Here is a 218,407-nt window from a genome sequence, read left to right as displayed (position 1 = left end):
TCCAGGCGGCGAGCAGCGCGGCGGGCTGGACGACCATCGCCTCCGCCATGTCCAGCCCGGCCGGCGCGGCCTCACCAAGGTGCGCGGACATCTCGTCTCCGGAGAGGCGGGCCATCGTTCCCGAGGCGAAGAGGTCGGCTCCCGCGATGACGTCGAACCGTCCGGCGTCACGCGCCGAGGCTTCAAGCTGGACGGCGCCGCGCCGGACGATCGCGTCCGGCAGGGCGGCGTAGAGGTCGGTCGCGCGGGCGAAGGCCTGGGCGTAGAGGCGGGCCACCGGGCCCAGTCCGGCGTCGAGACGGGGCGAGACGAGAGCGGCGGGATTGCCCGAAGCGCCCGCTCCGGAGCCCCCGACGTCCAGGACCGTCACGGACGCGCCGAGCGCCCGAAAGGCCCGCGCCAGGGAGGCCCCGGCGATGCCCGCACCGAGAATGGCGACCGTCGCCGGTTCCGCGGAATCGACGGGCGAGCCCGGAGCGCGGGCTTCGAGCCGCTCGCGTTTGCGGCCGTGACCGGGCCGCTTTTCGACCTCGAAGCCGGCCGCCTGTAAGCCCCGTCGAACGCCGCCGGCGACGGTAAATGTCGCGACGCGGGCTCCGGGCGCGCTGCGCGAGGCGACGCGGTCCAGCACCTCCTGACGCCACATGTCCGGATTGGTCGACGGCGCGAACCCGTCAAGGAACCAGGCGTCCGCGCGACCGCTCCATTGCTCCAGCGCTGTCTCGACTTCCATGACCGCGAGATCGAGGGTGGCGTTCAGGTCCGGAAAGTCGATGCGGTGAAGGCCGGGCGTGCGCCGGGGCCAGGCGGCCAGCAGGGGAGCGGTCACCTCGGCGAGTTCAGGCCAGCGCCCGAGCGCCCGGGCGGCGTCCTCGCGGGACACGGGGAAGGCCTCGATCGAGAAGACCTGCAGGCGGCCGTCGGCGGGCCGATGCCGGCGCCAGAGGTCGTGCAGGGCAGCGATGTTGAGCCCCGTGCCGAAGCCGAGCTCGCCGACCACGAACTGGCGCCGGCCCATCCAGGCTTCCGGCAGGCCGCAGCCAGCGAGGAACACCGCACGGGTCTCCGCCAGGCCGTCATCACTCGAGAAATAGACGTCGCCGAACCGCCCCGACCGCGGCAGGCCGTCGTCTCCCCAGACCAGGGCTGGATCGCTTGGGCGGCGGACGTCTGATGTCATGGGGCCTGACAAGGAAAAAGGGCCGCCCCGAGGGACGGCCCTTCCTTCAACGTGTGAAACGTCGAGACGTGACTTAGTGCGCGGGCGCGGGGGCCGGAGCAGCAGCAGCGTCGGCGGCCGGAGCGGCGGCGGCGGCGGCGGCGTCAGCAGCGGCCGGAGCAGCGGCGGCGTCAGCGGCGGCCTTCGAAGCGTCGGCGGCGGCGGCGTCAGCGGTCGCGGCGGCGTCGGTCGCCGTGGTGGCGGCGGCGTCGGCGGTCGCGGCGGCGTCTTCGGCCTTTTCAGCAGGCTTGCCGCAGGCGGCGACGGAGAGAGCGGCGACGGCGGCGCCGGCGACGAGCAGCTTACGGAGCATATCGGAGGTCATGTCCTGGAGTCCCCTGTGAGGCATTTTCAACGCGCTCCGTCGGGGGAGCGCATCGGGGACTATGACCCGCTGAGCGAGGAGCGCAAGAGTCTCATTCACGCCCCCGTGATCACTTTTTTCCGCGTCTAATGGCCTCAGGCCTCGTTCGGTATCGCGGAAAGGGCTTCTTCGAGTTCGAGGAAGCTGGGCTGCGCCGCCGAGGGGACGCTGCCACGGCCGATCTCGACCGAAATCTGGGCCGCGTTGCCGTGCAGGTGCGCGACGAGAACCGACTGGATGATTCGATAAAAGGCGCCTTCCTCGTCCACCACAGCCTTGAGGCGGGCGGCCAGAGGGCCGACGAGGCCATAGGCCAGGAACACGCCGAGGAAGGTGCCCACGAGCGCGCCGCCGATCATGCCGCCGAGCACGGCGGGCGGTTCGGTGATCGAGCCCATGGTCTTGATCACGCCGAGCACGGCCGCGACGATGCCGAGGGCGGGCAGGGCGTCCGCGAGATTCTGCAGGGCATGGGCCGGTTCGGCGTGCTCGTGATGGTGCTTCTCGAGCTGCTTCTCCATCGCGTCTTCTACCTGGTGGGGATCCTCCAGGTTCATGGTCATCATCCGCAGCGTGTCGCAGATGAAATCGACGGCGAAGTGGTCCTTCATGATCCGCGGGAAGCGCGAAAAGATGGTGCTGTCGGACGGCTTTTCGATGTGGCTTTCCAGGGCGATGACGCCCTTGGACTTCATGGTCTTGGTCAGCAGGAACAGCAGCGACAGCAGGTCGCGATAGTCGCTGGCCTTCCATTTGGGGCCCGCGAAGGCCTTGGCCAGGCCGCCGCCCGCGCCCTTCACAACGCCCATGGAGTTGGAGATCAGGAACGAGGCGACGCCCGCGCCGCCGATCGCCATCATTTCGTGGGGGGCGGCCTCGATGATCACCGCCATGTTCCCGCCGGACATGATGTAGCTGCCGAACACGAGGCCGAAGAGCAGCACGATGCCGATGATCTGGAACATGTTGGGAAACGCCGCCCTGCAAGGTTAACGGCAGGAGAATCCCCCGGAATGCTTAATGGGCGGTGAGCGCGGCGACCGTTGCACGCCAGTTTCGACACACTCTAGACTGGTGTGATGACCGCACAGGCGCTGACAGGCCCGAAACTCGCCCCGCGCTCGTTCGGCATCCTGTTCGCCGTCTCGATCGTGGTGGCCATCGGCAACACAGGGCTGATGTCCATCCTGCCGGCCATTGGTCGTCAGATCGGCATCCCGGACGCCTTCATGGCGGCGATCTTCTCGCTGTCGGCGCTGCTGTGGGCGGTCATGTCGCCGTTCTGGGCGCGGGAATCCGACAAGCGCGGCCGCAAGCCCCTGATCATGCTTGGTCTGAGCGGGTTCGCCATCTCGATGCTCTGTTGCGGACTGGTGGTCACCGCCGGCCTGCATCACCTCGCCCCCTGGTGGGCGATCTTCATGATCTTCCTGCTGGCGCGGGCGCTGTTCGGGCTGATCGGTTCGGCCTCGAACCCCGCGACCCAGGCCTATGTCGCCGAGCGGACGCCGCGCGCCGAGCGCACCCAGATGATGGCCAGCCTGGCCGGCGCCTTCGGCCTCGGGACCGTGGTTGGCCCCTTCCTCGCGCCGATGTTCATTCTGCCCGTGGTCTCCCTGGCCGGACCGCTGTTCACCTTCTCGCTGATCGCCCTGTGCATGCTGATCGTCGTCTGGCGGCTGTTGCCCGAGGAAATGGTCCAGCGCGAGACCCGCCGCCTCGCGGGCGCGGCGCTCTGGAAGGACAAGCGGCTCGCCCCCTTCCTGATCTACGGCTTCCTCGTCGCCACGTGCCAGACGGCCCAGGGCTACACGCTGGGCTTCATGATCATCGACAAGCTCAAGGTCTCGCCGGTCGAAGCCCTGGGTTTCATCGCCGTCTCGATGGCGGCCGGCGCCATGGCCGGTCTGCTGGCCCAATGGGGTCTGATCCGCATCTTCAACATGGGACCCAAGACCCTTCTGCGCTGGGGCGTGGCGCTGGCCTGTGTCGGCAACCTGATCACCGCGTTCGCGCCGGACTACTGGACGGTCGTGGCCGGCTACGCGATCGCCTGCCTCGGCTACGGCTTCGCCCGGCCGGGCTTTACCGCCGGCGCCTCGCTATCCGTGCACATGCATGAGCAGGCCCAGGCGGCGGCGGCCATCGCGGCGGTCAATGGTCTGAATGTGATCATCGCGCCGCTGTTCGTGACCCTCTACGAGTGGTTCCACCCGGGCCCGTTCATGCTCAACGCCGTCATTCTCGCCGGGCTGCTGGCTTTCGCGCTGAAGAACACCATCCTGCGCGCCGCCGGCGAGACCGGCGATGCTGATGAGGAAGCCACGCTGGCGATCCTCGAGCGCAGCGATGAGGGCGGGGTCTAGGACCTCAATCCTGAATCCGTCATGGCCCGACTTGCTCGGGCCATCCAGGAACATCGCCGCCTCGGATGGCGCACTGAGCGACCAGCGCCCTGGTGGGACTGTTCAGTGTGCTTGGGTGGCCCGAACCAGTCGGGCCATGACGATGGGGTTTACGGAAGCCCCGCCTCGTCCTTCAGCTTCTTCACCAGGCCGATCGACAGATAGCCGTCGGCGGGCAGGCCACGGGCCTTCTGCCAGGCGCGCAAGGCCGTGCGAGTGCCCGAGCCGATCACGCCGTCGGGCGCGCCGGGATCGAACCCGACCTTCGCCAGCGCGGTCTGGGCCGCCATGCGGTCGGCCAGCGACAGCGGGACTTCATAGGGCCAAGGCGTGATCAACGGACCTTCGCCGCCGAAACGGTCGGCCAGCAGTCCCACGCCCAGGGCGTAGGCGGTGGAGTTATTGTAGCGACGGATGGCCATGTGGTTGGGGAAGACGAGGAAGGCCGGCCCCGCGGCGCCGGACGGCAGGATCAGTCCGGCCTGCGCTGCCTGGTCGGCCGTGCTCCAGGGCAGGCCGTCGGCCCGTTTCATGCCTTTCGAGGCCCAGCCTGAGGGCGTGTCCTTCGGTCCCTCGACCACCGAATAATCGAAGCCCGGCGGCAGGATGACCTCGCGGTGCCAGCTTTCGCCTCGCTTCCAGCCGGCCTTGGCCATATAGGCGCCGGTCGAATAGAGGGCGTCCGCGGTCGAACCCCAGATGTCTCGTATGCCGTCGCGGTCGCCGTCCACCGCTGTGGCGAGGAACACGGACGGCAGGAACTGGGTCTGACCCATGGCGCCGGCCCAGCTGCCTTTGAGACGCGAGCGCGGCGCTTCGCCGGAGCCGACGATCTTCAGCGCCGCGATCAGTTCGCCCTCGGCCCAGCCTCGGCGGCGGCCGTCGGCGGCCAGGCTGGCCAGCGAGCGGATCACGTCCATGTCGCCCTGGATCTTGCCGAAGGCCGATTCCATGGCCCAGATCGCCAGCACGATCTCGCGCGGGGCGCCGTAGCGCTGCTCGATCTCGGCCAGATAGGGCAGGCTGTCGCGGAACTGGCGGCCCTGGACGACGCGGGCGTCGCTGACCACGCCCTTCACATAGTCACCGACAGGCTTGGAGAATTCCGGCTGACGCGAGTCCTGGGCCGCAACCTTGGGATCGGGCGTCAGGCCTGCCAGTTCGCGGTCCAGCACCGCGGCCGGCACCCCGGCGTCCCTCGCCCGGATATAGAAGCCCGAGAGCCAGACATCGAAATTGGGATCCCCGGACGGCGTCAGACTGGCCGACGGCGGCGGTACGGCCGGCACGGCGGGGGTTCCGGGCGCGGGTTGCGACGCAGGTGACGATACGCCGAGCGACGGTTCCAGCGAGGGGTCCGCGCAGCCGGCGAGAATCAGGGCGAGAAATGAACGACGATCCATCGAACCAAGCTACAGGCGTGCGGGGCCGCACCTCAATCACAAGGCTGCGAATACCGTGCCGAGATTGACCCGGGGCGCAGGCTCGCAGGATAGTCGTCTCCAAATCGCGGGGAGTCACATGAATCGTTTGTTGCTTGGAGCCTTGGCGGCATCGTCGGTTCTGGCCACCACGGGGGTCGCCCTGGCGGCGGAATCCACCTGCGCCGATCCGGCCGGCGGACCGGCCTACGCCAACACGCGCTGGACCGGAACCACGGAGTGGGAAGGCCTTCCCCCCAATCCGATGACCCTGTTCCTGCGCGAGGATTGCGTCGTCGAGTACGTCTCCAAGGGCGTCACCTACACCAACGGGACGTGGGTTCAGCGCGGCAACCTGATCGAATGGCAGTCCAATGACCGTTTCGCCGTCTATGTCGGCCAGGCGGGCCTGGGGCAGATCGGCGGCGTGATGTACAATCGGCGGGGTCAGAATGGCGCCTGGCGATTCAAGCGCGCCGATTGACTCAAAAGCCTTCGCCGCCTATAGCCGCCCGCTCTGGAACAACCGGGTTCCCGCTGGCGTCGTTTTTCGCGTCCGGGTCGCTCGCAAACGGTAGACGGGTCATGAAGGTCAGAAGCTCGCTCAAGTCGCTCAAGGGTCGCCACCGCGACTGCAAGCTCGTGCGTCGCAAGGGCGTGATGTACGTGATCAACAAGACCGACCCGCGCTTCAAGGCCAAACAAGGCTGAGAATGCGTGCGCCCCGGGGAGTTCTCTGGGACGTCGGCAATGTGATCGTGGGCTGGAGCCCGCGGCGTCTCTATGAAACGATTTTCGAGGAACCGGCCGCTTGCGACCGGTTCCTTTCGTCTGTCTGCACGCTCGAATGGCACATCGAACATGATCGTGGCGTGTCATTTCGGGACAACGCCGCGCCGCTGATCGCCCGCCATCCCGAGCTTGAGGCCGAGATCCGGCTCTGGGGCGACCGGTTCATCGATATGGTCGGGCCGGTCTTCGCCGAGACGGAAATCGCCATTCATGCCCTGGCCGCGCGTGGCGTGCCGCAGTTCGGCCTGACCAACATGCCCAGTGAGGGCTGGCCCGCCGTTCAGGCCCTGTCCCCGGCGTTCAGTCATTTCCGTGACACGGTGGTGTCCGGTGACGAGGGGCTGATCAAACCCGATCCGGCCATCTTCCGCCTCGCCGCCGAACGCGCCGGCATGGCCCCCGACGAGCTGTTATTCATCGACGACTCGGCCGCCAACATCGCCTCGGCGGCGGCCCTGGGCTTTCATGTCCACAGGTTCGAGGACCCCGCCCACCTGAATCCGCTGCTGGTGAGCCACGGACTGCTTGAGGCCTGACGCCCGGAGGGCTAGAGGGTCGGCCTTCCCGATCCCTCCGTCCTGTGAGAGCCTTCCCCATGGCCGACGACGCCTCCACCATCGACGTGCTCAACAGCACCGCCCAGACGCAGCTCAAGACCATTCTCGAGCGCATCGAGCGGCTGGAAGAGGACAAGGCGGCGGTCATGGCCGACCTCAAGGAGGTCTACGCGGAGGCCAAGGGCAACGGCTTCGACGTCAAGATCATCCGCAAGGTGGTCCGGATCCGCAAGATGGACCGGGCCAAGCGCCAGGAAGAGGACGCGTTGATCGACCTCTACCTCTCGGCAATCGGGGAAGTTTGAAGCGCGGCGCGCCAGATCTGAAAGCGCAGGCCAAACGGGCCGCGCTGAACGCCCTGAAGCGCGCCCGCCGCACGGCCGACAAGGCCGGCATTGAACTGTCAGACTGGGAAGGCGAGTTCCTCGGCAGCGTCGAGGATCGCCTGAAAACCTACGGCCGGGCGTTCGGCGACCCTGAAAAGGGCGGCGCCGGCCAGGCCCTTTCGGTGCTGCAGACGGTGAAGCTCAAGGAGATCACCGCCAAGGCAAAGGGCGAGAAGAAGCCGATGAAGCGCAAGGCGTTCGGTCGTCGCCCGACGCCGACTGACGCGGGTAAGGACGAGTCATGACCGCCACACGCCGAGCCCTGCCTGGTCTGGCTCTCGCCGCCCTGCTGACCGCCGGATTCGCGCCGTCGGCCGCGCCGCCGCCCCGTGTCTGTCATCTGCCGGCGACAGTGGTTCCCGCACCGGTGCTGACGCCGCCCGCGAACGAGATCGTGCAGGGCGTGCCGACGGCCTACTACATGCTGGCCATGACCTGGGCGCCCGAAGCCTGCCGCGGCAAGGCCGATGACCCCGACCTCGCCATCCAGTGCCGCGCCAACCGCTTCGGCTTCGTACTGCACGGCCTGTGGCCGAATGGCAGCGACGGCCGCCACCCCCGCTATTGCGGACCCGCCGGGAGGATCAGCCCGGCGACGGTGCGCAAACATCTCTGCATGACCCCGTCGCCGGCGTCGCTGCAGCATGAGTGGGCCTCGCACGGGACCTGCGGCTGGAGCTCGCCCGAGGCCTATTTCGCTGATGCCGACCGGCTCTGGCGCGGGCTGCGATTGCCGCCGATGCCGGCGACCCTGACCGCCGGCGAGATCCGCGCCGCGTTCGTGAAGGCCAACCCCGGCGTGCGTCGGGACGGGATCTACATCAAGACCGTCGACGGCGGCCGCCTGATGGACGTGCGGCTCTGCTACGACCTGCGCTACCAGTCTGACGCCTGCAAGGGCGGGCTCGGGGCGCCCGACGGCGAAACCGTCCGGATCACGCCGCGCCGGCCCCGCTAGGGCGAGGCGGCAGGCTCGTCGAGCCGGCCCGGAATGTCTTCAGTCGTGGGGCGCCGGATGATCTTCCAGCCAGAGCGTCCCGGCGATCCGGCCGAGTCCGTAGCTGACCAGCCTTGCCCGGGGACAGGTGACGCGATTGGCGCCCCGATCCGCGAAGGCGTAGCTCAGGCCGCCGGCCTGACCCGGCACATGATGAGACATCTCGTGGACCAGCGTGTTCACCAGGCTGGCTCTGGCTTGCCGGTCGCCGCGATACCATCCATCGAACCGCGACGGATCGACCTTTGTCCAGCCGCGCGGCAGATCGCTGAGCGCCACGCCGCCGACGTCCTCGGCCCGCAGTTCAAACCTGGCCATCCGGCTCGGAAAGGCTTCGAGAATCGTATCGCCCGATATCGCGACGGCCGGTCCACGCCCGCGGGGACCACAGCTGGCCAGCCAGTCTGTCCGCGCCAGCACCCGTGTGCGGAAGGCCTTCGAACGGACGATTTTGCAGGCGTCCGCGAGCGCTTCCGTCGCGGCCTGACGGCGCGCAGGGGAAAGGTCCGACGACAGGCGAATCGTCGGGCAGGTCGCTGACGCGGCGGGTTTCAGGCCGGCTGGCCGGGCGAGCGCGGGCGGAGTGCCGAACGCCAGCATCACGACCACGAATGCCGGAAGCCGCCTCATGCCCACCCGGTCGGGACTTCAGGCCGTGGCGGGCGCGGGCAGGGCGACGGCGCGCGCGGCCGCCAGCTTCATGCGGTGCATCAGGGTCTTCAGCCTCGCGTCGCGAGACTGTGGCGCGCGTATCGTCATGCGGCGGGCCATCAGCCGACCTCCTCGAGATTGCCGTCGACGTCCAGGCCCTGTTCGCGGACCTTGCGGTAGAGGGTCGAGCGGCCGATGCCGAGGCGACGGGCGACCTCGCTCATGTGGCCGGCGTAGATTTCGATCGCCAGCTGGATCAGGTCGCGCTCGACCTCTTCCAGCGGGCGGACGTGGCCGCGACCGTCAAGGATGCGCACCGGAGCGTCCTTGCTGATCTCGGCGATCAGCTCCTGCGGCGTGGGCATGGCGGCGGCGGCCGCGGTCAGGGCCTCCGGCGCGATCTTCACCCCGGAGATGGCCGGGAAATCGTGCGGCTGCAGATAGGGCGCGTCGGACAGGACGATGGCGCGATAGACCGCGTTCTCCAGCTGACGCACGTTGCCGGGCCAGTCGAAGGCGGTCAGCAGGGCCATCGTCTCGGGCGAGGCGCCCATGACGCGCTTGCCTTCCTCGATGTTGAAGCGGCGCACGAAGGCCTCGACCAGCGACGGCACGTCCTCGCGGCGCTCGCGCAGGGACGGCGCCTCGATCGGATAGACGTTCAGGCGATAGAACAGGTCCTCGCGGAAGCGGCCTTCGGCGACGTGGTTGGTCAGGTCGCGGTTGGTCGCCGAGACGATGCGCACGTCCACGCGCACCGAGCGCTTGGCGCCGATCGGGTCGATTTCGCTCTCCTGCAACGCCCGCAGCAGCTTGACCTGCATGTCGAGCGGCAGTTCGCCGACCTCGTCGAGGAACAGGGTGCCCCCGTCGGCCTCGCGGAACTTGCCCAGGTGCTTTTCCGAAGCGCCGGTGAAGCTGCCCTTCTCGTGGCCGAACAGGATCGACTCGACCAGGTTCTCCGGAATGGCGCCACAGTTGACGGCGACGAACGGCTTGCCGGCCCGGTCGGACGTTCCGTGCACGGCGCGCGCGATGACTTCCTTGCCGACGCCGCTTTCGCCCGTGATCAGGATCGGGATCGAGCTCTTGGCGGCGCGTTCGCCGAGGCGCTTGACCATCTGCATGGGCGCGCTGTCGCCGATCAGGTCAGCGAAGGTGGTGCGGCCGGTGACCTGCTTCTTCAGCCGGTCGACCTCACTGCGCATGTCGCCCATCGACAGGATGTTGCGGATCGAGACGATGATGCGTTCCGGACTGGCCGGCTTGACCATGAAGTCGCCGGCGCCGGCCTGCATGGCCTTGACCACCGTCTCCACCCCGCCGCCCGCCGTCAGCACGATGACCGGCTGGCCATAGCCCTTGGCGCGCATCTCCTTCAGCGTGTCCTGGCCGTTGAGGCCGGGCATCTGCAGGTCGAGCAGGACAACGTCGGCCGGCTGGCCGGACATCAGGTGCTTGAGCGCGTCATCGCCGTTCTCGGCCTGCGCGACAGCGAAGCCCTCGCGTTCGAGGACAGCCTGGATCAGACGCCTTTGCGTCGGGTCGTCGTCGACGACCAGGACCGTTTTGGTCATATGAAAACACCCACCGAAACCGGCGTGCGCCCGACATGGAGCGCCGCTCTTGTTGACCCGGATTGAAACACGGGTGGGTAAAGACCGGGTTTCGGAGACCTGAGTCGGGGGTTAACGACGGCGGGCGTAGACTCCCAGTTCGCCGGCCAGAAAATCGAACATCGTCCGCACACGGCCGACGGCGCGAAGGTCCTCGTGCATGGCCAGCCACATCTCCAGTTCGAAGCGGACGTCATCGGCCAGCACCGGGATCAGGTCAGGGTCATCGGCGGCGATGCCGAGCTGGCAGCCGCCGAGGCCGTAGCCGGCCCGCAGCGCCGCCAGTTGCGCCAGGTCACTGTCACAGCGAAAGGCGAAATGGTCGCGGCGCAGAAAGTCGGCGGCGTCCTCCAGCGACCGCAGAGACGTCTCGTCCCTGTCGAAGCCAATGAGGGGATGGTCGGCGATCGCCGCGATACTCGTCGGCAGCCCATGCGTCTCCGCGTAGCGGCGATGGGCGAACAGGCCGATGGCCACCGCGCCGATCCTCTTGGCTACGAGCGCTGACTGGACAGGTCGGACCATGCGCACGGCGATATCGGCGTCCCGTCTCAGAAGGTCCTGGTTGCGATTGCTCAGGACCAGCTCGACGACGATGCCCGGATGGGCCTCCCGAAAGGCGGCGAGGATCGGCGGCAGCACCACGCCGCCGATGATCTCGCTGGCGGTCACCCGCACCACGCCGGTCTCGGCGGACGGTCCGCCGCTGATCGCCCGCCGCGCCGCTTCGGCGGCGGCATGCATCTCCTCGACCCGGGGCAGAAGATCGACAGCGGCGGTCGTCGGGGTCAGGCCCTGTGGCGACCGGGTGAAAAGTGTCGCGTCGAGCGAGGTCTCCAGCGCCGCGATATGGCGACCCAGGGTTGGCTGGGTCAGACCCAGAGCGCGCGCCGCCGCCGACAGGCTGCCCTGCCGCATCACTTCGCGGAACGAGGCGTAGAGATTCCAGTCGGTCCGGCTATCCATGCATAAATGCATATCAAACCTGCTTCGATGGGCAATTGTTGAATGAATGCCTCGGCGCGACAAATCGCGGGTCAACGCAAGGAGAGACCCCGATGTTCGTCGGACACTACGCCGCCGCCCTGGCCGCCCGCTCGGCCGAGCCGAAGGCGCCGCTCTGGAGCTATGTCATCGCCTGCCAGTTCCTGGATGTCGGCTGGGGCGGGCTGATCATGACCGGTGCGGAGAAGTTCAGCGTCAATCCTGACCTCCCCGGCAGCCCGCTGGAACTCTACCACATGCCGTACACCCACAGCCTGCCGGGCGCCCTGGCCTGGTCGGTCGGCGGGGCGCTGCTGGCGCGCGGGCTCCTGAAGACGCCGTGGCGGGCGACGGTCTTCGTCGGGCTGGCCGTCTTCTCCCACTGGATCCTCGATTTCCTGGTCCACCGGCCGGACCTCGAACTGTGGTTCGGCGGGGACAAGGTCGGGCTGGGCTGGTGGAACTGGCCGGTCCCGGAGGCCACGCTCGAGATGGGACTGGTCGCCGCGACGGGCGCCGTCTGGGCCTGGCGGCGCACGAAGGCCGGCCAGTCGGCCTGGCCTGCCGCGACCTTCCTGCTGGTGCTGACCGGCGTACAGGTCGTCTCCCAGATGATGCCGATGAATCCGGACCCGGTGCAGACCGGCGCCATGACGCTGGCCGTCTATCTGCTCGTGGCCGCCGTCGCCTGGCTTGTGGAGCGTCGGTCGGGGACGGTAGCCTGACACCGGTTTCCAACGGAGTGGCCCCGTGGTGGCGGACTGGACGAGACGCACCCTGCTGACGGCCTCGGGCCTGGCCGTCGCCGCGCCGGCGTTGGCGAGCCCGCCCCGGGTCATTCCGGTCTGGCCGAACGGCCCGCCGGGCGGAGAGGGCGTCGCGGTCACGGAATCCGTGGTCGAGCGCAATCCGCCGCCCAACCCGCTGCGGGACCGCTATGTGAAGCACGTTCGCATCCCGACCCTGACCCTGTTCCAGCCGGCGAAGCCGAACGGCGCCTCGCTGCTGATGACGCCCGGCGGCGGCTACAAATGGGTGGTCATGGACAAGGAGGGCTACGAATGCGCCGCGCGCTTCGCCGCCGCCGGGGTCATCGTCTATGTCGCCAGCTACCGTCTGCCCGCCGACGGATGGGCCGCAGGGCCAGCAGCGCCGCTGCAGGACGCCCAACGGGCCTTGCGCCTGGTGCGGTCGTTGGCGCGTGATCCTGGGCGTATCGGGGTGATGGGTTTCTCGGCCGGCGGCCATGTCGCGGGCTGTCTGAGCCAGATGTGGGATGTTCCGACCTATGCGCCGATTGACGGGATCGACGCCCTGTCAGCCCGGCCCGACCTGTCGATGCTGATGTATCCGGTAGCGACGATGCATCCCGCCTTCGCTCATGCCGGGTCGCGCGAGCAGCTGCTGGGTCCGACGCCGGCCCCGGACCAGGAGCGCCGGTGGTCGCTCGAGGACAATGTCCGCCCTGACGCTCCATCGACCTTCCTGCTGCACGCCGGCGACGACGCCTCGGTGCCCGTGGACAACAGCCTGCGCCTTTACGACGCCCTTCGGGCGGCGAAGATCCCGACGGAAATGCACCTGTTCGAGGAGGGCGGCCACGGCTTCGGACTGCGTTTCACCACCGGCAAGCCGGTGGCGGTCTGGCCGGAGCTGGTCGAGTCCTGGTGGAGGCGCAAGGGGTTCGTCTGACCGTTGCGCCCGTCCTGACCACGGTCCATATCCCGCGCCATGAACGCGCCCGCCAAAACCCCCGCCAAGACCGACCAGCCGCCCGAGTGGAGCCTCAGGGACCTCTACGAAAGCCGCAAGGATCCGCGCATTGAACTCGACCTCGCCTCGGCCAAGGCGGCCAATGACGCGCTCGTCGCCCTGAAGGGCCGGTTCGTCGCCAGCCGGGCGGATGCGCCCGCGCTGGGCGTGCTGATCGATCAGGGTATCCGCCTCTACGAGGACGCCACCAACGGTCTCTGGACCGTGGGCGCCTACGCCTCGCTGGCGGCCTCCGTCGCCCGCGACGATCCGGAATGGGCCCGCTTCGAGGGCGACCTGCGGACGCGGTCCTCGCAGATCGCCGCCGAGAGCCTGTTCTTCACCCTGGAGCTCAATGAGCTCGAGGACGCGGAGCTGGAGGCGGCGATGGACGCGCATCCTGGCGCGGCGCGGTGGCGGCCGTGGATCCGGCGCCTGCGCCTGAGCCGGCCGCACGAGCTGTCGGCCGATCTGGAGCGGCTGCTGATCGATCGCGCGCCGGCGGTAGCCAACTGGTCGCGCCTGTATGACGAGACGCTGGCCAAGCTGACCGCCAAGGTCGGTCGCGAATACCTGACGCTGCCCGAGGCGTTGAACCGTCTGTCCGACCCCGTGGCTGCGCGGCGCAAGGCGGCGGCGAGCGGTCTGGCGGAGGCGCTGCATGACCGCACGCCGACGATGGCGCTGGTGATGAACACCCTGGCCTTCGAGAAACAGGTTGAGGATCGCTGGCGCAAATACGACTACCCGGCCCAGTCGCGGCACATCGGCAACGAGGTCGACGCCGAGGCGGTGAACGCCATGGCCGAGGCGGTCACCGAGGCCTACGCCGCCACCAGCCACCGCTACTACGCGGCCAAGGCGAAGGTGATGGGGCGCAAGACGCTCGACTACTGGGATCGCAATGCCCCGCTCGATGCCGCAACGCCACGCCAGTACAGCTGGAGCGAGGCGCAGGGCATGGTGCTGGAGAGCTTTTCGGCCCTGGCGCCGAAGTTCGCCGACAGGGCGCGGACCTTCTTCGCCAGCCCATGGATCGATGCCCGGCCGCGGCCCGGCAAACAGTCGGGGGCCTACAGCCACCCGGTGACTGCCACCCGCCACCCGTTCGTGTTCATGAACTTCATGGGAGAGCGGCGGGACGTACTGACCCTGGCCCATGAGCTCGGTCACGCCGTGCACCAGACCCTGTGCTCGCCGCTCGGGACCTTGCTGGCCGATACGCCCCTGACGCTGGCCGAGACCGCTTCCATCTTCGGCGAGGGCCTGGTCTTTGAACGGCTGCTGGCCGAGGCGACCCCCGACGACCGCCGCGCCCTGCTGGCCGGCAAGATCGAGGACGGCCTCAACACGGTGGTGCGCCAGATTGCCTTCCACCAGTTCGAGACCCGTTTCCACGACGCCCGCAAGGACGGCGAGCTGTCGGCCGACGAGATCGGCGCGCTTTGGCTGGAGGTTATGGGCGAGAGCCTCGGCCCGGCGATCAAGCTGAACGACGGCTACGAGCACTACTGGGCCTATGTCAGCCACTTCGTGCACGCGCCGTTCTACGTCTACGCCTACGCCTTCGGCGATCTGCTGGTGCGGGCCCTGATGGAGAAGCGCCGCGAGGACCCGGCCGGCTTCGCGCCGCTCTATGAAGAGCTGTTGGCCGCCGGCGGAACGAAGACCTATGTCGAAGCGCTCGCGCCGTTTGGCCTAGACCCTCGCAAGAAGGAGTTCTGGGCCGCCGGCTGCCGCGACATCGCCCGGCTGGTCGAGGAGTTCGAGGCGCTGGTCTAGATGCTCCCCTTCGGGGGAGCTGTCAGTCCGCAGGACTGACTGAGGGGGTCACCCGAAATCTGAGCGGACCCCCTCCGTCTCGCCTGCGGCGAGCCACCTCCCCCGATGGGGAGGATCTTGCCGCCGCTTCCCCCACAATCAAACGCTTGTTAGAGTCGGGCCATGTCCGACGATCTCACCGATGCCCAGACGGGCGAAATTCCGCCCGGGTATAGCCTGCTGAACTGGTCGCGAGGTTTCGGCCGGCAGATCGGGCCCCTGTATGAGCGCTATGACGCCCAGGGCGTCTGCACGCTGGCGTTCCGGGTCGAGGAGCATCACACCAACGGCATGGCCAACTGCCACGGCGGCATGCTGATGAGCTTCGCCGACATGGCCTGGGGCCGGGTGATCTCCGTGCGCAAGTCTCACTTCTGGGTCACGGTCCGGCTGACCTGCGACTTCCTGTCGGCCGCGAAGCTCGGCGACTGGGTCGAGGGCGAGGCCGAGCTGATCGCCGAGGAAGACGACGTCTACACCGTGCGTGGCCGCATCTGGGCCGGCGATCGGCTGCTGATGACCGGCACCGGCGTGTTCAAGGTCATCGGTCCTCGGCCCGAGCCGCTGAAGATTCCCGAGCGTACGCATGCCTGACGATCAGAAGCCCTGGCCCGAGTTCCCGGCCCCGCTCGCCGACTTCAAGGGTGAAAAGCCTCCGGCCCCGGCCTGGTTCGACGCGGCCCTTTCCGATGAGCCCGAGCGCTCGACCTTCCAGTTTGAGGGGGCGAACATCGAGCTGCTGACCTGGGGCGAGGTCGGAAAGCCGGGACTGCTGTTACTGCACGGCAACGGCGCCAGCGCGGATTGGTGGACCTTCATCGCGCCCTGGTTCGCGAAGGACTACCGGGTCGCGGCGTTCAGCTGGAGCGGCATGGGACGGTCGGACTGGCGCGAAAAATACACCGCCGAACAATTCGCCCAGGAGTCCTTCGCCGCCGCCGAGGCCGCCGGTCTCTACGCCGCCGGCAAGCCGGTGTTCGTGGCGCACTCCTTCGGCGGCTTTCCGACCATGCTGGCGGCCAGCAAGTACGGCGACCGGCTCGGCGCCGTGGTGCTGGTCGATTCCATGGTCCGCCCGCCGGAGCTGGAATGGCGCGGGCCGCCCAAGCGGGTCAGCCCCAATCGCGTCTACCCGAGCCTGGTCGAGGCGCTGGGCCGGTTCAGACTGGCGCCGCCGCAGGGCTGCGAAAACCCCTACATCGCTGACTGGATCGCCCGGAACGCGCTGAAAGAGGTCGAGGGCGGCTGGACCTGGCGATTCGACCCCTTCATGTGGTCGTCCTTCATGATGGAGGATCGCGGCCCGCTGCTGGCCAGGATCACCTGTCCGGTGGCGATGATGTGGGGCGACCGCTCCCGCCTCGCCGAGCCGCACATCCTCGACTACATGCGCGGCCTGCTGCCGCCCGGCTCGCCGCAGATCGCCATTCCGGACGCTGATCACCACGTGATGATCGACCAGCCGCTGGCGTTTGTGGGCGCGCTGCGGGGGTTGTTGGCGGGGTGGCCAGGGAAAGGGCGCAGGGAGTAGGGCGTAGTTCGGCCGGTTCGCGCCGCCATCTCCGCGCCTACCCCTTGGTTACTCCCTACTCCCTATGCCCTACGCCCCAACCCGCCCCTTGAGCCTTCGCCCCTCCCATAGTAATCCCGGCCCATCAGAGCGCAGGAAACACCGATGGCTTCCGAATATCATCGCGGCGAGATGGACATCTCCGAGCAGACCTCGACCTATCATGCCGTGATGGGCCTGACGAAGTGGGGCTCGCTGGCCATCGCGACAGCCATTCTCATGCTGACGCTGTGGTTCTGCACGCCGGCCGGCTTCTTCGGCGGTCTGATCCCGGGCGTGGTGCTCGCGGTGCTCGGCATCGCCTTGCTCCGTGAAAAGAAGGCCGGCGGGCACTAAACCCTGCCAGGAATGGTGCGGCGCAGCATAGTTTTTCGCACCGCACCATCGACAGGCTCGACAAGGGGCAAGATCATCCCCTAAACAAGCTCTCCAGGGGCGCGACTCGAAACGCGCCCGGATGGGGAGTTCCATGCCAGTCATCGCCGTCACCCGCGAACGTCGAGCCGGTGAGACGCGGGTCGCCGCGACCCCAGAAACCGTCAAGAAGCTGATCGCCGCCGGCTGGTCCCTGACCGTCGAGGCCGGCGCCGGAACGACGGCCACCTTCCCCGACGCGGACTATGCCGCCGCCGGCGCCACGATCGCCAGATCGCTGAAGGACGCCGTCGGCAAGGCCGATGTGCTGTTCAAGGTGCGCGGGCCCGAGGCCGACGAGATCGCGGCCCTGAAGCCGGGCGCCATGGTCGTGGCCACCCTCAACCCCTACCAGGACCGCGCCACGCTCGAGGCGCTGGCCAAGGCGAAGGCCTCGGCCTTCGCCATGGAGTTCGTGCCCCGGATCACCCGGGCCCAGGTGATGGACGTGCTGTCCTCCCAGGCCAACCTCGCCGGCTACCGCGCCGTGATCGAAGGCGCCGAGGCCTATGGCCGCGCCATGCCGATGATGATGACCGCCGCCGGCACCGTCGCCGCGGCCAAGGTGTTCGTCATGGGCGTCGGTGTCGCCGGCCTGCAGGCCATCGCCACCGCCCGCCGTCTCGGCGCCGTGGTGACCGCCACGGACGTGCGTCCCGCCACGAAGGAACAGGTCGAGTCGCTCGGCGCCAAGTTCCTCGCCGTCGAGGACGAGGAGTTCAGGAACGCCCAGACCGCCGGCGGCTACGCCAAGGAGATGTCCAAGGAGTACCAGGCCAAACAGGCTGAGCTGGTCTCTTCGCACATCGCCAAACAGGACATCGTCATCACCACGGCCCTGATCCCCGGCCGGCCGGCGCCGCGCCTCGTCACCGCCGCCCAGGTGGCCTCGATGAAGCCCGGCTCGATCCTCGTCGACCTCGCCGTCGAACAGGGCGGCAACGTCGAGGGCGTCAAGCTCGGCCAGGTGTTCGAGACCGCCAACGGCGTGAAGATCCTCGGCATCCCCAACTTGCCCGGCCGCATCGCCGCCGACGCCTCGGCCCTCTATTCCCGCAACCTGATGGCCTTCGCCGTCCTGCTGCTGGACAAGGAAGGCAAGCTGGCCCCGGACCTGGAGGACGAGATCCTCAAGGCCGCGCTGGTCACGAAGGACGGCGCGATCGTCCATGAGCAACTGAAGGCGGCCCCCAAGGCCGCCGCCCCGGCGAAGTCCGCGCCCGCCAAGGCTGCTCCGGCGAAAGCCGCTGCCAAGCCGGCCACGAAAGCTCCGGCCGCAAAACCCGCTCCAAAGCCGGTTGCGAAGGTACCGGCCAAACCTGTCGCCACGAAAGCAGCGCCCAAGGTCGCCGCCAAGGCGCCCGCCAAGCCCAAGACTGCCGCCAAACCTGCTGCGAAGCCGGCCGCCAAGCCGGCTGCCAAGTCCGCCCCGAAGAAGAAATAGAGAGCGCGAGATGGAAACCGTCGTCGACCCCACCGTCTTCCGCCTGGCCATCTTCGTGCTGGCCATCTTCGTCGGCTATTACGTGGTCTGGAGCGTCACGCCCGCCCTGCACACCCCGCTGATGGCCGTGACCAACGCCATCTCCTCGGTGATCATCGTCGGGGCCCTGCTGGCCGCCGCCGCCCACGGCGGAAGCGCCGACCTCGCCGGCGGCGCCGGAACCCCGACCAACGTCTGGGTCTCCAAGGGCGCCGGCGCCCTGGCCGCCGCCTTCGCCGCGGTGAACATCTTCGGCGGCTTCCTGGTCACCCAGCGGATGCTGGCGATGTACAAGAAGAAAGAGCCCGCCAAGGGCAAGAGCGGCCATTGAGCGCGCGTTCGGGGGATCTGACATCATGAACGCCAACTTCGCCGCCATCGCCTACATCGTCTCGGGCGTGCTGTTCATTCTGGCGCTGCGGGGGCTGTCGAGCCCCGAGACCAGCCAGGCGGGCAACCGCAACGGCATGATCGGCATGGCCATCGCCGTCGGCGTGACCCTGCTGACGCTGTTCAGCCAGGGCGTGCTCGACGCCATCACCCTGGGCCTGATCGGCGCCGGTGTGGCGGTCGGCGGCGTGGTCGGGGCGATCATCGCCCGCCGCGTGGCCATGACCTCGATGCCGCAGCTGGTCGCCGCCTTCCACAGCCTGGTCGGCATGGCCGCCTGCCTCGTGGCCGTCGCCGCCATCTACACCCCCGCCGCCTACGGCATCGCCGAGCCGGACGGGACCATCCATATGCAGTCGCTGATCGAGCTGTCGCTCGGTCTGGCGATCGGCGCGATCACCTTCACCGGCTCGGTCATCGCCTTCGCCAAGCTGAACGGCAACATGAGCGGCGCGCCGATCCTGCTGCCGGCCCGCCACCTGCTGAACCTCGCCATCGCCGTGGCCATCGTCGGCCTGATCGTCGTTCTGGTGATGAGCGGCGGCGCGGCCATCTGGGCCTTCTGGGCGATCTTCGGCCTGGCCCTGCTGGTCGGCGTGACCCTGATCATCCCCATCGGCGGCGCCGACATGCCGGTCGTGGTCTCGATGCTCAACAGCTACTCCGGCTGGGCCGCCGCGGCGCTGGGCTTCACTCTGCAGAACGTGACGCTGATCATCACCGGCGCCCTGGTGGGCAGCTCGGGCGCGATCCTCAGCTACATCATGTGCAAGGCGATGAACCGCAGCTTCATCTCCGTGATCCTCGGCGGCTTCGGCGCCGATGACGCGGCGGCCGGCGCCGGCGGGGTGGTCGAGACCCGCCCCGTGAAGCAGGGCAGCGCCGAGGACGCGGCCTTCATCATGAAGAACGCGTCGAAGGTGATCATCGTCCCCGGCTACGGCATGGCCGTCAGCCAGGCCCAGCACGCGCTGCGCGAGATGGCCGACAAGCTGAAGGAAGAGGGCGTGGAGGTGAAGTACGCCATCCACCCCGTCGCCGGCCGCATGCCGGGCCACATGAACGTGCTCCTCGCGGAAGCGAACGTCCCCTACGACGAGGTCTTCGAGCTGGAGGACATCAACGCCGAGTTCCCCACCGCCGACGTGGCCTTCGTCATCGGGGCCAACGACGTGACCAACCCGGCCGCCAAGACCGACCCGACCAGCGCCATCTACGGCATGCCGATCCTCGACGTGGAAAAGGCCCGCACCGTGCTGTTCGTGAAGCGCGGCATGTCCAGCGGCTATGCCGGCGTCGAGAACGAACTGTTCTTCCGCGACAACACCATGATGCTGTTCGCCGACGCCAAGAAGATGGTCGAAGGGATCGTGAAGAACCTCTAGCGATCGAGGCGCATTATCGCGTCTGCTATGTCCTCAAATCGACCAAAGGCGTTCGCTTGCGCAGATCTGATTTCTGTTCGGCGGGCAAGCGCCTTTTGCCTCACGTCGAAGTCGGCGCTGTTCTTGTCCAACGATAGATCTTGGTATTCGTCGCCGAGGCTAGCGATTGTCCCGATGATGTCTCCGACTTGGCGCGGAAACAGCAAACGGGCCTTGCGAGATTTTTCCGCGAATTCTTTTTCAAGCGCTTGAGACGGCCCATCTCTAAGACGGGTCGCACGCATGTAGCGGCTCAATAGGGTGTAGAATTCGAAACGTCGGTCAAAGAGCTCCAACCGCAGGCGGAGCTTTTCGTTTTCAAGCTGGCGCTCTGTAATGGCTTGCTGCCTTATCCCAACGAACACTGCGGCACCAACGGCTAGAATCCCTGTTGTCAAGGTGGCGAACGCCTCCCAGCTGAAATCGCACCACGCAATTGGGCAGGTCATGTCGCTACTCTTCCCTGCCTGCCATCTGGTATTGAGTTCCCCATCGAGCGCTTGATGGAATGCTCCTTCGGGGGTCGGTTGAAGTCAAGGACAGCCCTGCGGGCTGCCGCGTCGCGGCGGGCGAAGCCCGTCCTTGAGTGCAACCGGCCCCCGAAATCATGCTCCGCCAAGCGATCAATGGCGGGCTCCCGCTCCGACCTAAGCAGCCGCCGTCACCGGCCGGAGCGTCCCCGCGGCTTCCATCTTCATCCGCGCATTGATCGGATCGATGTCGCAGCCATTCGGCCAGGTCGGGACGCCCATCTCGACGAAGACCCGCGCGAAGAAAGCCGGGTCACGCAGCGGCTCGGTCACCTCGCCCAGCCGCACGAACTCGCTCAGGTCGATGACGCCCATGGTGTCATCATCAAAGACGATCTCGAGTCGGAAGCCGTCGAGCGCCCTAACACGGCGCGCATCCACCATCTTGAACTCACTCATCGGCAAGCCCCTCGATCTTGAACGTCGGCAGTCCACTGGACGCCAAATCCCAATTGAGCATCAGGTCGGTCCGATTCTTCACAATCCATTCTAGCACAAACCGCGCCTGCCTGCGCGGCAGGGTCCCGGCGATGACCCGGCCGGTGGTCAGATCAAACAGAGCCTTTCGCCCTCCGTACGCGGCATGCAGATGCGGTGGCGCGTGATCGAAGAAGTTAATTCGGATCACGATTCCGAAGAAGACGGAGATGATTGGCATGGACATGGGCGTATTCTGTTGTGGTACACTTTAATCACGAATCTGGTGTAAACACCACTAATACGATACGCCCTTGATGCCGATTCCCACGGCCTTCCGCCTGCCCGCGCACAGCAACGCCGCACCCGCCAGAGTCTATCCTGGCCCTCCGGGGTTGCCTCGCGGGCCCGCAGAGAATAAACCCCGCGCCTCCCGGACATAATCTCGCCGGGTTGGGCCAGCATATCGCCGGCCTCAGTTCCATTGATCGTCGAAGCTGGTGCGTCAGACCTCGTCGCACCGTGCGTAAAGCTCGACATGAACCACGAGGCCGTTCCTTGTTGCGTGATTTGCTTGCCCGCGAGAGCCGCTTTCCGCCCCTGTTGGGCACCGGCCTCGCCGCTGTTCTGATGGGCGCCGTCGCCGTGGCGTCGGCTCATGCCAGCCTGCCGTCCCGCGAGGAAGCCGCCGCCCGTCTGGCGCCCGCCGAGGCGCCGGCTGCCGTGGCCAATCACCCCTCAATCGAGCAGGCCAAGTTCGCCTTTCTCGCCCCGCTCAACGGCTTCGCCGTCAACTCGCCGTTCGGCCTGCGCAAGATGCCCTGGGAAGAGGGCGGTCGCCTTCACGAGGGCGTCGACATCGCCGCGCCGGTCGGCACACCGGTTCGCGTCACCCTCGCCGGCACAGTGCTCCGCACCGGCGTCGACGGCGGCTACGGCCGCTTCGTCGAGGTCGCGCACGGCGACGGGCTGACGTCCCTGTACGCTCACCTCGGCCGCACGGCGCCCGGCCTCAAGGCGGGCATGGTCCTGCCGACCGGCTTTATCGTCGCCTATGTCGGGGATAGCGGTCGTTCGACCGGCTCGCACCTGCATTTCGAAATCCGCGACGGCGGACGGCCGCTCAATCCCGTCGTCTTCATGGGTCGAACCTTCGCCACCGCGGCCGACCTGCCGCTTCGCGACGCCGCGCGGGTTTCGCGTCTGGTGCGCGTCGCCCAGGTTTCCGACTGGCCCAAGGGCGTGGTCGCCCGACCGCGCGCCGAGGACCGGGTGGTGATGCTGAAGACGACCGCCGACGGCCGTATCCGCGCGACCATCCTGCCGTCGAACGACCCGGCCAAGATGCAGGCGCGGAACAGGGCGACCGCGCCGACGGCCGCCGAGGCCGCGGTCGCCGGCCCCCGTCCCGGCGACCTCCCCATCGGAACGGCCGCGACGACGGGCTAACGCGCGTCCGGGATCGCGAAACTCGGGCTGTAGCCGTAGGCCTTGTCGCAGCGGATCGACAGTTCGAGGATCGCCGACGTGTCGGCCGCCGTGCTGTTGATGCGATCGGCCGCCATCCGCATCTTGTAGGCCGTGAGATAGATGCCCGCCGCGCCCGTGTAGATGCCCGTGCCCTGATCCTTGGCCTTGAGCAGCGCCGCCTGCCGCGCCGCCCAGTCGATCTTCGTCAGATTGCTTCGCCCCAGCGCGGGCGACCAGGCCGACAATGCCGGAGCCTGATCGGCCAGCGCGCCGTAGGCCCCGGCGCATTGCGGAATGTCAGCCGGAATGGCGTCGTCGGCCATGGCGGCCCCGCCGAGCGTCGACAGGGCGGCGGCGAGACCCAGGATTGCGAGTCGCATGGGATGGAGTCCTTCTGTCCAGACGTCCCATCCGACCCTCTGCCCGCCCGGCGAGCATCCCCGAAAGGGGGGTAAACGCCTTTCTCTTGTGCGCGCTCTTCCTGTTTGGCCAGGCCTCCCTAGATTGGCTTGATGCTCAAGTTCGCCGGTCGCGGCGCGGCGGGTCTGATGCTCGCCCTGCTCGTGTTCATCGCCCTCGGAGGCCTCATGTCCGCCGCCAGTTCGACACCCCTGCGCGGCCGGATGATCGATATTGGCGGCCGGTCGCTGCACATGGTCTGCGCGGGGCCCGTTGACGGTCGCCCGGTCGTGGTCATGGAGGCCGGGGCCTTCGGTCTGTCGGCGGACTGGGGCGCGGTCCAGGCGCGGCTGGCGACGCACGGCGTGCGATCCTGCGCCTATGACCGGGCGGGGCTCGGGCAGTCCAATCCCGGTCCGCGGCCCCGCGACGGACTGGCCATCGCCGGCGACTTCGAAAAGATGCTGGCCGCCTCCGACGAGCCCGGCCCCTACATCTACGTCGGCCACTCGATGGCCGGCCTCTATGCGCGCCTGTTCGCCGGTCGCAACCCCGACAAGGTCGCGGGTCTCGTGCTGGTCGACGCCGCGACACCCGAGGCGGCCGATCTCCCGCGGGCTCGCCAGTTCATCGGCAGCTTCGGCGCCGCATCGCGCCTCGCCGGTTGGGGCGCCTCGGCCGGGCTGTTCAAGCCGGTCGCGCCGTGGATGGGCGACCGCATCGGCCTGCCGGCCGAAGCCGCCGTCGCCAAGCGCCGCGCCTTCGCCTCAGGACCGCACAACCGCTGGGCCGCCGAGGAGGTCACGCAATGGATGGCGGCCTCCGACCAGGCCGCCGCCCTGCCGCCCTACAATCCCGACTGGCCGGTAGCGGTCGTCACCGCCGGCCCCGTCGCCGGGCGCGAGGCGTGGAAGTCGTTCCAGACCGCGCCCGCCCGCGCCTCGTCACGGTCTTATGTCGCCAACATCGACGCCGCCGGCCACGCGACGTTGCTGGGCGAGGCCTTCGCCGACGAGATCGTGAAGGCCGTGCTGTTCGTTCGCGACGCGGCTCAGGTTACGCAGTAGGCGACGGTTTTCGATTTGCGGGGGTCCATGGACGCGGCGCTTGAACTTACCGGTGTGACCAAGCGCTACGGCGACTTCACCGCCGTGAACGACCTGTCCTTTAGCGCCCGACGCGGAAAGATCCTCGGCTTTCTCGGCCCGAACGGCGCGGGCAAGACCTCGACCCTGCGCATGGTGCTGGGGCTCGTGGCGCCGACGACCGGGACGATCAATGTGCTGGGCGCGAGCGACGCCCGGGCGGTGCGCGAGCGGATCGGCTTCCTGCCCGAAGAGCGCGGCCTCTATCGCCGGATGACGCCGATCGACGCCATCGCCTTTCTGGGCGGGCTCAAGGGTCTGGCCACCGGCGAGGCCAAGCGGCGCGCGGCCGTGCTGTTGGAGGCGCAGGGGCTCGGCCATGCCGCGAAGCGCCAGATCCGGCACCTGTCCAAGGGCATGGCCCAGAAGGTCCAGCTGATCAGCGCCATCGTTCACGAGCCGGAGCTGGTTATCCTCGACGAGCCGTTCAGCGGCCTCGACCCGGTCAACCAGCAGGCGCTGGAGGCGGTGATCCGCGGCCTGGCCGACCGGGGCGCGACGGTGATCTTCTCGACCCACGTCATGCAGCATGCCGAGCGGCTTTGCGATCACGTGGTTCTGCTGGCGCGAGGGTCGAAGGTGTTCGACGGGTCAATCGCGGAGGCGCGGGGTCATGCGGCCCGCTCGCTCGTGCTGGAAGGCGCCCTCGACGCGGCGGTGGTCGCCGCGCTGCCGGGCGTGGTCTCCGTCGTCCCCGAAACGCTCGACGACGGCGGAACCCGCTACACCGCCGCCCTCGGCAAGGGCGCGTCGGGCCAGGACGCCCTGCGCGCCGCCCTGTCAGGAGGCCACGACATCACCCGCTTCGACATGCGCGAGCCCAGCCTGCATGACGCCTTCATTGCCTTGACCGGCGGGGAGGCCAGCCAATGATGCGCCTTCTCCGCATCGCCGCGCGCGAATACGGCGCCTATGTCCGGACCGTCGGCTTCTGGCTGTCGATGCTGATGATGCCGGCCGTGGGGGCGATTTCCTTCGGCGCACCCGCCTGGTTCGAGAAGTCCGCGCCGCCGCCGGTCGTGGTTGTGATTGACCACAGCACGGCGGCCTATGCGGCTCCGGTTAGCCGAAGCCTCGAGGCTGTCGTCAAGGAGCAGCCCAGGGTCACCGTGCTTCCTCCGCCGGCCGTATCCGGCGAGGCCGAGGATGTCGCCATCCGGCGCTGGATGACCGAGGGCGTCGCGGGTCCGGCCAGTCGAAAGCCGACAGCCGTGGCCGTGATCCAGGGGACGGGCGATGATGTTCGTCTCGACTTCTGGAGCAGCAATCTCACAGACCGTTCGCTGGAACGTCGGACTTCCGCCGCTCTGGCGAGCGAGATGCAGGCGCGCCGGCTGGCGACGCTCGGTGTGGACGAAACCGCGCTCCGGAAGGCTCAGGCCCTGACGCCAACGGTCGTCTCGTTCTCGCCCAAGGCCGGCGCTGACGGGAAGGTCGGCCTTCGCGACCGCCTGCCCGGCATCGTCGGATTCGGCGCGGCGATGCTGCTGTGGATGATGATCTTCACCGGCGCCGGCATCCTGCTGAACAGCGTGATCGAGGAGAAGTCGAGCCGGGTGCTGGAGGTGCTGCTGGCCTCGGCCTCCGTCCCGGAAATCATGTTCGGCAAGATCCTCGGCGTCGCCGGGGTGACGCTGACGGTGTTGGCGGTCTGGGCCAGCGTCGGCGGCACGATCCTCGTGACGCTCAACCCCGGGGTCGCGGCGGACGTCTTCGCTGTCCTGACCTCCAACGGGCTAATCTTTTACTTCCTGTTCTATCTGGTCGGCGGCTACCTGATGTATGCGGCCATCTTCACCGCCATCGGCTCGTTCTGCGAGACCACGCGCGAAGCCCAGACCCTGCTCGGCCCGATCATGGCCCTGCTGACGATCCCCGTGCTGTTCCTGCCCCAGGCGATCAAGCGGCCGGACGCGCCTTTGCTGGAGACCCTGTCGTGGTTCCCGCCGTTCACGCCGTTCCTGATGACCGCCCGTGCGGCCAGTTCGCCGCCGCTGTGGCAGGTGCTGGGCACCGGCGCGCTGATGGCCGCGACGGTGGCGCTGGTGGTGTGGATCGCCGGCCGGGCCTTCAGGGCCGGCGCGTTGTCGACCGGCAAGATCGACCTGAAGGGGTTGGTGCTGCGGATCAGGGGCGGGGCGTAGTTCGATGCTCCCTTCTGGGGGAGCTGTCAGGCCGCAGGCCTGACTGAGGGGGTCCCCCGAGACCGGAGCGGACCCCCTCCGTCGCTGCTGCGCAGCGCCACCTCCCCCGATGGGGAGGATCAAACCAAAAGGGCCGCCCGATCGCTCGGACGGCCCTTTCGATAACTGGATCGGCCTGAAGCCTACCCGCGCGGGGCGGGCTTCTTCGGGGCGGCGATCAGGCCTTCACGCTGCAGGCGCTTGCGGGCCAGCTTGCGGGCGCGGCGAACCGCTTCGGCCTTTTGACGCGCGCGCTTTTCCGAAGGCTTTTCGTAAGCCACGTGCCGCTTCATTTCGCGGAACGAGCCTTCGCGTTGCATCTTCTTCTTCAGGGCTTTCAGCGCCTGGTCGACATTGTTGTCGCGGACGAAAATCTGAACCAGGGGAGACTCTCCTTCGTACGGCCCGCCGCTAGCCGTGCGGCATGGCGGACGAAATGATTGTATTGCCCCGGGAGAAGCCTCCCGTGGCGAGGCGCGCGAGATAGCAGAGGCGGGAAGGCTTGTCTATCGGCGACGGCGCGCTCCGGGCGGTGTAATGTAAGGCCATGATCGCATCCGACGACTGGGCCGTCCGCACCGAGCAGCAGGTTCTGGACGAAGCCCTAAAGCTGGCGCCCACGCGAGGCTGGGGGCAGGCGACGCTGCTGTCGGCCGCGAAGGCCCGCGGGCTGTCGGCCGGCGACGCCGAACTGTTGTTCCCCAACGGGCCGAAGGATCTGGCCGCGCTGCTCTCGCGCCGGCACGACGCCGTGGCGCTTGCCGCCCTGCCGGACCCGGCCACGCTGAAGATCCGCGAGCGCATCCGCGCCGCCGTCGTCGCCCGCCTCGACGCCGTCCAGGCCGACCGCGAGGCCGTGCGCCGCTGGGCCGGATTCCTGGCCCTGCCGACAAACCTGCCACTGGCCCTGCGCCTGCTTTGGGACAGCGCCGACGGCCTGTGGCGTTGGGCCGGCGACACGGCCACCGACGAGAACCACTACACCAAGCGCGCGATCCTCTCGGGCATCCTGATCCAGGTGACGGCGCTCGACCTGCAGCTGGGCCGGGTCGAGGCGCTGGCCGCGCTGGACGCCCGCATCCAGAACGTCATGGACTTCGAAAAGTGGAAGGCCGGTTTCAAGCCGTCCGACCTGGCGAAGGATTTCGTCGGGGCTCTGGCGAAAGTGCGGTTCGGGTAGAAGGTTAGGGAGTAGGGAGTAGGGAGTAGCAGAGGGATTGCACGCGCGATCTCCGCGCCTCAACTCGACTAATCCCTACTCCCTACTCCCTACTCCCTGCTTTCCAGCCGCTTCACCCGGTTCACATGCCCCATCTTCCGGCCGGGCCTCGGCTCGCCCTTGCCGTAGAGGTGCAGGCGCGCCTCGGGGTCCGCGGCCAACGTCGCCCAGTCCAGCACCTCGTCCCCCAGCAGGTTGGTCATCTCCACCGAGACCGCCGGTGTAGTGTCGCCCAGCGGCCAACCGGCGACCGCGCGAATATGCTGTTCGAACTGGTCGACCTCGCAGCCGTCCTGGGTCCAGTGGCCGGTGTTGTGTACCCGGGGCGCGATCTCGTTGACCAGCAGGGTTCCGTCGCCGAGGTCGAACAGCTCGATGCCCATGACGCCGACGTAGTCGAGCCGGCCCAGCACCTCGCCGGCGATCCGCTCGGCCTCGGCTTGCAGCGCCGGCGTGACCTTCGCCGGCGCGTAGGTGGTGCGCAGCACGCCACCCTCATGCACATTCTCGGACAGGGGGTAGAAGGCGGTCTCGCCGTCCCGGCCGCGCGCGGCGATGATGGACAGCTCCCGAACAAAGGCCGCCCGCGCCTCGAGAATCGAGGGCGCGCCGCCGACCGCCGCGAAGGCGGCTTCCGTCTCGTCCGCCGCCCGGATCCACGCCTGACCCTTGCCGTCATAGCCTTCACGGCGGGTCTTCAGCAGGGCGGGCAGGCCGATGCGGGGGAAGGCGGCCACGATGTCGGACGGCTGATCCACGGCCGCGAAGGGTACTGTCGGCGCACCGGCCTCGTTGAGGAACGTCTTTTCGGCTACCCGATCCTGGGCCACGGCGAGGGCCAGCGGGCCGGGCGCGGTCGGCGCGCCTAGCGCGTTCAGGGTCTCGACGGTCGCAGCCGGGACATTCTCGAACTCATAGGTGACCACATCAGCCAGCCCAGCCAACCGGGTCAGGGCGGCTGTGTCGTCGTAGGCCGCGACGATGGTCTCGCGGCTGACGCGGGAGGCGGGCGAGCCCTCGTCCGGCGTCAGGATGACCACATCCAGCCCCAGTCGGGCGGCCGACAGCGCCAGCATGCGGCCCAGCTGGCCGCCGCCGAGAATGCCGATGGTCGACCCTGGAGGCAGAGGAAAAGACATCAGTCCTCGACGGTCTCGGCCACGGCGTCGGTCTGGCTGGCGGCATAGGCCGCGACGCGCTCCGCCAGCAACGGGTCGGACAGCGCCAGAATGCGCGCGGCCAGCAGGCCGGCGTTCTTGGCCCCCGCCGCGCCGACGGCCAGCGTGCCCACCGGAATGCCGCCGGGCATCTGGACGATGGAGAGAAGGGAATCGAGGCCGTTCTGCAGCTTGCTCTCCACCGGGACGCCCAGCACCGGAAGATCGGTCATGGACGCGGTCATGCCCGGCAGGTGCGCAGCGCCGCCCGCACCCGCGATGATCACCCGAAACCCGGCGGCCTTGGCCCCGCGAGCGAAGGCGAACATCCGGTCGGGCGTGCGGTGGGCGGAGACGACCTTGGCCTCGTAGGCCACGCCGAGCGCGTCGAGCGCATCGGCCGCGTGCTTCATCGTTGGCCAGTCTGAGCGGCTGCCCATGATGATGGCGACCGGCGGGCTTGCGCTCATTTCGATGTCATCCCCTGTCCAGCGCGCTGGAAATCCCTTGCCCGGAGCCATCCCGCTTAGCGGGATCGGCTCCTCTTTCCTAGAAATAGTGAGCGCGATGGTCGCCGAAACCGGCGTCCACTTTCGGCTATCGCGCTCACGGAAGGCCGCGGAGTATAGGCGCCGCTTGTGACGCCGCAACCGATGCGTCAGATTCCCATACGGGCGGGTAACACGGTATGATTCTCACATGAAGATCGGTGGCGCACGAGCTGAGTCGTTTTCCGCGATCCGCAAGCGCGCGCTCGCGCAGGCGGGCGCGCAGGCGACGTCGTCGGCCGCCCCGGCCGACAAGACCGCCTTCCTCGGTCTCACCGAAGCGGACCTGACCCCGGCCGTCCAGGGCGCGATCAAGACGCTGCTGACCGAGGTGGACGATCTGCGTGGCGAGGTCTCGCGCCTGAAGGGCCGCCTCAGTGAAGTTGAAGCCCTGGCCGACCGCGACGTGCTGACCCCGCTGCTCAATCGCCGGGCCTTCGTGCGCGAGTTGCACCGTGTCGGCGCCTTTTCGGCGCGCTATGGCTCGCCGGCCAGCCTGGTCTATTTCGACCTCGACGGGTTCAAGGCGGTCAACGACCGATTCGGCCATGCCGCCGGCGACGCCGCCTTGCGCGAGGTCGCCGACCGTTTGCTGGCCAATACCCGCGAAACCGACGTGGTCGGTCGCCTCGGCGGTGACGAGTTCGCCGTCATCCTCGTTCAGACCGACATGGAAACCGCCGGCGCCAAGGCCGAGACCCTGCGCAAGGTCATTGAGGATACGCCGATGAACCTCGGCGACTGGTCCGCCCCGATCCGGGTCAGCTATGGCATTCGCCCCGTCGAGCCCGGCGCGGATCCCGAGACCGCCCTGGCCGAGGCCGACGCGGCGATGTTCGTGCGCAAGCGCTCCAAGGCCTAGCGGCCGCACTGGCGTCGGCGCCCCCGCCGCGCTACCCACTTTCCATGGCGCGCAACAAGCAACCGGAATTCGAGATCTCCGTCGGCGGGGAGGCCTATGTCTGGCGGCTTCAACGCCGCCCGCAGTGGTCCAGCGACACCAACGCCTTCCAGGGCATGGCCATCGCCGTGCGGCATTCGGAGGGGCAGCGCGAGGCGGTGCTGGAGTTTCCGGCCGGGCCGCAGCCCCGCTACGGCGCGCCGATGCTCAAGCCCGAGATGATCAATCCCGACCTGGTGGCGACGGGAATCGCCTCTGCCATCGAGGCGGGCTGGGAGCCTCACTCGCGCGGCAAGACGGTGGCCATTGTCGTGGATGCGACGGGCGGCTGATCCGGCGGCCTGACGTCAGGGCCGCAGGATTTTCGACATCGCCTTGCCCCTGGCCAGCTCGTCGATGAGTTTGTCGAGATAGCGGATCTCGCGCATCAGCGGGTCGGCGACCTCTTCGACGCGCACGCCGCAGACAACGCCGGTGATCTTCGTCCGGTCAGGATTCAACGGGACTTCCGCGAAGAATGTCTGGAAATCCGTTTCGGCCGCGAGATGACCTTCGAGCCCTTCCTGGCTGAGGCCGGTCATCCAGCGGATGATCTCGTCGACCTCCTCCCGGGTTCGCCCCTTCCGCTCCGCCTTGGCGATGTAGGCCGTATGCACCCTGGCGAACGGCATGGCGAAGATGCGGTGTCCGGTCATGGGCGTCTCCATCGTCCAGGCCGTCTCACGGCGGACCGCGTCTGATGTCTCGATGAGCATCTTTGCTCCGACGGGACCTTCGTCAAGGACGGGCCCGCAGGGCCTGCCCACGCTTCTCATGACTCACATCAACGCGCCCGGCGCCGCAACCGCGCTCTTTGCCAGCCGTTAGCAGGCTCCATACAAGAGAGAGAACGCGCGATGATCCTTCCCACAGGCGCCACGGTGGCCGTCGTCGACGGCGGCAAGCTCGTGATGTTCCACAACACCGGCCACGAGGCGGTGAAGCTTGAAGCCCTGCCGACGCCGGCCGTCGCGAAGGGCGCGGTTTCAACCGGTCATCACGCCAGTTCCGCCAACCCGGATCACGATGCGCATGGCGAGGACGGCTTCGCGGCCGGCGTCGCGGCGATGCTTAACGCCCAGGCCCTGTCGGGCAAGCTCGGCGAGCTGGTGGTGATCGCCGCGCCGAAGACGCTCGGCGAGCTGCGCAAGCACTGGCACAAGGCGTTGCAGGCCAAACTGATCGGCGAGATCGCCAAGGACCTCACCGGCCAGTCACCAGACCACATCGCCGCGGCGATCCTGCACGCGTGATTGCGCTCAGCCTCTCCCGGAGGGAGAGGTGGCCCGGCGGTGCCGGGTCGGAGAGGGAGGAACTGCTGTCGGCGGGCCTTCCGGCTCCTTCGGCGCATCCCTCTCCACCACCCTCCGGGTGGTCCCCCTCCCCCACAGGGGGAGGGACGTAGCCTAGAACACCAGCGCGCGGGCTTCCTTGACGTGCGGCAGGGCCTGGATGCGGGCCAGCAAGGCGGCGTCCGGAGCCTGATCGACGCCGACCAGGGCGATGGCGTCGGCGTCGGCGCTGACCCGGCCGAGGTTGAAGGTGGCGATGTTGACGCCCGCCTCGCCCAGAAGCATGCCGAGCGCGCCGATGAAGCCCGGCTTGTCGAGGTTGTTGACGTAGAGCATGGCCGGCGAGAAGGCCGCGTCCAGGTCCATGCCCTTGACCTCGACGATGCGCGGCGCGCCGCCGATCACCGTGCCGGCGAAGGAGCGCTTGCCCTTCTCGGTGGTGATGGTGATGCGCATCAGGCTCTCATAGACCGGGCTCTGCTCCTGGCGGCTCTCGGAGACGACGATGCCGCGCTCCTTGGCCACGGCCGGAGCCGAGACCATGTTGATCTCCGCCAGCATCGGCCGCAGGACGCCGGCGAGGGCGGCGCTGGTCATCGGCTTGACGTTCAGGGCCGCAACCTCGCCCTCGTAGGCGATGTCGATGGTGGTGATGCCGAAATCGACCATCTGGCCGGCGAAGGCGCCGATCTTCTCGGCCAGGGCCACGAAGGGCTTCAGGCGCGGGGCTTCCTCGGCCGTGATCGACGGGCTGTTCAGGGCGTTGGTCACGGCGCCGGTCAGCAGATAGTCGCTCATCTGCTCGGCGACCTGAAGGGCGACGTTCTCCTGCGCCTCGTTGGTGCTGGCTCCCAGGTGCGGGGTGGCCACGACCTTGTCGCTGCCGAACAAGGGGTTTTCCTTGGCCGGCTCGGTGACGAACACGTCGAAGCCGGCGCCGCCGATGTGGCCGCTGTCGAGCAGTTCGCGCAGGGCGACTTCATCGACAAGACCGCCGCGCGCGCAGTTGACGATCAGCACGCCCTTCTTGGTCTTCGCCAGGGCCTCGGCCGACAGGATGTTGCGGGTCTTGTCAGTCAGGGGCGTGTGCAGGGTGATGATATCGGCCCGGGCCAGCAGGTCTTCCAGCTCCACCTTCTCGACGCCGATCTCGATGGCCCGTTCCGGCGACAGGAAGGGGTCGAAGGCGATGACCTTCATCTTCAGGCCCTGGGCCCGGTCGGCGACGATCGAGCCGATGTTGCCGGCCCCGATCAGGCCCAGCGTCTTGGCGTAGAGCTCCACGCCCATGAAGCGGTTCTTCTCCCACTTGCCGGCCTGGGTGGAGGCGTCGGCGGCGGGCATCTGGCGGGCCAGGGCGAACATCATGGCGATGGCGTGCTCGGCGGTGGTGATCGAGTTGCCGAAAGGGGTGTTCATCACAACGATGCCCTTGGCGGTGGCGGCGGGGATGTCGACGTTGTCGACCCCGATGCCGGCCCGGGCGATGACCTGCAGCCTGTTGGCGGCGGCGATCACGTCCTTGTCGAGCTTGGCGCCCGAGCGGATGGCGATGCCGTCGTAGTCGCCGATGACGGCGATCAGTTCGTCCTTGGTCAGGCCGGTCTTGATGTCGAAGTCGACGCCGCGGGTCTTGAAGATATCGACGGCGGCGGGGCTGAGCTTGTCAGCGATGAGAACGCGGGGAGCCATGGTGTGGGATCTTTCTTCTCCCTTCCCCCTCGATGGGGGAAGGGTCGGGGATGGGGGTGTGTCTGTTCTGGCTGGAGGTATTGAGGACGGGCTCGACGCCATCAGCGTTCGTCGCCCGACGCCCTGCAAGCACCCCCACCCAGCCCTCCCCCATCGAGGGGGAGGGCTTTTAGGGTCAGGCGGCTGTGAGTTCGGAACTCACGGTCGCGAAGGCCCAGTCGAGCCAGGGCGTCAGCGCCGTCACGTCGGCCGTATCGACCGTCGCGCCGCACCAGATCCGCAGGCCCGGAGGCGCCTTGGCGTAGCCGCCGATGTCGTAGGCGGCCTTTTCCTTCTCCAGCAGGGACGCCAGTTTCTTGGCGAAGTCGGCCTGGGCGTCATCGCTGAGTGCGGTGATCGCCGGATCGACGACCTTGAGGCAGACGGAGGTATTGGACCGGCTGGCCTTGTCCTCGGCGAGGAAGGCGACCCAGGGCGTGACCGCGACCCAGTCCTCGAGCGCCTTCAGATTGGCTTCCGAGCGAGCCTTCATGCCGGCGAAACCGCCGACAGTGTCGGCCCAGGCCAGGGCGTCCAGGGCGTCCTCGACGCAGAGCAGCGAGGGGGTGTTGATCGTGGCCCCGTCGAAGATGCCGGCGTTGAGCTTTCCCTTCTCGGTCATGCGGAACAATTTCGGCATCGGCCAGGCGGGCGTGTAGCTCTCCAGCCGGGCGACGGCGCGCGGCGACAGGATCAGCACGCCGTGAGCGGCTTCCCCACCGAGCGCCTTCTGCCAGGAGAAGGTCACGGCATCGAGCTTGGCCCAGTCGAGGTCCTGGGCAAAGGCGGCGCTGGTGGCGTCGCAGATGACGATGCCTTCGCGATCGGCGCTGATGAAGTCGGCGTTCGGCACGCGCACGCCGCTGGTGGTGCCGTTCCAGGTGAACACCAGGTCCGCGTCCGGGCGGACCTTCGTCAGGTCGGGCAGGGCGCCATAGGGGGCCTCGAGCACCTCGACATCCGGCAGTTTCAACTGCTTGGTCACGTCGGTGACCCAGTCCTTGCCGAAGGATTCAAAGGCCAGCAGTTGAACCGGCTTCGGGCCCAGCATGGACCACATGGCCATCTCGACGGCGCCGGTGTCGGAGCCGGGGACGATGCCAATGATGAAGTCCGCGGGAACGCCCAGCACCTCGCGGGTGCGGTCGATCGCCAGCTTCAGCTTCGCCTTGCCGGGCTTGCCGCGATGCGAGCGTCCGAGGACGGCGTCACTGAGGTTTTCGGGGGTCCAGCCGGGTCTCTTGGCGCAGGGGCCTGAAGAGAATTCGGGGCGCGCCGGGCGCAAGTCCGGCTTTTGCGGAGTCGTATTCACTGCGATGTCTCCCATCCTTGCAGATGGACTGCGCTCCGTTGGGAGAGCGTGGCCCGCAGTTGAAGAACCCGATTTCGCTGCGCCGCACAAGCGGAGTTTTTCTTGGGTCGCTGACAGGAAGCGCTGGCGCGTCGCCGGCAGGGGCCTTACCTCCGGCGGCTGGCAGGGGGACGCGGGTGCAATCTCGGGCGCGCATAGACTGGGTGGTGCTGGGGATCCTGGTGCTGATCTGGGGCTCGGCCTTCGCCGGCCTGAAGATCGCCGTGGGCGGCATTCATCCCTTCTGGGTTTCGGCCATCCGCCTGTGGGTGGCGACCTTTACCCTTTGGCTTGTCGCGGCGGCGCGGGGTGAGCAACTGCCGCCGCTGGCGTTTGATCGTCAGGGAGTCTGGTTCGCCTACGCCATGCTCGGACTGGTCGGGTTCGCCGTCCCCTTCTTCATGTTCTCTACGGCGGCGAAGAGTCTGCCCAGCGCGGTCAACGCCATCTGCAACGGCGCGTCGCCGGTGTTCACCGTGGTGATGGCCCACCTGTTCCTGCACGACGAGAAGCTCACGCCCCGCCGTCTGCTCGGGGTGGTGCTAGGCTTTGGCGGGCTGCTGGTGCTGGTCGGTCCGCGCCTGACGTCGGGCGCGGCGCTAGAGGCCGGGGCGCTCGGCCTGGCGATCGGCGCGGCCGTGCTCTACGCGGCCTCAAACATCATGATGCGCAAGACGCCGCAGGTCCCCTCGACCATCGGCGGCCTGATGATGTGCCTGACCGGCGCGATCTTCGCCACGATCGGCGCTCTGGTGCTTCATGGTCCGCCGTCCGCGCCGCCGCCGGGGGCGCTGGCAGTGACGGCGGTGCTGGGAATCTTCTCGAGCGGACTCGGCACCGTCGGCTGGGTCTGGCTGATTCAGCGTCGCGGCGCGGTGTTCACCTGCATGACCGTCTATCTGCTGCCGCTATGGGCGCTGGTTCTGGGTGTTGGTCTGATGCACGAGCGACCCGGCTGGAGCGCCCTGGTCGCGCTGGCGCTGATTCTGGGCGGGGTTGGCCTGACGACGGCGCCGGCCCGAAAAGTCGCTCAGGCGGTCTGACCAGCCTGCTCTCGCCGACGCCAGGAGATCAGGGTGCCCACCAGGATGCAGCCGATGACGGCGAACGTGTCGAGATTGTTGATCACCGAGTACATCCGGTCGTGCGGCCGTTCGATGACGAGGTACCAGGCATGGAGGCTGAACTGGACGCCCTGGAGCAGCATGGCCGCGCCAATCCAGAGGCTGGCGTACCGGATCGCCAGCACAAGGAAGCCCAGCGCAAGCAGGCCGTCGGCTGTCAGTAGGGCGACCGAAATGGCGTTGGCATGGAAGAGAACATGGACGGCGAGAGCCATCGCCGAGGTCCCGACCTTCAAGGTCGCGCCCCATCTTTCCGCCGCCCCCCCCTTGAACCAGGCAAGCAAAAACACGCCCAGAAGGACTGTCCAGCCGACCAGAGGGAGAACCGAGTGGTACATCAATTGCGCCTCTAACACGGTGTTAGAGGCGCAAGAGAGTTAAACTATCGCAACCTCGAAGGTCAGCTGACCTGACGGAGATCCTGGCCAGCCTTGAGCGTCGCCAGTTCCGGGGGCTTGTCTTCGAAGCCGGTCATCTTGGTCCGCACGCCAATGCGCAGCTTCACATCGTTGAGTTCGTTGTGAACGGCCACCACGGCCGACCGGGCTTGCGCCAGGGCGGCCATCGCATCGACCAGTTTCGCCGGGGCGGCGTCACCGACCACCGCGGAGAGGTTGAGATCCTTACGGGCCTTGAGCAGGTCCGCCATCAGTTCCGCGGCTTCGGTCATCGCAGCGTCGAGCGCATGCTCGGTCGCGAACAATTTCCTGGCCACACGTTGAGCGACAAAAGCTTTTTCCACCTAGACTCTCCTTCAACCGGTAGGCGAGCCGAAGGTAAACGAAACCTTAATTTTTGACTAGGTAAATAGAAGGTTAAATTGTCGCGGAAGCGAAGCGTTAGGGAGATTGGGCGATAGAAGCGAAGCGTTAGGGAGATTGGGCGATAAGAGTCCGATGACGGGCGGTTTTTCGGGCAGATGAGCCAGCAAACGGACACAACCCAGGCTTCCAGCCATGCGCCGTTCCAGGCGCGCGTGGCCAGTGTGGCGCTGGTCACCACCGTCGCGGTGCTGCTCGCGGCCTGCGGCGCCTTCATGATCCAGCAGTGGGCCGTCTCCCGACAGGAATCCAAGGCCAGCAGCGCGGCCATGAACGCCGTGGTCGCTGAAATCGCCGCCCCGGCCCTGGCGCGGGGCGATGAGTCCGAAGCCCGCCGGGCCGTGATGTCGATGGTCGCCGCTCCCGGCGTTCGCTCCGCCAGCCTGGTCGACGCCAAGGGTCGAATTCTCGCGGTCCAGCGGGCGGCGGCGCCGTCCGACGCATCGGAAACGACCATTCGTACGCCCGTGACCCTTTCGGGGCGCGAGGTCGGATCGCTGGTCACGACGGTCGAGTCGCCACGCCTGTCGGCGCTGTTTCCGCGCTTTCTCGCGCTGACCTTCGCCCTGTTCTTCGGCACGGCCGGCATCGCCATGTTTGTAGCCAATGCCCTTGCCCGCCGGGTGATCCAGCCCGTCAGCCGTCTGTCCAGGGCCATGGGCGAAGTGGCGGAGAGCGGTCGTTTCGCGCCGGTGGCCGAAGAGGCGGACGATGATCTCTTCCGCAGTCTGGCCCAGAGCTTCAACCGGCTGCTGGCCAAGCTCGACGCCAATGATCGCGATCTCCGCCGCGCCATGGGCGAGCTGGTCGAGGCGCGCGATCAGGCCAATGCCGCCAACATCCTCAAGTCGCAGTTCCTGGCCAACATGAGCCACGAGATCCGCACGCCGCTCAACGGCGTGCTGGCCATGGCCGACATCATGTCGCGCGATGATCTCGACAATCGGCAGCGTGAACGGCTGGCCGTCATCCGTGAGTCGGGTGAGCTGCTGCTCAGCGTCATCAATGACGTGCTCGATCTGTCGAAGATCGAGGCCGGCCGCCTTGAGCTGGCCGAACGCGACTTCTCGCTGGACGACGTCGCCGAAACCGCCGCCAGCGCCTTCTCGGTCATGGCCGGCCAGAAGAACCTGCGCTTCGGCATGACGGTCGATCCGGACGTCGCCGGCTGGTGGCGCGGCGATTCCGACCGGCTCCGACAGATCCTGGGCAACCTGCTGTCCAACGCTGTGAAGTTCACGGTCGAGGGCGCCGTGGCGGCCCGCTTCTCCGCGGGCCCCAACGGCGGACTGCGGCTGATCGTGTCCGACACCGGCATCGGCATCGCAAACGACAAGTTGCCGACATTGTTCGAGAAATTCATCCAGGCCGACAATTCGAATACCCGTCGGTTCGGCGGCACGGGGCTCGGCCTGGCCATCAGCCGCGAACTCGCCCAGCTGATGGGCGGGGCGATCGTCGCCCGGAGCATCGAGGGTGAGGGCTCGACCTTCACGGTTGATCTGCCTCTGGCCCGCGCGGCGGCTTCTGCTCCGGCGCCCGCGGTGGCTCAGGAGTCGGCGCAGGACGCTCTGGAAGACCGGACGCTGCGCATTCTCGCGGCCGAAGACAACGCCACCAACCAGAAGGTCCTGCGGGCGGTCATGGAGCCGCTCGGGGTGGATCTTCACATCGTTGCCGACGGCCGACAGGCGGTCGAGGCCTGGCGCCAGGGCGGCTTCGACCTGATCCTCATGGATATCCAGATGCCGGTGATGGATGGCGTGGAGGCCGCTCGCGAGATTCGCGCCGCCGAGACCGCCGGCGGCGGCGCCAGGACGCCGATCCTCGCGCTGACGGCCAATGCCCTCGTGCATCAGGTCGAATCCTACCTGGCGGTAGGCATGGACGGTCATGTCTCCAAGCCGATCGAACTGAAGCGCCTCTATGATGCGATCGAAACGGCGCTCACCAATGCGGCCGCGGCGCGGTCCGTGGCCGCCTGACCCGTTCAGGGACGTGAACGCAGGACAACGAGCGCCTCAGAACCGTTTCAGGTTCCGCGTGTTTACCTCTGTGCAAGGTCGTCACCCCCGAGGCGACTCCGCACAAGAGGATACGCGTTATGAAGAAATTCCTGATCCCGCTTCTGGCGGCCTCCGCTCTGGCCGGCGCCGCCATGCCGGCCGCTGCGGCTCCCTGGACCAACATCAACCAGCGCCAGGCCCAGCTCGACCAGCGCATCGATCAAGGCGTCCGCAATGGCTCCCTGACCCGCCGCGAGGCCGCCAACCTGCGCGCCGAATTCCAGACCATCGCGCGTCTGGAATACCGCTATCGCCGGACCGGCGGCCTGCAGGGCTGGGAGCGCGCCGATCTTGATCGCCGCTTCAACGTCCTGAGCGCCAAAGTCCGCTACGAGCGTCACGACCGTGACGATCGCGGTGACCACCGTCCTGGCCCCGGCCCCGGCCCGCGCCCTGGTCCCGTCTATGACACCGACCGCGACGGTCATCCCGACCGCAACGACCGGTTCCCGCACGACCCGCGTCGCTGGTAAGTCCTGACCCGGACTGATGCGAAGGAACGCCCCCGTCTCTCCCCGGACGGGGGCGTTTTCCGTTGTCAGAGCCGCAGTACACTCTCGATCACGGTGACGGCCTTGCCGCGCAGCAACACGCGATCGCCGCGATGCTCGCAGTCGAGCTCACCGCCACGCCCGGGATAGGCCTGCAGGAAGCGCAGGTCCGCGCGGGCCAGCTTGCTGGCGAACAACGGCGCAAGGATACAGTGGGCCGAGCCGGTCGCCGGGTCTTCCGGAATCCCCGACCCGGGCGCGAAGAAACGACTGACCACGTCAAAGGGCGACCCCGGGTCCGCCAGCGCCGCCGCCGAAAGATTGCCCCGTCCGCCGGTCGCCTCGCCCGCGATCTTGCCCAGCGCGGCCAGATCAGGCTCAAGCGCCCTGACCGCCGCTTCGCTGTCGAACACCGCGACCAGGTAGCTCCCCGCCCACACCTCGGTCGGTGTGGCCCCCAGCGCCTCGATCAGACCGTCCGGCACGGAGGTCCGCTTCGGGATGCTGGCCGGAAAATCCATTTCGTAGCGGTCGCCGAGCCTCTTGACGGTCAACGGTCCGGACTGGGTGTCAAAGGTGATCTGGTCGGCCTTCACGCCCAGCTCAGCGAAGAGCACATGGGCCGCCGCAAGGGTGGCGTGGCCGCACAGCGGCACCTCCAGCGTCGGGGTGAACCAGCGCAGACCGAAGCGGGCTGGAACGTCCGTTGTCAGGAGACAGGCGGTTTCCGCCTGGTTGTTTTCCGCCGCCAGCGCCTGCATCCAGGCAGCGTCCCGCCAGGCGTCCATCGGCTCGACCACGCAGGCCGGATTGCCCTTGAACGGGCCTGAGGCAAAAGCGTCGACGGTCCACTGGCGCACGAAAATCACTCCCCGGAGAACGCTGAAACGCGATAGGTGGACGTGATGACCTTTGAACTCAATGGCGGCAAGCTTCTGGGGATGTTCGCGCCGATATGGGCGCTGCTGGGTTTGTCGTGGCTGGTCAATCGGGCCGCCTTCCTCGCCGACCCGGTGAACGTGGCGATCACCGCCGGCATCCCTTTCGCGGCGTCCGGCGCGCTTTGGCTGTTCGGCCGGCGCAAGTGGCGGCTGGAGCTGACGCCGACAGCCTTGATCCATCACACGCTGGGACGAACCGAGGTGTTTGACTGGTCTCTGATGGGACCGATCGGCGTCAGCAGGGTCTTCGGCCTTGATCTGGTGTCGCCGTCGACCCTTCATTTCGCCTACGCGGGGCCCGGTCTGCTCGGCCCGGCGGGTCAGGTCCTGGGCCGCCGGCTGCTGTGCGTGTTCGGTGATGGCGGGACCGACCGCCTGCTGCGCCAGATCGAGGATTACCGCCGCCTGCACGGCGTCTGAGGAGGGAGCCATGCCCACCGAACTGCGCACCGATAGCGGCTACGTCGTGAGCGACGACCCGGCCCTGTTCGACCTGCCGCGCGCCTTTCGATGGATCAGCGAGGAGTCCTACTGGGCGAAAGGCATCCCCTACCTCACCTTCGCCACGGCCATTCGAAACAGTCTGACCTTTGGCGTCTATGCGCCCGACGGCGATATGGCGGCCATGGCCAGGGTAGTCACCGACCGGGCGACGTTCGGCTGGTTGTGCGACGTGTTCGTCGATGAGGCTCATCGCAGGCGGGGTCTGGGCAAGGCGCTCATGGCGTATTTCGGAGCCCACCCGGACCTGCAGGGCTTCCGCCGCATGCATCTGGCGACCGCCGACGCCCATGAGCTTTATCGCCAGTACGGGTTCACCGACCTGACCGGAGCGGACCGCTGGATGGAGATCCGGGATCCGGATGTTTATGCGCGGGGGCGGTGAGGGGGTGCGTCCTTCGAGACGCGATCCTGAGGGATCGCTCCTCAGGATGACGGGAAGAGGTGGAACGCACTCCCGTTCGTCATGGTGAGGAGCGAGGCCTCAGCCGACCCCGGACCTGATCCGGGGCTCGAACCACGCAGCCTCAGCCCGGCTCCACCACCGTAACTTCCGGCCAGCGCGTCCGCGCCGAGGTCGTCGTCTTGACCCAGCCCTTCGCCAGTCCCCGAAGCGGGTTCGGCCGCAGGGTCATGGCGAACACATCCTCCAGCCCGAACGGCGCCTTGATGGTCAGGCTGTCGTCCGCCTCCAGCCGCACCCCGACCCCGAAGGCGGGGGCGACGAACCGGGTCAGGGCCTCGGCGCTGTTCGACAGGGGCTCGTAGGGTTCGCCGAAATGATCCTCGAACCACAGATGCACCCGCGCCTGGTTGCGCACCTCGACGAGGTCATTGAGCGGGGACGGGAACAGGGCCGCGGCGCGTTTTATGAACACGTCTTCGGCGTCCCAGCTGGTGTCCGGGTCGAAGTAGATCACGTCGTAGTCGCGCACGCCGTAGTCGGGCTCGCGGCCGGTCACGTGGTTCCAGATTCTCTGGTAGACCGCGCCGGAGACGATCAGCCAGTCCGGCAGGTCCAGCTCCCGCGCCCCGGTCAACACGGTCATCATCGAGGGCGAGGCGCGGAGGATATCCTCCAGCTGCTGCTCAAGCGGTCGGCTCATTGGTCTCTCATCGGCCAGGCGTGATCGAGCGGCCCATGTCCCGCGCCGAAGCCCGGCGCACGCAGCATGGCCTCGTGAACGTAGTTCCAGGCCCGGGCCACGGCGGCGGTCAGCGGCAGGCCCTGGGCGAGGCCGACGGCGCAGGCGCTGGCCAGGGTGCAGCCGGTGCCGTGGGTATGGCGGGTGTCGATCCGCTCGCCCTCGAACGTTGTCTCGCCCTCGGGCGTCATGAGGATGTCGACCACCCGGTCGCCGGCGACATGGCCGCCCTTCATCAGAACGGCCTTCGCACCCATGGCCAGCAGCGCTTCGCCGGCGCGGCGCTGGTCGTCTGGCGTGGCCACGGTGAGTCCGGTCAGAGCCTCGGCCTCGGGCGCATTGGGGGTGAGCAGGGCAGCGCGGGGGACCAGCAGGGATATCATCGCCGCCACGGCCCGCGCCTCCAGCAGGGAGGCTCCGCCCTTGGCGATCATCACCGGGTCGATGACGGCGGGCACGCCGGCGGCGCTGTCGAGCACCCGCGCGACGAGCGCCACCGTCGCAACATCGCCGAGCATGCCGGTCTTGATCGCGTCGGCGCCGATGTCGTCGAGCACCGCGCGGGCCTGGGCCTCGATGATGTCCAACGGCACGGGATGCACGCCGGTGACGCCGAGCGTGTTCTGCACGGTGATCGCGGTGATCGCCGTGGCCGCATAGCCTCCCAGCGCCGTCACCGTCTTTATGTCCGCCTGGACGCCCGCCCCGCCGCCGCTGTCGGATCCGGCGATGATCAGAACGCGGCCGCGATGGGAATCAGGGGAGGGCATGGGACGGTTGTAGCGAGCGAGCGCGGCGCGGGGGAGTCGGCCCAATATATATCTTGTCAGATATATAACTATTGGATTATTTAAGTGCCATGGATCACGTCTTTGAAACCCTCGCCGAACCCAACCGCCGGCGTATCCTCGACCTCCTGCGTGAGGGCGAACGGCCGGCGGGCGACTTGGTGTCGGCGCTGGAAATCAGCCAGCCCGGCGTCTCGCGGCATCTGCGGATCCTGCGGGAGGCCGAGCTGGTCCGCGTGCGCCAGGACGGCCAGCGCCGGCTCTACAGCCTGAACGCCGCGCGGCTGGCGCGGATCGACGCCTGGCTGGCGCCCTATCGGCGCTTCTGGTCCGACAAGCTCGACGCCCTTGAAGATCATCTCGACCGGGAGACTCCCCAATGACCGCCACCCTGCCCGCCGACGCCGGAACCTGGCGCGAAACCGCTGCCGGCCTTGAACTGCGGTTCGAGCGCCGCCTGCGTCATTCGCCGGAGAAGGTCTGGAAGGCCGTCGCCACGCCGGAGGGCATCGCCTGCTGGTTCGCCATCCCCGTCGGCATGGAGATGAAGGCCGGCGGTCAGTACAATTTGCGTTTCAACCACCCGGTGACCGACACCTGGACCGCCGAGAACGCCGCCCGCGTCGCGCCCAACACGGTCCTCGCCTGGGACCCTCCGCGCCTGTTCGAATACACCTTCGGCGAGGGGCATACGGTGCGTTGGGAACTCCACCCGGACGGCGACGGCACCTGGCTGGTGATGACCCACACGGTCCCGGCGAAGGACGTCGGCGAAGCGACCGGCTATCTCAGCGGCTGGCACCAGCACCTGAAGGGTCTTGAGGCCGCGACAGCTGGTCAGGCCACGCTGTGGAACTGGGACGGCTGGCGTGAGCTGAAGGGCGCCTACGACGAGGCGTTCGGGGCGGGTTGAAACCACCCCGGCTCGTCTAGCCGTCGATCGCGGCGTTGACCGCCAGAGCCTGCACGGTCTCGCGGACATCGTGTACCCGCACCGCCGCGACGCTCGCCTGCGCGCCGGCCAGCGCCGCCGCCAGCGAGCCACCCAGGCGATGGTCGGCGTCGGCTGTGCGGTAAATCGCGGCGATGAAGCGCTTGCGGCTGGCGCCCAGCAGGACCGGGAAGCCCAGCGCCACAAACCGGGGCAGGGCGCGGAGCAGGGCGAGGTTGTGCGCCAGCGTCTTGCCGAAGCCGATGCCGGGATCGAGCCAGAGCTTTTCACGCGCCACGCCGGCGGCCAGGGCGACCTCGACGCGGGCCAGCAGGAAGGCTTCGACCTCGGCGACGACGTCGTCATAGCGGGGGTCGTCCTGCATCGTGCCGGGCTCGCCGAGCATGTGCATCAGCACCACCGTACAGCCGAGGTCGGCCGCCACGGCCGGGGCGGCCGGCCCGCGCAGTGCGCTGACGTCGTTCCAGATCGTCGCCCCGGCGGTCACGGCGGTGCGGGCCACTGCGGGCTTGAGGGTGTCGACGGAGATGGGGATCGCGCTTTCGGCGCGGATCGCGGTGATCAGCGGGATCACGCGGTCCAGTTCCTCGGTCTCGGACACCGGCGCGGCGCCGGGCCGGGTGGACTCGCCGCCAATGTCGAGGATGTCCGCGCCCTCCGCGATCAGCCGCCGGGCATGGCCCAGCGCAGCGTCGGGGCCGGGATAAAGCCCGCCGTCGGAGAAGCTGTCGGGCGTGACGTTGACGATGCCCATGACGAGGGGGGGCTTCATCTGGATGCTCCCCTTCGGGGGAGCTGTCCGCGAAGCGGACTGAGGGGGTCACCCGAGATCTGAGCGGACCCCCTCCGTCCCGGCTTCGCCGGGCCACCTCCCCCGAAGGGGAGGATCACTACTCCGCGTCCCGCGCCACCACGCCGGTCGGACGCGGCGACAGGGGGACCGAGGCGTTGGGGCCGGCAGGGCGCTTCTGGTCGGGTTCCTCGCGGTTGGGCATGACGCCCTTGATCGCGTTGGTGATCTCGTCGCCGCTGAGGGTCTCGAACTCGAGCAGGGCCTTGGCCACCTTGTGAAGGTCTTCCAGGCGCTCGGTCAGGATCCGGCGGGCCTCGTCGAGGCCTTCCTGGACCAGCCGCTTGACCTCGTTGTCGATCAGCCGGGCCGTTTCTTCCGAGACGTTCTGGGTGCGCGCGACCGAGTGGCCGAGGAAGACCTCTTCCTGGTTGTCGCCATAGGCCACGGTGCCGAGCTTGTCGGAGTAGCCCCACTGGGTGACCATCGCCCGGGCGAGGCCCGTGGCGGCCTTGATGTCGCTGCTGGCGCCGGAGGTGATGTTCTCCTTGCCGAAGATCAGCTCCTCGGCGACGCGGCCCGCCATCATGATCGCCAGACGGCTTGTCATCTGGGCGTACTTCATCGAGTAGCGGTCGCCCTCGGGCAGCTGCATGACCATGCCCAGGGCGCGGCCGCGCGGCACGATGGTCGCCTTGTGCACCGGGTCGGCGCAGGGGACGCTCATCGCCACCAGTGCGTGGCCGCCCTCGTGGTAGGCCGTCAGGGTCTTCTCTTCCTCGTTCATGGCCATCGACCGGCGCTCGGCGCCCATCATGACCTTGTCCTTGGCCATCTCGAAGTCGTCGTGGGTGACCATGCGGCGGTTCTTGCGCGCGGCCAGCAGGGCGCCTTCGTTGACCAGGTTGGCCAGATCGGCGCCGGAGAAGCCGGGCGTGCCACGGGCCAGGGTGCGCACGTCGACGTCGGCCGCCAGCGGCACGTTGCGCATGTGCACGCGAAGGATCTTCTCGCGGCCCGTCACGTCGGGGTTGGGCACCACGACCTGGCGGTCGAAGCGGCCCGGACGCAGCAGGGCAGGGTCCAGCACGTCGGGACGGTTGGTGGCGGCGATCAGGATGATGCCTTCGTTGGCTTCGAAGCCGTCCATCTCGACCAGCAGCTGGTTGAGCGTCTGTTCGCGCTCGTCGTTGCCACCGCCGAGGCCCGCGCCGCGATGGCGGCCGACGGCGTCGATTTCATCGATGAAGATGATGCAGGGCGCGTTCTTCTTGGCCTGTTCGAACATGTCGCGCACGCGGCTGGCGCCGACGCCGACGAACATTTCCACGAAGTCCGAGCCGGAAATGGTGAAGAAGGGCACGCCCGCCTCGCCGGCGATGGCGCGGGCGAGCAGCGTCTTGCCGGTGCCCGGAGGGCCGACCAGCAGCGCGCCCTTGGGGATCTTGCCGCCCAGACGCTGGAACTTGGCCGGGTCCTTCAGGAAGTCGACAATCTCGGTCAGGTCGTCCTTGGCCTCCTCGACGCCGGCGACGTCTTCGAAGGTGACCTTGTTCTTGTTCTCCGTCAGCAGGCGCGCCTTGGACTTGCCAAAGCCCATGGCCCCGCGGGCCCCGCCCTGCATCTGGCGCATGAAGAAGATCCACACCGCGATCAGCAGCAGGATCGGGAAGGCCTGTATCAGGATGTTGAGCAGCAGCGAGCGCTCGCCGGTCTTGAAGTTGATGTTGACCCCGCGGGCCTCCATCCGCTTGACCAGATCGGCGGAGTCGGCCGGCACGACGACCGTGTAGGCCTTCTTGTCCTGGGTCACGAGGTCGACCGAAGCGCCGTGGAAGGTGGCGCTGGTGATCTGACCACGGTCCACCTGACCCAGCAGATCGGAATAGGAATGGGCCTCGGGGGCCGCTGTCGTCCCGGGCGCGGCGCCGCCGCGCGCCACCATGCTCCAGACGCCGGCGGCGATAATGACGACGACCGCCCAGATGGCCAGGTTCCGCAGGTTCATTCGCTCAAACTTCCTGTGCTTACCGACTACAAGATAGGACGGCCGGGTCGATTTCGCCACGCGCGCGATTCGTCACGGAGCCGGTTCGCTGTCTACGCCCCCCGTCGCCGCCTCGAAACGGGCCAATGCGAGGGCATGAACACGAACCGATGGCCGCTCTGCAAGGATCGGGCAAGTCACGACCCCTTCGGCGTCGAAGATCACGGGCAGGGTCGGGCGAGCGGCGGCCGGGATGGCAGTCACTCGTCTGCGCTCGCTTTCCGGCAGTTTCGCGGCGCGGCTGGCGAGCGGAGCGACGGTCAGGCCGGGCCGGTCGGCGAGGATCGCGAAGCGGCCGTCCCAGACCACCTCCCGGCCCAGGGGCAGGGCCAGCGGGGGGAGACCGCCGCGCGTGGTCTCACCGGCGTCGCGCATGACCGTGATCTCTGTCCAGCCGACCTCGATCCGCGCGCCCGCGAGCGTGACCGTGAACGGATCACCCCGCCGCAACCCGTCGATGATCCGCGAAAGACTGGCATTGCGTGGCGGCCGGGCTGTCCCGGCCGCGCACAGGGCGGCGGCGGCGAGGGTGGAGGGCGGGGTGGATTTGGCCAACACCAATCCTCCCCACGCAGTGGGGAGGGGGACCGCTCGGAGAGCGGTGGAGGGGGTAGCGCCAGCGGCAGCGGCCAAAGCCTGAATTCCTGTCCTTCCGGACAGGGCGGCGCTGCCCCCTCCACCCTGCTCCGCAGGGTCCCCCTCCCCACTTCGTGGGGAGGATTGAAGGCGCCGCGCCCTCGCTCTCGCGAACCGCATGTCCTCATTCGCGGGATCGTCGATCCAGCCCTCGCCGGCGTCTCGCAGATAGTCCCGCAGCGCTGCCCGGCTGACGCCCAGCAGAGGGCGAAGCAGGAACACCCCTCGCCCTTCGGGCCAGGCGGGCGAGGGGGCCCAGACCCGCGCGTCGGAAACGGTCGAGCCCTCCGCACGCATGGCGGCGGACTCGGCGAGGTCGTCGGCGGTGTGGCCCATGAGCAGGACGCTCGCCCCGGCGCGCCGCGTCGCATCGGCCAGCAGGGCGTGGCGCGCCTGGCGGGCGGCGGCGGGCAGGCCGGTGGCCGGCTTGGCGCCGGTCCAGGCGAGGGCCCGAAAGTCCACGCCCAGCCTGGCCGCGGTCTCCTGGCAACGCGCGGTCCAGCCGGCGCTCTCGGGGTTCAGGCCATGATCGACCGTCAGGGCGACGATGCGCCGGCCATGAGCGTCCGCCCAGGCCTTGGCGATCAGCAGCAGCGCCAGCGAATCCCCGCCGCCCGACAGCGCGACGGCCAGCGGCGCCGTCGAGACGGCTTTCAGGCGGCGGTCGAGGATGGGGAAGATTCTCTGCTGAAAGTCCAAGGCGCTCAATACCCGTTCATCCCGGCGAAGGCCGGGACCCAGGTGTTTTAGCTATCGGCGCCGCGCTGTCAGGAAAAAAGCCTGGGTCCCGGCCTTCGCCGGGATGAGCGGAACGAGAAGCGTTACGCCGCGCACTTGGCCTGGGTGCGGACCGTTGCGGCGCGGCTGATCACCGAAGCCGGGGCCTTGGGATAGCGGCGGGCCAGTTCGTCGAGGGTCTGGCAGGCATCCGCCGGCTTCTTCAGGGCGACCAGCGAGCGGGCCAGTTCCAGCGTCGCGTCGGGCGCCCAGGCGGTCTTGGGCCAGCCGCGGATGGCGCCGATGAAGGCCCCGGCCGCGTCGGCGTTGGCGCCGCGCACGGACAGCGTCTTGCCCAGCCAGTAGCGGGCCTCCGGACCCTTCTCGGTGTCGCCATAGCGCTTCACGAAGGCCTGGAAGGCGGCTTCGGCCGAATCGTAGTCGCCGTTCAGCATGAAGTTGCGGGCCTTGGTGAAGTCGGCGTCGGGATCGCCGGCGTCTTCGGTCGGGGTCGCGGTGTCGTTGGCGGCGGCCTGCTGGCTGGCGACCGTGGTCTCGACGGCCGTGGTCCGGGCTTCCAGCGCGGCCAGCCGGTCTGCCAGCGCGCGATTGGCGGCGTCAGCGGTCTTCAAGGCCTTCTGCGCGCGGTCGAGGTCGTAGGCGAGGGTTTCGTTCGCGCCGTTCAGCTTGGTCAGGGTCTCTTCCAGATCGGCGACGCGATCGGTCAGGGCCTGGATCTGGGGTTCCGTTTCGGCCGGCATGACCACGACCGGCTTCCCGCTGTCCCGGCCCTGGAACACGATCGAGCGCAGCTCGCGGACGACCTTTTCCATCTTGTCGAGCCGCTTGACCGAACGGTCGTCCAGCGGATCAGGCATCGGCGTCTGGGACCAGGCGGCGGCGGCGCCGAGCGACAGGGTCAGGGCGGCGAAGGCGGCGAGAAGGGTTTTGCGCGTCATGGCTCGAAACTGTCTGTATTGCGGCGTCGAAATTACGGCGTGCGCTTCAAAAGCAAAGAGGGGACCGCGGTCAACGCGGCCCCCTCCCGGCTTTTCAGCGATCGGGGCTGCGTTACCGCGCGCCCTCGACGATGACGGTGTGTCCATTGCGGTTGCGGGCCCAGGCGTCCTCGTTGGAGCCCGGATCGACCGGCCGTTCCTTGCCCCAGGACAGGGTCACGATGCGGCTGGAGGCCACGCCGCGGCTGGCGAGGTAGTCGCGCACCGCGTTGGCGCGACGGGCGCCGAGGGCCAGGTTGTACTCGCGGGTGCCGCGTTCATCGCAGTTGCCCTCGATGCGCACCTTCACGGACGGGTACTGGCGCAGCCAGTTGGCCTGGGCGTCCAGCACCGGCATGGCGTCGGAGCGGATGTCGTAGCTGTCGAGATCGAAATAGACGAAATCGCCGACGTTGATGACGAAGTCCTGCACCGAGCCCGGCAGGACGCGGCTGTCGACCGGCGGCGTCACGCCCGGACCGCGGGGTCCGGCGGGGCCGGGGCCGGCGGACGGGCCGGGGCCGGGTGTCGCGGGCGTCTTCGTGGCGCAGGCGGCCATCGAAGCGGTGGCGGCGACAATAAGCGCCAGTCTAACGGCGCGCTTGGCGTCGAAGCTCATGAGCTTCCTCCTCCGTGGATTATCTATCGCGCCAATAGTGGCGCAGGATTGTGAACAAACGCGACCCAAAACTCGACTTTGATCTCACAATGGCGTCAGACCGGGGCCAAACAACCACAATCACCGGTCAGTTGAGCAACGGCGACCACGCCGGGTCCGAGCCTGAACCCTGGTAAGGCGCGGGTCGCAGGATGCGGCCGGTGATGTCCACGGTCCACAAACGCGGCGGACCGCCCGGCGTTTCCCGGAAGAACATCAGCACCCGACCGTTCGGGGCCCAGGTCGGACCCTCGTCGAGGTAGCTGGTGGTCAGGATCCGCTCGTCGGAACCGTCAGGACGCATCACGCCGATGTGGAACGAGCTGCCGGTCTGTTTGGTAAAGGCGATGAAGTCGCCGTTCGGACTCCAGACCGGGGTCATGTAGCGGCCCTGGCCGAACGAGATGCGCTTCGCCCCGCCGCCGTTGGCGTCCATCACATACAGCTGGGGGCTGCCGCCGCGGTCCGAGTTGAACACGATGCGCGCGCCGTCCGGCGAGAAGCTGGGCGAGGTGTCGATGCCCGGGTCGCTGGTCAGTTTGGACTGCGCGCGAGTGGCAAGGTTCATCACCCAGACATCGGTGTTGCCGCCGCGCTCGACCGAGAAGGCCACGCGGCCGCCATCCGGCGAGAACCGTGGCGCGAAGACCATGCCGGGAAAGCGGCCGAGCGTTTCCTGACGGGCGGTCTCGATGTTGAACAGATAGATGCTGGAGCCTGTCGGCCGCAGCGCCATGTAGGTGATCTCCTGGCTGGTCGAGGAGAAGCGCGGGGTCATCACGACATAGCTGCCGTCGGTCAGGCTGGAGGGGTTGGCCCCGTCCTGGTCCATGATCATCAGGCGCTTGACGCGATTGCCGCGCGGGCCGCTCTCGGCGACGAACACTACGCGGGTGTCGAAATAGCCCTTCTCGCCGGTCAGCCGCTCATAGACCGCGTCGCTGATCTTGTGCGCCACGCGGCGCCAGTTTTCCGGCGTCGAGGTGAACTGCAAGCCCAGCAGCTGCTCGCCGGAGAACACGTCCCACAGGCGGAAGTCGACGCGCAGCTTGCCGTCCGCCTCGACGGTGATGGCGCCGTTGATCAGCGCCTGGGCGTTGATGGTCTTCCAGCCGGCGAAGTCGGGCTGGATGCCGATGTCTAGGTTGCGTTCGGGGAAGGCGGCGCTGTCGATCGGCGCGAACAGGCCGGACCGTTCCAGATTGCCGGAGATGACCTGGGCAATCTCCGCGCCCCGCGCGGCGCCGGTGAAGGCCGGCACGGCGATCGGCAGGGGGCGAACCTCACCCTGGTTGACGTCGATCTCCACGTCGGCCCTGGCCATGCCGGGCAAAACGGCGCCGGCCATGAACAGCGCGAAGAGGGCGGCGAGGACGGGTCTGAAGGTCATCGTGGCACTCCGGTCAGCGACTCGCGCAAACCTGGTTGGCGTTGAAATTGACGGTGACTTTCTCACCGTACAGCTCGGCGGGGAAATTGGGGAAAGGTTCTGTCATTCGTATGGCGCGAATGGCGGCGTCGGAGCCGGCCCGCAGCAACGACCCCGGAGGCGCGCTTCCGCCGGACGAGGTCGGGTCGCCGAGCAGCCGGCCGTTCGGCGCGACGATGAAGCTGACCTTGATGTTCACGTCCGCCCCGCCCTCGACGAGGCAGTTGGGATTCCAGCGGCGGCCGAGGTCGCTGCCAAGCGTCAGCAGATAGCCCTTGGCGCCCGCCGAGGGGCCCGTGCTCGTGCCGACCGCCAGCGTCCGGTCCCGTTTGCCGGTTCCGCCGCCGCCGCCGGCCTGCGGTCTGGCCGGGCGGCGCGCGCTCTGGACGTCGGCCATCAGCCGATCGAGATCGAGCGCCGGTTTGTGGGTCGGCGTCGGGGTCGGCGTCGCCTTCGCGGGCGTTTTCACCGGAGGCTTCGGCGTCGGATCGGGCAGAGGCGGGGCGACTGGCACGGGCTCCGGCGCCGGTTCAGGCAGAACCTCCTCGCCGGCCGAAACCTCTTCGACATCACCCTGTTCGGCCTGCCGCGCGTTCGGCGGACCCTGGGTGACGATGGTGATCGGGACCCCGCCGGGCGGTTGCGGCGGCTTCTTGAACCAGATCCCCGCCATGATGACGAACGCGAACAGGCCCACATGCACGAGCAGCGAGGCCAATAGAGCCGGGGACATGTTCGTGCCCTCGCGCCGACTCATCGGCGCGTCCCACGGTTGGGGAAGGGGCAGCCCCGCGTCATTTTGCGGGGATCTCGGAGGGCGAGGGCGAGGGCGAGGGCGAGGGCGCGGCCGCCGGGCCCGAAGACGGGCCGCCGGTGTCGGTGATCAGGTTGATCTTGGAAAAGCCGCCCGTCGACAGGGCCGCCATCACCCGGGCGACGACCTCATACGAGGCCTTGCCGTCGGCGCGGACATAGATCGGCTTGTCGTAGCCCGCGCTGGCCATGGCCGAGAGCCGGGGCTTGAGCGACGCGAACGGGATCTGGCTGTCGCCGACGAACAGGCCGCCGTCGGCCTTGATCGTCAGGGTGATCGGCTCGGACTGGTCCTGCATCGCGCCGGCCTCGGTCTTGGGCAGCTCGATGGGCACGCCGCTGGTCAGCAGCGGCGCGCTGATCATGAAGATGATCAGCAGCACCAGCATCACGTCCACGAGGGGCGTGACGTTGATCTCGCTGAGCGCGCCGCGCCGGCCGCGCCCGCGCCGGCCGCGCCGCTTGCCGACCGCGCCGAAGGCGTCTGTGGACGACAGGGCCATGGCTCAGATCTTCTCCGCCAGACGACGCTGGATGGCGGTCGACAGATCGTCGGCGAAGCCTTCCAGCCGGGCGGCGAACTTGCCGGCGTCGGTCGAGAACTTGTTGTAGGCGATGTAGGCCGGAATGGCCGCGGCCAGGCCGATGGCCGTGGCGAATAGGGCTTCGGCGATGGCCGGCGCCACGACCGCCAGCGAGGTGTTCTTCTCGATCGCGATGTTCTGGAAGGCGTGCATGATGCCCCAGACCGTGCCGAACAGGCCAATGAACGGCGAGGCCGTGGCGACGATGGCCAGGCTGCCGAGGCCGTCCTCGACCTTCTGGCTTTCGCGGGCGATGTTGCTGTCGAGCACCCGGTCGATGCGCTGGATCAGCAGGGCGGTCTGCGTGTCGCCGATGGCGCCGCGGGCCCGGGCTTCCTTCCATTCCCGCAGGGCGGCGTTGAGCAGTTTCGGCAGCGGATGCTTCGACCCGGCCGATTCCTGGCCCACATCCTCGAGCGGCCGGCCGGAGCCGACCTTGTCCTCGAACCTGTTGGCCTCGGAGTTCAGCGCCCCGAAACGGAACACCTTGTCGATGATCACCGCCCACGACCAAAGCGAGGCCGAGGCCAGGCCGATCATGACCAGTTTCACCACCCAGTCGGCGTTGCTCCAGAGCGTGACAATGGAAAACGTATCGGCCGAGATCGTTTGGGCGTCCATGCGGTCGCATCCCCAGGTCAGGTTCGCCGCAATTCACGCGTGCGGCTTTGGTGAAACTATGGCGCGGCCCTTAACAGGCCTTAACCCTCTTCCTTGCAAAACCAGGGCCGCAGCGCCTCGACAAGGCCTGGCGGCGGCTTGCGCGGCTTTCCGTCGAGACTGATGCAGGCGGCTGACACTTTCGCGACGGCGATCAGAACGTCACCCAGCATGATGCGCTGGCTGATCTGCAGGCGGGGGCCCTTTGCCTGGTCGTAGGTCGTGACGACCTGCAGCGCGTCGTCGATCTTCGCAGGCCGTTTGAAGTCGATTTCCATCCGCGTGACCACGAAGGCCGCCGGATCGTGCCGCTCGAGCAGGTCGGTGTGCGAAACGCCCGCCAGCCGCAGGAAGTCGCTCCGCCCGCGCTCGAAATAGCGCACATAATTGGCGTGATAGACGACCCCGGTGAAGTCGGTGTCCTCGTAGTAGACCCGTACCGGCAGCACGTGCTCTCGGCCTTCGAAGCGGCCGGCGGTGGGGTGATCCTGATCCATCCCGAAGCAATACGGGATGGCGCGCGCGGCGTCATCCCGTGCGCGGCCCTCCCTCCCCTTCATGGGGAGGGTGGACGGGCGGAGCCCGGACGGGTGGGGAGGCTTGTCGCTACACCGGCGCGTCCAGCGCGGCCGTTCGCTTCCCCACCCTGTCGGCTGCGCCGACGTCCCTCCCCATGAAGGCGAGGGAGAAACCTAGTCGCAGACATCCGCGCGGTACTGGACCACATACAGTGTCGCCCAGCGGGTCATGGTGCGGAGGTTGGCGTCCTGAATGGCGTTCAGGTCCTGCGCGCCGGCGGAGCCCTGTTCGGCCTGGGTGGCGGCGGCGATGAATCCGTCACAGGCGGTGACGGCGGCGGCCGCAACGACCTCGGTGCCGTCCTTTCCCTTCGACAGCTTCCAGGCATAGCGCTGGACGCAGGCCCGGGCGTCCGCCGTCGCGCCGCGAGCGTCGACCCGACCGACATCGGCGTTCAGCACGGGTCCCGGTTCCACGGCGGCGGTCTTCTGTCCGGCCTTTGGATCGATCGGCGACTTGCAACGGCCACCGGCGGCCCCGTCGCCGCAGGCGGCAAGCGTCATGGCCAGGCCGGAAAGCAGCAGGATGCGCAGTGTCATGGGACGTCCCTCCGTCAGGCCGACGTCAACGTCGCGGCCTGCAACGGGGAACGCCGCTCGCGCGCAATGGTTCGCGACGCCGGAACCTGCATGCCGCCGGGCGGTTACGGAATGGACCGGAGACCGACCCCATGACCACGCCCGCCCACGCGGCGCCCAAGGTGCTTCTCATCGTCGAGGACCAGGTGTTGATCGCGATGAGTCTCCAGGACGAGCTTGAGGACTACGGCTACCGCGTGCTCGAGCTGGCCACCCGCCATCAGCAGGCGCTGACGACGGCGCGGACGACGCGGCCGGACCTGGCCCTGGTCAATATCGACCTCGAAGGGGACGATGACGGAGCCGCCCTGGCCTGGGATCTCAAGGCGATGGGGGTGCCGGTGCTGTTCATCAGCGGCCAGCGCGACGTTGTAGAGCTGGCTCGCGAGGCGGCGATCGCCTCGCTGCCCAAGCCCTACACACCCGTCCAGATGCGGCAGGCTGTCGACTATCTCTTTCGTCATGAGACCGGACAGCCGTTGTTGCCCTGTCCGGAGCGCCTCAGCGTCTTCCGGTCTATGCCGACCGACGACGGCGCCCGGCCGACGCCGGCCGCGGCCTGACCTCAGCCCTCGTCGAACAGTCCCGGTGCGCCCTTCGGCGGCGGCGGTTCCTTCAGACCCAGATGCAGGTAAGCCTTGCCGCAGGCCACCCGTCCGCGCGGGGTCCGCTGGATGAACCCCTGCTGCATCAGGAACGGCTCGATCACGTCCTCCACCGCGTCGCGGGCTTCGGCGATGGCGTAGGCGAGGGTCTCGACCCCGGCCGGGCCGCCGCCGTAGTTTTCGATCAGGGCGCGCATGTAGCGGCGATCGAGGCTGTCGAGCCCGGCTTCATCCACCTCCAGCCGCGCCAGCGCCCGTCCGGCGTGGCCCTTGTCGATGAGTGTCGCACCATCGGCGGCGGCGAAGTCGCGCACCCGGCGCAGCAGGCGGCCCGCGACGCGTGGCGTGCCCCGTGACCGGGCGGCGATCTCGCCGGCCCCGTCCTCGGTCAGCGGCGCGCCCATCTTGCGGGCGGCGCCCAGCAGCACCCGCTGAAGCTCCGCCGGGGTGTAGAACTCCAGCCGCAGCGGGATGCCGAACCGGTCGCGCAGCGGGGTCGCCAGCATCCCCGCCCGCGTCGTCGCCGCCACCAGGGTGAAGGGCGCGAGATCGATGCGGATCGAGCGCGCCGAAGGCCCGTCGCCGATGATCAGGTCGAGGACGTGATCCTCCATCGCCGGATAGAGAATCTCCTCCACACTGGCTGGCAGGCGGTGGATCTCGTCGATGAACAGCACGTCGCGCGGCTCAAGGTTGGTCAGGATCGCGGCGAGGTCGCCGGCCTTGGCCAGCACCGGGCCGCTCGTGGCGCGGAAGCCGACACCCAGTTCGCGGGCGACGATCTGCGCCAGCGTCGTCTTGCCAAGCCCCGGCGGGCCGAACAGCAGCACGTGGTCGAGCGCCTCGCCCCGGTCGCGCGCCGCGTCGATGAACACCTTGAGGTTGGCCTTGGTCTGCTCCTGCCCGACGAACTCGGCCAGCGTCTGCGGCCGCAGCGCCTTGTCGGTCGCTTCGAACGGCTGGGCGTCCGCCGAGATGATGCGGTCGTCGGTCACCGCCCGATCTCCTTCAGGGCGGCCTTGATCAGGGATGACACGTCTGCCTCATCGCCGAGATGCCCCAGGGCATGCTCGACCGCTCGCCGGCCGACCGGCTCGGCGATGCCAAGGCCCATGAGGGCGGCCACGGCTTCGCCGGACGCGCTGACGCGATGCGCTTTCGGCGGCTCGATACCTGGACCCGTCGCGCCGCCGCTGATCAGCCCGTCGCCGAGCGGCTTGCCCTTCAGTTCCAGCACGATCCGCTGCGCCAGCTTGGGTCCGACACCGTTGGCGCGGGCGACCAGCGCCTGGTCCCCCCGCTGTACGGCTCCGGCCAGCTCGGCCGGCGGCAGGACGTCCAGCACGGCCATGGCGGCTTTCGGCCCCACGCCCTGGATGGCCTGCAGCAGCACGAACACGCTGCGCTCCTCGCGCGTGGAAAAGCCGTACAGGCGCGGGCCCTGGGCCTCGCTCCACTGATGCTCGACATAGACAATGGTTTCGTCGCCGACAGCGGGTAGCCGGCCGAGTGTGCGCGAGCCGCAGCGCACGACGTAACCGACCCCGCCGACGTCGATCAGGGCCTCTTCCTCGCCGATCTCGGCGACGATGCCGCGAAGCCGCCCGATCATGCCACTTGTCTCAACGCCCGGGCCCGGCGGGAGTGGGCGTGGGTGATGGCCACGGCCAGGGCGTCGGCGGCGTCCTGGGTCGGGCCGCCGGCGGTCGGCAGCAGCCTCGCGATCATGAAGGCGACCTGGGTCTTGTCGGCGGCGCCGGTGCCGACCACGCACTTCTTGACCTCGCGGGCCGCGTATTCCGCCACGGTCAGACCGGCCTTCGCCGGGGCGATCATCGCGGCGGCGCGGGCCTGGCCCAGCTTGAGCGTGGACTGCGGGTTGGTGTTGACGAAGGTCTCCTCAACCGCCGCCTCGTGCGGCTCATGCGCGGCGATCACCGCGCCGATGCCGTCGAACAGGCTCAGCAGCCTCTCGGACAAAGGGGCCTTGTCGACGGAGGTGATCACCCCGTGCGCGACCCATGTCAGACGCGAGCCCTCGACCGCGATCACGCCCCAGCCGGTGCGCCGCAGACCAGGGTCGAGCCCGAGAATCCGAATCGCGTTCATCATGTGTTCTACTACTGTGGCCGAACACTAAACGAACTGCAAAGACGAGATGCTCCCCCGTCGGGGGAGCTGTCGGCACAGCCGACTGAGGGGGTCACCCGAGACCGGAGCGGACCCCCTCCGTCTCGCCTTCGGCGAGCCACCTCCCCGAAGGGAGAGGATCAGGCGTTCCGCGGCTCGATTTCGAACTCGATGACCTTGTGGTCGGCGCGCAGTTCGGCGGCCAGGCGGTCGATCGCCGTGCGGTTCAGCGCGCTGACGGTGGCCCCGTGCTCGATATACCGGCCCTTCTTCAACAGCCGTTCGCTGAGCGGCGCGGATCTCAGACCCAGCGCCTTGAGCCGCTCACGCAGGTCCTCGGCGCCGGGGGCAGCGCCCCGGGCGTAGCGGATGGTGATGTCGGCCAGCGACTGTTGCGGCAGCCGCTGGTCGATCAGCCGGAAGCCGGCCAGCACGATCAGCGCCAGCACCGTGCCGCTGACAGCCACCTCCCAGAAGCCGATGCCGAACAGGATGCCGATACAGCTGGTGGTCCAGACGGAGGCCGCCGTGGTCAGGCCATGAACGTTGAAGCCCTCGCGAAAGATCACGCCGCCGCCGAGGAAGCCGACGCCCGTCAGGATGCCGTGCGCCATGCGCACAGGGTCGATGCGGATCACGTCGTGCGGCGTCGTCGACCCGATCCAGCTCATCTGGTGATTGGCCGCGACCATCAGCAGCGCCGAGGTCAGCGCCAGCAGGCTGTGGGTGCGAAAGCCGGCCGGCTGACCGCGAAATCCACGCTCGAATCCGATGCAACCGCCGGCCAGAAGCGCACCAATGAGCGGCAATATATACTGTGGATTCAATGCCGTGTTCAGAAACGCATACATGAATAATCCTCCGAACCCGGAACAATGCTCCAAATCGCGGCGGATGCAAATGGTCGGTGTGGCGGGGTTCGCCGCCACCCCTCCACGTCATGGTGAGCAGCGCCGAAGGCGCGTGTCGAACCACGCAGTCTGCATCCGCGCGGCAGCATCCCTGCGTCCTTCGACTCGCCCGCTTCGCGGGCTGCTCAGGATGACGTGGAGGAGTAGGGCGTAGGGAGTAGCAGAGAGGGCGCGCGGCGCTGGCGGCGTGCGCAGGTCGAACTACGCCCTACGCCCTACGCCCTACGCCCCATCGAACCACGCACTCTTGCGCCGCGCCGGGCGACGGGTGTGAATGTGCGCTTCCGAACGGGGGGTGAGTCATGCGTGTTTGGCGGAAGATGGTTGCGGGACTCGCCCTGGCGGCGGCGTTGCCGGGACTGGCCAGCGCCCGGCAGGCGGCGCCGCGTCCCGACCAGCTGGCCTTCCGGGCCCTCTACAAGGAACTGGTCGAGATCAACACGACCCTGTCGGTCGGCAGCTGCACCAGGGCGGCCGAGGCGATGGCGGCGCGGTTGAAGGCCGCCGGCTATCCGGACAGCGATCTCCATCTGATCGTCGACCCTGACCATCCGCGCGAAGGCAATCTGGTCGCCGTCCTTCCCGGAACGGATCCGAAGGCCAAGGCGATCCTGTTGCTGGCGCACATTGACGTGGTCGAGGCCAACCGGGCCGACTGGACGCGCGACCCCTTCACCCTGATCGAGGAGGACGGCTGGTTTTATGCCCGCGGCGCATCGGACGACAAGGCCGAGGCTTCGATCTGGGTCGACACCCTGATCCGCTACAAGCAGGAGGGCTTCAAAACCCGTCGCACCGTGAAGATGGCGCTGACCTGCGGCGAGGAGAGCGAGGGGTCGCTGAACGGCGCCAGCCTGCTCGTGCGGAAATACCGGGCGCTGATCGACGCCCAGTTCGCGCTCAATGAAGGGGCCGGCGGCCTGCTGAGCGACGACGGCAAGCCGGTCTCGCTGTCGATCCAGTCGGGCGAAAAGGTCTACCAGGACTTCACGCTCAGCTCGACCAACAAGGGCGGCCACTCGAGCCGGCCGGTGCATGACAACGCGATCACCCATCTGGCCGGCGCGCTGGTGCGGATCGGGGACTACGACTTCCCGGTCCAGCTGAACGACACCACGCGCGCCTACTTCACGGCCATGGCGCCGCTGGTCGATCCCAGGACCGGTGCGGCGATGCGGGCCATTGTCGCCGATCCAACCGACGCGGCGGCCGCCGCCATCATCTCGCGCAACCCGACCTGGAATAGCATGTTGCGGACCACCTGCGTGGCCACGATGGCCAGCGCCGGGCATGCCCCCAACGCCCTGCCGCAGCGGGCGGAGGCCAATGTGAACTGCCGCATCTTCCCGGGCGTCTCGGTAGACGCCGTACAGGCTCAGCTGATCGCCCTGGCGGCCGACCCCAAGGTCTCGGTGACGCCGGACGCCACCGTACGGCTGACGCCGCCGCCGCCGCCGTTGTCGCCGGACATCATGAAGCCGATCCGCGTCGAGGCCGACAAGATCTGGCCGGGCGTGCCGATCGTTCCGTTCCAGTCCACCGGGGCGACCGACGGCAAGTACCTCAACAGCTACGGCATCCCGACCTACGGCCTGACGGGCATCTTCTCGGACAACAGCAACAGCGGCGTCCACGGTCTGAATGAGCGCATCCGGGTCAAGTCGCTCTATGACGCGCGGGACTTCCTGTACGGCCTCGTCAAAGCCTACGCCTCGGCGAAATAGGACCCTGATGATGACCCTCAAGCGCGGACTTCTGGCGGCGACGCTCACCCTTTCACTCTGCGGAGTCGCCAGCGCGCAGACGGCGACGCCGCCGGCGGTCGTGCGGCCTGATCAACTGGCGTTCCGCGGGCTCTACAAGGAGCTCGTCGAGATCAACACGACCCTGTCGGTCGGCAGTTGCACGAAGGCGGCCGAGGCCATGGGCGCACGGCTGACGGCGGCGGGCTTCCCGGCGGGAGACGTGCAGGTGGTGGTCAATCCGGACCATCCGCGCGAGGGTAGCCTGGTCGCGGTGCTGCCTGGGACCGATCCGAAGGCCGGGGCCATGCTGCTGCTGGCCCACATCGATGTGGTCGAGGCCAATCCGGCCGACTGGACCCGGGACCCGTTCACCCTGATCGAGGAGAACGGCTACTTCTTCGCCCGCGGCGCGTCTGATGACAAAGCCCAGGCGGCCATCTGGGTCGACAGTCTGGTTCGGCTCAAGCAGGCCGGCTTCAAGCCGCGCCGCGCCATCAAGCTGGCCCTGACCTGCGGCGAGGAGAGCGAGGCCTACAACGGCATCGAGGACCTGGTGACCAACCACCGGCCGCTGGTCGACGCGGCCTTCGCGCTCAACGAAGGGGCCGACGGCCTGCTGGACGAGAACGACAAGCCGGTCGTGCTCGAGGTCCAGGGCGGCGAGAAGGTCTATCAGGACTTCACCCTGACCCTCACGAACCCGGGCGGACACTCCAGCCGTCCGGTCCATGACAACGCGATCAACCGCCTGTCGGCCGCGCTCGTGAAGATCGGGGACTTCGACTTCCCGGTCGCCTTGAATGACGCCACGCGCGGCTATTTCACCCGCATGGCGTCGCTGGTCCCGGCCGACAAGGGCGCGGCGATGAAGGCGCTGGTGGCCAACCCGGACGATGCTGCGGCCCAGGCCGCGGTCTCCGCCGATCCGATGTGGAACAGCATGCTGCGCACGACCTGCGTGGCGACGATGGTCAGCGCCGGCCACGCGCCGAACGCCCTGCCGCAGCGTGCGACGGCCAATGTGAACTGCCGTATCCTGCCGGGCGTGCCGGTTGAGGCCGTGCGCCAGCAGCTGATGAGCGTCACGGCCGATCCCGGCATCGCCTTCACCCTGGCGCATGAGCCGAGCAAGGCCTCGCCCCCGCCGCCGCTGACGCCCTTCATCATGGGGCCGATCGAGGCTGAAGCGGGCAAGCTCTGGCCGGGCGTTCCGGTGGTCACCATCCTGCTGACCGGCGCCACCGACGGCATCCACACCAACGGCGCGGGCATTCCGACCTACGGCGTAAGCGGCATCTTCGGCAGCTCGGACGGCGACGGCATCCACGGTCTGAACGAACGGGTGCGGGTCAAGGCGCTATACGAGGGCCGCGACTTTCTGTTCGCCCTGATCAAGGACTACGCCATGGCCAAGGACGCCCCCGCGGCGGGAAAGAAGCCAGGGTTGTTCGGGCGAATGATGGGCAAGCTGAAAGGCTGAGGCACAGGGGACATGTACCGCAGGTACGTGTCCCCCAATCGAGCGGTCACAGGTTTAGGGGACACGTACCTGCGGTACATGTCCCCGCGCCTTACCCCGTGAACTTCGCGGCGTCCTCGTCGCTGATGTCGGCGTTCGAATAGACGCTCTGGACGTCGTCGTCGTCTTCCAGCCCTTCAAGCAGGCGCATGACGACGGTCGCCTGGTCGCCGCTGACCGGAACCAGCGACTTCGGCCGCCAGACGATCTTGGTCGAGGATGCTTCGCCGAACTGCTTCTCCAGCGCCTGGGCGACCTCGTTGAGGTCCTCGAAGGCGGTATAGACCGTGTGGCCCGAACCCTCTTCGCCCAGATCAGACTCGACGTCCGCGGCGCCGGCCTCGATGGCCGCCTCCATCATGGCGTCTTCGCTGGCGGCCCTGGCCGGGTACTCGATCTGGCCCATGCGGTCGAAGTTGAAGGTCACCGAGCCGGTGGCCCCCATGTTGCCGCCCAGCTTGCCGAAGATCGTCCGGACGTTGGCCGCGGCGCGGTTCTTGTTGTCGGTAAGCACCTCGACGACGACGCCTACGCCACCCGGGGCCAGGCCCTCGTAGCGGATCTCGGTATAGTCGGCCGCGTCGCCCATCTGCGACTTCTTGATCGCCCGGTCGATGACGTCCTTCGGCACCGACTCGGCCTTGGCGTTGGCCACGGCCAGGCGCAGGCGCGGGTTCATGGTCGGGTCAGGCAGACCCGCCTTGGCGGCCACGGTGATTTCCCGCGACAGCTTGGAAAACAGCCGCGACCGCACCGCATCGGCGCGGCCCTTGCGGTGCATGATGTTCTTGAATTTTGAGTGGCCGGCCATGCTCGGGTGTCGGTCTCGGTGTTGAAACGGTGCGGGCTTTTAGCGTCGGGGCGGGGCGGCGCCTAGGTCAGGCCGTCGCCAGCGCCACCACCGGCTCGGTCGCGCTCAGCCGGCCGCCGATGCGGATCGGTTCGACGCGGCGGGCGAGGCCAGTGCGGTCGTCGGTCTCGACGAACACGCCGCAGACCGTCGCCGGGCCCGACGCCGGCTGATAGCGGCCCTGGCTGATCTTGGTGGTGAACCGCCGCAGCGGCTCTTCCTTCTGGTTGCCGATGACGCTGTCGTAGTCGGCGCAGGCGCCCGCGTCCGTCTGGTAGGCGGTGCCGCCGGGCAGGATCTGGCAGTCGGCGGTCGGCACATGGGTATGGGTGCCGACGACCAGGCTGGCGCGGCCGTCGCAATAGTGGCCCATGGCCATCTTCTCGGACGTCGCCTCGCAGTGCATGTCGACCAGCACCGCGTCGGCGACCTGGGCCAGCGGGGCCTTGTCCAGCTCGCGGTCGGCGGCGGCGAACGGGTCGTCCATCGCATCCATGTGCACGCGGCCGAGCAGGTTGATGACGAAGATCGTCTTGCCGCTCTCCGTCTGGAACAGGTGGCTGCCGCGGCCCGGCGCGTCCGACAGGATCGGATAGTTGGCCGGCCGGATCAGCCGCGGTTCGCGCACGATGTAGGTCAGCGCTTCCTTCTGGTCCCAGCTGTGGTTGCCGAGCGTCAGGCAGTCGGCGCCGGCCTCGAACAGCTCACGCGCCGTGTTCTCGGTGATCCCGAAACCGGCGGCGGCGTTCTCCGCGTTGACGATGACGAACTCGAGGCCGAGGCGGCGACGGAGACCGGGCAGGTGGTCGGCCAGGCCGTCGCGGCCAGATTTGCCGACGACGTCGCCGAAGAAAGCAAAGCGCATCTAGAAGTCCTTCCGGGCCGCAATATACCCGGCCTCGGTCAGAATCCCATCCAGCGCCTGATCATGCGGCTCCCGGGGCAGACGCGGGACCTCCTGGCCGCTGTAGGCGAAGCCCACGGCGAGGGGCGGGCGAGGGGCGTCACGCAGCGCCGCCAGCGTCCGGTCATAGTGGCCGCCGCCCTGGCCGAGGCGCCCGCCGCCGCGATCGAACGCCAGCAGGGGGACCAGGATCAGATCCGGCCGCACCTCGGCCGCGGAGGGCGACGGCGCGGGCAGCCCGGACAGGTCGTGGGTCAGCCGTTCGCCCGGCTTCCAGCTTCTGAACACCAACGGGCCGTCCTCGACCTCGACGGCCGGCAGGGACAGCCGCCAGCCCTGCTTCGCCAGCAGGTCGCCGAGCGGACGGGGATCGAGCTCGGCGCCGAGCGCCTTGTAGAGCGCGATCGCCCCGGCGCGTTTCAGGCCCAGCGCGGCGAGCATGTCGCTGACGCGGTCCGCGGCCATCCAGTCGGCTTCGGGATGCTCGGTCAGCAACGTCTTGCGCCGCGCGCGCGCCTCCAGGCGGAGGGCGGCTTTCTGACTGGCGATGAGCGGGTCGGTCAGGGGTGCGTCCTTCGAGACGCGATCCTGAAGGATCGCTCCTCAGGATGACGCAGAGGGGTGGGCGACAAAACTGTTCGTCATGGTGAGGAGCGAGGCATCAGCCGAGCGTCTCGAACCACGCGATGCGGACAAAAGGGTGGCGGCGCCGCAAGAGCCGTGAAGGACGGTTCAATTCCCTCGACCTGGATAACCAGGTGGGCACCGTGTGCCCAACCCCAGGGGGAAGGACAGGGACAGCTCCCTAGAGTGAATTAAGGTCGCTGGAATGTAGTTGCCTTCGACGTGAGCCACAGCATGACCCGCCACCTCGCAAGGTAGGCGCTGAAGCGGGCAAATGGAAGGGCGACTGCGCCCCTCCCTCCCCTTTATGGGGAGGGAACGGCCGCAAAGCGGCCAGGGTGGGAAGCAGGATGCCATCCGGGATGGATTGGGGTGACGGCTGACTCCCCCACCCGGTCCCTGCGGACCACCCTCCCCATTAAGGGGAGGGAGAAACGGCATCTCACCCCGCCGCGAGCTTCTCGATGCGCTTGGCGGCGTTCTCCAGCGCGGCCACGGCCTTGACCTCGACCCGCGACTGGTCGGTCTGGGTCCGGGCCAGTTCACCCTGGATATGCTGAAGCCGCAGCTTCAGATCGGCCATCTCGTCGGCCATCAGGAGCGCGCCCATCAGGAACAGGCGGGTGTCGCCGAGGTTGCCGACGTCCTGGCTGACCTGCCGCACCTGTTCATCGAACAGCTTGGCGATGTCTATCAGATGGCGTTCCTGGCCGTCCTCGCAGCCGACGCTGTAGGGCTTTCCGTTAATCTGCACGGTGACCTGGGCCATGTCGATCAGCCTTCCGTTCCGGTGGCGGACTCGTCGCCCAGGGCGGCGCGGATTTCCGCGATGGCGCGCCCGAGTGCCTGCGAGGCTTGCGCGCCGGCCTCTTCGAGCGCCCGTTCGCGGGCCCGGGCGGCGTCCAGTTCGGCGGCCAGCCGCGACCGGTCCTGGTCGAACAGACCCCCCGCCTCGGCGCCGGCCTCGGCCATCTTGTCGGACATGCGGCTCTCGAGCATCGCCATCGCGCGCTCCAGCCTGCGCACGGCCAGGTCCAGGGCGCTTCCCTCGGCCTCTCCCGTCATGTTCGCGGCTCTCCTGATCGAAGTCCTTTCTATAGACCGCACCGGGGCGTGACAGGAAGGCGGGTTGAAACGATCAGCCGCACATGCGAACGGGCGCCCATACCGAACGAGTCGAGAGAGCCAAAAATGTCCGTCAGCCCGGTCAAGATGGCCGACGCCATCCGCGTCCTGTCCATGGACGCCGTCCATGCCGCCAAATCCGGCCACCAGGGCGCGCCCATGGGTCTCGCCGACGTGGCGACGGTGCTCTGGACGAAGTTCCTGCGCTACGACGCCGCCCGTCCGGACTGGGCCGACCGCGACCGCTTCGTGCTGTCGGCGGGCCACGCCTCGATGCTGATCTACAGCCTGCTCCATCTGACTGGCAGCAAGGCCGTGACGATGGATCAGATCCGCAACTTCCGTCAGTGGGGCAGCAACACCGCCGGTCACCCGGAATACGGCCACACGCCGGGCGTCGAGGTGACCACCGGCCCGCTGGGCCAGGGCATCGCCACCGCTGTCGGCATGGCCATGGCCGAGCGCTCGATGAATGCACGCTATGGCGACGACCTCGTCGACCACCGCACCTGGGTCATCGCCGGCGACGGCTGTCTGATGGAAGGCATCAGCCACGAAGCCATCTCGCTGGCCGGCCGGCTGAAGCTCAGCAAGCTGACGGTGCTGTTCGACGACAACAACACCACCATCGACGGCGCCGCGACGATCGCCGAGACAGGCGACCAGATGGCCCGCTTCAAGGCGGCCGGCTGGGCCGTCAAGGCCGTCGACGGCCACGACCACGGCAAGATCGCCGCCGCCCTGCGCTGGGCGACCCGACAGTCCGTCCCGACGATGATCGCCTGCAAGACCGCCATCCTGAAGGGCGCGGGCCCGAAGGAAGGGGACATCCACGGCCACGGCTATTCCTTGTTCGACGAGGAAGCGACCCTTGCGCGCAAGGCCATGGGCTGGCCGCTGCCGCCGTTCGAACTGCCGGAAGACATCGTCGACGCCTGGCGCAAGGCCGGCCGCAAGGGCGGCGGTCAGCGTCGCAAGTGGGAAGCCCGGCTGAAGGGCAGCGCTCACAAGGTCGACTTCACCCGGGCGATGAAGGGCGACCTTCCGGCCGACGCCTTCAAGGCGCTGGACGCCCACATCGACAAGATGCTCGCCGAGCCGGTGGTCAACGCCACCCGCGTGCACAGCGGCGCGGCCCTGGCCGTCCTGACCCCGGCGATCCCCGAAATGATCGGCGGCTCGGCCGACCTGACCGGCTCCAACAACACCTACGTCAAGGGCATGGTCCCGTTCGATCTGCCCGACTATGCCGGCAAGTATGTCCACTACGGCGTGCGCGAGCACGGCATGGCGGCGGCGATGAACGGCATGGCGCTGCACGGGGGCGTGATCCCCTACAGCGGGGCCTTCATGGTCTTCTCCGACTACAGCCGCGCCGCCATCCGCCTCGGCGCCCTGATGGGCATTCGCGTGATCCACGTGATGACGCACGACTCGATCGGCGTCGGCGAGGACGGCCCGACCCACCAGCCGGTCGAGCACCTGGCGGCGCTGCGCGCGATGCCCAACCTGCTCGTCTTCCGCCCGGCCGACGTGGTCGAGGCCGCTGAATGCTGGCGTCTGGCGCTGGAAGCGAAGACCACCCCCTCGGTCATGGCCCTGTCGCGGCAGAAGACCGGCGTGGCCCGCACCCAGGGCGGCAACCTGTCGGCCAACGGCGCCTACGAACTCGCCGGCGCAGATGGCGAGGCCCAGGTGACGCTCTTCGCCTCAGGCTCGGAAGTGTCGATCGCGCTCGCCGCCCGCACCCTGCTGCAGGCCGACGGCGTGCCGACGCGCGTCGTCTCGACGCCATGCTGGGAACTGTTTGAACAACAGACCGCCAAGTACCGCGCCGACACCATCGGCAAGGCCCCCGTGCGCGTCGCCGTCGAGGCGGCGGTGAAGTTCGGCTGGGAGCGGTTCATCGGCGAAGACGGCGCCTTCGTCGGCATGACCGGCTTCGGCGCCAGCGCCCCGGCCGAGCGGCTCTACAAGGAATTCGGCATCACAGCGGAAGCGGTGGCTGCCGTGGCCAGGGCGAAGCTCTGACACCCTGCGTCCTTCGAGACGCGGACCTGAGGGTCCGCTCCTCAGGATGACGCGCAAGGTTGTGCTGCAATAGTGTTCGTCATGCTGAGGAGCGAGCTTCAGGCGAGCGTCTCGAAGCACGCAACAGGGATCACGCGATGAAACTCGGCACCCCCCTCAGCCCGTCCGCCACGCGCGTCATGCTCCTCGGCTGCGGCGAGCTCGGCAAGGAAGTGGCTATCGAGCTGCAGCGGCTGGGGGTCGAGGTGATCGGCGTCGACCGCTACGCCGACGCCCCGGCCATGCAGGTGGCCCACCGCAGCCATGTGATCACCATGACCGACGCCGCCGCCCTGCGCGCGGTGATCGAGGCCGAGCGGCCGCACCTGATCGTGCCGGAGATCGAGGCCATCGCCACCGATGAGCTGGCGAAGATCGAGGCCGAGGGGCTGGCGACAGTGATCCCGACCGCCCGCGCCGCCCAGCTGACCATGAACCGCGAGGGCATCCGCCGGCTGGCCGCCGAAGAGCTGGGCCTGTCGACCAGCCCCTACGCCTTCGCCGCCTCGCGGGAGGCGCTGGAGGCGGGCGCGACGGAGGTCGGCTACCCCTGTTTCGTCAAGCCGGTGATGAGCAGTTCCGGCAAGGGCCAGTCCTATGTCGAGAGCGCCGCCGACATCGGCGCGGCCTGGGACTACGCCTTGTCAGCCGGCCGGGTGGAAACGGCGCTGGTCATCGTCGAGGGCCGCATCGCCTTCGACTTCGAGATCACCCTGCTGACCGTCCGCTCGCTCGGCGTCGACGGCGACATCCGGACGTCCTTCTGCGCCCCGATCGGCCATCGCCAGGTCAAGGGCGACTATGTCGAGAGCTGGCAGCCGCAGGCCATGACCGCCGCAGCCCTCGCCAGCGCCCAGGACATCGCCGGCAAGGTCACCGCCGCGCTCGGCGGTCGTGGGCTGTTCGGCGTCGAGCTGTTCGTGAAGGGCGATCAGGTCTGGTTCTCCGAGGTCAGTCCGCGGCCCCACGACACGGGGCTGGTGACGCTCGCCACCCAGCACCAGAGCGAGTTCGCGCTGCATGCCCGCGCCATTCTCGGCCTGCCGGTCGATGTCAGCCTGCGCGAGCCGGGCGCTAGCGCGGTGATCTACGGCGGCCTGGACGCGACAGGCGTAGCCTTCGAAGGCGTCGCCGAGGCGCTGTCCGGCCCCGGCGTGGATCTGCGCCTGTTCGGCAAGCCCGAGGCCTTCGAGCGTCGTCGGATGGGTGTGGCGCTGGCCCGCGCCGCCGACACCGATACCGCCCGGGCCAACGCCGTCGCGGCGGCGGCGAAGGTCAGGGTGGTTCCGGGCTGAGGGCCCGGGGCAGGTCACTGTCGCAGCCTGCGTCGGACTTGCAACAATCCTGCGCGGTTCGGCAAAACGACGGTCATCCAGCCGTGCCACGCTGCGCCGGGGCAAACAGGATCCGGGAGCGAATACATGACGATCGCGATTGCACGCGTGGCCCTTATGGCCGGACTTCTGACGCTGGGCGCCGCGACGTCGGTGGTCGCCCAGTCGACCCCTCCTGCAGCCGTCGCACCCGTCGCGGTGGCCCCGCGCGAGATCGCGGGCCGGGTCGCCAGGGCGATCGAGGATCGCTACTTCGACGTCGCGAAGGGCAAGGCCATCGCCGACAGCCTGCGCGCCGATGTGGCGAAGGGGGCGTTCGACGGCTTCACCGATCCGCGCGACCTGGCCACCGCCCTGACGCGACGGCTGTCGCCCATCGACCACCATTTCAACGTCGGCTGGACCCCGCCCGGCGCGGGGCCTGCTCCGGGCCCCGGCGGCGGCGGTCCGGTTATGGTCCGTCGCGGGCCGGGCGGCCCCCACGAGGTCGACCCCTTCGATCGCCGGAACAGTTTCGGGTTCCGACGCGTCGAGTCCCTGCCGGGCGGCATCGGTTATGTCGACATGCGCCAGTTCGCAAATTTCACCTTCGGCCAGCCGGATGAGCCCGCCCGGCAAGCCGTGGACGCCGTGCTGACCCTGCTGACCGCCTCCGACGCGGTGATCATCGATCTGCGGGAGAACGGCGGCGGATCGCCGGCCATGGTCGGCTATCTGGTCAGCGCCTTCACCCCGAAGGACGCCAAAATCTACAATGTGTTCCATACGCGCGGCGGAACCTCGGACGAGTCGCCTGTCGAGTATTTCGCCCGCCCGCGCCTCGACATTCCGGTCTATTTGCTGATCAGCGCCCGCACCGGCTCGGCCGCCGAAGCCTTCGCCTACACGATGCAGGCGGCCAGGCGCGCGACCATCGTCGGCGAGGCCAGCGGGGGCGCGGCCAATCCGGGCGGGCGCGTCTCGCTGGGCGAGGGCTGGTCGGTGTTCGTCTCCAGCGGGTCGCCGATCAATCCGGTCACTGGCGGCAACTGGGAAGGCGCGGGCGTTCAGCCGGACGTCGCCGTTCCGGCCATCGACGCCCTGACCCGCGCCCGTCAACTGGCGCTGGAGGCGCTGCTGGCCAAGGCGCCGGACAGCCCGGTCGCCGTCGACACCCGCTGGGCGGTTGAAGCCCTGAATGCCGAGATCAATCCGCCGACGTCGATCGGCGGGCTCGATGACTACGCCGGAACCTACAACGGCGACCTCGTGGTCAGGCGCGTCGGGGCGATCCTGGTCATGCAACGCGGCCGCCGTCCGGCCGCCGTGCTGCTGCCGCTGGGCGACGGCGTCTTCTACGTCCAGGGGGATCCGTCCCGCCGGGTGGCCTTCGAACGCGACCCCTCCGGCAAGGTCACCGCCCTGACCCAGAGCAGCCCCAACGGCCAGAGCGCCCGGTTCCGGCCGGGCAGCTGATCGCCGATCAAAGTCACAAACCCTCACCGGATGTGACCGGGTCAAATCCCGCTCCGGGGTTGACTCCAGGGCCCCTGACCGCAAAACCCGCGCCCAATCAGAAACATTGCCGCCGGGAGCGCTTTACCCATGACCCTTCGCGTCGCCATCAACGGATTTGGCCGGATCGGCCGTCTGGTCCTGCGCTCGATCTCTGAGCACAACCGCACGGACATCGAGGTCGTGGCGATCAACGACCTGGGTCCGGTGGAAACCAACGCTCACCTGTTCCGCTATGACAGCGTGCACGGCCGGTTCCCCGGGACGGTGACGACCGGTGAGGACTGGATCGACATCGGCCGCGGCAAGATCAAGGTCACGGCGATCCGCAATCCGGCCGAGCTGCCGCACAAGGACCTGAACGTCGACATCGCGTTCGAGTGCACGGGCCTGTTCACTTCGAAGGAAAAGGCCTCGGCCCACCTGACCGCCGGCGCGAAGCGCGTGCTGGTCTCGGCCCCGGCCGACGGCGCCGACAAGACCATCGTCTACAAGGTCAACCACGAGACCCTGACGGCCGACGACATCGTGGTCTCCAACGGCAGCTGCACGACCAACGCCCTGGCCCCCGTGGCCAAGGTGCTGAACGACCTGTTCGGCATCGAGCGCGGCTACATGACCACCATCCACGCCTACACTGGCGACCAGCCGACGCTGGATACGATGCACAGCGACCTCTACCGCGCCCGCGCGGCGGCGCTCAGCATGATCCCGACCTCGACCGGCGCGGCCAAGGCGCTCGGCCTGGTGCTGCCGGAGCTGAAGGGCAAGCTGGACGGCTCCTCGATCCGTGTCCCGACGCCCAACGTCTCGGTGGTCGACCTGAAGGTCGTCGCCGCCCGCGACGTGACCGTGGAAGAGATCAACAACGCCCTGCTGGCCGCCGCCGCAGGTCCGATGTCGGGCGTGCTGGCCACGACCAGCGAGCCGCTGGTCTCGATGGACCTGAACCATGTCCCCGCCAGCTCGACGGCGGCGCTGAAGCAGACCCAGGTCGTCGACGGCAAGCTGGCCCGCGTGCTCAGCTGGTACGACAACGAATGGGGCTTCGCGACCCGCATGAGCGACACGGCTCTGGTGATGGCGAAATTCCTCTAGGGATGAAGCGGGGAGCCGCGGTAGCCCTCGTCTGGCTTACAGGTCCCTTTGTCGGCCTTTTCGCCGTGAACCTCGTACGGTCGATCGTGGAGTTTGGCGCGGGCGCGCAAAACCCGGGCTGGCCCTGGGTTCACGCGTTGATCATCGCGCTGCTGATCGTGTGGCTGATCGGGACCTGGGGCGTGTCTCGCCTTCAATCCGCGCCGAAGCGGCTGATGTTCTGGGCTGGCTCGGCGATTTCGTTTGTGAGCCTTACGCTCATCCCCTCGCTTGTCCTCGGCGCCTACCAGCTATTTGATCGAAACCCATGACCTTCCGCTCCCTCGAAACCGCTGATCTCGCCGGCAAGCGCGCGCTGGTGCGCGTGGACTTCAATGTTCCGATGGAGGGGGGCGTCATCACCGACGACACCCGCCTGCGCTCGGCCCTGCCGACGATCCACTTCCTCAGCAGTCGGGGGGCGAAGGTCATCCTGCTGGCCCACTTCGACCGGCCCAAGGGCAAGCGGGTTCCGGAGATGAGCCTCGCGCCCGTGGTCGCGCCGCTGTCGGTGCTGCTTGGCAAGCCGGTGCTGTTCGGCGAGGACTGCATTGGCGAGGCCGCCATCAAGGCCGTCGCCGCGCTCGGGGCCGGTGACGTGGCGGTCCTGGAAAACCTGCGCTTCCATCCGGGCGAGGAAAAGAACGACCCGGCCTTCGTCGCCGAGCTCGGGGCCATCGGTGACCTCTTCGTCAACGACGCCTTCAGCGCCGCCCACCGCGCTCACGCCTCGACCGAGGGGATCGCCCGCCTGCTGCCCGCCTATCCCGGCCTCGCCATGCGGCGGGAGCTCGACATGCTCGACGCGGCGCTGGGCAAGCCGGTCAAGCCGGTGCTGGGCATCGTCGGCGGGGCCAAGGTCTCGACCAAGCTCGACCTGCTCAACAACCTGGTACGGAAGCTCGACCGCCTGGCCATTGGCGGCGGCATGGCCAACACCTTCCTGGCCGCCCAGGGTCACGACGTCGGCGGCTCCCTCTGCGAGCACGACCTGGGCGACACCGCCCGCGAGATCATGGCCTCGGCCAAGGCCGCGGGCTGCGAACTGCTGCTGCCGGTCGACGTGGTGGTGGCTCGCGAGGTCAAGCCGGGCACGGCGATCCGCACCTGCGGACTGGACGACGTGAAGGCCGGCGACCTCATTCTCGACGCCGGACCCGAGACGGTGAAGCGCCTGCTCGCCGCCATGGACGCCAGCAAGACCCTGATCTGGAACGGCCCGCTGGGCGTGTTCGAGGTCCCGCCGTTCGATGTGGCCACAGTTGCCGCTGCAAGGCACGCGGCCGTGCTGGCCACGGCCGGCAAGCTGACGGCCGTCGCGGGGGGCGGGGATACGGTGTCGGCCCTCAACCACGCGGGCGTTGCGGATGAGATGACCTTCGTCTCCACGGCCGGCGGCGCCTTCCTCGAATGGATGGAAGGCAAGGAGCTTCCGGGCGTCGCGGCGCTGGAAGTTTAGCGGCCCCATTAACCCACTCCGTCATCCTCGCCCGCGTGGCGAGGACCCCTTTGTCGGCTCGCACGTGCGGGTGTGATCACATTCTCACGGGGAAGCTGAACGAGGGATCCTCGGGACGAGCCCGAGGATGACGGGTCTGAGTTGGGATGCCGGAGGCATGCAATCGCCCATCATCAGGTCTCCCACGGGCTGACGTTTCCGTGATCCGGTGCTAAGAGCCCCGGCAAACCAGACCATTCAGCGCAAGAGAGTCCGACCGTGGCCCGTATCACCCTCCGACAGCTTCTCGACCACGCCGCCGAGCACGACTACGCCGTGCCCGCGTTCAACATCAACAACATGGAACAGGGCCTGGCGATCATGGAGGCGGCCGAGGCCGTCGACGCGCCGGTGATCATCCAGGCGTCGCGCGGTGCGCGCAGCTACGCCAATGACATCATGCTGGCGCGGCTGATCGACGCCCTGGTCGAGATCTATCCGAACATCCCGGTCTGCATGCACCAGGACCACGGCAACGGCCCGGCGACCTGCGCCACCGCCATCCAGTACGGCTTCACCAGCGTGATGATGGACGGCTCGCTGGAGGAGGACGCCAAGACCCCGGCCTCCTACGAGTACAACGTCGCGGTCACTCGCACGGTGGTCGACATGGCCCACAGCTGCGGCGTCTCGGTCGAGGGCGAGATCGGCGTGCTGGGCTCGCTGGAAACCGGCATGGGCGAGGCCGAAGACGGCCACGGCTTCGAAGGCAAGCTGGACCATTCGGCCCTGCTGACCGACCCCGACCAGGCGGTCGAGTTCGTCCAGGCGACCCACGTCGACGCCCTGGCCATCGCCATGGGTACCAGCCACGGAGCCTACAAGTTCACCCGCAAGCCGGACGGCGACATCCTGGCGATGAACGTCATCGAGGCGGTGCACAACCGCCTGCCCAACACCCACCTGGTGATGCACGGCTCATCCTCGGTGCCGCAGGACCTGCAGGACATCATCAACGAGTTCGGCGGCGAGATGCCCCAGACCTGGGGCGTGCCGGTCGAGGAGATCCAGCGCGGCATCAAGCTGGGCGTGCGCAAGATCAACGTCGACACCGACAACCGCATGGCCATGACCGGCGCGATCCGGAAAGTGCTGATGCAGAAGAAGGGCGAGTTCGACCCGCGCGCCTATCTGAAGCCCGCCAAGGAAGCCATGCGCGCGGTCTGTCAGGCCCGCTTCGAGCAGTTCGGCGCCGCCGGCTGGGCCGGCAAGATCAGGCCGATCAGCACGGCCGCCATGGCCAAGCGTTACCTGACCGGCGAGCTGAGCCCGAAGATCGGCGTCAGCAAGGCCGCCGCGGAGTAGCGGCCTCCCGCCCGGTTCAGTGAAGCGTGGGCCGGGCGTGATTGCGGCGCCATAGCTCGGCGGTCAGCACGTTGGCGAAGCCGATCCAGCCGACGTAGGGCGTGACCATGCCGGCGGCCGGCGCATCCACTTGCCGCGCGCGCCAGGCGTAGGCGGCGGACGTGCCCAGCGAAACGACGGCGGCGCTCAGCTGGCCGCCCAGCCGTCGCGGGCCGAGCGCCATCCAGACCGCGTTGAACGCCTGGACCACGCCCCAGAGCGTCAAGGCCTGGGTGCGGGCGGGGCTGGACGGGGCATTCCAGACGCGCAGGCCCGACAGCGTCAGCGCCAGAAACAGCGGTGGCCAGACCAGACCGAAAGCGAATTTCGGCGGCGAGAAGCCCGGCTGAACCAGATGGTCGTAGTCGTGCTTGATCTCGGGGTTCTCGGGGATCGGCGCGTTGGCCCGCGCGATCAGGGCCGAGGCGAGCACCGCACCGGCGGTCAGTCCCAGCCCGAGCAGCAGATGTCGCGTGGAGCGGCCCCGGCTGTTGGCGATGTCATCGACGGCGTCCCGTGCGGCCTGGGCGAACATGGCGGTCTCCTCGCGTACCAGCGGAAACCGGTTGGCAGGGCATAGGGTTCCGCCCGTCGGGCTAGCGGCGCGTCGCCCAGGCGAGCCAGACCGCGATGAGCGCGAGAGCAATCGCGAAGGCGGCCCGCACGCGTGCGCCCTCGCCATCGCTGAGCCGGGCGAGCATCGGAGACGCGCGGGCGGCCGCCTGAACTATGATCGAATGGATCGCCAGCGCGACGGCGATGTGGATCAGGCCCAGGCCCAGCGCCTGCGCCGCGAACGGACGGCCCGGATCCGTGAACCCGGGCAGCAGCGCGATGTAGAACACGGCCGCCTTGGGATTGAGGATGTTGGCCAGGAAGCCTCGCCAGGCCAGCCTGATGCGCGAGGGTTCGATCACGACGTCACCGGGACCCGTCGGCGCCTCGCCTCGCCATGTGTCCCACGCCAGCCACAGCAGATAGGCCACGCCCGCCCAGCGCAGGAGACTGTAGAGCCAGGCGGCCTGGAGGATGACCTCGGTGAGGCCGAACACCGAAAGCAGCATGTACGCGGCCAGTCCGGCCGTGACGCCGGCTATGGTCGCAAAGCCGGCGAGCCGCCCGAAACGGCCGGCGACGATGGCCAGGTAGCCCATGTTCGGGCCGGGCGTCAGCTCGATGAGCAGGATCGCCAGAAGGAAGGACAGGAGATGGGCGGGATCGGGCATCACAGCCTTCAGCCCTAGCGTATCGGCCGGCGGCCGTCGCGGTGTCGATTGCCGGGCAAGGACCATTCCATCGCGAATCCCGGCCGCGGCATGCCTGTCGTCACCTATGCCCTGAGGGGGTTGCTGGTGTAGGGACGGTCGCATGACCGCCGACTGCCGCCTCTATCTGATCACCCCGCCGCGTCTCGATGACCTCGTCGCCTTCGCCCAAACGCTGTCGGCGGCGCTCGATGCGGGCGACGTCGCCGCCCTGCAGATCCGCCTCAAGGACGCTCCCGATCAGGTCATCGCCGCCGCCGTGGAAGTGCTCGGCGTCATCGCCCGGGCGCGCGACGTGGCCGTGATCCTCAATGACCGGCCGGATCTGGCCGCCAGGTTCGGCTGCGACGGCGTGCACGTCGGCCAGTCGGACGCTTCCTGCAAGGACGCCCGCAGGATCATGGGCCGGGACGCGATGATCGGCGTGACCTGTCACGACAGCCGCCACCTGGCGATGGAAGCCGCCGAAGACGGCGCTGACTATGTGGCCTTCGGGGCGTTCTTCCCGACCACGACCAAGGACGCGCCGACGACGGCCGATCCCGAGATCCTGTCGATCTGGCAGGAGACCATGTCGGTTCCGTGCGTGGCCATTGGCGGGATCACCGCCGACAATGCCGCCGGGCTGGCGACTGCCGGCGCGGACTTCATCGCCGTCAGCGCAGGAGTCTGGGCCCATCCGGGCGGCCCGGCCGCCGCCGTAAGGGCGCTCAACGCCGCCATCTCGGAAGGCCTGGCGGCGCGGTGATGTTGCGTCCTTCGAGACGCGATCCTGAGGGATCGCTCCTCAGGATGACGTAGAGGGTTGGGCTGAAGTGATATTCGTCATGGTGAGGAGCGAGGCATCAGCCGACCCCGGACTGGATCCGGGGCTCGAACCACGCACTCTGCCCCCGCCTTGCTATCCCATGGCGCCGCCGCTAGGTTCCGCCGCCCTTTCCCGACCCCCGCGCGGCGACCCGACTTCATGAAGATCAACGGCAACACCATCAAACCCGGCATGGTGCTCCAGCACGACGGGGGCCTGTGGGTCTGCGTGAAGGCCTCGCATGTGAAGCCCGGCAAGGGCGGCGCCTTCGCCCAGGTCGAGATGAAGAACCTGATCGACGGCCGCAAGCTCAACGAACGCTTCCGCTCGGACGACAAGGTCGAGCGCGTCACCCTCGACCAGCGCGACAACACCTACCTCTACGCCGAGGGCGAGATGCTGGTGTTCATGGACGCCGAGAATTACGAGCAGATCAGCCTGCACCAGGACTTCGTCGGCGAGGACCAGGTTCGCTTCCTGCAGGACGGCATGAAGGTGAAGGTCGAGTTCCACGAGGAACGTCCGATCAGCATCTCGCTGCCCGAACACGTCGTCCTGACCATCGTTGAGGCCGACGCCACGACCAACGGCCAGACCGCCTCATCCTCCTACAAGCCCGCCAAGGCCGACAACGGCATGCGCATTCTGATCCCGCCCTACATGGAAGCGGGCGAGCGCGTGCTGGTCTCGACCGAAACCGGCGAATACCTGCGCAGGGCCGACTGACGTGTCCACAGCTTCAGCACTTCTGACCGTGATGATCGACGCCGCCCGCAAGGCGGCCAAGGGTCTGGCTCGCGACTTCGGCGAACTGGGCGAGCTCCAGGTGTCCAAGAAGGGGGCCGGGGACTTCGTCACCGCCGCCGACATCAAGGCCGAACAGGCGCTGTTCGAGGCCCTGACCAAGGCGCGTCCGGGCTACAGCTTCCTCGGTGAAGAGCGGGGCCTGATCGAAGGCACCGACAAGACCCACCGCTGGATCGTCGACCCGCTCGACGGCACGACCAACTTCATGCACGCCATCCCGCACTTCGCGGTCAACATCGCGCTCGAGCGCGAGGGCCAGATCGTCGCGGCGGTGACCTACAACCCGATCACCCACGACACCTTCTGGGCGGAAAAGGGCAAGGGCGCCTGGCTCGGCAACGAGAAGCGACTGCGCGTGGCGGCCCGCACCCGGCTCGACGAAAGCCTGCTGGGTACCGGCGTCCCCTTCATCGGCCGCCCGGGCCACGGCCAGTTCCTCAAGGAGCTGCACCAGATCAGCCAGCGCGTCTCGGGTGTGCGTCGCTTCGGCGCCGCGGCCCTTGACCTCGCCTGGGTGGCCGCCGGCCGCCTGGACGGCTTCTGGGAACGCAACCTCAGCCCCTGGGACGTGGCGGCGGGACTGTTGCTGGTCACCGAAGCCGGCGGCAAGGTCACCGACCTCGAGGGCGCCGATTACAGCGTCGAGCGCGGCGACATCCTCGCGGCGAACCTGGAACTGCACCCGCAGATTCTAGAGAAGCTCCAGGCGGCGCAGTAGGCTGCCGGGGACAAGTCCCCTCCGGACCCTAGTCGAAGATATCGAACAGGTCGAAGCCGCGCTTCCTGCGGCGGCGGTAGTCGTCATCGTGGTCGTGGTCCCGCCGGTAGTGCGGGTCCGTCTGGCGTTCGGGGCCGCGCCAGGCCGGATCCGGCCCGCGCGGGGCCGCCGGCCTGGGGGGTGGAGCCTCGGCGCGGCCGGCCTCCATCAGCTTCTCCAGTTCGCCGCGATCCAGCCAGACGCCCCGGCAGGTGGGGCAGAAGTCGAACTCCACGCCCGAGCGGCTGACCGATTGCATGGCGGCGTTGTCGTTTGGGCAGACGAGCAGGGGCATCAGGACTCTCCGTTTGCAGGGGGAAGGGGGGCGGCGCCACGCGTGCGCCAGAGCGAGTAGAGGACGCCGCTCGCCAGGATCGCGAAGGTGATGGCGAGCGACCATTCAGCCGGGAATTTGCCCAGGCCCAGCAGGTCGGCGACGAAGATCTTCGAGCCGATGAACACCAGCAGCACGGCCAGGGCCTGCTTGAGCCAGGCGAACCGGTGCAGCACCGCGGCCAGGGCGAAATACAGCGCCCGCAGGCCGAGGATGGCGAAGATGTTCGAGGTGTAGACGATGTAGGGATCAGTGGTGATGGCGAAGATCGCCGGCACCGAATCGACCGCGAAAACGACGTCCGCGATCTCGATCATCACCAGCGCCATAAACAGCGGGGTGATCCACAGTACCGGCTTGCCACCGGCCTTGACCGGCTGCCGGACAAAGAACCGTTCACCGACCAGCTGGTCGGTTACGCGGAACCGCCTGCGCATCCACAGCAGCAGCGGGTTGGCGGCGAGGTCCTTTTCCTTGCCGCCCGGCCAGAGCATGCGCACGCCGGTCACGATCAGGAAGGCAGCGAACACATAGAGCAGCCAGGCGAACTCGCTGACCAGGGTCGCGCCCACGCCGATCATGATCGCGCGCAGCACGATGACGCCGAGGATGCCCCAGAACAGCACCCGGTGTTGCAGGTCGCGGGGAATGGCGAAGAAGCTGAAAATCAGGGCGATGACGAACACATTGTCCATCGCCAGGCTCTTCTCGACGACAAAGCCGGTGATGTATTCGACGCCCGCCCGGGCCCCGAGTTGGGACCAGACAAAGGCGCCGAAGGCCAGGCCGATGGCGATGTAGCCGGCCGAGAGGGCCAGGCTTTCGCGGACACCGATGGTCCGGCTGCCGCGATGCAGGACGCCAAGGTCCAGGGTCAGCAGCAGCCCGACGACGGCGACGAACGCCAGCCACATCCACAGCGGCTGACCCAGTAGGATGAAAAAGAAACTCTCCAGCTTACCCTCCTGTTGTCTGGAGGGTGGCGCGGCGCCGTGGCGTAGGGATTCCTGTCCGGACCCGGCATCGAGCTCACCCGATGCGGTCCGACATCACGCGCTTTCGCTGCGTCAGAGGGGCCCGGCCCGCGACGGGGAGATAGGGGCAGGTCCATCGGCCGGCAAGGGGCGCCCGCGCCGAAATGAAAGCTGTCCGCAGCGTCTTGACGAACCCGTCATGGGGCGCGGCTAATCCCGCCTCATGACCCTCACCCGACGCTCCCTCGCCGCCGCGAGTCTTGCCATGGCCGCCAGCCCAGCCCTCGCCGGTTCACACAGGCCGCGCCCCATCGTCATCGGACACCGCGGCGCCAGCGGCGAGCGGCCCGAGCACACGCCGATGGCCTACCGCCTGGCGATCGCCGAGGGCGCGGACTTCATCGAGCCGGATCTGTGCATCACGAAGGACGGCCATCTGGTCGCCCGGCATGAGAACGAGATCGGCGGCACGACGGATGTCGGCGCACGGGCCGAGTTCGCCGCCCGCAAGACGACCAAGGTCATCGACGGCCAGTCGATCACCGGCTGGTTCACCGAGGACTTCACCCTCGCCGAGATCAAGACGCTGCGGGCCCGCGAGCGGCTGGCGCAACTCCGGCCCGCCAACACAGCCTTCGACGGACAGGAAGCGATCCCGACCTTCGCCGAGGTCGTGGCCATCGCGAAGGCGGCCGGGGTCGGCGTCTATCCGGAGATGAAACACCCGCGCCATTTCGCCTCGGTCGGCCTGCCGTTCGAGCAGCGGATGGCGGACGCCCTCAAGGCCGAGGGGCTGAATTCGAAGAGCGCGAAGGTCTTCGTCCAGTGCTTCGAGGTCGGGCCGCTGAAGACCATCCGCGCCCTGACGAAGGCGCCGCTGGTCCAGCTGATCGATTCGGAGGGTTCTCCTGCCGACGTTCCGGACCTGAAGTACGCCGATATGGTCTCGGCCGCCGGCCTGAAGGCCATCGCCGCCTATGCCGACGGCGTGGGGCCGGACAAGTCTGTGATCGTGCCGACCGACGGCCAGATCCTGCTGCCGCCGACGGCTCTGGTCGCCAATGCGCACAAGGTCGGGCTGAAGGTTCATCCCTGGACGGTGCGGGCGGAGAACTACTTCCTCCCTGCGGCCCTCCAGAGAGGCCCGCAGGGGCCTGAACGGCCCCGCCTGCACGGCGACGTTGGCGCGATGTTCAAGGCGCTGTACGAGGCCGGCGTGGACGGCCTGTTCAGCGATTTCCCCGGTATGGCTGTCGAAGCGCGAAAGGCCTTTCTCGCATGATCCGTTTTCCGCTCGCCGCGCTTGCCGCCTGCCTGGTTCTCGCCGCCACGCCCGCGCTCGCCGCGCAGAACCTCGATCAGCTGGCCGAGCAGTATGTGAAGCTCAGCCTGGAGATCGGCGAGCACGAGGACGGCTATATCGACGCCTACTACGGGCCGCCCGAATGGGCCGTGGCGGCGAAGGCGAGCAAGCGCGATCTGCCGGCGCTCGCGAAGGCGGTTGATGAGCTCAGTTTCGCCCTGGGCTTTGCCTCGTCGAAGGGATCGACGGACCTGACGGACGAGGATCGCCGCCGCGTGGCCTTCCTGCAGGCCCAGCTCACCGCCGCGCGCACCCGCCTGCGCATGATGCAGGGGGAGAAGCTGAGCTTCGAGGACGAGGCGGAGGGCCTGTTCGGGGTGCGACCCGTGCTCAAGCCTCTGTCGGCCTATGATCCGGCGCTGAAGCAGATCGAGGCGCTGGTCCCCGGCGACGGGCCGCTGTGGCAGCGGGTCGACGCCTTCAACGACCGCTTCATCATCCCGGCCGACAGGCTGAAGCCCGTCATGGACGCGGCGATCGCCGAGTGCCGTCGGCGGACCATGGCCCATATTGCCCTGCCGGCGACAGAGCAGTTCACGCTGGAGTTCGTCACCGGCAAGTCCTGGTCCGGCTACAACTGGTACAAGGGCAATGCGACCAGTCTGATCCAGGTGAACACCGACCTGCCGGTGCGCCTGAGTCGCGCGGTCGATCTGGGCTGCCACGAGGGCTACCCGGGCCACCATGTGCTGAACATGCTGCTCGAGGACCGGCTGAGCAAAGGCAAGGGCTGGGTCGAGTTCACCGTCTATCCGCTGTTTTCGCCGGAGTCGCTGATCGCCGAAGGCAGCGCCAACTACGGCATCGAACTGGCCTTCCCGGGTGACGAGAAACGGGCCTTCGAGGTCGGAACCCTGTATCCGCTCGCCGGCCTCGATCCGAAGGATGCGGCGCGCTACGACGCCATGCTCGAAGCCCAGAAGGCCCTGGCCGGCGCCCGCTTCACGATCGCCAGCGACTACCTGTCCGGCAGGATCACGAAGGACCAGGCGATCGAACTGACCCAGCGCTACGGCCTGGTCTCGGCCAAGCGGGCCGCCCAGACGGTGGCCTTCGCCGAACAGTACCGCAGCTATGTGATCAACTACGGCCTCGGCATGGACATGGTCCGCGCCTTCGTCGAACGCGCCGGTCCGGATCAGGATCGTCGCTGGAAGGCGATGCAGTGGGTTATTTCGGGCCCGACACTGCCGAATGAACTGCTGCCGTAGCGGGCGGGGCCGCGGTTCGGTCCGCTACCGCGACGGCGGCAACACCCGGCGTGGATGCACCCCGTCGACGTAGCCCATGAAGGGCGGATGGATCGAATAGCCGAGCAGTTCACGCGCCCGCTCGGGCAGGGTCGTCGCGATCTCCGGCGGGACGGCCAGGACCATGTTCTCCAGCTGTCGAACCCAGCCGGCGCAGTACTGCGGGGTGATGATCAGCCGGGGCCGGTCCGACCGGTTGGCGCCGCCGCGATGCACCAGCGTGCCCTTGGCGATAGCGAGGGATCCGGCCGGCATGACCAGCTTGACCGAGTCGGACCGGGCGCCTGGATCGCCCTTGCCGTCGCGCAGGGTCGGGTCGGTGAAGCTGCCCGGGCCGATGGCGCCGTCGATGGCCACCTCACCCCAGAGGTGACTGCCCGGAATGACCTCGGTGGCGCCGTTCAGTTCGGTTGTGTCGTCGATGGCCCAGAAGCAGCTGACACCGTAGGCCTTGCGCGGCCGGGGCCCGCCCGCGTCGTCAAAGTGCCACGGCTGAACCGTCTCGCCGGGTTGCAGGTTGATCGCCAGACAGGCCGACAACAGGCAGGTCGGACCCAATTCCGCCTCGGCGAAGGCCAGCGCCAGCGGGTGGATGGCCAGATCGGCGAACACCGGCGACTTGGCCAGCATGGCGTAGACGCGGTTGGTCCTGAACCCCTCGAAGTCATTCCGGCCGGATTTGCCCCCTTCGATATAAGGGGCGAGGGCGGAGCGGAGGGCCTCGACCTGCGTCGGCGTCAGCACGTTCTCGATGATGACGAAGCCGCGTGCGTCGAACTCCGCCTTCCAGTCGGCGAAGGAGCGGTCACCGAGCCAGGCGGCGGCGGCGTCGATGGTGTTGGAGACGGCTTCCATCGCGACTCCTTGGGCGGACCGCGCCCTGATTGCCCGGCGAGCCCCTAAGCCGCCTCCACCCCGAACTGCAGCTGGGCCAGTTTGGCGTAGAGGCCGCCGGCCTTGCTGAGCTGGCTGTGGGCGCCTTCCTCGACGACGCGACCCTCGTCCATCACGACGATGCGGTCGGCGCGCAGGACGGTGGCCAGCCGGTGGGCGATGACCAGGGTGGTGCGGTCGCCCATGGCGCCTTCGAGGGCCTTCTGGACCAGTCGCTCGTTCTCGGCGTCCAGGGCGCTGGTGGCCTCGTCGAGCAGCAGGATGGGGCTGTTGCGGACCAGCGAGCGGGCGATGGCCAGCCGCTGCTTCTGACCCCCGGAGAGGGTCTTGGCCCGTTCGCCGACGGGCGTGTCGTAGCCCTCCGGCAGGGCTCGGATGAAGCCGTCGGCTTCAGCGGCCCGGGCGGCTGCGTGAACCTCCTCCAGCGTCGCGTCCTCGCGGCCGAAGCGGATGTTGTCGAGCGCCGAGCCGGAGAACAGCGACGCGTCCTGCGACACCAGCGCCATGCGGGCGCGGACCTCGGCGGGATCGGCGTCCTTCAGGTCGACGCCATCGAGCAGGATACCGCCGGCCTGCGGGTCATAGAAGCGCAGCAGCAGGCGCAGGACGGTGCTCTTGCCGGCGCCCGAGGGGCCGACCAGGGCGACGGTCTCACCGGGTTTCACGCTGAGGTCGAAGCCGCGCAGGGCGGGCAGGTCGGGGCGGCCGGGGTAGGCGAAGGTCACGCCTTCAAAGGTGATCTCGCCGCGTGCCGGGACGGGCAGGGCGGTCGGGTGGACCGGGGCGGCGATCAGCGTCCTCGACGCCAGCAGTTCGAAGATCCGCTGCATTGCGCCCGCTGCCTGCTGCACCACGCCCCAGACTTCGCCCAGGGCGCCGACCGATGCGCCGGCGAATACCGACAGGGCAAGGAACTGGATCAGCTGGCCCGGGGTCATCGTGTGATTGACCACCGCATGGGCCGCCGTCCAGAGCAGCAGGCCAATGCCGCCGAAGATCAGGCCGATCACCACCAGCGTCATCAGTGAACGGGCCATGACCCGCTTCAGCGAGGTGCGGAAGGCGGTTTCGACCGCGTCGCCGAACCGTTTGTCAGCCATCGTTTCACGGCCAAATGCCTGCACGGTGTCGAGCGCGTCGAGGCTCTCGCCGGCGAAGCCCACGGCCTGGGCGAAGCGATCCTGCGTTTTGGTCGACAGGGTTCGCACCCGACGGCCGAACAGGAACATCGGCGCGATCAGCAGCGGCGCCATGATCATGACCCAGAGTGTCAGCTTGGGCGAGACAATCGCCAGCATGATCGTCGCGCCGATCAGGCTGAGGAAGTTGCGCAGGGCGATCGAGGCCGCGGAGCCGACGAGGTTCTCGATGATCGTCACGTCCGTGGTCATGCGGGACAGAACCTCGCCTGTCCGGGTCTTGAGGAAGTACGACGGATCAAGGGTCAGGACGTGGCGATAGAGCGCCTTGCGCAGGTCGGCGACGACCCGCTCGCCCAGCACAGTGATGAAATAGAACCGCGCCGCGGTAGCGAAGGCCAGCACCAGAACGACCAGCGCCGCCAGTCCGAAATAGCGGTTGAGGTTGTCCGCCGACAGAAAGCCTTTGTCGACCACCAGCCGGAGGGCCTGGGTGATGCTCAGCGTGGCTCCGGTCGAGAACAGCAGGAAGAACCCGGCCGCCGCCGCGTGACGCCAGTGCGCGGTAATGAAGGGCAGCAGATGGACGAGGTTTTTAACGTCGCGGCTCTTGGGCCGGCGCGCCGCTTCCTCGGTCAGACTCTGGGCCAGGGCGGCGCCCGCGCTGGGCCGTCCGTCGGCCACGGCGTCCGCCGCGTTGGTGTCAGTCATGCTCGGCCCCTTGCCTTCGTCGCGGCCCTTCTGTATAGCCGCGCCTCTTCGGTGGCCCGAACTTTCGGCCGCCAGATCAACATTCCTCTTAAGTCGGTTGGACCGCCCGATGAAACAAGACACCCATCCCGACTATCACTTCATCACCGTGGTGATGACGAACGGCACGACGTACCAGACGCGCTCGACCTACGGGAAAGAAGGCGCGACCCTGAACCTGGACATCGACCCCTCGACGCACCCGGCCTGGACCGGCGGCAACGCCCACCTGCTGGACCGCGGCGGCCGCGTGTCGCGCTTCAACGCCAAGTTCGCCGGCTTCACCGCGAAGAAGTAGGCGTCGGCGTCAGCCAACGAGATTCGAAAAGGCCGGCTGGGGAAACCCTGCCGGCCTTTTTGCTGTTGTGATCGTAGTGCGTGGTTCGAGACGCTCGCTCGGAGCTCGCTCCTCACCATGACGGGCAGAGGTGTTCGTCATCCTGAGGAGCGGACCCTCAGGTCCGCGTCTCGAAGGACGCAATCAGAGCGCCGCCCCCCCGAACGCATCCCGCAGGCGGTCCATCTGCGACAGCACCGGGTGCGGCGTGGTCTCGGTGGAGGCCTCGACATACATGCGGCGGTCCAGATGGCGGACGCGATCGTACAGGCGGGCTGACCGGTCGAGCAATTCCAGCAGCCCGAGCGGCAAATCATGCAGGGCTTCGGCTTCGCTGACCGAGGTGTCCTCGGCGTCGAGACGATAGCGGCTTTCGCAGGCGGCCTCGGGGGCCATGTCGCCCTCGCGGACGGCGCGCTGGACCAGCAGCCAGGACGCGACGCGCATCAGCCGGGTGGTCAGGCGCATGCTCTCGGAGGCGTAGGACAGCGCGGCGTTGCGGGACAACAGTTTGGAGTCCTGGCGGCCACCGCCATCGAGATAGGCCGCGGTCTCCTCGACCAGGTCCATGCCCTCGAGAAACGTGCGGTCAAACAGCTCCGAGCGGGCGAAGTCAGCGATCACATTCGCCCGCCACGGCGCCGTTGCGGGCGCGCCGAGTTCATTCATGGACAAGATCGCCCCTCACAAGAAACGCGCGGGATCACTTTCCCGCATTGTCTGGACGGCTGCAACCGGCGTGCCAAGCCCCGGTCATCCGCCCTCAGAACTTGAAAAACGCATCGGCGGCGGACTTGCTGGCCCGCTTCTTTTCAATCTGGGCCTCGGTTCGCGCGATTTCGGCCCGCAGCAGGCCCACCCGCTCCTCGAGGTCATCCACACTGTAGAGTTCGAGGTCCTCGCGCAGCGCGAGCGACAACGCCTCGCCCCTGTGCCCGCGCGGTTCGGCTGGTTCGTCGCTCATCGCCGGGGCCTCCCTATCGCTTCCGACGTCTTTCACGATATCAGACGCGCGCTGACGATAACACACAAGCCCGGGAGCAGGACCATGGCCGAGACCAGCATGACCGCCGTCGCCGTCGAGGGCGGCAAGGGACCGGCGGAAGCGCTCAAGGCAGAAGCAACGCCCCGTCCTGTCCCGAAGGACGGTGAAATCCTGATCCGGGTCAGGGCCGCCGGCGTGAACCGTCCCGATCTGCTCCAGCGCATGGGCTTCTATCCGCCGCCTCCTGGCGCGCCGGCCACGCTGGGCCTTGAGGTCGCCGGCGAGGTGGTCGAGGGCGCAGGCCGCTGGAAGGCGGGTGACCGGGTCGCCGCCTTGCTGGGCGGCGGCGGCTATGCCGAATATGCGGTGGTCGACGCCCGCCACGCCCTGCCGATCCCGGCGGGCTTTGACTTTGTCCGCGCCGCCGGCCTGCCCGAGACGGTGTTCACGGTCTTCGCCAATGTGTTCGAGCACGGGGACCTGAAGGCCGGGGAGACCTTCATGGTCCACGGCGGCACGTCCGGCATCGGCGTGACCGCCATCCAGATGGCCAAGGCAGCGGGCGCGAAGGTCATCGCCACCGGCCGCGGGGCCGACAAGGCCGCCCAGGCGCTGGCGCTGGGCGCTGACGTCGCCGTCGACACCACCACCCAGGACTTCGCCGAGGTCGCCACGGCCGAGGGCGGCGTCGACGTCGTGCTCGACATGGTCGGCGGATCGTATTTCGCGAAGAACCTGCAGGCGCTGAAGACCGGCGGCCGAATCGTCTACATCGCCTCGCTCGGCGGCGGGATGCTCGAGGTCCCGATCATGGCCATCATGCAGAAGCGGGCGGTCCTGACCGGCTCGACCCTGCGGCCCCGCCCGGCGGACGAGAAGGCCCGCCTGGCGGCCGAGGTCGAGCGGATCGTCTGGCCGTGGATCGAGGCGGGCAAGATCAATATCCCGATCGACGCCACCTTCCCGTTGGCCGAGGCGGCGAAGGCCCATGCGCACCTGGAGGCCGGCGCGCATGTCGGGAAGGTCGTTCTGACGGCCTGAAATACCCGCGACAACGGAACGCCGTTTCCTTTGTCCGGGAACGTCTCTATATGGTCTCTGCAACACCCCGCCCGGCCGAAAGGCCGGGCGCCGTCGTTTCTGGAGCACGACATGTCCGACCAAATCCTGATGCCGAAGGCGACCGCCGTCTGGCTCGTGGACAACACCTCGCTGACCTTTGAACAGATCGCCGACTTCTGCGGTCTGCACCGCCTGGAAGTCCGCGGCATCGCCGACGGCGAAGTTGCGCGCGATATCCGCGGCGCCGACCCGATCGCCAACGGCCAGCTGAACCGCGAAGAACTCGACAAGGCCGGGGCCGACCCGAAGTACCGCATGGTCGCCCAGAAGAGCCGCCACGCCGAGCTGCTGAAGCCGGTCAAGAAGGCCCCGCGCTACACGCCCGTGTCGCGCCGCCAGGACCGTCCGGACGCCATCAAGTGGTTCGTCACCCACCACCCGGAAGTGACCGACGCCCAGATCGCCCGCCTTCTCGGCACGACCAAGTCGACCATCGAGTCGGTGCGTACGCGCGCTCACTGGAACAGCGCCAACATCAAGGCGGTGGATCCGGTCACGCTTGGCCTGACCACCCAGATCGACCTGGACGCGCTGGTCCGCAAGGCCGCCGACAAGAAGACCAAGGACGACGCCCGCAAGGGCATCGTCGCTCCCGATGGCGCGACCCTTCGTCCGGCTTCGGAATCGGTCGTGGAGGATGAGCCTGAGGTCGAAACCGACGAAGAGGCCGCCAGCCACGTCAACCTCAAGACCGTGTTCGCCGACGACGTCGACGACATGGACGACGAGGACTAGGGCGAGATGCTCCCCCATCGGGGGAGCTGTCCGCGAAGCGGACTGAGGGGGTCACCCGAAACTTGAGCGGACCCCCTCCGTCTCGCCTGACGGCGATCCGCCTCCCCCGATGGGGAGGATCTCAGGATGATCAGTGAACCCGCATCCGAAGGCTTTCGATCTCTTCCTTCAGGCGCAGTTTCTGTCGCTTGAGTTCCTTCAGGCGGATGTCGTCCTTGGCCGGCCTGCTGGTTTCGTCCTGAATCAACCGTTCAAGCGTCTGGTGACGGTTACCGAGTTCGCGAATGCGGGCGTCCAACGCCATTCGTCGCCTCCTCTGTTAGGGCCTGACGAGTGAACACCCGTCCCGGGCGCAAGTCAGATCACAAACGGTTGCGCTTGGTACGGAAGGCTTTGCGGTCTTTCCCGCGTTCCCGGGCGCGCGTAGAGATGAGGCGTCATGGCTGAAACCGCGCGACAGAAACTTGTGATCGGCATCTCCGGGGCCTCCGGCGTGGTCTATGGGCTGCGGGCGCTCGATGCCTGCCGCGACCTCGGCGTCGAGAGCCACCTGATTCTGTCCAAGGCGGCTGTCCTCACGCTGGCGGACGAAACGGAACGCTCGGTCGCCGAGGTGAACGCCATGGCGGACGTGGTGCACAAGGTCGGCGACATCGGCGCCGCCATCGCATCCGGCTCGTTCCGCGCCCTCGGCATGCTGGTCGCCCCCTGTTCGGTGCGGACCATGAGCGAGATAGCCACCGGCGTGACCTCCAACCTGCTGACCCGGGCCGCCGACGTGACGCTCAAGGAGCGCCGGCCGCTGGTGCTGATGGTCCGCGAGACGCCGTTCCACCTGGGCCACCTGCGCACCATGGTCCGGCTGGCCGAGATGGGCGCGACGATCGCCCCGCCGCTGCCGGCCTTTTACGCCAAGCCGCAATCCATCGCCGAGATGGTCGACCAGTCTGTGGGCCGTGCGCTCGACCTGTTCGGTCTCGACTGGAAAGCCGTGCGGCGTTGGGGCGAGGACCTTGATCCGATCGTGGAGGGCGCGTGAGCTTCTGGGACTGGGCGCTGGCCGCCTATGATCGACCCGGCGTGCCGGAGGCCTGCCTTGCCCTGCAGGACGAGCACGGCTTCAACACCGCCCTGCTGCTGTGGGCCGTCTGGGCCAATCCGGATCGTGAGACTCTCGCCAACGGGGTCCAGACCACGGTGCTGTGGGACGAGACCGTCCTCTGGCCGTTGCGCAATGTTCGTCGCGCCCTGAAGGGCCATCGGCCGCCGTTCGCCGATGCGCCGCGCGAGGGGCTGCGCGAGGACGTGAAGGCCGCCGAGTTGCGCGCCGAGCGCACGCTGATGGACACCCTTGAGGGCTTCGCCGGCCCGGCCGCCGAGGCTGACCCGAAAGGCGCCCTGACCCGGGCCGCCATGGCCTGGTGCGGTCAGGCGCCGGCCGAACCGCTCGACCGCCTCGCGCGGGCTCTGGCGTGACAGGCGCGGCGGCTGTATTTTCCCTTCGTGAGGGAGCGCGCCGACCATGAATGACGACGATGGGCTGTACGCCATGCCCAACATGGAGGTGCGCGGCCGGCTGATGGAATTGCGCCAGCGGCACCAGGACCTCGACGCCGCCGTGGAAGCCCTGCTCGACAAGCCGCTGCCCGACCAGCTCCAGATCGCCCGGCTGAAGAAGCAGAAGCTGATCCTGCGCGACCAGATCACCAAGCTGGAAAACCAGCTGACCCCGGACATCATCGCCTAGGGCGCTACCTTTCAGCGGCCTTGCAGGTCGCCAAAGGTAGCGTAGCCTCTCCCCGAAACGACCCCGGGGAGGGAGCATCATGGATCTCGAACAAATCTTCTCGCTGATGAGCGGCCTGGCGATGGCGGGCTGGCTGGCGCTCGCGCTCGCGCCCCTGCGGCGGGACAAGCTGGTCGCCGCCGCGCGCGTGATCGCGGCCATTCTGGCGCTGGCCTACGTCATCCTGATCTATCGCGGCCTCACCGCCTCGGGTGGGCCGGAGGGCGGCGGCTTCGGCTCGCTTGCGGCGGTGATGATCCTGTTGTCGACACCGGCGGCCATGTTGCCGGGCTGGATCCACTACCTGTGTTTCGACCTGTGGGTCGGGACCTGGGAGGTCGAGGACGCGCCGAAGGCCGGCGTGCCGCACTGGCTGTTGCTGCCGATCCTCGGCCTGACCTTCATGTTCGGCCCGGCCGGCCTGTTCACCTATCTGGTGGTGCGGTTCGTGCTGGCGCGCGTCAGGCCGAAAGTGGCTTAGGGGATAGCCTCGCCACCCCATACGCCGTCATCGTCGGACTTGTTCCGACGACCCATGCACTCGGTCGATGGAGACGACGCGCGGCGGTGCGACCGAGACCGCCTGGCCGCCACGATGCGCTTGGGTCGTCGGAACAAGTCCGACGATGACGGGGTGAGAGGTAGCTACCACGCATCCACCCAGCCCCGCGCCGGGCGCCGGCGCGGCGGGCAGCTGTCGAGGCCGCGGATGATCCAGCGGCGGGTTTCGGCCGGGTCGATGACGGCGTCGATCTCCAGCGCCGCGGCCATGCTGGTCGCCTTGCCGGCGGCGTAGAGCCGGCCGACCAGCTGGTCGTACAGGGCCTTGTTCTTCTCGGGATCGGTCTCGGCGGCCAGCTCCTTGCTGTAGCCGAGCTTGACGGCCCCCTCGAGACCCATGCCGCCGAACTCGCCGGTCGGCCAGCTGGCGATGAACACCGGCGCGTGGAAGCCGCCGCCCGCCATCGCCTGGGCGCCGAGGCCGTAGCCCTTGCGCAGCACGATGCACATCAGCGGCGTGCCGAGCTTGGCCCCGGCGATGAACTGGCGGCTGACGCGGCGCACGGCGCCGGCCGCCTCGCTGTCGGGGCCGACCATGAACCCCGGGGTGTCGCACAGGCTCAGCACCGGCAGGTCGAAGGCGTCGCAGAGCTGCAGGAAACGGGCGCACTTCTCCGCCCCGTCGCAGTCGATGGCCCCGCCCAGATGGCGCGGGTCGTTGGCGATCAGCCCCATCGGCCGACCCTCGACGCGGATGAAGCCGGTGATCATCCCGGCCGCGAAGCCACGCCGCAGTTCGAGGAAGCTGCCGTCGTCGGCGAGGGTCTCGATCAGCGGCCGGATGTCGTAGACCCGCAGCCGGTTCTCGGGGATCGCGCGGCGCAGGTCGCGCTGGTCGGCGGCGGTCCAGTCAGCGACCTTGCCCTGGAACGTCGACATGGCCTGCTTGGCCAGGGCCGTGGCGTGGGCCTCGTCGTCGGCCAGGATGTCGATCACCCCGTTGGCCCACTGCACGTCGCTCGGGCCGATGTCCTCGGGCTTGAAGACGCCCAGACCCCCGCCCTCGATCATGGCCGGACCGCCCATGCCGAGGTTGGAGTCCTTGGTGGCGATGATGATCTCGCTGAGACCCGCGATGGCCGCGTTGCCGGCGAAGCAGCGGCCGGCGACGATGGCGATCTTGGGCACTTCGCCGGACAACTCGGCGAACTTGCCGAAGGTGGTCACGTCCAGTCCCGCCACACCCGTGCCATCGGTGTCGCCCGGCCGGCCGCCGCCACCCTCGGCGTACCAGACCACCGGCAGCTTCTGCTCGCCGACGATGTGCAGCAGCCGGTCGGTCTTCTTGTGGTTCATGTTGCCCTGGGTGCCCGCCAGGACGGTGAAGTCGTAGCTCAGCGCCGCGACCCGCGCCTTTTCGGGCGTGAACAGGTGGCCGTTGATCGCGCCGATGCCGGCGATCAGACCGTCGGCCGGCGTGGCCTTGATCAGGTCTTCCAGCGTGCGGCGGCGACGCTGGGCGGCGATGGTCAGCGCGCCGTATTCGATGAAGCTGCCGGGATCGAGCAGGTCGTCGAGGTTCTCCCGCGCCGTGCGGTGGCCGGTGCGGCGGCGTTTGGCCACGGCCTCCGGCCGGTTCTCGTCGAGGGTGAAGGCGTGCCGGTCGATGACAGCCTGCAGGTCCGGCCGGATATGGTCGGGATCGATCTGGGCCGCCTCGGCCTGCGCGTCGGCGACGACGTCGGCCGGTTCGAGGAACAGGATCGGCTGGCCCTTGAGCAGGGTTTCGCCCTTCGCTGCGGCGATGCGCACGACGCGGCCGCCCTCCGGCGCGGCGACGACATGCTCCATCTTCATGGCTTCGAGGATGGCCACGGTCTGGCCCGGCGCGACGAGGTCGCCCTCGGCCACCTCGATGTGCCCGACTGTCGCCAGCAGCGGCGCGGCGACGCTGAAGGCGCCATCGAGGCTTTCGAAGTCCTTTTCGATGACCGGGGCGACAGTCTCGATGGTCGCGGTCTCTGTCTTCGGCAGCTTCGCCAGCAGGTCGGGCAGGTGCGCTTCAAGGAAGCGGGTGGTCGCCTGGCCGCCGGTCACGGCCGGCTCGGCCAGGACGGCGCGCAGGAGCGGGGCGCTGGTCTCCACGCCGTCCAGCCGGAACTCGCCCAGCGCCCGGGCGGTGCGGGCGCAGGCGGACGCCATGGTGTCGCCCCGGCCGATGACCTTGGCCAGCAGGCTGTCGTAGGCCGGGCTGGTGACGTAGCCGGCGTAGCCGTAGCCGTCGACGCGCACGCCCGGGCCGCTCGGCGGCTCGTAGGTGGCCAGCCGCCCGCCGCCGGGCAGGGTGGCGCCGTCGGCGGTCAGGGTTTCCAGATTGACCCGCGCCTGCACCGCGAAGCCGCGCGGCTTCGGCGCTTCGGTCAGGCCCAGCTGGACAAGCGTCCTGCCCGCCGCCAGTTCGAACTGGACGCGGACCAGGTCCAGGCCCGTGACCTCCTCGGTGACCGTGTGCTCGACCTGCAGCCGGGCGTTGGTCTCGATGAAGGCGAAGCCGCCCTTGCTGTCGACGAGGAACTCGACGGTGGCCAGGGTGCGGTATTTGGTGGCCGCGCACAGCCGTTCGGCGGCCTCGTGCAGCGCCTTGCGCAGGGGTTCCGGCAGGATCGCCGGGGCGCTCTCGACGAGCTTCTGGTTGCGGCGCTGGATCGAGCAGTCGCGGTCGCCGACAGCCAGCACGGCTCGTCCGTCGGCCACGATCTGCACCTCGATGTGCCGCGCGTCGGCGACCAGCCATTCGGCATAGACCGCGCCGTCGCCGAACGCCGCCAGCGCCTCGCGCGAGCAGGCGGCCAGGGCGAACTCGATCTCCGCCTCGGTCTGGACGATGCGCATGCCGCGACCGCCGCCGCCGGCCACGGCCTTGAGCATCATCGGGCCATTCTTCCTGAAGAAGGCCTTCGCGCCGGCGAGATCGATCGGTCCCGTGCCGGCCAGCACCGGAACCTTGGCCTTGGCCGCCAGAGCCCGGGCTTTCGCCTTGTCGCCGAACAGCTCCAGCGCGTCGGGCGCCGGGCCGATGAAGGTGATCTTCGCGGCGGCGCAGGCGCGGGCGAAGGCGGCGTTTTCCGACAGGAAGCCGTAGCCGGGGTGGATGGCGTCGCACTTCGCCGTCTTCGCCGCGGCGATGACGCCGTCGATATCGAGATAGGCCTTCACGCCCGAGCCCTTCAGGGCCACGGCCTCGTCGGCGGCGCGGACGTGCAGCGAGGTGGCGTCGTCCTGGGCGTGGATCGCGACGCTGACGATGCCCAGCTCCGCCGCCGCCCGGGCGATGCGGATGGCGATCTCGCCGCGGTTGGCGATCAGCACGCGCTTGAAGCTCAAGGGGAAACCTCCGTCGGCTCATACGGCCGTTTGAACGCAGCATAGCGTCCCGGCTTGACTCTCCAAGCCCGCAGCGCGAGAACAAAAGTAGAACATTGGAGAACAGTCATGCCGGCGTCGCGGCTCGCCCGCCTCGCGGCCGTGAAGGGCCAGGTCGCCGCTCTGGAAGCGGGGACTCGGACTCCATCCACCGTTCTGCCGTTCGGCGATCCCCGCGTCGACGACTGTCTGCCGGGCGGCGGACTGCCGCTCGGCCGATGGCACGAGGTGACCGGTGACGGGATGGATGTGGAGACGGGGGCCGCCACCGCCGGCTTCGCCGCCCTGCTGGCCCTGCCGCTGGCGGCGCGCGGGGCGGTGGTCTGGATCCTGCGTCGGGACGACCTCTACGCCCCCGGGCTGGAGACGCTGGGCTTTCCGGCCCGGCGGCTGATCCAGGTGCGGGTGCGCGACGACACCGCGGCCCTGATGGCCCTGGAGGACGCGCTCGGCTCGGCCGGGGTGGCCGCCGTGGCCGCCGAGATCGAGGACGTCGACCTGACCGCCGGCCGCCGGCTGCAGCTGGCCTGCGAGAAGCACGGGGCGACCGGTTTCGTGATCCAGCGGCGGCCGTTCGGCGGCGCGTCCCGCAAGGGTGTGAGCGGTTCGGCGGCGGCGACGCGCTGGCGGGTCGGGGTCGCGGCCAGCGATCCGCCGGCGGGGGAACCGGGCCTCGGCCCGCCGCGCTGGACCGCGGCGCTTGAACGCTGCCGGGGCGGCCGCCCCGGTGAATGGACCTTTGAATGGCGGCAGGAGGCTGACCATGGCTCGCATCCTCTCGCTGTGGCTGCCGGACTGGCCGGTGACGGTGTGGAACCGCAGGAACGCGGCCGGCTCCGGGCGTGACCCTGGAACCCTTCCCCCTCAATGGGGGAAGGGCAGGGATGGGGGTGCGGGCGCCGGGGTTACCGGTTCGGGCTCGGGAGTCGTCGGCGCCTCGCCGAGCCCTTCACCGCGCCGACCTGGCCACACCCCCACCCAACCCTCCCCCATCGAGGGGGAGGGCTTTCCTTTGGCCCTGCTCATCACTGAACGTGGCACGCGCCGGCTGCATGCCCTCGACGCCGGGGCGCGGGCACTGGGCCTGTACGCGGGACAGAAGGCCGCCGACGCCGCGGCCCTGGTTCCGGAGCTGGTCACCGCCGACGCCGATCCTGAGGGCGACGCGGCGGCCCTGACGGCGCTGGGCGACTGGTGCGTGCGCTTCTCCCCGGCCGTGGCGGCCGACGGGTCCGACGGGCTGGTGCTCGACATCACCGGCGTCTCCCACCTGTGGGACGGCGAGGCGGCGATGCTCGAGGACCTGCTGACGCGGCTGGCGGCCAACGGCATCCCGTCGCGCGGCGCGGTCGCCGACACGCTCGGCGCTGCCTGGGCCCTGGCGCGGTATGGCGAAGCGCCGGCCATGGTCATCCCCCCGAACGGTCAGGCGCCCGTTCTCGCCCCTTTGCCGGTCGCGGCGCTGCGGCTGGACGCGGCGGCGACGGCGCAGCTGCCCCGGCTGGGCCTGACCCGCGTGGCGCGCCTGCTGGACCTCCCCCGGGCCCAGCTGACCCGGCGTTTCGGACCGCTGGTGGTGCGCCGGCTGGACCAGGCCCTGGGCCGGGCCGAGGAGGCGCTGACCTATCGCCGGCCGCCCAGCCCCTGGTTCGACCGCCTGGCCTTCGCCGAACCGATCAGCGTGCTGGACGATCTGGTCCGCGCGACCGGCGACATCGCCACGCGGCTGTGCGAGCGGCTGACCGCCGAGGGCCGGGGCGGACGGCGGTTCGAGCTGACCTTCCACCGGCTGGACGGCAAGGCCTTCCCCGTGCGGGTCGGGCTGTCGACCCTCGGCCGCGACCCCGGCGCCCTGACGCGGCTGTTCGCGCCGAAGCTGGAGGCCATCGATCCCGGCTTCGGCATCGAGGTGGTGACCCTCTCGGCGGGCGGGGTGGAGCTCATCTCCGCGGCGCAGGGCCAGCTCGACAACAGCCGCGCGGCCATGGCGGAGGAGGGGCTGGCGGCGCTGGTCGACCGGCTGGTCAACCGGCTGGGCGAGGACCAGGTCTGGCGGGCCGAGGTGTTCGAGAGCCATGTGCCCGAACGGGCCGTGCGGTCCGCCGCGCCGATGAGCCCGGCCGCCGTCGCCGGCTGGGGTCCCGACCGGCCGCGACCTATTCGCCTGCTGGCCCGGCCAGAAGCGATCACCGCCGTGGCCGAGCTGCCCGACGCTCCGCCGGCGACTTTCACCTGGCGGGGCCGCCGTCATCGCGTGCGCCTGGCCGAGGGGCCCGAACGCATCGCCGAGGAATGGTGGCGCAAGCCGATCGACGACGTCCGCACAGGCCTGATCCGCGACTACTACCGCGTCGAGGACGAGGTCGGCGGCCGCTACTGGATCTTCCGCGCGGGGCTCTACGGCGATCCCGAGATCACCGTGCGCTGGTGGCTGCACGGGGTGTTCGCGTGAGCCGCTATGTCGAACTCCAGGCCACCACCAACTACAGCTTCCTGCGCGGAGCCTCGCATCCGGCCGAGCTGGTGGTGACGGCCCAGGCGCTGGGCGTGGAGGCGGTCGGGATCACCGACCGCAACAGCCTGGTCGGGGTGGTGCGGGCCTGGGCGGCGGCGCGCGAGCTGGGGGTGCGGAGCTTGACCGGCTGCCGGCTCGACTTCATGGACGGCACGCCCAGCCTGCTCTGCTACCCGTCCGATCGCGAGGCCTACGCCCGTCTGACCCGGCTGCTGACCATCGGCCAGAGCGGCGCGGAAAAGGGTGACTGCGACCTGTTGCTGGACGACTTTCTCGACCAGGCCGAGGGCCAGCTGTGTCTGATCGTCCCGCCGGCGCGGCTGGACGCGACGTTCGAGACCCGCGCGGCCGGTCTGGCGGGGGCGCTGAAAGGGCGGGTCTGGCTGGCGGCGTCGCGGCTGTTCGGCGCCCAGGACGCCAAGCGGCTTCATCACCTGGCCGGGCTGGCCGGGCGGATCGGCGCGCCGATGGTCGCCACCGGGGACGTGCTCTACCACGCCGCCGAGCGCCGGCCGCTGCAGGACGTGCTGAGCTGCATCCGCGAGGGCTGCACGCTCGAGCAGGCGGGTTACCGGCTGGAGGCCAACGCCGAGCGGCATGTGAAGTCGCCGGCCGAGATGGCCCGGCTGTTCGCCCGCTGGCCGGGGGCGGTGGAGCGGTCGGGGGAGATCGCCGACCGCATCGCCTTCGACCTTGGCGAGCTGCGTGAGGAGTATCCCGACGAACCGGTGCCGCCCGGCAAGACGGCCATGGAGCATCTGACCGATCTCGCCTGGAACGGCGCCCGCTGGCGCTATCCGGAGGGCGTGCCGGACAAGGTCACGGCCTTGCTGAACAAGGAACTGACGCTGATCGCCGAGCTGAAGTATCCCAACTACTTCCTCACCGTGCACGACATCGTCCAGTGGGCCCGCGCCCGGCCCGAGCCGATCCTGTGCCAGGGCCGCGGCTCGGCCGCCAATTCGGTGGTCTGTTTCTGCCTCGGGGTGACCGCCGTCGACCCGACCAAGAAGGACCAGGACCTGCTGTTCGCCCGCTTCCTGTCGAAGGAGCGGGGGGATCCGCCGGACATCGACGTCGACTTCGAGCACGAGCGACGCGAGGAGGTGATGCAGTACATCTACAGGCGTTATGGCCGGCACAAGGCGGCGATCTGCGCCACGGTGATCCACTACCGGCCGCGCAGCGCGATCCGCGACGTCGGCAAGGTGCTGGGCCTGACCGAGGATATCACCGCGGCCCTCGCCGGCACCGTCTGGGGCAGCTGGGGCGACGGCATCGCCCAGGACCACATCCGGCAGGTGGGCCTGGACCCGGAGAACCCCGGGATCGTCCGCGCCACTACCCTGGCGGCCGAGCTTCTGACCTTTCCCCGGCACCTGTCGCAACACGTCGGCGGCTTCGTGCTGACCAAGCGGCGGCTGGACGAGACGGTGCCGATCGGCAACGCGGCGATGAAGGACCGCACCTTCATCCAGTGGGACAAGGACGACATCGACGCGCTGGAGCTGATGAAGGTCGATATTCTGGCGCTGGGCATGCTGAGCTGTCTCAAACGCGGCTTCGACCTGCTCAACCTGCACCATGGCGAGGCGCTGGAGCGCGAGCACGGCGAGCTGTTCACCGACATCGCCCACATCCCTCAGGAGTGCCCGAAGGTCTACGACATGCTTTGCCGCGCCGACTCCGTCGGGACCTTCCAGGTCGAGAGCCGGGCCCAGATGTCGATGCTGCCGAGGCTCAAGCCGCGACGGTTCTACGATCTGGTCATCCAGGTGGCGATCGTACGGCCTGGGCCGATCCAGGGCGACATGGTCCATCCCTATCTCAAGCGGCGCAGCGGTCAGGAGCCGGTGACCTACCCCGCGCCCGCGCCTGAGTTCGGCCCCCCGGACGAGTTGAAGGCCGTGCTCGAAAAGACCTTCGGCGTGCCACTGTTCCAGGAACAGGCCATGCGTCTCGCCATCGAGGCGGCCAAGTTCACCGACGACGAGGCCAACCTGCTGCGGCGGGCGATGGCGACCTTCCGCAACCTCGGCAATCTGGCCGATCACGAGGACCGGTTCATCGGCGGCATGGTCCGACGCGGCTACGACGGCGACTTCGCCGCCCGCTGCTTCGAGCAGATCAAGGGCTTCGGCCACTACGGATTCCCCGAAAGCCACGCGATCAGTTTCGCCCTGCTGGTCTACGCCTCGGCCTGGATGAAGTGCTGGTATCCGGATGCCTTCTGCGCGGCGATCCTAAACTCCCAGCCGATGGGCTTCTACCAGCCGGCCCAGCTGGTGCGGGACGCCCGCGAGCACGGCGTCGAGGTGCGGGCGGTCGATGTGCTGCACAGCGACTGGGACTGCACGCTCGAGCCGGCGTCCGACCCTTCGGCCCGGCTGAAGGCCGTGCGACTTGGGATGCGACAGGTGAAGGGACTTCAGGGCGCCGAGATCCAGCGGCTGGTCGCCGCGCGGGACGCCGGAGCCCGCACCCTGGCCGACCTTGCCCGGACGGCGCGGCTGTCGCGGCGGTCGCTGGAGCTGCTGGCCGAGGCCGACGCCTTCCGGTCGATGGGCATGGACCGGCGGGCCGCGCTGTGGGCGGTCAAGGGCGAGGGGACAGAGGCGGCGGCTGACCGGGACGGCTCGCTGCTGTCGGGCCTGCCGCTATTCGAGGCCGCCGCCGCCCTGCCGGTGATGAGTCTGCCGCAGCATGTGGCCGAGGACTACCGCACCGCCGGCCTGTCGCTGAAGGCCCATCCCTGCGCCTTCTTCCGGCCCCTGCTGGACGAGATGGGCTGCGTTCGCGCCGCCGACCTGCCGAAGATGAAGACCGGACGGCGGGTGTCGGTCGGCGGGCTGGTGCTGATCCGTCAGCGGCCGGGTACGGCCAAGGGCATCGTCTTCGTCACGATGGAGGACGAGACGGGCCCGGCCAATGCGGTGGTCTGGAAGGATGTGTTCAGCGCCAACCGCCGGCTGGTGATGACATCCGCCTTTCTTGTCATCCACGGCCGGATCCAGCGGGACGAGGACGCCGGCAAGGAGGGTCAGGTGATCCACATCGTCGCCGAACGGTTCACCGACCTGACGCCGAAGCTGGCCACGATGCGCGAGGAGGGACAGCAACCCCGCCCGGGCGAGACCGTGCGCTCAAGGCTGGTCCGCAGCCGGGACTTTCACTGAACCACCGGCTCAGGCGGCGACGGCGTCTCCGGCGGCCCTCGCCGAGGCGTCGGACAGGGCGGCGAACAGCTCGGCCAGATCGATAGGTTTGCGCACGACGCCATCGGCGCCGGCGTTGCGGTAACGGGCCACGTCCTCTTCGAAGACGTTGGCGGTCAGCATCCAGATCGGTGTCGCCGCAGCCGGACCGCCCGCCGCGCGGATCGCACGCAGGGCGTCCAGGCCATCCATAACCGGCATGTTGGCGTCCATCAGGACGATGTCGAACGCTTCCGTCGCCATGGCCTCCACGGCCTCGCGACCATTCTCGACCAGGGTCAGGCTGACGGCCAGCGGCTCCAGCAGCACCCGCAGGACATGGCGGTTGGCGGCGTTGTCCTCGGCTGCCAGCACGCGCAACGGACGGCCCTCGTCCAGCACCGGGACGCTGTGATCGGCCGTGACCTCCGCGCTGACATCGGCCGCGGGGGCGGTGAAATCGAAGCGGAAGGCCGCCCCGCCGCCGGGCGCGTCGCCAACCGCGATCGTGCCGCCCATCAGCGTCAGGTTGCCGACGCAGATGGCCAGGCCAAGACCCGCGCCGCCCATCGCGCGGCCCTCCCGGGTCTGTTCAAACGTCTCGAAGATGCGCGTCCTGTCTTCGACAGGGACGCCATTGCCCTGGTCCAGAACCTCGACGCCGACGGCCAGTTGGCCCCCCGTTTCGGCGGCGGCCATGCGGATCGTCACCGTCCCGCCGCGCGGGCTGAATTTCACCGCGTTGGACAGCAGATTGACCAGCGCCTGCTCGATCTTGGCCCCGTCCGCCATCAGGCCGCAGAGGCTGGGCAGACCGTCCATGTCCAGGGCCAGCGTGACGCCGCGTTCGGTCGCCCGTGGGGTCCAGATCCGCACCACCGTTGTGGCCAGCCGCCTCAGGTCAACCGGCGCCGTCTCGACCGACATCTTGCCGGCTTCGATACGCGTGATGTCGAGGACTGCGTCCAGCAAACGCTTGAGCAGGGCCCCGGCATCCAGAACGCCTGCCGCCATTTCCTTCTGGGCGACCGTCAACTCGGTCCGGTGAAGGGCCTCGGTGAGGCCGAGCACCGCATTCAGCGGCGTGCGAATTTCGTGGCTGGTCATGGCCAGGAAGTCCGACTTGGCCCGGCTGGCGGCCTCCGCCTGGCGGCGGGCCGCCTCGGCCTCTTCGACGAGGCGGGTGAGGTCGGCGTTCTTTTCCTCGAGCGCAAGGCGCGCCTTCCACAGTGTTCGGTCCGTAGCCTGCTGGCGCCAGCTGGCGGCGACGACGCTGATAACGAACACCAGGACTGCCGCGCCGAAATGGCCGCTGGGCATCTGCTGCTTCTGGTCGATGCCGATCCACAGCATGGATCCGATGGAGGGAACGATGGCGGCGATATAGCCCAGCCGGCTCATATGCACCTGCAGGGCCGTGAACATCAGCACGCCGATGATCAGCAGGCCGGACTCGGTGCGGACCACGCCATTGGCCGCCGCGCCGCGGATTTCCATCGCCATCCAGCAGGCGTGCAGCGAGATCAGGAACACGATCATGCCTGTGCGCAGGGTCAGGTCCCGCAACGCCTCGCGCGGATCGTCCTTGCGCGCCGCCACCTCGACCGCCCAGGCCAGGCAGCCGTAAAGCGACAGGTGCAGCAGGCCGAAGCCGATCGAGAACGCCGGCTGGGCCACCGTCGCCAGCAGCCCGGTGAGTCCCAGCGCCACGGCGAAGCGCAGGAACGCCATGCCGCGGTAGTGCTGGATGTAACCATCCAGCCGTAGCCCGTCCGCTGTGAAGGAAGTCGCCGCCATGATGCGACAATCAACCACGGGTTTGTGAACATCGGCCTAAGCCGCGGCGTCAGGCCCGATCAAGTCTCAGGATATCGACGATTTCCCCGGCAGCCGCGGCCGGCGCGGCCGGCAGTCGGCGCACGAGCGCGTCCGCCGCCGCAAACACCGTCACCAGTGAGGAGTCCTGGTCCGGGAAGGGCGTCAGGCCGTCCGGACCGATGCGGGCGCGCATCCAGTGCTCGCGCGGGCCGTTGGCGGGTTGGTCGACGGCCAGCCGCGCGGTTTCCATCCGGTGCGGCCTGACGTCGCCCTGCATCGCCAGGATGAGGGGCTTGAGGAACAGTTCCGCGCAGACGAAGGCCGAGGCCGGGTTGCCGGGCAGGCCAAGAACAAGCCGGCCGTCACCCAGGCGTCCAAACCAGGTCGGCTTGCCCGGACGGACATTGACCGACTCGACGTCGAGTTCGAGGCCCAGGGTGGCCATCGCCGGCTTGACCAGGTCGTAGTCGCCAACCGAGGCGCCGCCCACGGTGACAATCACCTCGGCGTTGATGTCCCGCACAGCGGCGACAATGGCTTCCAGCGTGTCGCCGGCCGGCGCGAGGCGGGTGGATAGCCCGCCCCAACGGCGGATCATCGGCAGCAGGCCCGCGCCGCCGGACTCATAGATCTGAAATGGCCCTGCGTCGCCGCCGGGGGCGGCCAGTTCCTCGCCGGTCGCCAGCACGGCGATGCGCGGCCTTCGCGCTACCTGGACCTCGGCGCGTCCGGCGGCTGCGGCCAGCGACAGCCGCCAGGGATCGAGCCTGACGCCCGCGTCGAGCAGGGTCGCGCCGGCCCGGAAGTCGCCGCCGCGCGGCCGGATATTGGTCCCGCCCTCGCCGGCCGGACCGAGGCGCACGAGATCGCCTTCGTGTTGGGCGTTCTCCTGGATGATCACCAGGTCAGCGCCGGCGGGAACCGGGGCGCCGGTGAAGATGCGTACGGCCTGACCAGTCCGCATGATGGGGTCATACCCGCGACCCGCCGCGCTCTCGCCGACGATCGCCAGGCGTGTCTCGTGTCTAAAATCGGCGCGCTTGACCGCCCAGCCGTCCATGGCCGAGGCGTCGAACGGCGGCTGGTCCCGGATGGCGGCGATGGCTTCGGCCAGCACCCGGCCATCCGCATCGCCAAGGTCGACGGCTTCCGCCTCAAGCGCGACGACACGGGCGAGCATCCGCGCCCGGGCGTCCTCGACGCTCAGGTTGCGGGGGCCGCGGATGGGATTAGCCGACAAAGGCCCGTTCGAGCACGAAGTCGCCCGGCTCGGCGTTCGACCCCTCGGTCATGCCCTGGCTTTCCATGACGGCGGCCATGTCCTTGATGAAGTCCATGCTGCCGCAGAGCATCACCCGGTCTTCGGCCGGATTGAAGCGGTCCTCGTCGAGGCCCAGGTCTCGGAAGAACTGGCCGGAGTTGATCAGGTCCGGGAACCGGCCCTGATGCTCGAACGGCTCGCGGGTCACGGTTGGATAGTAGATCAGCTGCGCCTTCGCTTCGTCACCGACCAGCGGATCGTCGTGGATTTCGCGGGTGAAAAGGTCGCGGTAGGCCAGTTCATTCACCTGGCGCACGCCGTGGCAGACGTAGACCTTCTCGAAGCGCGAGAAGGCGTCCGGATCCCGGGCCACCGACAGCCACGGCGCCAGGCCGGTGCCGGTGCCGAACAGGAACAGCCGTTTGCCGCCCTTGACCGCATCCAGCACCAGCGTGCCGGTCGGCTTCTTGCCCATCAGGACGATGTCGCCCGGCTGGATGTGCTGGAGGCGGGAGGTGAGGGGGCCGTCCTGGACCTTGATCGACAGGAATTCGAGCGTGTCGGACCAGGCCGGGCTGGCGATCGAATAGGCGCGCAACACGGGCTTGCCGCCGTCTTCACCGGGCAGGCCGATCATCACGAACTCGCCGGAACGGAAACGGAAGCTCTCCGGCCGGGTGATCGCGAAGCTGAACAGGCGATCCGTCCAGTGCTTCACCCACAGCACCGTCTCTTCAAAGAAGGGGCTCGCCTTCACGGGCGCCGCCTGGGCTTCGGCCGTCGTCATCACACTGGGATTCCCTGAAGACCCGCGAAGGGCCGCCGCGCTCTCCATGTGATGCCGCACGAGGCGATGTCAACGTGAGGAAGTCTCGGACGGGAGTCAGGCTCGCTGTCAGGTCTGTTCGCCGGACCCCGGGTCGGTCTCTGTCTTCGGGGTGCGCACCGACTCCGCCGAGCCGGCCGGCTCGGTGGCGGGCCTCGGCGCGCCGTCGTCGGAGGGGTTGCGGAGGTTCTCGTTCTCGACTTCGAGGTTCTTGGCTCTGGGCTCAGACATGTCGGCCTCCGGTTCAACATCGGAAACGCGCTTCGAGGGGCTTTGCTCCGCTTGCCCCGAAAGGCGCCTGCTGCTACATCGCGCGGCTTCCGGTCGGCCGGGCGCGCCTCAGGGGATTCCCTCGGGCGTTCTTGGCGTTGCTGGAGGAGTGTAGCTCAGCTGGTAGAGCATCGGTCTCCAAAACCGAGGGCCGGGGGTTCGAATCCCTCCACTCCTGCCACCCCATATACGGAGCGCGATGGTCGCGCTTCGGCCAGTTGAAAGAGTTTCAACCCGTCCAATGGCAAAGAAAACGGGCAATCTCGCCGCGATGAAACAGCGCGCCGCAAAGGCCGCCGCTGTCGTCGCCGCGCCTGCTGGACACGCCCCCGCGGCCGCGCCCGCCGCGCCGAAAAAGCCGTTCAATCCGGCCCTGTTCTTCCGTGAGGTCCGCGCCGAAGCGCGCAAGATCACCTGGACGAGCCGCAAGGAGACCTGGATCACCTCGGTGATGGTCTTCATCATGGTCGTGATCGCGGCCCTGTTCTTCTTCGTGGTGGACTGGCTGCTCAGCGCCGGCGTCGCGATGCTCCTCAAACTCGCGAACGCGGGATAACGCCATGACCAGCCAGACCGCCGAGGCCGTTGTTAAGGCCCCGTCCAATCCGCACCACAAGTGGTACATCGTCCACGCCTACTCGAACTTCGAGAAGAAGGTGGCGGAGCACATCCGTGACCAGGCCAAGAACCAGGGTCTGGAAGACTGCTTCTCGGAAATCCTCGTGCCGACCGAAGACGTGGTGGAAGTCCGCCGCGGCCGGAAGGTCAATTCCGAGCGCAAGTTTTTCCCCGGCTACGTGCTGGTGAAAATGGACCTGACCGACGAAGCCTATCACCTGGTCAAGAACACGCCGAAGGTCACCGGCTTCCTGGGCAGCGCGGCCAAACCGATGCCGGTCTCCGAAAAGGAAGTCCAGCGCATCGTCGGCGCGATCGAGGAAGGCGTCGAGCGGCCGAAGCCCACGATCAGCTTCGAGATCGGCGAGCAGGTCCGCGTCACCGACGGTCCCTTCGCCAGCTTCAACGGCACCGTGGAACAGGTCGACGAAGACCGCGCCCGCCTGCACGTCGCCGTGTCGATCTTCGGCCGCGCCACGCCGGTCGAGCTGGAATACAGCCAGGTCGAAAAGATCAGCTGATCCTATCTACAATCGTCATCCTCGGGCTTGTCCCGAGGACCCCTCTATCCACCTCCCGACAGCATCAGGCTGGATCGCCGCACGTGCGGCTCAGGGAGGGATCCTCGCCACAAGGGCGAGGATGACGGACGGGGGGTGAGGTTGCTCCATGCATCTTCACCTGCTACACGCCGCCGCTTCCCGGGTCTCGGCCCGGGTTCAAATCCGTGGGAGGGGTCTGCCCGCACCACGGCCGCATAGGCGCTTTGACTAGCGTCGCTTAACGGAGACAGAGATGGCCAAGAAGATCTTGGGCTACATCAAGTTGCAGGTGGCCGCCGGGTCCGCCACGCCTTCGCCGCCCATCGGGCCGGCGCTCGGCCAGCGCGGCGTGAACATCATGGGCTTCTGCAAGGAGTTCAACGCACGCACCGAAAAGGAAGTGAAGGGCACCCCCCTGCCGACGGTCATCACCGTCTATCAGGACAAGTCGTTCACCTTCATCACCAAGACCCCGCCCGCGACCCACTTCATCAAGCTGGCCCTGGGCCTCAAGTCCGGCTCGACCAAGCCGGGCCGTGAGTCCGCCGGCACGATCACCCGCACGCAGCTGCGCGAGATCGCCGAAGGCAAGATGAAGGACCTCAACGCCAATGACGTTGAGGCCGCCGCCCGCATCATCGAGGGCTCCGCCCGTTCGATGGGCCTGCAGATCGTGGAGGCCTAAGCACATGCCGAAGCAAGCAAAGCGCATTCAAGCCTGGACCGGCGATCGTGACACGATCCACTCGGTCGAGGACGCCGTGAAACTGGTCAAGGCCAACGCCACGGCCAAGTTCGACGAGTCGATCGAGATCTCGGTCAACCTGGGTGTCGACCCGCGTCACGCCGACCAGCAGGTCCGTGGCGTTGTCGGCCTGCCTTCGGGCACCGGCCGTGACGTCCGCGTCGCCGTCATCGCCAAGGACGCCAAGGCCGCTGAAGCCCTCGCCGCCGGTGCGGACGTCGTTGGCGCCGAAGACCTGGTCGAGCGTATCCAGGGCGGCTTCATGGACTTTGACCGCGTCATCGCGACCCCCGACATGATGGCCCTCGTCGGCCGTCTGGGTAAGGTGCTGGGCCCGCGCGGCCTGATGCCCAACCCGCGCGTCGGCACGGTCACGCCGAACGTCGGTCAGGCCGTCAAGGACGCCAAGGGCGGCGCCATCGAGTTCCGCGTCGAGAAGGCGGGCATCGTCCACGCCGGCATCGGCAAGGCCTCGTTCACCGACGAAGCCCTGCTCGCCAACGTCAAGGCCCTCGTGGACGCGCTGTCCAAGGCCAAGCCGTCGGGCGCCAAGGGCACCTACATCAAGAAGATCTCGCTCTCCTCGACCATGGGTCCGGGCGTGAAGGTCGATACGGCTTCGGTCAACCCGTAAGGGTCAGACCTGTCGCAAGACAAGGGACGGGCGGGCTCGCGAGGGCCCGCCCGTTCTGCGTTCGGAGCTCAGGCGGGCAGGGGCGGAAAGGTGTCGTCGGCGCGCAGTTCGGCGGCCTTGAACACCGCGCTCGGCGCCACGGCCTTCCAGTAGACGGCGTCTTCCGTTCGGCCGAGGCCGTTGCGTTCGACGGAGCGCAGCCGTCGCGCGGCGGCGATGGTCAGCAGCTGGGCGTGGCGGCCGCGCGGCGTCTGGACCGGTTCCGGCGCGAAGGCGCGCAGGCGGCGGACGTCGAGGCCGGTCCAGGAGGCGGTGAGGCCCGGGGAGGGAGCCATCTTCATGGGGCAGCTTTCAACGGCGGCGGGGCCAGCGTTCGGCGCGCCCGCGTCCGGAAGTCTGATCGGCTTCGCGATCCTGATCCCTAAATGGGGACAACCTGTGGATAGTTCCACAGCAGGGCGAAAATCTGTCCGGATTCCAGCAGTTTAAGGCGCGGGCGGCTGCTGCGTCATGTGAAGCTTGCCGGTGTCATAGCCGAGGGCGGCGGTGCGCGCGACGAGCGCGGCCGTCGCTTCGGCGCCGGGCGTGGCGTCGCGGCTGAGAATCCAGAGATACTTCCGCGTCGGTTCGCCGACGATGGCCCAACTGTAGTCGTCCGCCCGGTCCAGCACCCAGTAGTCGGCGTAGAACGGCCCGAAGAACGACACCTTGAGCTTGGCGCCGGCGCTGTCCGGAACGACCCGGGCCTTGCCCTCGGCCGTCTTTATCGGGCCGTTCGGCGCGCCCTTGCGGCAGGTGTTCAGGACTCGAACCATGCCGTCAGGCTTCAGGGCGTATTCCGCCGTAACGCCCTCGCAGCCGCGCTCGAAGACCATGTCGTACCGGGCCAGTTCGTACCATTTGCCCAGATAGAGGCCGAGCTCGACCGGCTTGGCCGGTTGCGGAACGACGGCCTGGCCGGATGCACCGGAGCAGGCGGAGAGCGCGGCGGCCAGGGCGATAGCGAAGCGGGGCAGGGCTCTGGACATCTGGTCTTCCTGGCGGATGGTTTGAACGGTGTACGCAAACGGCTCTCTTCCGGATTGGCTCCCGGCTTGAGTTTCCGCCCGCCTTCCTCTATACGCGCCCACTTCCGCATCCGGGCTCGCCCGGAAGCGACCTGTCCGAGAACTGCGCGGCGATGGGGTCACCATCGTCGTAACCGAAGGGGAGCCCCCCTTCAGCGCAGGGAGGCGGGGATAGAGACGCTTGCAAGACTCCGCCCCAATGGCGCGGAGCGCTTCGGCTGAACTTCCTTGGGACAGGCCTACCGTAACCCGCCTTCGGGAGCGATCCCGCGTGCGGGTTGCACGCTTACCGGCGTCCGGATGGTCCGGGCGTCGTTGATCCAGGAGACCGCAATGAACCGCGCACAAAAAGCGGAATCGATCGAGACGCTCAAGGGCGTTTTCGCCGATGCCGGCGCCGTGGTCGTGACCCACTACATGGGTCTCACCGTTGCGGAAATGACCGACCTGCGCCTTCGCCTCCGCAAGGAGGGCGCGCAGATCAAGGTGGTGAAAAACACCCTGGCCCAGAAGGCCCTGGCCGGTTCGGTCGGCGAAGCGGGCGACGCCCTCTTCACCGGCCCTGTCGCCATCGCCTATGCGCCGGATCCTGTTTCCGCCGCCAAGGTCGTGACCCAGTACGCCAAGGACAATGACAAGTTCACTGTCGTCGGCGGCCTCATGGGTTCGGACGTGCTCGACCAGAACGCCATCAAGGCGCTGGCCACCCTGCCGTCCCTCGACCAGCTGCGAGCCAAGATTATCGGCGTCCTGCAAGCTCCGGCCACCAAGGTGGCGGGCGTTATCCAGGCTCCGGCGTCCCAGCTCGCCCGCGTCATTGGCGCTTACGCAGCCAAGGAAGCGGCCTGAATCCGGTCATCTCCGCCTATCTCTGAACCCCAAGGAAACTGACACATGTCGAAGCTTGATAAGATCGTTGAGGATCTGTCCTCCCTGACCGTGCTTGAAGCCGCTGACCTGGCCAAGCTGCTGGAAGAAAAGTGGGGCGTCTCCGCCGCCGCTCCGGTCGCCGTGGCCGCCGCTGGTCCGGCCGCTGCTGCTCCGGTTGAAGCCGCTGAAGAGCAAACCGAGTTCACCGTTGTTCTGACCGCCGGTGGCGACAAGAAGATCAACGTGATCAAGGAAGTCCGCGGCGTCCGTCCGGACCTCGGCCTGAAGGAAGCCAAGGACCTGGTCGAAGGCGCTCCGCAGAACGTCGTCGAAAACGTCTCGAAGCAAAACGCCGAAGAAGTCGCCAAGAAGCTGACCGAAGCCGGCGCGTCCGTCACCATCAAGTAGTTCGCAGGGCGCGCGCCCTAGCGCGCCCGCGGACTACCCCCGGACTGGTTCCGGGGGTCCATGCCCACCCCGGTGTGCATGGATCCTCGGGACAAGCCCGAGGATGACGAGAATAGTGAACGGGCCCGGGGGGAAACCCCCGGGCCCGTTTTCGTTGGGCGCTACTTCTTCCGTGGCGCGAGGATGTCGCCCAGCCGGTCGGGCGTTCCTTCGATCCGCTCCAGTTGCGGGTAACGCAGTCCGCCCGTCCAGGCGAGGCGCACGACCCGGTACTGCTCTCCGGTCTTGACGATCAGCTCGATGGGCGTCGCCCCGTCTTTCGCCGCAGTAATGATCCGCTTGAGCCGCTCGCCGCTCCAGGTCTCACCGTTCACGGCGACGAGCTGGGCGCCGACGATCAGGCCGGCCTTGAAGGCCGGTCCATCCCACTGGACGGCTGTGATCGCACCGGTGGCGTTCAGCGTCAGGCCTACCGACCAGGTCAGGTCGGTCGTCTTGGCGGCGGTCTCGGCTGCCTTGCCGTAGGCGCTGGGCTTGTCCTTCCAGACCAGACGGTAGCCGCCGCGGGCCAGACCATCCAGTGGCGCCGGGCCGAAGCCCTCCAGTCGCGTCTTCAGGAAGCCGGCCCAGTCATAGGGCGTCACCGCGTTGAGCGCGGCGACGACGTCCTCGAAGGTGTAGGTGACCGGCGTCCAGGATCCGTCGTCGATGCCGAAGAACGCCTTGGCGAAGTCGTCGAGCGACTTCTTTCCGCCCGTTCGCTCACGGATCAGGGTGTCGGCGTCGAGCCAGATCAGCTGGCCTTCGGAATAGTAGTCCTCGTTGCGCTGCCAGCTGAGCCAGCCCTTCGGCTTGCGGGCCGAGATGACCGGGTCATTGGTCGTGTCCTCGACCGGTCGCCATTGCCGTCCGACCCGGTAGTCGTAGGTGGCGGCGGTCAGGGCGATGGCGTCGAGGGTCTCCTGGCGGCTGACGATGCCGGCGCGGGCAGCCAGGACGTAGCCCCAGTACTGATCCTGGCCTTCGTAGACCCACAGCAGGCTGTCGCGCATCGGCGTGGAGTAGTCGGGCGTCCAAAGGTCCGCGCCGCGCCGGAACTTGCCGACCCAGCTGTGGCTGTATTCGTGGGGAATGGTGTTCCGCCGCGAGGCCAGCCGGTCCCAGTCGGTGAAGAGCTCCGGCGGTGAGCCGACCTCGGTCGAGCGATGGTGCTCCAGGCCGATCCCGCCGATGCGGTCCGTAAGCGCCAGCAGGACATCGTAGTGGTCAAAATGCCGGGCCCCGAACAGCCGGTCTGACTGAACGACCATGTTGCGGTATTTCTGGATCTGCTCGTCGCTGGCCTCAAGGAGGTCAGGGCGGTCGGCGACCACGTTCAGCCGCACCGGTGACCGGCCGCCGGGATCGAGATCGAACTGGCGATAGTAGCGCCCGGCCATCATCGGTGAGTCGACGAGCGTTTCGAAGCTGACCGTCCTGAAGGTGGTTGTGTCGCCGGCCTGGCTCGCGACTTCGAGCGCCGTGCCGAATTTCCACCCCGTCGGCAGGGTCACGCTGGCGTCGACCGGGATCTGCCGGGTGAACCAGCCGGCCGGATAGAAGGCCGTGGAGTTCCATTGCAGGTTCAGCATCTCCTGGGACACCACGACCCGACCCTGGTCGGCGGCGGTCGCCGACAGGAACTGGAACTCCAGTTCCAGCGATTTTGCGCCTTCCGGGACGTCGACATGCAGGGCGTAGACCTCGACGGGGTCGCGGACCCAGCGCACGGGCTGGCCGTTCGCCGTGATCTGAAGGCCGGCGACTTTCTCCAGCTGTCCGCGCGGCGCGTGGGCGCCCGGCAGCCATTCGGGATAGAGCAGGACCATCGGCCCGGCTTTGGCGACCGGGATGGTCTCCGTCACCCGGAAGATGCGGCGGTCCAGGTCGGTGGCGTCGACCGCCAGCTTGAGCGTGCCGGGGTAGGGCGTGTCCTTGGCCGCCGGGATTTCCGCGGGCATCGCGGCCGGCTGCGGGCCGGGACTCTGCTGCGCGAAGGCGGGAATGGCGGCCAGGCTCGCGATGGCGAGAGCGGAAAGGGTGCGTCTGATCACGGCAAACAACTCATGGGGAAGGTTGGCCGCATTTGAGCCGTCGTCTGGTTGTGTCGCAAGGGCGTTGGAACCCAAACTCGCCGACCGGCGTTTCCCGGTCATGCTCAAGCTCGCAGGCGTCTTTCTCGTTGTCATGATCATCGCCGGCATTCTCGGCTTTGTGGTCGATGTGGCCGGCTTCGCGGCCAAGGCCGCCTTCTTCGTCTGCCTGATCGGCTTCGCCGGCTCGCTGGCGGTCAAGGCGCTGCGCAAGACCTGAGGGCGCGCGCCGCTCCCCTTACAAAAGTCTGAAGACGGGCCTTCCCTTCCGTCCGGCTTTCCCCTATATCCGCTCCCTCGCGGAAAAACCGTTCAACTGAGAAGCGATTTTTCGCGCGCGTAGCCCGATGGCCCGGTCATAGCCCTCCGACCGGTGCGAAGGGGCGCTCCTGTAACGCCAGGAGCATCGTCTTGTGTCCGCTCCCGGTTATGCCGGGAGAGCCGAGGGTGGACGCGACAAGACACTTTACGCGCGGAGTCCCGCCGCGCACGCAGGGAAAAACATGGCGCAATCCTTCACCGGCAAGAAGCGGATCCGGAAGTCTTTCGGCCGTATCCCCGAAGCTGTGCAGATGCCGAACCTGATCGAGGTTCAGCGCTCCTCCTACGAACAGTTCCTGCAGCGCGAAGTGCGCAGCGGCGAACGTCGTGACGAGGGGATCGAGGCGGTCTTCAAGTCCGTCTTCCCGATCAAGGACTTCAATGAGCGCGCGGTGCTCGAATACGTCTCGTACGAATTCGAGGAGCCGAAGTACGACGTTGAAGAGTGCATTCAGCGCGACATGACCTATGCCGCGCCGCTGAAGGTCAAGCTCCGCCTCATCGTGTTCGAGACGGAAGAAGAGACCGGCGCCCGCTCCGTCAAGGATATCAAGGAGCAGGACGTCTACATGGGCGATATCCCGCTCATGACGGACAAGGGCACGTTCATCGTCAACGGCACCGAGCGCGTGATCGTCTCGCAGATGCACCGGTCGCCCGGCGTGTTCTTCGACCACGACAAGGGCAAGACCCACAGCTCGGGCAAGCTGCTGTTCGCCGCCCGCGTCATTCCCTACCGCGGCTCCTGGCTGGACTTCGAGTTCGACGCCAAGGACATCGTCTATGTCCGCATCGACCGCCGCCGCAAGCTGCCGGCCACGACCTTCCTGTACGGTCTGGGCATGGACGGCGAAGAAATCCTGACGACCTTCTACGACGTCGTGCCGTTCGAAAAGCGCGAAGAGAAGAAGGGCAAGCCGGGCGGCTGGGCCACCCCGTACAAGCCCGAGCGCTGGCGCGGCGTGAAGCCGGAATTCGCCCTGATCGACGCCGACACGGGTGAAGAAGTGGCCGCCGCCGGCGCCAAGATCAGCGCCCGCGCCGCCAAGAAGCTGGCGGACAGCGGCCTGAAGACCCTGCTGCTGTCGCCCGACGCGCTGGTCGGTCGCTACCTGGCCCGCGATGAAGTGAACCCGGAAACGGGCGAGATCTACGCCGAAGCCGGCGACGAGCTCGACGCGGCGATCATCGAGGTCCTCGAAGAGAAGGGCTTCACCACCATCGACGTGCTCGACATCGACCACGTCACGGTCGGCGCCTACATGCGCAACACCCTGCGGGTCGACAAGAACGCCATCCGCGAGGACGCGCTGTTCGACATCTACCGCGTCATGCGCCCGGGTGAGCCGCCGACGGTCGAAGCCGCCGAAGCGATGTTCAAGTCGCTGTTCTTCGACCAGGAGCGCTACGACCTCAGCTCGGTCGGTCGCGTGAAAATGAACATGCGTCTGGAACAGGATGTCGGCGACGACGTCCGCGTCCTGCGCAAGGAAGACGTGCTGGAAGTCCTGAAGGTCCTCGTGGGCCTGCGCGACGGCCGCGGCGAAATCGACGACATCGACAACCTCGGCAACCGCCGGGTCCGTTCGGTCGGCGAGCTGCTGGAGAACCAGTACCGCGTCGGTCTGCTGCGCATGGAACGCGCCATCAAGGAACGCATGTCGTCCGTCGACATCGACACCGTGATGCCGCACGACCTGATCAACGCCAAGCCGGCCGCCGCGGCGGTCCGCGAATTCTTCGGCTCCTCGCAGCTGTCGCAGTTCATGGACCAGACGAACCCGCTGTCGGAAATCACCCACAAGCGCCGCCTCTCGGCGCTTGGCCCGGGCGGTCTGACGCGCGAACGCGCCGGCTTCGAAGTCCGCGACGTGCACCCGACCCACTACGGCCGGATCTGCCCGATCGAAACGCCTGAAGGCCCGAACATCGGTCTGATCAACTCGCTGGCCACCCACGCGCGGGTGAACAAGTACGGCTTCATCGAAAGCCCGTACCGCCGCGTGACCGACGGCAAGCCCCAGGCCGAGGTCGTCTACATGTCGGCCATGGAAGAGGCGAAGCACGTCATCGCCCAGGCCAACATCCGGATGGAAAACGGCATGATCGCCGATGACCTGGTTCCCGGACGTGTGAACGGCGAACCCGGTCTGCTCCAGCGCGAGCAGGTCGACCTGATGGACGTTTCGCCCAAGCAGGTCGTCTCGGTCGCCGCCGCCCTGATCCCGTTCCTGGAAAACGATGACGCCAACCGCGCCCTCATGGGCTCGAACATGCAGCGTCAGGCCGTTCCGCTGATCCAGTCGGACGCGCCGCTCGTCGGCACCGGCATGGAAGACGTGGTGGCCCGGGACTCCGGCGCTGTCGTGATCGCTCGCCGCAAGGGCGTGGTCGAGCAGATCGACGGTACGCGTATCGTCATCCGCGCCACGGAAGAGACCGACCCCACCAAGTCGGGCGTCGACATCTACCGCCTGTCGAAGTTCCAGCGCTCCAACCAGAACACCTGCATCAACCAGCGCCCGCTGGTCCGCGTGGGTGACCGGATCAACGCCGGCGACATCGTCGCCGACGGTCCCTCGACCGATCTCGGCGAACTCGCCCTGGGCCGCAACGCCCTCGTCGCGTTCATGCCGTGGAACGGCTACAACTTCGAGGACTCGATCCTGATCTCCGAGCGCATCGTGCGCGATGACGTCTTCACCTCGATCCATCTCGAGGAATTCGAGGTCATGGCCCGCGACACCAAGCTGGGTCCGGAAGAAATCACCCGCGACATCCCCAACGTCGGCGAGGAAGCCCTGCGCAACCTCGACGAAGCGGGCATCGTGGCGATCGGCGCCGAGGTCCTGCCGGGCGACATCCTGGTCGGCAAGGTCACGCCCAAGGGCGAAAGCCCGATGACCCCGGAAGAGAAGCTGCTGCGCGCCATCTTCGGCGAGAAGGCTTCGGACGTCCGCGACACCTCCCTGCGTCTGCCCCCGGGCGTCGCCGGCACGGTCGTCGAAGTGCGGGTGTTCAACCGGCATGGCGTCGACAAGGACGAACGTGCGCTCGCCATCGAGCGGGCTGAAATCGAACGCCTGGGCAAGGACCGCGACGACGAGTTCGCCATCCTGAACCGCAACATGACCGCGCGTCTGCGCGAGCTGATCGTCGGCAAGGTCGCCGTCTCCGGTCCCAAGGGCCTGGGTCGCGGCGAAGTCTCGGCCGACAAGCTCGAAGAGATCGCGCCGGGCCTGTGGTGGCAGATCGCCCTCGACGACGAGAAGGCCATGGGCGAACTGGAGGCCCTGCGCCGCCAGTTCGACGAAGCCCGCAAGCGCCTCGACCGTCGTTTCGAGGACAAGGTCGACAAGCTGCAGCGTGGCGACGAACTGCCTCCGGGCGTGATGAAGATGGTCAAGGTCTTCGTCGCCGTGAAGCGCAAGCTTCAGCCGGGCGACAAGATGGCCGGCCGTCACGGCAACAAGGGCGTTATCTCCAAGATCCTGCCGATCGAGGACATGCCGCACCTGGAAGACGGCACCGCCGTCGACGTCGTGCTGAACCCGCTGGGCGTGCCGTCGCGCATGAACGTCGGTCAGATCTTCGAAACCCACCTCGGCTGGGCCGCGGCGGGTCTGGGCAAGCAGATCGCGAACCTGCTGGAAGCCTGGCAGAATGGCGGGCAGAAGAAGGCCCTCCAGGATCGTCTGCGCGAGATCTACGGTCCGGACGAAGAACTTCCGGACGACGAACTCGAGCTGATCGAGCTGGCGAAGAACCTCAGCAAGGGCGTGCCCTTCGCGACTCCGGTCTTCGACGGCGCGCACATCCCGGACATCGAGGACCTCCTCGCGTCCGCCGGTCTGCACCGCTCGGGTCAGTCGGTCCTGTTCGACGGCCAGACCGGCGAACAGTTCCGTCGCCCGGTCACGGTCGGCTACATCTACATGCTGAAACTGCACCACCTGGTGGACGACAAGATCCACGCCCGTTCGATCGGCCCCTACTCGCTCGTCACCCAGCAACCGCTGGGCGGCAAGGCGCAGTTCGGCGGTCAGCGCTTCGGGGAAATGGAAGTGTGGGCGCTGGAAGCCTACGGCGCCGCCTACACCCTGCAGGAAATGCTGACGGTGAAGTCGGACGACGTGGCCGGCCGTACGAAGGTCTACGAGTCCATCGTGCGCGGCGACGACACCTTCGAAGCCGGTATCCCGGAAAGCTTCAACGTGCTGGTCAAGGAAATGCGCTCCCTCGGCCTGAACGTCGAACTCGAAAACAGCTGACGATCAAGACCCCCTCCCCGGCCAGGGGAGGGGTGACCGCCCGTCTTGCTCTGAAATTTTCGCGGGGGATCCCGCAGAAGGAAAAAAGATGAACCAGGAAGTCCTGAACATCTTCAATCCGGTCCAGGCCGCTCCGACCTTCGACCGCATCCGTATCGCCCTGGCCTCGCCCGAGAAGATCCGTTCGTGGTCGTTCGGCGAGATCAAGAAGCCGGAAACCATCAACTACCGCACGTTCAAGCCGGAACGTGACGGCCTGTTCTGCGCGCGCATCTTTGGTCCGACCAAGGACTACGAGTGCCTGTGCGGCAAGTACAAGCGGATGAAGTACAAGGGCATCATCTGCGAAAAGTGCGGCGTTGAAGTCACGCTCGCCCGCGTCCGGCGCGAGCGGATGGGCCACATCGAGCTGGCCTCCCCGGTCGCCCACATCTGGTTCCTGAAGTCGCTGCCCTCGCGCATCGCCATGATGCTCGACATGCCGCTGAAGGACATCGAACGCGTCCTCTACTTCGAGCACTACATCATCACCGAGCCGGGCCTGACCCCGCTGAAGCAGCACCAGTTGCTGTCGGAAGATGAGTACATGCGGTACTCGGAAGAGTTCGGCGACGACAGCTTCACCGCCGAGATCGGCGCCGAGGCCATCTTCGGCCTGCTGAAGGCGATCGACCTTCCCAAGGAAGCGGACCGTCTTCGCGAAGAGCTCGCGGGCACGCCTTCCGAGATCAAGCAGAAGAAGTATTCCAAGCGCTTGAAGATCATCGAGGCCTTCATCGAGTCCGGCAACAAGCCGGAATGGATGATTCTCACGGTGGTCCCGGTCATTCCGCCCGAGCTGCGCCCGCTGGTGCCGCTGGACGGCGGCCGCTTCGCCACGTCCGACCTGAACGATCTCTATCGCCGGGTCATCAACCGCAACAACCGCCTCAAGCGCCTGATCGAGCTGCGCGCGCCGGACATCATCATCCGTAACGAAAAGCGGATGCTGCAGGAGTCCGTCGACGCCCTGTTCGACAACGGCCGTCGCGGCCGGGTCATCACCGGCGCCAACAAGCGCCCGCTGAAGTCCCTCGCCGACATGCTGAAGGGCAAGCAGGGCCGGTTCCGCCAGAACCTGCTCGGCAAGCGCGTCGACTACTCGGGCCGTTCGGTCATCGTGGTCGGTCCCGACCTGAAGCTGCACGAGTGCGGCCTGCCCAAGAAGATGGCTCTCGAGCTGTTCAAGCCGTTCATCTACGCGCGCCTGGACGCCAAGGGCCTGTCGGGCACCGTCAAGCAGTCCAAGCGGATGGTCGAGCGTGAACAGCCGGCCGTCTGGGACGTGCTGGAAGAAGTGATCCGGGAACACCCGGTGATGCTGAACCGCGCTCCGACGCTTCACCGTCTGGGCATCCAGGCGTTCGAACCCAAGCTGATCGAAGGCAAGGCCATCCAGCTTCACCCGCTGGTCTGCGCCGCCTTCAACGCAGACTTCGACGGTGACCAGATGGCCGTGCACGTCCCGCTGAGCCTTGAGGCCCAGCTGGAAGCGCGCGTGCTGATGATGTCGACCAACAACATCCTCAGCCCCGCCAACGGCCGCCCGATCATCGTGCCGTCGCAGGACATCGTCCTGGGCCTCTATTACCTCTCCGGCGCGCGCGACAAGGAGCCGGGCGAAGGCAAGATGTTCGCCGATCTGGGTGAAATCGAGGCTGCGATGGAAGCCGGGGTCGTGACCCTGCACGCCAAGATCAAGGCCCGCTTCACCGAGATGAACGCCGACGGCGTTCTGGTCCGCAAGGTCATCGACACGACCCCGGGCCGGATGAAGATCGCCTCGCTGCTGCCGCACCACCCGCAGGTCGGCCACCGCCTGATCGAAAAGGCGCTGACCAAGAAGGAAATCGGCAATCTGATCGACATCGTCTACCGCCACTGCGGTCAGAAGGCGACGGTCATCTTCGCAGACCAGATGATGGGCCTGGGCTTCAAGGAAGCGGCCAAGGCCGGCATTTCCTTCGGCAAGGACGACATCGTCATTCCGGAACGCAAGACGCCGATCGTCGCCGAGACCCGCAAGCTGGTCGAGGAATACGAGCAGCAGTACGCCGATGGTCTGATCACCAAGGGTGAGAAGTACAACAAGGTCGTTGACGCCTGGTCCAAGGCCACGGACCGGATCGCCGACGAGATGATGCTGGAGATCTCGACCAAGAAGATCGGCGACGACGGCCGCGAGAAGGAGATCAATGCCATCTACATGATGGCCCACTCCGGCGCTCGTGGTTCGCAGGCCCAGATGAAGCAGCTCGGCGGGATGCGCGGCCTGATGGCCAAGCCGTCCGGCGAGATCATCGAGACCCCGATCGTCTCGAACTTCAAGGAAGGCCTGACCGTTCAGGAGTACTTCAACTCCACCCACGGCGCCCGCAAGGGCCTCGCCGACACCGCGCTGAAGACCGCCAACTCCGGTTACCTGACCCGTCGTCTCGTCGACGTGGCGCAGGACAGCATCATCACCGAGGAAGACTGCGGCACCACCCGGGGCATCACCCTGAAGGCCGTGGTTGAAGGCGGCGACGTGCTGGTCTCGCTGGGTCTGCGGGTCCTGGGCCGCTTCTCGGCCGAGGACATCAAGGATCCGACGTCGGGCGAAGTGCTGATCCCGGCCGACACCTATCTGGTCGAAGACCTTGCCGACGTCATCGACAAGGCCGGCGTCCAGAGCGTGAAGGTCCGTTCGGTCCTGACCTGCGAAGCCGGCACGGGCGTCTGCGGCGCCTGCTACGGCCGCGACCTCGCGCGCGGCACGCCGGTGAACATCGGTGAAGCCGTGGGCGTCATCGCCGCCCAGTCGATCGGCGAGCCGGGCACCCAGCTGACGATGCGGACGTTCCACATCGGCGGCGCGGCCCAGGTCGCCGAGCAGTCGTTCTTCGAAAGCAGCAACGTCGGTACGGCCCGCATCGTCGGTCCGACGGTGAAGGCGTCGAATGGCGAGTTCATCGTCATGAGCCGCAACACCACCATCACCGTCCAGGTCGATGGCAAGGATCGCGAAGCCTACAAGCCGCCCTACGGCGCGCGCCTGAAGGTCAAGGACGGCGACAAGGTCAAGCGCGGCGATCGTCTCGCCGAGTGGGACCCCTACACCGCCCCGATCATCACCGAAGTGGCCGGCAAGATCCGCGCCGAGGACCTGGTGGACGGCTTCTCCGTCCGCGAGGAAACCGACGAGGCGACCGGTATCGCCAACCGCGTGATCACCGACTGGCGGACCTCGACCCGCGGTTCGGACCTGCGTCCGGCCCTGGCCGTGATCGACGCCGACGGCGCCTACAAGCGTCTGTCGAACGGCGGTGAAGCCCGTTACCTCCTGCCGGTCGGCGCGGTTCTGTCCGTCGGCGACGGCGACGAGGTCAAGCCGGGCGAGGTCATCGCCCGTATGCCGACCGAAGGCGCCAAGACCCGGGACATCACCGGCGGTCTGCCGCGCGTCGCCGAACTCTTCGAAGCCCGCCGTCCGAAGGACTGCGCGGTCATCGCCGAGATGGACGGTCGCGTCGAATTCGGTCGCGACTACAAGAACAAGCGCCGCATCAAGATCACCCCGGAAGATGGTGGTGACGCGGTCGAGTTCCTGATCCCGAAGGGCAAGCACATCACCGTCCACGACGGCGACGTGATTCTGCGCGGCGAGTACATCATCGACGGCAACCCGGATCCGCACGACATCCTGCGCATCCTGGGCGTCGAGGCGCTGGCCAACTTCCTCGTCGACGAGATCCAGGAGGTCTATCGACTGCAGGGCGTGCCGATCAACGACAAGCACATCGAGGTGATTGTCCGGCAGATGCTGCAGAAGGTCGAAATCCTCGAGCCGGGCGACACGGGCCTGATCCGTGGCGACCACCTCGACAAGCCGGATCTGGATATCGAGAACACCAAGGCGCAAGCCCGCGGCGGCCGTCCGGCCCTAGTCCAGCCCGTCCTGCTCGGCATCACCAAGGCGTCGCTGCAAACCCGCAGCTTCATCTCGGCGGCGTCGTTCCAGGAGACCACCCGCGTCCTCACCGACGCCTCGGTCCACGGCAAGGTCGATACGCTCGAAGGCCTGAAGGAAAACGTCATCGTCGGCCGGCTTATCCCGGCGGGCACGGGTTCCTACCTGCGCGGCCTGCAACGCATCGCCACCAAGCGCGACGAGGCCCTTTCGGCCTCCCGCGAAGAGACGATGGAGCCGCTGCCGGTCGAGATCGCGCTCGACGTGGAAACCACCGACGCCTGACGGCGTCAGGGTTTCTGAAGCAATACGAGACGGCCCGGGAGCGATCCCGGGCCGTCTTCGTTTGCCGGACCTCGGACGGCGGCCTCAGTAGCCGAGGATGCCCAGACCGTTGGTTCGCGTGCCGCCGGCGTTGTCTGTCGGATTGACGCCCTGCGGCGGCGGGGCCTCCTTGCGCTTGCGGATACGCTCTTTCCTGGCCGCGGCGGCGTCCCAGGCCGCGCGTTTGCCGGGCTCCATCGGCGCGGCGATCACCGCATCGTTCTCCCGGCCCCTGGCGAAGCTCTCGTCGCAGCGCTCACGCTCGCGCAGGGTCAGGCCGACAGCGTCACGATTGGCGCAGCCCACGGGTGATCGGCGCAGGACGCCGCGCAGATCGCCGGAAACCCCGGCGAGCGGCGCCGACGCCGCGCCCGGCGTCGGCCTTTCCGCGGGCAGGGACGTCTCCCGGGCGGGCCGGAGGTGCAGGGGTGTGACGCGGCTCGTCAGGGACGGCAACGGCGTCCGGTGTAGCCTTGGAGGGGCCGGCGCGACGCGGGCCCTCACGGGCCGCGCGCCGGGAATCGGAGGCAGGGTCCAGATCTCCAGCGGCACGACGGGGGCGTTGTCCCGAGGGGCCGTGTGCAGGTCGGGCGTCGACAACCCCAGCAGCGCCAGCGCCACGATGTGCGCCAGCCCGGAGGCCGCCACGACGGCGACCTCGCGGGCTCGACCGCGCCTCTTGCCGGATGTCTGCGCCATGCCCCCTCTTTCGCGCGGCAGGGTTTTCGATCGCGGCGGCGAAACCGTGGCTGGCGTGGGGCCATCCTGGGACGAGAGCGCTAAACCGGCGCGAGTCGCGCCCGCCAATTCGCGGATCATCGCCCGCCGGTCACGCCGCTCGTCACAACCCTTTCCAAAGCCTTGACCTGACGGCCCTTCGCCAGTATTTAGCGCCCCTCTTTCGGGGCCGGTCCATCAGGGTCTGTCCCGATCAGCGGATGTCCCGCCAAGGACCGTCAGGCCCGCCGGAACGCATGAGAGCGCGTGCCGGCGAGTTTTCGCGTTCGAAAAGGGCCGCCGCAAGAGCCGGAAGATCAACAAGGACCCTGAGACGCTTCGGCCGAAAGGCACACGTCTCCACGAGCACGAAAAGAACGAATGCCTACAGTCAATCAGCTCATCCGCAAGCCTCGCCAGCCGAAGCCCACGCGGAACAAGGTGCCGGCCCTCAAGGGCTGTCCCCAGCGTCGCGGCGTCTGCACGCGCGTCTACACGACGACCCCGAAGAAGCCGAACTCGGCTCTGCGTAAGGTCGCCAAGGTCCGTCTGACCACCGGCATCGAAGCCGTGTGCTATATCCCGGGCGAAGGCCACAATCTGCAGGAGCACTCGGTGGTGCTCATCCGCGGCGGCCGCGTGAAGGACCTTCCCGGCGTCCGTTATCACATCCTGCGCGGCGTGCTCGACACGCAAGGCGTCAAGGACCGTCGCCAACGCCGTTCGAAGTACGGCGCGAAGCGTCCGAAGTAAGGAAGAGCAAGCATGTCCCGCCGCCGCCGCGCAGAGAAGCGTCAGGTTCTGCCCGATCCCAAGTTCGGGGACCTGATCGTCACGAAATTCATGAACTACGTCATGTACGAAGGCAAAAAGGCCGTCGCCGAGAACATCATCTACGGCGCCTTCGACATCCTTGAAGCCAAGCGCAAGGACCAGGGCCCCCTGGAAACCTTCCACTCGGCCCTCGACAACGTGGCTCCCGCCATCGAAGTCCGGTCCCGCCGGGTCGGCGGCGCCACCTATCAGGTGCCCGTGGAAGTCCGTCCGGACCGCCGCCGCGCCCTGGCCATCCGTTGGCTGGTGACCGCCGCGCGCAAGCGTGGCGAGAACACCATGACCGAAAAGCTGGCCGCCGAGCTGCTTGATGCTTCGAACAACCGCGGCACCGCGGTGAAGAAGCGTGAAGACACGCACAAGATGGCCGAAGCCAACCGGGCCTTCTCGCACTACCGCTGGTAAGACCCAGCCCGACACCTTCCAGGGCGCGGGCGGTTCTCCAAAACCGCCCGCGCTCAGTTTTATAGGCCGACAGGCAGACCGATATGCCCCGCACAACTCCGATCGAAGACTACCGTAACTTCGGCATCATGGCCCACATCGACGCGGGCAAGACGACGACGACGGAACGCATCCTCTACTACACCGGCAAGTCCCATAAGATCGGCGAAGTCCACGACGGCGCCGCGACCATGGACTGGATGGAACAGGAGCAGGAGCGCGGCATCACCATCACGTCGGCCGCGACGACCGCCATGTGGAATGGCAAGCGCCTGAACATCATCGACACCCCAGGGCACGTCGACTTCACCATCGAGGTTGAACGTTCGCTGCGCGTGCTCGACGGCTGCGTCGCCGTGCTCGATGGCAACCAGGGCGTTGAGCCGCAGACCGAAACGGTCTGGCGTCAGGCTGACCGCTACGACGTGCCGCGCATCGTGTTCGTCAACAAGATGGACAAGACCGGCGCCGACTTCGAGATGTGCCTGGCCACGATCCGCGACCGCCTCGGCGTCAAGGCCGTGCCGATCCAGCTGCCGATCGGTTCGGAAGCCTCGCTCAAGGGCCTGGTCGACCTGATCCGCATGAAGGCCGTTGTCTGGGACAGCGAAGGCCTGGGCGCCAACTACCACGACGAAGAGATCCCCGCCGACATGGTGGCCAAGGCTGAAGAAGCCCGTCACTACTTGGTGGAAAACGCCGTCGAACTCGATGACGAGGCGATGGAAGCCTACCTCGGCGGCGACCAGCCGTCCGAAGAGGTGCTGAAGAAGTGCATCCGCAAGGCCGTGCTCTCGGGCGCCTTCTATCCGATCCTCTGCGGCTCGGCGTTCAAGAACAAGGGCGTCCAGCCCCTGCTCGACGCGGTCGTGGACTACCTGCCCTCGCCGGTGGACATCCCGCCGACCCCGGGCATCGACTTCAAGACCGACGAGCCGACCGTGCGCAAGGCCTCGGACGAAGAGCCCCTGTCGGTGCTCGCGTTCAAGATCATGGACGACCCCTTCGTCGGCTCACTGACCTTCTGCCGCGTCTACTCGGGCAAGATCGAGACGGGCATGGGCCTGCTGAACTCCTCGCGTGACAAGCGCGAGCGGGTCGGCCGCATGCTGCTCATGCACTCGAACAACCGCGAAGACATCAAGGAGGCCTACGCCGGCGACATCATCGCGCTGGCCGGCCTGAAGGACACCCGCACGGGCGACACCCTGTGCGACCCGATCAAGTCGCCGGTCATTCTGGAGCGCATGACGTTCCCGGAACCCGTCATCGAGATCGCCATCGAGCCGAAGTCCAAGGCCGACCAGGAAAAGCTGGGCGTCGCGCTCGGCAAGATGGTCGCCGAAGACCCGTCCTTCACCGTCTTCACCGACCAGGAGTCGGGCCAGACGATCATGAAGGGCATGGGCGAGCTGCACCTCGACATCAAGGTCGACATCCTTCGCCGCACCTACAAGGTCGACGCGAACATCGGCGCGCCGCAGGTGGCCTATCGTGAAAGCCTCGGCCGCAAGGTCGACATCGACTACACGCACAAGAAGCAGACCGGTGGTACGGGCCAGTTCGCCCGCGTCATGATCACCTTCGAGCCGGGCGAACCGGCTTCGGGCTTCGTGTTCGAGTCGAAGATCGTTGGCGGCGCCATCCCCAAGGAATTCATTCCGGGCGTGGAAAAGGGCCTCGAGAGCATCAAGGACAACGGTCTTCTGGCCGGCTTCCCGCTGATCGACTTCAAGGCGACCCTGACGGACGGCAAGTACCACGACGTCGACTCCAGCGTGCTGGCGTTCGAAATCGCGGCCCGCGCCGCCTTCCGCGAACTGAAGGAAAAGGGCGCGCCCAAGCTGCTCGAGCCGATCATGAAGGTCGAAGTGCTCGTCCCCGACGAATACCTCGGCGACGTCATCGGCGACCTGAACAGCCGTCGCGGCCAGATCCAGGGCACCGATCAGCGCGGCAACGCGCAGGTCGTGACCGCGTTCGTGCCGCTGGCCAACATGTTCGGCTACATCGGCAACCTGCGCGGCATGTCCCAGGGACGCGCCCAGTTCACCATGCAGTACGACCACTACGAGCCGGTGCCGCAACACGTCGCCGACGAAGTGATCAAGAAGTACGCGTAGCTTTTTCCCTCGGGAAAAAGCCTAACAAGAGACCGACCGGTTTCATTCTGAAACCGGTTGGCCAACCCCCCAAACGTAAGGACCCCGATTGGGGGACCAGGAGCTAAGAAAATGGCCAAGGAAAAGTTCGAACGTAACAAGCCGCACTGCAACATCGGCACGATCGGGCACGTCGACCACGGCAAGACGACGCTGACGGCGGCGATCACGATGACGCTGGCGAAGGCCGGTGGCGCGAAGGCGATGGCGTATGCGGATATCGACGCGGCGCCGGAAGAGAAGGCGCGCGGCATCACGATCAACACGGCGCACGTGGAATACGAGACGGCGAACCGTCACTACGCGCACGTCGACTGCCCTGGCCACGCTGACTATGTGAAGAACATGATCACGGGCGCGGCGCAGATGGACGGCGCGATCCTGGTGGTGTCGGCCGCTGACGGCCCGATGCCGCAGACGCGCGAGCACATCCTGCTGGCCCGTCAGGTCGGCGTTCCGGCGCTGGTGGTTTACCTGAACAAGGTCGACCTGGTGGACGACGCCGAGCTGCTCGAGCTGGTCGAGATGGAAGTTCGTGAACTTCTGTCGTCCTACCAGTTCCCGGGCGACGACATTCCGATCACGGCGGGTTCGGCCAAGGCCGCGACCGACGGCGTGAACCCGGAGATCGGCGAGAAGTCGATCCTGGCGCTGATGGAAACGGTCGACGCCTACATCCCGCAGCCGGAGCGTCCGGTTGACCTGCCGTTCCTGATGCCGGTGGAAGACGTGTTCTCGATCTCGGGCCGCGGCACCGTGGTCACGGGCCGTATCGAAAAGGGCATCGTCAAGGTCGGCGAGGAAGTCGAGATCGTCGGCATCCGTCCGGTTCAGAAGACGGTCTGCACGGGCGTGGAAATGTTCCGCAAGCTGCTGGACCAGGGCCAGGCGGGCGACAACGTGGGCGTGCTGCTGCGCGGCACCAAGCGTGAAGACGTCGAGCGCGGCCAGGTTCTCTGCAAGCCCGGCTCGATCACGCCGCACACCAAGTTCACGGCCGAGGCCTACATCCTCACCAAGGACGAAGGTGGCCGTCACACGCCGTTCTTCACCAACTACCGCCCGCAGTTCTACTTCCGCACGACGGACGTGACCGGGATCATCAAGCTGCGCGAAGGCGTGGAAATGATCATGCCGGGCGACAACGCCGAGCTGGACGTCGAGCTGATCACCCCGATCGCCATGGATGCGGGCCTGCGCTTCGCCATCCGTGAAGGCGGCCGCACCGTCGGCGCCGGCGTCGTCGCGAAAATCGTCGAGTAGTCACTCCACGATCAGCGACATCGCTGACCACAGATCAGGCCCTCCGGTGGAAACACCGGGGGGCTTTTTCTTTGCCGGGGCGCGGACCGCTCACGGGAAGGAACGTCGAGCGGCCGCGACTGCCCCGCCGGCTGAATGTGGGCAATCCTCTGGTCGGCCGTCGCGCGACGATGATAAAATCTTCTGTCGGAACCCGAGTGTCGCCGGTCTTCAGTGCGTGGAATCGAAATGATCACGAGATCGTGGCGGCGCATCAGCCGACGACCCGGCGACCGAACGACCGCCCTCGCGGTGAAGGCGCCATCGTCCGTCAGAAGCCACGCCTGGAAGCCGTGCTCCCGACCCGCGACGCGGCGCCTTTTTCTCTCGCTCTCCGCAAGCGCCGCCGTTTCGTTTGCTTTGACGGCCCCCGCCAAGGCAGCTGAGGTGGGGCCGCTGTCCCGACGGGGCGGGTGGGTGACTCCGCCCGTGTCAGCGCCGGGGGTTAGCTACGAGACCCTGATGAGCCCGACCGTCGGGGCGAGAGTCAGCTTCCACATCTACCTCCCGCCCGACTACGCAGCGAACTCGGGCCGGCGTTATCCGACCCTTTATTGGCTGCATGGAACCGGCGGCGGCGAGCGCGGCATTCCCGTCATCGCGGACCTGTTCGAAACAGCGATCCGGCAGGGACATATCCCTCCCGTGATCGTCGTGTTCCCGAACGGCCTGCCCGAAGGCATGTGGACCGATTCCGCCGACGGTCTCGCGCCCGTGGAGTCGTTCCTGGTCCAGGATCTTGTTCCTCACATCGATGCAACGCGCAGCACGATCCCTTCGCGGGACGCCCGAATTCTCGAAGGGTTCAGCATGGGCGGTTATGGCGCGGCGCGGATCGGCTTTCGCCATGTCGATCTGTTCGCCTCCATTTCAATGTTGGCGGCAGGGCCGCTCGATCCGGACTTCGACGGCCCTCGAGCAGCCGCCAATCCGGCCCTCCGGCAAAGGATCCTGAGCACGGTTTTTGGCGACGATATCGCGATCTTTCAGAGGCAGAGCCCGTGGGCCATCGCCGCGGATATGGCTCCGACGATAAGGGCGGGCCTTCTCATGCGACAGGTGGTGGGAAGCGGGGATTTTACCATCGCGGACAATCGGGCGTTCCATGTCCACCTTGACGAACTTGAGGTGCCGCACGAGTACCGGGAGCTCGCCGGCGTCGGCCACGATGCGAGGGGGCTCCTCCTCGGTCTGGGCGAAGACAACTGGCGATTCTACCGATCCGCGTTTGCCGGGCTGACGCTGGACGTTGGCTAGCCTCCCCGCGGAGCTCCCTGCGTGGTCCGCGAGGCGCATTGCTGGCTCGGCGTCAGTCAGGTCGGCCGAAACTTGAACTCTTCCGGCTCGCAAGCGCTGACGTAGCGTCTCACCCCCGCTAAGACAGGACCTCGCCCGCTAAGGAGCCGTCATGCCCGCACCTGCCCCCGTTCTGGTCCTTCTCGGCGGCGCGGGTGATCTGGCGATGCGGATGCTGTTGCCGTCGCTCTATCACCTGGAGCTCGACAGCCTTTTGCCCAAAGGCCTGCGGATCATCGCGGTCGGCCGGGGAGCCGGCGACGCCGACAGCTATCGCGCCGAGGTTCGCGCCGATCTCGTGGCTCGAGACATTCTGGAGGACGACAGCTGGGCCCGGATGTCGGCCCGGCTGGACTACTGCTCGACCGACGCGTCCAACAGCGAGGGCGCGAAGGTGCTGGCCGACCGCATCGGCGCGCATGGCGATCTGGTGTTCTTCTACGCCCTGTCGCCCAGCCTGTTCGCGCCGGTCACCCTGGCCCTCAAGGCCGCCGGACTGACCGGCGACAGGACCCGGCTGGTGCTGGAAAAGCCCATCGGCCGGGACCTGAAGAGTTCGCAGGCGATCAACGCGGTCCTCGCCGAGGCCGTGCCCGAGAACCGCGTCTTCCGCATCGACCACTATCTGGGCAAGGAGACGGTCCAGAACCTGATCGCCCTGCGCTTCGCCAACACCCTGTTCGAGCCGCTGTGGACCAGCCGGACGATCGACCATGTGCAGATCACCGTGGCCGAAACGCATGGCGTCGGCGACCGCTGGCCCTATTACGACGACTACGGCGCCATCCGCGACATGCTGCAGAACCACATGCTGCAGCTGCTCTGCCTGGTGGCCATGGAGCCCCCGTCGGACCTTGAGCCGGACGCCGTGCGCAACGAGAAGGTCAAGGTGCTGCGCTCGCTTCGCCCGTTCACCCGGGCGTCGGCGACCAGCGACAGCGTGCGCGGCCAGTACGGCGACGGCGTCGTCGATGGCCAGGCCGTGAAAAGCTATGAGAGCGAAGTTGGGCGACCGTCCTCTACCGAGACCTTCGTCGCCCTGACCGCCTGGATCGACAACTGGCGCTGGGCCGGGGTGCCGTTCTTCCTGCGCACGGGCAAGCGTATGGCCGAGCGCTGCACCCAGATTGTCATCCAGTTCAAGCCGGTGCCGCATTCGATCTTTGGCGGAGCAGGGGCCGGCGATCTGGTCGCCAACCGGCTGGTCATCGAGCTCCAGCCGGACGAGGACATCTCGCTGACCATCATGAACAAGCGGCCGGGCCTGACCCAGGAGGCCATGCGGTTGCAGCCGTTGCCGTTGTCGCTGAGCCTCGCCCGGGCGCTGGGCGAGGAGGGCGGCCGGCGGCGCATCGCCTACGAGCGGCTGCTGCTCGACGCCATGCGCGGCGACCAGACCCTGTTCGTGCGCAATGACGAGGTCGAGGCGGCCTGGCGGTTCGTCGACGGCGTGGCGGACGCCTGGGCCGAGGCCGGCATGACGCCCCGGCCCTATCCGGCAGGCTCCTGGGGCCCGGGCGGCGCCTTCGCCCTGATCGAACGGTCAGGTCGGTCGTGGAATGAATAGCCGGCCGGAGATCGAGGTCCACGAGTCGGCCGAAGACGCCGCCCTCGCCGCCGCCGAGGCGATCGCGGACTGGCTGCATGCCGGGCTCTCCGAAAGCGACCGTGCGGTGTTCGTCGGCACGGGCGGGTCCTCGCCGGGACCGGTGTACGATCTGCTCTCGACCCTCCCCATACCATGGGAGCAGGTCAGCGTGACCCTGTCCGACGAGCGCTGGGTACCGCCGACGTCGCCCGAGTCCAATGAGCGCCAGCTGCGCGAGCGGCTGATGGTCGGCGAGGCGGCGGCGGCGCGGTTCGTGCCGCTTTGGTCCGAAGCGGCGACGGCGGAGGACGCGGCTGAAGCGGCTGAAGTGGCGCTGGAAGAGTTGTTCCCGGCTGATGTGGTCCTGCTGGGCATGGGTGAGGACGGCCACGTCGCCTCGCTGTTTCCCGGCAATCCGTCGCTGGAGGACGGCCTCGATCCGTTCGGCGGCAGTCTGGTGATCGCCGTGCCGGCCGGGAACCCCGCTCCGAAGATGGAACGGCTGAGCCTGACGCTCTACGCCCTCCGGCAGGCCTATCTGACCGTCGTGCTGGTCAGGGGAGAGGCGAAGCGGCGGATCATCGAGGATCGGGACGACCTGCCGATCCACGCGTTGTTCAGGGCGGCCGAGGGCATGCCCGTGCGCGTGATCTGGTCGCCGTAGTGCTGAAGGAGACGCCGATGCATCCCGTTGTTCAGGCCGTCACGGATCGCATCATCGCGCGCAGCGCGGAAACCCGCGCCGCCTATCTTGCCCGCATCAACGCCGCCCGCGACGACAACCCCGGCCGCGCCAAGCTCAGCTGCGCCAACTGGGCCCACGCCTTCGCCGCGTCCGAGCCGGGTGACCGGTTGAAGGCGCTCGATCCGAACGCGCCCAATCTCGGCATCGTCTCGGCCTACAATGACATGCTCAGCGCGCATCAGCCGCTGGAGCGCTATCCGGCCCTGATCAAGGCGGCGGCCCGCGAGGTCGGCGCCACCGCCCAGTTCGCCGGCGGCGTGCCCGCCATGTGTGACGGCGTCACCCAGGGGCGGCCGGGCATGGAGCTCAGCCTGTTCAGCCGCGATGTGATCGCCATGGCCACGGGCATCGCGCTCAGCCATGACGCCTTCGACGGCGCGCTGTACCTGGGGGTTTGCGACAAGATCGTGCCCGGTCTCGCCATCGGGGCGCTCAGCTTCGGCCATCTGCCGGCGATCTTCGTCCCGGCGGGGCCGATGAGCTCGGGCCTGCCCAACGCGGAGAAGGCCAAGGTCCGCGCCCTGTTCGCCGAGGGTAAGGCCAGCCGCGACCAGCTGCTGGCCGCCGAGCAAGCCAGCTATCATGGCCCCGGCACCTGCACCTTCTACGGAACGGCCAATTCCAACCAGATGCTGATGGAGATGATGGGCCTGCACCTGCCGGGCTCAGCCTTCATCCACCCGGACACGCCGCTGCGCGATGCGCTGGTGGCCGCGGCGGCCAGACGGTGCGCGGCCATCGGACCCCGATCGGCGGACTGGACCCCGGCCGGTCATGTCGTGAATGAGAAGGCGGTGGTCAACGGCCTGGTCGGCCTGATGGCGACGGGCGGGTCGACCAACCACGTCCTGCATCTGGTGGCCGTGGCCCGGGCGGCCGGAATCCTGCTGACCCTCGAGGACTTCGACGACCTGTCGCAGGCGACGCCCCTTATGGCGCGGGTCTATCCCAACGGTTCGGCGGACGTGAACCAGTTCCACGCAGCCGGTGGCATGGCCTTCGTGGTGCGGGAGCTGCTTGGCGCCGGACTCGTCCATGACGATGTCCTGACGGTCGCCGGGCCGGGACTGCATCACTATCAGCAGGAGCCGCATCTCGAGGGCGACAGGCTGGTCTGGCGGGATGGGGCCCGCGAGAGCCTCGATCGTGAGATCCTGCGCCCGGCGGCGGATCCGTTCGAACGCGAAGGCGGCATCCGGCAGCTGGCCGGCGGGCTGGGGCGCGCCGTGATCAAGGTTTCCGCCGTCGCGCCGTCACATCGGACGATCCGGGCCCCGGCCGTGGTGTTTGAAACCCAGGAGGCCCTGCAGGCGGCGTTCCGGCGCGGGGACCTGGACCGGGACCTCGTCGCGGTTGTCCGCTTCCAGGGGCCGCGCGCCAACGGCATGCCGGAACTGCACGGGCTCTCGCCCGTCCTGTCGGTCCTTCAGGACCGGGGCTATAGCGTGGCGCTGGTGACGGACGGACGCATGTCCGGCGCCTCGGGCAAGGTTCCCGCCGCCATCCACCTGACGCCCGAAGCCGCCGCGGGTGGTCCGTTGGCGCGTGTGCGGGACGGCGACATGATCCGCCTGGACTGCGCCGCGGGCGTGCTGGAGATCGAGGCGGATCTCGGCGGCCGGACGCCCGCGCTCACGCCCGCCGGCGGCGAGGGCTACGGGCGCGAGCTGTTCGACATCTTCCGACGATCGGTCGGGGCGTCGGACGCCGGCGCCTCCTCCCTCTACTGAACCGGGCGGCCCGCGACTGCGGCGAACCGTCGCGAGGTCAGGCCGCGCCCCTGTCCTGACGGGGAAAACCCGGAAATGCCCGACAGTAATAGTTGGACGGTGTTACGCGAGTTCGGTTGACCTACGGGCAGATCATACCGCATCATCGAAACATGTTGGCTGACGGAGCAGTCTGGTTCGCGTCCTGATATCGCGCCAGAGGATCCGGTCAGCGCCTTGAACCTTGAGGGGGCTGGTTGACGCACCGGTTGCGCACCAGGATCGGGTCTGCAGGACGTGCGGTTTCCGCGCGCGGGGGCGGCTCATTCTCCACTCGGCTTCACAGAAATCGCCAGGCGGGATCGCCGCCGGAGATGAAAACGCATGCGCTGGGGGTCCTTTCAGGAGGCCCATAGCGCTGGCGACAACGTCGTAACCGTCATTCGAAACAAACAAGACGGGACGACACGGGAGAATACAGGGAGGGTTAAATGCGGAAACTTGGATACCTGGCCGGGGGCTCTGTCCTCGCCATGGCCTTGTCACTGGGAGCGGCTTCGTCCGCCTCGGCGCAGGCCGCGCAACCGACGGAAGTCGAAGCCATTGTCGTCACCGGCTCGCTGATCGCGGGCACGCCTGAAGACGCGGCGCTGCCGGTGGATGTCATCGGCGCCGAAGAACTCGCCAAACAGGGCTCGCCGACCACGGTCGAACTGCTGAAGGGCCTGTCGGTCTCGAACGGCGTTCTCGGCGACACCAACCAGTTCGACGCCCGCGCCCAGGGCTCGGAAGGCTCGGGCTCGGTCAACCTGCGGGGTCTCGGCCCGACGCGGACCCTGGTGCTGTTGAACGGCCGTCGTCTGCCGATCAACCCGTTCGCCCTCGCCGGCGCCGGCGCGGTCGACACCAACATCATTCCCTCGGCCGCCATCGGTCGGGTCGAAGTCCTGAAGGACGGCGCCGCGGCCACCTACGGCTCTGACGCCATCGCCGGCGTGGTGAACTTCATCACCCGCACCAACTTCGAGGGCCTCGAGGTCAGCGCGAGCTACAAGGGCATCGAGGCTTCGGACGGCGACTACACCGTCAGCGCCGTCTACGGCTGGCAGGGCGACAACTCCAACCTGCTGCTCAGCGCCGGCTGGCAGCACCGCTCGGAACTGGGCATCAAGGATCGGGACTGGGCGAGCCTGCCCTATCTCTCGAACCCTGAAGGCGGCTGGTCGGCGGCGGGCAACCCGTCCACGGTCATCCCGCTGGGCGCGACCACCACGGCGTTCCGCGACGACCAGTGCACCCCGCTCGGCGGCTTCTCCGGCTTCAGCGGCGCGACCCCGGTTTGCTACTGGCAGTACAACCAGTACGACAACCTGGTCGAACAGGAAGATCGCTACCAGCTCTACGGCGAATTCAACCTTGACCTGAGCGCCACGACCAAGCTGCACATCGAGGGGCTCTACGCCAACACCGATGTCCCGCACTGGAAGACGTCGCCGTCCTACGCGCTGCTGGCGATCCCGACCTCCGCCACGTCGCCGGTCCCGGGCCGCTACTATGTTCCCGGCACCAACCCGGGCCTGATGGCCTATGTCGCCGCGCACCCCGGCACGATCCCCGGCTACTCGCTGGTGACCGGAGCCGCGACCGCCATCCCGACGGCGGCCCTCGCGGCCGGCGCCCTGATGGTCGCCAACCGCCCTTACGCCATGGGCGGCAACCCGATGTTCAACTACGGCGCCTCGGAAGGGTCGCGTAGCTTCGAGGCCTACCGCCTCGCCGCTGATCTGAGCGGGGAATTCGACAGCGGGATCACCTGGGACTTCTCGCTCTCCTACGGCGAGGAAAAAGGCAACCGCACCGGCTACGATACCGTGGTCAACCGTTACGAGCTCGCCCTGCGCGGCCTCGGCGGCGCCAACTGTAACGGCATCGTGGCGGGCAACGCCGGTTCGACCTGCGAGTGGGCCAACCCCTTCTCGTCGTCGATCCCGCGCAACGCCATCACCGGAGACGGCGGCGCCACCTTCAATCCGGCCCTCGCCAACAGCGCGGCGCTGACCCGGTGGTTCTTCCAGAAGCTCGAAACCAACCAGGTCAGCGGCCTTCTCGTCGCCGAAGCCGTGTTCAGCGGCAACCTCGGCTGGGAACTGGCGGGCGGTGAATCCAAGTGGGCGTTCGGCATGCAGTATCGCCGGTCGACCTTCGAGGCCGACTACAACGCCTTCTCCAACCGTCGCAACAATCCCTGCCTTGATACGCCGATCAACGGCGCCATGACCTGCGCCACCGGCCAGGGTCAGGGTCCGTTCGCCTTCCTGGGCGTTGGCAACAACGCCGACCTGAAGCAGGAAGTGAAATCGGCCTTCGCCGAAGTCGTGCTGCCGTTCACCGACAACTTCAACGCCACCGTCGCGGCTCGCTACGAAAGCTACGACGGCGATGTGGGCACGACCTTCGATCCGAAGCTCTCGGTGCGCTGGCAGGTTACCGACAACTTCGCCCTGCGCGGCTCGGTCGGCACCACCTTCCGGGCGCCGCCGCCTGTCTCGCTGAACAACGACTTTATCACCTCGCTGCAGTCAATCAACGGCACCTTCCGCGCGGTCGATATCTACGGCAACCCGAGCCTGTCTCCGGAAACCGCGACCACCTACAGCGTCGGCGGCATCTTCGAAGTCGGCAACTTCAAGGCCACGGTCGACTACTGGAACTTCGACTTCCAGGATCCGATCACGACCGATCCGGTCGCCGGCATGGTCGCGACGCTGTTCAGCAACGGGATCACCGGTGCGGCCCAGCTGAACTGCAGCGCGCTCTATGATCGCTTCACGTTCACGGGCGCGACGATGACCTGCGCGGCCAGAAACCTCACCGCGACCCCGGCGGCCACGGCCTCGGCGGGCATTACCCGCCTGCGGACCGAGACCGTGAACGGGGCCGGCGTGAAGACCTCCGGTATCGACGTCATCGCGGACTACACCTTCGATGACTTCCTAGGGGGAAGCCTGACCGTTGGCGGCACGGCCACCTACGTGATCGAGTACCTGACGGAAGCCACTGAAGTCGCCGGTGTCTCCGTCGCCCCGGCCTTCGACGCGGTCGGGCTGCTCAACTACCAGACCACCGCCTACCCGCTGCCCCAGATCAAGGGCAACGTGTACTTCGAATACAACACCGGCCCGCACAACCTGCGTCTGACGGTGCGGTATATCGATGGCTACACCGATCAGCGGATCACGCCGTTCTGTACGACGCTTGTCGCGCCGTGCTCGACGACCGCGCTGCCGTACAAGGACACCTCCGGCGTTGGCGTCAGCCAGCCCAACGGCAAGCAGATCGACGCCTTCGTCACGACCGACCTGACCTACCGGGTCTTCCTGCCCTGGGACACGACGTTCGCCGCCTCGATCGACAACCTGTTCGACAAGGATCCGCCCTTCGCCCGTCTGGACCTGAACTACGACCCGTTCACGGCCAGCGGCCTTGGCCGTACCTGGAAGATCAGCCTGACGAAAAAATTCTAGTTCTTCCCGGAAACGGGGATTCCCTTCAGGGGCGGCTTCGGCCGCCCCTTTCTTTTTGCCTGAGGGTCAGGGCTAGCGGGTGAAGACACCCAGCAGCAGTGGCCGCGCGAACAGGGCCGCGGCTTCCTCGCGCTCCAGGCCCGGAATCCACAGTCCGAGTGATGCGGCAGCGTTGATCATGGAGCTCAGCATGTGCGCGGCGATCAGCGGGTCCACGGGCCGGATCGAGCCCTCCGCGATGCCGTCCGAGATCATGCCCGCGAACCGGTCCGACACGCGGTTGTACCGTTCAACGGTCTCGAACCTCAGGTCCTCCGGCAGCGCCGTCATCGCCGACGCGCGGAGCAGGGGGCCGCTCTCGGAGAGCTGATACTCGACGAGCGCGGTGCTGACGGCCGCCAGGCGCGTCCACTGGTCGGCCTTGAGCCCGCGCGCCGCCACCTGGACGCCGCGCATGAGCGCAAAGGTCCGCTCGAAGCAGGCCGCCACCAGATCATCCTTGGCGTCGTGGTGATGATAGAAGCTGCCCTTGGTGACATTCAGTTCAGCCGAGATGTCGTCGACAGACGCCCCGCGATAGCCCTTGCGATTGATCAGTCGGGTCGCGGCGATCAGGAACGTTTCCTGCGCGGCGTCGGGGGCCGGCGTGTCGGCTCTTTCCGGTTCAGGCAGCGGCGGCGGAGCCCAGGCCCGCGCGCCCACCGCCAGGCCACCGGACAGGATGTCGAACATCCGGTCCTTGATGCGGGGATAGTCTTCGATGTCGTAGCGGGGCAGCCACGTCACGGTCCAGAAGGCCTGCTCAAGCAGAAGGTGGGTCCGCGCCGTCGCCTCCCGGCGGTCCATGTCGGTAAACTCGGGATCGTCGAACACGCCCCGGATATTGCGGAACAGGTCGTTGAAGGCGTCCGAGACCTGGGTCCGCAGAGGCTCCTTCAGCGCCCGCATCTCGCTGAACGCGACGATCGGCGAGGCCTCTCTGGTGCGGATTCTCCGCGTGAGGTCGAAAAACAGCTCAAGGAACCGGGCCAGCCTTGCCCGCGCTCCGGTCGCCAACGCGGCTTCGACCGCCAAATCGTTGAAGGTGTCGATCCCGCGGATGAAACAGGCCGCCGCGAGGTCCTCCTTGCGGCGGAAGTAGTAGGTGACCGACGTCGTGATCAGCCCGACATCCGCGGCGACGTCCGCCAGGGTCATGCCCTTGACGCCCCTCCGGTTCAGGATGCCGGTGGCGGCCGCCAGGATCGCTTCCTTCTTGGCCGCGTAGCGCACCGTGGCGGCGGCGACCGGCATGTCGGCCTGCAAGGTCACGCGACCGGACCTCCAGCGAAGACGCTCTTGAGTTCGGACTTCATGATCTTGCCGTTGGCATTTCGTGGCAAGGTCTCACGCCAGAAGGCCACGCGAACCGGCGCCTTGAACGCGGCCAGCCGCTCACGCACGAAGGCCTGCAGTTCGGCTTCGGTCGCCGTGGCGCCGGGCTTCAGCGTCACCACCGCACCCGGTTCCTCGCCAAGCGTCTTGTGCGGGATGCCGACCAGGGCCGCGTCCATGACTGCCGGGTGGTCGTAGAGAACGTTCTCGACCTCGATGCAGTAGATGTTCTCGCCGCCACGGATAAGCATGTCCTTGGCGCGGTCGATGATGAAGCAGAAGCCTTCTTCATCCAGACGCGCCAGGTCGCCCGTCCTCACCCAGCCGTCGACAAACGTCTCCGCTGTCGCCTCGGGCCGGTTCCAGTAGCAGCGCAGGACCATCGGGCCCTTGCACCACAACTCTCCGACCTCTCCGACGGGAAGTTCTCGATCACCCTCGACGGACATGATCTTCATCTCCCCGACGGCCGGGGCGACGCCGCAGCTGTCGGGCCGGTTCACGTAGTCCTCGGCGCTGTTGCTGGTGAAGGTGGCGCTGGTCTCGGTCATCCCCCAACCGTTGCCGGCGGACGCCCTGGGCCAGACCTCCTTGATCCGCCGAACCAGTTCCGGCGCCGATGGCGCGCCGCCATAGGAGATGCTTTCGATCGTCGACAGGTCGAACCGGCGCCGCTCAGGATGCTCGATCAGTTGCCAGGCGATGGTCGGCACGCCGCCCGTGGCGGTGACCCGCTCGCGTTCGATCAGATGCATGCCTTCCAGCGCGTCCCACTTGCGCATCAATACCAGCCGCCCGCCGTTGTTCAGGGCTCCGCAAAGGGTCGCCGAACAGCCGGTGACGTGAAACATCGGCACGACCAGCAAGGTAACCCGTTGCGGAGCGTCGGGGTCCGGCGCCGCCGGTGTCTCGCCCCGGCGCAGAAAGGCCCTCGCCAGCTGCGCGCCGGTGGTCATGACATTTGTGGTCATGGTCCGGTGGGTGCCCAGCGCGCCCTTCGGCTTCCCGGTCGTGCCGGAGGTGTAGAAGATTGTCGCCGGATCGTCGGCGGCGATGGGTGTCGTCGGCAGCGGCTGGTCCGGCAGGCTTTCCCAGGCGCCCACCGGGCCGATCACCGACTCGAGCCGCCGCACGCGCGAATCGCTGAACGGACCTTCGTGGCGACAGACATAGAGCGTCTCGATGTCGGGACAGTCGGGCAGGTGCTCGAGAATCCGGTCCAGGCGTTCGGTGTCTACGATGGCGATCTTCGCGCCGGAGTCGGCGAGGCCGTACTGCAACTCGGCGCCGGTCCACCAGGCGTTCAGCGGTGTGACGATGGCGCCGAGGCTCACGGCCGCGAAGAAGGCGACCGGCCATTCGGGCAGGTTGCGCATCACCAAGGCGACGCGGTCACCTTTGCGGACGCCGTCTGAAGCAAGCTGCACCGCCAACGCAGCGACCGCCCGGTGGAAGCTCTCGAAGCTTGCCCGGTCGTCGTCATAGACGAGGAAGTCACGCCCGGCGAAGGCGCGGCCGTTGGCCACGAGATCCCGCAGCGTGGCCGGACAGTTTTTCCAGGTTCTGGTCAGGACGCCGTCGATCATCACCTCTTCGATCTCGAAGCGGGATCCGGGCGCGGTCAGGATGGCATGGCAGTCGGCAATGGATCTGACGGGCCAGGCCATGGGTGCTCCCTCGAGGCTTCCTTGTTGGATCGCAGCCTAGAATATCCGGTATGACCGGGGAAAGGCTGTTCCGGGCCCGACGGGTGTCGGCCACGATTTCTCGCGGGTCAGGCCGCGGCGACCTGCTCGGGGTCCGTCATGAGCGCGATGATCCGGGCGATCAGGGCTGAAGGTGACAGCGGCTTGGCGATGATGCCGTTCATCCCGGCGGCCAGATAGGACTCCGCCTGGTGGGACATGGCGTTCGCGGTCATGGCGAGGATCGGCGTGGACCGGATCGGATCCGGCAAGGCCCGGATGGCGCGGGTCGCCTCCATGCCGTCCATGACCGGCATCTGGATGTCCATGAAGATGATGTCGAAAGCGGACCGGCTGGCGGCCTCGACGCCAAGTCGACCGTCGTCCGCCGTTTCCACAGTCGCCCCCAGCTGTTCCAGCATGCGCGTGGCGATCAGGCGGTTGGTCGGGTTGTCCTCAACGACGAGCACCCTCAGGCCATCGAGCAGGTCTACCGCCTCGGGAGCATTCGTGGCGCTCGGGTCGACGGCCGGTGCGTCGATGTCGATCCAGAACCTCGAGCCCTCGCCCAGGCGACTCTCGAAGCTGATCTCGCCACCCATCAGCTCCGCCAGTCGACGGCTGATCGCCAGCCCCAGGCCGGAGCCGCCGAAGCGCCGGGTCGTGGAGCCGTCAGCCTGATGGAAGCGCTGGAAGAGGTCGCTCTGGGCCTCCGGCGCGATGCCCACGCCCGTGTCGGTGATCTCGATTCGCAGGCGGCTCTCGCCATCGTGCTCCACGCGGCTCAAGCGGGCGTCGACGCCCCCGACCAGGGTGAACTTCACGGCGTTGCCGATCAGGTTGAACAGCACCTGTCGCAGTCTGACGGGATCGACCATGGCCCAGCCGAGTCCCGGCTCGACATGGGTGTTCAGCCAGAGGCCTCGGCCTGATGCCTGCGGGCGCAGGAGGCCCGCGACGCTGTCCAGCAGAGCAGCTGGATCGACGGGCTGGGGAGAAAGCTCCAGCCGACCGGCCTCGATCTTCGAGAAATCGATCACGTCGTTGAGCAGCTCGGCCAGCATCTGGCCACAACCGAGGGCCTCTTCCAGCAACTGACGCCCGTCCACGGACAGGTTCTCGTTCCGGAGCAGGTGAAGGACCCCCAGCACGCCGTTCATCGGGGTGCGGATCTCGTGGCTCATGTTGGCGAGAAACTGGGCCTTGATCTCGGCGGCGCCGAGAGCGGCGTCGCGCGCCTCGGCGACTTCGCTGACGTCCTGGGTCAGGCCAAGCACGTCCCAGCGTCCGGACTTGCGGCGGCGCAGGCCGCGCCAGGCGGCTCTCAGCCTCGCCCAGCCGCCGTCCTCGGCGCGGAAGTGACGATACTCCACGACCCGCGGCTCGCCCGTGGCCAGCGTATGAAAGAAGGCCTCGCCGACCCGCGCCTGGTCGTCGGGGTGGATTTCCGAGGTCATTTCGTCGGCTGTGATGGTCCTGCTGCCCGAAGCCCCGGGCGCGCCGGCCTTGGAGAGATCGGTGTCGATGTCATAGAGCCCTGTCTCCGGATCGAAGCGCCAGACGAAAATCCCGGCGGCCTCGCGCAGCAGGTCATTGGTCCGGGCGGCATCGGCGCTCTCCGCCACCCTCTGGTGTTCGGCGGTGACATCTTCCAGCACGACGATCGTGGCGTCGCCTGCGCCGCGCTTGACCCGTGAGCGAACCCAGAGAACGTCACCGTCCTTGCGCACCAGCCGGTGCTCCGCCCGGCCCTGGCCGTCGGCGATCAGGTCATTGACCAGGCCCTGGACGATCTCTTCGTCGCCGGGATGGATGAAGTCCTCGATCGGCCGGCCCACGGTGTCGTCGACCGACCAGCCGGACAGTTCGGTCCAGGCGGGATTGATCCGCGAAATGGCGCCGCCGCGGATCAGCACAAAGATGTCGACCGAGTTCTCGAAGAACCAGCGCGCGGCTTCGATATCGAGCTCGGATGGGGCGTTCGCCCTCGTCGGTCCGGCCATGGATGTTCCCCAATGCGGGTTCACCCTGCGGCAGTTAGGTAAAGTTTGGGTTGCGGCATACCGACGGTTCGATATGGGAGTCGGGCCCAATGCAGGAGAGCGACGTGACCAAACCCGAAAGCCTTGGCTTCTCATCGGAACGCCTGGCGCGGATCGCGCCCTTCCTGGCCGAGCGCTACATCGATACGGGCAAGCTGCCCTGCGCGCAGGTGCAGGTCTGGCGACGCGGCAAGCTGGCCTATGACACGACGCTGGGTCTGGCCGACCGTGAGCGAGGGACGCCGCTGAAGGCCGACTCGCTGTTCCGCATCTATTCGATGACCAAGCCGGTGACCTCGGTCGCCTTCATGATGCTGGTCGAGGAAGGACTGGTCGCGCTCGACGAGCCGGTGGCCAGATACATTCCGGAGTGGGCCAATCTCGGCGTGTTCGCCGCGGGCACCGACGCGGGCTGGGCGACCACCCCGCCGAGCCGGCCGATGATGATCATCGACCTGCTGCGCCACACCAGCGGCCTGACCTACGGCTTCCAGATGCAGGGCAACATCGACGCCGCCTACCGCAAGCTGAAGGTGGCCGAGGACCTGCGGTTCGGGACCCTCGACGAGTTCATCGCCAAGCTGGCGACGATCCCGCTGCAGTTCTCGCCGGGCGACGCCTGGAACTACTCGGTCAGCACCGACGTGCTGGGCTACCTCGTCGGCCAGATCAGTGGCGTGCCGTTCGAGCGGTTCCTGCAGGAGCGGATCTTCGGTCCGCTGGGCATGACCGACACCAGCTTCACCGTGCCGGCCGACAAGGCCCACCGGCTGACGGCCTGCTACGCGGCGGGGGTGCTGGGGTCGAAGACGGTCAAGCCCGGCGCGCCGGCGCTGCAGGACGATCCGGCCAAGAGCCCCTACCTGACCGAGACCGGCTTCCATTCCGGCGGCGGCGGGCTGGTCAGCACGGCCGACGACTACATGCGGTTCGCCCGCATGTTGCTGAACGGCGGCGAGCTGGACGGAGTCCGGCTGCTGGGCCCCAAGACCGTCCAGCTGATGGCCTCCAACCACCTGCCGGGCGGCAAGGACCTGACCCAGATGTCGAAGTCGCTGTTCAGCGAGGCGACCTACGCCGGGGTCGGCTTCGGCCTCGGCTTCGGCGTGACCATCGATCCCGCCGCGACCATGATCGCCGGCAGCAAGGGCGAGTTCTTCTGGGGCGGCGCGGCCAGCACTTTCTTCTGGGTCGATCCGGTCGAGGACCTGGCCGTGGTGTTCCTGACCCAGCTGCTGCCGTCGTCGGCGTACCCGGTGCGGCGTGAGCTGCGGACGCTGGTGTACGCCGCGCTTACGGAAGTGGCGGGGTAGCGGCCTCCGCGGCTTCGGCGCGGGCGGCCAGTTCGGCCACCGTCGCCTCGTGGCCGGCGCGGGTGATGTTGTAGGCCGTCATCGCCGCCAGGGCGCCGCCGTACAGCAGCGCCAGCGTCGGCATGTAGACCAGCGCCAGGTTGCGGATCACCTCCGGGTCGACGTCGGCCGGCTTGACCCCTCGCGGGAAGCTGACCAGCGTCAGGATGACCCCGGCGACCATCACGCCGACGCCCGACACCGCCTTCTGCACCAGGCTGGTGAAGGCGAAAAACAGGCCCTCGTTACGGCGACCGGTGCGCTGTTCGCTGTACTCGACCACGTCGGCCAGCATGGCGGTGATCAGGATCGCGGCGGTGATGCCGAGGATGCCGCGCACCACGCCGTCGAGGAACAGCCAGGGCACGATCGCCGGGATGGCCGTGCCGGCGATCATCTCGCCGTTGTCGGGGAACACGCCGATCAGCCGCAGCATCATCGGGATGAAGCCGACCAGCACCGAGGCCGCCAGCAGGATCGCGCCGCCGACCTTCTTGCCCGAGCGTTTGGTCAGCATCGGCGCCGCGACCAGGGCGATCGACGAGGAGATGAAGCTGTCCATCACCAGGAAGCCCGTCCAGGCTGAGTTCAGCCCCCAGAAGTAGGTCGAGAAGTAGAAGGCCAGCGAGAAGCTGACGCCCTGGGCGATGGCCGCCAGCAGGCCGACGCCGGTGATGGCGATGAACGGCCGGATGGCGAGGGTCTTGCCGACCTCCCGGACCGTCTGGCCCAGCGTCAGGCCGCGGTCGGGCTTCGGCTGCGGCAGCCAGGGGATGAAGCGGTGCGTGCCCGCCGCCGAGACGAGGATCGAGATGAACATCAGCGCCGCGGCGAGGTAACCGTAGTGGGCGTAGCCGTCGCGGTTCAGCTGGCCGATCGGATACTCCGGCGTCGGCCGCAGGAACACGAAGAACATCACCACCGTCAGCGCCAGCCCGCCCCACCAGCCGAAGAAGAATCGCCAGCCGAGGATCGCCGACCGCTCGGTGTAGTCGGTGGTCAGCTCGGCCGACATGGCCGAGGAGGGGATCTCGTAGAGGGTGATGAAGGTGCGGATCAGCACCGCCACCGCGACGAGGTACCAGAACAGCGCGTCGTGGCTCCAGGCCGGCGGGTTCCACAGCAGCAGGAAGGACAGCGCCACCGGCAGGGCCGAGGCGTACATGAACGGGTGTCGCCGGCCCCAGCGGCCGCGCCAGTTGTCGGAGATATGGCCGATGATCGGGTCGATCAGGCAGTCGATCAGCATGGCGACCATGATCGCCAGCGCCACCTTGCCGGCTTCCAGACCGATGACCTGGTTGTAGAACAGCAGCAGGAAGACGCGGAAGCCGTTGTCCTTGATGCCGTAGGCGATCGAGCCGAAGCCGTAGAGCATCCGGGTCCCGAGTCCGACCCGGGGGCGGGGCCCCAGGCCAGCGACGTGGCCACCGGCCGCGGCGGCCGGGCGCGCGTCATCCGTCATGCAGTCTCCTCCCGAAGCGACCGCGATCTGACGCCGCGAGCCGGTTTCGAAGGTGGGGTATGGTCGCGGTGCGAGTCAATCGCAACCGGGGCGGATGACGAAGGTTTCATGGGAGTAGGGAGTAGGGAGTAGGGAGTAGGGAGTAGGGAGTAGGGAGTAGGGAGTAGGTGGGGGTCGGTCGCGTCGGCGCCGGCTTGCTACGCCCTGCGACCTACACCCTACTCCCTTTGACCGCGCCATTGCCGGCCGCCACCCAGGAGCCCTCCCATGCTCGTCTCGACCACCAACGACATCCCCGGCCACGCCGTCGTCCGCCATATCGGCCTGGTGCGCGGCATCACGGTCCGCTCGCGCAGCGTCATCGGCAACCTCGGCGGCGGCATCCAGGCGATCTTCGGCGGCAAGCTGTCGATCTACGTCAACCTGGCCGAGACGGCCCGCGCCGAGGCCTATGACCACCTCGTCGAACACGCGCAGGCGATGGGCGCCAACGCCATCATCGGCATGCGCTACGACGCCAACGAGATCATGGAAGGCATCACCGAGGTGCTGGCCTACGGGACCGCGGTGGTGGTGGAGTAGACCGGAAATCCTCCCCTCGTCAGAGGGGAGGGGGACCAGCCGAAGGCTGGTGGAGGGGGCGGCGCGATCGCCGGCGGCCCCATCCTGAATTCCGGTCTTTCCGGCGCGGCCGGAGCCGCCCCTCCACCGCCTCCGGCGGTCCCCCTCCCCGCTTCGCGGGGAGGAATGATCGTGGCGCGGGTTCGCGAGCTCGCTGGTTCCAGCGAGGGTGGGGAGGGCGCGGCGCGCTCCGGTCTCAACCGGATGAGAGGGGTGCAAAGAAGGCCGAGACCGTCGCGCGCCACGAAGTCCGTTATCCGGGAGCCGCCGGAAGGCAGCGCTCTTGACGCTTAGCCGGCAGAAGCCTCCGGCGGGCGGGCGGCGGCGAAGCCGTCCCCGGACCGCGAGCGTAACCCCCGCTCACCTGCCGCTCGTTCGGCCAAAGGCCGTTCCGCTAGCCCGCCCCGCCCTGCTCCAACGCCGGCCTGGACGGGACCTGAACGACTGACGCCGTCAGAGCTACCCGCTCGAACTCCACCCCGCCGCCGCATCGGATCGCCTGGCCTCAGCGCCCTCCCCGTGCAGCGGGATGGGGAGAGTATGGGGGCGGTGTGAGGGGGTGATGGGAAGATTGTTCTTTGCGGTCGGAAAGGCCGGACGGAAGTGTGGGATTTCAGCGGGTTGGGCGCGGACGGATTGAATCTAGGCGCGGCGTTCCTCTCCCGCGAGGGAGAGGGGGACCAGCCGGAGGCTGGTGGAGAGGGAGGCGGTGGGATCGGCAGGGACGTCCGGATCGTCGGCGTTTCGACCATCCACCAGCGGCGCTTCCCTCTCCACCCTGCTCCGCAGGGTCCCCCTCTCCCTCGCGGGAGAGGAAGGCTTGCCTTGCTGCCCCGCCCGGCGATGATGCCGGCATGAGCTTTCAGGCCTACCTCGACAACATCCAGGCGAAGACCGGCAAGACCCCCGCCGACTTCCGCGCCATGGCCGCCGACAAGGGCTTCGCCGACGCCGCCGGCCTGCGCCCCGGCGTCAAGGCCGGCCAGATCGTCCAGTGGCTCAAGGACGACTTCGCCTTGGGGCACGGGCACGCGATGGCCATCGTGGCGCTGCTGAAGGGGAAGAGGGACTGAACCCTTCCCTCTCCATGGGGGAAGGGCAGGGTTGGGGGTGTAGCCCCGGCTTGTGAGGTTGACCGTGACGGCGCCGAGCCCTAAGCGCCCTTCGGCGCCCGAGCGCGGACGCACCCCCATCCCCGACCCTTCCCCCATCGAGGGGGAAGGGGGATCGCCCTTGATCTCATGCAGGCCAGCGTGCCGGACGGTCCAGGTTGGTCCGCCGACGCAGGCCCTGCGGGCCTGTCGCTCCGCGACGCACAGCGCCCTTGAGTTGAGGAGCGGCGGCGCGACCTTCGCGCCGCATGCGGCGGCTATCCGCCGACTCCGCGACGAAACTTGCCCGCCCGGCGATCGTATCGGCTTGAGATGAAGGGGGTGGTGGCGATCCGTTGGGACCCCTTAGGCGGCCACTCGATTCCGAAGACGCTTCAAGCGCTCTAAGGTGCCATCTATCAGGGCGGTCGCATTTGTCGCGATGCCATCCAAATAACCTACACTGGCGATGCCGCGCCCGCCGTCGTCGGCCCACTTCTTGATTTCAATCTTCATCTTCGACATCGATGCAACTTCGTCTTCAGTTCGAATACCTGATTCCAAATGAGAGCCACGTTGGGAGTTTAGAGAAACTAGTGTTGCCAACATTGCATATGGGTCGCTTGAGAGGCTTTCGACCACAGTACCCCAGACAAATGCGGGAATTTGTAAGCCCAGGCGAGTTGGACGGTTGTAGGTCGACTGCTCTGAAGACGCGAGGAATCGTCCAACCGCTCCGAGCGCATCTCTAGCGGCATTCATCGTAAGCAGCGGATTGTCAAAATTTGTAGAATAAAGATCAGACGCCGCTAAGCACATGCTAGCTATGCCGTCGATAGTCCATATTCCATCCGTAATCGCAGTCGACGCATAAATTTCAACTCCGCCCCGCTGCATCGCATCCAAACTCGCCAATCCGTACCAAGACCATGCCATTCTAGCGTAGTCGTCGTCCACCGACGCCTTTGAGGCGATAAATACTGCAAGGTCCCTCATTGCTGGATAACGAATGTCTTGCGAAAGCGCCGGAGCAACTGGTCGGACGCGTCGTTGCATTTGTGGCGAAGTTTCAAAATAGCCTATTTGCCGCGCAGCTCTAAGCGCGTGTTCAGAATTCGATCCTTTTACATCGCGGACAAGAAAATCAATTAGCAGTCGGTCGACAAACTCAGAACGAGATCGCGCGCTCCGCCTGGCCAGTTCGAGTATGATAAATGACAACTGTCCAGAATCATCGGACAGGCAATTCTGATAAATTTCCTCCAGAATGCGCTTCACGCAGGCTTCGGTGGGCGACGTATATTCTAATGCCCGAGCCAAGAATGAAATCGCCGCCTCACGTCCTTTTATACTCCTGGCACGCGCCACAATATCCAGCAAGGCCGCCGCCGTCTCTTCCTGCCTTCTGTTGTTTCTATATGTCTTCATCTGAATGGCCAGATGAGATACAACATCCCATTCTTTCTTTAAAATTCTCGGCTTTAGCTCATTAATCACGTCTCTTGTTGTGTCTAAGCGATCGTCTATGCTTTTCGAAAAGAAATACTCTAGGAATGTTTGGTGTGTAAACGCGAAAACATTTTCGCCGACCTCTGTCATTACCCATGCTCGGCCCACGAGAAATTTGACCAAAGATTTTGCGGCCGCCGCCGCCTTTGCCGGATTTTCGTAGAGGGGAATGAAGTGCTCCCGAACGGCCATCTCAAGCCACTTCGTCTCGACACCAGCTCTTAGACTTGGGTCCACATAGATTTGAGCGGCAAGTGCGCTGAACAATTGTAGTCGGTCGAAGCCCTTGGGGATATCCGCGTGAATACCACGGTCTTGATCCCATCTTTCGAACATGAGGATAGCGCAGTCACGATAGATTTCCGGCCTATTTGATGGGACGTCGCCCCGCGATAGAAACAGCCATGCCATAAGACCCAACATCAGCGGGTTCGTCCGCAAATCCTCCGCGTTCAGACGTGTTTGTTGTATGAAACGATCGCCTTCAGATTTCGCGACAGCGAGTTCACGCTCCCCCACCACTTGCATGAACTTTACTGTGTATTCTCGAACTTCAGATTCGTCGAATTTTTCGAGCACCAATTGCTCAAAGTCATCGTTGAGCGAGGCGGAATCGTACCCCACAACTCGCGACGTGACGAGAACTGGACATAGTGGAAACATATTGGAGAAGGCGTGAACTAGGTCTACAAAATCTCGACGCCGAGAAGTTTCCAATATTTCATCTAAGCCATCAAAAGCAAATAGGGCTCGGCCAGTTGAGAAAAGATACTCCAAGCAAGGTTTTATTTCCGTATATTCTAAATTTGCAATATTTTTTATGTCGCGACATATGTATGTAAATATATCGAGTTGCGGTTCTGTTATGCGTGCTTTCTCAAAAAGTCTCAAAATGACGCGTACTGGAATCTTTTGTTCTTCAGGCGGTATTTCTCGGCGGTCCCCATATTGAAGGGCGAGCGCGGCGTTCTTTGCCAGATCGTAGCATGTGCGCTGGCAGAGGGTGCTCTTGCCGCCTCCAGGGTCACCGAGAACTACGATCCGGCGCAGGCTGTGCCTTATTTCGCTAAATGAAAAGGTCGATAACTCAAGAGTGGCGCCATCAATTGGGGATAGATGCGAAAGTTTCGAATTGTATGCGCCGCGTTGAACGGAAGGCGCAAAGAGCTTTACCAAGCGATCTGTGGTGGAATGAGGGTTTGATGCATTGGTATTCATATATGATCTTAGAAGCAGTCGGGGTGCTATATATATGTCCGTGATATCGACATTGCGGGCACCTTTTGTAGTTTCGACTCGAACCATACGGAATGATTGTTGAAGAGCCTTCGCAATGCGATGTAGTGACGGCGCTAGGCTATCATATGTCCGTTCCACGCAATCGGACGAGACAACGAGACTTTGCTCAATTCGATCTAATTTTTCTCCAATGCTCTTATGAATAATACCTATTAGTTCATAAATGACCTTGTCTTTGGAGAGTTCGCGGATGGTGATTTTGAAACTATTTATTAGAGATAAATACAGAGGCTTATAGTCTTTCTCCGACGATATGAAAAAGCGGTTGTGCAGTTCATTGAATAGCCGTTCAGTGGTTGGTGACGATTGACCGATCATTGCGGATTCAACCATAGAATCCGCGATGCCAGTTTTCGGCAATTCTGTTAGAAACGCGTGTAATTGTTCGGAAAGTGATCCGTGGTAACTACCAATCACAATTTCGAAGTCGGCAAGGGCAGTTTGAACTAAGGCACTCTTTTGTTCGATTTGCCGGAGTTGGCCGTCAATCTTTCTGAGGCGCAGAATTTTCGGCAAAACCAGAGAAACGCCTCTTACCAAGGCGGTGCCGAGTATTTTCAGGGCAAGACTTGTTGGGACGGCCATGGAATCCAGTCCTGCTGATGGTCGAGGCTAGATTGGCGTTCCCGATTAAATTGCGCAAGGCTCCTGTATTGGTGGTGCTTCAGCCCCCCTACAACCGCCCCTTCCGAAACCGCTCCTGAGCCTCCGCCCGCGCCGCCTTCCGCTCGCGCATCGGCGCGGCCTTGTCCGCTGTCTCGCCTTCGCCGGTCATCAGGTCGTTGGCGAATTCGAGGTCCATCATCTTCAGGCGCTTGATCTCGTCGCGCAGTCTCGCGGCGGTCTCGAACTCGAGGTTGCCGGCGGCTTCGCGCATCCTTGTTTCGAGGTCGCGTAGCGTCGCCTGGAAGTTGCTGCCCAGGAACGGCCGCGCGTCCTCGGCCACGCCGACGTCGATGTTCACGCGGTCGCCGCGCTCATACGGCGAGGCGAGGATCTCCTTGATGCGGCTCTTGACGCTCTCGGGGGTGATGCCCTGTTCGAGGTTCCAGGCGTGCTGCTTGTCTCTCCGGCGCCGGGTCTCGCCCATGGCCCGCTCCATGCTGCCGGTGATGCGGTCGGCGTAGAGGATCACCTTGCCGTCGACGTTGCGGGCGGCGCGGCCGATGGTCTGGATCAGGCTGGTTTCCGAGCGGAGGAAGCCCTCCTTGTCGGCGTCGAGGATGGCCACCAGGCCGCACTCGGGGATGTCGAGGCCCTCGCGCAGCAGGTTGATGCCGATGAGGATGTCGAAGGCGCCCAGGCGCAGGTCGCGGATGATCTCGATGCGCTCGAGGGTGTCGACGTCGCTGTGCATGTAGCGCACGCGCAGGCCCTGCTCGTGCATGTATTCGGTGAGGTCCTCGGCCATCTTCTTGGTGAGGACCGTGACCAGGGTGCGGTAGCCGCGAGCGGCCATCTCGCGAGCCTCGGCGATGACGTCGTCGACCTGGCTGGCGTTGTCCTTCGTCACCGGGCGGACCTCGACCGGCGGGTCGATCAGGCCGGTCGGGCGGATGACCTGCTCGGCGAACACGCCGCCGGCCTTGTCCATCTCCCACGGACCGGGGGTGGCGCTGACGTGGACCGTCTGCGGCCGCATGGCCTCCCACTCCTCGAACTTGAGCGGGCGGTTGTCGAGCGCGCTGGGCAGGCGGAAGCCGTACTCGGCCAGGGTCCATTTGCGGCGGTAATCGCCGCGGTACATGGCCCCGATCTGCGGCACCGTCTGGTGGCTCTCGTCGCAGAAGAGGAGGGCGTTGTCGGGGATGTATTCGAAGAAGGTCGGCGGCGGCTCGCCCGGGCGGCGGCCGGTCAGGTAGCGGCTGTAGTTCTCGATGCCGGCGCAGCTGCCGGTGGTCTCGATCATCTCGATGTCGAAGCGGGTGCGCTGTTCGAGGCGCTGGGCCTCCAGCAGCTTGCCGTTGGCGACCATCCAGTCGAGGCGCTCCTTCAGCTCGGCCTTGATGTGGGTGATGGCCTGGTTGAGCGTCGGGCGCGGCGTGACGTAGTGGCTGTTGGCGTAGATCTTCACCGACGGCAGGTCGGCGGTCTTGCGGCCGGTCAGCGGGTCGAACTCCTGGATCGTCTCGATCTCGTCGCCGAACAGGCCGACGCGCCAGGCGCGGTCCTCGTAGTGGGCGGGGAAGATCTCGATCGTGTCGCCGCGCTTGCGGAACGTGCCGCGCTCGAAGGCCGCGTCGTTGCGCTTGTACTGCTGGGCAACCAGGTCGGCGACCAGCTGGCGGTCGTCGATCTTCTGGCCGACCGCCAGCTCGAAGGTCATGGCCGTGTAGGTCTCGACCGAGCCGATGCCGTAGATGCAGCTGACCGAGGCGACGATGATCACGTCGTCGCGCTCCAGCACCGCGCGTGTGGCGCTGTGGCGCATGCGGTCGATCTGCTCGTTGCGGCTGGAGTCCTTCTCGATGAAGGTGTCCGTGCGCGGCACGTAGGCTTCCGGCTGGTAGTAGTCGTAGTAGCTGACGAAATACTCGACCGCGTTGTCCGGGAAGTAGCTCTTGAACTCGCTGTAGAGCTGGGCCGCGAGGGTCTTGTTCGGGGCGAGGATCAGGGCCGGACGCTGGGTCTCGGCGATGATGCTGGCCATGGTGAAGGTCTTGCCCGAGCCGGTGACGCCGAGCAGCACCTGGTCGTGCTCGCGCTCCTTGATGCCGGCGACGAGGTCGCGGATGGCGGTCGGCTGGTCGCCGGCGGGGCTGTAGTCGCTGACCAGCCGGAACGGGATGCCGCCCTCGGACTTGGCCGGCCGCTGCGGCCGGTGCGGGGCCCACATCGGCAGGGCTTCGGCATTGGCCAGGTCATGGACGAAGGCGGCGGAGACGTCGGCGACGCCTGCCTGGATCTCGGGGGAACGGGCCATGAACAGGAAGGTAGGGCGTGGGGCGCGGGAAGGCTAGAGGCGGCTGCTGACAGGGGTGTGGCAGCAGGATGGCCATAGGCTCGTTCCTCTCCGCGTAGCGGGGAGGGGGACCATGCGGAGCATGGTGGAGGGGCCGGCGCCAGCGGGGGCGGTCCCCTCCTGAATTCCGGCCCCTTCGGAGACTCTCGCGCTGCCCCCTCCACCAGCCTCCGGCTGGTCCCCCTCCCCTCTCCGAGGGGAGGATCAGTGAGAGAGCAACACCTTCACCGCCGCATCGAGCTGGGCATCCCTCCCGGCGCCCGTCTCGCCGAGGGGGCGGTCGACGTCGACGTCCACCGGCCTCGGATTGCCCTCCATGTTCTGGCCGCGCAGATCTTCGACGCGGATGAACGGCAGGCGGACGCTGGAGCCGTCGATCAGGTCGCGGCTGCCGGTGAAGATGATCCAGCCGGCCGTCGGCTTGCCGACCACCTTGCCGAGGCCGAGCGCGCGGTAGCCCTCGGTGAAGTCCTCGGCGTCGGACAGCGACGACTCGTTGGTCACCAGCACGGTCGGCAGGCCGAGCGCCCGCTGGCCGAGGTTCTGGCGGCTGGGCACCGGGAAGCGGTCGCGGGCGGTCATCAGCAGGTAGTTGCGGCGGGTGAAGACGTCGAGCGCGTAGCCGTTGATGTAGCCGCCGTTGTTGTTGCGCACGTCGATGACCACGCCCTCGCGGCCCTGGTTCTGGGCGTCGAGGTCGATGTACAGCTGGGCCAGCGAGGCGTCGCCCATGTCGGCGATGTGGACGTAGCCGAGCTTGCCGCCGCTGATGCGTTCGACATAGGCGCGGCGGTCGTTGACCCACTGGCGATAGAGCAGGCCGCTGGCGACGCCCGGCGAGACGGGGCGGACCACGGCCTCGCGGGTCTTCGCCGGATCGCCCGCCGCGCCGATGGTCAGCACCACCCGCTTGCCGGCCTGGCCGCGCAGGAGGCGGTCTAGGCTGACGCCGGGGGTGAGCCTGTCGCCATTCACCGCGACCAGCGTCTCGCCGGTCCGGATCGTGCCTTCGATGGCGGCGGGGCCGAGCGCGATGACCTCGCGGATGACCAGGCCCTTGCCGACTTCATAGGCCTCGCGGTCGTAGCGCAGCCCGAGGTCGCCGATGCGGCCGGGAGGCGGTCCGGCGTCCGGCCCGCGGATGCCGCTGTGGGAGGCGTTCAGCTCGCCGATCATCAGGTTGATGTCGCGGCGCAGCTCGTCGCCCGTGCGGGCTCCGGCGATGTAGGGCAGCCAGGCCGCGCGCAGGGCCTTCCAGTCCTTGCCGTGGAACTTCGCATCGTAGAAGCCCCGGTCCAGCACGCCCCAGGCCTCGTCGAACACGACCATCTTCTCGGCGTCGAAGTCGATGTCCATTTCGGCGTTGATGGCCAGGGCCTTGGGCTTGGGCGCCTCGACCGGCGTCGAGTAGACCGTCCCGCCCTCGAGGTAGAAGACCGACTTCGAGTCCGGCGTGAACACGCCCGAGTTCTTGCCCTTGCGGGTCGAGGTCAGCTGGACGGCCACGGGCGGCTCCTTGGCCAGCTCGTCGAGGTTCCAGGTGTAGTAGTTGAGCACGCCGGCCGAGCGGGCGGCGAACAGCAGGGTCTTGCCGTCCGGGCTGATCGACGGGTCGCCGGAGTCCATGCCGACCGGGATGAAGGAGGCGCGTTCGCGGATGCCCTCGAAGACGATCTTCACCGGCGGGGGCTTCTTCGACGGCCTGGCCGGGGCCGCGCCGGGCTTGCCGGGTTTGGCGGCGTCAGCGGCGGCGGGCGTCGCAGGCGGCGTCGCCTCGTCCGCCCCGGGCGCTTCGGGCGCCGGGGAGGGCGTGTCGGGCGAGGTCGTCGGCCTGAACAGCTCGCGGAAGGCGTCCTCGCGGTACTTGGGCGTGTTGGGCAGCAGGTCGATGCGCAGCAGCTTGGCGTCCTCGCTGCGCTGGCCCGTGTCGGTGACGATGTACTTGCCGTCCGGCGACCAGACGATCTTGCCGCCGGTCTGGCCGTTGGCGAGGAAGCTGATCTGGCGGGCCTCGCCGCCGGCGGCGGGAATGACGTGCAGGTTGCCGAAGGCCTTGCGGTCGGTGACCACGAAGGCGATCCAGCGGCTGTCGGGCGACCAGACCGGCGCGCCGTCCTCGAAGTTGTCCAGAGGACCCGTCCAGAGGGTCGCGTCCTTCGCCACAGTCCCGTTGTCGGCCAGGGTGATGACGTGCAGCTCGTGGCCCGAACGGACATAGGCGACCATCTTGCCGTCCGGCGACCAGACCGGAACGGTGCTGCGGTCATTGCCGGTGGTCAGGGGCCGCTCCGTCGCCGTGGCGAAGTCCCAGGCATAGATGTTGGCGCTCAGGCCACGCTCGGAGGCGTAGATCAGCTGCTTTGAATCCGGCGACCACATCGGGTCCCGCTCAAGGCTGGCTGTCCGGGTCACGCGCTGGGCAGGGCCGCCGTCCTTTGCGGTCGTGGCGAACAGCTCGCCGTGACCGATGACGGCGATCTTCTTGCCGTCCGGCGACAGGACCATGCTGTCGAAGCTGCTCAGGTTGAGGCGGCTCTCGCCCGCGGCGGCGGGGGCGCCCTGCAGGGTGATCGGCACCTGGCGGGCCTTGCCGGTCGCCGTGTCGAACGACCAGATCGAGAAGCCGCGCTCGAAGACGATGGTCTTGCCGTCATAGCCAATGGTCGGCCAGAGCAGGCGACCGTCGGTGAACCGGGTGACCTGTTCGGGCTTGCCGCCCAGCGGCAGACGCCAGAGGTTCTCGTTCCCGCCCTCGTCGCTCATGTACCAGAGGGCGGCGCCGTCGGGCCGCCACATCGGCCAGGCGTGCCGCGCGCCGGACGGCAGCAGCTGGCGGTATGGCGCGCCGGCCGCGATCGGCTTCAGCCACAGCTCGGACTGGTCGATGTGGCTGCTGCCGTGGCGCCACCACTGACCGTTGCTGTTGCCCTTGGCCATCAGGGCGATCGACTGGCCGTCCGGCGAGGGCGCGCTCTGGAATTCGTTGAGGTAGCGCTCGCTGCTGACTTCGAGCGGCACGCCGCCCGAGGCGCGCACCCGGAAGATGTCGCTCTGGCGCTGAACGTCGTTCACGCCCGAGCTGAAGTAGATCCACTGGCTGTCCCGTGACCAGCCGTCGAGCGCCTCGCTATTGTCGGCGTAAGTCAGGCGCGTGACCACGCCGGTGGCGAGGGCCATGAGATAGATGTTGGCCACGCCGCCGCGGGTCGAGACAAAGGCCAGCGTCTTGCCGTCCGGCGACCAGAGCGGGCGTGACTCCGTGGCCGGGTCCGTGACCAGCAGGCGGGCGACGCCGCCGGCGGCCGGGACCGACCAGATATCGCCGCCCGAGGCGAAGGCGATGGTCTGCCCATCCGGCGACAGCGACGGCTCGGCGAGCGAGGGCAGCGGCTGCACGGGCTCCCGCGCCCCGGCCAGGCTCCAGCCTCCGCCGATGACCACAGCGACCAGCGCGGCCAGAACGGCCTTGATCCGGATGTGCATGAAACGATCCCCACCAGGCGCCGCCGCGCCGCAATCGCGAACCCTCCCGCAGGTTGACCTGCGAGGAAAGAGGAACTGGCGGGTCGGCAGATTACATTTTGCTCATGAGGCGATTTCCCGCCAGCCGTCGATCGGTCGGACAGTGGCGCAGGAGGGGCCGCCGTCGCGGGCGATTCCGGGGAAGCGCGCCTCCAGGCGTCGGCCGGTCGCGGCGGCCTCGCGCGCCAGGGCGTCGGGCAGATCCTCGAACCAGACCTTGCCGCGTCGGGTCCAGGGCGAGTCGTGCTGGCCGGCGCTGGTTCCGACGCGGAAATAGACGAACCGCCGGCCGCCCTGGTTCTTCACGAACGGGCCGAGATAGCGCACGCCCTTGCCGTCCTCGACGAAGCTGACCGTAACGTCGAGGGACAGGTCGTCGCCGTCAGACAGGATCTGGTCGACGGGCATTTCGTCCCTCTGCAGCGAGTACATCACTCCGGCGAGCGGGGCGACGAGGGTGATGCGCAGGTGGAGGGGCTGACCGGGCATGACGACAGACTACACGGGCGGGCCTTGCAGTCGATCTGGTGACACCCTGTTGTCAGCAGGGTGGGCGTCGGCGGTTTTCCGGGCGACCGGTTCGGCTAGGATCGCGCCAAACCGGAGTCGCCCCATGCCCAAGATCGACCTCTCGACCGCGCCCCGCCGTGGCGGATCGCGCTATCCCGCCCCAATGAACGAGCCCTGCAAGAAGCGGTCGTGGATCGAGCTGGCCCAGGCCGCCGGCCTGACCCTGGTGGGGGTCAATCTCCTGACCCTGCCCGCCGGACAGTGGTCGAGCCAGCGCCACTGGCACCTGGATGAGGACGAGTTCGTCTGGATCGTGTCCGGCGAGGTGGTGCTGGTCGAGAACGACGGGGAGACCGTGCTGCAGGCCGGCGACTGCGCCGCCTGGAAGGCGGGCGTGGCCGATGGCCATCATCTGCAGAACCGGACCGACACCGACGCGGTCATCCTGCAGGTCGGCAACCCCAGCAACGACGCGACCGAATGGGTCGACTACCCGGACATCGACCTCTGCCTGCGCCCTGGCGGCGCGGGCTACCGTCACAAGGACGCGACGCTGTATCCTTCCTGACGAGATCAGGGAGCGGACATGAAGATCCAGGACATCGAATACCACGCTGACGGCGCGCGGATGGTCGGGACGCTGGCGGTGGATGACGCGCGGTCCGGGCCGCGGCCCGGCGTGCTGGTCTGTCACGAAGGTGGCGGGATCGGCGATCATGCGCGGGACATCGCCAAGCGGCTGGCCGGGCTCGGCTATGTCGCCTTCGCCATGGACTACTATGGCGATGGCAAGCCGGTCGCCGACTTCACCCAGGCGATGGCGCAGATCGGCGCCTGGATGGCCGATTCCACCGGCATCCGCGCCCGGGCGACGGCGGCGCTGGAGGTGCTGAGGAGTCAGCCCGAAACGGATGCCGGCAAGCTGGCGGCCATCGGTTACTGCTTCGGGGGCACCACGGCCCTGGAACTGGCACGCAGCGGGGCGGACCTGAAGGCGGCCATCGGTTTCCACTCGGGTCTCGGGACAGCCCGCCCGCAGGACGCGGCCAACATCAAGGGTGTGATCCTGGCCGCCATCGGCGCCGAGGATCCGATCATCCCCGTCGCCCAGCGCACGGCCTTCGAAGAGGAGATGACGGCGGCGGGCGTCGACTGGCGGATGCACGTCTATGGCCGCGCGGGGCACAGCTTCACCAACCCGGAGGTCGGACGGCTGGGCCGCCCGGGCTTCGACTATCATGAACCCAGCGACCGCCGATCGTGGGCCGCGATGATCGACCTGTTCGACGAGGTGTTTGTGTAGGGATGCTTCCCCGGCGGGGGAGCTGTCAGCCCGAAGGGATGACTGAGGGGGTCTCCCGGGACCGGAGCGGACCCCCTCCCTCTCGCCTTCGGCGATACACCTCCCCCAACGGGGAGGATCCTAGAACCCGCCCCAGTAGTCGCCGCCGAGCGGGGTGGTGACCGGGCGGCCGACCTTCGCAAGAGCGGCCATGACGTCCGGACGGGTCTGCAGTGACAGCCGGCGGCGGTTGAACTCGGCCAGCCAGGGCGTGACGACGGGCGGGGGCCGGGCGCTCCAGAACGGGTCCAGCGCGCCGCTGCGGTGTTCCGGGCTTTGCAGGCGCCAGATCAGCAGGGCAGCGGCCTCGTCCAGGCGGTTCGTGCAGATCAGCGCTTCGCTCAACGCGCCCGGGTTCTCGTCGCGGCGCTTGCGCAGGGACTCCAGCAGGGGTTCGGCGGCCCTGGGGTCGATGTCGTTCTGGGCGCAGGTCTTCTGGGCGTCGACCCAGGCCTCGCCGTAGGGCGTGACATAGTCGAGGTCCAGGCCCGCAAGCACCTTGAGCACATCGCGCGGCCGGGCCAGATCGAGCAGACGTCCCGCCCAGGCCATCCGGGCGTCGGTCGACCGGTCGTCGCCGTCGTCCGGGCCGATGGCTTCGGTGAAGACGGCCTCAGCCTCCTTCACATCGCCGGTGTCGAGCAGGCTGTCGGCGAGGTCGACGAGGACCCGGTCGCCCTGTTCCTCGAGGTCTTCGAAAGCCTCTCCATCCTGCAGCCTGGCGCGGAAGGCCTGGCCGATCTGTATGGCTTCATCGTAGCGGCCGAGCGCCCGCAGGGATGACAGGGCGTCATGCACCGGGGCCAGCTTTTCAGGGGTGTCGTCCATGGCGGCGCGGGCCCGGGCGAGCCGGGCTTCCTCCAGCGCGGTCCAGTCGAAGCGTCCGGGATTGTCCCAGCTCTTCAGGAACCGGCGGTCGGCGGCGACATACATCAGCACCCGGGGGTCGTCCGCCACGGCCACGGCCGCCGCTGCTTCGGCCAACTGGCCGCGATCGCCCAGCTGCCAGCCATAGGCCAACGCCCACTCGTTCTTCGCCGCTCGCTGGCTGTCCGGATTCTTCCAGGCGAACCCGGTGATCCGCCGAAGCGCGGTCAGGGCCAGGTCGGGATCGTCATCGAGATAGTCGGTGAAGGCGCCGACCATGCCGGGACGCCAGATGGCCACCGCGTCCGGCTGGACGTCCATCAGCTTGAGGAACCGCCGGGTGGCGTCGACCATGGCGTCGCGTTCGATGGCGTCGGAGATCTGGATCGTCTGGACCGCGCCGATTTCCGCGGGCTCCGTGGCCATGGGTTCCAGCCGCCGGGCGGCCTCCAGGCCCAGCTTCCGGTCCTTGATCTCGCTGCAGAGGATCACGGCGAACAGGAAGGGACGGCGTATCTCGGTCGGCATGCGGTCGAACCGGGCGTCGCCCATGATCGTCCTGAGGAGCGGCAGCCGGGCTTCGCAGGTCTTGAAGTCGCTTTCGACCAGCCCACCGACCACGGTCCGCGCCTGCTCCTCGAGCCGCAGGAGATCCATCTGCCGGCCGATCGACTGCGGGGATGCGGGGGAGGCGGCGCCAAGGGCCGTCAAAGCGGACAGGGCGACCAGAACTGAACGAAAACGCATGCTACTCCCCGAAGGCGACCTTCAGGGAGCAGTCAGGCCCGTTGGGCCCTCAGGGTCAAGCGTTGTTGGCGGCAGACTAGCGCGCGGCGTAGGCGTCCTGAACATCGAGGCAGGCGCTGCGCGCGTAGTTCCATTCGGAGGCCGGTCCGTCTCCGTCCGTCTGGAGCATGGTCATGGCCTCGCCACGGCCCTTCACGACGGCGGGACTAAGCGCATCGACGGCTTCCGGCCGGCCGATGCCGCGATCCTGCATGACCCGGTCGACCGCTGACTTGAAGAAGGCCACGCCGCGCGCCTTGGCGTCGGCGGCGCCCTGCTCATCTCCGTGCTCGGCGCGGAAAGCGCTCGCAGCGCCGTAGATGCCGGCGCAATTGGCCTGAAGCGCCCAGTACGGCTTGCCCGCAACGCGCTCGGTCAGGAGCGTGCCACCCGGGTAGAGCAGATCGGTGGCGGTGGCGGGACCGGCCAGCAGGGCCGCGGCGGACAGCAGATACAGGGTGCGTTTCATCGTCTTCTCCCCAAGAGAATACTCCTGGGGAGAGAAGGTGACTCCGGATCGCCCGGATGGCAACGGTGACTAGTGGTTCGGTTTTTTGACTTCGTTGACCACCGCCCCGGCGGCGGCGCCGACGACTGCGCCCGGAGGGCCAGCGACAACCGCGCCTGCGATGGCGCCGCTCGCGGCGCGCTGTTCCATGTTGTGACCGCAGGCGGCGAGGCCCGCGCCGGCGAGGGCGATGACGGTCAGCGACAGAGTCGTGCGGATACGCATGTGAGCAGCCTTTCGGGTTTGCCCGTGTGTCGGGCCCGTTCCCGCTCAACGGGCTCAGGCACTGGCGGTTCCACGCCTCCCGCGAGGCGAGAATTCGCGGCGACGCACGACCGGATTAGACTCTGCACAACCTGTTGAATCCCAACAGAACCTTGGCGAGTCCCGTGATCACCTGCCAGGCGATTTATGCTGCAGTGCAACAACCTCTTGCGAATCGTGGCCGATTGGGTCATAAGGCCCGCCACAAGTCGGATTTCGGCCATTTCGTGAACCGGTCGAATCCACACCCTGTCAGGCCGCGTTGGCGCCTTTCGGGGTGATTGTCGGGGGGCAATCCGCCCTCGTCGCACAGGACACGAAATTCTTGTCATTCCAATTCCAGACGCGCGCACCCGTGCGCGCGCTGATGAGCGTCGCTTTGACTGGAACCCTCGTGGGCTCGGCCTGCGGCGCGATCATCGGCGGCGCGTACCTCTTTGGCGGCATGGCCCAGGCCGCCGACCAGCACCACCGCGTCTCTGAAATCGCCGACGTCGCGTCGGGCAGCTATTCCGACGCGTCTCTTGAACGGATGGTGGACGGGATGGATCCCGCCGCTCTCGCCGTCGCCGAACGCCACGACCCGTTCACCAGCGCCGGCGGCGCCCAGCGCGACCGTCAGGCGGCCCTGTTCGCCGCGCGGCTTGAGCGCCGGGCCCCGGCCCAGCGTCCGTCGACGGAAGGCCTGCTGCTCCGCGCCAGCTTCGGCGGCCCGTTCAATCCCGCCGCCGAGCCCTTCCGCCTCAATGGCGCGCTGGAAGACTCGCGCGATCTCGAATGCCTGACCCAGGCCGTCTACTATGAAGCCCGTGGCGAGACCCCGGACGGCCAGGCGGCCGTGGCCCAGGTGGTCCTGAACCGCGCGCGGCATCCGGCTTTTCCGAAGTCTGTCTGCGGCGTGGTCTTCCAGGGCGCTTCGACCGGCGGCATCTGCCAGTTCAGCTTCGCCTGCGACGGCTCGATGCGAAAGCGTCGCGAGCCCGGCGCCTGGGCCCGCGCCGAGCGTGTGGCCGCTCGCGCCCTGTCAGGCGGCGTGATGAACGAGGTCGGCAACGCGACCCATTTCCACACGATCAACGTCTCGCCGGGCTGGGGTCCGCATCTGGTCCGCGTCGGCCAGGTCGGGCTGCACATCTTCTACCGCTTCGGCGGACGCGGCGGCGCGCCGGGCGCGTTCGACCGCGCCCCCGCGCGCTCGGGTCCGGAGCTGGGCGATCGTCCGATCTACGCCAGCCTCGGCATGCCGGGCGAGCCCGTGCCCTACGCCTCGCCTGCGCCGTCGACGGACGCGGTGTTCATCGCCGCCACCGCCCAGACGACGCTGGACGTCGCCGCGAGCGACCGGGCTCTCGGCGGCCCTGCGGGCAAGCCGGCGGAACCGGCGTCCGCGCCGCACCGCGAGCCCGTGGCCGATACGACGTCTAAGCCTGCAGCGACGCCTTCATCCGCTTCCTGAGCGAGCCCGGCATGAAACGGGTGGCGAAGCGCAGCTGCCGGCCGGCCTTGCCGACGATCGAGTGCACCTCCTTGCTCTGGAGCGAGCGCCAGATCACGTCGGCGGCTTCCTCGACGGTGTAGACCTCGGAGCCGCCGGCGCGGATGGCGTCGGCGATGTTCTCGTTCGATCCCTGTGATCCCGCCTGCAGGATCGGGGTGTCGACGAACCAGGGCATGATGCATTTCACCGCCACGCCGTGACGGCTGAATTCGATGTCCAGCGCCTCCGACAGGCCGCGCACCGCGAACTTGGTGGCGCAGTACATGGCCATCTTCGGCGCGCCGAACAGGCCGGCGCAGGACGCCACGTTGATCAGGGTCGAGCCCGGCGTGCCGATGAGCAGCGGCAGGCCCGCGCGGGCGCCGTTGGAGACGCCCTTGATGTTAATGTCGATCTGCCGGTCGATCTCGTCGTCGGTCTGGTCCTCGAAGTAGCCGTAGTTGGCGATGCCGGCGTTGTTGAGCAGTACGTCCAGCCGCCCGTCCGTGGCCTTGCCGAAGGCCGCGATTTCCTTCTTCCAGGCGGCGCGGTCGCGGACGTCGAGCCTGTGGGTGCTGCAGTTGCCGGCGCCGAGCGCGGCCTGGGCCAGCTTCAGGCCCGTGGCGTCGATGTCGGCCAGGCCGACGAACCAGCCCTCGGCGGCGAAGCGTTTTGCCGTGGCAAGGCCGATGCCGCTCGCGGCGCCGGTGATGAAGATGCTCTTGCGGCCGTCGGCGCCCATGGTCGGTCTCCCTGTTCGTTCCGCCCAGACAATCGCGTTGCCCCGAGGGCGGTCAAGCGAGGAACATGCCCACGCCGGCGACGGCCATCACGGCCGTGGCCAGCCAGCCGAGGATCTTCAGCGTCCGGCCGATGACGAACGGTCCCATCACCGATTTGCGCGAGGCGAGCACCATGGCCACGACCATGATCGGCACCGCGACCAGTCCATTGAGGACGGCGCTCCAGAACAAAGCCTTGATCGGGTTGACGTCAGCGAAGGTCAGGGCGATCCCGCCGATCGTCGCCGCCGCGATGATGCCGTAGAAGCCCGGCGCCTGGCCGAGCTTCCGGTCAAGGCCCATGGGCCAGCCGAAGGCCTCGGAGATGGCGTAGGCCGCCGATCCGGCCAGCACCGGCACGGCCAGCAGGCCGGTGCCGATGATCCCCAGGCTGAACAGCCAGAAGGCCAGTTCGCCGGCGATCGGCCGCAGGGCCTGGGCCGCCTGCGCCGCGCTGGAGATGTCGGTGACGCCGTTGGCGTGCAGGGTCACCGAGGTGGTCAGAACGATGAAGAAGGCGATCAGGCTGCACATCGCCATGCCGGTCCAGGTGTCGAACCGGATGCGGCGCAGCTCGCCCTCGGCCAGTTCCGGCGTGTGCAGCAGCGAGCGCTTCTCGGGATCGACGCCCAGGTCCTCGACCTCCTGCGAGCTCTGCCAGAAGAACATGTAGGGACTGATGGTCGTGCCGAAGACGGCGACGACCATGGTCAGGAAGGCCGGCGTGAAGCTGATGTCCGGCACGAAGGAGCGCAGGGCCACCTCGGCCCAGGGGATCTTCACCGTGAACACCACGCCGGCGTAGGCCAGCAGCGACAGGGTGAGCCACTTCAGCACCCTGACGTAGCGCTTGTAGCTCATGAACACCTCGAGCAGCACGCAGCCGATGCCGAAGATCATCGCGAACGCGAACTTGTGGACGCCGGGGACCACCAGGGCCGCGGCTTCGCCCATGGCCGCGATGTCGGCGGCGATGTTGATGGTGTTGGCCACCAGCAGCGACAGCACGAGGATGGCCAGCAGCCAGGCCGGGAAGACGCGCTTTACGTTGGCCGCCAGCCCGTGACCCGTGACCCGGCCGATGCGCGCCACGATCGACTGGATCGCCGCCAGCAGCGGGTAGGCCAGCACCACGCTCCAGAGCATGTTGAAACCGAAGGCCGCGCCGGCCTGGGAATGGGTCGCCACGCCGCCGGGGTCATCATCCGCCGCGCCGGTGATCAGGCCGGGGCCGAGGCGCCCGAGCAGGCTGGGCTTGCGGGGACGGGGCTGCGGATCGGTCATGGCGGTCCCGGTCGCGGGAGGAGACGTCAGAGTTTCAACAGATAGACGTGTTCGCCGTCCAGAACGAGGTCGCCCTTCTGGTTGGTCACGGTGGCCTTCATCCGGACGATCCCGGTTGTCCGCTGCGGCGTCAGTTCGGTGATCTCGAGGGCCGGATAGAGGGTGTCGCCCGGATAGGCGCTCTTCAAGACCTTCGCGTGAACCTCGATCATGCCCAGCAGGGCGTCGCCGATTTCGTGCGGGAACAGCCCGGCGCCGGCGGCGGTGAAGCACAGCACCTGCAGGCCGTGCGCCAGGGGACCCGGATGCCCGAGCGCCTGACAGTATTCGGCGTCGTAGTGGATCGGATGGTTGTCGAGACTGACCGCCTGGAAGGCCGCGAAGTTACCGTCTCCGAGTGTGCGGGAGGGCAGGGGGTAACGATCGCCGACCTTGAGGTCGTGGAAGGTCCTGGCGGGGGTGACGCGGTGGGCGGCGTAGATGGCGGGGAGGGGCATGGCTCTGAGGGGCTAGGGAGCAGGGATTGGGGATTAGGCACGCGCTTCCGGCGTCGGGCCAGCCCTCTCTCAACCGTTCATCCCGGCGAAGGCCGGGACCCAGGCGTTTTTTGCTGGCCGCAGTCCGGGTGTTCACGAAAAGACCTGGGTCCCGGCCTTCGCCGGGATGAGCGGATATCTTTTGGATCCTGAGCCGGCGGGTCGCGGTTGACCGTTCGGGTTCACAACACTAAAGTCCGAGCTTCAGTATTATCGCGAGCCGCCCATGTCCCTCCGCCTGTTCGCCCATCCGCTGTCGTCCTATTGCTGGAAGGTGCTGATCCCGCTCTACGAGGCCGGGACGCCGTTCACGTTCGAGATGCTGGAGTTCGGCGCCGCCGAGGGGCCGATCGTCGAGTTCATGCAGCGCTGGCCGATCGGCAAGATGCCGTTGCTGCGTGACGAGGCGCGGAACGAGACGGTCGTCGAGTCCAGCATCATCATCGAATACCTGGACCGCCATTATCCGGGCGCCGGGCTGATCCCGACGGATCCCGCTGCCGCGCTGACGGCGCGTTTCATGGACCGGTTCTTCGACAACTATGTGATGACGCCCCAGGGCCGGCTGGTGTTCGAGGTGATCCGTCCCGAGGGCGCCAAGGACCCGTTCGGCGTGGCCGAGGCGCGGACCCTGCTCGACAAGGCCTACAGCTGGCTGGAGGCGACGCTGTCCGACGGCCGGACCTGGGCGGCCGGCGAGGCGTATTCCCTGGCCGATGTCAGCGCCAGTCCGTCGCTGTTCTACGCCCAGCGCTGCCACCCCTGGGGCGACCGCCCGGCGCTGCAGGCATACTACGACCGCCTGGAGACCCGGCCGTCGTTCCAGCGGGTGATCGCGGAGGCGCAGCCGTACATGCAGATGTTCCCGGGTGGGCCGGATTACTGAGAGCGGTGGGGGTCCCCCCCCCGCCCCCTCTTTCTTCCCGCTCATCCTCGCGGAAGCTGATGGGGACACGCACTGAAGTGCATGTCCCCGACCTCCGCCGACACCCCGCCTTCGATCTCTTGCTCGCCAGGGACTCCGCCGGGGCGATTTTCGACCCCTAACGGATTCACAAATCGTCTGAATCGAGCGGGTTCACCAACCCAACGCCACGTCGGTGACCGAACCGTTTAGCCACAGACGCTTGGCGTCATCGGCGCTGAGGCAACTGGTAGTGCGGGCGCCGTTGAAACCGCAAAACATGCGGTTCCAGTCGGGGATGCCCTGTACATTGAAGCTGCTCGCCCCCGCCATCGGAACGGTGGGCGTGGTGGCGACCCAGCCGTGCGCTCCGCCCAATGACACCTCGATCCACAGCGTGGTGAAAGCCGGCGGCGTGCACCCTGCCTCGCCCGTCCAGCGCCAGTTGCCAGAGACTTGGCCGCCGCCCATGTTGTTGCTCAGGCTCCACTCAGCCGTGAAACTTGTCGCCCGGCAGCCGCCGATGTGGCTGAGGTTGCGAGTCAGGCTGCCGCTGCCCGGAGAGCGAGTCCCCTTCATGTCGTAGTTGGAGAGCCCAGCGCTGCTGTAGTCGCCGTAAGAGTTGTCGGCCATCAGCTCGTAGCGCATCTGGTCCTCCTGCGCCTTGGCCTGAGCCTCTTGCTGACGGCGCTGTTCGGCGGCCTGAGCCGCGCGTAGCTGCGCTTGGGCCGCGAGCTGTTGCTGCCGTTGTTGGATCTGGTCGCCCTCGTCGCTCGGCGGCACGAACGAGGCGCCCTTGTCGTAGTCCCGCTGGATTGCTGGGTCGCTGCTCGAGAGGCGTTCAGGCGGCGCGGCGGCGCGGGCGGCGGAGGTCAATTGCTGCTGCCGCGCGGCCTCCTGAGCCGCAGCCATCTGGGCGTTCTGACGCGCGACCAACGCGGCGTTATTGGCGTCATCAGCAGCCATCTGGTCAATTGCCTGGCGGCTCGCCATGACGCCGACTTGGGCGATCTGGCCCAAGTCGCTCCAAAATGCGGCATTTGCCTGAGCTTTGGCAGCATTCGCTGCGACAAATTGCGCGCGTTGTTGAGCGGCCTCGGCGCGCTGCTTTGCGACTCGCGCCGCTTCAACTAGCGGGTCGGGAGCTACATATTCGCCGCCCGGCGCCTTGGTGGCGATGATCCTGTCGATCACCATGCGATAGGTCATCAACTCTTCGAGCCAATCGCTACCGCCCGCACTGATCGCGTCCATTCCGATGTTTGGGCTGAAACCACGCTCGACCCGCATCACAGCGATTTCACTATGGCCGTCTGTGTAGGTCATCTCCCCCAGCCCAACAGGTGCAGCGAGGCGAAAATCCCATCTCGGTTCGAGGAAGGGCCGTACCTCACCAGTCCAAGTTCGGCCATCGACAAAGTTAATGCGGCCTACACCAAGGGGAATGCAGGCATCAGAGGGGCCCTTATAGTTGAGGACGCCAGGCCAACCGGGCGGGACTTTCAGTCGCTGCTGTTTGTAGTCGATATTCACGAATACTGTATCGTTGGCGGCAGTCTGCTTAGGGCATCCCTTGGGCTGAAAGAAAGCTGCGCCCCATAGGCCGAGGGTGATATTCACGGTCGGCTGAGCGGAAGGAGAGGCGAGAGCCACCTTCCAGCTTTCGATCGTGGCGCGCTCCGCGGCTGCGACTCTCGGCGGCGGCAAACCAGGACTGTCCAGGTCGTGTGGGCGAGGCACCGGAATTGATCCTGATACCTTTGAAGTACTCGGCCCAACTTGGCTGGCAGTGACTGTTTGGTAGATCAGCTCGCCACTGGCGAGGACGTAGACGACAACGGTGCCCGGAGCGCAGGGGTGAGCCTCCTTCTCATTGGCGGAACGTATACCCACGACCCCTCGTGTGGACAGCTCTTGGGGAACCATTAGGTTTGTGCACGCAGCCGCCTGAGCGGAGGGAGCCAACGCCACAGCGCCAAGGCAGACCGCGACTGCTAGCGCCCCAAGCATGATCCGTCCCGTCGCTTGCATCATTCTAGGCCCCCGCCCTTGGCGTGGGGCAAAGCATAGACGCAAGGTCTTCCTTCATAGAACAAAGTTTTCAGATCGTCGGACGTCCGCCAACCACCCGTTGCGGACACGCCAGGCCGCCGCTTCGAGATCTGGGGCCACGTGCCTGCGGCACATGTCCCCGCCTACGCCGCCCGCGCCCGTCTCAGCGCCTGCGGCGGTTGACCGAATGCCCGGATGAACGCCCGGCGCATGCGTTCCTGGTCGCCGAAACCCGTCTCCAGCGCCACGTCCTCGACCTGAAGGGGTTGGGAGTCGAGCAGGGTGCGGGCGGCTTCGACGCGCAGGCGTTCGATGGCCTTGGCCGGGGTGAAGCCGGTCGCAGCGCTGAAGGACCGGGCGAAGTTGCGCTCGCTCATGCCGGCGCGGGCGGCCAGTTCCTCGACGGTCAGGGGGTTGCGCAGGTTCTCGCGCGCCCAGGCCATCAGGCTGTCGAACCGGCCGCCGGCCTCCAGCTCCAGCAGGGCCGAGAACTGCGACTGGCCGCCGGGCCGGCGGTGATAGACGACCAGCTGCTGGGCCGTCTTGCGCGCGATGTCCTCGCCAAGGTCCTCGGCGATCAGGGCCAGGGCCAGGTCGATGCCCGCGGTGATGCCGGCGCTGGTCCAGATGGCGCCGTCGCGGATCCAGATGCGGTCCGGCTCCAGCAGCACCTTCGGATAGCGCCGCGCGAAATCCTTGCTGCGGTTCCAGTGGGTCGTGGCCCGTTTGCCGTTCAGCAGCCCGGCCTGGGCCAGCACATAGGCGCCGGAGCAGACGCTGGCCGTGCGTCGCGCGGTGCGGTGGGCCGCTCGCACATAGTCGAGGGTCGTCGCGTCGATCGAGGGGCCGCGCGTACCTTCGCCGCCAGAAACCAGGAGCGTATCCAGCCGGCCGGCCCCGGCGAACGGGAGGCTGTCGAGCGTAACGCCCGAGGAGCTGGCCACGCGTCCGCCGTCCCGGGACAGGATCCGGATGTCGTAGGCGCCGGGCACATAGCGGCCGGCGATCTCGAACGCGCCGATCGGTCCGGCCGCGTCCAGCAGCTGGAAATCGGGAAAGACGAGGACGCCTATCGTGCGCATGGCGGAAAATGAGGGAATATTGTCATTTCAGCCAGACGCTAGGTCCGGCAGGATGGCCTCGTCAACCGGAGCCGTTCTCATGACCACCGATTCCCTGCGCATTGTCTTCGCCCTGTATCCCGGAGTCACCCATCTCGACTTCACCGGGCCTCATCAGTTCCTGTCGCGCCTGCCCGGGGCGGTGACCACCGTCGCCAGCCTCGACGGCGGCGAGATGGAGGCGGACGGCCTGACCTTCGCGGGCCTGACGCGGTTCGAGGACATCGAGGGCTGCGACCTGCTGTGCATTCCTGGCGGGCTCGGCACGGCTGACGCCATGCTCAACGAGCCCTTCATGGCCCAGATCCGCCGGCTGGCGGAGGACGCGACCTGGGTGACCTCGGTCTGCACAGGCTCGCTGATCCTGGCGGCGGCGGGGCTGCTGAAGGGCCGCCGCGCGGCCTGCCACTGGGGCTGGCGCGACCAGCTGGCGCTGTTCGGGGCGATCCCGGACCCGGCGCGAGTGGTGCGCGACGGCCGCTATGTCACCGGCGGCGGCGTGACCGCCGGCATCGACTTCGCCCTGACCCTGGCCGCCGAGATCGCCGGCGACACCTTCGCCCAGGGCCTGCAACTGGCGCTGGAGTATGCGCCGGCGCCGCCGTTCAACGCCGGCCGGCCGGAAACCGCGCCGCCCGAGGTGCTGGAGCTGATCATGGGCTTCAACAAGGCGGCCATGCCGGTGCGGCTCGCCGCGGCGCAAGAGGCGGCGGCGAAGCTCTGAGCCAGGGCTGCGGGGCTCAGGCGGCGACGGGCGTGGCGCGTCGCCGCGCCAGAAAGGCGAGGCATCCGGTGAGCAGCACGGCCGTCGTTGCGACGCTGGCCTCGGGCCCGAAGGTCCCGCCGGTCAGCCACCAGGGGGCGCCGGGCGCCGGCGCCAGGTCGACGACCAGGCTCTGGACGGCGACGCGGGTGCCGCTCACGTCCAGGCCGAAACCGACGCCCAGCAGCGTGTTCCAGGCCGTGTGCCAGGCGCAGACGCCCCAGAGCGAGCCCTCGCGGATGGCGTAGAGGCTGAGCAACACGGCGAACAGGATGATGTTGACCAGACCGAGGGCCAAGGCCTTCGAGGGGGCGACATTGCCGGCGTGCAAGGCCGCGAATACCACGGCGTTCAGCAACACGCCGATCACCAGACCGTGGCGCGAGGCGACCAGCTGCAGAATCCAGCCGCGGAACATGATCTCTTCGGTCGCGCCCTGGATCATGTAGCCGGCGAACAGGCAGAGGATCGGGATGAACAGGGCCAGCGTCGGCGCCGCCCAGACGCCCGGCCCCTCAATGCGGTAGGCGCCGAACGCCCAGGCCAGGCCGACCACGGCGGCCAGGCAGCTGAAGCCGGCGAGCAGGCCTCGGACATACCGCGCGACGGCTTTGCCGTTGAGGCCGAGCGTCGCCGGCGGCCTTCGCTCGAACAGCCGCGCCCAGGCCAGGACGAGCAGGGCGGTGAAGCCGAACCCCGCCAGCATGAGGGCCGCCGGCCGCCACTGCGTGTCCAGATCCGCCGAGTGATAGCCCAGCGGCCGTTCGATGCCGAAGATCGACAGCAGCTGACCGGCGATCAGGAAGACGACCGTCAGGACGATCGCCGCGACCGTCCAGGTGCGCCGATGCCGCGGCCCGCGGGGCGCGTAGAGTTCAATGCCGCTCATGTGGATATCTTCCGGGCCCTGAAGCCCGCCCCCGGGATCGTTGCTGTATTTCCGGGGTCAATAGATCGCGGATCAGCGCGATGTGTAGTGAATTAGGTTTAACATTACAGGTCGGACAGGAAGGCGTTGCTTCTGGACGTGTGCGGCGTCACGCCTGATCTAGCCCCACCGCACACTGGTCATCGAGATGCCGGCGAAGACGTCGTCGTTGAAGAAACTCGCCCGCTCCCCGGCCTCGGCCGCGCCCAGGGCGTAGAGCAGCGGCAGGTAGTGTTCGGCGCTGTTGATCGAGGCGGCGGCGTCGGGGCCGAGCGCTTCCCAGTCGATCAGCGGCCCGTGGTCGCCGGTTTCGATCAGGGTCTTGGCGGCGTCGTTGAAACGGGGCGCCCAGGGCGGGGTGGCGCCGGTGCGGAAGTCGACGTCGCGCAGATTGTGGACGATGTCGCCGCTGGCGACGATCAACACTCCTTCGTCGCGCAGGGCGGCCAGCCGCCGGCCCGCGTCGTAGTGCCAGGCGTTCGGTCGGGCGCGGTCGAGGCTCAGCTGGACGATCGGAACGTTGGCGTCCGGATACATCGGCAGCAGCACGCTCCAGGCGCCGTGGTCGAGGCCGCGGTTCGGGTGCTGGACGACGGGGTCGGGCGCCAGCAGGTCGCCGACGCGCGCGGCCAGGGCGGGATCGCCGGGCGCCGGATACCGGACGTCGAACAGGGCCTGCGGGAAGCCGCCGAAATCGTGAATGGTCGAGGGGTGTTCAGAGGCGGAAACGGCCGCCGCGCCGCGTGTCTCCCAGTGGGCGGACACGCAGAGGATCGCCTTCGGCTCTGGCATCTGGCTGGCCACCGCCGCCCAGCCGCGCCGCCACGCGTTGTCCTCGATGGCGTTCATCGGCGAGCCATGGCCAAGAAAGAGCACCGGCATGCGCGCGGTCATGGGTGAATCCTTAAGTAACCAAGTTGGATACAGATGGGCAGCGGCCCGCCTGTTGCAATACCCCTTGGGAGACCCCGGAGTTTTCCCTTTTGACGCGAGAGTTGTCCCATTCAGTAGCCCGATCCGGGGAGTCCGGTCGCGGTGGCGCGCTGGACGCGCTGCGCTTCGCCGCGGCGCTGCTGATCGTGCTGTACCACTACGGCGCAGAGGCGCCTGTCGTGCTCGCGGACCTGCACCCGGTTTTCGGGCGGGGTTATCTGGCGACGGACTTCTTCCTGATCCTGTCGGGCTTTGTGCTGGGGCGCGCCTATGGCCACCAGGTCCTGTCGGGCCGCGTGAACCTGGTCGGCTTCGTAAGGAAGCGCCTGACCCGGCTGTGGCCGGCGCAGTTGATCGTGCTGGCGGTGATGGGCCTCATCGTGCTTCTGGCCGAGATGGCCGGCGACCAACCCGTTCATCCGGCCAACTTCACGCCGGTCGCCCTGCTGATGCAGGCCTTCATGGTTCAGGCCTGGGGCGTCGCCGGCGGCGGCGGCTGGAACCACCCGAGCTGGTCGCTGTCGGCGCTGCTCGTCTGTTACGCCGCCTTCCCGCTGATCTGGCGCTGGGTCAGCCGCCTGACCAGTCCGGCCGCGCTGCTGGCGCTGGGTCTGACGGGCATGATGGGCGCGGACCTCATCTGCCAGGCCGTGTTCCACCACACCCTCTACGACCTGGACTTCAGCCTGGGCGTGGTGCGCGCCGCGCCGCTGTTCCTGCTGGGCGTCTGCATCGCCCGCATGGTCGAGCTGGGCGCGCCGTCGGTGGCGATGGCCCGGGTGCTGGCGGGACTCGCCTTTGTCGCCTTCGTCATGCTGCAGGTCGCCGGCCGGGTTGATCTGGCCAGCCTCGTCTGCATCGTGGTGATCGTCTGGGGGCTTGGACGCCTTCCGGTGCGCCGCCCGTCGGCGCTGGTTGAGCAGGGGGCGAAGCTGTCGTTCGCCCTGTTCGTCACCCATGCCCTGACCGGGCTGCTGTGGTTCGGCGCGCTGGAGACCCTGGCGCGAAACGTGACGCTGCCGTCTGCGCTTCACTGGGGCCTTTGGGCTCTGTCGCTGCCGGCCGCGATGATCGTGGCGGCGCTGTTTCACCGCTTCGTCGATGAGCCGGTGCAAACCTGGCTGGCGAAGCGACGGGCGTCCCGCGCGGTGGAAGCCGCCGCCTAGTGGACGTATGATCCGGCGTTGATGTCGATCGTCGCGCCCGTCGCGTGGTCGGCGAGGCCGCTGGCGAGGAACACCACTGTCGGCGCGATGTCCTTCGGCTCCGTAAGGCGGCTCAGGGCGATGTCGCTGGTGGCGTAGTCCTCGCCATACTGGTCGATAAAATCCTGGGCCATGGCCGTGCGGGTGAATCCCGGCGCGACATTGAAGGCCACGATCCCCTGCTTGCCGAAGCCCCGGGCGATAGAGCGGGTCAGAGCGACCATGCCGCCCTTTGAAGCGGCGTAGGCGATGTAGTCCGGCTGGTCGCCCCGGAACGCCGCCCGCGAGCTGATGTTGATGATCCGCCCCCCGCCGCTGGCCGCGAAGTGGTCCGTCGCCAGCCGGCAAAGCAGGGCGGCGGCGCGCAGGTTCACATCGAGCGTGCGGTTCCAGATTTCCAGCCAGCGCTCGATCGACGGGTCATCGACGGCGGTGGCGACGCCGGCGTTGTTCACCAGCACGTCGATGCGGCCGTAGTGGGCGACGACCTCGGCCCACATGCGCTGGCAGGCGGCGGGGTCCGCGAGGTCGGCGGCAAAGGTGCGGGCGTTGTGTCCGCAGGCGGCGGCGACCTGGTCCGCCTCATCGGGCGAGGCGGAACAGTGCACGGCCACTGTTGCGCCCGAGCCCGCCAGACCCGTCGCGATCGCTGCGCCGATGCCGCGGCTGGCTCCGGTGACGAGCACGGTCTTGCCTGTGAGGTCGATGTGCATGGGATCAGGCCGCGTCCAGGCCGATGTCCAGCACACTCGCCGAATGGGTCAGGGCTCCGACGCTGATGACATCCACGCCGGTTTCGGCGATGTCGCGGACGGTGTCGAGGGTCACGCCGCCGGAGGCTTCCAGCACGACGCGGCCGGCGGTCATGCCGACGGCGATGCGCAGGTTCTTCAGGCTGAAGTTGTCGAGCATCACCACGTCTGGGCCGGCGTCCAGCGCCTCGACCAGCTGGGCAAGGCTGTCGACCTCGCATTCCACCTTCACCAGATGGCCGGCGAAGGCGCGGGCGCGGCGGATGGCCTCGCCGACCCCGCCGCAGGCCGCGACGTGGTTGTCCTTGATCAGGATCGCGTCATCCAGGCCGAAGCGGTGGTTCAGCGCCCCGCCGCAGCGGACGGCGTACTTCTCCAGGGCGCGCAGGCCGGGCGTGGTCTTGCGGGTGTCGGTGATGCGGGCGGTCGTGCCGGCGACGGCGTCGACATAGGCGCGGGTCAGGGTCGCCACGCCGCTGAGCCGGCCGAGCAGGTTCAGCGCCGTGCGCTCGGCCGACAGAAGCGCGCGGGCGTTGGCCGAGACCTTGGCCAGCACCGTTCCGGCCGCGACCTGATCGCCGTCGCTGACCCTGGTCCTGAACTTCGCCTCGGGGTCCATCGCCAGGATCGCCAGCCGCGCGCAGGCGAGGCCCGCGATGGTCCCGGCCTTGCGGGCGCCGAAGGTCGCCTCCAGGCGGGCGTCAGGGTCGATGCAGGCCAGGGCGGTTATGTCGCCCGCCCGGCCGAGGTCCTCGGCGAGGGCCGCGCGGACGACGGGATCGATCAGCAGGTCGGGGAGGGGGGCGATCAAGCGGAGGTCCCTTTCATCAGGCCCTGGGTCAGGAGGCGGGTGGCGTGGCGGACTTCGCGGCTGGTGCGGTCCGGATCGGCCGACACGGCGATTCGCAGGGCGCCCTGAACGAACGCGCCAAACAGCATGTGGGCCACGGCGGGAACGGCGTCCGCCTCGAGCAGGTCGGCTTCAACGAGATGGCCCAGGGCATGGGCGATGAGGCCGATGCCGACCGGCTCCTGCATCGCCATCCACTGTTCGACGCCGAGCACGGCCGGCCCGTCGATCAGCAGCATCTGGCGCATTTCGGCGGACTCATAGACGTCCAGCCACTTGTCGCCGCCGGTGACGATCTCGTCCACGGCGTGCTCGGTGACGCCCATGGTGGCCTGATCGACGGCCTGACCAACCTCGATGAGCATGGCTTCGCAGGCCGCCCGGAACAGGTCGGTCTTGTCCTTGAACTGGTAGTAGACGGCGCCCTTGGTCAGGCCGGCGGCGGCGGCGATCTCGTCGACCGAAACTTCCGAGAATCCCTTCTGCGTGAACAGCCGGCGACCCTGGGCGATCAGTCTTTCGCGGTTGGTCAGCGGCGCCGTGGTTGACATCATACCATCAGTATGTTGCATCATACCGCCAGTATGACAGGGTCCGGAGACCACGCCAATGCGCCTCGCTACCTGGAAGATCGTCGGGCTTTCCGCCCTTGTCGCCCTGGCTATCGGCGTGACCGCCATGGCCCTGCAGGGCGGATGGAGCGCGGACGGGGCGGGCGCCGGCACGCGGCTGACGGCGCGCTGGTCGTTTCCCTGGTTCATCGCCGCCTGGTCTGCCTCGTCCCTGGCGATCCTCTGGCCAGGCGGTTGGCGGACAGCGTTGTTGCGCCGCCGTCGGGCCGTCGGCCTGGCCTTCGCCGCGAACCACGGGGTGCACCTGGGCTTCATCCTGCTGGCGGCGTTCGTCTTCGGACACGAGAATGCAAAGCTGCAGATCTACGGCGGCGGCTTTGCCTATGTGCTGATCGCCCTGATGGCGACGACTTCCAACGATCTGTCGGTCAGACTGTTGGGGCCAAAGGTCTGGAAGGGCCTGCACGCCACCGGCGGCTGGGTGGTGCTGTTCATCTTCACCCGCAGCTACGTCGGCCGGCTCGGCGAGAAGCCGTGGCTGGCGATTCCGGCGGTAACGCTGATCGGTCTGGCGCTGCTGCTGCGGCTGGCGGCGTACCTGAAAACGCGACGGCGCCTGCAGGCGGCCTGAGGCCGTCGAGATCATTCCGCGGCGACCTTGAGGGCCTGCTGGCCCGGGTGGGTCAGGTAGGTGCGGGTGGGGGGCTCGGCGGACAGGGGATAGTCCGTGCGATAGTGGGCGCCGCGGCTCTCCCGGCGGGCAAGCGCGGCCTCGGCGACGAGACCGGCGGCAGCCAGGATCGGACCTTCGCCGTGGCGGGCCTTCATGACCTCAATCGTTCCAACCAGCCGGGTCAGGCCTTCACCGTCGCGGACAACGCCGGCGTCGTGAGTCATCGCGCGGCGTAGCTCGGCCAGGGCCGGGGCGGGCAGATCCGGCAGGGCCTCGCCGACGATGACGCGGCCGCCCGGCGCGTCGAGATCGCGGGCCGCCGCGCCGGCGCGGGCGCCGAAAACGGCCGCTTCCAGCAGCGAGTTCGAGGCCAGGCGATTGGCGCCGTGGACGCCGGTCGAGGCGCATTCCCCGGCGGCGTAAAGACCGGCGAGGGTCGTGGCGCCGGTCGCGTCCGTGACCACGCCGCCCATGTGGTAGTGGCAGGCCGGCGCGACCGGGATGACCTGGTGGCGCGGGTCGATGCCTGCGCTGACGCAGGCGGCGAACACGCCCGGGAACTCGTCGGGGAAGTGGCTGCCGACGGCCGTACGGGCGTCGAGGAAGGCGCCACGCCCGGCGACGATCTCGGCATGGATAGCGCGGGCCACGACGTCGCGCGGCGCCAGTTCGGCGGCCGGGTCGTAGCGGATCATGAAGGCTTCGCCCCGGGCGTTGAGCAACCTCGCCCCCTCGCCGCGCAGGGCTTCGGTGGCCAGCGGGGCGGGGTCACGCCCGATGTCGATGGCCGTCGGGTGAAACTGGACGAACTCGGGGTCGGCGATGACCGCCCCGGCCAGGGCGGCGAGACCAAGGCCCTCGCCTTTCAACTCGGCGGGGGTGGTGGTGACGGCGTAGAGGCCGCCGATGCCGCCGGTCGCCAGAACCACCGCGTCCGCGGTGATCGCCAGCAGCCGGCCCTTGTGTTCGGCCAGCACGCCGCGCACCCGGCCGGTCGCGTCCTGCAGCAGCAGTCGGGCGCGGACGCCGGCGCGGGTGCTGATCAGAGGAGAGACGTAGGCGGCCACGGTCATGGCGCGCATGATTTCGGCGCCGGCCTGATCACCTTTCACCCGGGCGACCCGGGCCCGGCTATGGGCGGCCTCAAGGCTTTGGGCGAAGTGACCGTCGGCCGTGCGGTCGAACGGCGCGCCGAGCTGCGCCAGGTGGCGGACGGCGTCCGGTCCTTCGCGGGTCAGGATATCGACCATCTCCGGGTCGCAGAGTCCGGCGCCGGCGGCCAGGGTGTCGGCGGCGTGCAGGGCGGGGGCGTCGTCCTCACCCAGCGCCGCGGCCATGCCGCCCTGGGCCCAGGCCGAGGAACAGCCCTGGTTCAGCGGCGTCGGCGACAGCACCAGCGCCTTGCGCGGCGCGGCGGCCATGGCGGCGGTCAGGCCGGCCAGGCCCGCGCCGATCACCAGCACGCCGTCGTGATGGATGCGCTCGGTCATCTCAGTTCCAATGCGGCTCGGGCTGGATCGGCCACGACCATCGCGTCGAAGGCGTCCTGCAGGCTGCAGCCATGGCGGATCAGTTCTTCCACCACATTGCGGGCATTCAGGGGCAGCAGGCTGCTCCAGGGTTTGCTGACCTCCGGCGGAGTCGCCTTGACCCCGTAGGCGAGGCCGAGTTTGCGGATGGCGATCATCGATCTCCCTCCCCTTCATGGGGAGGGACAGACCGCGAAGCGGTCAGGGTGGGGAAGTGCAGGGCCGTGTTGGATGGCTTCGGGGTGGCGACAGGCTTCCCCACCCGTCCGGGCTTCGCCCGGCCACCCTCCCCATGAAGGGGAGGGAGGTGATGGATGGTCATCATCAGATCAACTCCACAGCCACGTGATGGCGCGCCTTGACGAGGTCGTAACGCGCGGGCTGAGCCGGCGGGGGCAGGTCGATCATCCGCTGCACGGCCAGGCGCGCGCGGACAGCCAGCGCCGGGTCGACCGTGACCTCGAACTGTTCCTTCTCCAGCGCCTCGAGAATGTTCAGCAGGCTGATCTGCTTCATGTGCGGACACATGTTGCAGGGCCCGATGAACTGGGTGTCGGGGGCGTCGGCCTGGACGTTGCTCGCCATGGAGCATTCCGTGATCAGCACCACCTGCCTGGGCTTCCGCGTCACGACGTAGTCGTTCATCGCGGCCGTCGAGCCGGCGAAGTCGGCGGCGGCGATGACTTCCTCCGGGCATTCCGGGTGGGCGAGGATCTCGGCGCCGGGGTAGGCCGCGCGCATGTCGGCCACGTCCTGGGCGTTGAAGCGCTCGTGCACCTCGCAGCGGCCCTGCCAGGCGATGATCTTCACGTCGGTCTGGGCTGCGACGTTGCGGGCGAGGTACTCGTCGGGGATCAGGATCACCCGGTCGACGCCCCATTCCTTCGCGGCCCACTCGACCACCTGGACCGCGTTGGCGCTGGTGCAGCAGATGTCGGTCTCGGCCTTCACCTCGGCCGTCGTGTTCACATAGGTGACGACCGGCAGGCCGGGGTAGCGCTGCTTGATCAACCGCACGTCCGCACCGGTGATCGAACTGGCAAGGCTGCATCCGGCGCGCAGGTCGGGAATCAGCACCATCTTGTCCGGGCAGAGCACCTTGCTGGTCTCGGCCATGAAGTGCACCCCGGCCTGGACGATGATCTTCGCGTCCGACCGGGCCGCCTCGCGGGCCAGACCCAGGCTGTCGCCGACATAGTCGCCGACGCCATGGAAGATTTCGGGCGTCATGTAGTTGTGGGCCAGGATGACCGCGTTCTTCTCGCGCTTGAGCCGGTTGATGCGGGCGATGAGCGGGGCGTGGACGCGCCATTCGAACGGCGTGACCCGGTCCTTGACCTTTTCCCATGCGGACGCCGTGGCGGCCTCAACCTCTGGAGTGAAGTCGAGCGGTGCGAACCCGTCAGCCATCTCAATCCTCCTTATGCTCAATGTGAGCATTTCAGGGGCCTGTAAAACGCCGCGAGCGGACTGTTCCGCCCCGGCGCGAACCACTTATGCTATGTCTGAGCAAAAGTGATGGAGGTTCTATAGACCCGTCAGGGGAAGGACGCAACCGTAAACGCGACCCGGCGCGCGAACCCGCCGGCGGCCCGTCAACGCGACGCCGTCTTGCCACGATGCGGAACGCCCTTCACTAGTCTGCGCTTGAGGTGGTGCGACCCGCTTCGCCGCCCAGCCAAGGTTTCAGAGGATCGCTTGATCGCGGACTTGCGTCATATGTCCCGGCGTTTGCTGGTCCTGATGGCGGCCATCAGCCTGTCTGCCTGTGTCACCGACTATCGGGTCGCGGCGGGAACAGGCCGCATGGGCGGCGTGGTCGCGGTGGCGCGAGGGCTGTCCAATGATGCGCTCGCGCGCCTGACCGCCGACATGGATCCGGCCATGCTGGCGCTCGCGAAGCGGCATGACCCGGTGCGGACGCGGGACACCTGGGGGCGTGTCGTCGGCTGGACCAGCTATGACCTGACCCGCATCCCGACGCTGGGCGCGCTTGAGCTCGGAACCGGCGACGCCCTGCTGATCAATGCCCTCAAGCCGTTTGGAGCCGGCCCGACGCCACCGGCCCGTCCGTTCGTGCTGAACGCCTCAGCCGAGGACCGGGCGAGGGCCGAGGAGTGCCTGACCCAGGCGATCTACTACGAGGCGGCCGTCGAGCCCGTCGAAGGCATGGCGGCGGTGGCACAGACCGTGCTCAACCGGTTGCGCCATGCGGGCTACCCCAAGTCGGTCTGCGGCGTCGTCTACGAAGGCTCCCTGCGGGCGACCGGTTGCCAGTTCAGCTTCACCTGCGACGGCTCACTCGCGCGCATTCCGAACCCTGTGTTGTGGGAGAGGGCGCGCGGCGTCGCCCGGCGGGCGCTGAACGGCTACGTCATGACCGCCGTCGGCACCGCGACCCACTATCACGCGGACTATGTGGCCCCCTACTGGGCCCCGACGCTGTACAAGATCACCCAGATCGGCCGGCACATCTTCTACCGCTGGACGGGTCCCGCCGGGCTGCCCCGTGCCTTCTCGGCGCGGTACGCGGGCGGCGAGGCCAATCTGTCGGCCGACATTCTGCAGGGCTTTGACGCCCGGACCGAGGGCGGCCAGCTGCTGGGCGACGGCGCCCGGATCGCCCCCACGACCCGGTCCGTCACCCTCGACGTCGCGGGTGAAAGCCGCACCTACACGATCCTGGTTCCCGGCTCGGCCGGCGAGGAACAGGTCCGCGTCGTCGGAGCCCTGCAGCCGGCCCGCCGACCGCCGACCGCCCAGGAAATCGCGGACATCAATGCGCGTCTCAAGGCGATGGAAAACGCGGACGGGCCTGTTGCGACCGCTCCGCCGACGGGGGCGTCCGATCCCAAGGCCGGCGACCTGCCGATCGCGACGCGGCGGGAGCCCTAGGTCAGTCTCGGCCCAATCCGAAGGCCTTCGCGTAGGTCACCGCGACAGGTCCATCCAGCGCATCCGGCTTGAGCGCCAGCGCCATGAACGATGGGCCGTTGAACGGCGCCCTGATCGTCCTCGCCACCTCCGCCGAATAGCCTACACGGGGGTAGTAGGCCGGGTGTCCCACCACGACCGCCGCCTCGACGCCCGCGGCGCGGCAGAGTTCGTGGCCGACCTGCATCAGCATCGTGCCGAGGCCATCCTTCTGGCGGTCAGGATGGACCGACAGCGGCGCCAGGGCTGCGAACCGGGCGCCGGTATCGGTCGCCAGCGGGCTGAACAGGACATGGCCGACGACAGCCTCGTCCTCGACCGCCACCAGCTCGACAAGGGCGTCGCCATCGGCGCGCAGGGCGTCGACGAGCGCGGCCTCGTCCGGTTGTCCGAAGGCGGCCGTGACGACCGCGCGGATGGCGTCGTGATCCCCGGCGTCGGCCGGGCGGATCACCATGCGCCGATCTTGGCGGCCTCGCCGTGGCTGATCGGGTGGTGAGCCGCTTCGTGGTCCTGCTCGGCGAGGAAACGCACCGCTTCCAGCGCGGCCATGCAGCCCATGCCGGCGGCGGTGACGGCCTGGCGGTAGATGTCGTCGGTCACGTCGCCTGCCGCATAGACGCCGGGAATGGCGGTCGAGGCCGTGCCCGGCCTGACCGACAGATAGCCGCCCGCGTGCGTCTCCAGCTGGTCCCTGAACAGCTCCGACGACGGGGCGTGGCCGATGGCGATGAACACGCCATCGGCGCTGACCTGGCGGGTCTCGCCGGTCTTGACGTTCTTCAGCCGCGCGCCGGTGACGCCCATCGGGTCGGTCTCGCCCTGGATCTCGTCGATGGCGTGGTCCCAGATGACCTCGATCTTCGGATTGGCGAACAGCCGCTCCTGCAGGATCTTCTCGGCGCGGAACTCGTCCTTGCGGTGGACCACCGTGACCTTGCTGGCGAAGCTGGTCAGGAACAGCGCCTCTTCCACGGCCGTGTTGCCGCCGCCGACCACGATGACCTCCTTGCCGCGATAGAAGAAGCCGTCGCAGGTGGCGCAGGCGGAGACGCCGAAACCCTGGAATTTCGCCTCGCTGTCCAGGCCCAGCCATTTGGCCTGGGCGCCCGTGGCGATGATCACCGTCTCCGCCAGCCAGTCCTGGCCACTGTCGGTCCTGATCCGGAACGGGCGCTGCGAGAGGTCGGCCTCCAGCACGATGTCGCTGATGATCTCGGCGCCGACGTGCGCGGCCTGGGCCTGCATCTGGTCCATCAGCCAGGGGCCCTGGATGACGTCGGCGAAGCCGGGATAGTTCTCGACGTCAGTTGTGATGGTCAGCTGGCCGCCGGGCTGGATGCCCTGGATGACGACGGGCTTGAGCAGCGCTCGGGCGGCATAGATGGCGGCGGTCCAGCCGGCGGGGCCGGAACCGATGATCAGGCAGCGAGTGCTGCGGGGCGTGTTTGTGGACATGGGCCGTAATTTAGGGATGATTCCTCTGTTCCGCGATGGCGGACCCTCGGGGGAGGAGAGAATGAATTACCGGATTGCAGCCGTGACGGTGAGCGCGGCGATCGCGGCGGCGGTGCTGACGCGGCATCACGGGCTTGTCTGGGGCATCGGCGGCGGCGTGGGCGTAGGGCTCGTGGTGGCGCTGGTCTTCCTGTTGTTCGGTCGCGGCAAGCCCGGGACATGAATGGCCGCCGGGTTGCCATCGGCATCGGAGCCGGCGTCGCCATCGGCGCCGGGCTCGGTGTCGCGCTCCATAATGTCGCCCTGGGCGTCGCGCTAGGCGTGGTGTTTGGCGTGGCCCTGTCCGCCAGCTCCACCCGGCGCAAGGGCGAGGGATCAGGCTCGGGCGCCGAGGGCTGGTCCGGCGACGGCGGGAGTCATGGCCGCGAACATGGCGACGGCGTGTCGCATGACCATGGCGGCGACAGTGGTGGCGATGGGGGCGGAGACGGCGGCGGGGACTGAAGTCCGCGAACCGGTCTAGGATGAAGCCGACTCATCCGCTTCGAGCCCCGCCATGTCCGCCACCTCCGACATCGAGATCGCCGGCCGCAAGATCGGTCCCGGCCATCCGCCCTACGTCATCTGCGAGCTGTCGGGGAACCACAATGGCAGCCTCGAGCGTGCCCTGACGATGATCGATGCAGCGGCCGCGACAGGCTGCGACGCGATCAAGATCCAGACCTACACCGCCGACACCATCACCCTCGACGTCGACCGGCCAGAGTTCGTCATTCACGGCGGCCTGTGGGACGGCCGGACGTTGCACGACCTCTATCAGGAAGCCCAGACCCCCTACGAATGGCACGCGGCATTGTTCGCGCGGGCGGCCGAGCGCGGCGTGACCCTGTTTTCCAGCCCGTTCGACGAGACGGCGGTCGACCTGCTCGCCGGGCTCAATGCGCCCGCCTACAAGATCGCGAGCTTCGAGGCGGTCGACCTGCCGCTGATCCGCTACGCAGCGGCGCAGGGAAAGCCGCTGATCATCTCCACCGGCATGGCCAACCTGGCCGAGATGGAGGCGGCCCGCGACGCGGCGCTTGGAGGCGGGGCAAGCGGTGTGCTGATGCTCCACTGCGTGTCCAGCTATCCGGCGACCTTCGAGGACGCCAACGTGCGGACCATTCCCGACATGGCTGCCCGGCTCGACGTGCCGGTCGGCCTGTCGGACCACACGCCGGGCACGGCGACAGCGGTGGCGGCCGTGGCGCTCGGCGCCTGTGTGATCGAGAAGCATTTCACCCTGGCCAGGTCCGACGGCGGACCCGATGCGGCCTTCAGCCTCGAGCCGGCCGAGTTCACGGCCCTCGTCCGCGACTGTCGCGACGCCTGGGCGGCGCTGGGAAAGGCCCACTACGACGTCCTGGGCTCCGAGGCGGGGAACCGTCAGTTCCGCCGGTCCCTGTATGTCACCGCCCCGGTGAAGGCGGGCGAGGTGCTGACGAAGGCCAATGTCCGGTCGGTGCGGCCCGGCAATGGCTTGCCGCCGGCGGAGCTGGACCGGGTGCTGGGCCGCTCGGCCAGCCGCGACCTCAGTTTCGGTGAGCCGCTCGACTGGGACATGATCGCCTAAATCCTCCCCTTCGGGGGAGGTGGCCCGAAGGGCCGGAGGGGGTCACCCGAAATCTGAGCCGACCCCCTCAGTCAGGCCTGCGGCCTGACAGCTCCCCCGATGGGGAGCATCTTCTCAATGCTACTACGCCAGCAGCCCGAGCCGCTTGCCAACGATCCGGTCCAGGCCGCGCTTGGACAGGACCTTCTCCGACATGAACACCTGGAACGGATCGGGCGAGACGGTGTAGCGGACCTTCGGGTTTGCCGTGGTGAGCGCCTTGTGGATCACTTGGCCAAGCTTTTCGGGCGCCAGGCCCTTGGCGCCGAGGCCGAGCATGTAGGCCTGCAGGCGCGCGAGGGGCGCCGCATAGACGGTATTGGCGTAGGCCGTGATGTCGAGGTCCTCGGCCTTGCTCCAGATCGGCGTGGCGACCGCGCCGGGCGCGACGACGATCACGTCGACGCCGAACGGCAGCAGTTCGCGGCGCAGGGCTTCGGACAGGCCCTCGACGGCGAACTTCGACGCCGAATAGGGAGCCATGAACGGATTGCCGGTGCGGCCGGCGACCGAGGAGATGTTGACGATCCTGCCCGGATCCTTGCGCGCCGGGCTCTCGGCGCCGAGCAGGGGCGCGAAGGCCTGGGTCACCGTGACGATGCCGGTGACATTGACCTCCATCTGCTTGCGGAATTCCTCGACCGGCAGGTGCAGCAGGGGGCCGGCCACGGCGATGCCGGCGTTGTTGACCAGACCCGCCAGGGTCCTGCCAGCCAGCGCCGCCTCGACCTGGCGCGCGCCCGCGCGGACGGCGACCTCGTCCGTGACGTCGAACAGCAGGGGCGTGAAGGCGTCGCCGAAATCGGCCTTGAGCCGCTCGCCGTCGGCCGCCTTGCGGACGCTGCCGAAGACGTGGAAGCCGTTCTTCACCAGCACTTTGGTCGCGCCCCAGCCGATGCCGGTGGAGACGCCGGTGACGACGACGGATTTCTTCTGGATGGTCATGCTCGCCCCCCGAGTGCGTTCGCTTTGAGAACTATATGGCCCCCAAAGCTGACGTTCGCCAGAGGCGCGCCGATTTGGCTTAAGGTGCGCCGACTCAAACCGTCCGGTCTCTCATGAGCGCGCCCCGCATCCTGTTCGTCTGTGACGCCGGCCCCAATGTGGGCGGCGGGCACGTCATGCGCTGTCTGACCCTGGCTGGAGCGCTGACGGCGAGCGGCGCCGCGTGCGCCTTCGTCCGCACGCCGGAGGCCGCCGACATCCTCGCCCGCTATGCCCCGGACATGCCCTTGGTGGGACAGGATGCTCCCGCCGACCTGGTCGTCCTGGATTCCTACCGCATGGCCCCCGCGACGGAAGTTGCCTGGCGCGGCCGGGCTGGCCGTCTGGCGGTGATCGACGATCTGGTCAGGTCACATGACGCCGACCTGGTGCTGGATCCCTCGTTCGGCCGCGCGGCGGCGGACTACAGCGCGCCCGTGGTGTTGGCGGGCCCCGAGTATGCCCTGGTGCGGCCCGCATTCGTGGCGGCGCGCGAAGCGTCGCTGGCGCGGCGCGGCGAGCCGGCCCGACGGTGCCTGGTGTCCCTCGGCCTGACCGATGTCGCCGGGATCACCGCCCGGGTCGCGGCGGCGCTGGCCGACAGCGGGCTGGCGATGGACGTGGTCGTCGGCGCCGGCGCGCCGAGCCTGCCGGCGCTTGAGGCGCTGGCGGCGGAGGGACGCGTTGTCCTGCACGTCGACACGCATGATATGGCCGGGCTGATCACCCGCGCGGATCTCTGCGTCGGCGCGGGCGGATCGAGCGTCTGGGAGCGGGCCTGCCTCGGCCTGCCGACCGTGACGCTGATCCTCGCCGACAACCAGCGTGATATGGCGATGCGGCTGGACGCGGCCGGGGTCACCGTCGCGCTGGATGCGCGGTGGCCCGGGCTGGAAGCGCGGGTGTCGGATGCCGTTTCACAGCTCGTGCGGGATGATCGGCTGAGGGCCGGCCTGTCGGCGACGTCGGCGAAGCTGTGCGACGGTCTGGGGGCGGAGCGGGCGGCGGCGGCGCTGCTGACTCTCGTGCTCGAAATCCGCACTTGAAAACACCGTCATGGCCCGACTTGTTCGGGCCACCCAAGAATACGGTGGTCCGGCGGGTGGGCGCGGGACCTTCCGCAAAACTCATTGCGCTTGGATGGCCCGAACAAGTCGGGCCATGACGGGATTCAAGAGGGCAGAACAAACCCCTTCTCCGCCAGCCGCGCCGCCATCTCGCCGCGCCGCTCCGTCCAATCCTCGGCCAGCAGGCCCAGCCCCAGCACATCCACCCCTGCACCGTCCTTGACGATATGGCGGCGGAAGCGGGCCTCCTGCACGAAACCGTGCTTCTCGTGCAGTCTCCAGACAGCTTCGTTGCCGGCCAGCACCTCGCACCACAGCTTGGTCAGGCCTTCGGGCCCGAAGACCTGCTCGATCATCCAGAACTCGACGAAGCTGCCGAGACCCAGGCCCCGCACCGACGGATCGGCAAGGTAGTAGGCCCATGCGCAGCGGCCGTGGCGGCGGTCGATGTCGTAGAGGTTGGCCAGGCCCACCGGCTTGCCATCGGCCTCGATGATCCAGTAGCGCCGCCGGTCATCGCCCGGGATGCCGGCGAACCAGCGGGCATGCTCCTCGGCGCTGATCAGGTGGTCGGTGTACATGTACGACCGCACCGCCTCGCTGTTGCGCCAGGTGAGGAGGCGATCGCTGTCTTCAGGCGTCAGGTCGCGCAGGGTGACGGTCGGAGCGGTCATACGCGACGGTCTCCGCCAAGGTCGGCGAGATCCGGCCGTCCGTGGATGAATTTGCGGACGGCGTCGGAGGTGAAGGCGCGGTCGGTCTTGTAGAGCGCGTCGTAGACGGCGGCCATGAAGGCGTAGTCGTCCGGCCGGTCGACGGTCCAGCGCACCTCGCCCTCGTCGACCGGCTGCGAATGGAAGGCCAGCCGGTACTGATCCGGATTGTTCCAGATGCCCCAGGTGACGTGCTCGTGCTCCTCCGGCGTGGCAGCCGCCAGCGCGGCCCGGCGCAGGATGTCCGCCTTCATCACCTCGACGTCGAGGCCCTTGGGAAAGGTGCGGTGGGGCGGCGTGTTGCTGGCGTAGTCGGCGCCGGTCTCGAGCAGGGTTTCGATCGTCTCGTCGATGACGAAGGGATCGGCCAGCGGGCAGTCGGCGGTCAGGCGCACGACATGGTCGGCCGGGCCATGCTCCTCCAGGGCGCCAACGAAACGGGCCAGCACATCCTCGAGCGAACCGCGGTGGACGGCGATGCCCTCCTTGCGGACGACCTTTTCAATGACATCGTCGCCGGGGCTGAGGCTTGTGGCCACGACCAGCTTGTCGATCCGGCGCGCGCGGGCGACGCGCTCAATCTGCCGCACGATCATCGGAGCGCCGGCCAGCGGCATCAGCACCTTGCCCGGGAGGCGGGTGGAGCTCATGCGGGCCTGGAGGATAGCGAGGATCATCGACGCCGACGCTAGGTCGCGTCGCGCTTCGCGTCCATCCGCGCGAGGATTTCCTTCGCGGCGCGGTCGGTCTCGGCCAGGGGCTCGTAGCTCCAGCTGTGGAAGGCTCCGCCGAAGGGACGGGCGGCGCCGTGGCTTTCCAGTTCCTCGTGGAACAGCCGGAACTTCAGGCTCTGGCCGTCCATCTTGAGGATGAACACCGGCTTGCCGGTGCCGGCGGCCTCGGTCGCCATGTTGGCCGAGTCCTCGGTGACCAGCACATAGTCGGCCCCGGCGAGGAAGGCGAAGTAGGGGTTGTCGCCTTCGCCCTCCCAGATGATCCCGGGCAGGTGCTTCAGGCGCGCGGTCAGCAGGGCTCGCGCCTGGGGCGGCGTGCGGCGCGAGAAGGTCATCAGCAGCGAGCCGCCGTCCTGTTCGAGCGGCAGCTGGATCTGCTGGGCGATCTGCGCCGCCCGTTCCGGCGACAGGTCGAAGGCCTTGGATCTGCCGCCGATCAGCACCGCCGCGCGCGGATGCGGCAGGGGGTCGATCGCCGCGGCGAAGCGCGCGTATTCGTCGGCCAGCTTCTTCGCCGTCACCCGATGCGGCGCGCCGATGATCGAGACGATGTTGTCGCCCTTCAGCCGGTCATGATTGGGCGGCACGACCAGATCGAACAGACCGGCCGGCGCCCGGGGATCCTGGATCTGGACCACGAAGGTCTTGCCGCCGGTCCATTTTCGCAGGCGGATCGACAGGGGCAGGGTGGCGCGACCCGCGGCCACGACCAGATCCGGCCAGGGCGCGTCGAAGTCGCTCTCCGGGGTCATCCAGCGGCGGGGAAGCAGGGTCAGCCACCACGGCAGGCGTCCGAGGCGACCCTTCCAGCCGATGCGCTTGACGACGACCTTCGCCTTGCGCTGGCGCGCGACAGCTTCGGCCAGACCGACGGCCTGGGCCTCGATGCCGGCGCGCCCGTCGGACACGGCCCAGATCACGATCGGCGGTATTGAAGGTTTCCTGGTCACGGGCGCCCAATGTCCGTCATCGTCGAACCCGGACAGGCCCGACGATGACGGTGGAAAGATGGCGCTAGGCCACCCACTCCACCTTCAGGATTTCATAGGCCTTGACGCCGCCCGGGGTGTTCACCTCGACGACTTCGCCCACTTCCTTGCCGATCATCGCGCGCGACAGCGGCGAGGACAGCGAGATGCGCCCCTGCTTCACGTCGGCTTCGTGTTCGCCGACGATCTGGTAGCGGCCCTCGTCCTCGGTGTCCTCGTCGACGACGGTGACCGTGGCGCCGAACTTCACCTGGGTGCCCGACAGGCGCGAGACGTCGATGATCTGCGCGCGCGCGATCTTGTCCTCGATCTCGGCGATGCGGCCTTCGATCCAGCCCTGACGTTCCTTGGCCGCGTGGTACTCGGCGTTCTCACTGAGGTCGCCATGTGCGCGCGCCTCGGAGATGGCCGCGATCACACTCGGCCGCTCCAGCGTCTTCAAACGCTTCAGTTCTTCGTCGAGGGATGTATATCCCCCGGCGGTCATCGGCACTTTTTCCATTCGGAGATTAGCTCGGGTTCGCCCTGGGGAGGTGTTGATATCCGGCCGCGGGCGCAGACGTCCGGGGGCGGCAAGACTAGTCCGGCGGGTCCGGAATTACAAGCCCGATGCTGCGATGCAGCGGAAGCGGCGGGCCTTCGCGGGAAGGCTTTGGCTAGATTCCGTGGAGCAGAGCCCTGTATTCGAGGCCCGACGACGGGGTTCACGGACGGAATAGCCGGGAAAAGGCCGAGCGTTCGAGGTCAACGCAGGGCCCGATACCCGAAAAGGACAGATGCCGCCGACGGTTCGATTCTGCCCGACCGGCCGGGATCGCCGCGGAGGTCAGGACCAGACCGCGTCGGGATCTCCCTCGATCTGCGGGATCCGCTCCGGCGCCAGGTCGTCGGCGTCGATCGGGCCGACGAGCAGTTGCATCGACAGCTGCACAAGCACCGCCATGACCATCCAGGAGCCGGCGGCGATGGCGATGGTCCAGGGGCCGTCGCCAAAGGTGAGGGCGCCCGAGCCCAGCGTCAGAAGAAGGTCGCGGCCGAGCCCCAGGCCGACGAAGCCGGCGAAGAAGCCCATCTCGCCGGCGGCGCCCCAGTTGCGGATCATCCGCCAGCCGACGAGTCCCAGACCACCGCCGAACCAGAACATCACCGGCAGATAGGTCACGACCGGGGCGTAGGGGGTGTCGCCGAAACTCCACCAGTCGAACTGGAAGGCGGCCGTGTCGACGCCGAACCGCAGCGCCGCCGCGACCAGCCCGCCCATCAGCGCCGCCGCCGTGCGCCAGTAGCTGGCCCGCGTGAGCCAGACGCTGCCCAGGAACAGCAGCACCGAAAACAGTGACGCGACCCAGATGACCATCGAGACCATGGCGAAATCCCTTCAGGCTGACGCTAGGTCCGGTCGGCGGTCGACGCACCGGGCTTCACCCCCGGGATGAGCGTTGTGGTTAACCGTTCAGGCGGGAGTTGCGCGCCGCCGGGTAAGGCTGTCAGGACAGGCCGATGACCGCCGCCCAGACCGCCGCGCTGATGATGATCGCCTCGGGCGCGACGCACGCGGTGGTCAACGCCATCCTCAAGTCCGGCAAGGACAAGATGTCCAGCCGGGCGCTGATCGACGGCTTTTCGGCGTTGATCGTGCTTCCAGCGGCCTTCTTCGTGCCGCTGCCACACGGCGCCTGGGGCTGGCTGGCCGGCAGCTGGGCGACGCATCTGGTCTACCTGGTCTGCTTGATCAAGGCGTTCGAGCGGGCCGATATGTCCGTGGCCTATCCGATCTCACGCGGCGTTGCTCCCGTGCTTGCGGCCGTGGTGTCCGTAAGCCTGTTCTCCGAGCCGATCACGCTGATGGTCGCGGCCGGCATCGGCGTCGTGTCCTGCGGCGTCATGGCGGTCGGACTGGGCCGGCAGGTCGACCGCCGGGGCCTCGGCTGGGCGGTGGCGACCGGCGTGACCATCGCCCTGTACACGGTGATCGACGCCCAGGGCGTGCGCGCCGCGCCGGGCGCCCTCAGTTACATCGTCTGGGTCTATCTGGCGCTCGGCGGCGGCATCGGCCTCCTGTTCGCCCTCTGGCGGGGTCCGCGTTTCCTGCTGTCGGCGCGCGAGGAATGGAAGCCGGGCCTGATCGCGGGCGCGCTGAGCATCGTGACCTACGGCCTGGCGCTGTGGGCCTACCGGCTGGGCGATACGCCCCGGCTGGCCGCGCTGCGCGAGACGTCGATCCTGTTTGGCGTCGCCGTCGCCGTCCTTGTCCTGAAGGAGCGGTTGAGCGCCGGACGGATTGCCGGAACCCTGGCCATCGCGGCGGGTGCGGCGCTGCTTCTGGCGAGCTAGAAGCGCCACATGAGCGAGATCATCATTCGACCCTGCACGGCTGAAGACACCCACCGCCTGTCGGTCGTGGCGGCCGCGACCTTTGTCGAGACCTATGCCGGGATCGTCGACGGGGCGGACATCGTCCACCATTGCCGCACGACGCATGCGCCTGAAGCCTACGCCCGGCTGCTCGCCGATCCGATGAAGCGGCTGTTTCTGGCGACGCTCGATCCGGGTGAAACGCCAGTCGGGTTTCTGCTGATGGGTGATCCGGACCTGCCGGTCGAAACGGGGCCGGAGGACATGGAGCTGACCCGGATCTACGCCCTGCACCGCTTTCACGGCCAGGGTCTCGGACGGCGGCTGATGCAGACAGCGATCGACACCGCCCGTGCGGCCGGCAAGCGGCGGCTGCTGCTGGCGGTCTACAGCCGCAACGACCGGGCCAACGCCTTCTATGACAAGACCGGCTTCCGGCAGGTCGGGACGCGTCTGTTCCACGTCGGCGCCAACGACTACCAGGACAGGGTTCTGGCGCTCGACCTCTAGCGCTTCAACGGGAACAGGCCCTGGTCGCGCAGGCGACCGGCGACGAAGCGCGAGCCTTCGGGCGTCATGTGGCCGTAGTCCCATTGCAGCGGCGTGTTCGGGTTGACCAGCGTCACGCAGGTCCCCTTGTCGCAGAGCAGATCGAACAGCGAGATGTAGGGCACGCCTTTCTCTGTCGCGAGTTTGCGCAGGTCGCGGTCGACGCCCTCCGGCCAGTCCAGCATGCGCTTGCGCGGCAGGTCGGGATCGTGGAACCGCCAGGACAGGATCAGCACGCGCGTGAGGTCGTCCGAGTACTGGGGAATCGGCCCGACAAGGATCACCGGGATGTCGTGAGCCTTGAACCAGTCGAGCGTCTCGGACAGCCGTGGCAGGTCCTTGGCCCACCAGCGGCCGGCCAGCAGCACGCCGTCCGGCCGGTTGTGGATCAGCAGGTCGCCGTAGACCAGCTTCGACATGCGGTCGCAGACGTCGCGCTCGACCGGGTCCTTGGTCAGGGTGATCTCGCAGCCCGATGACGTGACCTGCATGACGTTGATGTCGGGGTTGGCGGCTTTCAGGCCGGACCAGAGGTGGGCGGCGTGGCTGTCGCCGACGAGCAGCCAGTCGGGCTTCTTCGGGTCTGGCGCGTCACAGAGGTCCTTGCGGTAGTCCTTGGCGTCGTAGTGGTAGGAGATGAAGCATGTGCCGTCGCGATAGCTGCCGCGCGACCGTTCCAGCCGGGATTCCGCCATGGCCAGCGAGCGCTGGTCGAACCGCTGCGGCACGCCCTTGCCGAGGATGATCAGGCCGCAGACGGCGGCCAGGAGGAGGATCGCGCCGCCGCCGGCCGCGAAGACCTGGCGGCGAGTCAGGAAGGCGCTGTTGCGGAATGGCCGCTCGACGTAGCGCAGCGAAAGGGCCGCCATGCCGAGCGACAGCAGGACCGCGATCGCCGCCGGCCAGGCGCCGGGCAGCAGGTAGCGCTGGAAGGTCAGCAGCGGCCAGTGCCAGAGGTAGAGCGAGTAGGACAGCAGCCCGACCCAGACCATCGGCTTGAGCGCGAGCAGACGACTGACGATCCCGCCGTTCGCGCCGATGACCAGTACAGCGCCCAGCACCGGCAACAGGGCCGCGGCGCCGGGCCAGTGGGTGTCCTTGGTGAAGACGGTGCAGGCCAGCAAGATCATGGCGAGGCCAGTCAGACCCATGCCATGCTGGAGCGGACCCGGCCGTAGCGTCGGCCGCCACATGGCCAGCAGCACGCCCGCCAGAAGCTCCCAGGCGCGCGAGAAGGGCAGGTAGAAAGCGGCGTCCTGGTGCGCGCCGGTCTGCCAGACGGCGAAACCAAACGACAGGAGCCCGAGTCCCCCCAGCACGATCCGGCCCCGCGTCGGGACGAACCGGGCGAGCACAACCATCAGGACCGGGAAGACGAAGTAGAACTGCTCCTCGACGCCCAGCGACCAGGTGTGCAGCAAGGGTCTGATCAGGTCTTCGCCGCCGAAGTAGTCGCTGGTCTTCCAGAAAAAGACATTCGACAGCGAGACCAGCGCCGCGGCCATCGAGCGGACGTAGGCCAGCAGGTCGCGCGGCATCAGCAGCCACCAGGCGATGGCTGTGGTCACCACCAGCATGGCCATGAGCGACGGGAAGATGCGGCGGATGCGTCGCTCCCAGAACCACGCCAGCGAGAAGTCGCCGTGAGTCTGACGCTCGGCCACGACCCCGCCGATCAGGAAACCGGAGATGACGAAGAATACGTCGACGCCGGCGAAGCCGCCGGTCAGCCAGGGGACGCCCGCGTGGAATCCGACCACCGCCAGCACCGCGATCGCTCGCAGCCCGTCGACATCCGCCCTGTACTTCATGCGCCCCCGGCCCCGTAACGGGCCGGGCTTTAGCGCGTGATCATGCCGCCGTCGATGACCAGCTCGGTCCCGGTCACGTAGCGGGACTCATCTGACGCCAGATAGAGCACGCCCGCCGCGATATCGGCCGGGAAGCCCTTCACGCCCATCGGCGCGGCGAGGGCGGCGATATCATCGACGGATACGGCGCGGGCGGGCCCGGCGTTGCCGATCTCGCCGCCGATGGTCGAGGTGATGCCGTCCCAGATCGGGGTGTCGATGATGCCGGGGTGCACCGAGTTGACCCGCACGCCATCCTGGGCGGCAGCGCATTCCATGGCGATGGACTTGGTGAACAGCCGCACCGCGCCCTTGGTGGCGCAGTAGCTCGACATGTTGGCCGAACCCTTCAGGCCGGCGACGGAGGACATGTTGATGATACTGCCGCCGCCGCTCTCGCGCATCAGCGGCAGGCTGTGCTTAACGCCGAGGAACACGCCCTCGACATTGACCGCCTGCTGCTTGCGCCAGTCGGCGAGGCTGAACTCGGTGACCGGACCGCCCATGCCGATGCCGGCGTTGTTGACCAGTACGTCAAGCCGACCAAGGCGTTTGCGGACCTCGGCCACGACGCCGATCCAGGCCTCCTCATCGGTGACGTCATGATGCAGGTAGACGGCCTTGCCGCCGATGCCTGCGACCACCTCCGCGCCGAGCGCGTCCTGCACGTCCGTGACCACGACGGTGGCGCCCTCGCTGGCCAGAAGTTCCGCGCAGCCGCGGCCGATGCCGCTCGCCCCGCCCGTCACCAGCACGACCTTGCCCGCGACCCGACCCGTCATTCCTGCCTCCCGTGGCTTTCTTGTTATCGCCGATAAGGTGACCAGCGCCGCGCGCCAAGTCCACGACAATCCGTCGACCCCGGCGCGTTTCGGGCCACACATCTTGTGCGGACCGGACCCTCTGCTAGGGATGCCGCAGCAAGAGGACCGAAGGGTCCCGGGACGGGGAAACAATCATGCTCAACATACGGCATCGCCGGATCGCGGCGCTGGCGCTCGGGGCGTGCGCTTTGATGGCGCCGGGCTTCGCCGAGGCGCGCGCGACCGGAACCGCCGACGCGGCGGCGACGGCCTGGGTGCTGTCGGCCTCGGCGCTGGTATTGCTGATGACCCTGCCTGGCCTGGCGCTGTTCTACGGCGGCCTGGTTCGCCAGAAGAACGTTCTGTCGGTGATGATGCAGTGCGTAGCCATCGCCTGCCTGGGCTCGGTGTTGTGGTTCGTCCTCGGCTACAGCCTCGCCTTCTCGGGGACCGGCGCCCTGGTCGGCGACCTGTCGAAGGCCTTCCTTGGCGTGTCCCCGCGCACCAGCCTCGTCGGCGCCCTGCCCGAGCCGGTGTTCTTCATGTTCCAGACCACCTTTGCGGTGATCACGCCGGCGCTGATCGTGGGCGCGGTGGTCGAGCGGGCGCGGTTCCAGGCGGTGCTGCTGTTCTCGGGCCTGTGGCTGCTGGTCGTCTACGCCCCCGTGGCCCACTGGATCTGGGGCGGCGGCTGGCTGGCGAAGCTGGGTGTCATGGACTACGCGGGCGGGTTGGTCGTGCACGCCACGGCCGGCGCCTCGGCGCTGGTCTTCGCCCGACTGGTCGGACCCCGCGACGGCTTTCCGAAGTCGGCGATCCCGCCGCACAATCCCGGCATGACCATGATCGGCGCGGGGCTGTTGTGGGTCGGCTGGTACGGCTTCAATGGCGGCAGCGCGCTGGCCGCGAGCGCGGATGCCGGCATGGCCATCGCCGCCACCCACCTCTCGGCCTGTATGGCCGGCCTCGTCTGGGGGGCGCTGGAATGGATCCGCTTCGGCCGACCGAGCATGATCGGCGCGGTGACCGGCGTTGTCGCGGGCCTGGCCACCGTCACGCCGGCGTCCGGCTTCATCAGCCCGGCCAGCGCGCTCGCCCTCGGCGCGGCGGGCAGCGTGGTCTGCTTCTTCTGCGTCGGCCTCGTGAAGGAACGGCTGCTGATCGACGACTCGCTGGATGTGTTCGCGGTCCATGGCGTGGGCGGCATTCTCGGCGTGCTGCTGGTCGCGGTGCTGGCCAGCCCGGCGCTCGGCGGCGCGGGCTATCCCGCCGCCCACGGCATGGCGGCCCAGGCGGGCGTGCAGCTGCTCGGCGTTGTCGTCGTCGTCGTCTGGTCGGCGGCCGCCTCGTGGGGCCTGCTGGCGCTCACGAAACGGCTGGTCGGATTGCGCGCCAGCGAGTTCGATATCGAGGACGGCCTTGATCTGGCCGAACACGGCGAGCGCGCGACCCAGGGCTGAGCCGGCTCAGGCGTAGGCGTAGGGGCCGCCCTTTTCCAGCGCGGCCTTGTAGGCCGGGCGGGCGTGGATCTTTTCGAGGAAGGCCTTCAGCTTCGGTCGGCCGGTCAGCGCGCCCGCGCGGTCTGCGGCGGCCTCGACGGGGAAGCTCATCATGATGTCGGCGGCGCTGAAGTCCTTGCCGGCGAACCACTCGGACTTGCCGAGCTCGGCCTCCCAATAGTCGAAGTGATCCTTCAGTTGTGGGTCGACGAAGCTCTTGAGCGCCTGGTTGGAGATCCCCTTCACGATGCCGCGGATCAGACCCGGCGCGCGCTGGGGCAGGGCTGTGAACACCAGCTTCATCAGCAGCGGCGGCATGGCCGAGCCCTCGGCGTAGTGCAGCCAGTAGAGCCAGCGCAGCCGGTCCTCGCTGCCGGCTGGCGGCTTCAGCCGGCCGCCGCCGTACGCGTCGACGATGGTTTCGACGATGGCTCCGGTCTCGGCCAGCGTCGCCGGCCCGTCGGTGATCACCGGTGACTTGCCCAGCGGATGCACAGCCTTCAGCTCCGGCGGCGCCAGCATGGTCTTCGCGTCCCGCTGGTAGTGCCTGATCTCGTACGGCAGTCCCAGCTCTTCGAGCAGCCACAGCACGCGCTGGCTGCGAGAGTTGTTCAGATGGTGGACGGTGAGCATAGCAGGACCCCGATTGAGCCCTGGAGGCTAGTGCGCGCCGGCTGCCTGTCCAGCCAGATAACCTGACAGGCCGTGGCGTCTTGACCGCGTTTCCGGCCCGCCTAGAGTGATCGGCATGAAGGCCTAGGCGACATATGCGCCGCGGATATCCGCCGGCATGACGTCCCGCACCGGCGAGCATGCCGGGGCGATCCCTTCATCGTCCGTTCGCGCCAGAGCGCGCGAACGGGATGCGAAAGATCCTTCATGTCTTCCCAGACCACCAATCTCTACGGCTCCATCGCCGCGGACATCTACGACATCGACAAGCCGTTCGGCGCCTTGCCTGACACGGCCTTCTATCTCGAGCGGCTGACCGGCGTGACGGGCCCGATCCTGGAACCCGCCTGCGGCTCCGGCCGGACCATCATCCCCCTGGCCCAGGCCGGACACGCGATGAGCGGCTTCGACACCAGTCCGGAGATGCTGGCCCGGGCGAGCGCGCGTTGCGACGCGGCCGGCGTGGCGGCGGACCTGTCGCTGCAGGGGTTCGAGGACTTCCACTACGACCACCCGTTCGCCGCGATTATCCTGCCGGTCGGTTCCTTCACCCTGATCGGCGACGTCGCTGTCGCGCTCGCGGTGCTCAGGCGGTTTCACGCGGCGCTGGAGCCTGGCGGCCTGCTGATGATCGATCTGCAGCCGCTGTCGATGCTCAGCCGGCCGATCCAGGACCGGCGCAGCTGGATGACGCCGGACGGCGACCTGCTGACCTGCGAGGGTGTCGGCACGGGGACCGACTGGCTACGGCAGACGTACGAGACGCGCTACCGCTATGAGCGCTGGCGCGACCATCGACTGGTCGAGACCCAGATCGATCCGATGATCCAGCGGGCCTGGGGCCGGACCGAGTTCGAACTGGCGCTGGCGCACAGCGGCTTTGGCGAGGTGCGGGTCATCGGCGGGTACAACCGCGCGCGTGGCGTGCGGTCGTCCGACAGCGTACTGACTTTCGAGGCGACGGCGCTGTAACGCTCAGCGCAGCTGGGCCGGGTCGTAGTAGAAGCGTTCCTCGACGATCCGGTCGCCGTCCCAGCGCTGCCAGGCGATCTCGTCGAGGACGCGGGTGGTTCCGGGGCCGTCGGTCATCTCGAACACCCAGCGAATGGCCACGCGGTCGCCGTCGACGAGGACCACCGACCCCTTGCGGGTGACGATGATGTTGCGGGTCAGGGCGGCGCGCTCGTTCTCGACCAGCGCCGGGCGGCCCGTGAGGGTGCGGCCGAGGTTCTCCTGCGCCGTGGCGTCCTCGGCGTAGAAGGTCTCGATGGCCTCGACATAGTCGCCGGCCTCGACCATGGCGACAAAGGCGGCGACGCGGGCGGGTGTTGGCATGGCGGGGCTCTCCTCGGGCGACCCTAGCATAGTCCTCCCCAGCTTGCTGGGGAGGGGGACCGCCGGAGGCGGTGGAGGGGCGGCGCGAACGCTGGCGGTCCCCTCCTGAATTTCGGTCGATCCGGCCCCCTACGGCGCTGCCCCTCCACCATGCTCCGCATGGTCCCCCTCCCCGCGAAGCGGGGAGGATTTGCCGAAAACTCAGTAGCTCTGCAGCGCCCGGACTTCCAACGCCGCCAGCGGGGCGCTGGTGATGGCCTGGGCGGCGGCGAGGGCGCCGGCGCTGGTGGTGTAGTAGGGGATCTTCATCATCAGGGCCGTGCGGCGCAGCTCGAAGCTGTCCGACAGCGACTGCTTGCCCTCGGTGGTGTTGAACACCAGCTGGACCTCGCCGTTCTTCATCGCATCGACAATGTGAGGGCGGCCTTCCAGCACCTTGCGGACCGGGGTCGTCTCGATGCCCTGCGAGCGCAGCCACTCGCCGGTGCCGGCCGTGGTCAGCACCTTGAAGCCGGCCGCCTGCAGCAGCTTCACCGGCTCGATGATCCAGGGCTTGTCGCTGTCCTTGACCGAGACGAAGGCCGCGCCGCCGGTCGGCAGCTCGACGCCGCCGCCCAGCTGGCTCTTGGCGAAGGCGCGGGCGAAGGCCGGGGCCATGTCGGCTTCGCCGTCACGCTTCCAGTCCAGGCCCATGACCTCGCCGGTCGAGCGCATTTCCGGGCCCAGCACCGTATCCACGCCGGGGAAGCGGGCGAACGGGAAGACCGCCTCCTTCACCGCGATGTGGTCGTAGGGTTTGTCGACCAGGCCGAAGCTGGCCAGGGTCTCGCCGGCCATGATCTTGGCGGCGATGGCGGCGACCGGCGCGCCGATGGTCTTGGCCACGAACGGCACCGTGCGGCTGGCGCGCGGATTGACCTCCAGCACGAAGATGCGCGGCGTGGCCGAGTGCGGCTCCTCGATGGCGAACTGGACGTTCATCAGTCCACGGACGTTCAGCGCCAGGGCCATCTCGACGGTCTGGCGCTTGAGCTCGGCGATGATGTCTTCGCGCAGGGAGAAGGGCGGCATGGAACAGGCGCTGTCACCCGAGTGCACGCCGGCTTCCTCGATGTGTTCCAGCACGCCGGCGACGAACACGTCCGTGCCGTCGCACAGGGCGTCGATGTCCACCTCGGTGGCGCGGCTCAGGTACTGGTCGATCAGGATCGGGGCGTCGCCGCTGACCTCGACCGCGGTGCGCACGTAGCGCTCCAGCTGGGCGTCGTCGCGGATGATCTCCATGCCCCGGCCGCCCAGCACGTAGGAGGGTCGGATGACGATCGGGTAGCCGACCTCGTGGGCGGCGGTGAAGCACTCCTCGGCGCTACGGGCCAGAGCGTTGACCGGCTGGGCGATGTCCAGCTTGTGCAGCAGCTGCTGGAAGCGCTCGCGGTCCTCGGCCAGATCGATGGCGTCGGGGCTGGTGCCGAGGATCGGCACGCCGGCCTGTTCCAGCGGGTGGGCCAGCTTCAGCGGCGTCTGGCCGCCGAACTGCACGATCACGCCGGCCAGCGTGCCGTTCTTCTGCTCGACGTGGATCAGTTCCAGCACGTCCTCGGCCGTCAGCGGCTCGAAGTACAGGCGGTCGGAGGTGTCGTAGTCGGTCGAGACGGTCTCGGGGTTGCAGTTGACCATGATCGACTCGATGCCGATCTGGTCCAGCGCGAAGGCCGCGTGACAGCAGCAGTAGTCGAACTCGATGCCCTGGCCGATGCGGTTGGGACCGCCGCCGAGGATGATCGCCTTCTTGCGGTTCGACGGTTCGGACTCGCAGTCGGGGATCTGGCCCAGCGCGCCGGTCTCGTAGGTCGAGTACATGTAGGGCGTGGTCGCGGCGAACTCGCCGGCGCAGGTGTCGATGCGCTTGAACACCGGGCGGATGTTCATCGCGTGGCGGCGGGCGCGGACCTCCATCTCGGTCAGGGCGGTCAGCTTGGCGAGGCGGGCGTCGGAGAAGCCCATGGCCTTGAGCTTGCGCAGGCCGTCTGCGGCCGGCAGGCCGGAGGCGCGGACCTTGCCTTCCTGCCGCACGATCTCGGCGATCTGGCGCAGGAACCAGGGCTCGTAGGAGCAGGCGCCGTTGATTTCCTCGACCGTCAGGCCGTGACGGAAGGCCTGTGCGATCACAAGCAGGCGGTCGGGGGTGGGCGTGCCCAGCGCGCGCAGCACGGCGGCGTGGGCGGTGTCCGGATCGGCCGTGCCAGGAATGTCGATCTCGTCGAGGCCCGACAGGCCGGTTTCGAGACCGCGCAGGGCCTTCTGCAGGCTTTCGGAGAAGGTGCGGCCGATGGCCATGACCTCGCCGACCGACTTCATCGAGGTGGTCAGGTAGGGCTCGGCGCCCGGGTATTTCTCGAAGGCGAAGCGGGGGATCTTGGTGACGACGTAGTCGATGCTCGGCTCGAACGAGGCCGGCATGGCGCCGCCGGTAATGTCGTTGGCCAGTTCATCGAGGGTGTAGCCGACGGCCAGACGGGCGGCGACCTTGGCGATCGGGAAGCCGGTGGCCTTGGACGCCAGGGCCGAGGAGCGCGAGACGCGCGGGTTCATCTCGATGACGACCATCCGGCCGTCGGCCGGGTTGATCGCCCACTGGACGTTGCTGCCGCCGGTCTCGACGCCGATCTCGCGCAGCACGGCGATCGAGCCGGTCCGCATGCGCTGGTATTCCTTGTCGGTCAGCGTCAGGGCCGGGGCGACGGTGATCGAGTCGCCGGTGTGCACGCCCATCGGGTCGATGTTCTCGATCGAGCAGACGATGATGCAGTTGTCCGCCGTGTCGCGGACCACCTCCATCTCGTACTCCTTCCAGCCGAGCACGCTCTCCTCGATGAGCACCTCGGTGGTCGGCGACAGGTCCAGCCCGCGCAGCACGATCTCCTCGAATTCCTCGAGGTTGTAGGCGATGCCGCCGCCGGTGCCGGCGAGGGTGAAGCTGGGCCGGATGATCGCCGGGAGGCCGACGAAGGCCAGACCCTCACGGGCCTCGTCCATGTTGTGCGCGGCCTTGGACTTGGGGCTCTCAAGGCCCAGCTTGTCCATGGCGTCGCGGAATTTCTGGCGGTCCTCGGCCTTGTCGATGACGTCGGCCTTGGCCCCGATCATCTCGACGCCGTACTTCGCCAGCGTGCCGTTGGCCTCCAGCGCCAGCGCCGTGTTCAGCGCCGTCTGGCCGCCCATGGTCGGCAGCAGGGCGTCCGGACGCTCCTTGGCGATGATCTTGGCGACGATCTCCGGCGTGATCGGCTCGATGTAGGTCGCGTCCGCCACGTCCGGGTCGGTCATGATCGTGGCCGGGTTCGAATTGACCAGGATGATGCGGTAGCCCTCGGCCCGCAGCGCCTTGCAGGCCTGGACGCCGGAATAGTCGAACTCGCAGGCCTGGCCGATGACGATCGGCCCTGCGCCGATGATCAGGATCGAAGAGATGTCGGTCCGCTTGGGCATGCTCGTCTCGCGCACAAGGGCGGTCGCGCAGATCTGCGCGCCCGGCCCCGTTCAAACTGCTGGTTAAGGGGCCGGTTTAGAGACGGACTCAGGCTGGTGCAACCCGCTTTGCCACTGTCATCCCGGCCGCAGGGCGCAGCCCCCCCGGGTCGCGCGGAGCGCGCCCGAGGGTAAACTCCGAGCCGGGACCCAGATTCTGCTTCATGCACCCTGAATGGGATCCTGTCCGGGTCCCGGATCGGCCCTGCGGACCGTCCGGGATGACAGCGGGAAACAAGCCTCCAACACCTCAGGCGCTCGTCGTCAACTTGAGCATCAACGTTCGATGCAGTTGACTCAATGTTATGTTTGTTTTACATCACGTTCAAATTGTTGAACACGAAAGGAGCGGCCATGCCGTATCGTGAGAAATCCAACCTGCTGGCGCTGGCGGCGATGCTCATCGCCTACGGCCCCTATTTCGTGGTTGCGGCGATGGCCCCGGTCCAGACCGTGGTGACGCCCAGCCTGCTTCTGCTGACCCTGTTCGCGGCGGTTTCCGTCGCGCGGTTGCTGATCCTCGGCGTCGGCTACCTCTGGTTCCGGATCAAGACGCCGGAGGATGTTCGTGAGCCGGCCGACGAGCGGGACCGTGCGATCACGCGCCGATCGACCACCGTCGCCTACTATGTGCTGATGGCGGGCACGCTCGTGGCGGTCGCCATCATGCCGGTCTGGTTCGCGGGCTGGACCATCGTCAACGCCGGCCTGTTCGCTATCGTGCTGGCCGAAATCATCCGCTGCATCGTCGCGGCGGTAAGCTATCGGCGGGGCTGGAATGGCTGAGGGCGCGATCACCAACCAGATCCGCACCCTGCGCTTCCTCGCCGGGGAGATGTCCCAGGCGGAGCTGGGCCAGAAGATCGGCGTCACCCGTCAGACGATCGCCGCCATCGAGGCCGGGAAATACTCGCCGACGCTTGAAGCGGCCTTCCGCATCGCCGAGGTGTTCGGCAAGCCGCTGGACGAGGTGTTCCAGTGGGTGAAGGGCTGAGCCTTCCTCCCCCTGCGGGGGACGACTGGCGCAGGAATTGACCATCCCTCCCCGGCGGGACTACGACTCGCCTCCAACAAGAAAACAAAGGGAGGTTTCCATGCGTATCCTGCTCGGCGCCGTCGCGGCGCTCGCCCTGTCGGCCACGGCGGCCTTCGCCGGCGATGAGGTCCTGGCCTCGCGGTTCGGCAACACCACGATCACCACCGACGGCAGCGGCCAGTCCTCGAAGATCTACTACGAGGCCGACCACAGCTTCACCGGCGTCCAGGGCGAACAGCAGCTGGCCGGCACCTGGGCGGTCAAGGGCAGTCAGGTCTGCCTGACCTTCACCAGCGATGCCCCTCCGGGATATCCGAACCCGATCTGCACCCCGGTCGCGGCGCATGCCGTCGGCGAGACCTGGACCGCGGGCCCGTTCACGGTCCAGCTGGTGGCAGGGCATCAGTAGGGAGTAGGGCGGGGACATGTACCGCAGGTACGTGTCCCCCAATCGAGCTGAACAGGGGTTAGGGAACACACGTACCCAAGGGGTACGTGTCGCCGCGCCTTACGCCCTGGCTTTGTCCATCAATCCCGCGAACCGCTCGAACAGATAGAGACTGTCCGTCGGGCCGGGCGAGGCTTCGGGGTGGTGCTGGACGCTGAACACCGGCCGGTCGGTCAGAGCCAGGCCGGCGTTGGTGCCGTCGAACAGCGACACATGGGTCTCGGTGACCGGCGCCGGCAGGGTGTCGCGGTCTACGGTGAAGCCGTGGTTCATCGAGACGATCTCGACCTTGCCGGTCGTCAGGTCCTTCACCGGGTGGTTGGCCCCGTGGTGGCCCTGTTCCATCTTCACCGTCTTCGCGCCGAGCGCCAGGGCCAGCATCTGGTGGCCGAGGCAGATGCCGAACACCGGCGTGCCGCTCTCGACCAGCTTGCGGATTTCGGGGACGGCGTATTCGCCGGTCGCGGCCGGGTCGCCCGGGCCGTTGGACAGCAGGACGCCATCCGGCTTCCGGGCCAGGATGTCCTCGGCCGGGGTGTTCGCCGGAACCACCGTGGCGCGGGCCCCGATCGAGCTCAGCGCCCGCAGGATGTTGCGCTTCACGCCGTAGTCGAGAACCACGACCTCATATTTCGGCGCATCCGGCCTGGCGTAGCCTTCCGGCCAGTCCCACAGGCCCTCGTCCCAGACGAAGGTCTGGCGGGTGGTGGCGTCCTTGGCCAGGTCGAGGCCTTCGAGACCGGACCAGGCGCGGGCCTTGGCGACCAGGGCATCCAGATCGAACTGGCCGTCGGGGCTGTGGGCGATGACCGCATGCGGCATGCCCTTTTCGCGGATCGTCCGGGTCAGGGCGCGAGTGTCGACGCCGGCCAGGCCGATGACGCCGCGGCGGGTCATCCAGCCGGCCAGATCGCTGTCGGCGCGCCAGTTGGCCGGGTCGGTCGGGACGTCGCGGAAGATGGCGCCGCGCGCGGCCGTCTCGCTGCCGCCGCTGATCTGTTCCAGGTCTTCGACGTTGGTCCCGACGTTGCCCATGTGCGGAAAGGTGAAGGAGACGATCTGGGCCATGTAGGAGGGGTCCGTCAGGATCTCCTGGTAGCCGGTCATGGCAGTGTTGAAGCAGACCTCGCCGACCGCATCGCCGACCGCACCGACGCCGACCCCCTGCAGGACCGTGCCGTCAGCCAGCGCCAGGACGCCGGTGACGCCGGGAAGAAGGGTCTGCGTCATGATCGGGGTTCCTGGCGGCGGGTCAAACGGGCGCGTTGGTAGTGAGTCGGGCCGGTCGGGTCAAATCCTAACGCGGCTCTCCCACGTCGCGCTCCGGCGAGCATCATGAAAAATGCTTCACTTGTCCCATTTGTGAGACATACATAAGGAGGTTCGCGTCAACGAGAGGCCTGTCCATGACCCGTCTTGCCGCCCTGTTCTGCCTGATCGCCCTTGTCGCCGCGCCGGCCCGGGCCCAGGAAGTTTCCCTGCCCGAGACCCTCGCCCAGGCGATGGAGGGCAAGACCGTGCCGGCCGTGGGCATCCTCGTCATTCGCGACGGCAAGGTCGTCGGCCAGGCCGTGCGCGGCGTGCGCCGGATCGGCGAACCGGCGCTGGTGGCGCTGTCCGATCGCTGGAACATCGGCTCCGACGCCAAGGCCCTGACCGCGACCCTGATTGGCCGGCTGGTCGAGCGCGGCAAGCTGCGCTGGGACACGCCGCTGGCGAAGATGCTGCCTGAGCTCGCCGGGACCATGCGGCCGGAATATCGCGACGTGACCCTGCTCGAGCTGCTGTCGCACCGCGCCGGCCTGCCGGAAAACACCGGCGACATGGCCTTCTTCACCACCTTCTACGCCGACACCCGGCCGTTGCCGGCGCAGCGCCTCGCCTATGTCACGCGGGCGCTGACCGAGGCGCCGGTGGGGCCGGCCCGCGGCGAGTCGAGCTACTCCAACACCGGCCTGATCCTCGCCGGGGTCATCGCCGAGCGCGTCATGGGCAAGCCGTTCGAACAGCTGATGCGGGACGAGGTGTTCCGGCCGCTGGGCATGACGTCCGCCGACTACAGCCAGGCGCCCGGCGCCGGTGAGCCCTTCGGCCACCTCGACGGGCGCGTGTCGACGACGGCCGAGGCCAATCCGCAGATCATCACGCCGGCGGGCGGCCTGCGCCTGTCTCTGGCGGACTGGGGCCGGTTCGCAGTCGACCAGCTGGAAGGCGAGCGCGGGCGCGGCAAGCTGCTCAAGGCCGAAACCTACAAGCTCCTCCACACGCCACAGGGAGACACGATCGACGCGCTCGGCTGGGGCGTTCCGCCGGCCATCGCCGGCCGCCAGGGCCCGGTGCTGACCCATGGCGGGTCCGACGGAAACTGGTTCGCCTTCATCTGCCTGTTTCCGGGCAGCGAGAACGGTGTTCTGGTGGTGGCCAACGCCGCCGAAAGCATGGGCGGCGACGCCGCGGTCAAGACGGCGGCCAGGGCGCTCATCGTCACCCTCGCGCCGCCCGTCCCGGCCGCGCCCGCCGCGCCGTAGGAGACCTCTGATGCTGCAGATGCGCCCCAACTGTGAGTGCTGCGACCGCGACCTGGCGGCCAATGGCGGCGATGCGCGCATCTGCTCCTTCGAATGCACCTTCTGCGCCGATTGCGCGGGGGAGAAATTCGAAGGCCGTTGCCCCAACTGCGGCGGCGACCTCGTCGTCCGCCCGCCGCGCCCGGCGACCCTGCTGGCGAAGTATCCGGGCAGTATGGAGCGGGTGGTGAAGCCGCACTGAACCTTCTCCCCCCGGGAGAAGGAAGCTAGAACGCCCCCATGACCATCACCACGGTCGGCCTCGATGCCGATGACACCCTCTGGCACAACGAGACGCTTTTCCGCCTGACGCACAAGCGGTTCACCGATCTGCTCGCCCCCCACTGCGACGAGGCGACGCTCGAGGCGCGGCTGGCCGAGACGGAAAAGCGCAACCTGCGGCTCTACGGCTACGGGGTGAAGGGCTTCACCCTGTCGATGATCGAGACGGCCATGGAGCTGACCGACGGCGCCGTCGAGACGTCGGTAATCCGAGAGATTCTCGCCGCCGGGCGCGAGATGCTGACCGAGCCGGTCGAACCCCTGCCGGGCGTCGACCATGCGTTAGCGCAGCTGTCGGAGCGCTATCGCCTGGTGCTGATCACCAAGGGCGACCTGCTGCACCAGGAGCAGAAGCTGGCCGCGTCTGGCCTCGGAGACCTGTTCGCGGCCGTCGAGATCGTCAGCGAGAAGGACGCCGACACCTATCGCCGGGTGTTCGCCCGCCATGGCACGGGGCCGGAGCAGGCCGTGATGGCCGGCAATTCGGTGCGGTCCGACGTCATCCCCGCGCTGGAGGCCGGCTGCTGGGGCGCGCTGATTCCCTACCCGCTGGTCTGGGCGCATGAGGCCGCGTCGGCGCCGGCTGATCATTCGCGGTACGTGGAACTGGCCTCGATCTCGGACCTGCCGGCCTGGGTGGATGGACTGTCATAGGGACAGACACCCAAAGGTGTCTGTCCCGAACGCCCGCCAAATCCGCTCATCCCCGCGAAGGCGGGGACCCAGGCGTTTTTGAACTGGCTGCTCTGCGTGCAAGATAGACGTGGGACCTTCTGCGACACTTGAGGCCGTCCCTGAAAAAACCTGGGTCCCCGCCTTCGCGGGGATGAGCGGAGTATGGGAATGGCGCGCGCGTTTCTGGTCACGGTTCTCTCGGCCTGCCTTCTCTCCTGGTCCTCCGCGTCCACCGCCGCGCTGCCGGCCATGCCCTGGGCGCAGAAGGGCCAGCCGTTCGATATCGTCATCCGCAACGGCACGGTCTACGACGGCTCGGGCGCGGCGCCGTTCGTCGGCGACGTGGCCATCCGGGGCGATCGCATTGTCGCCGTCGGCCGGAAGCTCAAGGGCCCGCGCCTCACCGAGATCAACGCCACCGGGCTCGCCGTCGCGCCTGGCTTCATCAACATGCTCAGCTGGGCGACCGAGAGCCTGCTGGCCGACGGCCGCGGCCTGTCCGACCTGAAGCAGGGTGTGACGCTCGAGGTGATGGGCGAGGGCTCGTCGATGGGCCCGTGGTCCGAGAAGATGCGCAAGCAGGAGCTGGCGCGGCAGGGCGACATCAAGTTCCAGATCACCTGGTCGACCCTCGACGGCTACCTGACCCATCTCGAAACGCTGGGCATCGCCCAGAATGTCGCCTCGTTCGTCGGCGCTGAGACCGTTCGCACCAACATCCTCGGCGAGGAGGACGTCGACCCCAGCCCGGCCGAACTTGCGCGGATGCGGGCGCTGGTGGTCCAGGCCATGGAGGAGGGCGCGCTCGGCGTCGGCTCGTCGCTGATCTACGCGCCGGGCAGCTATGCCGACACCGATGAACTAGTTGGCCTTGCGACCGAGGCCGGCCGCTGCGGCGGGATGTACATCAGTCATATGCGCAGCGAGGGGAACCGGCTGCTGGAGGCGATCGACGAGTTGATCGAGATCTCGCGGCGCTCGGGCGCGCCGGCGGAAATCTATCACCTGAAGGCGGCCGGGAAGCAGAACTGGGCCAAGCTGGACGCCGCCATCGCGAAGATCGAGGCGGCGAGAGCCAGCGGCCTGCGCATTACCGCAGACATGTACACCTACACGGCCGGTTCGACCGGCCTCGACGCGGCGATGCCGACCTGGGTCCAGGCGGGCGGGCGTGAGGCCTGGATCAAGCGGCTGAAGGATCCGGCGACGCGCAAGGAGGTCATCGCCGAGATGCGGGTCGACAGCCCGGCGTTCGAAAACCTCTACCGTTTCGCCGGACCTGAGGGGACGCTGCTGGTCGGCTTCCGCAACCCGAAGCTCAAGCCGCTGACCGGCAAGACCCTGGCCGAGGTGGCGAAGATGCGCGGCGTCAGCCCCGAGGACGCGGCCATCGACCTCGTCATCGAGGACGGCAGCCGGGTGCAGGTGGTCTATTTCCTGATGAGCGAGGAAAACGTCCGCAAGGAAACGGCCTTGCCGTGGATGAGCTTCGGCTCCGACGCCGGCGCGCTCGCGCCGGAGGGCGTGTTCCTGCAGTCGAGCACGCACCCGCGCGCCTACGGCAACGTTGCGCGGCTGCTGGGCAAATATGTGCGTGTGGAGCGGTCCCTGACGCTTCAGGACGCCGTGCGGCGCCTGTCGGCGCTGCCGGCGCACAATCTGGGTCTGCATGACCGCGGCATGCTCAAGGCCGGGAACTTCGCCGACGTGGTGATCTTCGACCCGGCCACGGTGGGCGATACGGCCACCTACGAGACGCCGCGCCAGTTCGCCACCGGCATGCGGTGGGTGCTGGTCAACGGCGGCGTGGCGCTGAAGGAGGGCGAGCCGACGGCGCTCGCCACCGGCCGAGTCGTGCGCGGGCGTGGCTGGAAGGGCTGGCCGGACGGGGGATGTCGCGCCAGCGCGAAGGACTGGAGCTGGTAGAGTAGCTTCGATCCTCCCCGCGAAGCCGGGGAGGGGGACCACGCGCAGCGTGGTGGAGGGGGCTGCGCCGGAGACGGCAGTTCTGCCCCCTCAGTCACGCTCCGCGCGACAGCTCCCCGGCAAGCGGGGAGCACTCTTCAGCGCTTTGCCCGCCTCAGCAGCAACACCGTCCCGTAAAGCGGCAGGGTCGCGGCGAGGGCCCAAAGGCTCGGCGCCAGCATCGACGGGTCTGACGCGGCGACGACCCAGACGGAGAAAGCCGCGCCGGCGATCGCCAGGGCGCGGGCAGCCAGCCGCCTTCCGGGGGCCTCGATCCGACCGGCGAAGGTCAACAGGGCCAGGGCGCACAGCGCGTACATCGCCATCGACAGATTGACCGCGATGTTGATCAGCACGGCGAACTGCTTGCCGAGCGTCGGCGACATGCTCGAGGCGATTACCGCCGACATCAGCAGGCCGGTCAGAAGGAGATCGCGGACGGGCGCGCGGGCCGGGTCCGGACTGGACAGGGCCCGCGGCAGGAATCCGGCCGCCGCGCCGCTTCGGGTGGCTTCGGCGGTCACCAGGATCCAGCCGCCCAGCGTTCCGGCAGCCTTGAGCATGGCGCAGATGGCGATGATGGCGGCGGCCGTCGGGCCGGCCAGGGTTGCGATGGCGTCGGCGAACGGCGCCGACGACCGGGCCAGCGTCGCCGCGGGGATGGCGCCCATGAGGGCCACGGAGGCCGCCATGTAGACCGCCGCCGCCAGGCCGACGCCGCCGAGCGCGGCCAGCGGAATGTTCCGCTCCGGATCCCGGACCACGGCGGCGGCCATGCTGGCGCTTTCCAGTCCGAGGAAGGCCCAGAAGATGGGCGCGAGCGAGACGCTCACGGCCTGGGGCAGGGGTTTGCCGGTGACGTTCCAGCCCGCCGCGAAGGTGTCCGCGTCGAAGGCCAGCAGTCCGAGCACGGTCGCCACGACGATCGGCGCCAGGCCGATCAGCAGGGTCATCCCGCCCAGGCGCGTGACGGTCTTCGCGCCGATGATGTTGGCCAGGGTCATCAGCCAGATGAAGCCGATCGTGGCCCACACGCCGGCCAGAGGCTCCTTCAGCGCCGGGATGAAGAACGAGAGATAACCGGTGATCGCCAGGGCGATGGCTGGCACGCCGGCCCAGTTGGCCAGCCAGTAGAGCAGCCAGTTGGCGAAGCCGAAGAAGGGATGCAGGCCCTGGGCGGGATAGTCGACCAGGCCGTCCGGCGTCGGCTTGAGGATCGCCAGAAGGGCGAAGACGCCTGCGAGCAGCGCCGCCCCCGCCGATCCGATGATCCAGCCGATGATGGTGGAAGAGCCGATCGCCGCCAGTGTCGCCGGCAGCAGAAACACCCCCGAGCCGATCATGTTGCCCGCGACCAGCACCGTCGCCAGCAGCGGTCCGATACGGCGAGCGGCGGAAGCTGTCTCTGTCATGACCGAAGTGGTTCGCAGTTCGCCCGGCGCGTCAACGACCCTTGTTCGCCGGCGAGCGCTTGACGGGTCGGGGGCCCCAGCGGTCAAAGTCGCTCCGCAACGGCCCGGGAGATGCGCCATGAGCTTCGATACGCCCCTGACTCTCGTGGGACCGCTGCGCGCGCCGCGCCAGATGTTGCAGGACCAGGAGTACGGCGGCCACAGCTCGATCCATGACGACGCCATGGCCGAGAAGCTCGGCTTCCGCGCCGGGCCGATCGAGGGGCCGACCCACTTCAGCCTGTTCCCGCCGCTGCTGGCGAAGATCTGGGGCAACGCCTGGTTCGAGCGCGGCTGCCTGTCGGCTCACTACCAGAACATGGTCGTCGAGGGCGAAGAGCTCCGGGCCATCGTCGAGATCCCGCCCGAGGGCGCCACGCGCACGCTGGTCCGGGCGGAAAAGGCCGACGGCACGCCGGTGCTGGAGGCTTCCGCCAGCCTCGGCCCCGATCACGGCCAGACCCTGCTCGAAGCACGCATGGCCGCGCTTCGCCCGACCGGCAAGCTGCTGATCCTCGAAGACCTGAAGGTCGGCATGGCCGGCGCGGTCGACGAACTGGTCACGATGGCCCCCGACCAGAACATGGGCGCCCTCTATCCGTTTTCGCTCAACGAGAAGCTGGCGCGGATCACCGAAAACTCGCCCTGGTACAGCGACGCCAACGCCTCGCCCTGGGGCCGGGCGATCATCCCGCTGGAGATGGTCAGCGTGCTGGCGGAATACTCCAGCCACGCCGCGAAGTTCCCGGTGAAGGGGCCCGCCGTCGGCCTGTTCGCGGACCAGGAAATCCGCATGATCGACGGGCCGCTGTTCGTCGGCGAGACCTATCTGATCCGCCGCGAGATCGCCGCCCTGGCCGACAGCCGCCGCACCGAGTCCTACTGGGTCCGCAGCCGCATCTTCGACGCCACGGGCCAGCGACAGGTGGCCGAGATGCTGCTCAATCACGCCACGCTGAAGGACAGCTACGCCGGCTACAGCGAGGCCGCGCCGGTCTGAGATACAGGCCTGTATTTTCCGGGTCGCATGTCACAGCGGGAGCGGGTTCCTCGTCTGGCAAGGGAACACGGAGTTTTCCCATGAACCGATGGATCGCGATCGCGCTGGCGGTGCTGCTCGGCGGCAATGGCCTCTTCATGCTGGCCGCGCCGCTGGCCTGGTACGACGCCGTGCCGGGGGTGACCGCCACCGGCGCCTATAACCCGCACTTCATCCGCGACATCGGCATGGCCTATCTGGTCGTGACGCTGGGACTGGGCTGGTTCGCCTGGCGGCCGGCTGAGGGCTGGCCGGCGCTGGTCTGCGCGGCGGCGTTCCAGCTGCTGCACGCCGCCATCCACATTGGCGACGGGGCCTGTGGCGCCAGTCCGCTCAGCGACTTCGCCCGCGACTTTCCCGGCGTTTTCCTGCCGGCCCTGCTGACCGCCTGGATCGCCTGGCGCTCGCGTCCTTCCGGAACAGGAGCCTGACCATGCTGAAGGCCTTCTTCCGCGCCCAGATCCGCAAGGTCGAGAAGCAGTGGGGCTACGACGCCGCCTACATGCATGACTTGCTCGATGCCGGGACCGGGACCTTCTTCCGCTTCAGCTTCGTGCCGACGCTCGGACACAGCAAGGACGCCCCGGCGGCGGCCATGGCGGCGGCAGCGATCGTCGGGACCCTGGCCGAGGATTGCGGCCCCTGCACGCAGATCAGCGTCGACATCGCCACCGCCAGCGGCGTGAAGCCGGACATCCTGCGGGCCATCCTCGCCGGCGACCGCGCGGCCATGGGCGAGACGGCGGCCCTCGGCTACGACTTCGCCCAGGCGGTACTGGACCGGAACCTGGCCGACTCCGAGGAGGTCCGCGCCGAGATTGTCCGGCGCTGGGGCCAGAAGGCCGTGGTGGCCCTCAGCCTCGCCCTGACCACCGCGCGGATGTATCCCGCGCTGAAATACGGACTCGGCCACGGCAAGACCTGTTCCCGCGTGATCGTGGCCGGCGAGCCGGCGCCGTTCCACCGGCCGGAGCTGCTCGCCGCTTGACCGACGCTGTCGCCCTTTTCGAGCAGGAGCGGCCCCGCCTGAAGCGGCTGGCCTACCGCATGCTCGGGTCGGTGAGCGAGGCCGAGGACATGGTCCAGGACGCCTGGCTGCGCTGGGACCGGGCCGGGGCGAGCGCCGACAATCCCCAGGCCTGGCTGGTCCAGACCGTGACCCGCCTGTGCCTTGATCGCCTGAAGTCCGCCCGCGCGCGCCGCGAGACCTATGTCGGCCCCTGGCTGCCTGAGCCGCTGATCGAGGAGATCGCGGATGATCCGCTGGAACGGGCCGAGGACGTGTCGGTGGCCTTCCTGCTGGCGCTGGAACGGCTGTCGCCGCTGGAGCGGGCGGTGTTCCTGCTGCACGACGTTTTCGACCAGGACTATGCCGCCGTGGCCGCCGCGCTTGGCAAGGGCGAGGCCGCGGTGCGCCAGTTGGCCAGCCGGGCCCGGACGCACATCCGCGACGCCCGTCCTCGCTTCAGCGTGCCCCGCGAACAGGCCGAGCGCCTGGCCGCCGCCTTTCTCGCCGCCTCGGCCGCCAACGATGCGCAGGCCCTGTCGCGCCTGCTGGCCGAGGACGCGGTGCTGATCTCCGACGCCGGCGGAAAACGCCCGGCGGCCCTGCGACCGATGATCGGGCGGGAGGACGTTCTGCTGCTCCTGCGGGGTCTGGCCAGCCGGGGGACGATCCCGCTGGCCGGCGACGCCCGGCCGGCGCGGATCAACGGGCTTCCTGGGATGATTCTCAGAGATCCGGTGGGCCCGACCATCATCGCCTTCCAGCCCGATGAAACCGGCGAGCGCATCGCGGCGATCTACATCATGCGCAATCCGGAGAAGCTCGGGCATGTTCTCCCCTCTCCCTGACGGGAGAGGGAGGGGCCCGACGCGGAGCGGCGGGAGGGTGAGGGGTTACGGCGTGGTCTAGCCTGCTCAGACCGTAAGCCCTCAACCTCCCACCCTGCTCGCAAGCTCGCGGGCGGGCCCCTCCTTCTCCGTCCGGGAGAAGGAATCCATGGGCGACTAGCGCCGAGCGGCGTCTTCCGCGATATGCTGCCCGAATGCGTTTCGACGACCGCTTCCTCGAAGAGATCAAGTCGCGCCTCCGCCTGTCGGACGTGATCGGCAAGACCGTGAAGCTGAAGCGTCAGGGCCGCGAGTACGTCGGCCTGTCGCCGTTCACCAAGGAGCGTTCGCCCAGCTTCTTCGTCAACGACGACAAGGGCTTCTTCCACGACTTCTCCTCCGGCAAGCATGGCGACCTGATCAGCTTTCTGCAGGAGACCGAGCGGCTCAGCTTCGTCGAGGCCGTCGAGCGGCTGGCCGGGGAGGCCGGGCTGCAGATGCCCGCGCCGGACCCTCGGGCGGCCGAGCAGGAAAAGCAGCGCCAGGGTCTGACCGAATGGCTTGAGATGGCCGCCGTCTGGTTCGAGGGCGAACTGCGACGGCCGTCGGGCAAGGCGGCGCGCGAGACGCTGATCCGCCGCGGGCTTCCGGAACAGGAGTGGGCCCGCTTCCGGCTGGGCTTCGCGCCGTCGGGTCGTACGGCGTTGAAGGACTATCTGATCGCCAAGGGTGCACGGCCGGCCGAACTCGTCGAGGCGGGTCTGCTCATCGCGCCGGAGGACGGCGGCGCCCCTTGCGACCGCTTCCGCGACCGGATCATCTTCCCGATCGCCGACCAGCGCGGCCGGATCGTCTCGTTCGGCGGCCGGGCGATGGATCCGGAGGCGCGCGCCAAATACCTGAACGGCCCCGAGACCAGCGTCTTTTCCAAGGGGCGGCTGCTGTACGGTCTGCCCGAGGCGCGCAAGATCCTGCACGCGGGCCCGCCGTCGGCCGATGGCGCGGACGCGGCCCTGGTGGTGGTCGAGGGCTACATGGATGTGATCGCCTGCCAGCGCGCCGGGATCGCCGCCATGGCGCCGATGGGCACGGCCCTGACCGAGGAGCAGATGGAGGTGCTCTGGCGCCTGCATCCCGAGCCGACGCTGTGCTTCGACGGCGACGGGGCCGGACGGCGCGCCGCCAGCCGGGCGATCGACCGGGCCCTGCCGCTGCTCAAGCCGGGCAAGAGCTTCCGCTTCGCCATCGTCACCGGCGGCAAGGACCCCGACGACGTGCTGCGCGAACAGGGACCGGCCGCCCTGCGCGCCCAGCTGGCCCAGACCACGCCCTTCGCCGACGCCCTGTTCACCCGCGAGCGCGACCAGGAGCCGCTCGACAGTCCCGAACGCAAGGCCGGGCTCAAGGCGCGGCTGCGCGAGAAGGCCAACACCATCGCCGACAAGGACCTGGCCCAGGCCTATCGCGATGACCTGCTCGGCCGGTTCGATCTGCTGTTCCAGAAGCCGCAGCAGGGCGCGCGGGCGCCGTTCACGCCGAACCGCCCATGGAAGCCGGGTGGCAAGCCGGGCATGGTTTTCGAGTCCGCGTTCCCTACACCGGAGGGCAAGGCGGCGGCCAAACGGCTGTCCACGGCGCTGGATCCGCTGGCCGCGGCCCTGGCCAAGGCGGTGCTGGAGGACCCCCACCGGCTGGACGATCATCTGGAGACATTCGAGAAGGCCGGGTTCGGCGATCCGGCGCTGTCGGCGCTGGCCGCTGAAATCATTCGTCTTCGTCTGGAGGCTGACCACCTTGACTCCGGGGCGCTCAACCGCCATCTGCGGGATCGTGGATTTGCCGGGCTGCTGACTGACATCGACCGGGCCGCTGCTCAAGCAGGCGCGCCCTTCCTGAAACAGGATGTCACCCTCGCCACCGCCAGGTCCCAGTGGACGTACGCTTTTGAGGTTCTGAACCGATTGGCTGCGCTCGAGGCTGCCATTACGTCCGCCAAGGGTAACCTTGGGGGCCGTTCAGACATGGCGGCGCTGGAGCGACTGAAAGCCGAACGGGACACTCTCAAGCGATCCGTGCGCTCGGGAACCCTGTGGACGGACGGTGAACCTATCCCCTGAGACGCTTTGCCGCGTCCCACGCCTGTTTCACTTGGCGTCCCGCCCAGACCGGGGGCGGCCCGCCGGAGATCGCCATGAGCACGACCGCCACCGACCAGTCCGACGCCCCCGAGGCCCCCGAGAAGGACGGCCCGCTCCTCGACCTCACCGATGCCGGGGTCAAGAAATTCATCAAACAGGCCAAGGCCCGCGGCTACGTCACGATGGACGAGCTGAACAAGGTGTTGCCGAGCGAGGAAGTCACCTCCGAGGCCATTGAAGACACCCTGGCCATGCTGTCCGAGATGGGCGTCAACGTTGTCGAGGCGGAAGAAGACGCGGCCGACGGCGAAGGCGGCGAGGTCGCCAACCGCGAAGAAACGGCCATCGTCACCGAGGCCGAGACCAAGTCGACCTACGACCGCACCGACGACCCCGTGCGCATGTATCTGCGCGAGATGGGCAGCGTCGAACTGCTGTCGCGCGAGGGCGAAATCGCCATCGCCAAGCGTATCGAGGCCGGCCGCGACACGATGATCCGCGGCCTGTGCGAAAGCGCCCTGACGTTCGAAGCCATCATGGTCTGGCGCGAGGAGCTCGGCACCGGCCGGATCCTGCTGCGTGAAGTGATCGACCTGGAAGGCACCTACGGCGTGATGTTCCCGGCCGCGCCGGTGATCGTGCCGACCGAGGACGCCGAGCCGGCCGAGCCCAAGGAAACCGTCGACGGCGAGGAAAAGCCTGAAGGCGAGGACGACGACGACGACTTCGATGACGGCGCCGGCCCGACCGTCAGCGCCATGGAAGGCGAGTTGCGCGAAAGCGTCATGGAGACCCTCGACGCCATCGCCGCCGAATTCGACGCCTTCCGTCGCCTGCAGGAAAAGCTGGTCGAGCGCCGGCTCAAGGGCGGCGACCTGAAGGATGAGGACCGCAAGGCCTACGAGGCCGCCTCCGGCGCCATCGTCACCCGCCTGAAGACCCTCAAGCTGAACAACAATCGTATCGAGGCCCTGGTCGATCAGCTCTACGCGATCAACCGTCGCCTGATCGCGCTGGAAGGCCGCCTGCTGCGTCTGGCCGACAGCTACGGCATCAGCCGCGCCGAGTTCCTCAAGGCTTATTTCGGCGCCGAGCTCGACCCGAACTGGTCAGAGAAGGTCAAGGCGCTGGGCGTGCGCTGGACCAAGTTCAGCGAGAACGACGACAGCTCGATCCGCGATATCCGTCAGGAAGTCGCGGCGCTGGCCACCGAGACCGGCGTGCCGATCGACGACTATCGCCGCATCGTCCAGACCGTGCAGAAGGGCGAACGCGAGGCCCGTCAGGCCAAGAAGGAAATGGTCGAGGCCAACCTGCGCCTCGTGATCTCCATCGCCAAGAAGTACACCAACCGCGGCCTGCAGTTCCTCGACCTGATCCAGGAAGGCAACATCGGTCTGATGAAGGCGGTCGACAAGTTCGAGTACCGCCGCGGCTACAAGTTCTCGACCTATGCCACCTGGTGGATCCGTCAGGCGATCACCCGCTCGATCGCCGACCAGGCGCGGACCATCCGCATCCCGGTGCACATGATCGAGACGATCAACAAGATCGTCCGCACCAGCCGTCAGATGCTGCACGAGATCGGCCGCGAGCCGACCCCGGAAGAGCTGTCCGAAAAGCTGGCCATGCCGCTGGAGAAGGTCCGGAAGGTCCTGAAGATCGCCAAGGAGCCGATCAGCCTCGAAACGCCGATCGGCGATGAGGAAGACAGCCATCTCGGCGACTTCATCGAGGACAAGAACGCCATCCTGCCGATCGACGCGGCCATCCAGTCGAACCTGCGCGAGACCACCACCCGCGTGCTGGCGTCGCTGACGCCGCGCGAGGAACGCGTCCTGCGCATGCGCTTCGGCATCGGCATGAACACCGACCACACCCTGGAAGAAGTCGGCCAGCAGTTCTCGGTCACCCGCGAACGCATCCGGCAGATCGAGGCCAAGGCCCTGCGCAAGCTCAAGCACCCGAGCCGGTCGCGGAAGCTCAGGTCGTTCCTCGACAGCTAGGCAAGACAGACAAGGGCGGCTCTCACGGGCCGCCCTTTTTGCTGATTCCTGGCTACGCCCCGCGCATCAGCACGCCCGCGGTCAGGACGCCGAAGGCCAGTACGAGCGTGTCGATGACATGGGCGCTGACGAACGGGATGCCGACGTTGCCGTAGTGGGCGACGGCCGCGGCGATGGCCAGCGCGAGCGAGACCGCGAAAAGCGGCATCGACGGCGCGGTCAGCACCAGGGATCCTTGACGGTAGGCCATGCGGGTCTCTCCGGGAGGGCGCGATCGCGCCTGTGCCTGAGCAACGCCTGTCGCCGACCGCCGTTCCGTCAGCCCTTCTTCGTCAGTCCTTCGTAGATCGACTCTACGAGCCGGTCGGCCTCGCCTTCGAGCGGGTAGGCCGCAGTCGGCTTGCCGGCCTGGATCTCGGCCAGCGTCTTGTGGGCCCTGATGCCCTTGCGCACCTTCGCGGTGATGTCGACCAGCATGTCGCGGTAGGCCTGCAGGTCGGCCTTCTTTGCCATCTCGCCATGGGCCGGCACGATGATGGTCGCGTCATCGGCCATCGCCAGGGTCGCGTCGACCGCCGCGACCACGCCCATGACGCCGCCGCCGCTGCTGGTGTCTATGAACGGAAACAGTCCGTTGAAATAGACGTCGCCCATGTGGATGACGTTGGCCTTGACCAGCTTGACGATCGTGTCGCCGTCCGTATGGGCGGCCGGGGTGTGGCGCAGCAGAACGGTTTCGGAGCCGATGTGCAGTTCGAGCGTGTCGTCATAGACAAGCGTCGGCCAGGCCATCGGGGGCTGGGCGGGGATCCTGCTGTTGTAGGCGACCATGAACTGGTCGCTGCTCAGTCGGGTGCGGACCTCGCGCTGGGCGATGATCACCGCGCCCGACTTGGCGAAGGCGGCGTTGTCGCCGGCGTGGTCCAGGTGCCAGTGGGTGTCGATGACGTACCGGACCGGGGCCGGCGATACCTTGGCGACAGCGGCGACGGTCTCGTTGTGGGCCCGCGACCGCTGATCGTCGACGATCAGGGCGCCCTGGGCGTCGGGCAGGATGAGGACGTTGCCGTCGATGCCGATCAGGACATAGACGTCCGGCCTCAGCTGACGCACCTCGGCCTCACGGGCCTGCGCCGGCGCGGCCAGCAGCGACAAGGCGACAACGGGCGCCAGCGCCCATTCGGCGAGGGCGGTGCGGGTTATGGACATGAAGCTGAGATCCCGGTGTTTGAAAGGGGATGTTGAATCGTGAACGCCCAGCCTACTCAAAGTGGTGGATTCGAGGAAGGGCACCGGCGCGGGACGGGGCGATACAGATTTTGACCTGCGCTCGATCGCGGACAGCCCGGATCATCACTAAAGCGTTAGCTTGAGTTTTCGCTTGTCCGCAGGATCTCTCCGAGATACTAAAGCGTATGCTTCAGCATAAAGCCTCCGTTCCGCCGCCGCTCGACGCCGTGTTTCAGGCGCTGGCTGATCCCGCGCGACGACAGATGCTCGAGCGACTGACGCTCGGGCCGGCGTCGGTCAGCCAGCTGGCGGAGCCCCTGCCGATGTCCCTGGCGGCGGTCGGCCAACACGTGGCCGTGCTCGAGGCCGCAGGCCTGGTGCAGAGTCTCAAGGTCGGGCGGGTGCGCACCTGCACGCTCGATACGACCGTGCTCACCCAGGCCGAGCAATGGATTAACGCCCGGCGGGTCGCCGTCGGACATCAGCTCGACCGGCTGGGCGAGTATCTGGCCGCCACCAAGCCGGCCGACGAAGTCTGAAGGACCGCGCCATGCCCTCCGCCCTGACCCACGCCACCTTCTGTCTCGAGCGCGTCTACGACGCCGCGCCGGCCCGCGTGTTCCATGCCTTCACCGACCGCGAGGCGCGCATGCGCTGGTTCTTCAAGGCGGACGAATGGACCCTGCACGAACACAGCGGCGGAGAGCTGGGGGTCGGCAAGACCGAGTCCAGCCGCTTTTCGCCGCCGGGGGCCGACGTAATCATCACCAACGACAGCACCTATCTCGACGTGGCGCCGAACGAGCGACTGATCTTCGCCTACGCCATGACCCTTGGCGGGGCGCCGCTATCCTCGTCCCTGTCGACGGCGGAGTTCCGGCCGGAAGGCAAGGGGACCCGACTGGTGTTCACCGAGCAGGGTGTCTACCTCGACGGCAATGTCTCGGGGCGCATCGAAGGGACCGAGGCTATGCTCGTCACGCTGGGTGAGGAACTGGAACGGCAGCCCTAGGCCAGCATGTCCAGCAGCGCGCCGGTCATCTGGTCGGCCGTGCGGATGACGGCGGCGTTGGCCTTGAAGGCGGTCCTGGCCTCGATGCGTTCGACCGTTTCCTTGACCAGATCGTCGAGCGGCGCGGCGGCCGTGCGGCGGGCGCTGGCGTCGAAGCGGTTGGCCGCGTCGAGCAGACCGGCGGCGGCGATGGGCAGGGCCTGCATGGGCGGAATTCCCGTGATGTCGGGATCCGCTATCGCACGGCGCGCCTAACGGGCCGTCGGCAAGCGTGGTGAACAGCGGCTTGCCAGCGCCGCGCCCCTGCCGCACCTTTCCGGCCATGAGCCAGATCGATCCCGCCCCAGTTCAGCCAGACGGTGGCCGCTATCCCAGCTTCGAGGCCTTCTACCCGTTCTATATCCACGAGCATTCGAACCGGACCTGCCGGCGAATCCATGTGGTGGGGACGGGGCTCGTCATCGCGGCTTTCGGGATGGCGCTCGTGACCGGCAATCGCTGGTGGTTCGCGGCCATGCCGCTGGTCGGCTACGGCTTCGCCTGGGTCGGCCATTTCGTGTTCGAGAAGAACACCCCCGCGACCTTCAAATACCCGCTCTGGAGCCTGATGGGCGACTTCCGCCTGTTCTTCGAGACGGTCACCGGCAAGCGGCGCTGGTAGCGCCTCCTTCAATCCAGGACAGATCCATGAGCACCGACCTCTTCTCCCTCAAGGGCCGCACGGCTCTCGTCACCGGCGGATCGCGCGGCATCGGCAAGATGATCGCGGCCGGCTTCATCGCCGCCGGCGCGCGCGTCTACATCTCCTCGCGCAAGGCCGGCGCCTGCGACGCCACGGCGGCCGAGCTGTCGGCCGGCGGCGGGGTGTGCATCTCGCTGCCGCAGGACGTCTCGACGGTCGAGGGCTGCAATCTGCTGGCCCAGGCCTACGGTAAGTACGAGACCAGCCTCGACATCCTGGTCAACAACGCCGGCGCCGCCTGGCTGGCCGAGTTCGATCAGTTTCCGGAGGCCGGCTGGGACAAGGTGATGAACCTGAACCTCAAGTCGCCCTTCTTCCTGACCCAGGCCCTGGCGCCGGCGCTGCGGGCTTCCGCCACGCATGAGCGGCCGGCCAAGGTGATCAACATCGCCTCGATCGACGGCATCCGCCCCAATCCGCAGGAGACCTACAGCTACCAGGCCAGCAAGTCGGGGATGATCCACCTGACGCGGCGCATGGCCGGGCGGCTGATCGAGGACAACATCGTCGTCACGGCCATCGCGCCCGGGGCCTTCGCCTCGGAGATGAACACCGTGGCGCGCGACCAGGCCGAGGCCGTCGCGGCCCGCATTCCGTCGCGCCGCATCGGCACGGACGAGGACATGCAGGGCGCGGCGATCTACCTGGCCTCCCGCGCCGGGGACTATTGCGTCGGCATCACCATCGCGGTCGACGGCGGTGTCGCCTATGCCGCCGCGGCCATGTAGGGGGCACCCATGTTCAACAGCGCGCTTATCCGAACGCGGCTCGGCCAGTATGGCGCGGCCTGGCTGATCAGTTTCGTCGTCTCGCTGATCGCGATCCTCGCTGGCGCGGCGCTGGCGCACATGCGGCTTGTCGAAGTGGCCGACCTCGTCCTGCCCGTCGGGTTCGCCGGGCTCACCCTTGCGGTGCTGGCCGTCCTGGTCCTGACCCTGACGGCCGGGCGCGAGACGGTCGCGACCCGGCTCGTCGTGTTCGTGCTGGCGTTGCTGCTGTTCCTGCCGCTCCTCTGGGGGCCCGTCCTCGGCGCGATCGCGGCGGCCTGGATCGGCCATGTCTCGATCGAGTATTCCGAGGTCTACGCCCAGTTCCGCATCCAGATCAGCCAGATCCTGTTCAAGCTGGCCAGTCTGATGTTCGCCAACCCGTTGATCGACACGATCTGGACCGCGTTCCAGGCCGTGGCGACCGTGGTCGGCTTCCTGTCGTCCTTCTTCCAGGTCTGGCCGCGCGTGCTGCGGCTGCTGGGCGCGCGGGAAGTGGAAGCCTGACGCCAACGCCCCTTCCGTCGCCGGAAGGGGCGCTCGCCGGGGCTAGTAGCCCCAGGTGGTGTAGCCGAGCTGCAGCGTCTTCGGGTAACCGGGATTGATCCCGTTGACCCGGAACTGGCTGATACGGCCGGCGCTCGTCTTCATGCAGACATAGCTGCCGACGGGAACGGCCAGAATCGGCACGCGCGCAGTGCTGAAGCTCTCGGTGACGCAGCCCTCGAAGCCGCGGTTGCTGAGATCTCCCACAGCCATCTTCGCGCCGTTGCGTGGAGTGAGGAACATCATGGCCGGAGTGGCCGCCTGGAACCAGAGGTCCGCGCCGCCGCCGCTGGTGACCGCGCCGTTGTCGAAATCGACCAGATAGGTCTGCGGCAGTTCGACCGGGCCGGTCGAGTAGGTCGGCGGCGTCGGCGGCGGGGGAGGGGGTCCCATCGGGTGACAGCTGAAGCCGCCCGCATGCGCGGTGCAGACCATGTCGGCCGGGGCGTTGCGCTGGATGCTGCCCGCCGCGCCGTACCGGCACTGGAGCGCCGGCGTGCCGCCGATGTTGACCACCGCCGTGCTGGTCAGGGAATTGACGATCGGCGTGTCCCACCAGTCGCCGGGCAACGGCGTGGTGATTTCCCGGCGCACCTGTGACGCCGGACAGTTGATTTCCGCGGCGCTGGCGATGGCCGGCGCGGCGGACACGAGGAGGGCCGCGCCCACCCCCGCAATCCCTAGCGAAACCTTGTTCATCATAGCCTCCCAACGAGGGACCGATCCCTCATGGAGACAGATAACGCCGGTCTTCCTGAACCGGCGTTGATCCAGGTTTGTTACCTGCGGTTCACCCACGGCGCGCATCGCGTTGACGCGGGCCCGGCCGCCTGCGAGCGTCCTTTCTGGGAAAAACAAGAAAAGGGGGAAGCCTAGATGCTCGCCTCATTGCTGCTGCGTATCGGGGCCCTCACCCCCATCGTTTACTACGGCGTGCTGATCGCCGCGAGCCTGGCCTGGCCGGGCTTGAACCACATGACCACACCGATCAGCGATCTGGGCACGGCCGCCTCGCCGCAACATCAGATGTTCAACTACGGACTGATGGCGACGGGCGGGCTGGCGATCCTCGGCGGACTGGGCGCCCTGCTCGGCATGCGTCGACTGGGGTCGGGCCTCATCCTTCCGGTCCTGGCGTTCATCGCCATCGCCCTCGGGGGCGCGGCGCTGATCATGGCCGGTCTGCATCCGCTGCCGGACGCCCTGCATCACGCGCACAACATCGGCCTGGCCCTGCTGGCCGCGCCGCTGCTGATGTTCCTCGGTCTTTCCGACCGCAGCGACATGTCCGGCGTGAAGACCCTGCTGATCCTCAGCTTTCTCGGCGGCATCGCGGCGCTGGGCATCATGATGAACTGGGGCCACTTCAACGTCATGACCCCGGCCAATTCCGGCCTGATCCAGCGGGCCCAGACCCTCGCGGTCTTCCCGTGGATGGGGCTGGCGTTCCTGGGTCTCGCCCAGCGGCTGGCCGCGCGCGAACGCAAGAAGCGCGAAGGCTACTGACCAGCGCGCCTGGCGTCAGCGCCAGGCGTAGTTGAAACTGACGGAGATACGGTCGCTCTTCGCGCCGTTGGCCGGCACCTCGTGCCGCAGCCAGCTCTCCCACAGCAGCACCGTCCCGGGCGCCGGAGTGACGTAGACGAAAGTCTGCAGATCCTCCGGCGCTTCCTTCATGCGCCCCGGCGCCGCCATCATCATCGGCAGGCGTGGGTCCTCCAGCTTCAGGGCGGACGCTCCCGGCGGCGTGGCGACGTAGTAGGTGCCGCTGATCACGCTGTGCGGGTGGATGTGGCTGGTGTGCGTCCCGCCCGGCTTGAGGATGTTGACCCAGAGGCTGTCCATGACCAGCCGGCGGCCCTTGAGGTCGAAGGCCACGTCGGCGGCGAAGAGGGCGGCCTGCTTGTCGAGGCGCTTCTTCAGATCGCCAAAGGCCGTCACCCGCGTCGGCAGGTCGTCCAGTGACGCGTAGGACGTATAGCCGGGGTAGGCGTTGGCCTTGCACCAGGCGCGACCTGCATGGTCCTCGGCCGCCAGCATGCGGCAGGCGTCCTCCAGGTCGGCGTTGAGGGCGGCAAAGCCCTTGTCCGCAGCGAGGCTGGCCTCGTGCAGGCGGGTGACGAAGAGGGCGCGGCTGGTCATGCGCAGCCCTCTAGCCCGTCACGCCTCCCCCGTCACCGCCTTGCGGGTCGCGGCGTAGGGGTCGCTGACCACGTGGCTCTTGAGGTTGAACAGCATTACCTGCCGTTTGGCGGCGTCGTAGGCCGGCCAGTAGGGCAGGACCGGGGTATTGGGATTGCCGGTGCGCGCGAACGCGACCCAGGCGGCGCTCATCTGCTTGGCCAGCACCTGCGGGGCAGGGCCTTCGCCGACAAGCACCCGGGCGGTCTCGACGTTGTCGAACGCCAGCGGGATTTCCAGCGTGTGAGGGCTGCGGAACGGGCCGACCGGCGTCTCCCACTCCAGCAGGTACATGTAGGCCTTGGCGCCGCCCTGGGCGGCCTTCCGTTCGGCGATGGTCACCGAGCCCGCGAACATGCGTCCGTAGGTGGTCAGATGGCAGGCGAGGTAGGTCGGCGAGTCGTTCGGAAAGTCCTTGCGCAGCGCGGCCAGCACCAACGGGGCCTTCGGGCCGTAGATCGCGCCGGCCATCTTCTCGAGCCCGGCATTGTCGAGTTTCCCGAACCAGGGCGCGGAGGCCATGAACAGGGTCATCTCGTCCTTGTTGATGCCGATCATCACCGGAATGTTCTGGGCCGTGGCGGGCGCCGCCGGGTCCCAGGGGTTGATCGGCAGGATGTCGCCGTCAGCCACCGGTGAGAACCCGCTGCGGTCGAAGCCGGCGCCGGGCTGTTTCGCCTCCGCCGCGGCGGCGGCGGCCACCAGCCGTTCGGCGGGCACGTCGCGCAGGGCGACCACGTCGCCAGGGTCGATGCCCAGTTCCGCGTACAGGGTTTTCACCAGGGCGCCGGCGCGGTCTTTCGGGACGGCCTTCACGCCCGGACCGCTCTCGATGATCGCGCGGTGGAACAGGCCCTGCGCCTTGGGCATGGACAGCAGGTAGCTGACCTTCGCGCCGCCGCCGGACTCGCCGAAGATGGTGACGTTGCAGGGATCTCCGCCGAACAGATAGATGTTGTCCCGCACCCACTCGAGGGCCGCGACAATGTCGAGCATGCCCGCGTTGCCTGATCCACGGACGCTGTCGAGGTCCGCGTAGCCGAACACGTTCAGACGATGATTGAGCGTGACGACGACGACGTCCTGGGTCGCCAGGTTCGTGCCGTCATAGATCGGCCAGGCGCCCGAGCCGTAGGCGAAGCCGCCGCCATGCAGCCAGACCATCACCGGTCGGCCGGTCTCGGGCTGTTTCGCCGTTGTCCAGATGTTGAGGTAGA

Annotated in this window: 218 protein-coding genes and 1 tRNA gene (2 of these 219 only partly in view); 113 read left to right on the top strand and 106 right to left on the bottom strand. The window is 67.9% G+C overall.

The features are described from left to right. The 3 genes from mnmC to motA all read right to left on the bottom strand — a co-directional run. Positions 1-1,180: the 5' portion of a bifunctional tRNA (5-methylaminomethyl-2-thiouridine)(34)-methyltransferase MnmC2/FAD-dependent 5-carboxymethylaminomethyl-2-thiouridine(34) oxidoreductase MnmC1 gene (gene mnmC / locus ACODSL_RS05900; protein ID WP_488899704.1), read on the bottom strand. The gene continues 629 nt to the left of window position 1, outside the view; the window shows 1,180 of its 1,809 coding nt (coding positions 1-1,180); its start codon is at positions 1,178-1,180; the stop codon falls past the left edge of the window. 73 nt (positions 1,181-1,253) lie between these two features. Continuing rightward, positions 1,254-1,544 (bottom strand): hypothetical protein, encoded by a 291-nt coding sequence (locus ACODSL_RS05895; protein WP_488899703.1) that lies wholly within the window; start codon positions 1,542-1,544, stop codon positions 1,254-1,256. 134 nt (positions 1,545-1,678) lie between these two features. Continuing rightward, positions 1,679-2,548 carry a flagellar motor stator protein MotA gene (gene motA / locus ACODSL_RS05890; RefSeq protein WP_488899702.1) on the bottom strand — a complete coding sequence of 290 codons (870 nt, stop codon included), beginning with the start codon at positions 2,546-2,548 and terminating at the stop codon, positions 1,679-1,681. A gap of 114 nt (positions 2,549-2,662) precedes the next feature. Here motA and ACODSL_RS05885 point away from each other — a divergent pair, with 114 nt between their 5' ends. After that, positions 2,663-3,949: an MFS transporter gene (locus tag ACODSL_RS05885; protein WP_488899701.1), complete on the top strand. Its 1,287-nt coding sequence runs from the start codon at positions 2,663-2,665 to the stop codon at positions 3,947-3,949. Positions 3,950-4,098: 149 nt separating this feature from the next. On the opposite strand, the gene ACODSL_RS05880 is transcribed toward ACODSL_RS05885, so the two are convergent. Continuing rightward, on the bottom strand, positions 4,099-5,391 hold the full coding sequence (locus ACODSL_RS05880; protein WP_488899700.1) for a lytic murein transglycosylase: 1,293 nt from the start codon (positions 5,389-5,391) through the stop codon (positions 4,099-4,101). A gap of 118 nt (positions 5,392-5,509) precedes the next feature. On the opposite strand from ACODSL_RS05880, the gene ACODSL_RS05875 reads away from it, so the two are divergent. From ACODSL_RS05875 to ACODSL_RS05850, 6 genes are all read left to right on the top strand, one after another. Continuing rightward, positions 5,510-5,893, top strand: coding sequence for a hypothetical protein (locus tag ACODSL_RS05875; RefSeq protein ID WP_488899699.1), 384 nt, complete (start codon positions 5,510-5,512; stop codon positions 5,891-5,893). Between the two features lie 101 nt (positions 5,894-5,994). Next, positions 5,995-6,120, top strand: a complete 126-nt coding sequence (gene ykgO / locus ACODSL_RS05870) for a type B 50S ribosomal protein L36 (protein ID WP_488899698.1) — start codon at positions 5,995-5,997, stop codon at positions 6,118-6,120. Positions 6,121-6,122: 2 nt separating this feature from the next. Next, a complete protein-coding gene (locus tag ACODSL_RS05865; protein WP_488899697.1) occupies positions 6,123-6,737 on the top strand; it encodes an HAD-IA family hydrolase in 615 nt (204 codons plus the stop codon). 59 nt (positions 6,738-6,796) lie between these two features. After that, the gene (gene gapR / locus ACODSL_RS05860) at positions 6,797-7,063 is read left to right on the top strand and encodes a nucleoid-associated protein GapR (RefSeq protein WP_488899696.1); all 267 of its coding nucleotides are present in this window, start codon (positions 6,797-6,799) and stop codon (positions 7,061-7,063) included. Further along, positions 7,060-7,389: a hypothetical protein gene (locus ACODSL_RS05855; RefSeq protein WP_488899695.1), complete on the top strand. Its 330-nt coding sequence runs from the start codon at positions 7,060-7,062 to the stop codon at positions 7,387-7,389. The genes gapR and ACODSL_RS05855 overlap by 4 nt, the downstream gene beginning before the upstream one ends. Beyond that, positions 7,386-8,102 carry a ribonuclease T2 family protein gene (locus ACODSL_RS05850; protein WP_488899694.1) on the top strand — a complete coding sequence of 239 codons (717 nt, stop codon included), beginning with the start codon at positions 7,386-7,388 and terminating at the stop codon, positions 8,100-8,102. Before ACODSL_RS05855 ends, ACODSL_RS05850 begins: the two co-directional genes overlap by 4 nt. Positions 8,103-8,141: 39 nt before the next feature. On the opposite strand, the gene ACODSL_RS05845 is transcribed toward ACODSL_RS05850, so the two are convergent. From ACODSL_RS05845 to ACODSL_RS05830, 4 genes are all read right to left on the bottom strand, one after another. Beyond that, positions 8,142-8,771: a hypothetical protein gene (locus tag ACODSL_RS05845; RefSeq protein WP_488899693.1), complete on the bottom strand. Its 630-nt coding sequence runs from the start codon at positions 8,769-8,771 to the stop codon at positions 8,142-8,144. Positions 8,772-8,789: 18 nt separating this feature from the next. After that, positions 8,790-8,912, bottom strand: a complete 123-nt coding sequence (locus ACODSL_RS05840; protein WP_488899692.1) for a hypothetical protein — start codon at positions 8,910-8,912, stop codon at positions 8,790-8,792. Then, positions 8,912-10,369: a sigma-54-dependent transcriptional regulator gene (locus ACODSL_RS05835; RefSeq protein WP_488899691.1), complete on the bottom strand. Its 1,458-nt coding sequence runs from the start codon at positions 10,367-10,369 to the stop codon at positions 8,912-8,914. Before ACODSL_RS05835 ends, ACODSL_RS05840 begins: the two co-directional genes overlap by 1 nt. A gap of 111 nt (positions 10,370-10,480) precedes the next feature. After that, positions 10,481-11,374: a LysR family transcriptional regulator gene (locus ACODSL_RS05830; protein WP_488899690.1), complete on the bottom strand. Its 894-nt coding sequence runs from the start codon at positions 11,372-11,374 to the stop codon at positions 10,481-10,483. Positions 11,375-11,466: 92 nt separating this feature from the next. On the opposite strand from ACODSL_RS05830, the gene ACODSL_RS05825 reads away from it, so the two are divergent. From ACODSL_RS05825 to ACODSL_RS05785, 9 genes are all read left to right on the top strand, one after another. Next, positions 11,467-12,117, top strand: coding sequence for a hypothetical protein (locus tag ACODSL_RS05825; protein ID WP_488899689.1), 651 nt, complete (start codon positions 11,467-11,469; stop codon positions 12,115-12,117). Between the two features lie 28 nt (positions 12,118-12,145). Continuing rightward, complete coding sequence (locus tag ACODSL_RS05820; protein ID WP_488899688.1) at positions 12,146-13,084, top strand: alpha/beta hydrolase; 939 nt, start codon at positions 12,146-12,148, stop codon at positions 13,082-13,084. Positions 13,085-13,123: 39 nt separating this feature from the next. Next, positions 13,124-14,926 carry a M3 family oligoendopeptidase gene (locus ACODSL_RS05815; RefSeq protein ID WP_488899687.1) on the top strand — a complete coding sequence of 601 codons (1,803 nt, stop codon included), beginning with the start codon at positions 13,124-13,126 and terminating at the stop codon, positions 14,924-14,926. Between the two features lie 162 nt (positions 14,927-15,088). Further along, a complete protein-coding gene (locus tag ACODSL_RS05810) occupies positions 15,089-15,559 on the top strand; it encodes a PaaI family thioesterase (RefSeq protein ID WP_488899686.1) in 471 nt (156 codons plus the stop codon). Next, positions 15,552-16,496 carry an alpha/beta fold hydrolase gene (locus ACODSL_RS05805; RefSeq protein WP_488899685.1) on the top strand — a complete coding sequence of 315 codons (945 nt, stop codon included), beginning with the start codon at positions 15,552-15,554 and terminating at the stop codon, positions 16,494-16,496. The genes ACODSL_RS05810 and ACODSL_RS05805 overlap by 8 nt, the downstream gene beginning before the upstream one ends. 144 nt (positions 16,497-16,640) lie before the next feature. Beyond that, complete coding sequence (locus tag ACODSL_RS05800) at positions 16,641-16,871, top strand: aa3-type cytochrome c oxidase subunit IV (RefSeq protein WP_488899684.1); 231 nt, start codon at positions 16,641-16,643, stop codon at positions 16,869-16,871. Between the two features lie 133 nt (positions 16,872-17,004). Then, a complete protein-coding gene (locus tag ACODSL_RS05795) occupies positions 17,005-18,393 on the top strand; it encodes a Re/Si-specific NAD(P)(+) transhydrogenase subunit alpha (RefSeq protein WP_488899683.1) in 1,389 nt (462 codons plus the stop codon). 10 nt (positions 18,394-18,403) lie between these two features. Beyond that, a complete protein-coding gene (locus tag ACODSL_RS05790) occupies positions 18,404-18,763 on the top strand; it encodes a proton-translocating transhydrogenase family protein (protein WP_488899682.1) in 360 nt (119 codons plus the stop codon). Between the two features lie 25 nt (positions 18,764-18,788). Further along, positions 18,789-20,207 carry an NAD(P)(+) transhydrogenase (Re/Si-specific) subunit beta gene (locus tag ACODSL_RS05785; RefSeq protein WP_488899681.1) on the top strand — a complete coding sequence of 473 codons (1,419 nt, stop codon included), beginning with the start codon at positions 18,789-18,791 and terminating at the stop codon, positions 20,205-20,207. Here the strand turns inward: ACODSL_RS05785 and ACODSL_RS05780 are convergent. From ACODSL_RS05780 to ACODSL_RS05770, 3 genes are all read right to left on the bottom strand, one after another. Beyond that, entirely contained in the window at positions 20,204-20,695 is a 492-nt protein-coding gene (locus ACODSL_RS05780) for a hypothetical protein (protein WP_488899680.1), read from the bottom strand. The genes ACODSL_RS05785 and ACODSL_RS05780 overlap by 4 nt on opposite strands. A gap of 198 nt (positions 20,696-20,893) precedes the next feature. Continuing rightward, complete coding sequence (locus tag ACODSL_RS05775) at positions 20,894-21,175, bottom strand: DUF2442 domain-containing protein (RefSeq protein WP_488899679.1); 282 nt, start codon at positions 21,173-21,175, stop codon at positions 20,894-20,896. Continuing rightward, a complete protein-coding gene (locus ACODSL_RS05770; RefSeq protein ID WP_488899678.1) occupies positions 21,168-21,440 on the bottom strand; it encodes a DUF4160 domain-containing protein in 273 nt (90 codons plus the stop codon). Before ACODSL_RS05770 ends, ACODSL_RS05775 begins: the two co-directional genes overlap by 8 nt. 314 nt (positions 21,441-21,754) lie before the next feature. On the opposite strand from ACODSL_RS05770, the gene ACODSL_RS05765 reads away from it, so the two are divergent. Further along, positions 21,755-22,642 carry a M23 family metallopeptidase gene (locus ACODSL_RS05765; RefSeq protein ID WP_488899677.1) on the top strand — a complete coding sequence of 296 codons (888 nt, stop codon included), beginning with the start codon at positions 21,755-21,757 and terminating at the stop codon, positions 22,640-22,642. Here the strand turns inward: ACODSL_RS05765 and ACODSL_RS05760 are convergent. Continuing rightward, positions 22,639-23,043, bottom strand: coding sequence for a hypothetical protein (locus ACODSL_RS05760; RefSeq protein ID WP_488899676.1), 405 nt, complete (start codon positions 23,041-23,043; stop codon positions 22,639-22,641). The genes ACODSL_RS05765 and ACODSL_RS05760 overlap by 4 nt on opposite strands. A 132-nt stretch (positions 23,044-23,175) precedes the next feature. Between ACODSL_RS05760 and ACODSL_RS05755 the strand changes: the two genes are divergently transcribed. The 3 genes from ACODSL_RS05755 to ACODSL_RS05745 are packed head-to-tail and all read left to right on the top strand — an operon-like array spanning position 23,176 to position 26,351. Continuing rightward, positions 23,176-24,129, top strand: a complete 954-nt coding sequence (locus ACODSL_RS05755) for an alpha/beta fold hydrolase (RefSeq protein ID WP_488899675.1) — start codon at positions 23,176-23,178, stop codon at positions 24,127-24,129. A gap of 27 nt (positions 24,130-24,156) precedes the next feature. Further along, positions 24,157-25,080, top strand: a complete 924-nt coding sequence (locus tag ACODSL_RS05750; RefSeq protein ID WP_488899674.1) for an ABC transporter ATP-binding protein — start codon at positions 24,157-24,159, stop codon at positions 25,078-25,080. Beyond that, positions 25,077-26,351: an ABC transporter permease gene (locus ACODSL_RS05745; protein WP_488899673.1), complete on the top strand. Its 1,275-nt coding sequence runs from the start codon at positions 25,077-25,079 to the stop codon at positions 26,349-26,351. The genes ACODSL_RS05750 and ACODSL_RS05745 overlap by 4 nt, the downstream gene beginning before the upstream one ends. A 182-nt stretch (positions 26,352-26,533) precedes the next feature. Here ACODSL_RS05745 and rpsU read toward each other — a convergent pair whose 3' ends face one another. Continuing rightward, on the bottom strand, positions 26,534-26,773 hold the full coding sequence (gene rpsU / locus ACODSL_RS05740) for a 30S ribosomal protein S21 (protein ID WP_488899740.1): 240 nt from the start codon (positions 26,771-26,773) through the stop codon (positions 26,534-26,536). Positions 26,774-26,937: 164 nt separating this feature from the next. Here rpsU and ACODSL_RS05735 point away from each other — a divergent pair, with 164 nt between their 5' ends. Further along, a complete protein-coding gene (locus tag ACODSL_RS05735) occupies positions 26,938-27,570 on the top strand; it encodes a COQ9 family protein (RefSeq protein ID WP_488899672.1) in 633 nt (210 codons plus the stop codon). Positions 27,571-27,659: 89 nt separating this feature from the next. On the opposite strand, the gene ACODSL_RS05730 is transcribed toward ACODSL_RS05735, so the two are convergent. Both ACODSL_RS05730 and purE read right to left on the bottom strand, forming a co-directional pair. Further along, positions 27,660-28,751, bottom strand: coding sequence for a 5-(carboxyamino)imidazole ribonucleotide synthase (locus ACODSL_RS05730; RefSeq protein WP_488899739.1), 1,092 nt, complete (start codon positions 28,749-28,751; stop codon positions 27,660-27,662). Next, positions 28,748-29,236 carry a 5-(carboxyamino)imidazole ribonucleotide mutase gene (gene purE, locus ACODSL_RS05725; RefSeq protein ID WP_488899671.1) on the bottom strand — a complete coding sequence of 163 codons (489 nt, stop codon included), beginning with the start codon at positions 29,234-29,236 and terminating at the stop codon, positions 28,748-28,750. The genes ACODSL_RS05730 and purE overlap by 4 nt, the downstream gene beginning before the upstream one ends. Before the next feature lie 229 nt (positions 29,237-29,465). On the opposite strand from purE, the gene ACODSL_RS05720 reads away from it, so the two are divergent. Both ACODSL_RS05720 and ACODSL_RS05715 read left to right on the top strand, forming a co-directional pair. Next, on the top strand, positions 29,466-30,176 hold the full coding sequence (locus ACODSL_RS05720) for a GGDEF domain-containing protein (protein WP_488899670.1): 711 nt from the start codon (positions 29,466-29,468) through the stop codon (positions 30,174-30,176). 44 nt (positions 30,177-30,220) lie between these two features. Then, positions 30,221-30,547, top strand: coding sequence for a hypothetical protein (locus tag ACODSL_RS05715; protein ID WP_488899669.1), 327 nt, complete (start codon positions 30,221-30,223; stop codon positions 30,545-30,547). Positions 30,548-30,562: 15 nt separating this feature from the next. Here ACODSL_RS05715 and ACODSL_RS05710 read toward each other — a convergent pair whose 3' ends face one another. Further along, positions 30,563-30,970 carry a DUF2200 domain-containing protein gene (locus ACODSL_RS05710; protein ID WP_488899668.1) on the bottom strand — a complete coding sequence of 136 codons (408 nt, stop codon included), beginning with the start codon at positions 30,968-30,970 and terminating at the stop codon, positions 30,563-30,565. A 141-nt stretch (positions 30,971-31,111) separates the two neighbouring features. Here ACODSL_RS05710 and ACODSL_RS05705 point away from each other — a divergent pair, with 141 nt between their 5' ends. Next, positions 31,112-31,507 carry a host attachment family protein gene (locus tag ACODSL_RS05705; RefSeq protein ID WP_488899667.1) on the top strand — a complete coding sequence of 132 codons (396 nt, stop codon included), beginning with the start codon at positions 31,112-31,114 and terminating at the stop codon, positions 31,505-31,507. A 153-nt stretch (positions 31,508-31,660) separates the two neighbouring features. Here the strand turns inward: ACODSL_RS05705 and serA are convergent, their stop codons facing one another. Both serA and ACODSL_RS05695 read right to left on the bottom strand, forming a co-directional pair. Beyond that, complete coding sequence (gene serA, locus ACODSL_RS05700; RefSeq protein ID WP_488899666.1) at positions 31,661-33,238, bottom strand: phosphoglycerate dehydrogenase; 1,578 nt, start codon at positions 33,236-33,238, stop codon at positions 31,661-31,663. Positions 33,239-33,413: 175 nt separating this feature from the next. After that, entirely contained in the window at positions 33,414-34,589 is a 1,176-nt protein-coding gene (locus ACODSL_RS05695) for a phosphoserine transaminase (RefSeq protein ID WP_488899665.1), read from the bottom strand. A gap of 176 nt (positions 34,590-34,765) precedes the next feature. Between ACODSL_RS05695 and ACODSL_RS05690 the strand changes: the two genes are divergently transcribed. Further along, the gene (locus tag ACODSL_RS05690) at positions 34,766-35,671 is read left to right on the top strand and encodes a DMT family transporter (RefSeq protein WP_488899664.1); all 906 of its coding nucleotides are present in this window, start codon (positions 34,766-34,768) and stop codon (positions 35,669-35,671) included. Here ACODSL_RS05690 and ACODSL_RS05685 read toward each other — a convergent pair. Further along, positions 35,659-35,967 (bottom strand): hypothetical protein, encoded by a 309-nt coding sequence (locus ACODSL_RS05685; protein WP_488899663.1) that lies wholly within the window; start codon positions 35,965-35,967, stop codon positions 35,659-35,661. The genes ACODSL_RS05690 and ACODSL_RS05685 overlap by 13 nt on opposite strands. 185 nt (positions 35,968-36,152) lie before the next feature. Beyond that, positions 36,153-36,494, bottom strand: a complete 342-nt coding sequence (locus ACODSL_RS05680; protein ID WP_488899662.1) for a hypothetical protein — start codon at positions 36,492-36,494, stop codon at positions 36,153-36,155. Positions 36,495-36,671: 177 nt separating this feature from the next. Between ACODSL_RS05680 and ACODSL_RS05675 the strand changes: the two genes are divergently transcribed. Together ACODSL_RS05675 and ACODSL_RS05670 are read left to right on the top strand one after the other, a co-directional pair. Further along, complete coding sequence (locus ACODSL_RS05675; RefSeq protein ID WP_488899661.1) at positions 36,672-38,558, top strand: ATP-binding protein; 1,887 nt, start codon at positions 36,672-36,674, stop codon at positions 38,556-38,558. 119 nt (positions 38,559-38,677) lie between these two features. Further along, positions 38,678-39,112 (top strand): hypothetical protein, encoded by a 435-nt coding sequence (locus ACODSL_RS05670; protein ID WP_488899660.1) that lies wholly within the window; start codon positions 38,678-38,680, stop codon positions 39,110-39,112. A 65-nt stretch (positions 39,113-39,177) separates the two neighbouring features. On the opposite strand, the gene ACODSL_RS05665 is transcribed toward ACODSL_RS05670, so the two are convergent. Then, positions 39,178-39,990 (bottom strand): PhzF family phenazine biosynthesis protein, encoded by an 813-nt coding sequence (locus tag ACODSL_RS05665; protein WP_488899659.1) that lies wholly within the window; start codon positions 39,988-39,990, stop codon positions 39,178-39,180. A 45-nt stretch (positions 39,991-40,035) separates the two neighbouring features. Here ACODSL_RS05665 and ACODSL_RS05660 point away from each other — a divergent pair, with 45 nt between their 5' ends. Both ACODSL_RS05660 and ACODSL_RS05655 read left to right on the top strand, forming a co-directional pair. Continuing rightward, positions 40,036-40,491, top strand: a complete 456-nt coding sequence (locus ACODSL_RS05660; RefSeq protein WP_488899658.1) for a hypothetical protein — start codon at positions 40,036-40,038, stop codon at positions 40,489-40,491. Positions 40,492-40,501: 10 nt separating this feature from the next. Then, positions 40,502-40,957, top strand: a complete 456-nt coding sequence (locus ACODSL_RS05655) for a GNAT family N-acetyltransferase (protein ID WP_488899657.1) — start codon at positions 40,502-40,504, stop codon at positions 40,955-40,957. A gap of 142 nt (positions 40,958-41,099) precedes the next feature. Here the strand turns inward: ACODSL_RS05655 and ACODSL_RS05650 are convergent, their stop codons facing one another. Both ACODSL_RS05650 and thiD read right to left on the bottom strand, forming a co-directional pair. Further along, entirely contained in the window at positions 41,100-41,678 is a 579-nt protein-coding gene (locus tag ACODSL_RS05650) for a nucleotidyltransferase family protein (protein ID WP_488899656.1), read from the bottom strand. Beyond that, positions 41,675-42,487 (bottom strand): bifunctional hydroxymethylpyrimidine kinase/phosphomethylpyrimidine kinase, encoded by an 813-nt coding sequence (gene thiD, locus ACODSL_RS05645; protein ID WP_488899655.1) that lies wholly within the window; start codon positions 42,485-42,487, stop codon positions 41,675-41,677. Before thiD ends, ACODSL_RS05650 begins: the two co-directional genes overlap by 4 nt. A gap of 89 nt (positions 42,488-42,576) precedes the next feature. Here thiD and ACODSL_RS05640 point away from each other — a divergent pair, with 89 nt between their 5' ends. Together ACODSL_RS05640 and ACODSL_RS05635 are read left to right on the top strand one after the other, a co-directional pair. Continuing rightward, positions 42,577-42,888, top strand: coding sequence for an ArsR/SmtB family transcription factor (locus ACODSL_RS05640; RefSeq protein ID WP_488899654.1), 312 nt, complete (start codon positions 42,577-42,579; stop codon positions 42,886-42,888). After that, complete coding sequence (locus ACODSL_RS05635) at positions 42,885-43,418, top strand: SRPBCC family protein (RefSeq protein WP_488899653.1); 534 nt, start codon at positions 42,885-42,887, stop codon at positions 43,416-43,418. The genes ACODSL_RS05640 and ACODSL_RS05635 overlap by 4 nt, the downstream gene beginning before the upstream one ends. Positions 43,419-43,434: 16 nt before the next feature. On the opposite strand, the gene folP is transcribed toward ACODSL_RS05635, so the two are convergent. The 11 genes from folP to ACODSL_RS05580 all read right to left on the bottom strand — a co-directional run bounded on the left by folP (position 43,435) and on the right by ACODSL_RS05580 (position 53,907). Beyond that, on the bottom strand, positions 43,435-44,229 hold the full coding sequence (gene folP / locus ACODSL_RS05630; protein ID WP_488899652.1) for a dihydropteroate synthase: 795 nt from the start codon (positions 44,227-44,229) through the stop codon (positions 43,435-43,437). 118 nt (positions 44,230-44,347) lie between these two features. After that, a complete protein-coding gene (gene ftsH / locus ACODSL_RS05625; protein ID WP_488899651.1) occupies positions 44,348-46,255 on the bottom strand; it encodes an ATP-dependent zinc metalloprotease FtsH in 1,908 nt (635 codons plus the stop codon). A 72-nt stretch (positions 46,256-46,327) separates the two neighbouring features. Then, positions 46,328-47,629, bottom strand: a complete 1,302-nt coding sequence (gene tilS / locus ACODSL_RS05620; protein WP_488899738.1) for a tRNA lysidine(34) synthetase TilS — start codon at positions 47,627-47,629, stop codon at positions 46,328-46,330. Positions 47,630-47,751: 122 nt separating this feature from the next. Next, positions 47,752-48,606: a tol-pal system protein YbgF gene (ybgF, locus tag ACODSL_RS05615; RefSeq protein ID WP_488899650.1), complete on the bottom strand. Its 855-nt coding sequence runs from the start codon at positions 48,604-48,606 to the stop codon at positions 47,752-47,754. Between the two features lie 112 nt (positions 48,607-48,718). Further along, complete coding sequence (pal, locus tag ACODSL_RS05610) at positions 48,719-49,264, bottom strand: peptidoglycan-associated lipoprotein Pal (protein ID WP_488899649.1); 546 nt, start codon at positions 49,262-49,264, stop codon at positions 48,719-48,721. Positions 49,265-49,391: 127 nt separating this feature from the next. Further along, positions 49,392-50,651, bottom strand: a complete 1,260-nt coding sequence (gene tolB / locus ACODSL_RS05605; RefSeq protein WP_488899737.1) for a Tol-Pal system beta propeller repeat protein TolB — start codon at positions 50,649-50,651, stop codon at positions 49,392-49,394. A 55-nt stretch (positions 50,652-50,706) separates the two neighbouring features. Continuing rightward, positions 50,707-51,465 carry an energy transducer TonB gene (locus ACODSL_RS05600; protein ID WP_488899648.1) on the bottom strand — a complete coding sequence of 253 codons (759 nt, stop codon included), beginning with the start codon at positions 51,463-51,465 and terminating at the stop codon, positions 50,707-50,709. Between the two features lie 61 nt (positions 51,466-51,526). After that, positions 51,527-52,048: an ExbD/TolR family protein gene (locus ACODSL_RS05595; RefSeq protein WP_488899647.1), complete on the bottom strand. Its 522-nt coding sequence runs from the start codon at positions 52,046-52,048 to the stop codon at positions 51,527-51,529. A gap of 3 nt (positions 52,049-52,051) precedes the next feature. Continuing rightward, entirely contained in the window at positions 52,052-52,750 is a 699-nt protein-coding gene (gene tolQ, locus ACODSL_RS05590) for a protein TolQ (protein ID WP_488899646.1), read from the bottom strand. Positions 52,751-52,830: 80 nt separating this feature from the next. Continuing rightward, on the bottom strand, positions 52,831-53,286 hold the full coding sequence (ybgC, locus tag ACODSL_RS05585; protein WP_488899645.1) for a tol-pal system-associated acyl-CoA thioesterase: 456 nt from the start codon (positions 53,284-53,286) through the stop codon (positions 52,831-52,833). Between the two features lie 195 nt (positions 53,287-53,481). Beyond that, positions 53,482-53,907 carry a hypothetical protein gene (locus tag ACODSL_RS05580; protein ID WP_488899644.1) on the bottom strand — a complete coding sequence of 142 codons (426 nt, stop codon included), beginning with the start codon at positions 53,905-53,907 and terminating at the stop codon, positions 53,482-53,484. 131 nt (positions 53,908-54,038) lie between these two features. Between ACODSL_RS05580 and ACODSL_RS05575 the strand changes: the two genes are divergently transcribed. Next, entirely contained in the window at positions 54,039-54,509 is a 471-nt protein-coding gene (locus ACODSL_RS05575; protein ID WP_488899643.1) for a response regulator, read from the top strand. Between the two features lie 2 nt (positions 54,510-54,511). On the opposite strand, the gene ruvB is transcribed toward ACODSL_RS05575, so the two are convergent. The 4 genes from ruvB to ACODSL_RS05555 all read right to left on the bottom strand — a co-directional run bounded on the left by ruvB (position 54,512) and on the right by ACODSL_RS05555 (position 57,532). Further along, positions 54,512-55,546 (bottom strand): Holliday junction branch migration DNA helicase RuvB, encoded by a 1,035-nt coding sequence (gene ruvB, locus ACODSL_RS05570; RefSeq protein WP_488899642.1) that lies wholly within the window; start codon positions 55,544-55,546, stop codon positions 54,512-54,514. Beyond that, a complete protein-coding gene (gene ruvA, locus ACODSL_RS05565) occupies positions 55,543-56,163 on the bottom strand; it encodes a Holliday junction branch migration protein RuvA (protein ID WP_488899641.1) in 621 nt (206 codons plus the stop codon). The genes ruvB and ruvA overlap by 4 nt, the downstream gene beginning before the upstream one ends. Then, positions 56,160-56,663 carry a crossover junction endodeoxyribonuclease RuvC gene (gene ruvC / locus ACODSL_RS05560; RefSeq protein ID WP_488899640.1) on the bottom strand — a complete coding sequence of 168 codons (504 nt, stop codon included), beginning with the start codon at positions 56,661-56,663 and terminating at the stop codon, positions 56,160-56,162. Before ruvC ends, ruvA begins: the two co-directional genes overlap by 4 nt. Positions 56,664-56,821: 158 nt before the next feature. Then, positions 56,822-57,532, bottom strand: a complete 711-nt coding sequence (locus ACODSL_RS05555) for an MgtC/SapB family protein (RefSeq protein WP_488899639.1) — start codon at positions 57,530-57,532, stop codon at positions 56,822-56,824. A gap of 362 nt (positions 57,533-57,894) precedes the next feature. Between ACODSL_RS05555 and ACODSL_RS05550 the strand changes: the two genes are divergently transcribed. Both ACODSL_RS05550 and ACODSL_RS05545 read left to right on the top strand, forming a co-directional pair. Next, positions 57,895-59,316, top strand: a complete 1,422-nt coding sequence (locus tag ACODSL_RS05550; protein ID WP_488899638.1) for a M20/M25/M40 family metallo-hydrolase — start codon at positions 57,895-57,897, stop codon at positions 59,314-59,316. 10 nt (positions 59,317-59,326) lie between these two features. Then, positions 59,327-60,817 (top strand): M20/M25/M40 family metallo-hydrolase, encoded by a 1,491-nt coding sequence (locus ACODSL_RS05545; protein WP_488899736.1) that lies wholly within the window; start codon positions 59,327-59,329, stop codon positions 60,815-60,817. Between the two features lie 91 nt (positions 60,818-60,908). On the opposite strand, the gene ACODSL_RS05540 is transcribed toward ACODSL_RS05545, so the two are convergent. From ACODSL_RS05540 to ACODSL_RS05520, 5 genes are all read right to left on the bottom strand, one after another. Next, positions 60,909-61,667 carry a YebC/PmpR family DNA-binding transcriptional regulator gene (locus tag ACODSL_RS05540; protein WP_488899637.1) on the bottom strand — a complete coding sequence of 253 codons (759 nt, stop codon included), beginning with the start codon at positions 61,665-61,667 and terminating at the stop codon, positions 60,909-60,911. A 67-nt stretch (positions 61,668-61,734) separates the two neighbouring features. Beyond that, a complete protein-coding gene (locus ACODSL_RS05535) occupies positions 61,735-62,571 on the bottom strand; it encodes a TIGR00282 family metallophosphoesterase (RefSeq protein ID WP_488899636.1) in 837 nt (278 codons plus the stop codon). Then, on the bottom strand, positions 62,572-63,159 hold the full coding sequence (locus ACODSL_RS05530; RefSeq protein ID WP_488899735.1) for a 5-formyltetrahydrofolate cyclo-ligase: 588 nt from the start codon (positions 63,157-63,159) through the stop codon (positions 62,572-62,574). Positions 63,160-63,676: 517 nt separating this feature from the next. After that, positions 63,677-64,003 carry a cell division protein ZapA gene (locus ACODSL_RS05525; protein ID WP_488899635.1) on the bottom strand — a complete coding sequence of 109 codons (327 nt, stop codon included), beginning with the start codon at positions 64,001-64,003 and terminating at the stop codon, positions 63,677-63,679. 5 nt (positions 64,004-64,008) lie between these two features. Next, entirely contained in the window at positions 64,009-64,299 is a 291-nt protein-coding gene (locus ACODSL_RS05520; RefSeq protein WP_488899634.1) for a DUF4164 family protein, read from the bottom strand. A 126-nt stretch (positions 64,300-64,425) separates the two neighbouring features. On the opposite strand from ACODSL_RS05520, the gene tkt reads away from it, so the two are divergent. The 7 genes from tkt (at position 64,426) to fba (ending at position 73,197) form a co-directional block, all read left to right on the top strand. Further along, positions 64,426-66,390 carry a transketolase gene (gene tkt, locus ACODSL_RS05515; RefSeq protein ID WP_488899633.1) on the top strand — a complete coding sequence of 655 codons (1,965 nt, stop codon included), beginning with the start codon at positions 64,426-64,428 and terminating at the stop codon, positions 66,388-66,390. 137 nt (positions 66,391-66,527) lie between these two features. Beyond that, positions 66,528-67,724: a formate-dependent phosphoribosylglycinamide formyltransferase gene (gene purT, locus ACODSL_RS05510; RefSeq protein ID WP_488899632.1), complete on the top strand. Its 1,197-nt coding sequence runs from the start codon at positions 66,528-66,530 to the stop codon at positions 67,722-67,724. 126 nt (positions 67,725-67,850) lie between these two features. Further along, entirely contained in the window at positions 67,851-69,218 is a 1,368-nt protein-coding gene (locus tag ACODSL_RS05505) for a S41 family peptidase (protein ID WP_488899631.1), read from the top strand. A gap of 129 nt (positions 69,219-69,347) precedes the next feature. Then, positions 69,348-70,355, top strand: a complete 1,008-nt coding sequence (gene gap, locus ACODSL_RS05500; protein ID WP_488899630.1) for a type I glyceraldehyde-3-phosphate dehydrogenase — start codon at positions 69,348-69,350, stop codon at positions 70,353-70,355. A gap of 2 nt (positions 70,356-70,357) precedes the next feature. Further along, positions 70,358-70,666, top strand: coding sequence for a hypothetical protein (locus ACODSL_RS05495; protein WP_488899629.1), 309 nt, complete (start codon positions 70,358-70,360; stop codon positions 70,664-70,666). After that, positions 70,663-71,853: a phosphoglycerate kinase gene (locus ACODSL_RS05490; RefSeq protein WP_488899628.1), complete on the top strand. Its 1,191-nt coding sequence runs from the start codon at positions 70,663-70,665 to the stop codon at positions 71,851-71,853. The genes ACODSL_RS05495 and ACODSL_RS05490 overlap by 4 nt, the downstream gene beginning before the upstream one ends. 258 nt (positions 71,854-72,111) lie before the next feature. After that, positions 72,112-73,197, top strand: a complete 1,086-nt coding sequence (gene fba, locus ACODSL_RS05485) for a class II fructose-bisphosphate aldolase (protein WP_488899627.1) — start codon at positions 72,112-72,114, stop codon at positions 73,195-73,197. Positions 73,198-73,213: 16 nt separating this feature from the next. Here fba and ACODSL_RS05480 read toward each other — a convergent pair whose 3' ends face one another. Both ACODSL_RS05480 and ACODSL_RS05475 read right to left on the bottom strand, forming a co-directional pair. Continuing rightward, the gene (locus ACODSL_RS05480) at positions 73,214-73,771 is read right to left on the bottom strand and encodes a TspO/MBR family protein (RefSeq protein WP_488899626.1); all 558 of its coding nucleotides are present in this window, start codon (positions 73,769-73,771) and stop codon (positions 73,214-73,216) included. A 61-nt stretch (positions 73,772-73,832) separates the two neighbouring features. Further along, positions 73,833-74,462 carry a LysE family translocator gene (locus ACODSL_RS05475; RefSeq protein WP_488899625.1) on the bottom strand — a complete coding sequence of 210 codons (630 nt, stop codon included), beginning with the start codon at positions 74,460-74,462 and terminating at the stop codon, positions 73,833-73,835. Between the two features lie 142 nt (positions 74,463-74,604). On the opposite strand from ACODSL_RS05475, the gene thiE reads away from it, so the two are divergent. The 3 genes from thiE (at position 74,605) to ACODSL_RS05460 (ending at position 76,834) form a co-directional block, all read left to right on the top strand. Further along, positions 74,605-75,249, top strand: coding sequence for a thiamine phosphate synthase (gene thiE, locus ACODSL_RS05470; protein WP_488899624.1), 645 nt, complete (start codon positions 74,605-74,607; stop codon positions 75,247-75,249). A gap of 219 nt (positions 75,250-75,468) precedes the next feature. Further along, entirely contained in the window at positions 75,469-76,035 is a 567-nt protein-coding gene (gene efp / locus ACODSL_RS05465) for an elongation factor P (protein ID WP_488899623.1), read from the top strand. Between the two features lies 1 nt (position 76,036). Continuing rightward, positions 76,037-76,834 (top strand): inositol monophosphatase family protein, encoded by a 798-nt coding sequence (locus ACODSL_RS05460; RefSeq protein WP_488899622.1) that lies wholly within the window; start codon positions 76,037-76,039, stop codon positions 76,832-76,834. Between the two features lie 28 nt (positions 76,835-76,862). Here ACODSL_RS05460 and ACODSL_RS05455 read toward each other — a convergent pair whose 3' ends face one another. Both ACODSL_RS05455 and ACODSL_RS05450 read right to left on the bottom strand, forming a co-directional pair. Then, entirely contained in the window at positions 76,863-77,168 is a 306-nt protein-coding gene (locus ACODSL_RS05455; protein WP_488899621.1) for a TFIIB-type zinc ribbon-containing protein, read from the bottom strand. Then, entirely contained in the window at positions 77,168-78,121 is a 954-nt protein-coding gene (locus ACODSL_RS05450) for a TerC family protein (RefSeq protein WP_488899620.1), read from the bottom strand. Before ACODSL_RS05450 ends, ACODSL_RS05455 begins: the two co-directional genes overlap by 1 nt. Positions 78,122-78,446: 325 nt before the next feature. Here ACODSL_RS05450 and ACODSL_RS05445 point away from each other — a divergent pair, with 325 nt between their 5' ends. Further along, entirely contained in the window at positions 78,447-79,463 is a 1,017-nt protein-coding gene (locus ACODSL_RS05445) for a glycerophosphodiester phosphodiesterase (RefSeq protein ID WP_488899619.1), read from the top strand. Beyond that, positions 79,460-80,755 carry a hypothetical protein gene (locus ACODSL_RS05440; RefSeq protein WP_488899618.1) on the top strand — a complete coding sequence of 432 codons (1,296 nt, stop codon included), beginning with the start codon at positions 79,460-79,462 and terminating at the stop codon, positions 80,753-80,755. Before ACODSL_RS05445 ends, ACODSL_RS05440 begins: the two co-directional genes overlap by 4 nt. A gap of 24 nt (positions 80,756-80,779) precedes the next feature. Here ACODSL_RS05440 and ACODSL_RS05435 read toward each other — a convergent pair whose 3' ends face one another. Together ACODSL_RS05435 and ACODSL_RS05430 are read right to left on the bottom strand one after the other, a co-directional pair. After that, complete coding sequence (locus tag ACODSL_RS05435) at positions 80,780-81,649, bottom strand: phytanoyl-CoA dioxygenase family protein (RefSeq protein WP_488899617.1); 870 nt, start codon at positions 81,647-81,649, stop codon at positions 80,780-80,782. 44 nt (positions 81,650-81,693) lie between these two features. Further along, positions 81,694-83,538 (bottom strand): ABC transporter transmembrane domain-containing protein, encoded by a 1,845-nt coding sequence (locus ACODSL_RS05430; protein WP_488899616.1) that lies wholly within the window; start codon positions 83,536-83,538, stop codon positions 81,694-81,696. Positions 83,539-83,647: 109 nt separating this feature from the next. Between ACODSL_RS05430 and rpmE the strand changes: the two genes are divergently transcribed. Next, positions 83,648-83,875, top strand: coding sequence for a 50S ribosomal protein L31 (gene rpmE / locus ACODSL_RS05425; RefSeq protein ID WP_488899615.1), 228 nt, complete (start codon positions 83,648-83,650; stop codon positions 83,873-83,875). A 183-nt stretch (positions 83,876-84,058) separates the two neighbouring features. On the opposite strand, the gene rcdA is transcribed toward rpmE, so the two are convergent. Continuing rightward, complete coding sequence (rcdA, locus tag ACODSL_RS05420; RefSeq protein WP_488899614.1) at positions 84,059-84,583, bottom strand: protease adaptor protein RcdA; 525 nt, start codon at positions 84,581-84,583, stop codon at positions 84,059-84,061. A 94-nt stretch (positions 84,584-84,677) separates the two neighbouring features. After that, a complete protein-coding gene (locus ACODSL_RS05415; protein ID WP_488899613.1) occupies positions 84,678-84,878 on the bottom strand; it encodes a DUF1192 domain-containing protein in 201 nt (66 codons plus the stop codon). A gap of 84 nt (positions 84,879-84,962) precedes the next feature. Here ACODSL_RS05415 and ACODSL_RS05410 point away from each other — a divergent pair, with 84 nt between their 5' ends. Next, complete coding sequence (locus ACODSL_RS05410) at positions 84,963-85,940, top strand: NAD(P)H-quinone oxidoreductase (RefSeq protein ID WP_488899612.1); 978 nt, start codon at positions 84,963-84,965, stop codon at positions 85,938-85,940. A 111-nt stretch (positions 85,941-86,051) separates the two neighbouring features. Continuing rightward, positions 86,052-86,756 carry a DUF1013 domain-containing protein gene (locus ACODSL_RS05405; RefSeq protein WP_488899611.1) on the top strand — a complete coding sequence of 235 codons (705 nt, stop codon included), beginning with the start codon at positions 86,052-86,054 and terminating at the stop codon, positions 86,754-86,756. A 130-nt stretch (positions 86,757-86,886) separates the two neighbouring features. Here the strand turns inward: ACODSL_RS05405 and ACODSL_RS05400 are convergent, their stop codons facing one another. After that, a complete protein-coding gene (locus tag ACODSL_RS05400) occupies positions 86,887-87,060 on the bottom strand; it encodes a YdcH family protein (RefSeq protein WP_488899610.1) in 174 nt (57 codons plus the stop codon). A gap of 135 nt (positions 87,061-87,195) precedes the next feature. On the opposite strand from ACODSL_RS05400, the gene ACODSL_RS05395 reads away from it, so the two are divergent. The 4 genes from ACODSL_RS05395 to ACODSL_RS05380 all read left to right on the top strand — a co-directional run bounded on the left by ACODSL_RS05395 (position 87,196) and on the right by ACODSL_RS05380 (position 89,023). Continuing rightward, positions 87,196-87,795 (top strand): UbiX family flavin prenyltransferase, encoded by a 600-nt coding sequence (locus ACODSL_RS05395; RefSeq protein ID WP_488899609.1) that lies wholly within the window; start codon positions 87,196-87,198, stop codon positions 87,793-87,795. Then, complete coding sequence (locus tag ACODSL_RS05390) at positions 87,792-88,232, top strand: TIGR02444 family protein (protein ID WP_488899608.1); 441 nt, start codon at positions 87,792-87,794, stop codon at positions 88,230-88,232. The genes ACODSL_RS05395 and ACODSL_RS05390 overlap by 4 nt, the downstream gene beginning before the upstream one ends. Before the next feature lie 46 nt (positions 88,233-88,278). Further along, the gene (locus ACODSL_RS05385; RefSeq protein ID WP_488899607.1) at positions 88,279-88,503 is read left to right on the top strand and encodes a YdcH family protein; all 225 of its coding nucleotides are present in this window, start codon (positions 88,279-88,281) and stop codon (positions 88,501-88,503) included. A gap of 79 nt (positions 88,504-88,582) precedes the next feature. Continuing rightward, positions 88,583-89,023 (top strand): ABA4-like family protein, encoded by a 441-nt coding sequence (locus tag ACODSL_RS05380; RefSeq protein ID WP_488899606.1) that lies wholly within the window; start codon positions 88,583-88,585, stop codon positions 89,021-89,023. A gap of 164 nt (positions 89,024-89,187) precedes the next feature. Here ACODSL_RS05380 and ACODSL_RS05375 read toward each other — a convergent pair whose 3' ends face one another. Continuing rightward, positions 89,188-92,427 carry an acetyl-CoA carboxylase family protein gene (locus ACODSL_RS05375; protein ID WP_488899605.1) on the bottom strand — a complete coding sequence of 1,080 codons (3,240 nt, stop codon included), beginning with the start codon at positions 92,425-92,427 and terminating at the stop codon, positions 89,188-89,190. Between the two features lie 108 nt (positions 92,428-92,535). On the opposite strand from ACODSL_RS05375, the gene ACODSL_RS05370 reads away from it, so the two are divergent. The 3 genes from ACODSL_RS05370 to ACODSL_RS05360 all read left to right on the top strand — a co-directional run bounded on the left by ACODSL_RS05370 (position 92,536) and on the right by ACODSL_RS05360 (position 98,157). Further along, entirely contained in the window at positions 92,536-93,312 is a 777-nt protein-coding gene (locus tag ACODSL_RS05370) for an ImuA family protein (protein WP_488899604.1), read from the top strand. 232 nt (positions 93,313-93,544) lie between these two features. Next, the gene (locus tag ACODSL_RS05365; RefSeq protein WP_488899734.1) at positions 93,545-94,918 is read left to right on the top strand and encodes a DinB/UmuC family translesion DNA polymerase; all 1,374 of its coding nucleotides are present in this window, start codon (positions 93,545-93,547) and stop codon (positions 94,916-94,918) included. Then, positions 94,894-98,157 (top strand): error-prone DNA polymerase, encoded by a 3,264-nt coding sequence (locus ACODSL_RS05360; RefSeq protein ID WP_488899603.1) that lies wholly within the window; start codon positions 94,894-94,896, stop codon positions 98,155-98,157. The genes ACODSL_RS05365 and ACODSL_RS05360 overlap by 25 nt, the downstream gene beginning before the upstream one ends. Before the next feature lie 9 nt (positions 98,158-98,166). On the opposite strand, the gene ACODSL_RS05355 is transcribed toward ACODSL_RS05360, so the two are convergent. From ACODSL_RS05355 to ACODSL_RS05340, 4 genes are all read right to left on the bottom strand, one after another. Beyond that, the gene (locus ACODSL_RS05355) at positions 98,167-99,972 is read right to left on the bottom strand and encodes a response regulator (RefSeq protein WP_488899602.1); all 1,806 of its coding nucleotides are present in this window, start codon (positions 99,970-99,972) and stop codon (positions 98,167-98,169) included. Positions 99,973-100,021: 49 nt separating this feature from the next. After that, complete coding sequence (locus ACODSL_RS05350) at positions 100,022-101,233, bottom strand: molybdopterin molybdotransferase MoeA (protein ID WP_488899601.1); 1,212 nt, start codon at positions 101,231-101,233, stop codon at positions 100,022-100,024. After that, on the bottom strand, positions 101,223-102,041 hold the full coding sequence (locus ACODSL_RS05345) for a ferredoxin--NADP reductase (protein ID WP_488899600.1): 819 nt from the start codon (positions 102,039-102,041) through the stop codon (positions 101,223-101,225). Before ACODSL_RS05345 ends, ACODSL_RS05350 begins: the two co-directional genes overlap by 11 nt. A 108-nt stretch (positions 102,042-102,149) precedes the next feature. Further along, the gene (locus ACODSL_RS05340; protein WP_488899599.1) at positions 102,150-102,311 is read right to left on the bottom strand and encodes a hypothetical protein; all 162 of its coding nucleotides are present in this window, start codon (positions 102,309-102,311) and stop codon (positions 102,150-102,152) included. A 144-nt stretch (positions 102,312-102,455) separates the two neighbouring features. Between ACODSL_RS05340 and ACODSL_RS05335 the strand changes: the two genes are divergently transcribed. The 5 genes from ACODSL_RS05335 (at position 102,456) to rplA (ending at position 104,889) form a co-directional block, all read left to right on the top strand. Beyond that, positions 102,456-102,531, top strand: a tRNA-Trp gene (locus tag ACODSL_RS05335). A 60-nt stretch (positions 102,532-102,591) separates the two neighbouring features. After that, the gene (secE, locus tag ACODSL_RS05330; RefSeq protein WP_488899598.1) at positions 102,592-102,906 is read left to right on the top strand and encodes a preprotein translocase subunit SecE; all 315 of its coding nucleotides are present in this window, start codon (positions 102,592-102,594) and stop codon (positions 102,904-102,906) included. Positions 102,907-102,910: 4 nt separating this feature from the next. Further along, positions 102,911-103,489, top strand: a complete 579-nt coding sequence (nusG, locus tag ACODSL_RS05325; RefSeq protein ID WP_488899597.1) for a transcription termination/antitermination protein NusG — start codon at positions 102,911-102,913, stop codon at positions 103,487-103,489. A gap of 274 nt (positions 103,490-103,763) precedes the next feature. Further along, positions 103,764-104,195 (top strand): 50S ribosomal protein L11, encoded by a 432-nt coding sequence (gene rplK / locus ACODSL_RS05320; protein WP_488899596.1) that lies wholly within the window; start codon positions 103,764-103,766, stop codon positions 104,193-104,195. 4 nt (positions 104,196-104,199) lie between these two features. Then, positions 104,200-104,889: a 50S ribosomal protein L1 gene (gene rplA / locus ACODSL_RS05315; protein WP_488899595.1), complete on the top strand. Its 690-nt coding sequence runs from the start codon at positions 104,200-104,202 to the stop codon at positions 104,887-104,889. 68 nt (positions 104,890-104,957) lie between these two features. Here the strand turns inward: rplA and ACODSL_RS05310 are convergent, their stop codons facing one another. Together ACODSL_RS05310 and ACODSL_RS05305 are read right to left on the bottom strand one after the other, a co-directional pair. Continuing rightward, complete coding sequence (locus tag ACODSL_RS05310; protein ID WP_488899594.1) at positions 104,958-105,230, bottom strand: hypothetical protein; 273 nt, start codon at positions 105,228-105,230, stop codon at positions 104,958-104,960. A 144-nt stretch (positions 105,231-105,374) separates the two neighbouring features. Next, positions 105,375-105,917, bottom strand: a complete 543-nt coding sequence (locus ACODSL_RS05305; RefSeq protein WP_488899593.1) for a lipocalin family protein — start codon at positions 105,915-105,917, stop codon at positions 105,375-105,377. 372 nt (positions 105,918-106,289) lie between these two features. On the opposite strand from ACODSL_RS05305, the gene rplJ reads away from it, so the two are divergent. Beyond that, positions 106,290-106,805, top strand: a complete 516-nt coding sequence (gene rplJ / locus ACODSL_RS05300) for a 50S ribosomal protein L10 (RefSeq protein ID WP_488899592.1) — start codon at positions 106,290-106,292, stop codon at positions 106,803-106,805. A 45-nt stretch (positions 106,806-106,850) separates the two neighbouring features. Further along, the gene (rplL, locus tag ACODSL_RS05295; RefSeq protein WP_488899591.1) at positions 106,851-107,234 is read left to right on the top strand and encodes a 50S ribosomal protein L7/L12; all 384 of its coding nucleotides are present in this window, start codon (positions 106,851-106,853) and stop codon (positions 107,232-107,234) included. A 161-nt stretch (positions 107,235-107,395) separates the two neighbouring features. Here the strand turns inward: rplL and ACODSL_RS05290 are convergent, their stop codons facing one another. Beyond that, positions 107,396-109,327: a M61 family metallopeptidase gene (locus ACODSL_RS05290; RefSeq protein WP_488899590.1), complete on the bottom strand. Its 1,932-nt coding sequence runs from the start codon at positions 109,325-109,327 to the stop codon at positions 107,396-107,398. A 100-nt stretch (positions 109,328-109,427) separates the two neighbouring features. On the opposite strand from ACODSL_RS05290, the gene ACODSL_RS05285 reads away from it, so the two are divergent. From ACODSL_RS05285 to rpoC, 3 genes are all read left to right on the top strand, one after another. Beyond that, positions 109,428-109,586 (top strand): hypothetical protein, encoded by a 159-nt coding sequence (locus tag ACODSL_RS05285; protein ID WP_488899589.1) that lies wholly within the window; start codon positions 109,428-109,430, stop codon positions 109,584-109,586. Positions 109,587-109,869: 283 nt separating this feature from the next. Then, entirely contained in the window at positions 109,870-113,958 is a 4,089-nt protein-coding gene (rpoB, locus tag ACODSL_RS05280) for a DNA-directed RNA polymerase subunit beta (protein WP_488899588.1), read from the top strand. An 88-nt stretch (positions 113,959-114,046) separates the two neighbouring features. Next, the gene (gene rpoC, locus ACODSL_RS05275; protein WP_488899587.1) at positions 114,047-118,231 is read left to right on the top strand and encodes a DNA-directed RNA polymerase subunit beta'; all 4,185 of its coding nucleotides are present in this window, start codon (positions 114,047-114,049) and stop codon (positions 118,229-118,231) included. Positions 118,232-118,315: 84 nt separating this feature from the next. Here the strand turns inward: rpoC and ACODSL_RS05270 are convergent, their stop codons facing one another. Next, positions 118,316-118,969, bottom strand: coding sequence for a hypothetical protein (locus ACODSL_RS05270; protein WP_488899586.1), 654 nt, complete (start codon positions 118,967-118,969; stop codon positions 118,316-118,318). A gap of 399 nt (positions 118,970-119,368) precedes the next feature. Here ACODSL_RS05270 and rpsL point away from each other — a divergent pair, with 399 nt between their 5' ends. From rpsL to ACODSL_RS05225, 9 genes are all read left to right on the top strand, one after another. Continuing rightward, positions 119,369-119,740: a 30S ribosomal protein S12 gene (rpsL, locus tag ACODSL_RS05265; RefSeq protein ID WP_488899585.1), complete on the top strand. Its 372-nt coding sequence runs from the start codon at positions 119,369-119,371 to the stop codon at positions 119,738-119,740. Between the two features lie 12 nt (positions 119,741-119,752). Continuing rightward, on the top strand, positions 119,753-120,226 hold the full coding sequence (gene rpsG / locus ACODSL_RS05260; RefSeq protein ID WP_488899584.1) for a 30S ribosomal protein S7: 474 nt from the start codon (positions 119,753-119,755) through the stop codon (positions 120,224-120,226). 83 nt (positions 120,227-120,309) lie between these two features. Further along, positions 120,310-122,388 (top strand): elongation factor G, encoded by a 2,079-nt coding sequence (gene fusA / locus ACODSL_RS05255; RefSeq protein WP_488899583.1) that lies wholly within the window; start codon positions 120,310-120,312, stop codon positions 122,386-122,388. Between the two features lie 111 nt (positions 122,389-122,499). Then, a complete protein-coding gene (tuf, locus tag ACODSL_RS05250; RefSeq protein WP_488899582.1) occupies positions 122,500-123,690 on the top strand; it encodes an elongation factor Tu in 1,191 nt (396 codons plus the stop codon). A gap of 501 nt (positions 123,691-124,191) precedes the next feature. Continuing rightward, on the top strand, positions 124,192-124,986 hold the full coding sequence (locus ACODSL_RS05245) for an alpha/beta hydrolase (RefSeq protein ID WP_488899581.1): 795 nt from the start codon (positions 124,192-124,194) through the stop codon (positions 124,984-124,986). Positions 124,987-125,137: 151 nt separating this feature from the next. After that, positions 125,138-126,592 (top strand): glucose-6-phosphate dehydrogenase, encoded by a 1,455-nt coding sequence (zwf, locus tag ACODSL_RS05240; protein WP_488899580.1) that lies wholly within the window; start codon positions 125,138-125,140, stop codon positions 126,590-126,592. Further along, the gene (pgl, locus tag ACODSL_RS05235; RefSeq protein WP_488899579.1) at positions 126,585-127,277 is read left to right on the top strand and encodes a 6-phosphogluconolactonase; all 693 of its coding nucleotides are present in this window, start codon (positions 126,585-126,587) and stop codon (positions 127,275-127,277) included. The genes zwf and pgl overlap by 8 nt, the downstream gene beginning before the upstream one ends. Positions 127,278-127,294: 17 nt before the next feature. Continuing rightward, positions 127,295-129,088 carry a phosphogluconate dehydratase gene (gene edd, locus ACODSL_RS05230; RefSeq protein WP_488899578.1) on the top strand — a complete coding sequence of 598 codons (1,794 nt, stop codon included), beginning with the start codon at positions 127,295-127,297 and terminating at the stop codon, positions 129,086-129,088. Positions 129,089-129,558: 470 nt separating this feature from the next. Continuing rightward, positions 129,559-132,591, top strand: a complete 3,033-nt coding sequence (locus ACODSL_RS05225) for a TonB-dependent receptor domain-containing protein (protein ID WP_488899577.1) — start codon at positions 129,559-129,561, stop codon at positions 132,589-132,591. Between the two features lie 72 nt (positions 132,592-132,663). On the opposite strand, the gene ACODSL_RS05220 is transcribed toward ACODSL_RS05225, so the two are convergent. From ACODSL_RS05220 to ACODSL_RS05210, 3 genes are all read right to left on the bottom strand, one after another. Then, positions 132,664-133,884 (bottom strand): TetR/AcrR family transcriptional regulator, encoded by a 1,221-nt coding sequence (locus ACODSL_RS05220; RefSeq protein ID WP_488899733.1) that lies wholly within the window; start codon positions 133,882-133,884, stop codon positions 132,664-132,666. 14 nt (positions 133,885-133,898) lie between these two features. Next, positions 133,899-135,632, bottom strand: a complete 1,734-nt coding sequence (locus tag ACODSL_RS05215) for a class I adenylate-forming enzyme family protein (RefSeq protein ID WP_488899576.1) — start codon at positions 135,630-135,632, stop codon at positions 133,899-133,901. 107 nt (positions 135,633-135,739) lie between these two features. Continuing rightward, positions 135,740-137,653 carry a PAS domain-containing hybrid sensor histidine kinase/response regulator gene (locus ACODSL_RS05210; RefSeq protein ID WP_488899575.1) on the bottom strand — a complete coding sequence of 638 codons (1,914 nt, stop codon included), beginning with the start codon at positions 137,651-137,653 and terminating at the stop codon, positions 135,740-135,742. A gap of 104 nt (positions 137,654-137,757) precedes the next feature. Here ACODSL_RS05210 and ACODSL_RS05205 point away from each other — a divergent pair, with 104 nt between their 5' ends. Then, positions 137,758-139,005, top strand: a complete 1,248-nt coding sequence (locus ACODSL_RS05205; protein ID WP_488899574.1) for a serine hydrolase domain-containing protein — start codon at positions 137,758-137,760, stop codon at positions 139,003-139,005. Here ACODSL_RS05205 and ACODSL_RS05200 read toward each other — a convergent pair. Then, the gene (locus ACODSL_RS05200; protein ID WP_488899573.1) at positions 138,986-140,509 is read right to left on the bottom strand and encodes an MFS transporter; all 1,524 of its coding nucleotides are present in this window, start codon (positions 140,507-140,509) and stop codon (positions 138,986-138,988) included. The genes ACODSL_RS05205 and ACODSL_RS05200 overlap by 20 nt on opposite strands. 267 nt (positions 140,510-140,776) lie before the next feature. On the opposite strand from ACODSL_RS05200, the gene ACODSL_RS05195 reads away from it, so the two are divergent. Together ACODSL_RS05195 and ACODSL_RS05190 are read left to right on the top strand one after the other, a co-directional pair. Next, entirely contained in the window at positions 140,777-141,091 is a 315-nt protein-coding gene (locus tag ACODSL_RS05195) for a YbjQ family protein (protein WP_488899572.1), read from the top strand. 893 nt (positions 141,092-141,984) lie between these two features. Further along, positions 141,985-142,203, top strand: coding sequence for a DUF4287 domain-containing protein (locus tag ACODSL_RS05190; protein ID WP_488899571.1), 219 nt, complete (start codon positions 141,985-141,987; stop codon positions 142,201-142,203). A gap of 384 nt (positions 142,204-142,587) precedes the next feature. Here ACODSL_RS05190 and ACODSL_RS05185 read toward each other — a convergent pair whose 3' ends face one another. From ACODSL_RS05185 to ACODSL_RS05170, 4 genes are all read right to left on the bottom strand, one after another. After that, positions 142,588-145,614 (bottom strand): NACHT domain-containing protein, encoded by a 3,027-nt coding sequence (locus ACODSL_RS05185; protein WP_488899570.1) that lies wholly within the window; start codon positions 145,612-145,614, stop codon positions 142,588-142,590. 88 nt (positions 145,615-145,702) lie between these two features. Beyond that, positions 145,703-147,952 (bottom strand): excinuclease ABC subunit UvrB, encoded by a 2,250-nt coding sequence (gene uvrB / locus ACODSL_RS05180; RefSeq protein ID WP_488899569.1) that lies wholly within the window; start codon positions 147,950-147,952, stop codon positions 145,703-145,705. Between the two features lie 243 nt (positions 147,953-148,195). Next, positions 148,196-151,474 (bottom strand): S41 family peptidase, encoded by a 3,279-nt coding sequence (locus ACODSL_RS05175; RefSeq protein WP_488899568.1) that lies wholly within the window; start codon positions 151,472-151,474, stop codon positions 148,196-148,198. A 102-nt stretch (positions 151,475-151,576) separates the two neighbouring features. After that, positions 151,577-152,002, bottom strand: coding sequence for a DUF5990 family protein (locus ACODSL_RS05170; RefSeq protein ID WP_488899567.1), 426 nt, complete (start codon positions 152,000-152,002; stop codon positions 151,577-151,579). Positions 152,003-152,126: 124 nt separating this feature from the next. On the opposite strand from ACODSL_RS05170, the gene ACODSL_RS05165 reads away from it, so the two are divergent. Further along, positions 152,127-152,591 (top strand): cupin domain-containing protein, encoded by a 465-nt coding sequence (locus tag ACODSL_RS05165; RefSeq protein ID WP_488899566.1) that lies wholly within the window; start codon positions 152,127-152,129, stop codon positions 152,589-152,591. Between the two features lie 18 nt (positions 152,592-152,609). Next, positions 152,610-153,326 carry a dienelactone hydrolase family protein gene (locus ACODSL_RS05160; RefSeq protein WP_488899565.1) on the top strand — a complete coding sequence of 239 codons (717 nt, stop codon included), beginning with the start codon at positions 152,610-152,612 and terminating at the stop codon, positions 153,324-153,326. A gap of 120 nt (positions 153,327-153,446) precedes the next feature. On the opposite strand, the gene ACODSL_RS05155 is transcribed toward ACODSL_RS05160, so the two are convergent. The 3 genes from ACODSL_RS05155 to ACODSL_RS05145 all read right to left on the bottom strand — a co-directional run bounded on the left by ACODSL_RS05155 (position 153,447) and on the right by ACODSL_RS05145 (position 155,751). Continuing rightward, positions 153,447-154,979 (bottom strand): tetratricopeptide repeat protein, encoded by a 1,533-nt coding sequence (locus ACODSL_RS05155; RefSeq protein ID WP_488899564.1) that lies wholly within the window; start codon positions 154,977-154,979, stop codon positions 153,447-153,449. A gap of 76 nt (positions 154,980-155,055) precedes the next feature. Next, on the bottom strand, positions 155,056-155,487 hold the full coding sequence (locus tag ACODSL_RS05150) for a hypothetical protein (protein WP_488899563.1): 432 nt from the start codon (positions 155,485-155,487) through the stop codon (positions 155,056-155,058). Between the two features lie 69 nt (positions 155,488-155,556). Continuing rightward, positions 155,557-155,751, bottom strand: coding sequence for a hypothetical protein (locus ACODSL_RS05145; RefSeq protein WP_488899562.1), 195 nt, complete (start codon positions 155,749-155,751; stop codon positions 155,557-155,559). Positions 155,752-156,157: 406 nt separating this feature from the next. On the opposite strand from ACODSL_RS05145, the gene ACODSL_RS05140 reads away from it, so the two are divergent. After that, complete coding sequence (locus tag ACODSL_RS05140) at positions 156,158-157,246, top strand: cell wall hydrolase (RefSeq protein ID WP_488899561.1); 1,089 nt, start codon at positions 156,158-156,160, stop codon at positions 157,244-157,246. On the opposite strand, the gene ACODSL_RS05135 is transcribed toward ACODSL_RS05140, so the two are convergent. From ACODSL_RS05135 to ACODSL_RS05125, 3 genes are read right to left on the bottom strand one after another with little or no spacing between them, the layout of a single operon-like run. Next, the gene (locus ACODSL_RS05135) at positions 157,212-158,009 is read right to left on the bottom strand and encodes an SDR family oxidoreductase (protein ID WP_488899560.1); all 798 of its coding nucleotides are present in this window, start codon (positions 158,007-158,009) and stop codon (positions 157,212-157,214) included. The two genes, ACODSL_RS05140 and ACODSL_RS05135, sit on opposite strands and share 35 nt — an antisense overlap. A gap of 52 nt (positions 158,010-158,061) precedes the next feature. Further along, entirely contained in the window at positions 158,062-159,333 is a 1,272-nt protein-coding gene (locus tag ACODSL_RS05130) for an NRAMP family divalent metal transporter (RefSeq protein WP_488899559.1), read from the bottom strand. A gap of 26 nt (positions 159,334-159,359) precedes the next feature. Beyond that, complete coding sequence (locus ACODSL_RS05125; RefSeq protein WP_488899558.1) at positions 159,360-159,830, bottom strand: MaoC family dehydratase; 471 nt, start codon at positions 159,828-159,830, stop codon at positions 159,360-159,362. 265 nt (positions 159,831-160,095) lie between these two features. On the opposite strand from ACODSL_RS05125, the gene ACODSL_RS05120 reads away from it, so the two are divergent. Next, complete coding sequence (locus ACODSL_RS05120; protein WP_488899557.1) at positions 160,096-160,755, top strand: glutathione S-transferase family protein; 660 nt, start codon at positions 160,096-160,098, stop codon at positions 160,753-160,755. A 192-nt stretch (positions 160,756-160,947) separates the two neighbouring features. On the opposite strand, the gene ACODSL_RS05115 is transcribed toward ACODSL_RS05120, so the two are convergent. After that, positions 160,948-162,306, bottom strand: a complete 1,359-nt coding sequence (locus ACODSL_RS05115) for a hypothetical protein (protein WP_488899556.1) — start codon at positions 162,304-162,306, stop codon at positions 160,948-160,950. Positions 162,307-162,968: 662 nt separating this feature from the next. Continuing rightward, a complete protein-coding gene (locus ACODSL_RS05110; protein WP_488899555.1) occupies positions 162,969-163,907 on the bottom strand; it encodes a GlxA family transcriptional regulator in 939 nt (312 codons plus the stop codon). 79 nt (positions 163,908-163,986) lie between these two features. On the opposite strand from ACODSL_RS05110, the gene ACODSL_RS05105 reads away from it, so the two are divergent. Beyond that, a complete protein-coding gene (locus tag ACODSL_RS05105; protein WP_488899554.1) occupies positions 163,987-164,670 on the top strand; it encodes a DJ-1/PfpI family protein in 684 nt (227 codons plus the stop codon). 16 nt (positions 164,671-164,686) lie between these two features. Here ACODSL_RS05105 and ACODSL_RS05100 read toward each other — a convergent pair whose 3' ends face one another. Both ACODSL_RS05100 and ygiD read right to left on the bottom strand, forming a co-directional pair. Then, positions 164,687-165,598, bottom strand: coding sequence for a CPBP family intramembrane glutamic endopeptidase (locus ACODSL_RS05100; RefSeq protein WP_488899553.1), 912 nt, complete (start codon positions 165,596-165,598; stop codon positions 164,687-164,689). A 159-nt stretch (positions 165,599-165,757) separates the two neighbouring features. Then, the gene (ygiD, locus tag ACODSL_RS05095; RefSeq protein ID WP_488899552.1) at positions 165,758-166,531 is read right to left on the bottom strand and encodes a 4,5-DOPA-extradiol-dioxygenase; all 774 of its coding nucleotides are present in this window, start codon (positions 166,529-166,531) and stop codon (positions 165,758-165,760) included. A gap of 101 nt (positions 166,532-166,632) precedes the next feature. Between ygiD and ACODSL_RS05090 the strand changes: the two genes are divergently transcribed. Further along, the gene (locus ACODSL_RS05090; protein ID WP_488899551.1) at positions 166,633-167,736 is read left to right on the top strand and encodes an acyltransferase family protein; all 1,104 of its coding nucleotides are present in this window, start codon (positions 166,633-166,635) and stop codon (positions 167,734-167,736) included. On the opposite strand, the gene ACODSL_RS05085 is transcribed toward ACODSL_RS05090, so the two are convergent. Genes ACODSL_RS05085 through ACODSL_RS05075 form a run of 3 tightly spaced genes read right to left on the bottom strand, consistent with a single transcriptional unit; the run spans position 167,733 to position 169,931 of the window. Beyond that, positions 167,733-168,488 carry an SDR family NAD(P)-dependent oxidoreductase gene (locus ACODSL_RS05085; RefSeq protein ID WP_488899550.1) on the bottom strand — a complete coding sequence of 252 codons (756 nt, stop codon included), beginning with the start codon at positions 168,486-168,488 and terminating at the stop codon, positions 167,733-167,735. The genes ACODSL_RS05090 and ACODSL_RS05085 overlap by 4 nt on opposite strands. Before the next feature lie 4 nt (positions 168,489-168,492). Further along, the gene (gene nadC / locus ACODSL_RS05080; protein WP_488899549.1) at positions 168,493-169,338 is read right to left on the bottom strand and encodes a carboxylating nicotinate-nucleotide diphosphorylase; all 846 of its coding nucleotides are present in this window, start codon (positions 169,336-169,338) and stop codon (positions 168,493-168,495) included. Further along, on the bottom strand, positions 169,335-169,931 hold the full coding sequence (locus tag ACODSL_RS05075; RefSeq protein ID WP_488899548.1) for a TetR/AcrR family transcriptional regulator: 597 nt from the start codon (positions 169,929-169,931) through the stop codon (positions 169,335-169,337). The genes nadC and ACODSL_RS05075 overlap by 4 nt, the downstream gene beginning before the upstream one ends. A 55-nt stretch (positions 169,932-169,986) precedes the next feature. Between ACODSL_RS05075 and ACODSL_RS05070 the strand changes: the two genes are divergently transcribed. Beyond that, entirely contained in the window at positions 169,987-170,580 is a 594-nt protein-coding gene (locus ACODSL_RS05070) for a hypothetical protein (protein ID WP_488899547.1), read from the top strand. An 11-nt stretch (positions 170,581-170,591) separates the two neighbouring features. Here ACODSL_RS05070 and ACODSL_RS05065 read toward each other — a convergent pair whose 3' ends face one another. From ACODSL_RS05065 to nadA, 3 genes are all read right to left on the bottom strand, one after another. Next, positions 170,592-172,112 carry an L-aspartate oxidase gene (locus ACODSL_RS05065; protein WP_488899546.1) on the bottom strand — a complete coding sequence of 507 codons (1,521 nt, stop codon included), beginning with the start codon at positions 172,110-172,112 and terminating at the stop codon, positions 170,592-170,594. After that, positions 172,109-172,309, bottom strand: coding sequence for a hypothetical protein (locus tag ACODSL_RS05060; RefSeq protein ID WP_488899545.1), 201 nt, complete (start codon positions 172,307-172,309; stop codon positions 172,109-172,111). The genes ACODSL_RS05065 and ACODSL_RS05060 overlap by 4 nt, the downstream gene beginning before the upstream one ends. A 166-nt stretch (positions 172,310-172,475) precedes the next feature. Then, the gene (gene nadA / locus ACODSL_RS05055) at positions 172,476-173,561 is read right to left on the bottom strand and encodes a quinolinate synthase NadA (protein ID WP_488899544.1); all 1,086 of its coding nucleotides are present in this window, start codon (positions 173,559-173,561) and stop codon (positions 172,476-172,478) included. A gap of 309 nt (positions 173,562-173,870) precedes the next feature. On the opposite strand from nadA, the gene ACODSL_RS05050 reads away from it, so the two are divergent. Further along, the gene (locus tag ACODSL_RS05050) at positions 173,871-175,046 is read left to right on the top strand and encodes a cell wall hydrolase (RefSeq protein WP_488899543.1); all 1,176 of its coding nucleotides are present in this window, start codon (positions 173,871-173,873) and stop codon (positions 175,044-175,046) included. Position 175,047: 1 nt separating this feature from the next. Here the strand turns inward: ACODSL_RS05050 and ACODSL_RS05045 are convergent, their stop codons facing one another. Together ACODSL_RS05045 and trxB are read right to left on the bottom strand one after the other, a co-directional pair. Further along, on the bottom strand, positions 175,048-175,542 hold the full coding sequence (locus ACODSL_RS05045) for a GNAT family N-acetyltransferase (RefSeq protein WP_488899542.1): 495 nt from the start codon (positions 175,540-175,542) through the stop codon (positions 175,048-175,050). Next, positions 175,536-176,543, bottom strand: a complete 1,008-nt coding sequence (gene trxB / locus ACODSL_RS05040; protein ID WP_488899541.1) for a thioredoxin-disulfide reductase — start codon at positions 176,541-176,543, stop codon at positions 175,536-175,538. Before trxB ends, ACODSL_RS05045 begins: the two co-directional genes overlap by 7 nt. A 61-nt stretch (positions 176,544-176,604) precedes the next feature. On the opposite strand from trxB, the gene ACODSL_RS05035 reads away from it, so the two are divergent. From ACODSL_RS05035 to pseI, 3 genes are read left to right on the top strand one after another with little or no spacing between them, the layout of a single operon-like run. Continuing rightward, entirely contained in the window at positions 176,605-176,766 is a 162-nt protein-coding gene (locus ACODSL_RS05035) for a hypothetical protein (RefSeq protein WP_488899540.1), read from the top strand. Further along, on the top strand, positions 176,763-177,047 hold the full coding sequence (locus tag ACODSL_RS05030) for a glycine zipper domain-containing protein (RefSeq protein ID WP_488899539.1): 285 nt from the start codon (positions 176,763-176,765) through the stop codon (positions 177,045-177,047). Before ACODSL_RS05035 ends, ACODSL_RS05030 begins: the two co-directional genes overlap by 4 nt. Positions 177,048-177,099: 52 nt before the next feature. Continuing rightward, the gene (pseI, locus tag ACODSL_RS05025; protein WP_488899538.1) at positions 177,100-178,155 is read left to right on the top strand and encodes a pseudaminic acid synthase; all 1,056 of its coding nucleotides are present in this window, start codon (positions 177,100-177,102) and stop codon (positions 178,153-178,155) included. A gap of 123 nt (positions 178,156-178,278) precedes the next feature. On the opposite strand, the gene ACODSL_RS05020 is transcribed toward pseI, so the two are convergent. Beyond that, positions 178,279-179,139 (bottom strand): SDR family NAD(P)-dependent oxidoreductase, encoded by an 861-nt coding sequence (locus tag ACODSL_RS05020; RefSeq protein ID WP_488899537.1) that lies wholly within the window; start codon positions 179,137-179,139, stop codon positions 178,279-178,281. A 113-nt stretch (positions 179,140-179,252) separates the two neighbouring features. On the opposite strand from ACODSL_RS05020, the gene pseG reads away from it, so the two are divergent. Beyond that, complete coding sequence (gene pseG / locus ACODSL_RS05015) at positions 179,253-180,224, top strand: UDP-2,4-diacetamido-2,4,6-trideoxy-beta-L-altropyranose hydrolase (RefSeq protein ID WP_488899536.1); 972 nt, start codon at positions 179,253-179,255, stop codon at positions 180,222-180,224. Positions 180,225-180,349: 125 nt separating this feature from the next. On the opposite strand, the gene pseH is transcribed toward pseG, so the two are convergent. From pseH to ACODSL_RS04990, 5 genes are all read right to left on the bottom strand, one after another. Continuing rightward, complete coding sequence (gene pseH / locus ACODSL_RS05010; RefSeq protein WP_488899535.1) at positions 180,350-180,919, bottom strand: UDP-4-amino-4,6-dideoxy-N-acetyl-beta-L-altrosamine N-acetyltransferase; 570 nt, start codon at positions 180,917-180,919, stop codon at positions 180,350-180,352. Then, positions 180,916-181,635: a cytidylyltransferase domain-containing protein gene (locus ACODSL_RS05005; RefSeq protein ID WP_488899534.1), complete on the bottom strand. Its 720-nt coding sequence runs from the start codon at positions 181,633-181,635 to the stop codon at positions 180,916-180,918. The genes pseH and ACODSL_RS05005 overlap by 4 nt, the downstream gene beginning before the upstream one ends. An 11-nt stretch (positions 181,636-181,646) precedes the next feature. Further along, the gene (locus tag ACODSL_RS05000; protein ID WP_488899533.1) at positions 181,647-182,600 is read right to left on the bottom strand and encodes a mitochondrial fission ELM1 family protein; all 954 of its coding nucleotides are present in this window, start codon (positions 182,598-182,600) and stop codon (positions 181,647-181,649) included. Between the two features lie 106 nt (positions 182,601-182,706). After that, positions 182,707-183,183 carry a transcription elongation factor GreA gene (greA, locus tag ACODSL_RS04995; protein ID WP_488899532.1) on the bottom strand — a complete coding sequence of 159 codons (477 nt, stop codon included), beginning with the start codon at positions 183,181-183,183 and terminating at the stop codon, positions 182,707-182,709. 324 nt (positions 183,184-183,507) lie between these two features. Next, positions 183,508-184,047, bottom strand: coding sequence for a hypothetical protein (locus tag ACODSL_RS04990; RefSeq protein ID WP_488899531.1), 540 nt, complete (start codon positions 184,045-184,047; stop codon positions 183,508-183,510). A 134-nt stretch (positions 184,048-184,181) separates the two neighbouring features. On the opposite strand from ACODSL_RS04990, the gene ACODSL_RS04985 reads away from it, so the two are divergent. Then, positions 184,182-185,015, top strand: a complete 834-nt coding sequence (locus ACODSL_RS04985) for an EamA family transporter (protein ID WP_488899530.1) — start codon at positions 184,182-184,184, stop codon at positions 185,013-185,015. 9 nt (positions 185,016-185,024) lie between these two features. Further along, positions 185,025-185,546 carry a GNAT family N-acetyltransferase gene (locus tag ACODSL_RS04980; RefSeq protein WP_488899529.1) on the top strand — a complete coding sequence of 174 codons (522 nt, stop codon included), beginning with the start codon at positions 185,025-185,027 and terminating at the stop codon, positions 185,544-185,546. On the opposite strand, the gene ACODSL_RS04975 is transcribed toward ACODSL_RS04980, so the two are convergent. Together ACODSL_RS04975 and ACODSL_RS04970 are read right to left on the bottom strand one after the other, a co-directional pair. Next, positions 185,543-187,396 carry an acyltransferase family protein gene (locus tag ACODSL_RS04975; RefSeq protein ID WP_488899528.1) on the bottom strand — a complete coding sequence of 618 codons (1,854 nt, stop codon included), beginning with the start codon at positions 187,394-187,396 and terminating at the stop codon, positions 185,543-185,545. The two genes, ACODSL_RS04980 and ACODSL_RS04975, sit on opposite strands and share 4 nt — an antisense overlap. A gap of 29 nt (positions 187,397-187,425) precedes the next feature. Then, positions 187,426-188,217, bottom strand: a complete 792-nt coding sequence (locus ACODSL_RS04970; RefSeq protein WP_488899527.1) for a glucose 1-dehydrogenase — start codon at positions 188,215-188,217, stop codon at positions 187,426-187,428. 176 nt (positions 188,218-188,393) lie between these two features. On the opposite strand from ACODSL_RS04970, the gene ACODSL_RS04965 reads away from it, so the two are divergent. Next, positions 188,394-189,698 carry an ammonium transporter gene (locus ACODSL_RS04965; RefSeq protein ID WP_488899526.1) on the top strand — a complete coding sequence of 435 codons (1,305 nt, stop codon included), beginning with the start codon at positions 188,394-188,396 and terminating at the stop codon, positions 189,696-189,698. A 6-nt stretch (positions 189,699-189,704) separates the two neighbouring features. Here ACODSL_RS04965 and ACODSL_RS04960 read toward each other — a convergent pair whose 3' ends face one another. Then, positions 189,705-190,370 carry a glutathione S-transferase gene (locus ACODSL_RS04960; RefSeq protein WP_488899525.1) on the bottom strand — a complete coding sequence of 222 codons (666 nt, stop codon included), beginning with the start codon at positions 190,368-190,370 and terminating at the stop codon, positions 189,705-189,707. Positions 190,371-190,616: 246 nt separating this feature from the next. Here ACODSL_RS04960 and ACODSL_RS04955 point away from each other — a divergent pair, with 246 nt between their 5' ends. Further along, positions 190,617-191,381, top strand: a complete 765-nt coding sequence (locus ACODSL_RS04955) for a class I SAM-dependent DNA methyltransferase (protein ID WP_488899524.1) — start codon at positions 190,617-190,619, stop codon at positions 191,379-191,381. Between the two features lie 3 nt (positions 191,382-191,384). Here ACODSL_RS04955 and ACODSL_RS04950 read toward each other — a convergent pair whose 3' ends face one another. Both ACODSL_RS04950 and carB read right to left on the bottom strand, forming a co-directional pair. Continuing rightward, a complete protein-coding gene (locus tag ACODSL_RS04950; RefSeq protein WP_488899523.1) occupies positions 191,385-191,744 on the bottom strand; it encodes a nuclear transport factor 2 family protein in 360 nt (119 codons plus the stop codon). A gap of 201 nt (positions 191,745-191,945) precedes the next feature. Continuing rightward, complete coding sequence (carB, locus tag ACODSL_RS04945) at positions 191,946-195,233, bottom strand: carbamoyl-phosphate synthase large subunit (protein ID WP_488899522.1); 3,288 nt, start codon at positions 195,231-195,233, stop codon at positions 191,946-191,948. Positions 195,234-195,626: 393 nt separating this feature from the next. On the opposite strand from carB, the gene ACODSL_RS04940 reads away from it, so the two are divergent. From ACODSL_RS04940 to ACODSL_RS04930, 3 genes are all read left to right on the top strand, one after another. Then, positions 195,627-196,058, top strand: a complete 432-nt coding sequence (locus ACODSL_RS04940) for a hypothetical protein (RefSeq protein ID WP_488899521.1) — start codon at positions 195,627-195,629, stop codon at positions 196,056-196,058. Further along, positions 196,051-196,266: a helix-turn-helix transcriptional regulator gene (locus ACODSL_RS04935; RefSeq protein ID WP_488899520.1), complete on the top strand. Its 216-nt coding sequence runs from the start codon at positions 196,051-196,053 to the stop codon at positions 196,264-196,266. Before ACODSL_RS04940 ends, ACODSL_RS04935 begins: the two co-directional genes overlap by 8 nt. Positions 196,267-196,366: 100 nt before the next feature. Then, the gene (locus ACODSL_RS04930) at positions 196,367-196,717 is read left to right on the top strand and encodes a hypothetical protein (RefSeq protein WP_488899519.1); all 351 of its coding nucleotides are present in this window, start codon (positions 196,367-196,369) and stop codon (positions 196,715-196,717) included. 99 nt (positions 196,718-196,816) lie between these two features. Here ACODSL_RS04930 and carA read toward each other — a convergent pair whose 3' ends face one another. After that, entirely contained in the window at positions 196,817-197,986 is a 1,170-nt protein-coding gene (gene carA / locus ACODSL_RS04925; protein ID WP_488899518.1) for a glutamine-hydrolyzing carbamoyl-phosphate synthase small subunit, read from the bottom strand. Between the two features lie 176 nt (positions 197,987-198,162). On the opposite strand from carA, the gene ACODSL_RS04920 reads away from it, so the two are divergent. The 4 genes from ACODSL_RS04920 (at position 198,163) to ACODSL_RS04905 (ending at position 202,206) form a co-directional block, all read left to right on the top strand. Then, positions 198,163-199,284, top strand: a complete 1,122-nt coding sequence (locus tag ACODSL_RS04920) for a serine hydrolase domain-containing protein (protein WP_488899517.1) — start codon at positions 198,163-198,165, stop codon at positions 199,282-199,284. A 10-nt stretch (positions 199,285-199,294) separates the two neighbouring features. Further along, positions 199,295-199,525: a DUF1272 domain-containing protein gene (locus tag ACODSL_RS04915; RefSeq protein ID WP_488899516.1), complete on the top strand. Its 231-nt coding sequence runs from the start codon at positions 199,295-199,297 to the stop codon at positions 199,523-199,525. Between the two features lie 38 nt (positions 199,526-199,563). Then, complete coding sequence (locus ACODSL_RS04910) at positions 199,564-200,259, top strand: HAD family hydrolase (protein WP_488899515.1); 696 nt, start codon at positions 199,564-199,566, stop codon at positions 200,257-200,259. Positions 200,260-200,448: 189 nt separating this feature from the next. Beyond that, positions 200,449-202,206: an N-acyl-D-amino-acid deacylase family protein gene (locus ACODSL_RS04905; protein WP_488899514.1), complete on the top strand. Its 1,758-nt coding sequence runs from the start codon at positions 200,449-200,451 to the stop codon at positions 202,204-202,206. A 137-nt stretch (positions 202,207-202,343) separates the two neighbouring features. Here the strand turns inward: ACODSL_RS04905 and ACODSL_RS04900 are convergent, their stop codons facing one another. Further along, on the bottom strand, positions 202,344-203,657 hold the full coding sequence (locus ACODSL_RS04900; RefSeq protein WP_488899513.1) for an amino acid permease: 1,314 nt from the start codon (positions 203,655-203,657) through the stop codon (positions 202,344-202,346). Positions 203,658-203,775: 118 nt separating this feature from the next. On the opposite strand from ACODSL_RS04900, the gene ACODSL_RS04895 reads away from it, so the two are divergent. The 6 genes from ACODSL_RS04895 (at position 203,776) to rpoD (ending at position 210,712) form a co-directional block, all read left to right on the top strand. Beyond that, complete coding sequence (locus tag ACODSL_RS04895; RefSeq protein ID WP_488899512.1) at positions 203,776-204,696, top strand: hypothetical protein; 921 nt, start codon at positions 203,776-203,778, stop codon at positions 204,694-204,696. A gap of 80 nt (positions 204,697-204,776) precedes the next feature. Then, positions 204,777-205,166, top strand: coding sequence for a hypothetical protein (locus ACODSL_RS04890; protein WP_488899511.1), 390 nt, complete (start codon positions 204,777-204,779; stop codon positions 205,164-205,166). A gap of 2 nt (positions 205,167-205,168) precedes the next feature. Further along, positions 205,169-205,723 (top strand): hypothetical protein, encoded by a 555-nt coding sequence (locus tag ACODSL_RS04885; RefSeq protein ID WP_488899510.1) that lies wholly within the window; start codon positions 205,169-205,171, stop codon positions 205,721-205,723. Continuing rightward, positions 205,720-206,589, top strand: coding sequence for an RNA polymerase sigma factor SigJ (gene sigJ / locus ACODSL_RS04880; RefSeq protein WP_488899509.1), 870 nt, complete (start codon positions 205,720-205,722; stop codon positions 206,587-206,589). Before ACODSL_RS04885 ends, sigJ begins: the two co-directional genes overlap by 4 nt. Before the next feature lie 194 nt (positions 206,590-206,783). Beyond that, on the top strand, positions 206,784-208,685 hold the full coding sequence (gene dnaG, locus ACODSL_RS04875) for a DNA primase (protein ID WP_488899508.1): 1,902 nt from the start codon (positions 206,784-206,786) through the stop codon (positions 208,683-208,685). 74 nt (positions 208,686-208,759) lie between these two features. After that, on the top strand, positions 208,760-210,712 hold the full coding sequence (gene rpoD / locus ACODSL_RS04870) for an RNA polymerase sigma factor RpoD (protein ID WP_488899507.1): 1,953 nt from the start codon (positions 208,760-208,762) through the stop codon (positions 210,710-210,712). A gap of 52 nt (positions 210,713-210,764) precedes the next feature. Here rpoD and ACODSL_RS04865 read toward each other — a convergent pair whose 3' ends face one another. Further along, positions 210,765-210,962 carry a hypothetical protein gene (locus ACODSL_RS04865; protein ID WP_488899506.1) on the bottom strand — a complete coding sequence of 66 codons (198 nt, stop codon included), beginning with the start codon at positions 210,960-210,962 and terminating at the stop codon, positions 210,765-210,767. A 68-nt stretch (positions 210,963-211,030) separates the two neighbouring features. After that, positions 211,031-211,921 carry an MBL fold metallo-hydrolase gene (locus tag ACODSL_RS04860; RefSeq protein WP_488899505.1) on the bottom strand — a complete coding sequence of 297 codons (891 nt, stop codon included), beginning with the start codon at positions 211,919-211,921 and terminating at the stop codon, positions 211,031-211,033. A gap of 206 nt (positions 211,922-212,127) precedes the next feature. Here ACODSL_RS04860 and ACODSL_RS04855 point away from each other — a divergent pair, with 206 nt between their 5' ends. Both ACODSL_RS04855 and ACODSL_RS04850 read left to right on the top strand, forming a co-directional pair. Continuing rightward, the gene (locus ACODSL_RS04855) at positions 212,128-212,481 is read left to right on the top strand and encodes an ArsR/SmtB family transcription factor (RefSeq protein ID WP_488899504.1); all 354 of its coding nucleotides are present in this window, start codon (positions 212,128-212,130) and stop codon (positions 212,479-212,481) included. An 11-nt stretch (positions 212,482-212,492) separates the two neighbouring features. After that, entirely contained in the window at positions 212,493-212,954 is a 462-nt protein-coding gene (locus ACODSL_RS04850) for an SRPBCC family protein (protein ID WP_488899503.1), read from the top strand. Here the strand turns inward: ACODSL_RS04850 and ACODSL_RS04845 are convergent. Beyond that, entirely contained in the window at positions 212,951-213,160 is a 210-nt protein-coding gene (locus tag ACODSL_RS04845) for a flagellar basal body rod C-terminal domain-containing protein (RefSeq protein WP_488899502.1), read from the bottom strand. The two genes, ACODSL_RS04850 and ACODSL_RS04845, sit on opposite strands and share 4 nt — an antisense overlap. Positions 213,161-213,276: 116 nt before the next feature. On the opposite strand from ACODSL_RS04845, the gene ACODSL_RS04840 reads away from it, so the two are divergent. Genes ACODSL_RS04840 through ACODSL_RS04830 form a run of 3 tightly spaced genes read left to right on the top strand, consistent with a single transcriptional unit; the run spans position 213,277 to position 214,970 of the window. Continuing rightward, on the top strand, positions 213,277-213,615 hold the full coding sequence (locus tag ACODSL_RS04840) for an Mpo1-like protein (RefSeq protein WP_488899732.1): 339 nt from the start codon (positions 213,277-213,279) through the stop codon (positions 213,613-213,615). A 26-nt stretch (positions 213,616-213,641) separates the two neighbouring features. Continuing rightward, a complete protein-coding gene (locus ACODSL_RS04835; protein WP_488899501.1) occupies positions 213,642-214,424 on the top strand; it encodes an SDR family NAD(P)-dependent oxidoreductase in 783 nt (260 codons plus the stop codon). Positions 214,425-214,433: 9 nt separating this feature from the next. Continuing rightward, positions 214,434-214,970: a hypothetical protein gene (locus ACODSL_RS04830; RefSeq protein ID WP_488899500.1), complete on the top strand. Its 537-nt coding sequence runs from the start codon at positions 214,434-214,436 to the stop codon at positions 214,968-214,970. Positions 214,971-215,012: 42 nt separating this feature from the next. Here the strand turns inward: ACODSL_RS04830 and ACODSL_RS04825 are convergent, their stop codons facing one another. Continuing rightward, positions 215,013-215,678 carry a hypothetical protein gene (locus tag ACODSL_RS04825; protein WP_488899499.1) on the bottom strand — a complete coding sequence of 222 codons (666 nt, stop codon included), beginning with the start codon at positions 215,676-215,678 and terminating at the stop codon, positions 215,013-215,015. Between the two features lie 207 nt (positions 215,679-215,885). Here ACODSL_RS04825 and ACODSL_RS04820 point away from each other — a divergent pair, with 207 nt between their 5' ends. Beyond that, complete coding sequence (locus ACODSL_RS04820; RefSeq protein ID WP_488899498.1) at positions 215,886-216,515, top strand: DUF998 domain-containing protein; 630 nt, start codon at positions 215,886-215,888, stop codon at positions 216,513-216,515. A gap of 15 nt (positions 216,516-216,530) precedes the next feature. Here the strand turns inward: ACODSL_RS04820 and ACODSL_RS04815 are convergent, their stop codons facing one another. Both ACODSL_RS04815 and ACODSL_RS04810 read right to left on the bottom strand, forming a co-directional pair. After that, positions 216,531-217,151, bottom strand: a complete 621-nt coding sequence (locus ACODSL_RS04815; RefSeq protein WP_488899497.1) for a TIGR02466 family protein — start codon at positions 217,149-217,151, stop codon at positions 216,531-216,533. Positions 217,152-217,169: 18 nt separating this feature from the next. Further along, positions 217,170-218,407, bottom strand: the 3' portion of a protein-coding gene (locus ACODSL_RS04810) for a carboxylesterase/lipase family protein (protein ID WP_488899496.1). The gene runs 373 nt beyond the window's last position; 1,238 of the gene's 1,611 nt are visible here — the last part of the coding sequence; its start codon lies beyond the right edge, outside the window — the gene reads right to left on this strand; its stop codon occupies positions 217,170-217,172.

Source organism: Caulobacter sp. FG121 (assembly GCF_057809815.1).
This window is presented reverse-complemented; position numbering and strand designations above follow the sequence as displayed.

What these genes read in the sequence shown, in the direction of transcription:
- ACODSL_RS05895 (WP_488899703.1), bottom strand. Translation starts at nt 1,544, where the DNA reads ATGACCTCCGATATGCTCCGTAAGCTGCTCGTCGCCGGCGCCGCCGTC.
- motA (WP_488899702.1), bottom strand. Translation starts at nt 2,548, where the DNA reads ATGTTCCAGATCATCGGCATCGTGCTGCTCTTCGGCCTCGTGTTCGGC.
- ACODSL_RS05885 (WP_488899701.1), top strand. Translation starts at nt 2,663, where the DNA reads ATGACCGCACAGGCGCTGACAGGCCCGAAACTCGCCCCGCGCTCGTTC.
- ACODSL_RS05880 (WP_488899700.1), bottom strand. Translation starts at nt 5,391, where the DNA reads ATGGATCGTCGTTCATTTCTCGCCCTGATTCTCGCCGGCTGCGCGGAC.
- ACODSL_RS05875 (WP_488899699.1), top strand. Translation starts at nt 5,510, where the DNA reads ATGAATCGTTTGTTGCTTGGAGCCTTGGCGGCATCGTCGGTTCTGGCC.
- ykgO (WP_488899698.1), top strand. Translation starts at nt 5,995, where the DNA reads ATGAAGGTCAGAAGCTCGCTCAAGTCGCTCAAGGGTCGCCACCGCGAC.
- ACODSL_RS05865 (WP_488899697.1), top strand. Translation starts at nt 6,123, where the DNA reads ATGCGTGCGCCCCGGGGAGTTCTCTGGGACGTCGGCAATGTGATCGTG.
- gapR (WP_488899696.1), top strand. Translation starts at nt 6,797, where the DNA reads ATGGCCGACGACGCCTCCACCATCGACGTGCTCAACAGCACCGCCCAG.
- ACODSL_RS05850 (WP_488899694.1), top strand. Translation starts at nt 7,386, where the DNA reads ATGACCGCCACACGCCGAGCCCTGCCTGGTCTGGCTCTCGCCGCCCTG.
- ACODSL_RS05845 (WP_488899693.1), bottom strand. Translation starts at nt 8,771, where the DNA reads ATGAGGCGGCTTCCGGCATTCGTGGTCGTGATGCTGGCGTTCGGCACT.
- ACODSL_RS05840 (WP_488899692.1), bottom strand. Translation starts at nt 8,912, where the DNA reads ATGGCCCGCCGCATGACGATACGCGCGCCACAGTCTCGCGACGCGAGG.
- ACODSL_RS05835 (WP_488899691.1), bottom strand. Translation starts at nt 10,369, where the DNA reads ATGACCAAAACGGTCCTGGTCGTCGACGACGACCCGACGCAAAGGCGT.
- ACODSL_RS05830 (WP_488899690.1), bottom strand. Translation starts at nt 11,374, where the DNA reads ATGGATAGCCGGACCGACTGGAATCTCTACGCCTCGTTCCGCGAAGTG.
- ACODSL_RS05825 (WP_488899689.1), top strand. Translation starts at nt 11,467, where the DNA reads ATGTTCGTCGGACACTACGCCGCCGCCCTGGCCGCCCGCTCGGCCGAG.
- ACODSL_RS05815 (WP_488899687.1), top strand. Translation starts at nt 13,124, where the DNA reads ATGAACGCGCCCGCCAAAACCCCCGCCAAGACCGACCAGCCGCCCGAG.
- ACODSL_RS05810 (WP_488899686.1), top strand. Translation starts at nt 15,089, where the DNA reads ATGTCCGACGATCTCACCGATGCCCAGACGGGCGAAATTCCGCCCGGG.
- ACODSL_RS05805 (WP_488899685.1), top strand. Translation starts at nt 15,552, where the DNA reads ATGCCTGACGATCAGAAGCCCTGGCCCGAGTTCCCGGCCCCGCTCGCC.
- ACODSL_RS05800 (WP_488899684.1), top strand. Translation starts at nt 16,641, where the DNA reads ATGGCTTCCGAATATCATCGCGGCGAGATGGACATCTCCGAGCAGACC.
- ACODSL_RS05795 (WP_488899683.1), top strand. Translation starts at nt 17,005, where the DNA reads ATGCCAGTCATCGCCGTCACCCGCGAACGTCGAGCCGGTGAGACGCGG.
- ACODSL_RS05790 (WP_488899682.1), top strand. Translation starts at nt 18,404, where the DNA reads ATGGAAACCGTCGTCGACCCCACCGTCTTCCGCCTGGCCATCTTCGTG.
- ACODSL_RS05785 (WP_488899681.1), top strand. Translation starts at nt 18,789, where the DNA reads ATGAACGCCAACTTCGCCGCCATCGCCTACATCGTCTCGGGCGTGCTG.
- ACODSL_RS05780 (WP_488899680.1), bottom strand. Translation starts at nt 20,695, where the DNA reads ATGACCTGCCCAATTGCGTGGTGCGATTTCAGCTGGGAGGCGTTCGCC.
- ACODSL_RS05775 (WP_488899679.1), bottom strand. Translation starts at nt 21,175, where the DNA reads ATGAGTGAGTTCAAGATGGTGGATGCGCGCCGTGTTAGGGCGCTCGAC.
- ACODSL_RS05770 (WP_488899678.1), bottom strand. Translation starts at nt 21,440, where the DNA reads ATGTCCATGCCAATCATCTCCGTCTTCTTCGGAATCGTGATCCGAATT.
- ACODSL_RS05760 (WP_488899676.1), bottom strand. Translation starts at nt 23,043, where the DNA reads ATGCGACTCGCAATCCTGGGTCTCGCCGCCGCCCTGTCGACGCTCGGC.
- ACODSL_RS05755 (WP_488899675.1), top strand. Translation starts at nt 23,176, where the DNA reads ATGCTCAAGTTCGCCGGTCGCGGCGCGGCGGGTCTGATGCTCGCCCTG.
- ACODSL_RS05750 (WP_488899674.1), top strand. Translation starts at nt 24,157, where the DNA reads ATGGACGCGGCGCTTGAACTTACCGGTGTGACCAAGCGCTACGGCGAC.
- ACODSL_RS05745 (WP_488899673.1), top strand. Translation starts at nt 25,077, where the DNA reads ATGATGCGCCTTCTCCGCATCGCCGCGCGCGAATACGGCGCCTATGTC.
- ACODSL_RS05735 (WP_488899672.1), top strand. Translation starts at nt 26,938, where the DNA reads ATGATCGCATCCGACGACTGGGCCGTCCGCACCGAGCAGCAGGTTCTG.
- purE (WP_488899671.1), bottom strand. Translation starts at nt 29,236, where the DNA reads ATGAGCGCAAGCCCGCCGGTCGCCATCATCATGGGCAGCCGCTCAGAC.
- ACODSL_RS05720 (WP_488899670.1), top strand. Translation starts at nt 29,466, where the DNA reads ATGAAGATCGGTGGCGCACGAGCTGAGTCGTTTTCCGCGATCCGCAAG.
- ACODSL_RS05715 (WP_488899669.1), top strand. Translation starts at nt 30,221, where the DNA reads ATGGCGCGCAACAAGCAACCGGAATTCGAGATCTCCGTCGGCGGGGAG.
- ACODSL_RS05710 (WP_488899668.1), bottom strand. Translation starts at nt 30,970, where the DNA reads ATGCTCATCGAGACATCAGACGCGGTCCGCCGTGAGACGGCCTGGACG.
- ACODSL_RS05705 (WP_488899667.1), top strand. Translation starts at nt 31,112, where the DNA reads ATGATCCTTCCCACAGGCGCCACGGTGGCCGTCGTCGACGGCGGCAAG.
- serA (WP_488899666.1), bottom strand. Translation starts at nt 33,238, where the DNA reads ATGGCTCCCCGCGTTCTCATCGCTGACAAGCTCAGCCCCGCCGCCGTC.
- ACODSL_RS05685 (WP_488899663.1), bottom strand. Translation starts at nt 35,967, where the DNA reads ATGGCTCTCGCCGTCCATGTTCTCTTCCATGCCAACGCCATTTCGGTC.
- ACODSL_RS05675 (WP_488899661.1), top strand. Translation starts at nt 36,672, where the DNA reads ATGAGCCAGCAAACGGACACAACCCAGGCTTCCAGCCATGCGCCGTTC.
- ACODSL_RS05670 (WP_488899660.1), top strand. Translation starts at nt 38,678, where the DNA reads ATGAAGAAATTCCTGATCCCGCTTCTGGCGGCCTCCGCTCTGGCCGGC.
- ACODSL_RS05660 (WP_488899658.1), top strand. Translation starts at nt 40,036, where the DNA reads ATGACCTTTGAACTCAATGGCGGCAAGCTTCTGGGGATGTTCGCGCCG.
- ACODSL_RS05655 (WP_488899657.1), top strand. Translation starts at nt 40,502, where the DNA reads ATGCCCACCGAACTGCGCACCGATAGCGGCTACGTCGTGAGCGACGAC.
- ACODSL_RS05650 (WP_488899656.1), bottom strand. Translation starts at nt 41,678, where the DNA reads ATGAGCCGACCGCTTGAGCAGCAGCTGGAGGATATCCTCCGCGCCTCG.
- thiD (WP_488899655.1), bottom strand. Translation starts at nt 42,487, where the DNA reads ATGCCCTCCCCTGATTCCCATCGCGGCCGCGTTCTGATCATCGCCGGA.
- ACODSL_RS05640 (WP_488899654.1), top strand. Translation starts at nt 42,577, where the DNA reads ATGGATCACGTCTTTGAAACCCTCGCCGAACCCAACCGCCGGCGTATC.
- ACODSL_RS05635 (WP_488899653.1), top strand. Translation starts at nt 42,885, where the DNA reads ATGACCGCCACCCTGCCCGCCGACGCCGGAACCTGGCGCGAAACCGCT.
- folP (WP_488899652.1), bottom strand. Translation starts at nt 44,229, where the DNA reads ATGAAGCCCCCCCTCGTCATGGGCATCGTCAACGTCACGCCCGACAGC.
- ftsH (WP_488899651.1), bottom strand. Translation starts at nt 46,255, where the DNA reads ATGAACCTGCGGAACCTGGCCATCTGGGCGGTCGTCGTCATTATCGCC.
- ybgF (WP_488899650.1), bottom strand. Translation starts at nt 48,606, where the DNA reads ATGACGCGCAAAACCCTTCTCGCCGCCTTCGCCGCCCTGACCCTGTCG.
- pal (WP_488899649.1), bottom strand. Translation starts at nt 49,264, where the DNA reads ATGAGCTTCGACGCCAAGCGCGCCGTTAGACTGGCGCTTATTGTCGCC.
- tolB (WP_488899737.1), bottom strand. Translation starts at nt 50,651, where the DNA reads ATGGCCGGCGCCGTTTTGCCCGGCATGGCCAGGGCCGACGTGGAGATC.
- ACODSL_RS05600 (WP_488899648.1), bottom strand. Translation starts at nt 51,465, where the DNA reads ATGTCCCCGGCTCTATTGGCCTCGCTGCTCGTGCATGTGGGCCTGTTC.
- ACODSL_RS05595 (WP_488899647.1), bottom strand. Translation starts at nt 52,048, where the DNA reads ATGGCCCTGTCGTCCACAGACGCCTTCGGCGCGGTCGGCAAGCGGCGC.
- tolQ (WP_488899646.1), bottom strand. Translation starts at nt 52,750, where the DNA reads ATGGACGCCCAAACGATCTCGGCCGATACGTTTTCCATTGTCACGCTC.
- ybgC (WP_488899645.1), bottom strand. Translation starts at nt 53,286, where the DNA reads ATGGATCAGGATCACCCCACCGCCGGCCGCTTCGAAGGCCGAGAGCAC.
- ACODSL_RS05580 (WP_488899644.1), bottom strand. Translation starts at nt 53,907, where the DNA reads ATGACACTGCGCATCCTGCTGCTTTCCGGCCTGGCCATGACGCTTGCC.
- ACODSL_RS05575 (WP_488899643.1), top strand. Translation starts at nt 54,039, where the DNA reads ATGACCACGCCCGCCCACGCGGCGCCCAAGGTGCTTCTCATCGTCGAG.
- ruvA (WP_488899641.1), bottom strand. Translation starts at nt 56,163, where the DNA reads ATGATCGGGCGGCTTCGCGGCATCGTCGCCGAGATCGGCGAGGAAGAG.
- ruvC (WP_488899640.1), bottom strand. Translation starts at nt 56,663, where the DNA reads ATGATGAACGCGATTCGGATTCTCGGGCTCGACCCTGGTCTGCGGCGC.
- ACODSL_RS05555 (WP_488899639.1), bottom strand. Translation starts at nt 57,532, where the DNA reads ATGTATGCGTTTCTGAACACGGCATTGAATCCACAGTATATATTGCCG.
- ACODSL_RS05550 (WP_488899638.1), top strand. Translation starts at nt 57,895, where the DNA reads ATGCGTGTTTGGCGGAAGATGGTTGCGGGACTCGCCCTGGCGGCGGCG.
- ACODSL_RS05545 (WP_488899736.1), top strand. Translation starts at nt 59,327, where the DNA reads ATGACCCTCAAGCGCGGACTTCTGGCGGCGACGCTCACCCTTTCACTC.
- ACODSL_RS05540 (WP_488899637.1), bottom strand. Translation starts at nt 61,667, where the DNA reads ATGGCCGGCCACTCAAAATTCAAGAACATCATGCACCGCAAGGGCCGC.
- ACODSL_RS05535 (WP_488899636.1), bottom strand. Translation starts at nt 62,571, where the DNA reads ATGCGCTTTGCTTTCTTCGGCGACGTCGTCGGCAAATCTGGCCGCGAC.
- ACODSL_RS05525 (WP_488899635.1), bottom strand. Translation starts at nt 64,003, where the DNA reads ATGGCCCAGGTCACCGTGCAGATTAACGGAAAGCCCTACAGCGTCGGC.
- ACODSL_RS05520 (WP_488899634.1), bottom strand. Translation starts at nt 64,299, where the DNA reads ATGACGGGAGAGGCCGAGGGAAGCGCCCTGGACCTGGCCGTGCGCAGG.
- tkt (WP_488899633.1), top strand. Translation starts at nt 64,426, where the DNA reads ATGTCCGTCAGCCCGGTCAAGATGGCCGACGCCATCCGCGTCCTGTCC.
- purT (WP_488899632.1), top strand. Translation starts at nt 66,528, where the DNA reads ATGAAACTCGGCACCCCCCTCAGCCCGTCCGCCACGCGCGTCATGCTC.
- ACODSL_RS05505 (WP_488899631.1), top strand. Translation starts at nt 67,851, where the DNA reads ATGACGATCGCGATTGCACGCGTGGCCCTTATGGCCGGACTTCTGACG.
- gap (WP_488899630.1), top strand. Translation starts at nt 69,348, where the DNA reads ATGACCCTTCGCGTCGCCATCAACGGATTTGGCCGGATCGGCCGTCTG.
- ACODSL_RS05495 (WP_488899629.1), top strand. Translation starts at nt 70,358, where the DNA reads ATGAAGCGGGGAGCCGCGGTAGCCCTCGTCTGGCTTACAGGTCCCTTT.
- ACODSL_RS05490 (WP_488899628.1), top strand. Translation starts at nt 70,663, where the DNA reads ATGACCTTCCGCTCCCTCGAAACCGCTGATCTCGCCGGCAAGCGCGCG.
- ACODSL_RS05480 (WP_488899626.1), bottom strand. Translation starts at nt 73,771, where the DNA reads ATGTTCGCCCAGGCCGCACGGGACGCCGTCGATGACATCGCCAACAGC.
- ACODSL_RS05475 (WP_488899625.1), bottom strand. Translation starts at nt 74,462, where the DNA reads ATGCCCGATCCCGCCCATCTCCTGTCCTTCCTTCTGGCGATCCTGCTC.
- thiE (WP_488899624.1), top strand. Translation starts at nt 74,605, where the DNA reads ATGACCGCCGACTGCCGCCTCTATCTGATCACCCCGCCGCGTCTCGAT.
- efp (WP_488899623.1), top strand. Translation starts at nt 75,469, where the DNA reads ATGAAGATCAACGGCAACACCATCAAACCCGGCATGGTGCTCCAGCAC.
- ACODSL_RS05455 (WP_488899621.1), bottom strand. Translation starts at nt 77,168, where the DNA reads ATGCCCCTGCTCGTCTGCCCAAACGACAACGCCGCCATGCAATCGGTC.
- ACODSL_RS05450 (WP_488899620.1), bottom strand. Translation starts at nt 78,121, where the DNA reads ATGTGGCTGGCGTTCGTCGCCGTCGTCGGGCTGCTGCTGACCCTGGAC.
- ACODSL_RS05445 (WP_488899619.1), top strand. Translation starts at nt 78,447, where the DNA reads ATGGCCGCCAGCCCAGCCCTCGCCGGTTCACACAGGCCGCGCCCCATC.
- ACODSL_RS05440 (WP_488899618.1), top strand. Translation starts at nt 79,460, where the DNA reads ATGATCCGTTTTCCGCTCGCCGCGCTTGCCGCCTGCCTGGTTCTCGCC.
- ACODSL_RS05435 (WP_488899617.1), bottom strand. Translation starts at nt 81,649, where the DNA reads ATGGAAGCCGTCTCCAACACCATCGACGCCGCCGCCGCCTGGCTCGGT.
- ACODSL_RS05430 (WP_488899616.1), bottom strand. Translation starts at nt 83,538, where the DNA reads ATGACTGACACCAACGCGGCGGACGCCGTGGCCGACGGACGGCCCAGC.
- rpmE (WP_488899615.1), top strand. Translation starts at nt 83,648, where the DNA reads ATGAAACAAGACACCCATCCCGACTATCACTTCATCACCGTGGTGATG.
- rcdA (WP_488899614.1), bottom strand. Translation starts at nt 84,583, where the DNA reads ATGAATGAACTCGGCGCGCCCGCAACGGCGCCGTGGCGGGCGAATGTG.
- ACODSL_RS05415 (WP_488899613.1), bottom strand. Translation starts at nt 84,878, where the DNA reads ATGAGCGACGAACCAGCCGAACCGCGCGGGCACAGGGGCGAGGCGTTG.
- ACODSL_RS05410 (WP_488899612.1), top strand. Translation starts at nt 84,963, where the DNA reads ATGGCCGAGACCAGCATGACCGCCGTCGCCGTCGAGGGCGGCAAGGGA.
- ACODSL_RS05405 (WP_488899611.1), top strand. Translation starts at nt 86,052, where the DNA reads ATGTCCGACCAAATCCTGATGCCGAAGGCGACCGCCGTCTGGCTCGTG.
- ACODSL_RS05400 (WP_488899610.1), bottom strand. Translation starts at nt 87,060, where the DNA reads ATGGCGTTGGACGCCCGCATTCGCGAACTCGGTAACCGTCACCAGACG.
- ACODSL_RS05395 (WP_488899609.1), top strand. Translation starts at nt 87,196, where the DNA reads ATGGCTGAAACCGCGCGACAGAAACTTGTGATCGGCATCTCCGGGGCC.
- ACODSL_RS05385 (WP_488899607.1), top strand. Translation starts at nt 88,279, where the DNA reads ATGAATGACGACGATGGGCTGTACGCCATGCCCAACATGGAGGTGCGC.
- ACODSL_RS05380 (WP_488899606.1), top strand. Translation starts at nt 88,583, where the DNA reads ATGGATCTCGAACAAATCTTCTCGCTGATGAGCGGCCTGGCGATGGCG.
- ACODSL_RS05370 (WP_488899604.1), top strand. Translation starts at nt 92,536, where the DNA reads ATGCCGGCGTCGCGGCTCGCCCGCCTCGCGGCCGTGAAGGGCCAGGTC.
- ACODSL_RS05355 (WP_488899602.1), bottom strand. Translation starts at nt 99,972, where the DNA reads ATGGCGGCGACTTCCTTCACAGCGGACGGGCTACGGCTGGATGGTTAC.
- ACODSL_RS05345 (WP_488899600.1), bottom strand. Translation starts at nt 102,041, where the DNA reads ATGACGACGGCCGAAGCCCAGGCGGCGCCCGTGAAGGCGAGCCCCTTC.
- ACODSL_RS05340 (WP_488899599.1), bottom strand. Translation starts at nt 102,311, where the DNA reads ATGTCTGAGCCCAGAGCCAAGAACCTCGAAGTCGAGAACGAGAACCTC.
- secE (WP_488899598.1), top strand. Translation starts at nt 102,592, where the DNA reads ATGGCAAAGAAAACGGGCAATCTCGCCGCGATGAAACAGCGCGCCGCA.
- nusG (WP_488899597.1), top strand. Translation starts at nt 102,911, where the DNA reads ATGACCAGCCAGACCGCCGAGGCCGTTGTTAAGGCCCCGTCCAATCCG.
- rplK (WP_488899596.1), top strand. Translation starts at nt 103,764, where the DNA reads ATGGCCAAGAAGATCTTGGGCTACATCAAGTTGCAGGTGGCCGCCGGG.
- rplA (WP_488899595.1), top strand. Translation starts at nt 104,200, where the DNA reads ATGCCGAAGCAAGCAAAGCGCATTCAAGCCTGGACCGGCGATCGTGAC.
- ACODSL_RS05310 (WP_488899594.1), bottom strand. Translation starts at nt 105,230, where the DNA reads ATGAAGATGGCTCCCTCCCCGGGCCTCACCGCCTCCTGGACCGGCCTC.
- ACODSL_RS05305 (WP_488899593.1), bottom strand. Translation starts at nt 105,917, where the DNA reads ATGTCCAGAGCCCTGCCCCGCTTCGCTATCGCCCTGGCCGCCGCGCTC.
- rplJ (WP_488899592.1), top strand. Translation starts at nt 106,290, where the DNA reads ATGAACCGCGCACAAAAAGCGGAATCGATCGAGACGCTCAAGGGCGTT.
- rplL (WP_488899591.1), top strand. Translation starts at nt 106,851, where the DNA reads ATGTCGAAGCTTGATAAGATCGTTGAGGATCTGTCCTCCCTGACCGTG.
- ACODSL_RS05285 (WP_488899589.1), top strand. Translation starts at nt 109,428, where the DNA reads ATGCTCAAGCTCGCAGGCGTCTTTCTCGTTGTCATGATCATCGCCGGC.
- rpoB (WP_488899588.1), top strand. Translation starts at nt 109,870, where the DNA reads ATGGCGCAATCCTTCACCGGCAAGAAGCGGATCCGGAAGTCTTTCGGC.
- rpoC (WP_488899587.1), top strand. Translation starts at nt 114,047, where the DNA reads ATGAACCAGGAAGTCCTGAACATCTTCAATCCGGTCCAGGCCGCTCCG.
- ACODSL_RS05270 (WP_488899586.1), bottom strand. Translation starts at nt 118,969, where the DNA reads ATGGCGCAGACATCCGGCAAGAGGCGCGGTCGAGCCCGCGAGGTCGCC.
- rpsL (WP_488899585.1), top strand. Translation starts at nt 119,369, where the DNA reads ATGCCTACAGTCAATCAGCTCATCCGCAAGCCTCGCCAGCCGAAGCCC.
- rpsG (WP_488899584.1), top strand. Translation starts at nt 119,753, where the DNA reads ATGTCCCGCCGCCGCCGCGCAGAGAAGCGTCAGGTTCTGCCCGATCCC.
- fusA (WP_488899583.1), top strand. Translation starts at nt 120,310, where the DNA reads ATGCCCCGCACAACTCCGATCGAAGACTACCGTAACTTCGGCATCATG.
- tuf (WP_488899582.1), top strand. Translation starts at nt 122,500, where the DNA reads ATGGCCAAGGAAAAGTTCGAACGTAACAAGCCGCACTGCAACATCGGC.
- ACODSL_RS05245 (WP_488899581.1), top strand. Translation starts at nt 124,192, where the DNA reads ATGAGCCCGACCGTCGGGGCGAGAGTCAGCTTCCACATCTACCTCCCG.
- zwf (WP_488899580.1), top strand. Translation starts at nt 125,138, where the DNA reads ATGCCCGCACCTGCCCCCGTTCTGGTCCTTCTCGGCGGCGCGGGTGAT.
- pgl (WP_488899579.1), top strand. Translation starts at nt 126,585, where the DNA reads ATGAATAGCCGGCCGGAGATCGAGGTCCACGAGTCGGCCGAAGACGCC.
- edd (WP_488899578.1), top strand. Translation starts at nt 127,295, where the DNA reads ATGCATCCCGTTGTTCAGGCCGTCACGGATCGCATCATCGCGCGCAGC.
- ACODSL_RS05225 (WP_488899577.1), top strand. Translation starts at nt 129,559, where the DNA reads ATGCGGAAACTTGGATACCTGGCCGGGGGCTCTGTCCTCGCCATGGCC.
- ACODSL_RS05220 (WP_488899733.1), bottom strand. Translation starts at nt 133,884, where the DNA reads ATGCCGGTCGCCGCCGCCACGGTGCGCTACGCGGCCAAGAAGGAAGCG.
- ACODSL_RS05215 (WP_488899576.1), bottom strand. Translation starts at nt 135,632, where the DNA reads ATGGCCTGGCCCGTCAGATCCATTGCCGACTGCCATGCCATCCTGACC.
- ACODSL_RS05210 (WP_488899575.1), bottom strand. Translation starts at nt 137,653, where the DNA reads ATGGCCGGACCGACGAGGGCGAACGCCCCATCCGAGCTCGATATCGAA.
- ACODSL_RS05200 (WP_488899573.1), bottom strand. Translation starts at nt 140,509, where the DNA reads ATGACGGATGACGCGCGCCCGGCCGCCGCGGCCGGTGGCCACGTCGCT.
- ACODSL_RS05195 (WP_488899572.1), top strand. Translation starts at nt 140,777, where the DNA reads ATGCTCGTCTCGACCACCAACGACATCCCCGGCCACGCCGTCGTCCGC.
- ACODSL_RS05190 (WP_488899571.1), top strand. Translation starts at nt 141,985, where the DNA reads ATGAGCTTTCAGGCCTACCTCGACAACATCCAGGCGAAGACCGGCAAG.
- ACODSL_RS05185 (WP_488899570.1), bottom strand. Translation starts at nt 145,614, where the DNA reads ATGGCCGTCCCAACAAGTCTTGCCCTGAAAATACTCGGCACCGCCTTG.
- uvrB (WP_488899569.1), bottom strand. Translation starts at nt 147,952, where the DNA reads ATGGCCCGTTCCCCCGAGATCCAGGCAGGCGTCGCCGACGTCTCCGCC.
- ACODSL_RS05175 (WP_488899568.1), bottom strand. Translation starts at nt 151,474, where the DNA reads ATGCACATCCGGATCAAGGCCGTTCTGGCCGCGCTGGTCGCTGTGGTC.
- ACODSL_RS05170 (WP_488899567.1), bottom strand. Translation starts at nt 152,002, where the DNA reads ATGCCCGGTCAGCCCCTCCACCTGCGCATCACCCTCGTCGCCCCGCTC.
- ACODSL_RS05165 (WP_488899566.1), top strand. Translation starts at nt 152,127, where the DNA reads ATGCCCAAGATCGACCTCTCGACCGCGCCCCGCCGTGGCGGATCGCGC.
- ACODSL_RS05160 (WP_488899565.1), top strand. Translation starts at nt 152,610, where the DNA reads ATGAAGATCCAGGACATCGAATACCACGCTGACGGCGCGCGGATGGTC.
- ACODSL_RS05155 (WP_488899564.1), bottom strand. Translation starts at nt 154,979, where the DNA reads ATGCGTTTTCGTTCAGTTCTGGTCGCCCTGTCCGCTTTGACGGCCCTT.
- ACODSL_RS05150 (WP_488899563.1), bottom strand. Translation starts at nt 155,487, where the DNA reads ATGAAACGCACCCTGTATCTGCTGTCCGCCGCGGCCCTGCTGGCCGGT.
- ACODSL_RS05145 (WP_488899562.1), bottom strand. Translation starts at nt 155,751, where the DNA reads ATGCGTATCCGCACGACTCTGTCGCTGACCGTCATCGCCCTCGCCGGC.
- ACODSL_RS05140 (WP_488899561.1), top strand. Translation starts at nt 156,158, where the DNA reads ATGAGCGTCGCTTTGACTGGAACCCTCGTGGGCTCGGCCTGCGGCGCG.
- ACODSL_RS05135 (WP_488899560.1), bottom strand. Translation starts at nt 158,009, where the DNA reads ATGGGCGCCGACGGCCGCAAGAGCATCTTCATCACCGGCGCCGCGAGC.
- ACODSL_RS05130 (WP_488899559.1), bottom strand. Translation starts at nt 159,333, where the DNA reads ATGACCGATCCGCAGCCCCGTCCCCGCAAGCCCAGCCTGCTCGGGCGC.
- ACODSL_RS05125 (WP_488899558.1), bottom strand. Translation starts at nt 159,830, where the DNA reads ATGCCCCTCCCCGCCATCTACGCCGCCCACCGCGTCACCCCCGCCAGG.
- ACODSL_RS05120 (WP_488899557.1), top strand. Translation starts at nt 160,096, where the DNA reads ATGTCCCTCCGCCTGTTCGCCCATCCGCTGTCGTCCTATTGCTGGAAG.
- ACODSL_RS05110 (WP_488899555.1), bottom strand. Translation starts at nt 163,907, where the DNA reads ATGCGCACGATAGGCGTCCTCGTCTTTCCCGATTTCCAGCTGCTGGAC.
- ACODSL_RS05105 (WP_488899554.1), top strand. Translation starts at nt 163,987, where the DNA reads ATGACCACCGATTCCCTGCGCATTGTCTTCGCCCTGTATCCCGGAGTC.
- ACODSL_RS05100 (WP_488899553.1), bottom strand. Translation starts at nt 165,598, where the DNA reads ATGAGCGGCATTGAACTCTACGCGCCCCGCGGGCCGCGGCATCGGCGC.
- ygiD (WP_488899552.1), bottom strand. Translation starts at nt 166,531, where the DNA reads ATGACCGCGCGCATGCCGGTGCTCTTTCTTGGCCATGGCTCGCCGATG.
- ACODSL_RS05085 (WP_488899550.1), bottom strand. Translation starts at nt 168,488, where the DNA reads ATGCACATCGACCTCACAGGCAAGACCGTGCTCGTCACCGGAGCCAGC.
- ACODSL_RS05075 (WP_488899548.1), bottom strand. Translation starts at nt 169,931, where the DNA reads ATGATGTCAACCACGGCGCCGCTGACCAACCGCGAAAGACTGATCGCC.
- ACODSL_RS05070 (WP_488899547.1), top strand. Translation starts at nt 169,987, where the DNA reads ATGCGCCTCGCTACCTGGAAGATCGTCGGGCTTTCCGCCCTTGTCGCC.
- ACODSL_RS05065 (WP_488899546.1), bottom strand. Translation starts at nt 172,112, where the DNA reads ATGACCGAGCGCATCCATCACGACGGCGTGCTGGTGATCGGCGCGGGC.
- ACODSL_RS05060 (WP_488899545.1), bottom strand. Translation starts at nt 172,309, where the DNA reads ATGATCGCCATCCGCAAACTCGGCCTCGCCTACGGGGTCAAGGCGACT.
- nadA (WP_488899544.1), bottom strand. Translation starts at nt 173,561, where the DNA reads ATGGCTGACGGGTTCGCACCGCTCGACTTCACTCCAGAGGTTGAGGCC.
- ACODSL_RS05050 (WP_488899543.1), top strand. Translation starts at nt 173,871, where the DNA reads ATGTCCCGGCGTTTGCTGGTCCTGATGGCGGCCATCAGCCTGTCTGCC.
- ACODSL_RS05045 (WP_488899542.1), bottom strand. Translation starts at nt 175,542, where the DNA reads ATGGTGATCCGCCCGGCCGACGCCGGGGATCACGACGCCATCCGCGCG.
- trxB (WP_488899541.1), bottom strand. Translation starts at nt 176,543, where the DNA reads ATGTCCACAAACACGCCCCGCAGCACTCGCTGCCTGATCATCGGTTCC.
- ACODSL_RS05035 (WP_488899540.1), top strand. Translation starts at nt 176,605, where the DNA reads ATGAATTACCGGATTGCAGCCGTGACGGTGAGCGCGGCGATCGCGGCG.
- ACODSL_RS05030 (WP_488899539.1), top strand. Translation starts at nt 176,763, where the DNA reads ATGAATGGCCGCCGGGTTGCCATCGGCATCGGAGCCGGCGTCGCCATC.
- pseI (WP_488899538.1), top strand. Translation starts at nt 177,100, where the DNA reads ATGTCCGCCACCTCCGACATCGAGATCGCCGGCCGCAAGATCGGTCCC.
- ACODSL_RS05020 (WP_488899537.1), bottom strand. Translation starts at nt 179,139, where the DNA reads ATGACCATCCAGAAGAAATCCGTCGTCGTCACCGGCGTCTCCACCGGC.
- pseG (WP_488899536.1), top strand. Translation starts at nt 179,253, where the DNA reads ATGAGCGCGCCCCGCATCCTGTTCGTCTGTGACGCCGGCCCCAATGTG.
- pseH (WP_488899535.1), bottom strand. Translation starts at nt 180,919, where the DNA reads ATGACCGCTCCGACCGTCACCCTGCGCGACCTGACGCCTGAAGACAGC.
- ACODSL_RS05005 (WP_488899534.1), bottom strand. Translation starts at nt 181,635, where the DNA reads ATGATCCTCGCTATCCTCCAGGCCCGCATGAGCTCCACCCGCCTCCCG.
- greA (WP_488899532.1), bottom strand. Translation starts at nt 183,183, where the DNA reads ATGGAAAAAGTGCCGATGACCGCCGGGGGATATACATCCCTCGACGAA.
- ACODSL_RS04990 (WP_488899531.1), bottom strand. Translation starts at nt 184,047, where the DNA reads ATGGTCTCGATGGTCATCTGGGTCGCGTCACTGTTTTCGGTGCTGCTG.
- ACODSL_RS04985 (WP_488899530.1), top strand. Translation starts at nt 184,182, where the DNA reads ATGACCGCCGCCCAGACCGCCGCGCTGATGATGATCGCCTCGGGCGCG.
- ACODSL_RS04980 (WP_488899529.1), top strand. Translation starts at nt 185,025, where the DNA reads ATGAGCGAGATCATCATTCGACCCTGCACGGCTGAAGACACCCACCGC.
- ACODSL_RS04975 (WP_488899528.1), bottom strand. Translation starts at nt 187,396, where the DNA reads ATGAAGTACAGGGCGGATGTCGACGGGCTGCGAGCGATCGCGGTGCTG.
- ACODSL_RS04970 (WP_488899527.1), bottom strand. Translation starts at nt 188,217, where the DNA reads ATGACGGGTCGGGTCGCGGGCAAGGTCGTGCTGGTGACGGGCGGGGCG.
- ACODSL_RS04965 (WP_488899526.1), top strand. Translation starts at nt 188,394, where the DNA reads ATGCTCAACATACGGCATCGCCGGATCGCGGCGCTGGCGCTCGGGGCG.
- ACODSL_RS04960 (WP_488899525.1), bottom strand. Translation starts at nt 190,370, where the DNA reads ATGCTCACCGTCCACCATCTGAACAACTCTCGCAGCCAGCGCGTGCTG.
- ACODSL_RS04955 (WP_488899524.1), top strand. Translation starts at nt 190,617, where the DNA reads ATGTCTTCCCAGACCACCAATCTCTACGGCTCCATCGCCGCGGACATC.
- ACODSL_RS04950 (WP_488899523.1), bottom strand. Translation starts at nt 191,744, where the DNA reads ATGCCAACACCCGCCCGCGTCGCCGCCTTTGTCGCCATGGTCGAGGCC.
- carB (WP_488899522.1), bottom strand. Translation starts at nt 195,233, where the DNA reads ATGCCCAAGCGGACCGACATCTCTTCGATCCTGATCATCGGCGCAGGG.
- ACODSL_RS04940 (WP_488899521.1), top strand. Translation starts at nt 195,627, where the DNA reads ATGCCGTATCGTGAGAAATCCAACCTGCTGGCGCTGGCGGCGATGCTC.
- ACODSL_RS04935 (WP_488899520.1), top strand. Translation starts at nt 196,051, where the DNA reads ATGGCTGAGGGCGCGATCACCAACCAGATCCGCACCCTGCGCTTCCTC.
- ACODSL_RS04930 (WP_488899519.1), top strand. Translation starts at nt 196,367, where the DNA reads ATGCGTATCCTGCTCGGCGCCGTCGCGGCGCTCGCCCTGTCGGCCACG.
- carA (WP_488899518.1), bottom strand. Translation starts at nt 197,986, where the DNA reads ATGACGCAGACCCTTCTTCCCGGCGTCACCGGCGTCCTGGCGCTGGCT.
- ACODSL_RS04920 (WP_488899517.1), top strand. Translation starts at nt 198,163, where the DNA reads ATGACCCGTCTTGCCGCCCTGTTCTGCCTGATCGCCCTTGTCGCCGCG.
- ACODSL_RS04915 (WP_488899516.1), top strand. Translation starts at nt 199,295, where the DNA reads ATGCTGCAGATGCGCCCCAACTGTGAGTGCTGCGACCGCGACCTGGCG.
- ACODSL_RS04910 (WP_488899515.1), top strand. Translation starts at nt 199,564, where the DNA reads ATGACCATCACCACGGTCGGCCTCGATGCCGATGACACCCTCTGGCAC.
- ACODSL_RS04905 (WP_488899514.1), top strand. Translation starts at nt 200,449, where the DNA reads ATGGCGCGCGCGTTTCTGGTCACGGTTCTCTCGGCCTGCCTTCTCTCC.
- ACODSL_RS04900 (WP_488899513.1), bottom strand. Translation starts at nt 203,657, where the DNA reads ATGACAGAGACAGCTTCCGCCGCTCGCCGTATCGGACCGCTGCTGGCG.
- ACODSL_RS04895 (WP_488899512.1), top strand. Translation starts at nt 203,776, where the DNA reads ATGAGCTTCGATACGCCCCTGACTCTCGTGGGACCGCTGCGCGCGCCG.
- ACODSL_RS04890 (WP_488899511.1), top strand. Translation starts at nt 204,777, where the DNA reads ATGAACCGATGGATCGCGATCGCGCTGGCGGTGCTGCTCGGCGGCAAT.
- ACODSL_RS04885 (WP_488899510.1), top strand. Translation starts at nt 205,169, where the DNA reads ATGCTGAAGGCCTTCTTCCGCGCCCAGATCCGCAAGGTCGAGAAGCAG.
- dnaG (WP_488899508.1), top strand. Translation starts at nt 206,784, where the DNA reads ATGCGTTTCGACGACCGCTTCCTCGAAGAGATCAAGTCGCGCCTCCGC.
- rpoD (WP_488899507.1), top strand. Translation starts at nt 208,760, where the DNA reads ATGAGCACGACCGCCACCGACCAGTCCGACGCCCCCGAGGCCCCCGAG.
- ACODSL_RS04865 (WP_488899506.1), bottom strand. Translation starts at nt 210,962, where the DNA reads ATGGCCTACCGTCAAGGATCCCTGGTGCTGACCGCGCCGTCGATGCCG.
- ACODSL_RS04860 (WP_488899505.1), bottom strand. Translation starts at nt 211,921, where the DNA reads ATGTCCATAACCCGCACCGCCCTCGCCGAATGGGCGCTGGCGCCCGTT.
- ACODSL_RS04855 (WP_488899504.1), top strand. Translation starts at nt 212,128, where the DNA reads ATGCTTCAGCATAAAGCCTCCGTTCCGCCGCCGCTCGACGCCGTGTTT.
- ACODSL_RS04850 (WP_488899503.1), top strand. Translation starts at nt 212,493, where the DNA reads ATGCCCTCCGCCCTGACCCACGCCACCTTCTGTCTCGAGCGCGTCTAC.
- ACODSL_RS04845 (WP_488899502.1), bottom strand. Translation starts at nt 213,160, where the DNA reads ATGCAGGCCCTGCCCATCGCCGCCGCCGGTCTGCTCGACGCGGCCAAC.
- ACODSL_RS04840 (WP_488899732.1), top strand. Translation starts at nt 213,277, where the DNA reads ATGAGCCAGATCGATCCCGCCCCAGTTCAGCCAGACGGTGGCCGCTAT.
- ACODSL_RS04835 (WP_488899501.1), top strand. Translation starts at nt 213,642, where the DNA reads ATGAGCACCGACCTCTTCTCCCTCAAGGGCCGCACGGCTCTCGTCACC.
- ACODSL_RS04830 (WP_488899500.1), top strand. Translation starts at nt 214,434, where the DNA reads ATGTTCAACAGCGCGCTTATCCGAACGCGGCTCGGCCAGTATGGCGCG.
- ACODSL_RS04820 (WP_488899498.1), top strand. Translation starts at nt 215,886, where the DNA reads ATGCTCGCCTCATTGCTGCTGCGTATCGGGGCCCTCACCCCCATCGTT.
- ACODSL_RS04815 (WP_488899497.1), bottom strand. Translation starts at nt 217,151, where the DNA reads ATGACCAGCCGCGCCCTCTTCGTCACCCGCCTGCACGAGGCCAGCCTC.